This window comes from Pseudomonas protegens CHA0, assembly GCF_000397205.1.
GTDB classification, from domain to species: domain Bacteria; phylum Pseudomonadota; class Gammaproteobacteria; order Pseudomonadales; family Pseudomonadaceae; genus Aquipseudomonas; species Aquipseudomonas protegens.
This window is the reverse complement of sequence record NC_021237.1, coordinates 1,598,899-1,823,752: the sequence shown is the minus strand read 5'-3', so window position 1 is coordinate 1,823,752 and position 224,854 is coordinate 1,598,899. Positions and strand designations below refer to the sequence as shown.

Annotated in this window: 205 protein-coding genes, 2 tRNA genes and 4 pseudogenes (2 of these 211 running past the window's edge); 94 read left to right on the top strand and 117 right to left on the bottom strand. The window is 63.5% G+C overall.

The window, feature by feature from the left end:
• Positions 1 to 1,066, top strand: the 3' portion of a protein-coding gene (locus tag PFLCHA0_RS08200; RefSeq protein ID WP_011059944.1) for an MFS transporter. It extends 134 nt beyond the left edge of the window; 1,066 of the gene's 1,200 nt are visible here — the last part of the coding sequence; the start codon falls outside the window, past its left edge; its stop codon occupies positions 1,064 to 1,066.
• Here the strand turns inward: PFLCHA0_RS08200 and arfB are convergent.
• The 3 genes from arfB to PFLCHA0_RS31645 form a co-directional block, all read right to left on the bottom strand.
• Positions 1,063 to 1,476: an alternative ribosome rescue aminoacyl-tRNA hydrolase ArfB gene (gene arfB / locus PFLCHA0_RS08195; RefSeq protein ID WP_011059943.1), complete on the bottom strand. Its 414-nt coding sequence runs from the start codon at positions 1,474 to 1,476 to the stop codon at positions 1,063 to 1,065. The two genes, PFLCHA0_RS08200 and arfB, sit on opposite strands and share 4 nt — an antisense overlap.
• A gap of 204 nt (positions 1,477 to 1,680) precedes the next feature.
• Positions 1,681 to 3,102, bottom strand: a complete 1,422-nt coding sequence (locus PFLCHA0_RS08190; protein WP_011059942.1) for an amino acid permease — start codon at positions 3,100 to 3,102, stop codon at positions 1,681 to 1,683.
• Between the two features lie 651 nt (positions 3,103 to 3,753).
• Entirely contained in the window at positions 3,754 to 4,074 is a 321-nt protein-coding gene (locus tag PFLCHA0_RS31645; RefSeq protein ID WP_134532568.1) for a hypothetical protein, read from the bottom strand.
• Positions 4,075 to 4,123: 49 nt separating this feature from the next.
• Here PFLCHA0_RS31645 and PFLCHA0_RS31810 point away from each other — a divergent pair, with 49 nt between their 5' ends.
• Both PFLCHA0_RS31810 and PFLCHA0_RS08180 read left to right on the top strand, forming a co-directional pair.
• A complete protein-coding gene (locus PFLCHA0_RS31810; RefSeq protein ID WP_011059941.1) occupies positions 4,124 to 4,261 on the top strand; it encodes a hypothetical protein in 138 nt (45 codons plus the stop codon).
• A gap of 63 nt (positions 4,262 to 4,324) precedes the next feature.
• Positions 4,325 to 5,290, top strand: coding sequence for a M29 family metallopeptidase (locus PFLCHA0_RS08180; protein ID WP_015634612.1), 966 nt, complete (start codon positions 4,325 to 4,327; stop codon positions 5,288 to 5,290).
• Between the two features lie 139 nt (positions 5,291 to 5,429).
• On the opposite strand, the gene rluB is transcribed toward PFLCHA0_RS08180, so the two are convergent.
• From rluB to PFLCHA0_RS08150, 6 genes are all read right to left on the bottom strand, one after another.
• On the bottom strand, positions 5,430 to 6,620 hold the full coding sequence (rluB, locus tag PFLCHA0_RS08175; RefSeq protein ID WP_015634611.1) for a 23S rRNA pseudouridine(2605) synthase RluB: 1,191 nt from the start codon (positions 6,618 to 6,620) through the stop codon (positions 5,430 to 5,432).
• A gap of 145 nt (positions 6,621 to 6,765) precedes the next feature.
• On the bottom strand, positions 6,766 to 6,957 hold the full coding sequence (locus tag PFLCHA0_RS08170; RefSeq protein WP_011059938.1) for a DUF1289 domain-containing protein: 192 nt from the start codon (positions 6,955 to 6,957) through the stop codon (positions 6,766 to 6,768).
• Between the two features lie 77 nt (positions 6,958 to 7,034).
• The gene (gene scpB, locus PFLCHA0_RS08165) at positions 7,035 to 8,048 is read right to left on the bottom strand and encodes an SMC-Scp complex subunit ScpB (RefSeq protein WP_015634610.1); all 1,014 of its coding nucleotides are present in this window, start codon (positions 8,046 to 8,048) and stop codon (positions 7,035 to 7,037) included.
• Between the two features lie 12 nt (positions 8,049 to 8,060).
• Positions 8,061 to 8,759, bottom strand: a complete 699-nt coding sequence (locus tag PFLCHA0_RS08160) for a segregation and condensation protein A (protein ID WP_172621758.1) — start codon at positions 8,757 to 8,759, stop codon at positions 8,061 to 8,063.
• 120 nt (positions 8,760 to 8,879) lie between these two features.
• Positions 8,880 to 9,509 (bottom strand): L-threonylcarbamoyladenylate synthase, encoded by a 630-nt coding sequence (locus tag PFLCHA0_RS08155; protein WP_041120586.1) that lies wholly within the window; start codon positions 9,507 to 9,509, stop codon positions 8,880 to 8,882.
• 13 nt (positions 9,510 to 9,522) lie between these two features.
• Positions 9,523 to 10,383, bottom strand: coding sequence for a PHP domain-containing protein (locus tag PFLCHA0_RS08150; RefSeq protein WP_011059934.1), 861 nt, complete (start codon positions 10,381 to 10,383; stop codon positions 9,523 to 9,525).
• A gap of 87 nt (positions 10,384 to 10,470) precedes the next feature.
• On the opposite strand from PFLCHA0_RS08150, the gene PFLCHA0_RS08145 reads away from it, so the two are divergent.
• The 6 genes from PFLCHA0_RS08145 (at position 10,471) to PFLCHA0_RS08120 (ending at position 14,562) form a co-directional block, all read left to right on the top strand.
• Positions 10,471 to 11,067 carry a septation protein A gene (locus PFLCHA0_RS08145; RefSeq protein WP_011059933.1) on the top strand — a complete coding sequence of 199 codons (597 nt, stop codon included), beginning with the start codon at positions 10,471 to 10,473 and terminating at the stop codon, positions 11,065 to 11,067.
• Position 11,068: 1 nt separating this feature from the next.
• Positions 11,069 to 11,368 (top strand): YciI family protein, encoded by a 300-nt coding sequence (locus PFLCHA0_RS08140; RefSeq protein ID WP_015634605.1) that lies wholly within the window; start codon positions 11,069 to 11,071, stop codon positions 11,366 to 11,368.
• Between the two features lie 110 nt (positions 11,369 to 11,478).
• Complete coding sequence (locus tag PFLCHA0_RS08135; RefSeq protein ID WP_015634604.1) at positions 11,479 to 11,889, top strand: hypothetical protein; 411 nt, start codon at positions 11,479 to 11,481, stop codon at positions 11,887 to 11,889.
• A 7-nt stretch (positions 11,890 to 11,896) separates the two neighbouring features.
• On the top strand, positions 11,897 to 12,574 hold the full coding sequence (locus PFLCHA0_RS08130; protein WP_011059931.1) for a response regulator transcription factor: 678 nt from the start codon (positions 11,897 to 11,899) through the stop codon (positions 12,572 to 12,574).
• Between the two features lie 143 nt (positions 12,575 to 12,717).
• Positions 12,718 to 13,155, top strand: coding sequence for a Spy/CpxP family protein refolding chaperone (locus PFLCHA0_RS08125; protein WP_015634603.1), 438 nt, complete (start codon positions 12,718 to 12,720; stop codon positions 13,153 to 13,155).
• A 66-nt stretch (positions 13,156 to 13,221) separates the two neighbouring features.
• Positions 13,222 to 14,562, top strand: a complete 1,341-nt coding sequence (locus PFLCHA0_RS08120; RefSeq protein WP_015634602.1) for a sensor histidine kinase — start codon at positions 13,222 to 13,224, stop codon at positions 14,560 to 14,562.
• Between the two features lie 81 nt (positions 14,563 to 14,643).
• Here PFLCHA0_RS08120 and PFLCHA0_RS08115 read toward each other — a convergent pair whose 3' ends face one another.
• The gene (locus PFLCHA0_RS08115; RefSeq protein ID WP_011059928.1) at positions 14,644 to 15,210 is read right to left on the bottom strand and encodes a nitroreductase family protein; all 567 of its coding nucleotides are present in this window, start codon (positions 15,208 to 15,210) and stop codon (positions 14,644 to 14,646) included.
• A 122-nt stretch (positions 15,211 to 15,332) separates the two neighbouring features.
• On the opposite strand from PFLCHA0_RS08115, the gene PFLCHA0_RS08110 reads away from it, so the two are divergent.
• Positions 15,333 to 16,787 carry a TrkH family potassium uptake protein gene (locus tag PFLCHA0_RS08110; protein ID WP_041752016.1) on the top strand — a complete coding sequence of 485 codons (1,455 nt, stop codon included), beginning with the start codon at positions 15,333 to 15,335 and terminating at the stop codon, positions 16,785 to 16,787.
• Here the strand turns inward: PFLCHA0_RS08110 and PFLCHA0_RS08105 are convergent.
• Positions 16,744 to 17,805: an AraC family transcriptional regulator gene (locus PFLCHA0_RS08105; protein ID WP_011059926.1), complete on the bottom strand. Its 1,062-nt coding sequence runs from the start codon at positions 17,803 to 17,805 to the stop codon at positions 16,744 to 16,746. The genes PFLCHA0_RS08110 and PFLCHA0_RS08105 overlap by 44 nt on opposite strands.
• A gap of 159 nt (positions 17,806 to 17,964) precedes the next feature.
• Here PFLCHA0_RS08105 and PFLCHA0_RS08100 point away from each other — a divergent pair, with 159 nt between their 5' ends.
• Together PFLCHA0_RS08100 and PFLCHA0_RS08095 are read left to right on the top strand one after the other, a co-directional pair.
• Positions 17,965 to 18,276, top strand: a complete 312-nt coding sequence (locus PFLCHA0_RS08100; protein WP_011059925.1) for an Mpo1-like protein — start codon at positions 17,965 to 17,967, stop codon at positions 18,274 to 18,276.
• A gap of 74 nt (positions 18,277 to 18,350) precedes the next feature.
• Positions 18,351 to 18,941: an HD domain-containing protein gene (locus PFLCHA0_RS08095; RefSeq protein WP_015634600.1), complete on the top strand. Its 591-nt coding sequence runs from the start codon at positions 18,351 to 18,353 to the stop codon at positions 18,939 to 18,941.
• Between the two features lie 22 nt (positions 18,942 to 18,963).
• Here PFLCHA0_RS08095 and PFLCHA0_RS08090 read toward each other — a convergent pair whose 3' ends face one another.
• Positions 18,964 to 19,785 carry a UDP-2,3-diacylglucosamine diphosphatase gene (locus tag PFLCHA0_RS08090; protein ID WP_015634599.1) on the bottom strand — a complete coding sequence of 274 codons (822 nt, stop codon included), beginning with the start codon at positions 19,783 to 19,785 and terminating at the stop codon, positions 18,964 to 18,966.
• Between the two features lie 132 nt (positions 19,786 to 19,917).
• Here PFLCHA0_RS08090 and PFLCHA0_RS08085 point away from each other — a divergent pair, with 132 nt between their 5' ends.
• Both PFLCHA0_RS08085 and PFLCHA0_RS08080 read left to right on the top strand, forming a co-directional pair.
• The gene (locus tag PFLCHA0_RS08085; protein WP_015634598.1) at positions 19,918 to 20,733 is read left to right on the top strand and encodes a helix-turn-helix transcriptional regulator; all 816 of its coding nucleotides are present in this window, start codon (positions 19,918 to 19,920) and stop codon (positions 20,731 to 20,733) included.
• A 51-nt stretch (positions 20,734 to 20,784) separates the two neighbouring features.
• Positions 20,785 to 21,678 carry a DMT family transporter gene (locus PFLCHA0_RS08080; protein ID WP_015634597.1) on the top strand — a complete coding sequence of 298 codons (894 nt, stop codon included), beginning with the start codon at positions 20,785 to 20,787 and terminating at the stop codon, positions 21,676 to 21,678.
• Here the strand turns inward: PFLCHA0_RS08080 and PFLCHA0_RS08075 are convergent.
• A complete protein-coding gene (locus tag PFLCHA0_RS08075) occupies positions 21,672 to 21,959 on the bottom strand; it encodes an Rdx family protein (RefSeq protein WP_011059920.1) in 288 nt (95 codons plus the stop codon). The two genes, PFLCHA0_RS08080 and PFLCHA0_RS08075, sit on opposite strands and share 7 nt — an antisense overlap.
• A 71-nt stretch (positions 21,960 to 22,030) precedes the next feature.
• Between PFLCHA0_RS08075 and PFLCHA0_RS08070 the strand changes: the two genes are divergently transcribed.
• Positions 22,031 to 24,220, top strand: coding sequence for a patatin-like phospholipase family protein (locus PFLCHA0_RS08070; protein ID WP_015634596.1), 2,190 nt, complete (start codon positions 22,031 to 22,033; stop codon positions 24,218 to 24,220).
• A gap of 96 nt (positions 24,221 to 24,316) precedes the next feature.
• On the opposite strand, the gene PFLCHA0_RS08065 is transcribed toward PFLCHA0_RS08070, so the two are convergent.
• Both PFLCHA0_RS08065 and recQ read right to left on the bottom strand, forming a co-directional pair.
• Positions 24,317 to 24,751: a MarR family transcriptional regulator gene (locus tag PFLCHA0_RS08065; protein WP_011059918.1), complete on the bottom strand. Its 435-nt coding sequence runs from the start codon at positions 24,749 to 24,751 to the stop codon at positions 24,317 to 24,319.
• Between the two features lie 119 nt (positions 24,752 to 24,870).
• Positions 24,871 to 26,997, bottom strand: a complete 2,127-nt coding sequence (recQ, locus tag PFLCHA0_RS08060) for a DNA helicase RecQ (protein ID WP_011059917.1) — start codon at positions 26,995 to 26,997, stop codon at positions 24,871 to 24,873.
• A 274-nt stretch (positions 26,998 to 27,271) separates the two neighbouring features.
• On the opposite strand from recQ, the gene PFLCHA0_RS08055 reads away from it, so the two are divergent.
• Positions 27,272 to 27,859 (top strand): UPF0149 family protein, encoded by a 588-nt coding sequence (locus PFLCHA0_RS08055; protein WP_011059916.1) that lies wholly within the window; start codon positions 27,272 to 27,274, stop codon positions 27,857 to 27,859.
• Between the two features lie 10 nt (positions 27,860 to 27,869).
• Positions 27,870 to 28,265, top strand: coding sequence for a YbaN family protein (locus PFLCHA0_RS08050; RefSeq protein ID WP_015634595.1), 396 nt, complete (start codon positions 27,870 to 27,872; stop codon positions 28,263 to 28,265).
• Between the two features lie 80 nt (positions 28,266 to 28,345).
• Here PFLCHA0_RS08050 and PFLCHA0_RS08045 read toward each other — a convergent pair whose 3' ends face one another.
• The gene (locus tag PFLCHA0_RS08045; RefSeq protein WP_015634594.1) at positions 28,346 to 28,942 is read right to left on the bottom strand and encodes a tRNA-uridine aminocarboxypropyltransferase; all 597 of its coding nucleotides are present in this window, start codon (positions 28,940 to 28,942) and stop codon (positions 28,346 to 28,348) included.
• 9 nt (positions 28,943 to 28,951) lie between these two features.
• Positions 28,952 to 29,845: a LysR family transcriptional regulator gene (locus PFLCHA0_RS08040; protein WP_011059913.1), complete on the bottom strand. Its 894-nt coding sequence runs from the start codon at positions 29,843 to 29,845 to the stop codon at positions 28,952 to 28,954.
• A gap of 359 nt (positions 29,846 to 30,204) precedes the next feature.
• Between PFLCHA0_RS08040 and speB the strand changes: the two genes are divergently transcribed.
• The 6 genes and pseudogenes from speB (at position 30,205) to PFLCHA0_RS08015 (ending at position 34,110) form a co-directional block, all read left to right on the top strand.
• On the top strand, positions 30,205 to 31,155 hold the full coding sequence (gene speB, locus PFLCHA0_RS08035) for an agmatinase (RefSeq protein WP_011059912.1): 951 nt from the start codon (positions 30,205 to 30,207) through the stop codon (positions 31,153 to 31,155).
• A gap of 164 nt (positions 31,156 to 31,319) precedes the next feature.
• A pseudogene (locus tag PFLCHA0_RS31935) lies at positions 31,320 to 31,511 on the top strand (DUF4440 domain-containing protein); the annotation flags it as partial.
• A gap of 21 nt (positions 31,512 to 31,532) precedes the next feature.
• Complete coding sequence (locus PFLCHA0_RS08030) at positions 31,533 to 31,748, top strand: hypothetical protein (RefSeq protein WP_015634593.1); 216 nt, start codon at positions 31,533 to 31,535, stop codon at positions 31,746 to 31,748.
• Positions 31,749 to 31,880: 132 nt separating this feature from the next.
• A complete protein-coding gene (locus tag PFLCHA0_RS08025) occupies positions 31,881 to 33,260 on the top strand; it encodes a sodium:solute symporter family protein (protein WP_011059911.1) in 1,380 nt (459 codons plus the stop codon).
• Between the two features lie 304 nt (positions 33,261 to 33,564).
• The gene (locus PFLCHA0_RS08020) at positions 33,565 to 33,822 is read left to right on the top strand and encodes an acyl carrier protein (RefSeq protein WP_041752014.1); all 258 of its coding nucleotides are present in this window, start codon (positions 33,565 to 33,567) and stop codon (positions 33,820 to 33,822) included.
• Positions 33,823 to 33,849: 27 nt separating this feature from the next.
• Positions 33,850 to 34,110: a hypothetical protein gene (locus PFLCHA0_RS08015; protein WP_015634591.1), complete on the top strand. Its 261-nt coding sequence runs from the start codon at positions 33,850 to 33,852 to the stop codon at positions 34,108 to 34,110.
• Positions 34,111 to 34,198: 88 nt separating this feature from the next.
• On the opposite strand, the gene PFLCHA0_RS32055 is transcribed toward PFLCHA0_RS08015, so the two are convergent.
• Both PFLCHA0_RS32055 and ptrR read right to left on the bottom strand, forming a co-directional pair.
• Entirely contained in the window at positions 34,199 to 34,327 is a 129-nt protein-coding gene (locus PFLCHA0_RS32055) for a PA1414 family protein (RefSeq protein ID WP_011059908.1), read from the bottom strand.
• A 133-nt stretch (positions 34,328 to 34,460) separates the two neighbouring features.
• Complete coding sequence (gene ptrR / locus PFLCHA0_RS08010) at positions 34,461 to 35,354, bottom strand: putrescine utilization regulator PtrR (protein ID WP_015634590.1); 894 nt, start codon at positions 35,352 to 35,354, stop codon at positions 34,461 to 34,463.
• Positions 35,355 to 35,458: 104 nt separating this feature from the next.
• Here ptrR and PFLCHA0_RS08005 point away from each other — a divergent pair, with 104 nt between their 5' ends.
• Positions 35,459 to 36,625, top strand: coding sequence for a YbfB/YjiJ family MFS transporter (locus PFLCHA0_RS08005; RefSeq protein WP_015634589.1), 1,167 nt, complete (start codon positions 35,459 to 35,461; stop codon positions 36,623 to 36,625).
• A gap of 41 nt (positions 36,626 to 36,666) precedes the next feature.
• Here PFLCHA0_RS08005 and PFLCHA0_RS08000 read toward each other — a convergent pair whose 3' ends face one another.
• The 3 genes from PFLCHA0_RS08000 to PFLCHA0_RS07990 all read right to left on the bottom strand — a co-directional run bounded on the left by PFLCHA0_RS08000 (position 36,667) and on the right by PFLCHA0_RS07990 (position 38,931).
• Complete coding sequence (locus PFLCHA0_RS08000; RefSeq protein WP_041752730.1) at positions 36,667 to 37,557, bottom strand: DMT family transporter; 891 nt, start codon at positions 37,555 to 37,557, stop codon at positions 36,667 to 36,669.
• 86 nt (positions 37,558 to 37,643) lie between these two features.
• Positions 37,644 to 38,066 (bottom strand): DUF2177 family protein, encoded by a 423-nt coding sequence (locus PFLCHA0_RS07995; protein ID WP_015634587.1) that lies wholly within the window; start codon positions 38,064 to 38,066, stop codon positions 37,644 to 37,646.
• Between the two features lie 28 nt (positions 38,067 to 38,094).
• On the bottom strand, positions 38,095 to 38,931 hold the full coding sequence (locus PFLCHA0_RS07990; protein ID WP_015634586.1) for a CvfB family protein: 837 nt from the start codon (positions 38,929 to 38,931) through the stop codon (positions 38,095 to 38,097).
• Positions 38,932 to 39,273: 342 nt separating this feature from the next.
• Here PFLCHA0_RS07990 and PFLCHA0_RS07985 point away from each other — a divergent pair, with 342 nt between their 5' ends.
• The 3 genes from PFLCHA0_RS07985 to PFLCHA0_RS07975 all read left to right on the top strand — a co-directional run bounded on the left by PFLCHA0_RS07985 (position 39,274) and on the right by PFLCHA0_RS07975 (position 41,314).
• On the top strand, positions 39,274 to 39,462 hold the full coding sequence (locus PFLCHA0_RS07985; RefSeq protein WP_016962619.1) for a hypothetical protein: 189 nt from the start codon (positions 39,274 to 39,276) through the stop codon (positions 39,460 to 39,462).
• 197 nt (positions 39,463 to 39,659) lie between these two features.
• Positions 39,660 to 40,379 carry a TorF family putative porin gene (locus PFLCHA0_RS07980; protein ID WP_011059901.1) on the top strand — a complete coding sequence of 240 codons (720 nt, stop codon included), beginning with the start codon at positions 39,660 to 39,662 and terminating at the stop codon, positions 40,377 to 40,379.
• A gap of 65 nt (positions 40,380 to 40,444) precedes the next feature.
• Positions 40,445 to 41,314 (top strand): DUF6279 family lipoprotein, encoded by an 870-nt coding sequence (locus PFLCHA0_RS07975; protein WP_015634585.1) that lies wholly within the window; start codon positions 40,445 to 40,447, stop codon positions 41,312 to 41,314.
• Between the two features lie 7 nt (positions 41,315 to 41,321).
• On the opposite strand, the gene PFLCHA0_RS07970 is transcribed toward PFLCHA0_RS07975, so the two are convergent.
• Positions 41,322 to 41,714 (bottom strand): hypothetical protein, encoded by a 393-nt coding sequence (locus tag PFLCHA0_RS07970; RefSeq protein ID WP_015634584.1) that lies wholly within the window; start codon positions 41,712 to 41,714, stop codon positions 41,322 to 41,324.
• A 197-nt stretch (positions 41,715 to 41,911) separates the two neighbouring features.
• On the opposite strand from PFLCHA0_RS07970, the gene PFLCHA0_RS07965 reads away from it, so the two are divergent.
• Both PFLCHA0_RS07965 and PFLCHA0_RS07960 read left to right on the top strand, forming a co-directional pair.
• A complete protein-coding gene (locus tag PFLCHA0_RS07965) occupies positions 41,912 to 42,655 on the top strand; it encodes a DUF899 domain-containing protein (RefSeq protein WP_015634583.1) in 744 nt (247 codons plus the stop codon).
• A gap of 100 nt (positions 42,656 to 42,755) precedes the next feature.
• Positions 42,756 to 43,703, top strand: a complete 948-nt coding sequence (locus PFLCHA0_RS07960; protein ID WP_011059897.1) for an AraC family transcriptional regulator — start codon at positions 42,756 to 42,758, stop codon at positions 43,701 to 43,703.
• A 141-nt stretch (positions 43,704 to 43,844) separates the two neighbouring features.
• On the opposite strand, the gene PFLCHA0_RS07955 is transcribed toward PFLCHA0_RS07960, so the two are convergent.
• Positions 43,845 to 44,426, bottom strand: a complete 582-nt coding sequence (locus PFLCHA0_RS07955; protein ID WP_015634582.1) for a hypothetical protein — start codon at positions 44,424 to 44,426, stop codon at positions 43,845 to 43,847.
• A 443-nt stretch (positions 44,427 to 44,869) separates the two neighbouring features.
• On the opposite strand from PFLCHA0_RS07955, the gene PFLCHA0_RS07950 reads away from it, so the two are divergent.
• Positions 44,870 to 45,142: a hypothetical protein gene (locus tag PFLCHA0_RS07950; RefSeq protein WP_041752729.1), complete on the top strand. Its 273-nt coding sequence runs from the start codon at positions 44,870 to 44,872 to the stop codon at positions 45,140 to 45,142.
• 729 nt (positions 45,143 to 45,871) lie between these two features.
• On the opposite strand, the gene PFLCHA0_RS31080 is transcribed toward PFLCHA0_RS07950, so the two are convergent.
• Genes PFLCHA0_RS31080 through PFLCHA0_RS07940 form a run of 3 tightly spaced genes read right to left on the bottom strand, consistent with a single transcriptional unit; the run spans position 45,872 to position 55,831 of the window.
• Positions 45,872 to 46,354 (bottom strand): hypothetical protein, encoded by a 483-nt coding sequence (locus tag PFLCHA0_RS31080; protein ID WP_080644442.1) that lies wholly within the window; start codon positions 46,352 to 46,354, stop codon positions 45,872 to 45,874.
• 12 nt (positions 46,355 to 46,366) lie between these two features.
• Positions 46,367 to 54,061, bottom strand: coding sequence for a two-partner secretion domain-containing protein (locus PFLCHA0_RS07945; protein WP_015634580.1), 7,695 nt, complete (start codon positions 54,059 to 54,061; stop codon positions 46,367 to 46,369).
• 27 nt (positions 54,062 to 54,088) lie between these two features.
• Positions 54,089 to 55,831: a ShlB/FhaC/HecB family hemolysin secretion/activation protein gene (locus tag PFLCHA0_RS07940; protein ID WP_015634579.1), complete on the bottom strand. Its 1,743-nt coding sequence runs from the start codon at positions 55,829 to 55,831 to the stop codon at positions 54,089 to 54,091.
• A 312-nt stretch (positions 55,832 to 56,143) separates the two neighbouring features.
• On the opposite strand from PFLCHA0_RS07940, the gene PFLCHA0_RS07935 reads away from it, so the two are divergent.
• Positions 56,144 to 56,419 (top strand): hypothetical protein, encoded by a 276-nt coding sequence (locus PFLCHA0_RS07935; RefSeq protein ID WP_011059888.1) that lies wholly within the window; start codon positions 56,144 to 56,146, stop codon positions 56,417 to 56,419.
• Positions 56,420 to 56,480: 61 nt separating this feature from the next.
• On the opposite strand, the gene PFLCHA0_RS07930 is transcribed toward PFLCHA0_RS07935, so the two are convergent.
• Positions 56,481 to 57,821, bottom strand: a complete 1,341-nt coding sequence (locus PFLCHA0_RS07930) for a DEAD/DEAH box helicase (RefSeq protein ID WP_011059887.1) — start codon at positions 57,819 to 57,821, stop codon at positions 56,481 to 56,483.
• Between the two features lie 193 nt (positions 57,822 to 58,014).
• Between PFLCHA0_RS07930 and PFLCHA0_RS07925 the strand changes: the two genes are divergently transcribed.
• On the top strand, positions 58,015 to 59,313 hold the full coding sequence (locus PFLCHA0_RS07925; RefSeq protein ID WP_015634578.1) for a mechanosensitive ion channel family protein: 1,299 nt from the start codon (positions 58,015 to 58,017) through the stop codon (positions 59,311 to 59,313).
• Positions 59,314 to 59,402: 89 nt separating this feature from the next.
• On the opposite strand, the gene PFLCHA0_RS07920 is transcribed toward PFLCHA0_RS07925, so the two are convergent.
• The 3 genes from PFLCHA0_RS07920 to PFLCHA0_RS07910 form a co-directional block, all read right to left on the bottom strand.
• Complete coding sequence (locus PFLCHA0_RS07920) at positions 59,403 to 60,266, bottom strand: carboxylate/amino acid/amine transporter (RefSeq protein ID WP_015634577.1); 864 nt, start codon at positions 60,264 to 60,266, stop codon at positions 59,403 to 59,405.
• 259 nt (positions 60,267 to 60,525) lie between these two features.
• Positions 60,526 to 61,125, bottom strand: a complete 600-nt coding sequence (locus PFLCHA0_RS07915; protein ID WP_011059884.1) for an FMN-dependent NADH-azoreductase — start codon at positions 61,123 to 61,125, stop codon at positions 60,526 to 60,528.
• Positions 61,126 to 61,283: 158 nt separating this feature from the next.
• The gene (locus PFLCHA0_RS07910; protein WP_011059883.1) at positions 61,284 to 61,598 is read right to left on the bottom strand and encodes a hypothetical protein; all 315 of its coding nucleotides are present in this window, start codon (positions 61,596 to 61,598) and stop codon (positions 61,284 to 61,286) included.
• A gap of 49 nt (positions 61,599 to 61,647) precedes the next feature.
• On the opposite strand from PFLCHA0_RS07910, the gene PFLCHA0_RS07905 reads away from it, so the two are divergent.
• The 5 genes from PFLCHA0_RS07905 (at position 61,648) to aqpZ (ending at position 66,798) form a co-directional block, all read left to right on the top strand.
• On the top strand, positions 61,648 to 62,571 hold the full coding sequence (locus PFLCHA0_RS07905) for a LysR family transcriptional regulator (RefSeq protein ID WP_015634576.1): 924 nt from the start codon (positions 61,648 to 61,650) through the stop codon (positions 62,569 to 62,571).
• Between the two features lie 30 nt (positions 62,572 to 62,601).
• Positions 62,602 to 63,405: an alpha/beta fold hydrolase gene (locus PFLCHA0_RS07900; RefSeq protein WP_015634575.1), complete on the top strand. Its 804-nt coding sequence runs from the start codon at positions 62,602 to 62,604 to the stop codon at positions 63,403 to 63,405.
• 3 nt (positions 63,406 to 63,408) lie between these two features.
• Positions 63,409 to 63,972, top strand: a complete 564-nt coding sequence (locus PFLCHA0_RS07895) for a peptidylprolyl isomerase A (RefSeq protein WP_011059880.1) — start codon at positions 63,409 to 63,411, stop codon at positions 63,970 to 63,972.
• Positions 63,973 to 64,062: 90 nt separating this feature from the next.
• A complete protein-coding gene (locus PFLCHA0_RS07890; protein ID WP_015634574.1) occupies positions 64,063 to 65,895 on the top strand; it encodes an ABC transporter ATP-binding protein in 1,833 nt (610 codons plus the stop codon).
• A 204-nt stretch (positions 65,896 to 66,099) separates the two neighbouring features.
• Positions 66,100 to 66,798, top strand: a complete 699-nt coding sequence (aqpZ, locus tag PFLCHA0_RS07885; protein WP_011059878.1) for an aquaporin Z — start codon at positions 66,100 to 66,102, stop codon at positions 66,796 to 66,798.
• Positions 66,799 to 66,814: 16 nt separating this feature from the next.
• On the opposite strand, the gene PFLCHA0_RS07880 is transcribed toward aqpZ, so the two are convergent.
• Together PFLCHA0_RS07880 and PFLCHA0_RS07875 are read right to left on the bottom strand one after the other, a co-directional pair.
• Positions 66,815 to 67,939 carry a GNAT family N-acetyltransferase gene (locus PFLCHA0_RS07880; protein ID WP_015634573.1) on the bottom strand — a complete coding sequence of 375 codons (1,125 nt, stop codon included), beginning with the start codon at positions 67,937 to 67,939 and terminating at the stop codon, positions 66,815 to 66,817.
• Between the two features lie 75 nt (positions 67,940 to 68,014).
• Positions 68,015 to 68,920 (bottom strand): LysR family transcriptional regulator, encoded by a 906-nt coding sequence (locus PFLCHA0_RS07875; RefSeq protein WP_041752012.1) that lies wholly within the window; start codon positions 68,918 to 68,920, stop codon positions 68,015 to 68,017.
• Positions 68,921 to 69,004: 84 nt separating this feature from the next.
• Between PFLCHA0_RS07875 and PFLCHA0_RS07870 the strand changes: the two genes are divergently transcribed.
• Together PFLCHA0_RS07870 and PFLCHA0_RS07865 are read left to right on the top strand one after the other, a co-directional pair.
• Positions 69,005 to 70,372: an MFS transporter gene (locus PFLCHA0_RS07870; protein ID WP_011059875.1), complete on the top strand. Its 1,368-nt coding sequence runs from the start codon at positions 69,005 to 69,007 to the stop codon at positions 70,370 to 70,372.
• Positions 70,353 to 70,754, top strand: coding sequence for a nuclear transport factor 2 family protein (locus tag PFLCHA0_RS07865; RefSeq protein WP_026019998.1), 402 nt, complete (start codon positions 70,353 to 70,355; stop codon positions 70,752 to 70,754). The genes PFLCHA0_RS07870 and PFLCHA0_RS07865 overlap by 20 nt, the downstream gene beginning before the upstream one ends.
• Before the next feature lie 104 nt (positions 70,755 to 70,858).
• Here the strand turns inward: PFLCHA0_RS07865 and PFLCHA0_RS07860 are convergent, their stop codons facing one another.
• The 6 genes from PFLCHA0_RS07860 to aceK all read right to left on the bottom strand — a co-directional run bounded on the left by PFLCHA0_RS07860 (position 70,859) and on the right by aceK (position 80,701).
• A complete protein-coding gene (locus PFLCHA0_RS07860) occupies positions 70,859 to 72,193 on the bottom strand; it encodes an OprO/OprP family phosphate-selective porin (RefSeq protein WP_011059873.1) in 1,335 nt (444 codons plus the stop codon).
• Positions 72,194 to 72,617: 424 nt separating this feature from the next.
• Positions 72,618 to 72,851, bottom strand: a complete 234-nt coding sequence (locus PFLCHA0_RS07855; protein WP_011059872.1) for an anti-sigma factor family protein — start codon at positions 72,849 to 72,851, stop codon at positions 72,618 to 72,620.
• On the bottom strand, positions 72,845 to 73,459 hold the full coding sequence (locus tag PFLCHA0_RS07850) for an RNA polymerase sigma factor (RefSeq protein WP_011059871.1): 615 nt from the start codon (positions 73,457 to 73,459) through the stop codon (positions 72,845 to 72,847). The genes PFLCHA0_RS07855 and PFLCHA0_RS07850 overlap by 7 nt, the downstream gene beginning before the upstream one ends.
• A 77-nt stretch (positions 73,460 to 73,536) precedes the next feature.
• Complete coding sequence (locus tag PFLCHA0_RS07845; protein WP_041752009.1) at positions 73,537 to 74,658, bottom strand: beta-ketoacyl-ACP synthase III; 1,122 nt, start codon at positions 74,656 to 74,658, stop codon at positions 73,537 to 73,539.
• Between the two features lie 274 nt (positions 74,659 to 74,932).
• Positions 74,933 to 78,844: an ATP-dependent RNA helicase HrpA gene (gene hrpA / locus PFLCHA0_RS07840; RefSeq protein WP_015634569.1), complete on the bottom strand. Its 3,912-nt coding sequence runs from the start codon at positions 78,842 to 78,844 to the stop codon at positions 74,933 to 74,935.
• A gap of 135 nt (positions 78,845 to 78,979) precedes the next feature.
• Positions 78,980 to 80,701, bottom strand: coding sequence for a bifunctional isocitrate dehydrogenase kinase/phosphatase (gene aceK, locus PFLCHA0_RS07835; RefSeq protein ID WP_011059868.1), 1,722 nt, complete (start codon positions 80,699 to 80,701; stop codon positions 78,980 to 78,982).
• Positions 80,702 to 80,949: 248 nt separating this feature from the next.
• Between aceK and PFLCHA0_RS07830 the strand changes: the two genes are divergently transcribed.
• A complete protein-coding gene (locus PFLCHA0_RS07830) occupies positions 80,950 to 81,843 on the top strand; it encodes a DMT family transporter (RefSeq protein WP_015634568.1) in 894 nt (297 codons plus the stop codon).
• A 46-nt stretch (positions 81,844 to 81,889) separates the two neighbouring features.
• On the opposite strand, the gene PFLCHA0_RS07825 is transcribed toward PFLCHA0_RS07830, so the two are convergent.
• The 5 genes and pseudogenes from PFLCHA0_RS07825 to PFLCHA0_RS31640 all read right to left on the bottom strand — a co-directional run.
• The gene (locus tag PFLCHA0_RS07825) at positions 81,890 to 83,470 is read right to left on the bottom strand and encodes an aldehyde dehydrogenase (NADP(+)) (RefSeq protein ID WP_015634567.1); all 1,581 of its coding nucleotides are present in this window, start codon (positions 83,468 to 83,470) and stop codon (positions 81,890 to 81,892) included.
• Positions 83,471 to 83,511: 41 nt separating this feature from the next.
• On the bottom strand, positions 83,512 to 84,507 hold the full coding sequence (araD1, locus tag PFLCHA0_RS07820; RefSeq protein WP_015634566.1) for an AraD1 family protein: 996 nt from the start codon (positions 84,505 to 84,507) through the stop codon (positions 83,512 to 83,514).
• A gap of 52 nt (positions 84,508 to 84,559) precedes the next feature.
• Positions 84,560 to 85,735: an L-rhamnonate dehydratase gene (locus PFLCHA0_RS07815; RefSeq protein ID WP_015634565.1), complete on the bottom strand. Its 1,176-nt coding sequence runs from the start codon at positions 85,733 to 85,735 to the stop codon at positions 84,560 to 84,562.
• A 32-nt stretch (positions 85,736 to 85,767) separates the two neighbouring features.
• The gene (locus PFLCHA0_RS07810; RefSeq protein WP_015634564.1) at positions 85,768 to 87,093 is read right to left on the bottom strand and encodes an MFS transporter; all 1,326 of its coding nucleotides are present in this window, start codon (positions 87,091 to 87,093) and stop codon (positions 85,768 to 85,770) included.
• A gap of 383 nt (positions 87,094 to 87,476) precedes the next feature.
• Positions 87,477 to 87,578, bottom strand: a pseudogene (locus PFLCHA0_RS31640) (4-hydroxythreonine-4-phosphate dehydrogenase PdxA); the annotation flags it as partial.
• Here PFLCHA0_RS31640 and PFLCHA0_RS07805 point away from each other — a divergent pair.
• Positions 87,571 to 88,095 (top strand): annotated as a pseudogene (locus PFLCHA0_RS07805) (tripartite tricarboxylate transporter permease); the annotation flags it as partial. The pseudogenes PFLCHA0_RS31640 and PFLCHA0_RS07805 overlap by 8 nt on opposite strands.
• A gap of 129 nt (positions 88,096 to 88,224) precedes the next feature.
• Positions 88,225 to 89,169, top strand: coding sequence for a LysR family transcriptional regulator (locus tag PFLCHA0_RS07800; RefSeq protein ID WP_015634562.1), 945 nt, complete (start codon positions 88,225 to 88,227; stop codon positions 89,167 to 89,169).
• A 15-nt stretch (positions 89,170 to 89,184) separates the two neighbouring features.
• Here the strand turns inward: PFLCHA0_RS07800 and PFLCHA0_RS07795 are convergent, their stop codons facing one another.
• From PFLCHA0_RS07795 to cysK, 4 genes are all read right to left on the bottom strand, one after another.
• Complete coding sequence (locus tag PFLCHA0_RS07795) at positions 89,185 to 89,562, bottom strand: hypothetical protein (RefSeq protein ID WP_015634561.1); 378 nt, start codon at positions 89,560 to 89,562, stop codon at positions 89,185 to 89,187.
• A 348-nt stretch (positions 89,563 to 89,910) separates the two neighbouring features.
• The gene (locus PFLCHA0_RS07790) at positions 89,911 to 90,774 is read right to left on the bottom strand and encodes a DMT family transporter (RefSeq protein ID WP_015634560.1); all 864 of its coding nucleotides are present in this window, start codon (positions 90,772 to 90,774) and stop codon (positions 89,911 to 89,913) included.
• A gap of 352 nt (positions 90,775 to 91,126) precedes the next feature.
• Positions 91,127 to 92,065: an aspartyl/asparaginyl beta-hydroxylase domain-containing protein gene (locus PFLCHA0_RS07785; protein WP_011059858.1), complete on the bottom strand. Its 939-nt coding sequence runs from the start codon at positions 92,063 to 92,065 to the stop codon at positions 91,127 to 91,129.
• Positions 92,066 to 92,291: 226 nt separating this feature from the next.
• Entirely contained in the window at positions 92,292 to 93,266 is a 975-nt protein-coding gene (cysK, locus tag PFLCHA0_RS07780; protein WP_011059857.1) for a cysteine synthase A, read from the bottom strand.
• A 248-nt stretch (positions 93,267 to 93,514) separates the two neighbouring features.
• Between cysK and PFLCHA0_RS07775 the strand changes: the two genes are divergently transcribed.
• The 3 genes from PFLCHA0_RS07775 to PFLCHA0_RS07765 all read left to right on the top strand — a co-directional run bounded on the left by PFLCHA0_RS07775 (position 93,515) and on the right by PFLCHA0_RS07765 (position 96,771).
• Positions 93,515 to 94,591 (top strand): DUF748 domain-containing protein, encoded by a 1,077-nt coding sequence (locus PFLCHA0_RS07775; RefSeq protein ID WP_015634558.1) that lies wholly within the window; start codon positions 93,515 to 93,517, stop codon positions 94,589 to 94,591.
• 143 nt (positions 94,592 to 94,734) lie between these two features.
• On the top strand, positions 94,735 to 95,580 hold the full coding sequence (locus PFLCHA0_RS07770; protein ID WP_011059855.1) for an AAA family ATPase: 846 nt from the start codon (positions 94,735 to 94,737) through the stop codon (positions 95,578 to 95,580).
• Between the two features lie 12 nt (positions 95,581 to 95,592).
• A complete protein-coding gene (locus PFLCHA0_RS07765; RefSeq protein WP_011059854.1) occupies positions 95,593 to 96,771 on the top strand; it encodes a vWA domain-containing protein in 1,179 nt (392 codons plus the stop codon).
• A 71-nt stretch (positions 96,772 to 96,842) separates the two neighbouring features.
• Here the strand turns inward: PFLCHA0_RS07765 and PFLCHA0_RS07760 are convergent, their stop codons facing one another.
• The 4 genes from PFLCHA0_RS07760 to PFLCHA0_RS07745 form a co-directional block, all read right to left on the bottom strand.
• Positions 96,843 to 97,760 (bottom strand): 5-oxoprolinase subunit C family protein, encoded by a 918-nt coding sequence (locus PFLCHA0_RS07760; protein WP_015634557.1) that lies wholly within the window; start codon positions 97,758 to 97,760, stop codon positions 96,843 to 96,845.
• Positions 97,757 to 98,461, bottom strand: a complete 705-nt coding sequence (gene pxpB / locus PFLCHA0_RS07755) for a 5-oxoprolinase subunit PxpB (RefSeq protein WP_015634556.1) — start codon at positions 98,459 to 98,461, stop codon at positions 97,757 to 97,759. The genes PFLCHA0_RS07760 and pxpB overlap by 4 nt, the downstream gene beginning before the upstream one ends.
• Complete coding sequence (locus PFLCHA0_RS07750) at positions 98,458 to 99,210, bottom strand: 5-oxoprolinase subunit PxpA (RefSeq protein ID WP_015634555.1); 753 nt, start codon at positions 99,208 to 99,210, stop codon at positions 98,458 to 98,460. Before PFLCHA0_RS07750 ends, pxpB begins: the two co-directional genes overlap by 4 nt.
• A 72-nt stretch (positions 99,211 to 99,282) precedes the next feature.
• A complete protein-coding gene (locus PFLCHA0_RS07745) occupies positions 99,283 to 100,566 on the bottom strand; it encodes an MFS transporter (RefSeq protein ID WP_011059850.1) in 1,284 nt (427 codons plus the stop codon).
• 137 nt (positions 100,567 to 100,703) lie between these two features.
• Between PFLCHA0_RS07745 and PFLCHA0_RS07740 the strand changes: the two genes are divergently transcribed.
• Positions 100,704 to 101,624 carry a LysR family transcriptional regulator gene (locus PFLCHA0_RS07740; RefSeq protein WP_015634554.1) on the top strand — a complete coding sequence of 307 codons (921 nt, stop codon included), beginning with the start codon at positions 100,704 to 100,706 and terminating at the stop codon, positions 101,622 to 101,624.
• Positions 101,625 to 101,835: 211 nt separating this feature from the next.
• On the opposite strand, the gene PFLCHA0_RS07735 is transcribed toward PFLCHA0_RS07740, so the two are convergent.
• Genes PFLCHA0_RS07735 through PFLCHA0_RS07725 form a run of 3 tightly spaced genes read right to left on the bottom strand, consistent with a single transcriptional unit; the run spans position 101,836 to position 103,696 of the window.
• Positions 101,836 to 102,378 (bottom strand): DUF2937 family protein, encoded by a 543-nt coding sequence (locus PFLCHA0_RS07735; RefSeq protein WP_011059848.1) that lies wholly within the window; start codon positions 102,376 to 102,378, stop codon positions 101,836 to 101,838.
• A gap of 10 nt (positions 102,379 to 102,388) precedes the next feature.
• A complete protein-coding gene (locus PFLCHA0_RS07730) occupies positions 102,389 to 103,165 on the bottom strand; it encodes a class II glutamine amidotransferase (RefSeq protein WP_015634553.1) in 777 nt (258 codons plus the stop codon).
• Between the two features lie 33 nt (positions 103,166 to 103,198).
• Positions 103,199 to 103,696 (bottom strand): hypothetical protein, encoded by a 498-nt coding sequence (locus tag PFLCHA0_RS07725; protein WP_011059846.1) that lies wholly within the window; start codon positions 103,694 to 103,696, stop codon positions 103,199 to 103,201.
• A gap of 100 nt (positions 103,697 to 103,796) precedes the next feature.
• Here PFLCHA0_RS07725 and PFLCHA0_RS07720 point away from each other — a divergent pair, with 100 nt between their 5' ends.
• Together PFLCHA0_RS07720 and PFLCHA0_RS07715 are read left to right on the top strand one after the other, a co-directional pair.
• Positions 103,797 to 105,851 carry a S9 family peptidase gene (locus PFLCHA0_RS07720; protein WP_015634552.1) on the top strand — a complete coding sequence of 685 codons (2,055 nt, stop codon included), beginning with the start codon at positions 103,797 to 103,799 and terminating at the stop codon, positions 105,849 to 105,851.
• Between the two features lie 102 nt (positions 105,852 to 105,953).
• Complete coding sequence (locus tag PFLCHA0_RS07715; RefSeq protein ID WP_011059844.1) at positions 105,954 to 106,427, top strand: cyclic nucleotide-binding domain-containing protein; 474 nt, start codon at positions 105,954 to 105,956, stop codon at positions 106,425 to 106,427.
• A gap of 30 nt (positions 106,428 to 106,457) precedes the next feature.
• Here PFLCHA0_RS07715 and PFLCHA0_RS07710 read toward each other — a convergent pair whose 3' ends face one another.
• On the bottom strand, positions 106,458 to 106,769 hold the full coding sequence (locus PFLCHA0_RS07710; RefSeq protein ID WP_011059843.1) for a hypothetical protein: 312 nt from the start codon (positions 106,767 to 106,769) through the stop codon (positions 106,458 to 106,460).
• A gap of 75 nt (positions 106,770 to 106,844) precedes the next feature.
• On the opposite strand from PFLCHA0_RS07710, the gene PFLCHA0_RS07705 reads away from it, so the two are divergent.
• From PFLCHA0_RS07705 to PFLCHA0_RS07690, 4 genes are all read left to right on the top strand, one after another.
• Positions 106,845 to 107,531, top strand: a complete 687-nt coding sequence (locus PFLCHA0_RS07705; protein ID WP_015634551.1) for a spermidine synthase — start codon at positions 106,845 to 106,847, stop codon at positions 107,529 to 107,531.
• Positions 107,532 to 107,580: 49 nt separating this feature from the next.
• Positions 107,581 to 107,958, top strand: coding sequence for a YajD family HNH nuclease (locus PFLCHA0_RS07700; RefSeq protein ID WP_011059841.1), 378 nt, complete (start codon positions 107,581 to 107,583; stop codon positions 107,956 to 107,958).
• Positions 107,959 to 108,155: 197 nt separating this feature from the next.
• The gene (locus tag PFLCHA0_RS07695; RefSeq protein WP_011059840.1) at positions 108,156 to 108,623 is read left to right on the top strand and encodes an RNA methyltransferase; all 468 of its coding nucleotides are present in this window, start codon (positions 108,156 to 108,158) and stop codon (positions 108,621 to 108,623) included.
• Positions 108,624 to 108,705: 82 nt separating this feature from the next.
• The gene (locus tag PFLCHA0_RS07690; RefSeq protein ID WP_011059839.1) at positions 108,706 to 109,077 is read left to right on the top strand and encodes a YgaP family membrane protein; all 372 of its coding nucleotides are present in this window, start codon (positions 108,706 to 108,708) and stop codon (positions 109,075 to 109,077) included.
• Between the two features lie 44 nt (positions 109,078 to 109,121).
• On the opposite strand, the gene PFLCHA0_RS07685 is transcribed toward PFLCHA0_RS07690, so the two are convergent.
• Complete coding sequence (locus PFLCHA0_RS07685; protein WP_015634550.1) at positions 109,122 to 110,357, bottom strand: hypothetical protein; 1,236 nt, start codon at positions 110,355 to 110,357, stop codon at positions 109,122 to 109,124.
• Between the two features lie 45 nt (positions 110,358 to 110,402).
• Entirely contained in the window at positions 110,403 to 110,852 is a 450-nt protein-coding gene (locus PFLCHA0_RS07680; protein WP_015634549.1) for a YcgN family cysteine cluster protein, read from the bottom strand.
• 274 nt (positions 110,853 to 111,126) lie between these two features.
• Here PFLCHA0_RS07680 and PFLCHA0_RS07675 point away from each other — a divergent pair, with 274 nt between their 5' ends.
• Positions 111,127 to 111,720, top strand: coding sequence for a nitroreductase family protein (locus PFLCHA0_RS07675; protein ID WP_011059836.1), 594 nt, complete (start codon positions 111,127 to 111,129; stop codon positions 111,718 to 111,720).
• A 113-nt stretch (positions 111,721 to 111,833) separates the two neighbouring features.
• Here PFLCHA0_RS07675 and PFLCHA0_RS07670 read toward each other — a convergent pair whose 3' ends face one another.
• From PFLCHA0_RS07670 to PFLCHA0_RS07655, 4 genes are all read right to left on the bottom strand, one after another.
• Positions 111,834 to 112,766, bottom strand: a complete 933-nt coding sequence (locus PFLCHA0_RS07670; protein WP_011059835.1) for a D-2-hydroxyacid dehydrogenase — start codon at positions 112,764 to 112,766, stop codon at positions 111,834 to 111,836.
• Positions 112,767 to 112,886: 120 nt separating this feature from the next.
• Positions 112,887 to 113,180, bottom strand: coding sequence for a YcgL domain-containing protein (locus PFLCHA0_RS07665; protein ID WP_011059834.1), 294 nt, complete (start codon positions 113,178 to 113,180; stop codon positions 112,887 to 112,889).
• Complete coding sequence (gene rnd, locus PFLCHA0_RS07660) at positions 113,177 to 114,310, bottom strand: ribonuclease D (protein ID WP_011059833.1); 1,134 nt, start codon at positions 114,308 to 114,310, stop codon at positions 113,177 to 113,179. Before rnd ends, PFLCHA0_RS07665 begins: the two co-directional genes overlap by 4 nt.
• Before the next feature lie 122 nt (positions 114,311 to 114,432).
• Complete coding sequence (locus tag PFLCHA0_RS07655; protein WP_011059832.1) at positions 114,433 to 115,095, bottom strand: class I SAM-dependent methyltransferase; 663 nt, start codon at positions 115,093 to 115,095, stop codon at positions 114,433 to 114,435.
• A 163-nt stretch (positions 115,096 to 115,258) separates the two neighbouring features.
• On the opposite strand from PFLCHA0_RS07655, the gene PFLCHA0_RS07650 reads away from it, so the two are divergent.
• Entirely contained in the window at positions 115,259 to 116,047 is a 789-nt protein-coding gene (locus PFLCHA0_RS07650) for a transporter substrate-binding domain-containing protein (protein WP_011059831.1), read from the top strand.
• Here PFLCHA0_RS07650 and cynR read toward each other — a convergent pair.
• Positions 116,020 to 116,910, bottom strand: coding sequence for a transcriptional regulator CynR (cynR, locus tag PFLCHA0_RS07645; protein WP_011059830.1), 891 nt, complete (start codon positions 116,908 to 116,910; stop codon positions 116,020 to 116,022). The genes PFLCHA0_RS07650 and cynR overlap by 28 nt on opposite strands.
• A 109-nt stretch (positions 116,911 to 117,019) precedes the next feature.
• Between cynR and PFLCHA0_RS07640 the strand changes: the two genes are divergently transcribed.
• The 5 genes from PFLCHA0_RS07640 (at position 117,020) to PFLCHA0_RS07620 (ending at position 121,623) form a co-directional block, all read left to right on the top strand.
• Positions 117,020 to 117,679: a carbonic anhydrase gene (locus PFLCHA0_RS07640; protein WP_015634546.1), complete on the top strand. Its 660-nt coding sequence runs from the start codon at positions 117,020 to 117,022 to the stop codon at positions 117,677 to 117,679.
• Positions 117,680 to 117,715: 36 nt separating this feature from the next.
• The gene (gene cynS / locus PFLCHA0_RS07635) at positions 117,716 to 118,186 is read left to right on the top strand and encodes a cyanase (protein WP_011059828.1); all 471 of its coding nucleotides are present in this window, start codon (positions 117,716 to 117,718) and stop codon (positions 118,184 to 118,186) included.
• Between the two features lie 208 nt (positions 118,187 to 118,394).
• Complete coding sequence (locus PFLCHA0_RS07630; protein WP_015634545.1) at positions 118,395 to 119,579, top strand: cyanate transporter; 1,185 nt, start codon at positions 118,395 to 118,397, stop codon at positions 119,577 to 119,579.
• A 16-nt stretch (positions 119,580 to 119,595) separates the two neighbouring features.
• Entirely contained in the window at positions 119,596 to 120,504 is a 909-nt protein-coding gene (locus PFLCHA0_RS07625; protein ID WP_015634544.1) for a DMT family transporter, read from the top strand.
• Positions 120,505 to 120,684: 180 nt separating this feature from the next.
• On the top strand, positions 120,685 to 121,623 hold the full coding sequence (locus PFLCHA0_RS07620; RefSeq protein ID WP_041752006.1) for a LysR family transcriptional regulator: 939 nt from the start codon (positions 120,685 to 120,687) through the stop codon (positions 121,621 to 121,623).
• A gap of 3 nt (positions 121,624 to 121,626) precedes the next feature.
• Here PFLCHA0_RS07620 and PFLCHA0_RS07615 read toward each other — a convergent pair whose 3' ends face one another.
• The 7 genes from PFLCHA0_RS07615 to PFLCHA0_RS07585 form a co-directional block, all read right to left on the bottom strand.
• Complete coding sequence (locus PFLCHA0_RS07615; RefSeq protein ID WP_011059824.1) at positions 121,627 to 121,992, bottom strand: 5-carboxymethyl-2-hydroxymuconate Delta-isomerase; 366 nt, start codon at positions 121,990 to 121,992, stop codon at positions 121,627 to 121,629.
• 82 nt (positions 121,993 to 122,074) lie between these two features.
• Positions 122,075 to 123,262 carry a low temperature requirement protein A gene (locus tag PFLCHA0_RS07610; RefSeq protein ID WP_015634542.1) on the bottom strand — a complete coding sequence of 396 codons (1,188 nt, stop codon included), beginning with the start codon at positions 123,260 to 123,262 and terminating at the stop codon, positions 122,075 to 122,077.
• Between the two features lie 228 nt (positions 123,263 to 123,490).
• Positions 123,491 to 124,411, bottom strand: a complete 921-nt coding sequence (locus tag PFLCHA0_RS07605; protein ID WP_011059822.1) for a LysR substrate-binding domain-containing protein — start codon at positions 124,409 to 124,411, stop codon at positions 123,491 to 123,493.
• 99 nt (positions 124,412 to 124,510) lie between these two features.
• Positions 124,511 to 125,839: an MFS transporter gene (locus PFLCHA0_RS07600; protein WP_015634541.1), complete on the bottom strand. Its 1,329-nt coding sequence runs from the start codon at positions 125,837 to 125,839 to the stop codon at positions 124,511 to 124,513.
• Positions 125,840 to 125,911: 72 nt separating this feature from the next.
• A complete protein-coding gene (locus PFLCHA0_RS07595) occupies positions 125,912 to 126,844 on the bottom strand; it encodes a beta-keto acid cleavage family enzyme (protein ID WP_011059820.1) in 933 nt (310 codons plus the stop codon).
• Positions 126,845 to 126,943: 99 nt separating this feature from the next.
• Positions 126,944 to 127,732 carry an SDR family oxidoreductase gene (locus PFLCHA0_RS07590; RefSeq protein WP_011059819.1) on the bottom strand — a complete coding sequence of 263 codons (789 nt, stop codon included), beginning with the start codon at positions 127,730 to 127,732 and terminating at the stop codon, positions 126,944 to 126,946.
• Complete coding sequence (locus PFLCHA0_RS07585) at positions 127,729 to 128,445, bottom strand: GntR family transcriptional regulator (RefSeq protein WP_011059818.1); 717 nt, start codon at positions 128,443 to 128,445, stop codon at positions 127,729 to 127,731. The genes PFLCHA0_RS07590 and PFLCHA0_RS07585 overlap by 4 nt, the downstream gene beginning before the upstream one ends.
• A 296-nt stretch (positions 128,446 to 128,741) precedes the next feature.
• Here PFLCHA0_RS07585 and PFLCHA0_RS07580 point away from each other — a divergent pair, with 296 nt between their 5' ends.
• Genes PFLCHA0_RS07580 through PFLCHA0_RS07565 form a run of 4 tightly spaced genes read left to right on the top strand, consistent with a single transcriptional unit; the run spans position 128,742 to position 134,403 of the window.
• Entirely contained in the window at positions 128,742 to 130,862 is a 2,121-nt protein-coding gene (locus PFLCHA0_RS07580) for a 3-hydroxyacyl-CoA dehydrogenase NAD-binding domain-containing protein (RefSeq protein ID WP_015634540.1), read from the top strand.
• A gap of 17 nt (positions 130,863 to 130,879) precedes the next feature.
• Entirely contained in the window at positions 130,880 to 132,061 is a 1,182-nt protein-coding gene (locus PFLCHA0_RS07575; RefSeq protein ID WP_015634539.1) for an acetyl-CoA C-acyltransferase, read from the top strand.
• Between the two features lie 10 nt (positions 132,062 to 132,071).
• Positions 132,072 to 133,259 carry an acyl-CoA dehydrogenase family protein gene (locus PFLCHA0_RS07570; protein WP_015634538.1) on the top strand — a complete coding sequence of 396 codons (1,188 nt, stop codon included), beginning with the start codon at positions 132,072 to 132,074 and terminating at the stop codon, positions 133,257 to 133,259.
• Positions 133,260 to 133,269: 10 nt separating this feature from the next.
• Complete coding sequence (locus tag PFLCHA0_RS07565) at positions 133,270 to 134,403, top strand: acyl-CoA dehydrogenase family protein (RefSeq protein ID WP_015634537.1); 1,134 nt, start codon at positions 133,270 to 133,272, stop codon at positions 134,401 to 134,403.
• A gap of 312 nt (positions 134,404 to 134,715) precedes the next feature.
• Here the strand turns inward: PFLCHA0_RS07565 and PFLCHA0_RS07555 are convergent, their stop codons facing one another.
• From PFLCHA0_RS07555 to PFLCHA0_RS07545, 3 genes are read right to left on the bottom strand one after another with little or no spacing between them, the layout of a single operon-like run.
• The gene (locus PFLCHA0_RS07555) at positions 134,716 to 135,684 is read right to left on the bottom strand and encodes an NAD(P)H-dependent flavin oxidoreductase (protein WP_015634535.1); all 969 of its coding nucleotides are present in this window, start codon (positions 135,682 to 135,684) and stop codon (positions 134,716 to 134,718) included.
• A gap of 31 nt (positions 135,685 to 135,715) precedes the next feature.
• Positions 135,716 to 137,071 carry an MFS transporter gene (locus PFLCHA0_RS07550; RefSeq protein ID WP_015634534.1) on the bottom strand — a complete coding sequence of 452 codons (1,356 nt, stop codon included), beginning with the start codon at positions 137,069 to 137,071 and terminating at the stop codon, positions 135,716 to 135,718.
• 48 nt (positions 137,072 to 137,119) lie between these two features.
• On the bottom strand, positions 137,120 to 138,823 hold the full coding sequence (locus PFLCHA0_RS07545; protein WP_015634533.1) for a long-chain fatty acid--CoA ligase: 1,704 nt from the start codon (positions 138,821 to 138,823) through the stop codon (positions 137,120 to 137,122).
• Between the two features lie 322 nt (positions 138,824 to 139,145).
• Between PFLCHA0_RS07545 and PFLCHA0_RS07540 the strand changes: the two genes are divergently transcribed.
• Positions 139,146 to 139,595 carry a PaaI family thioesterase gene (locus PFLCHA0_RS07540; protein WP_015634532.1) on the top strand — a complete coding sequence of 150 codons (450 nt, stop codon included), beginning with the start codon at positions 139,146 to 139,148 and terminating at the stop codon, positions 139,593 to 139,595.
• 158 nt (positions 139,596 to 139,753) lie between these two features.
• Positions 139,754 to 140,542 carry an IclR family transcriptional regulator gene (locus PFLCHA0_RS07535; RefSeq protein ID WP_015634531.1) on the top strand — a complete coding sequence of 263 codons (789 nt, stop codon included), beginning with the start codon at positions 139,754 to 139,756 and terminating at the stop codon, positions 140,540 to 140,542.
• A gap of 144 nt (positions 140,543 to 140,686) precedes the next feature.
• Here the strand turns inward: PFLCHA0_RS07535 and PFLCHA0_RS07530 are convergent.
• From PFLCHA0_RS07530 to dapA, 16 genes and pseudogenes are all read right to left on the bottom strand, one after another.
• Positions 140,687 to 142,825 (bottom strand): annotated as a pseudogene (locus tag PFLCHA0_RS07530) (two-partner secretion domain-containing protein); the annotation flags it as partial.
• A 469-nt stretch (positions 142,826 to 143,294) separates the two neighbouring features.
• Complete coding sequence (locus PFLCHA0_RS07525; RefSeq protein ID WP_015634529.1) at positions 143,295 to 145,694, bottom strand: two-partner secretion domain-containing protein; 2,400 nt, start codon at positions 145,692 to 145,694, stop codon at positions 143,295 to 143,297.
• Positions 145,695 to 146,106: 412 nt separating this feature from the next.
• Entirely contained in the window at positions 146,107 to 148,995 is a 2,889-nt protein-coding gene (locus tag PFLCHA0_RS07520) for a two-partner secretion domain-containing protein (protein ID WP_015634528.1), read from the bottom strand.
• Between the two features lie 247 nt (positions 148,996 to 149,242).
• Positions 149,243 to 152,233, bottom strand: coding sequence for a two-partner secretion domain-containing protein (locus tag PFLCHA0_RS07515; RefSeq protein WP_015634527.1), 2,991 nt, complete (start codon positions 152,231 to 152,233; stop codon positions 149,243 to 149,245).
• A gap of 144 nt (positions 152,234 to 152,377) precedes the next feature.
• Complete coding sequence (locus PFLCHA0_RS07510) at positions 152,378 to 153,520, bottom strand: fimbrial protein (protein WP_015634526.1); 1,143 nt, start codon at positions 153,518 to 153,520, stop codon at positions 152,378 to 152,380.
• Between the two features lie 229 nt (positions 153,521 to 153,749).
• Positions 153,750 to 156,809 (bottom strand): two-partner secretion domain-containing protein, encoded by a 3,060-nt coding sequence (locus PFLCHA0_RS07505; RefSeq protein WP_015634525.1) that lies wholly within the window; start codon positions 156,807 to 156,809, stop codon positions 153,750 to 153,752.
• Between the two features lie 75 nt (positions 156,810 to 156,884).
• Positions 156,885 to 158,516: a ShlB/FhaC/HecB family hemolysin secretion/activation protein gene (locus PFLCHA0_RS07500; protein WP_015634524.1), complete on the bottom strand. Its 1,632-nt coding sequence runs from the start codon at positions 158,514 to 158,516 to the stop codon at positions 156,885 to 156,887.
• A gap of 94 nt (positions 158,517 to 158,610) precedes the next feature.
• On the bottom strand, positions 158,611 to 159,369 hold the full coding sequence (locus tag PFLCHA0_RS07495; RefSeq protein WP_015634523.1) for a fimbria/pilus periplasmic chaperone: 759 nt from the start codon (positions 159,367 to 159,369) through the stop codon (positions 158,611 to 158,613).
• On the bottom strand, positions 159,369 to 161,951 hold the full coding sequence (locus PFLCHA0_RS07490) for a fimbria/pilus outer membrane usher protein (RefSeq protein WP_155246648.1): 2,583 nt from the start codon (positions 161,949 to 161,951) through the stop codon (positions 159,369 to 159,371). The genes PFLCHA0_RS07495 and PFLCHA0_RS07490 overlap by 1 nt, the downstream gene beginning before the upstream one ends.
• A gap of 175 nt (positions 161,952 to 162,126) precedes the next feature.
• Positions 162,127 to 162,870, bottom strand: a complete 744-nt coding sequence (locus tag PFLCHA0_RS07485; protein ID WP_015634521.1) for a fimbrial biogenesis chaperone — start codon at positions 162,868 to 162,870, stop codon at positions 162,127 to 162,129.
• A 27-nt stretch (positions 162,871 to 162,897) separates the two neighbouring features.
• Positions 162,898 to 163,464, bottom strand: a complete 567-nt coding sequence (locus tag PFLCHA0_RS07480; protein WP_015634520.1) for a fimbrial protein — start codon at positions 163,462 to 163,464, stop codon at positions 162,898 to 162,900.
• A 573-nt stretch (positions 163,465 to 164,037) separates the two neighbouring features.
• Positions 164,038 to 164,127, bottom strand: a tRNA-Ser gene (locus PFLCHA0_RS07475).
• A gap of 84 nt (positions 164,128 to 164,211) precedes the next feature.
• The gene (gene purC / locus PFLCHA0_RS07470) at positions 164,212 to 164,925 is read right to left on the bottom strand and encodes a phosphoribosylaminoimidazolesuccinocarboxamide synthase (RefSeq protein WP_011059799.1); all 714 of its coding nucleotides are present in this window, start codon (positions 164,923 to 164,925) and stop codon (positions 164,212 to 164,214) included.
• A 28-nt stretch (positions 164,926 to 164,953) separates the two neighbouring features.
• Entirely contained in the window at positions 164,954 to 165,712 is a 759-nt protein-coding gene (locus PFLCHA0_RS07465) for an MBL fold metallo-hydrolase (protein ID WP_011059798.1), read from the bottom strand.
• 4 nt (positions 165,713 to 165,716) lie between these two features.
• Complete coding sequence (bamC, locus tag PFLCHA0_RS07460) at positions 165,717 to 166,832, bottom strand: outer membrane protein assembly factor BamC (protein ID WP_011059797.1); 1,116 nt, start codon at positions 166,830 to 166,832, stop codon at positions 165,717 to 165,719.
• A gap of 17 nt (positions 166,833 to 166,849) precedes the next feature.
• A complete protein-coding gene (gene dapA / locus PFLCHA0_RS07455; protein ID WP_011059796.1) occupies positions 166,850 to 167,728 on the bottom strand; it encodes a 4-hydroxy-tetrahydrodipicolinate synthase in 879 nt (292 codons plus the stop codon).
• A gap of 326 nt (positions 167,729 to 168,054) precedes the next feature.
• Between dapA and PFLCHA0_RS07450 the strand changes: the two genes are divergently transcribed.
• Complete coding sequence (locus PFLCHA0_RS07450) at positions 168,055 to 168,615, top strand: glycine cleavage system transcriptional repressor (protein WP_011059795.1); 561 nt, start codon at positions 168,055 to 168,057, stop codon at positions 168,613 to 168,615.
• A gap of 9 nt (positions 168,616 to 168,624) precedes the next feature.
• The gene (locus PFLCHA0_RS07445; protein ID WP_015634519.1) at positions 168,625 to 169,098 is read left to right on the top strand and encodes a peroxiredoxin; all 474 of its coding nucleotides are present in this window, start codon (positions 168,625 to 168,627) and stop codon (positions 169,096 to 169,098) included.
• A gap of 36 nt (positions 169,099 to 169,134) precedes the next feature.
• On the opposite strand, the gene PFLCHA0_RS07440 is transcribed toward PFLCHA0_RS07445, so the two are convergent.
• Both PFLCHA0_RS07440 and PFLCHA0_RS07435 read right to left on the bottom strand, forming a co-directional pair.
• Positions 169,135 to 170,205, bottom strand: a complete 1,071-nt coding sequence (locus tag PFLCHA0_RS07440) for an AI-2E family transporter (RefSeq protein ID WP_011059793.1) — start codon at positions 170,203 to 170,205, stop codon at positions 169,135 to 169,137.
• 40 nt (positions 170,206 to 170,245) lie between these two features.
• On the bottom strand, positions 170,246 to 170,485 hold the full coding sequence (locus PFLCHA0_RS07435) for a sulfurtransferase TusA family protein (RefSeq protein ID WP_011059792.1): 240 nt from the start codon (positions 170,483 to 170,485) through the stop codon (positions 170,246 to 170,248).
• A gap of 232 nt (positions 170,486 to 170,717) precedes the next feature.
• Between PFLCHA0_RS07435 and PFLCHA0_RS07430 the strand changes: the two genes are divergently transcribed.
• Complete coding sequence (locus PFLCHA0_RS07430; RefSeq protein WP_011059791.1) at positions 170,718 to 172,151, top strand: M48 family metalloprotease; 1,434 nt, start codon at positions 170,718 to 170,720, stop codon at positions 172,149 to 172,151.
• A 75-nt stretch (positions 172,152 to 172,226) separates the two neighbouring features.
• On the opposite strand, the gene PFLCHA0_RS07425 is transcribed toward PFLCHA0_RS07430, so the two are convergent.
• The 4 genes from PFLCHA0_RS07425 to rpoE form a co-directional block, all read right to left on the bottom strand.
• Positions 172,227 to 173,657, bottom strand: coding sequence for a DegQ family serine endoprotease (locus PFLCHA0_RS07425; RefSeq protein ID WP_011059790.1), 1,431 nt, complete (start codon positions 173,655 to 173,657; stop codon positions 172,227 to 172,229).
• Positions 173,658 to 173,881: 224 nt separating this feature from the next.
• Positions 173,882 to 174,838 (bottom strand): MucB/RseB C-terminal domain-containing protein, encoded by a 957-nt coding sequence (locus PFLCHA0_RS07420; RefSeq protein ID WP_015634518.1) that lies wholly within the window; start codon positions 174,836 to 174,838, stop codon positions 173,882 to 173,884.
• A gap of 8 nt (positions 174,839 to 174,846) precedes the next feature.
• Positions 174,847 to 175,434: a sigma-E factor negative regulatory protein gene (locus tag PFLCHA0_RS07415; protein ID WP_011059788.1), complete on the bottom strand. Its 588-nt coding sequence runs from the start codon at positions 175,432 to 175,434 to the stop codon at positions 174,847 to 174,849.
• Between the two features lie 31 nt (positions 175,435 to 175,465).
• The gene (gene rpoE / locus PFLCHA0_RS07410) at positions 175,466 to 176,047 is read right to left on the bottom strand and encodes an RNA polymerase sigma factor RpoE (RefSeq protein ID WP_007930230.1); all 582 of its coding nucleotides are present in this window, start codon (positions 176,045 to 176,047) and stop codon (positions 175,466 to 175,468) included.
• 558 nt (positions 176,048 to 176,605) lie between these two features.
• Here rpoE and nadB point away from each other — a divergent pair.
• Complete coding sequence (gene nadB / locus PFLCHA0_RS07405) at positions 176,606 to 178,222, top strand: L-aspartate oxidase (RefSeq protein WP_011059787.1); 1,617 nt, start codon at positions 176,606 to 176,608, stop codon at positions 178,220 to 178,222.
• Here the strand turns inward: nadB and PFLCHA0_RS07400 are convergent.
• On the bottom strand, positions 178,191 to 178,643 hold the full coding sequence (locus PFLCHA0_RS07400; RefSeq protein WP_015634517.1) for a protein YgfX: 453 nt from the start codon (positions 178,641 to 178,643) through the stop codon (positions 178,191 to 178,193). The two genes, nadB and PFLCHA0_RS07400, sit on opposite strands and share 32 nt — an antisense overlap.
• Positions 178,627 to 178,881: an FAD assembly factor SdhE gene (locus tag PFLCHA0_RS07395; protein ID WP_011059785.1), complete on the bottom strand. Its 255-nt coding sequence runs from the start codon at positions 178,879 to 178,881 to the stop codon at positions 178,627 to 178,629. The genes PFLCHA0_RS07400 and PFLCHA0_RS07395 overlap by 17 nt, the downstream gene beginning before the upstream one ends.
• Before the next feature lie 149 nt (positions 178,882 to 179,030).
• Between PFLCHA0_RS07395 and ygfZ the strand changes: the two genes are divergently transcribed.
• Positions 179,031 to 179,972 carry a CAF17-like 4Fe-4S cluster assembly/insertion protein YgfZ gene (ygfZ, locus tag PFLCHA0_RS07390; protein ID WP_015634516.1) on the top strand — a complete coding sequence of 314 codons (942 nt, stop codon included), beginning with the start codon at positions 179,031 to 179,033 and terminating at the stop codon, positions 179,970 to 179,972.
• 37 nt (positions 179,973 to 180,009) lie between these two features.
• Positions 180,010 to 180,831, top strand: coding sequence for an HDOD domain-containing protein (locus PFLCHA0_RS07385; protein ID WP_015634515.1), 822 nt, complete (start codon positions 180,010 to 180,012; stop codon positions 180,829 to 180,831).
• A 7-nt stretch (positions 180,832 to 180,838) separates the two neighbouring features.
• Here PFLCHA0_RS07385 and PFLCHA0_RS07380 read toward each other — a convergent pair whose 3' ends face one another.
• Positions 180,839 to 182,224, bottom strand: coding sequence for a sensor histidine kinase (locus PFLCHA0_RS07380; RefSeq protein WP_011059782.1), 1,386 nt, complete (start codon positions 182,222 to 182,224; stop codon positions 180,839 to 180,841).
• Positions 182,217 to 182,888, bottom strand: coding sequence for a response regulator (locus tag PFLCHA0_RS07375; RefSeq protein ID WP_011059781.1), 672 nt, complete (start codon positions 182,886 to 182,888; stop codon positions 182,217 to 182,219). The genes PFLCHA0_RS07380 and PFLCHA0_RS07375 overlap by 8 nt, the downstream gene beginning before the upstream one ends.
• A gap of 236 nt (positions 182,889 to 183,124) precedes the next feature.
• Here PFLCHA0_RS07375 and PFLCHA0_RS07370 point away from each other — a divergent pair, with 236 nt between their 5' ends.
• The 5 genes from PFLCHA0_RS07370 to PFLCHA0_RS07350 all read left to right on the top strand — a co-directional run bounded on the left by PFLCHA0_RS07370 (position 183,125) and on the right by PFLCHA0_RS07350 (position 188,540).
• Positions 183,125 to 184,417 carry an OprD family porin gene (locus tag PFLCHA0_RS07370; RefSeq protein WP_015634513.1) on the top strand — a complete coding sequence of 431 codons (1,293 nt, stop codon included), beginning with the start codon at positions 183,125 to 183,127 and terminating at the stop codon, positions 184,415 to 184,417.
• Between the two features lie 79 nt (positions 184,418 to 184,496).
• On the top strand, positions 184,497 to 185,483 hold the full coding sequence (locus tag PFLCHA0_RS07365; RefSeq protein ID WP_015634512.1) for a Bug family tripartite tricarboxylate transporter substrate binding protein: 987 nt from the start codon (positions 184,497 to 184,499) through the stop codon (positions 185,481 to 185,483).
• Positions 185,484 to 185,541: 58 nt separating this feature from the next.
• Entirely contained in the window at positions 185,542 to 186,000 is a 459-nt protein-coding gene (locus PFLCHA0_RS07360) for a tripartite tricarboxylate transporter TctB family protein (protein WP_011059778.1), read from the top strand.
• A gap of 1 nt (position 186,001) precedes the next feature.
• Entirely contained in the window at positions 186,002 to 187,516 is a 1,515-nt protein-coding gene (locus PFLCHA0_RS07355) for a tripartite tricarboxylate transporter permease (RefSeq protein WP_015634511.1), read from the top strand.
• Complete coding sequence (locus PFLCHA0_RS07350) at positions 187,509 to 188,540, top strand: AbrB family transcriptional regulator (RefSeq protein WP_015634510.1); 1,032 nt, start codon at positions 187,509 to 187,511, stop codon at positions 188,538 to 188,540. Before PFLCHA0_RS07355 ends, PFLCHA0_RS07350 begins: the two co-directional genes overlap by 8 nt.
• Positions 188,541 to 188,694: 154 nt before the next feature.
• Here PFLCHA0_RS07350 and ung read toward each other — a convergent pair whose 3' ends face one another.
• Positions 188,695 to 189,387 carry a uracil-DNA glycosylase gene (gene ung, locus PFLCHA0_RS07345; RefSeq protein WP_041120579.1) on the bottom strand — a complete coding sequence of 231 codons (693 nt, stop codon included), beginning with the start codon at positions 189,385 to 189,387 and terminating at the stop codon, positions 188,695 to 188,697.
• Positions 189,388 to 189,519: 132 nt separating this feature from the next.
• On the opposite strand from ung, the gene PFLCHA0_RS07340 reads away from it, so the two are divergent.
• Positions 189,520 to 190,632: an enoyl-CoA hydratase/isomerase family protein gene (locus PFLCHA0_RS07340; RefSeq protein ID WP_015634508.1), complete on the top strand. Its 1,113-nt coding sequence runs from the start codon at positions 189,520 to 189,522 to the stop codon at positions 190,630 to 190,632.
• Between the two features lie 115 nt (positions 190,633 to 190,747).
• Here PFLCHA0_RS07340 and PFLCHA0_RS07335 read toward each other — a convergent pair whose 3' ends face one another.
• Both PFLCHA0_RS07335 and PFLCHA0_RS07330 read right to left on the bottom strand, forming a co-directional pair.
• Complete coding sequence (locus PFLCHA0_RS07335) at positions 190,748 to 191,143, bottom strand: hypothetical protein (RefSeq protein WP_011059773.1); 396 nt, start codon at positions 191,141 to 191,143, stop codon at positions 190,748 to 190,750.
• Positions 191,144 to 191,417: 274 nt separating this feature from the next.
• Entirely contained in the window at positions 191,418 to 191,627 is a 210-nt protein-coding gene (locus tag PFLCHA0_RS07330; RefSeq protein ID WP_227454106.1) for a hypothetical protein, read from the bottom strand.
• 339 nt (positions 191,628 to 191,966) lie between these two features.
• On the opposite strand from PFLCHA0_RS07330, the gene PFLCHA0_RS07325 reads away from it, so the two are divergent.
• The 5 genes from PFLCHA0_RS07325 to PFLCHA0_RS07305 all read left to right on the top strand — a co-directional run bounded on the left by PFLCHA0_RS07325 (position 191,967) and on the right by PFLCHA0_RS07305 (position 195,826).
• Positions 191,967 to 193,454 carry a sensor domain-containing diguanylate cyclase gene (locus PFLCHA0_RS07325; protein WP_011059772.1) on the top strand — a complete coding sequence of 496 codons (1,488 nt, stop codon included), beginning with the start codon at positions 191,967 to 191,969 and terminating at the stop codon, positions 193,452 to 193,454.
• Positions 193,447 to 193,665, top strand: coding sequence for a cysteine-rich CWC family protein (locus PFLCHA0_RS07320; protein WP_011059771.1), 219 nt, complete (start codon positions 193,447 to 193,449; stop codon positions 193,663 to 193,665). The genes PFLCHA0_RS07325 and PFLCHA0_RS07320 overlap by 8 nt, the downstream gene beginning before the upstream one ends.
• 29 nt (positions 193,666 to 193,694) lie before the next feature.
• Positions 193,695 to 194,387, top strand: a complete 693-nt coding sequence (locus tag PFLCHA0_RS07315) for a pseudouridine synthase (protein WP_015634506.1) — start codon at positions 193,695 to 193,697, stop codon at positions 194,385 to 194,387.
• A 325-nt stretch (positions 194,388 to 194,712) separates the two neighbouring features.
• On the top strand, positions 194,713 to 195,597 hold the full coding sequence (locus PFLCHA0_RS07310) for an alpha/beta fold hydrolase (RefSeq protein WP_015634505.1): 885 nt from the start codon (positions 194,713 to 194,715) through the stop codon (positions 195,595 to 195,597).
• Between the two features lie 155 nt (positions 195,598 to 195,752).
• Positions 195,753 to 195,826 (top strand) — tRNA-Gly (locus tag PFLCHA0_RS07305).
• Positions 195,827 to 195,932: 106 nt separating this feature from the next.
• On the opposite strand, the gene PFLCHA0_RS07300 is transcribed toward PFLCHA0_RS07305, so the two are convergent.
• The gene (locus tag PFLCHA0_RS07300) at positions 195,933 to 196,361 is read right to left on the bottom strand and encodes an SMI1/KNR4 family protein (RefSeq protein WP_015634504.1); all 429 of its coding nucleotides are present in this window, start codon (positions 196,359 to 196,361) and stop codon (positions 195,933 to 195,935) included.
• 272 nt (positions 196,362 to 196,633) lie between these two features.
• Here PFLCHA0_RS07300 and PFLCHA0_RS07295 point away from each other — a divergent pair, with 272 nt between their 5' ends.
• The gene (locus PFLCHA0_RS07295) at positions 196,634 to 197,362 is read left to right on the top strand and encodes a class I SAM-dependent methyltransferase (RefSeq protein WP_041752001.1); all 729 of its coding nucleotides are present in this window, start codon (positions 196,634 to 196,636) and stop codon (positions 197,360 to 197,362) included.
• Between the two features lie 79 nt (positions 197,363 to 197,441).
• Here the strand turns inward: PFLCHA0_RS07295 and PFLCHA0_RS07290 are convergent, their stop codons facing one another.
• Positions 197,442 to 199,217 (bottom strand): sensor domain-containing diguanylate cyclase, encoded by a 1,776-nt coding sequence (locus tag PFLCHA0_RS07290; protein WP_015634502.1) that lies wholly within the window; start codon positions 199,215 to 199,217, stop codon positions 197,442 to 197,444.
• Positions 199,218 to 199,592: 375 nt separating this feature from the next.
• Here PFLCHA0_RS07290 and PFLCHA0_RS07285 point away from each other — a divergent pair, with 375 nt between their 5' ends.
• From PFLCHA0_RS07285 to PFLCHA0_RS07270, 4 genes are all read left to right on the top strand, one after another.
• Entirely contained in the window at positions 199,593 to 201,131 is a 1,539-nt protein-coding gene (locus tag PFLCHA0_RS07285) for a DUF1800 domain-containing protein (RefSeq protein WP_015634501.1), read from the top strand.
• A gap of 27 nt (positions 201,132 to 201,158) precedes the next feature.
• Positions 201,159 to 202,346 (top strand): DUF1501 domain-containing protein, encoded by a 1,188-nt coding sequence (locus PFLCHA0_RS07280; protein WP_015634500.1) that lies wholly within the window; start codon positions 201,159 to 201,161, stop codon positions 202,344 to 202,346.
• A gap of 476 nt (positions 202,347 to 202,822) precedes the next feature.
• Positions 202,823 to 203,110 (top strand): hypothetical protein, encoded by a 288-nt coding sequence (locus PFLCHA0_RS07275; RefSeq protein ID WP_015634499.1) that lies wholly within the window; start codon positions 202,823 to 202,825, stop codon positions 203,108 to 203,110.
• Between the two features lie 217 nt (positions 203,111 to 203,327).
• Positions 203,328 to 203,702 (top strand): hypothetical protein, encoded by a 375-nt coding sequence (locus tag PFLCHA0_RS07270; RefSeq protein ID WP_015634498.1) that lies wholly within the window; start codon positions 203,328 to 203,330, stop codon positions 203,700 to 203,702.
• A 61-nt stretch (positions 203,703 to 203,763) separates the two neighbouring features.
• Here the strand turns inward: PFLCHA0_RS07270 and PFLCHA0_RS07265 are convergent, their stop codons facing one another.
• A complete protein-coding gene (locus tag PFLCHA0_RS07265) occupies positions 203,764 to 204,300 on the bottom strand; it encodes a GNAT family N-acetyltransferase (protein ID WP_015634497.1) in 537 nt (178 codons plus the stop codon).
• A gap of 231 nt (positions 204,301 to 204,531) precedes the next feature.
• Here PFLCHA0_RS07265 and PFLCHA0_RS07260 point away from each other — a divergent pair, with 231 nt between their 5' ends.
• Entirely contained in the window at positions 204,532 to 206,688 is a 2,157-nt protein-coding gene (locus tag PFLCHA0_RS07260; RefSeq protein ID WP_015634496.1) for a TonB-dependent receptor, read from the top strand.
• 57 nt (positions 206,689 to 206,745) lie between these two features.
• Here PFLCHA0_RS07260 and PFLCHA0_RS07255 read toward each other — a convergent pair whose 3' ends face one another.
• The 4 genes from PFLCHA0_RS07255 to PFLCHA0_RS07240 all read right to left on the bottom strand — a co-directional run bounded on the left by PFLCHA0_RS07255 (position 206,746) and on the right by PFLCHA0_RS07240 (position 212,130).
• Positions 206,746 to 207,756, bottom strand: coding sequence for an Ldh family oxidoreductase (locus tag PFLCHA0_RS07255; RefSeq protein WP_015634495.1), 1,011 nt, complete (start codon positions 207,754 to 207,756; stop codon positions 206,746 to 206,748).
• 115 nt (positions 207,757 to 207,871) lie between these two features.
• On the bottom strand, positions 207,872 to 209,446 hold the full coding sequence (locus PFLCHA0_RS07250) for an aldehyde dehydrogenase (NADP(+)) (protein WP_015634494.1): 1,575 nt from the start codon (positions 209,444 to 209,446) through the stop codon (positions 207,872 to 207,874).
• A gap of 32 nt (positions 209,447 to 209,478) precedes the next feature.
• On the bottom strand, positions 209,479 to 211,050 hold the full coding sequence (locus PFLCHA0_RS07245) for an APC family permease (RefSeq protein WP_015634493.1): 1,572 nt from the start codon (positions 211,048 to 211,050) through the stop codon (positions 209,479 to 209,481).
• Between the two features lie 159 nt (positions 211,051 to 211,209).
• Complete coding sequence (locus PFLCHA0_RS07240; protein ID WP_011059755.1) at positions 211,210 to 212,130, bottom strand: dihydrodipicolinate synthase family protein; 921 nt, start codon at positions 212,128 to 212,130, stop codon at positions 211,210 to 211,212.
• Between the two features lie 276 nt (positions 212,131 to 212,406).
• On the opposite strand from PFLCHA0_RS07240, the gene PFLCHA0_RS07235 reads away from it, so the two are divergent.
• Genes PFLCHA0_RS07235 through PFLCHA0_RS07215 form a run of 5 tightly spaced genes read left to right on the top strand, consistent with a single transcriptional unit; the run spans position 212,407 to position 216,809 of the window.
• Positions 212,407 to 213,339: a 4-hydroxyproline epimerase gene (locus PFLCHA0_RS07235; RefSeq protein WP_015634491.1), complete on the top strand. Its 933-nt coding sequence runs from the start codon at positions 212,407 to 212,409 to the stop codon at positions 213,337 to 213,339.
• Positions 213,336 to 214,457: an NAD(P)/FAD-dependent oxidoreductase gene (locus PFLCHA0_RS07230; protein WP_015634490.1), complete on the top strand. Its 1,122-nt coding sequence runs from the start codon at positions 213,336 to 213,338 to the stop codon at positions 214,455 to 214,457. The genes PFLCHA0_RS07235 and PFLCHA0_RS07230 overlap by 4 nt, the downstream gene beginning before the upstream one ends.
• Positions 214,454 to 214,687: a 2Fe-2S iron-sulfur cluster-binding protein gene (locus PFLCHA0_RS07225; protein ID WP_011059752.1), complete on the top strand. Its 234-nt coding sequence runs from the start codon at positions 214,454 to 214,456 to the stop codon at positions 214,685 to 214,687. The genes PFLCHA0_RS07230 and PFLCHA0_RS07225 overlap by 4 nt, the downstream gene beginning before the upstream one ends.
• A complete protein-coding gene (locus tag PFLCHA0_RS07220; protein WP_015634489.1) occupies positions 214,684 to 215,973 on the top strand; it encodes an NAD(P)/FAD-dependent oxidoreductase in 1,290 nt (429 codons plus the stop codon). The genes PFLCHA0_RS07225 and PFLCHA0_RS07220 overlap by 4 nt, the downstream gene beginning before the upstream one ends.
• A gap of 59 nt (positions 215,974 to 216,032) precedes the next feature.
• Entirely contained in the window at positions 216,033 to 216,809 is a 777-nt protein-coding gene (locus tag PFLCHA0_RS07215; protein ID WP_015634488.1) for an AraC family transcriptional regulator, read from the top strand.
• A gap of 7 nt (positions 216,810 to 216,816) precedes the next feature.
• On the opposite strand, the gene PFLCHA0_RS07210 is transcribed toward PFLCHA0_RS07215, so the two are convergent.
• Positions 216,817 to 217,590: a GNAT family N-acetyltransferase gene (locus PFLCHA0_RS07210; RefSeq protein ID WP_015634487.1), complete on the bottom strand. Its 774-nt coding sequence runs from the start codon at positions 217,588 to 217,590 to the stop codon at positions 216,817 to 216,819.
• 206 nt (positions 217,591 to 217,796) lie between these two features.
• Positions 217,797 to 218,882 (bottom strand): type I restriction endonuclease, encoded by a 1,086-nt coding sequence (locus PFLCHA0_RS07205; protein ID WP_015634486.1) that lies wholly within the window; start codon positions 218,880 to 218,882, stop codon positions 217,797 to 217,799.
• A gap of 252 nt (positions 218,883 to 219,134) precedes the next feature.
• Here PFLCHA0_RS07205 and PFLCHA0_RS07200 point away from each other — a divergent pair, with 252 nt between their 5' ends.
• Positions 219,135 to 219,545: a low affinity iron permease family protein gene (locus tag PFLCHA0_RS07200; RefSeq protein WP_015634485.1), complete on the top strand. Its 411-nt coding sequence runs from the start codon at positions 219,135 to 219,137 to the stop codon at positions 219,543 to 219,545.
• A gap of 38 nt (positions 219,546 to 219,583) precedes the next feature.
• Here PFLCHA0_RS07200 and PFLCHA0_RS07195 read toward each other — a convergent pair whose 3' ends face one another.
• From PFLCHA0_RS07195 to PFLCHA0_RS07170, 6 genes are all read right to left on the bottom strand, one after another.
• Positions 219,584 to 220,492 carry an SDR family oxidoreductase gene (locus PFLCHA0_RS07195; protein WP_011059747.1) on the bottom strand — a complete coding sequence of 303 codons (909 nt, stop codon included), beginning with the start codon at positions 220,490 to 220,492 and terminating at the stop codon, positions 219,584 to 219,586.
• Positions 220,493 to 220,535: 43 nt separating this feature from the next.
• A complete protein-coding gene (locus tag PFLCHA0_RS07190; RefSeq protein ID WP_015634484.1) occupies positions 220,536 to 221,066 on the bottom strand; it encodes a DUF4142 domain-containing protein in 531 nt (176 codons plus the stop codon).
• A 159-nt stretch (positions 221,067 to 221,225) separates the two neighbouring features.
• Complete coding sequence (locus PFLCHA0_RS07185; RefSeq protein ID WP_011059745.1) at positions 221,226 to 222,575, bottom strand: sensor domain-containing protein; 1,350 nt, start codon at positions 222,573 to 222,575, stop codon at positions 221,226 to 221,228.
• 104 nt (positions 222,576 to 222,679) lie between these two features.
• Entirely contained in the window at positions 222,680 to 223,318 is a 639-nt protein-coding gene (locus tag PFLCHA0_RS07180; RefSeq protein ID WP_015634483.1) for a LysE family translocator, read from the bottom strand.
• A 239-nt stretch (positions 223,319 to 223,557) separates the two neighbouring features.
• Positions 223,558 to 224,289 carry a PA3715 family protein gene (locus PFLCHA0_RS07175; RefSeq protein ID WP_015634482.1) on the bottom strand — a complete coding sequence of 244 codons (732 nt, stop codon included), beginning with the start codon at positions 224,287 to 224,289 and terminating at the stop codon, positions 223,558 to 223,560.
• 25 nt (positions 224,290 to 224,314) lie between these two features.
• Positions 224,315 to 224,854, bottom strand: the 3' portion of a protein-coding gene (locus PFLCHA0_RS07170; RefSeq protein WP_015634481.1) for a PA3715 family protein. It continues 198 nt past the right edge of the window; only the last 540 of its 738 coding nucleotides appear in the window; its start codon lies off the right edge, out of view — the gene reads right to left on this strand; it ends in the stop codon at positions 224,315 to 224,317.

Below are 224,854 nucleotides of genomic sequence, written 5' to 3'. Positions count from 1 at the left end.
TGGCGCGGTGATCGCCGGCCTGGTGATCAGCGTGCAATACCTGGCCACCCTGCTCAGCCGGCCCTATGCCGGGCGCATCATCGACAATCTGGGCAGCAAGCGCGCGGTGATGTACGGCCTGGCCGGCTGCGGCTTGAGCGGGGTGTTCATGCTGCTTTCGGCCTGGCTGCACAACCTGCCGACCCTGAGCCTGATCAGCCTGCTGATCGGCCGCCTGGTCCTGGGCAGCGCGGAAAGCCTGGTGGGCTCGGGTTCCATCGGCTGGGGCATCGGCCGGGTCGGGGCGCAGAATACCGCCAAGGTGATTTCCTGGAACGGCATCGCCAGCTACGGCGCCCTGGCCATTGGCGCGCCGCTGGGGGTGTGGCTGGTAAGCCGGCTGGGGCTGTGGAGCATGGGAGCGAGCATCATCCTGCTGGCGCTGCTCGGCCTGCTGCTGGCCTGGCCGAAACTCGCCGCGCCGATCGTTGCCGGCGAGCGCTTGCCGTTCATCCACGTGCTGGGCAAGGTGTTTCCCCACGGCTGCGGCCTGGCCCTGGGCTCCATCGGCTTTGGCACCATCGCCACCTTCATCACCCTGTACTACGCCACCCGACACTGGGACAACGCCGTACTGTGCCTGAGCCTGTTCGGTGCCAGCTTCATCGGCGCGCGACTGCTGTTCGGCAACCTGATCAACCGCCTCGGCGGCTTTCGCGTGGCGATTGCCTGCCTGTCGGTGGAAACCCTCGGCCTGTTGCTGCTGTGGCTGGCCCCGGATGCCAATTGGGCCCTGGCCGGCGCAGCCCTGAGCGGCTTCGGCTTCTCCCTGGTATTCCCGGCCCTGGGGGTGGAAGCGGTGAACCTGGTGCCAGCCTCCAGCCGCGGCGCGGCAGTGGGAGCCTACTCGCTGTTCATCGACCTGTCGCTGGGCATCACCGGCCCGCTGGCGGGGGCGATTGCTGCCGGTTTCGGCTTTGCCTCGATCTTCCTGTTCGCCGCCATCGCTGCCTGCACCGGCCTGGTGCTGAGCCTGTACCTGTACCACCAGGCGCCCAAGCTGCGCCAGGAACGCGAGGCGCGCTAGAAGTCCACTTTGCCGCGCCCGGCCTTGATGCTGCCGCGCTTGGCCTTGGTCTCCAGGCGGCGCTTCTTCGAACCCAGGGTCGGCTTGGTCGGGCGGCGCTTCTTCTCCACCTTGATGGCGCTGAGAATCAGCTCGGTGAGGCGCTCCAGGGCATCGGCGCGGTTCTGCTCCTGGGTGCGGTACTGCTGGGCCTTGAGAATGATCACGCCGTCACTGGTGATGCGGCTGTCGCGCAACGCCAGCAGGCGCTCCTTGTAGAACGGAGGCAGGGACGAAGCCGGAATGTCGAAGCGCAGGTGCACCGCGCTGGACACCTTGTTGACGTTCTGCCCACCGGCGCCCTGGGCACGGATGGCGGTCAGCTCGATCTCGGCATCCGGCAGATGCACGTTGTTGGAAATCACCAGCATGGAACAGGAATCCGTCTTCAGGGCGCATAGGATACCCCCATTCCCCACGCTCTTGCGGGTCTCTTCGCTGGCAAGCCAGCCCCCTACAGCGGGCAGGCACACCGTAGGAGCCGGCTTGCCCGCGAAAGCGATCTCAGCCCCCGACAAAAATCACGGCCATGAAAAACCCGGCCGGAGCCGGGTTAGTCGTTGCCAGGGCCGCGCTTACTTCAGCGAAGCACTGGCTGCCTGCAGCGCGTGCTGGGCACTGCGCTTGTTCTTGATGCAGTAGCAGACCCACATGAACACCACCCACACCGGGATCGCGTACACCGAGATCTGGATGCCCGGAATCATCAGCATGATGCCCAGGATGAACACCACGAACGCCAGGCAGACGTAGTTGCCGTAGGGGTACCACAGCGCCTTGAACAGCGAGGTCTGGCCGGTACGCTCCATGTGCTGGCGGAACTTGAAGTGCGAGTAGCTGATCATCGCCCAGTTGATCACCAGGGTCGCCACCACCAGGGACATCAGCAGCTCCAGGGCGTGCTGCGGAATCAGGTAGTTGAGCACCACGGCGACGAAGGTCACCAGCGCCGAAGCGAGGATCGACATCACCGGCACGCCGCGCTTGTCGATCTTGGCCAGGGCCTTGGGCGCATCGCCCTGCTCGGCCATGCCCAGGAGCATGCGGCTGTTGCAATAGGTGCCGCTGTTGTACACCGACAGCGCCGCGGTCAGGACCACGAAGTTGAGGATGTGCGCCGCGGTGTTGCTGCCCAGCATCGAGAACACCTGGACGAACGGGCTGCCGCTGTAGGCATCGCCGGAAGCGTTCAGGGTCACCAGCAGGGTGTCCCACGGCGTCAGCGACAGCAGCACCACCAGGGCGCCGATGTAGAAAATCAGGATGCGATAGATCACCTGGTTGATCGCCTTGGGGATCACGGTCTTCGGCTTGTCGGCTTCCGCTGCAGTGAAACCGAGCATTTCCAGGCCGCCGAAGGAGAACATGATGATTGCCATGGCCATCACCAGGCCGCTGACCCCATTGGGGAAGAAGCCGCCGTGGGACCACAGGTTGCTCACCGAGGCCTGCGGGCCGCCGTGGCCACTGACCAGCAGGTAGCTGCCCAGGGCGATCATGCCGACGATGGCGACCACCTTGATGATGGCGAACCAGAACTCGGCCTCGCCGAAGACCTTGACGTTGGCCAGGTTGATGGCGTTGATCATGACGAAGAACACGGCTGCCGAGGCCCAGGTCGGGACGTCCGGCCACCAGTAGTGCACATACTTGCCGACCGCGGTCAGCTCCGACATGCCCACCAGGATATAGAGGATCCAGCAGTTCCAGCCCGAGAGGAAACCGGCAAAGCCGCCCCAGTATTTATGGGCAAAGTGGCTGAAGGAGCCGGCCACCGGCTCCTCGACGATCATCTCGCCGAGCTGGCGCATGATCATGAAAGCGATGAAACCGCAGATGGCATAACCGAGGATCATCGACGGGCCGGCGGACTTGAGCACCCCGGCCGACCCCAGGAACAAACCGGTACCAATCGCGCCGCCCAGGGCGATCAGTTGAATATGGCGATTCTTCAGGCCGCGTTTCAGCTCGCCCGAATGCGAGTTTTGTCCACTCATGAAAAGGCTCTCACGCAAGGTAATGTGTGTCAGACGTTGCCGCCCGGTAAAGGCTTAAGCGGCGCGGATCAAACCCCAGCGCAGGCACCAGAAGTTCAGCGTTCTTTTAACGGTCATGCGTCACCTGTTTGTTTTTATCTGTGACGAAATCGAACCCACCACGCTCGTGACGCGGCGGAGTGAACAAGGTGGATAACCTTGAGTTTATTGGCCTTGCAGCGAGCTCTTCAGCGCCTCGCAAGCGGTCTGGAAAGCACGTTTCAGGCGCAAAATGCGCGGGTACGCAGTTGGGTCACAGTTAAAACGCCGCGCATTGTACACCCCTGACTCCCTGCCGCCAGACACCGCTTTATCAGCGTGCCGGTAACCGGAATCCTGCGGGGCCAGCCCGATGCTCGGCATCGGCGGCGCGAAAGTGGACGGACCGAGTGGGGTCGTCGATGAATGAGCGAAGGCCATCGCCCATCGAAGGGTGTGGGTGAAAGTCGGTTACGGCGTTCATTGCGCCTCCTTCTTGTTTTGCACCTGTACGCAGGCAGGTGTGCATCTCACCTGCCTTGGCGCCCCGGAACAAGCGGGCTAGAGCCTCGGCGGTGGCTTTCCCGAACAACTGCCGGCAGCTTTTCCTTACAGCACATCCATCGCCGCGAATTACAGGCGGATCACGGCGCATTTCGTAATTTTTTCTTTACGAGGCGTAACGATAAATTGCCAAACCAGATCAACTGGCGAACCGACTGCAAATTGACACCCACGCCGCCCGACAAGCGGAAAAGCCTTAGCTTTTTGTTTTCTGGGAATAAATATTTCACCTAAAAATAGAAAATAAAGTTCAGCAGAAAATAATCTAATTATTTTTTTGCACTTCAAAATGCCCTGGACTAGGTTTCCAGCCACTTGCCGGCTCAGCCAGCCGACAAGTTCCGGGAGTGGATGAGCGGCCCAGCAACCTTCCCGTTCTCCGCTGTTCAACTGCTCCGCCAATGGACTGCTTACACGCACTGTATCTAGGAGAGACACCATGCAAGCACTGGAACAAGACCTGGAAACCGAACTGCAACTGGACGACTGGTTCGAAGCCGCCACCCATGAAGCAGCAGTGGAAATGATGCAGGCCGACGCGGTGGTGCCATTCGGCACTGCCATGTGGCCGATGTAAGGCGCCCGGACCGGTGCAGGCCTGGTGCCTGCGCCGGTCACCTTTGTCCTCCAGGGAGGTTTTATGGACCAGACCCGCGCCATCCGCCATTTCCTGTACTACCTCGAGCGGCATCCGGCCTTGAGCGGCGCCCAGCCCTCCAGGGTGGTGATCGGCCACACCGCCGAGTACCAGGCCATGGTCAGCGCCATCCTCGAACAGTCGCGCCAGGCCACCCCACTGACAGTCAGCGCCCTGCGCCTGGACCAGGAGCCGGCGGCGACCCTTGCCCAGGCCATCATCGACTGTGACCTGTACATCTTCTTCTACGACTCCTCGACCCTGCCCCAGCCACGCCCCGACGGCCCGGAGTTCCTGCGGCCGCTGCATGGGCTGATGGCCGAGCACTGGAAGAAGTCCCTGCTGTTCAAGGATTACGGCGAGTACTTCTACGACACCTTCAGCGTCGAGCCGCAACGCATTGCCGACCTAAACGCCACTCTGATCCGCCGCCTGTCCCAGGCCACCACCCTGAGCTTCAGCGACCTTCAGGGCTCATATTTCGAAGCGCCCTTGAACAGCGTGAAGAAATGGACCGACATCAACGGCGTCGGCAACTACGACCTGGCACCGGGGGAAATCGCCACCCACAGCGATGCCATCAACGGCCATGTGAAGTTTCTCGGCACCTTCCTCAGCACCATCCCTTTCGCCCGCAAGTACGGGGTACTGAAAGCACCGCTGGAACTGTGGATCGAGAACTCCAGCATCAGCCGGGTGGCCACCGAGGTGCCAGGGCTGGCCAATGACTTCAACAAGTACCTGGATGCCAACCCGTCCAACCGGCGCATAGAGGAACTGGGAATCGGCACCAACGAGGGCATCAGGTCCCTCTACGGGCGCAACTCCGGCTTCGAAGAGCGCCATTGCGGCCTGCACCTGGGCCTGGGGGGCGGCGCCAAAGGCAGCCATCACCTGGACCTGATCTTCAGTTCCGGAGTGCTGGCGGTGGATAACAAGCCTGTGTTCGACGGCCAGTTCGCCTTCTAGCGTAGGAGCTGGCAAGCGAAGGCCGCTATCAGCCTGCGCAAGCCGGGCGGCCCGGTTCGCCGGCAAGCCGGCTCCTGCGCAGTTGCAGGCAAAAAAAACGCCAACCCGGAGGTTGGCGTTTTTGTCGGCAGGCCGGGAATCACTCCGGCTTGCGGCGACCAAAACCGGGACGCTGGCCGGAACCGGCCGGGGCGCCACGGCGCTTGCCGGACGGGGCGTCCTTGTCCAGCACCAGGCTTGGGCGCTTGGACTTGGGCGCCGGCTTGGCCGGACGCTTGGTGTCCGCCGGGCGGTCGGCCACCGGAGTGCCGCGGCCAGTAGCCGGACGCGGAGCACGGGAGCCACGCTCGCCATCCGGACGGGCAGCCGGCTTGCGGCCAGGACGCTCGCCTTCGATCTGCGGCTCGCGGGAAACACGCGGGGTGGCCGCGCTGCCATTGGCCGGACGCAGGGTGCGCACGCGCTCGCTCTTGCCCACCGGACGCGAGGATTTGCGCTGCATGCGCTCCAGCTTGTCCTTGGACTTGGCATTGAGCTGCGGCATGGCCACCGGCGTCAGGCCGACTTCGGCGCTGAGCACATCGACTTCGTACTGGCTCATTTCGCGCCAGCGGCCCATGGGCAGGTCGGAGTTGAGGAACACCGGACCGAAGCGCACGCGCTTCAGGCGGCTGACCACCAGGCCCTGGGATTCCCACAAGCGGCGCACTTCACGGTTGCGACCTTCCATCACCACGCAGTGGTACCAGTGGTTGAAACCTTCGCCACCGGGCGCCTGCTGAATGTCAGTGAACTTGGCCGGGCCGTCTTCGAGCATGACGCCGGCCTTGAGGCGCTCGATCATCTCGTCGTCGACCTCGCCACGCACACGCACCGCGTACTCACGGTCCATCTCGTAGGAAGGGTGCATCAGGCGGTTGGCCAACTCACCGTCGGTGGTGAACATCAAAAGACCGGTGGTGTTGATGTCCAGGCGGCCAATGTTGATCCAGCGGCCTTCGCGCGGACGCGGCAACTTGTCGAACACGGTCGGGCGGCCTTCCGGGTCGTCGCGGGTGCAGATCTCGCCGTCGGGCTTGTTGTACATGATCACGCGGCGCACCGATTCGGCGGCCTCTTCGCGCTTGATCACCTTGCCATCGATGGAAATGGCGTCATGCAGGTCGACGCGCAGGCCCAGGGTGGCCTCTTTGCCGTTGACCTTGATCCGGCCCTGGCTGATCCAGGACTCGACATCGCGGCGCGAGCCGACGCCGATGCGGGCGAGGACTTTCTGCAGTTTTTCGCCGGCTGGACGGATTTCCTGGTCGTTCTGATCGGTATCGCTCATCTGGGCACCTCCCGGTGTGTCGCTTCAGGCTTGAGCGGCCTGAAGAGTGGAAAACAGGGTCTGTGGCGAAGGGATCGCCAAAGGGTCGCGAATCATACGCTCATGGCGGCGGTTGCGCATCACAGACTAGTTGATAAGTCGTCCCTCAGGACTTTTTCCGCCGGCCGGTGGCGCGCAATTGCAGCAGGCGCATGGCGGCTTCAGCCAGCACTTGACGGCGCTCGGCCTTGTCGAGCTTCTTCCAGGCCTTGATCTCACGCTTGCTGCGCCCGCAGCCGATGCAGATGTCATCGCTGAACTTGCACACGCTGATGCAGGGATCCTTGGCAGAACTCATCCATCACCTCTGTAGGAGCCGGCTTGCCGGCGAAAAAAACCGCCAGCCATGCGCCGAGCCGGCCAGCGACTACAAGGTCAATCGTCCAGCAGGCGGCGTTCGTTTTCGATGGCTTCGGCCAGGGCCTGGGCTTCGGCCTCTTCCTCGCTCAACTGCGGCGTAGCAGGCTCCAGTGCGGCTACTGCGGCGAGCAACTTGGCCCGGGCCTCGGCCACGCCCAGCACATCATCCTCTGCTTCGACCGGCGGCTGGCCCTCGGGTTCGACCGGGAATTCATCGGGCTCATCGGCGAGGACCTCAGATTCGGTCCGGGCCTCCTCCTGCGGGAGATCCGGCACCGGCTCTTGTACCCCTCCCTGCTCCGTTTCCACCACACCATCACGGTGCAAGTCTTCGAAGTCGGTCTTGATCCCCTCCTCCATGGAATCCAGCTCCAGCAGCAGGGTATGGAAGCTGGTTTCTTCCTTGGGTTCCTCCGGCTCGGCGCTGGCATCGGCCAGTTGTTGCAGGTGCTCGGGCACCGGCGCGTCGTCGAATTCCAGTACCGGCTCGGCCTCGATCTCCCGCAGTTCCGCCAAAGGCGGCAGGTCGTCGAGGTTCTTCAGGTTGAAGTGATCGAGAAACGCCTTGGTGGTGGCGAACATCGCCGGCTTGCCCGGTACGTCGCGATACCCCACCACGCGGATCCACTCACGTTCCAGCAAGGTCTTGACGATATGGCTGTTGACCGCCACGCCACGCACGTCCTCGATCTCGCCCCGGGTGATGGGTTGGCGATAGGCGATCAGGGCCATGGTTTCCAGCATGGCGCGCGAGTAACGCTGGGGGCGCTCTTCCCACAGGCGGCCGACCCAGGGCGCGAACTTCTCGCGGATCTGCAGGCGATAGCCGGAGGCCACTTCCTTGAGCTCGAAGGCCCGCCCTTCGCAGGACTTGCCGAGCAGGGCCAGGGCTTTCTTGAAGACCGCCGGGTCCGGCCGCTCGGCTTCTTCGAAGAGCTCGAACAGGCGTTCCAGGGACTGGGGTTTTCCCGAGGCCAACAGAAAGGCTTCGAGCAGGGGCGCCAGCTCGCGGGGTTCATTCAAATTCATGATTTAAGCTCGTTATTCGGCTCGCGCCCGTACGTGGATGGCCGCAAAGGGCTCATTCTGCACCAGCTCGACCAGGGATTCCTTGACCAGTTCGAGGATCGCCATGAAGGTCACCACCACTCCCAGGCGCCCTTCCTCGGCGGTGAACAGCTCGACAAAGGGCACGAAACCGCCGCCCTTGAGCCGTTCCAGCACATCGCTCATGCGCTCGCGGGTGGACAGCGCCTCGCGGCTCACCTGATGGCTTTCGAACATGTCGTCACGGCGCAGCACCTCGGCCATGGACATCAGCAACTCTTCCAGGGCCACATCCGGCAGCAGCTTGCGCGCCCGGGCCTCCGGGGCGTCGAGTTTGGGCACCAGCACATCGCGACCGACCCGGCTCAGGCCGTCGATGCCCTCGGCGGCCGCCTTGAAGCGCTCGTATTCCTGCAGGCGGCGGATCAGTTCGGCCCGCGGATCGTCCTCTTCTTCCTCGACCTCGGCTGAGCGCGGCAGGAGCATGCGCGACTTGATCTCGGCAAGCATTGCCGCCATCACCAGGTACTCGGCGGCCAGTTCCAGGCGCACCGACTGCATCAGCTCCACATAACCCATGTACTGGCGGGTGATCTCCGCCACCGGGATGTCGAGGATGTTGATGTTCTGCTTGCGGATCAGGTATAGCAGCAGGTCCAGCGGGCCTTCGAAGGCTTCGAGAAAGACTTCCAGGGCATCCGGGGGGATGTACAGGTCCAGGGGCATTTCCATGACCGCCTGGCCGTAGACCATGGCGAAGGGCAGCTCCTGCTGGGCGCCGGCCTGGTCGTCGACGGTTTCCACTGCGGACATCTAGGCCTCGGCCATGAACGGCGCGGGGTCGCCGCAACCGACGCGGATCACTTCCGGCTCGCCGTCGGCGAGATTGATCACCGTGGACGACTCGGTGCTGCCGAAACCGCCATCGATGATCAGGTCCACCTGGTGCTCCAGCAACTGGCGCATCTCGTAGGGGTCGCTCAGGGCCTCGGTATCACCGGGCATGATCAGGCTGACGCTCATCAGCGGCTCGCCCAGCTCGGCCAGCAGCGCCAGGGCGATCGGGTTGCTCGGCACCCGCAGGCCGATGGTCCGGCGCTTGGGGTGCAGCAGCAGGCGCGGCACTTCCCGGGTGGCGTTGAGAATGAAGGTGTAGGGCCCCGGCACATGGGCCTTGAGCAGACGGAAAGTGCCCGTGTCGATCTTGGCGAACAGGCCCAACTGCGAAAGGTCGCTGCAGATCAGCGCGAAGTTGTGCTTGTCGTCCAGCTGGCGCAGGCGTCGAACCCGTTCGATTGCGCCCTTGTCGCCCATCTGGCAGGCGACGGCGTAGGACGAATCCGTGGGATAGATCACCACACCGCCGCTGCGAATGATCTCGACGGCCTGTTTGATCAGGCGTGGCTGGGGGTTTTCCGGGTGGATCTGGAAAAATTGACTCACTGTCTCTACCTGTTCAGGCGGCAATAATTGGCTCATGTTTGAACCGACACCAAAGGGGCGGCAGGTCTTCCGGGACCGGGCGATACTCACCAATCTCGGACCAGCCTCCAGGGCCATGAAAGTCACTGCCAGCGCTGACCAGCAGTCCGAATTCACGAGCAAGGATAGCCAAACTGCCCACTTGCTCTGCAGGTTGGTGGCCATTGACCACTTCGATAGCATGACCACCGGCTTGAATATAGTCGGCAATCAAGCGGCGACGCTTGCTGCGGGTGAAATCGTAATGCCAGGGATGGGCCAGGCTGACCCAGGCCCCCGCGGCCCGCAGTGTGCCGACGGTTTCTTCCAGGGTCGGCCAGTGCTGCTTGACGTCCCCCAGCTTGCCGGCCCCCAGCCATTTGCGAAACGCCTCGGCGCGATCCTTCACGAAACCGGCACGCACCAGGTAGTCGGCAAAGTGCGGCCGCGCCGGTGCATTGCCGCTGTCCCCCAGTTCCTGCTGGATCGCCCGGGCGCCTTCCAGCGCTCCCGGCATGCCCTTGAGGGCCAGCTTGCGGCTGATCTCCTCCGAACGCAGCCAGCGGCCTTCGTGGAGTTTTTCGATGGCTTGCACCAAAGCCGGGGCCTGGGTATCGAAGCCGTAGCCCAGCACATGGATAGTGGCGCCGCCCCAGGTGCAGGAAAGCTCGACGCCATTGACCAGCTGCATACCCAGTTGCTGCGCCGCCTGGCGCGCTTCGTCCAGCCCCTCGAGGGTGTCGTGGTCGGTCAGGGACAGGATTCGCACGCCTCTCTCGTACGCACGCGCAACCAGAACCGCGGGCGCCAGGGCGCCGTCGGAGGCCGTGCTATGGCAGTGCAAATCAACATTCACAGGACGATAAAACCTCAAGTCAGCTGGCGCTTTCGCTACCAAGGATGTTTGTTATTATGCCGGGACATCCTGCTTCTGGCTGCCACTGTGAAACAATTCATCGACTTCATCCCGCTGTTCCTGTTTTTCATCGTCTATAAAATTGATCCCCGCGTCGTCGACCTTGCCGGTCACGAAGTCACCTTGGGCGGCATCTACAGCGCCACAGCGGTGCTGATCATCAGTTCCCTGGTGGTGTATGGCGCCCTGTTCATCTCCCAGCGCAAGCTGGAAAAAAGCCAGTGGCTGACCCTGATCGCCTGCCTGGTCTTCGGCAGCCTGACCCTGGCCTTCCACAGCGAAACCTTCCTTAAATGGAAAGCTCCGGTGGTCAACTGGCTGTTCGCCCTGGCCTTCATCGGCAGCCACTTCGTCGGCGACCGCCTGCTGATCAAGCGCATCATGGGCCACGCCCTGACGTTGCCAGACCCGGTATGGACCCGCTTGAACATCGCCTGGATCGCCTTCTTCCTGTTCTGCGGCGCCGCCAACCTGTTTGTCGCCTTCACCTTCCAGAGCATCTGGGTCGACTTCAAAGTCTTCGGCAGCCTGGGCATGACCGTATTGTTCCTGGTGGGCCAGGGTATCTACCTCTCGCGCCACCTGCATGACGCCGATCCCACCACCCCGAAAACCGAGGACTGACATGCTTTACGCAATCATTGCCACAGACGTCGCCAACTCCCTGGAAAAACGCCTGGTCAACCGGCCGGCGCACCTGGAGCGGCTGCAAGTGCTCAAGGATCAGGGGCGCGTGGTACTCGCCGGCCCGCACCCGGCGATCGACAGCAATGACCCGGGCGCGGCCGGTTTCAGCGGCAGCCTGATCGTCGCCGAGTTCGACTCCCTGAGCGCCGCCCAGGCCTGGGCCGACGCCGACCCGTTCGTGACCTGCGGCGTCTACGCCCATGTACTGGTCAAGCCGTTCAAGCAATCGATGCCGTAAATCCTCCCGGGTGCGATGAACCTTCGCGGTTCATCGCGCGCTCAATCGCTCATTATTCTCGTTTGACTGCCGACAACCTGCCCAACACTCGATTGGAATCAGGAGTTTCGATGCGCCAAGGTCCGCTGTGCCTGCTGTTGGTCATGTTGTCGATCGGGGCTCCAGCCCTTGCCGAGGAAACCCAGGACACCGGCCATTCCACGCCGCTGTCCCTGAGCGCCGGCAGTCAGATCACCGAGTTGCAGCAACGCTTGAAAGAAAGCGAGCGCCTGCGCGATGAACTGAGCAAACAATTGCAAAATACCGATGCCGAACGGGAAAGCCCCCAACTGACCCGCTTGCGCCAGGAGAACCAGCGCCTCAAGCTGCAGCTCAAAGAGGCCCAGGCCAACCCGGTACCCCGCCTGTTGACCGATCAACAGCAGTGGTTCGTCACCGGCGGCGGCGTGGCCCTGCTGGCCCTGCTCTGCGGGATCTTCGCCAGTGGCGGGCATCGCAAGCGTCGACAATGGCTAAATTGAGAGATTCATGAGCGACCTGTTACTGATTGATGATGACCAGGAGCTGTGCGAGCTCCTGAGCAGCTGGCTGAGCCAGGAAGGTTTTCTGGTGCGGGCCTGCCACGATGGCCTGAGCGCCCGTCGCGCCCTGGCCGAAACGGCGCCGTCAGCGGTGGTACTGGACGTGATGCTGCCCGACGGCAGCGGCCTGGAGCTGCTCAAGCAACTGCGCAATGAGCACCCCGACCTGCCGGTGCTGATGCTCTCGGCCCGTGGCGAACCCCTGGACCGCATCCTCGGCCTGGAACTGGGTGCCGACGATTACCTGGCCAAGCCCTGCGACCCCCGTGAACTCACCGCCCGCCTGCGTGCCGTACTGCGCCGCAGCCATCCGGTGGCGGCCTCCAGCCAGATGGAACTGGGCGACCTGTGCTTCAGCCCGCTGCGCGGTGTGGTCAACATCGACGAGCAGGACATTACCCTGACCGTTTCCGAAAGCCGCCTGCTCGAAGCCCTGCTCAAGCAACCGGGCGAGCCCCTGGACAAGCAGGAACTAGCGCAGATCGCCCTGGGCCGCAAGCTGACCCTGTATGACCGCAGCCTGGACATGCATGTCAGCAACCTGCGCAAGAAGATCGGCCCGCACCCCGACGGCCGTCCACGGATCGTCGCCCTGCGCAGCCGCGGCTACTACTACAGCCTCTGATCCCGATGTGCCCTGGCAGATATGTCAGGGCCGTGAAATACCTTCTTTACCCAAGCTTTACCCTCCGCTGACTGCCGCTGACCTTGATCTGGGTAACCTGAACTCATCCGGAACTTACCGGGAATGAGACAAGGAGATACACCATGCGCAAGACCCTGATCGCTCTGATGTTCGCCGCCGCCCTGCCAACCGTGGCCATGGCCATGCCGGAAGGTCACGGCCCGATGGGCCCCATGGACGGCCCTCGGCACAGCGAGCACATGCGCGGCAAAGGCCCTTTCAGCCAACTGGACCTGAGCCGTGAACAGCGCCAGCAGATCGGCAAGCTGATGGGCGAGCAAATGCACGACCGCAAGGCCGTGGTGGAAAAGTACCTGGAGAAACTCTCGCCGGCCGACCAAAAAGCCATGAAGGATGAGCTGACCGCCAAGCACCAGAAAACCCAGGCCGATATCCGCGCCCTGCTCAAGCCAGAGCAGCAGAAAGAGTTTGACGCCATCGTCAAGAAACAAGAGGAGCGTCGCGCCGAATGGGCCGAGTTCAAGGCCTGGAAAGCGCAGCAACCGCAAAAAGCGCAATAATGCGTTAGCGTCCACCCCCAGCCCAGTGGCCTCCCCCCACTGGGCTTTCGCGTTCGAGGAGTTCCTGTGCGTTCATTGTTCTGGCGCATCCTGGCCAGCTTCTGGCTGGCCATCACCCTGGTTGCAGGGCTGTCGATCCTGCTCGGGCACATGCTCAACCAGGATGCCTGGATCCTCAGCCGTCACCCCGGCCTCAACAGCCTGACCGAGGAATGGACACAGACCTACGAGAACCAGGGCGAGGACGCTGCCCAGGACATCCTCCAGCAGCGCAAGCGCCAGTACCACATCGATGTCCAGGTGCTCAACGAGAGCGGCGACCCAGTGGTTCGCGGCACCTTCCCGCGCCGCGCCGCGGCCTTCGAAGCCCGGCAGAACAATGACGACCGGCACCTGCCCTGGCGCCGCCTGACGGCGGAATACACCAGCCCGAAAACCGGCGACACCTACCTGTTCATCTATCGCATCCCCCATCCGGAACTGGACGCCTGGCACCGCGACAGCCTGACCTGGCCCCTCAGCGCCCTGGCCATCGCCCTGGTGGTGCTGACCCTGTTCAGCCTCCTGGTCACCCTGTCCATCACTCGTCCCCTGAGCCGCCTGCGCGGCGCGGTACACGACCTGGGCCAGGCCACCTACCAGCAGAACAGCCTGGCGCGCCTGTCCAACCGCCGCGACGAATTCGGTGTACTGGCCCGGGACTTCAACCGCATGGGCTCGCGCCTGCAGAGCCTGATCGGCAGCCAGCGCCAACTGCTGCGGGACGTGTCCCACGAACTGCGCTCGCCCCTGGCCCGCCTGCGCATCGCCCTGGCATTGGCGGAACGGGCCGCCCCCGAAGAACGGGAAAAGCTCTGGCCGCGGCTGACCCGCGAATGTGACCGCCTGGAAGCGCTGATCAGCGAGATTCTGGTGTTGGCCCGGGTCGATGCGGACAACGCCAGCGCCGAAGAAGTGGACCTTAACGCCTTGCTGGTCGCCGTGCAGAAAGACGCGCAACTGACCTGCCCGGAACAGCCGGTGCTGATAACCGCCCCGCCACAGCTGCACCTGCGCGGTTGGCCGACCATGCTGGAGCGGGCAGTGGACAACCTGCTGCGCAACGCTCAGCGCTTCAACCCCGCCGGGCAAGCGATCGAAGTCACGGCCCAACGCCAGGGCGAGAAGATCCAGATCAGCGTGCGCGATCATGGACCCGGCGTAGAAGCCGAGCACTTGAGCCAGCTGGGAGAGCCCTTCTTCCGCGCCCCGGGGCAAAGCGCTCCGGGCCATGGCCTGGGGCTGGCCATCGCCCGCCGCGCCGCAGAGCGTCACGGTGGCAGCCTGCTGCTGGCCAACCACCCTCAGGGCGGATTCATCGCCACCCTGGAACTGCCCCTGGTCCCCGGCGCCGTGGTGCAGGCCTGAACGCAATGCGGGCAAGCCGCTGCCGCCGGGTCCGGCAACAGCGGGCTTGCCCGCGAGGTACACAGCGTTAGAAGAGGAAAATCAGGCCTTGGCAGTCCAGGCGCTGACGAACTCGGCGGTATCGACCTTGGGGGCGATCCGCGGCTCATTCAGCGGCGTGCCAAGATACAGGAAGGCAATGATCTCTTCGCCGTCCTCCAGGCCCAGGCCCTTGGCTACATGGGGCGAGTAGGACAACTCGCCAGTACGCCACACCGCGCCGATCCCCTGGGCGTAGGCCGCCAGCAGGATACCGTGGGCCGCGCAGCCCGCTGCCAGCAACTGCTCGCTCCTGGGCACCTTGAAGTGCTCCTGCAAACGGGCGACCACCACAACCACCAGTGGTGCGCGCAGGGGCATGGCCCGGGCCTTGTCCAGGGCCGCCTGGGTCACTTCGCCGCCCTGCAGCTGTACCGCCTCCACCAGCAACTCGCCCAACTGCTCGCGTGCCGCACCTTCGACGGTAAGGAACCGCCAGGGGCGCAACTGACCATGATCCGGCGCGCGCAGGGCGGCGGCGAACAAGGCTTCGCGCTGCGCGGCGCTAGGCGCGGGCTCCACCAGGCGCGGCACGGAAACACGGTTGAGCAAAGCGTCGAGAGCCTCCATCGGCCACCTCCTGAAAAAAATGTCCGGCCATTCTAGCGGGATCTGCCGGCCGGGTGCCGGTTTACATGCCCTGCCCCGCAGGTAGAATGGGCGCCCTTCATCTACCAGCCCGAGCGGAACACATGGCGTTGCCGACCTTAAGGATCATTGGTTTCATCATCGGCATCTTCCTCATCACCCTGGCGATCGCCATGGTGGTGCCGATGGCGACACTGGTGATCTTCGAACGCACCGGCGACCTGCCGTCCTTCCTCTGGGCCAGCATGATCACCTTCATCGCCGGCCTGGCCCTGGTGATTCCCGGCCGTCCCGAACATATTCATCTGCGCCCCCGCGACATGTACCTGCTGACGGTCTCCAGCTGGGTGGTGGTGTGCATCTTTGCCGCCCTGCCATTCCTGCTGACCCAGCACATCAGCTACACCGACTCGTTCTTTGAAAGCATGTCCGGCATCACCGCCACCGGCGCCACGGTGCTCAGCGGCCTGGACAGCATGTCGCCTGGCATCCTGATCTGGCGTTCGATGCTGCACTGGCTGGGGGGTATCGGCTTTATCGGCATGGCGGTGGCGATCCTGCCGTTGCTGCGTATCGGTGGCATGCGCCTGTTCCAGACCGAGTCTTCGGACCGCTCGGAAAAGGTCATGCCGCGCTCGCACATGGTGGCGCGCCTGATTGTCGCCAGCTACGTCGGCATCACCATCTGCGGCAGCCTGGCCTTCTGGTGGGCCGGGATGAACATCTTCGACGCCATCAACCACGCCATGTCGGCGATCTCCACCGGTGGCTTCTCTACCTCCGACGAATCCCTGGCCCACTGGCAACAACCGGCGGTGCACTGGGTGGCGGTGGTGGTGATGATCCTCGGCAGCCTGCCCTTCGCCCTCTATGTGGCGACCCTGCGGGGCAATCGTCGGGCGCTGATCAAGGATCAGCAGGTCCAGGGCTTGCTGGGCATGCTCCTGGTGACGTGGCTGGTGCTCGGCACCTGGTACTGGTGGACCACCGACCTGCACTGGCTGGATGCCCTGCGCCACGTAGCGCTGAACGTGACGTCGGTGGTCACCACCACCGGGTTTGCCCTGGGCGACTACAGCCTGTGGGGCAACTTCTCGCTGATGCTGTTCTTCTACCTGGGATTCGTAGGCGGCTGTTCGGGATCGACTGCCGGCGGGATCAAGATTTTCCGCTTCCAGGTTGCCTATATCCTGCTCAAGGCCAACCTCAATCAGTTGATCCACCCCCGGGCGGTGATCAAGCAGAAGTACAACGGCCATCGCCTGGACGAAGAAATCGTCCGCTCGATCCTGACCTTCTCGTTCTTCTTCGCCATCACCATCTGCATGATCGCCCTGGCCCTGTCGCTGCTGGGCCTGGACTGGATGACCGCCCTCACCGGTGCCGCCAGCACCGTGTCGGGCGTGGGCCCGGGCCTGGGCGAAACCATCGGCCCGGCCGGCAACTTCTCGACCCTGCCGGACGCCGCCAAGTGGATCCTGTCCCTGGGCATGCTCCTGGGCCGGCTGGAAATCATCACGGTGTTCGTGTTGTGTATTCCGGCATTCTGGCGTCATTGACCGGGGCCGGCGCGGCCTGTAACCGCGCTCGGTACTCACCGGGCGTGGCATCGAACCAGCGGCGGAATGCACGGAAGAAGTTGCTCGGGTCGGCAAACCCCAGCAAGTAGGCAATTTCCAGCAAGGTCATGCGCGGCTGCGCCAGGTACTGCTCTGCCAGTTCCCGGCGGGTGTCATCCAGCAGCGCCTGAAAGCTGGTGCCCTCTTCCTGCAGGCGGCGCTGCAAGGTGCGCTGGGACAGGTGCAGCGTCTGCGCCACCATCTCGCGCTTGGGCTCCCCCTGGGGCAGCAGGCGACACAAGACCTGCCGCGCCTTGTGGGTCACCCGGCTTTCGGAGAAGCGCGCCAGGTATTCGCCGGCGAAACGATCGTGCAGCAGGGCCATGGCCTCGTTGGCGGTGGGCAGCGTGGCCTCCATGTCGGCACGCTCGAAGATCAGCGCATCAAAGGGCGCGGCAAACACCAGGGGCGCGTGGAACATGTCCTTGTAGGGTTGCAGGTCCCCGGGCTGCTCGCCCTGCAGCAACACCTTGCGCGGCTGCAACGCGCGCCCCGTCAGCCAGCCGCACAAGGCCAGGGCACAGGCCAGCGAAGCCTCGGCACTTTGCCGGGTGGGCGGTAAATGGTCGCCATGCACCGTCAGGATCAGTGCATAGCCCTCGGGAAGAAGGCGGAAACTCAAGTCAGCGCTTTCGGCAATGATCCGCTGATAACGCACCAGCCGCTGAAACCCCTCCGCCAGGGTACGACTCGACATCAATGCATACCCGGCCACGTGAAAAGACGCCGGACGCACCACCTTGCCCATGTTCAGGCCGATCGCCGGGTTGCCGGAAAGCTCGACGGCGCGCTGCCAGAGCCGGGTCATGGAGTCCTGGGTGAAGCGCGCGTCGGGATCTTCCAGGGCACCGTAGTCGAGCCCCAGCTGCTTGAACAGGGCCCGGCAATCCAGGCCGTCCATCTCCAGGGCCTTGACGATTCCCAGGGTCCAGCTTGCAGAAGTCGTTCGTTCGCTCATGAGGGGTTCTTACATGATGAGCCGCATGCTACGGCCAATTTCCCAAGGATACTAAAGTGGCGCCTATTGTCACTGGCCTGCGCCGCCAAGGACTCTAGACTCAAATAAGCTCCCCGCCGAACATCCGCCGACAGAACAACAGACACAGAGATCGCGGCCATGGAAAACATCCGACAGTTCAACAGCTTCGCCGAGTTCTACCCCTACTACCTGAGCGAGCACAGCGACAGCACCTGCCGACGCCTGCACTTCATCGGCACCAGCCTGGTGATCTTCATCCTCGCCCTGGCCATCGGCAAAGGCGCCTGGTGGCTGCTGCTGGTGTTGCCGATAGCCGGCTATGGCTTCGCCTGGGTCGGGCATTTCTTCTTCGAGAAAAACCGCCCGGCCACCTTCCAGCATCCGCTGTACAGCCTGCTGGGGGACTTCGTCATGTACCGCGACATGATCCTCGGCAAGGTGCCCTTCTAGACCCCAGGGCCGCCAGCGGCTCCCCACAGGGCCAGGCCTTGCAGACCCGCCCCATGACAACAAGAGGATGGCCGATGAACACCCATGCGCGCTTTACCCATATGCAGGACGGTACCCAGGAGGACTGGGCGATCATCGCCGCGGATTTCAGTGCCTACGCCAAGCAGTTGCCGACACGCATCCTGGCCCACCTGCAATTGCTGGAAGGCGACTTCGGCGGCTTCCCGGTGGACCGCCTGACCCATTCGCTGCAGACCGCCAGCCGCGCCTGGCATGACGGGCGCGACGAGGAATACGTGGTCTGCGCCCTGCTCCACGACATTGGCGATACCCTGGGTTCCTATAACCATCCGGATATCGCCGCCGCCATTCTCAAGCCCTTTGTCAGCCCGGAAAACCTGTGGATGGTGGAGAAGCACGGGATCTTCCAGGGTTACTACTTCTTCCATCACCTGGGCATGGATCGCCACCTGCGCGAGCAGTTCAGTGACCACCCGCTGTACCAGTACACCGCCGAGTTCTGCGCCAAGTACGACGCCGCCGCCTTCGATCCGGCCTACGAGAGCCTGCCCCTGAGCTTCTTCGAGCCCATGCTGCAACGGCTGTTCGCCCAGCCCCGGCAGTCGCTGTACAAGGCGGCCATGGAGCAGGCCAGCCCGGCCTGAAAAACGGTGGCCGGCCCAGGGCTCAGGCCGGCTCCGCGACTTTCATCCGCTCAGCCTTGAGCAGGGCCTCACGGGCCTGGGCTTCGGCCAGGCGATAGAGTTCGATGCTGCCGTCCCAGTGCTCGATCAGGGCCGTGCAGGACTCCACCCAGTCACCGCAATTGAGGTAATCCACCTCGCCCACCTTGCGGATCTCGGCATGGTGAATATGGCCACAGACCACCCCGTGCAACTCGCGCTTGACGCATTCGTGGGCAATGGCTTCCTCGAAATCGCTGATGAAGCTCACCGCCGTCTTGACCTTGTGCTTGAGGTAGGCCGACAGCGACCAGTACCCATAGCCATAACGCGCCCGCCAGTGGTTGAGCCAGCGGTTGAGGGTCAGGGTGAATTCGTAGGCCGAGTCGCCGAGAAAGGCCAGCCAGCGGTGATAGCGAGTAATCACATCGAACTGATCGCCGTGGATCACCAGCAGATGACGCCCGTCCGCAGTGACATGTACCGCCTCGTCCACCAGTTGGATATTGCCGAGAATCAGCCTGGAGTAGCGCCGCAGGAATTCGTCGTGGTTGCCGGTGACGTAGATCACCTCGGTACCACGCTTGCTCATGGTCAGCAGGCGCCGGATCACGTTGGTATGGGCCTGGGGCCAGTACATGCCGCCGCGCAGCTTCCAACCATCGATGATGTCGCCCACCAGATAGATACGATCGGCGTGATAGGCCTTGAGAAAGCGCGCCAGGTGTTCGGCCTGGCAATCCCGGGTGCCCAGGTGCACATCTGAAATCCACAGGGTCCGCACCCGTTGCTTGCGGCTGGGCTTGGCGAGTTCGGCATGGGTCATGGACGCTCTCCTGGATTTTTTGCGAGCTTGCGCCCCAGCGATTAATAGCCCATGACACAAATGCGGCAGTGCGATGACAGCGCGAAACGCCCGACCGCCGGTGTAGACTGGCCGCCTGCCAAGGAGACCGTGATGGGATCTATCCTCACTCTGCGCCACTACACCCATGACCTGATCGCCCACAGCCACGAACATGCGCAACTGGTGTTCGGCCTGCGTGGCCAGCTCGATTTCGAAGTCGAAGGCCAGGGCAGCCAGGTGCAGCAGCAGAGCTTCGTGGTGGTGCCGGCCGGCGCCCGGCATGTCTGCGGCAGCCCCAGCGGCAGCCATTGCCTGGTGCTGGACATACCCGGCGAACACTGGGTTCAGCAATCGTTGGGGGAACATGCAGAGGCCAGTCGGCGTTTGCTCGATGCGCCCCGACACCAGGTCCTGGGGCCGAGCCAGAGCCGCCTGGTCAACTGGCTGGCGGACAGCCCGGTGGACGACCCCTTGATTGCCCAGCAAGGCGCGGTCTTGCTGCTGGCCAGCCTCAATCATCGCGCCGACAGCCAGCCCCGCGAGCGCCGCCTGCCCTATGCCGCCCTGAATGCCCATATCGATCATCACGCCGCCCACCCCTTGCAGGTGGCCGACCTGGCCCGTATCGCCGGGCTGTCCGCTGCCCGCCTGCATGCACGGTTCATCGCCGAGTGCGGGGCCAGCCCCATGGAATACGTGCGACGCCGGCGCTTGCACATGGCCCTGGAACTGTTGCGCGGATCGACCTTGCCCATGGGCGAAATCGCCAGCCGCGTGGGTTACAGCTCCCAGAGTGCCTTTGCCGCGGCGATACTGCGGCAGTACGGCCACTCGCCGCGCCAACTGCGCCAAGGGGCAGACGCTAGTCCTTCGACAAAAAACGCCAGGATCGCGACAGACCAACAGGCCGCCCCGCCCGTAGACTGAGCCCATTGCCGCCTAAGGCCATTACTGCCCGTCTTGTGGTTAAGGATAAAAATGACTCCGCGTACCGCCCTTGGCGCCTTGCATATCGGTGCCCTGATGTTCGGCCTGACCGGTGTATTCGGTAAGCTCGCCGCCGCTTCGCCCGCGGTCATCGTCTTCGGCCGTGCAGCCTTTGCCGTGCTCGCCCTGGGTGTCTTCGCCCGCCTGGCGAGCAACACCCCCTGGCAGAAACTGGCCGCCACCGATTGGCGGCGCCTGCTGCTCAGCGGCCTGCTGCTGGCCGGGCACTGGGTGAGTTTCTTCGTGGCGGTGAAGGTCGCGGGGGTGGCTATCGCGACCCTGGGCTTTGCCAGTTTCCCGGCGTTCACCGTGATTCTCGAAGGCCTGATCTTCCGCGAGCGGATCCGCTTCAACGAAATGCTGTTGGTGCTGCTGGTCAGCATCGGCCTGGTGCTGGTGACCCCGGACTTCGACCTGGCCAGCCAGGCCACCACCGGCCTGCTCTGGGCCGTGGGCTCGGGCCTGCTGTTTGCGCTGCTGTCACTGAACAACCGTGCCAGCTCCGGGCGGATCCCCGCGGTGCAGGCAGCGCTCTGTCAAAACGTGGTGGTCGCCCTGTGCCTGTTGCCGGTGGCGGCTCCCGAGCTTGGCCAGGTGCGGGCCATGGACTGGCTGTGGATCAGCCTGCTGGGAATTTTCTGCACCGGTCTGGCCCACAGCCTGTTTGTCGCCAGCCTGGCAGTGATCAAGGCGCGCACCGCAGCGGTGGTGTTTGCCCTGGAACCGGTCTACGGAATTACCGTGGCCTGGTTGCTGTTCGGCGAAAACCCGACCCTGCGCATGTTGTTCGGTGGGGCCTTGATCATCGTTGCCATCGTGGTTTCAAGCCGCCTGTCGGCGGGTTCGGGCAGCAAGGCAGCCACGGCTGAAGCCGGTTCTCACTGAGTACGGTCGTTGTGACCCAGGTCGCGCTCGGGGTCTATCTGGTCGCGAACCCGCTGCTTCAGCACCTTGGCCTCGGGAAAGCCACCATCGGCCTTGCGCTCCCAGATCTGCACGCCATCGCAGGTGATGCGAAAGGCCCCGCCGGTTGCCGGCTCCAGGGACACCTTGCCCAGGTCGTCGCTGAAGGTGCTCAACAGCTCCTGGGCCAGCCACGCCGCCCGCAGTAGCCACTGGCATTGGGTGCAATAGGTGATGATCACTTCGGGTTTACGTTCAGTCATGGTACGGCCGACTCCTGGATTCAAGGGCGTCGTTATAATAGCCGGCTTTATCGCCCGCCCCGAGAACCGTAATGCGCCGCCTGCTGTCCTGCCTGTTCCTCTGCCTGCTGCCCTTGCTCGCTCAATCTGCCGAAGCGCCACGACCGAAAATCGGCCTGGTGCTGTCTGGGGGCGCCGCCCGCGGCCTGGCCCACATCGGGGTGCTCAAGGCCCTGGAGGAACAGGGCATCCGCATCGACGCCATCGCCGGCACCAGCATGGGCGCGGTGATCGGCGGGCTGTATGCCTCGGGCTACAAGATCGACGAGCTGGAAAAGCTTGCGCTGAACATCGACTGGCGACAGGCCTTGTCCGATGCCCCGCCCCGGGAAGACGTGCCGTTCCGGCGCAAGCAGGACGACCGGGATTTTCTGGTCAAGCAGAAGCTCAGCTTCCGCGACGATGGCAGCCTGGGCCTGCCGCTGGGGGTGATCCAGGGACAGAACCTGGCACTGCTGCTGGAAAGCAAGCTGGCCCACGCCAGCGATACCCGTGACTTCGACAAGCTGCCGATCCCCTTCCGGGCCGTGGCCACCGATATCGCCAGCGGCGAGAAAGTGGTGTTTCGCAAGGGCCACCTGCCCCAGGTGATCCGCGCCAGCATGTCGATCCCGGCGGTCTTCGCACCGGTGGAACTGGATGGCCGTCTGCTGGTGGACGGCGGCATGACCGATAACATTCCCCTGGACGTGGCGCGGGACATGGGAGTCGACATCGCCATCGTGGTGGACATCGGCACACCGCTGCGTTCGCGCAAGCAACTCAATACCGTGGTCGACGTGCTCAACCAGTCCATCACCCTGATGACCCGGCGCAACTCGGAGGTGCAACTGGCGGCACTGCACAAGGACGACGTGCTGATCCAGCCAGCGCTGTCGAGCTTTGGCGTTACCGACTTTGGCCGGGCCCAGGAAATGATCGACGCCGGCTACCGCGCCACCCGCATCCTCGACGCGCGCCTGGCCCGTCTGCGTCCGGCCCATGCGCTGGATGCCGAACTGACCGCTGCGCGCCAGCCCAGCCAGCGCACTCCGATCATCAGCGCGATCAAGGTGGAAAACGACTCCAAGGTCAGCGACGAAGTGATCCGCTACTACATCCGCCAGCGCATCGGCGAGCCGCTGGACCTGGGCCGCCTGGAAACCGACATGGGCACCCTGTACGGCCTGGATTTCTTCGAACAGGTGCAGTATCGCGTAGCCCACAAGGGGCAGGACAACACCCTGGTGATCAGCGCCCGGGGCAAGCGCAGTGGTACCGACTACCTGCGCCTGGGGCTGAACCTGTCCGATGACATGCGTGGCGACAGCGCGTTCAATATCGGCGCCAGCTACCGCATGAACGGCATCAACAGCCTGGGTGCAGAATGGCTGACCCGGGTGCAGATCGGTGATCAGCAGGAACTCTACAGCGAGTTCTACCAGCCACTGGATGCCGGTTCACGCTACTTCATTGCGCCCTTCATCGCCGCCGAAGCGCAGAACGTCGAGGCGGTGCTGGACAACGACCCGATCGCCGAATATCGCGTGGAACGCTACGGTTTCGGGCTCAACCTAGGGCGCCAGATCGGCAACAGCGGCGAAGTGCGTTTCGGCGTCGGCGAGGCCTGGGGCAAGGCCGATGTGCGCATCGGCGACCATAACCTGCCCAGCGAAAACTTCAACGAAGGCTACTACCAGTTGCAGTACTCCTTCGACTCGCTGGACAACGTCTACTTTCCTCACTCCGGCGAAGACATCAAGCTGAGCCTGCGCCAGTTCGAACCGAGCCTGGGTTCGGACAATCGCTACCGGCAGTGGGAGTTCAAGCTGGACAAGGCGCTGAGCAGCGGCCCCAATACCTTTGTCCTGGGCGGTCGCTATGGCCGGACCCTGGACAACGCCGACGTGGTGACGTCCAGCTTCCTGCTCGGTGGAGCTCGACAACTGTCCGGTTTCCGTCAGGACGCCCTCTCCGGGCAGAACATCAGCCTGGCTCGCGCCGTGTACTTCCGTCGCCTGACACCGCGCTCCTATCTGCCCCTGGACTTTCCACTGTACCTGGGAGGCTCGCTGGAGCGGGGCCGGGTGTGGAACAACGACAATGCCTTCGACAGCGGCTACATCAACGCGGCAAGCATCTTTCTCGGCTTCGACACGCCGCTGGGGCCGCTGAACTTCAGCTACGGCTTCAACGACGACAACCAGAAAGCCCTGTCACTGAATCTGGGCCAGACCTTTTGACAGGCACGCAAAAAACGCCCCTGGGCGCAGCAGGCTTGAATTCAGAATGGGGGAGGAACAAGACAAACCGGGGTCAGGCAACCCCGGTTGAAGGCGTCAGGATTTTTCCAGATTGGCCAGGATGCGTTCATGAACGCGAATGCAGACCCGCAGGTCTTCTTCGTCAACGCCAACGAACAGCTCATGACGCAGGGCGGTGGCGATGGTTTCGATCTGTTCGATCAAGGGCCGGGCGGACGGACAGAGAACGATTTTCTTCGCCCGGCGATCTTCCACCACCGACTGGCGCTGAACCAGGCCCTGGGTTTCCAGGCTGTCCAGCAGCCGGGCCAGGGTCGGCCCTTCTACGCCGACGCTTTGCGCCAGCTCGCGCTGAGTGGGCGCCTCTTCGAAGCGGGCCAAATGCAACAGCACCAGCCAGCGGGCCTGGGACAGGCCGAGCCCCGCCAGGCGGCGGTCCAGTTCGGCACGCCAGCCGCGAGACATATGCGCCAGCTGCATACCAAAACGGTGTTCATCGGTTAACGGCATAAAACACTCATGATCAGACTGAAAATAAAGAAAAACTAATTATTAGTCAGCTAAGCATGCCCCTTGCCCGGAGGCAAGGCCTGTAAGGGACTGAATCGTTACAACATTGACGCACCCCTTCACATTTCAAACTCCGACTCCAAGGCCGCACGCACGCAATACAGCACCCCTTCCGGCACCCTTCCGGCAAACACCGGGATAACCTCGGCCACGGGCGGCAACTCGCCCTCGCCGTCGAGGAACGCATCCTGGATCTCTCCCAGCAGGTCTTCCGGCAAGTCCAGGGCCTGCTCCAGCGACAGCTGCTGCTTGCCGATGGCTTCGGCGAGCAGGGTGTAGACGTTCTTTTCCGTGCACTGCAACTGGCCGGCGATCTGCACCGGGGTCATCCCCGCACGAGCCAGGGTGATCAGTTCATGGCGCAGGTCGGCAACCACTTTCGGCGCCTCGACACCGCCGCCGAGGACTTCGAGGAAGGCTGCGCCATAACGCTCCAGCTTGCGCGCACCCACGCCGCTGACCTCGGCCATTTCGGCCATGGAGCCGGGCTGGCTGCGGAGCATTTCGAGCAAGGTGGAATCGGGGAAAATGACATAAGGCGGCACCCCATGTTCTTCCGCCAGCTTGCGTCGCAGGGCCCGCAGCGCTTCCCACTGCTCGCGCTCCTCGCCCCGTACCAGCTGGCTGGCCTGGCTGGTGCTGCTCTTGGGGGTGGTTTGCGGCTTGAGATCACGACGCAACTCCAGGGTCACTTCGCCCTTGAGCAGCGGGCGGCAGCTGTCGCTCAGGCGCAGGCCGCCATAACCTTCCAGATCGATGTCGGCCAGGCCGCGGGCCACCAACTGGCGAAACAGCGAGCGCCATTCGCCTTCGCTGCGGGCCTTGCCGACACCAAATACCGACAGGTGCTGATGGCCGAAACTGCGGACCTTTTCCGTGTCCTTGCCCAGCAGCACATCCACCAGGTGACCGACGCCGTAGCGCTGGCCAGTGCGATAGATCGCCGACAGCGCCTGGCGTGCCGGCTCGGTGGCGTCCCAGGTCTGTACCCCATCGACGCAGTTGTCGCAGTGACCGCAGGGTTGCGGCATGTCTTCATCGAAATAGGCCAGCAGGGTCTGGCGCCGGCAACGGGTTTCCTCGCACAGGGCCAGCATCGCATCGAGCTTGTGCTGCTCAAGACGCTTGTGGCGCTCGTCGCCCTCGGAGTTCTGCAGCATCTGCTTGAGCATCAGCACGTCCTGCAGCCCGTAAGCCATCCAGGCGTCTGCCGGCAGGCCGTCACGACCGGCGCGACCGGTCTCCTGGTAGTAGGCTTCCAGTGACTTGGGCAAGTCCATGTGGGCCACGAAGCGCACGTTGGGCTTGTCGATGCCCATGCCGAAGGCAATGGTGGCCACCATGATCAGGCCTTCTTCGTTGAGGAAGCGCTTCTGGTGATAGGCCCGTAGCTCATTGGGCAACCCGGCATGGTAGGGCAGCGCGGTGAAACCCTGCTCGCAGAGAAATGCAGCCACTTCGTCGACCTTTTTGCGCGACAGGCAATAGACGATCCCGGCATCGCTGCGCCGCTCGTTGAGGAAGGCCTGCAACTGCTTGCGTGGCTGCTCCTTGGGCACGATGCGATAGAAGATGTTCGGCCGGTCGAAGCTGGAGAGAAAACGCTCGGCGTCCTGCAGGTGCAGGCGATTGACGATCTCTTCCCGGGTGCGCTTGTCAGCCGTGGCAGTCAGGGCAATGCGCGGCACCTGGGGGAACATTTCCGCCAGTTGCCCCAATTGCAGGTATTCGGGGCGGAAGTCGTGGCCCCACTGGGACACACAGTGGGCTTCATCAATCGCGAACAAGGCGATTTCCAAGCTCTGCAGAAACGCCAGCATGCGCGGCTGGACCAGGCGCTCGGGGGCCAGGTAGAGCATCTTCACTTCGCCGCGCCGGATGCGCGCGGCCAGGTCACGCTGCTGCTCGGCGCTGAGGGTGGAGTTCAAGGCTGCCGCCGCGACACCGAGTTCCTCCAGGGTCGCAACCTGGTCGTCCATCAGCGCGATCAGCGGCGAAACCACTACCGCCAGCCCTTCGCGAAGTAGCGCCGGGACCTGGAAACACAGCGACTTGCCACCACCGGTGGGCATCAGTACCAAGGCATCGCCGCCGCTGGCCACGCGCTCAATGATCGCACCTTGGCGACCACGGAAACTGTCGTAGCCGAAGATGTCCTTGAGGACGCGTTGAGCCTGTTCGAGCATGAAAAACTCCAAAAATCGCTGAAATCCCTGGGGGCAGACTGGACGAAAAGCCGGCACGCTTCACCGACATTTGCGTTAGCGGACTTGTCCGGAGCGGACGGCCAGCCTGCAGGGCATCACAAAACGCGCGAGTATACCCGACCCCTTCCCGGCAGAGGGCACCGACAATGGACCGCTGGTAACCTTTAGAACCGCTCAAATCGGCACCGCGGCTGGCTTGAGCGCGCAAGAAAGCCTAGAATTCAGCATCGTTTATTCCCCAAGGTAGCCGTCAATGTCCTTCGCTGAGCAACTAACCCGCCTGCAAGTCTTCCTCGATGCAGATGATCTGCACGACGAGGCGCTGGACTACGTGGCCGCTCACGGCTACCTGACCGCGCTGTCCATCTGCTCGGAAAGCGTTCCGGACCGTGAATGGATCGACGCCCTGTTCGCCGAAGAGCCGCACTACCGTGACGACGCCGAACGCGAAGCCATCGAGTCGACCCTGCTGGCCCTCAAGGCGCACATCGCCCGCCAACTGGCTTCCGACGAAGAATTCGAGCTGCCCTGCGAACTCGACCTGGGCGAGGACCCGGACGACTCCGACCTGCGCGGCTGGTGCATCGGCTTCATGGAAGGCGTGTTCCTGCGTGAAGCGGCCTGGTTCGAAACCGCCGAGGAAGAAGTCAGCGAGATGCTGCTGCCAATCATGGTGGGTTCCGGCCTGTTCGACGAACAGCCGGAGTTCTCCGACATCGCCAGCGATGCCAACCTGATGGACGACATGATCGTGCAGATCCCGGAAGCGCTGACCGCGCTGTACCTGCTGTGCAACGCCCCCGACGAAAAACCTGCACTGCTCAAGCCGCGCCACCACTGAGTCGTTGCCTATGGCCAAGCCCATAGGCCAACGCCCCATGCTATGGCGTTACGTTCTGCTGGCCATCGGCTGGTCGAGCGTAGCGCTGGGGGTAGTGGGCATCTTCCTTCCTGTATTGCCTACCACGCCTTTCCTGCTGCTGGCAGCCGCCTGCTTTGCCCGTAGCTCGCCACGCTTCTACCAATGGCTGGTGCAACACCCGCGCCTGGGTCCGTGGATCCGCGACTATCTCGACGGCAACGGCATTCCGCTCAAGGGCAAGGTCTACGCCATCGGCCTGATGTGGTTGAGCATCGGCTTCTCCTGCTACCTGGTGCCATCGCCCTGGGCCCGGGGCTTCATGCTGACCAGCGCAGTGCTAGTGAGTCTCTATATCCTGCGGCAGAAGACCCTGCGGCGCTCCTGAAGGTTTGTGGGGTGGCCGGCAAGCGCGGGGCCACCGCGCACCATCACCGCCTGCGGCAGCGGCTCCAGATTCGGGAGCGGTCAGGATTTGGCGTGGTTGCGCTGGTAGGTGTCTTCGCCCATCGCGGCAATCTGCCCTTCGATCAGGGCCTCGAAAGGCCGCAACAGCGGCTCGAACGAAGCAGGAGCTTCAAGTACCTGCAATGCCTGAACGATCGCTTCCACAGTGGACAAGGCTCCCGGCCCCGGGGCCTTGCGCAGGCGATAGCGAGACTCCACCCCAGTCGCCAGGGTCACCCTTGGCAGCGCCGCCAGCAACGGATTGAGGTGCAGCAACTTGCGCGCCTTGCGCCAGGTGCCGTCGGGCACCACCAGCAGCAGCGGTGCATCCGTCTCGGCATAGGCCTGCAATGGCCGGGCATCATCCGCCGGGAACAGCAGGCATGCTCGATATCCGGGCTGGTCGAGCAACGCCGGCAGCTCCTCGAACACCTCCCCCACCACCAGTTCGGCGTTGTTCAGCCCCAACGCCGCCAGACGTGCGGTGTTCAAGGCATGATTGACCTCACTGGGATGCTGCAACAACAGCACTCGGGTGCGGCTGGGTAGCTGCGGAATCAGCGGGCACAGACAATGGCCCGCAGGGCGCAGGCAACGCTCGCAGCGTGCTCGAGACATGGGACCTCCTTATGACTGGTTGAGCTGCGCCTTGAGCAGGTCGCGAAAGGTCTGGATCAGCGGCTCTCGACCGCGTCCGCGACGCATGATCATGGAGAACGGCGCCTGGTAGCCAAAGGTTGCAGGCAGCAGCACCCGCAAGTCGCCCTTGTCCGCCCAGGCCTGGGCGTAATGTTCCGGCAGGTAGCCGATGTAGGCGCCGGACAGCACCAGGATCAACTGCGCCTCCATGCTCTCCACCGTCGCCGCACTGTGCTTGAAGCCGTGTCGAGCCAGTTCGGCCTGGCTCCAGTAGCCGCGGCCGACCATGCGTTGCTGGGTGATCACCTGCTCGGGAATGCGCCGCTCGCTGTACAGCGGGTGACGGTTGCTGCAATACAGCCAATGCTGCTCGCGGTACAGCGGCATGTACACCAGGCCGCTCATGCGCGTGGAAAAGGCACCGATGGCCAGGTCCAGGCGATTGTCCTGCACCCCCAACTGCAACTCGTGGGGGCTCATCACCGACAGGTGCAGGTGCACCGCCGGATGCTCCTGGCTATAGGCGCCGATGGCCTCGGCGAACGGCAGGGCCTTATCGCTCACCGTGGAGTCGATCACCCCCAGGTTCAGGGTCCCGCGAAGCTCGCCCTTGAGGGCTGCGGCGTACTGTTCGAAACCTTCCAGCTCGCCCAGCAGGCGCAGGGTTTCCTGGTGGAACAGCTCGCCCTTGCTGGTCAGGCTGAAACCGCCCCGGCCACGGTGGCAGAGCACCAGGCCCAGGGATGCCTCCAGCTGGCTCATGTAGGTGCTAATGGCCGAGGTGGAAAGATTGAGTTCGTGCTGGGCGTTGGCGAACCCCTGATGCCGCACCACGCTGACGAAGATGCGCAATAGTTTCAGATCAGGTAAAGCGTTGGCCATGACAGGCTCCGATAACAGGCAAAACGACAACGTCCCTGCGGCGAGGGTGCGGGTTCTCGCCGAGCGGCAAAGCAACCCCGACGGCCTCCATGCCCGCTTTCAATCCAACCCGGCAACCCGGATAACGGTGGCTGCACCACCGGACGGGAGCAAGCTCCCTCGCCACCAAGGGCCTGGGGAGCAGCGCGGGAGTCTAGCGCGCCATCGGCCATTAGTTTAGAAAAATCTGAACTAAGTATTTGTTCGTAGCGATTCTTTCCCCGCACTACATTTCGCAGAATCGGCCCCACTCGGTTGCTCGGGCAGGATTCGCTGCGCCGTCGACCCCATAAATATAAAACAACGATGAGGCCTATCCCGTGGACAAGATTCTCCACCAACCACTGGGCGGCAACGAAATGCCGCGCTTCGGCGGCATCGCCACCATGATGCGTCTTCCCCATCTGCAATCCGCTGCCGGCCTGGACGCTGCGTTCGTCGGCGTGCCCCTGGACATCGGCACCTCGCTGCGTGCCGGCACCCGTTTCGGCCCGCGGGAAATCCGTGCCGAATCAGTCATGATCCGCCCTTACAACATGGCCACCGGCGCTGCCCCGTTCGACTCGCTGTCGGTGGCCGACATCGGCGACGTAGCGATCAACACCTTCAACCTGCTGGACGCGGTGCGCATCATCGAAGAAGCCTATGACGGCATCCTCGAACACAACGTGATTCCCCTGACCCTGGGCGGCGACCACACCATCACCCTGCCGATCCTGCGGGCCATCCACAAGAAACACGGCAAGGTCGGGCTGGTGCACATCGATGCCCACGCCGATGTCAACGACCACATGTTCGGTGAGAAGATCGCCCACGGCACCACCTTCCGCCGCGCCGTGGAAGAAGGCCTGCTGGACTGCGACCGCGTGGTGCAGATCGGCCTGCGCGCCCAGGGCTACACCGCCGAAGACTTCAACTGGAGCCGCAAGCAGGGCTTTCGCGTGGTCCAGGCCGAAGAATGCTGGCACAAATCCCTGGAGCCCTTGATGGCCGAAGTCCGCGAGAAAGTCGGCAACGGCCCGGTGTACCTGAGCTTCGACATCGACGGCATCGACCCGGCCTGGGCCCCAGGCACCGGCACCCCGGAAATCGGTGGCCTGACCACCATCCAGGCCATCGAGATTGTCCGTGGCTGCCAGGGCCTGGACCTGGTGGGCTGCGACCTGGTGGAGGTTTCGCCGCCTTATGACACCACCGGCAATACCTCGCTGCTGGGCGCCAACCTGCTGTACGAAATGCTCTGCGTGCTGCCTGGCGTCGCCCATCGCTGAGACTCAGCACATGCTGCGCGCCGCCAGACCGTTTGCGGCGCAAAGCGGTACTACCCGCTTCATCTTTACCCCGTCCTCGACTGCTGTTGCGCAATGCCTGCCAGGCATTAGCCGGCCGATGACGGGCCAAGGATGGTTCCGAGGTGCGGTGACGCATCCCGGACAACGCCGTCGTCCGCCCACAAGGGGACGGCGCCGGATTGACTCATGACGTAGCCACGAAGCTGCGCATGCAAGGGGAGCAAGACTTCAGCCAGGAACGCGAAACCATTGGGTCTCGCACAAAACAACAAGGCCTCTGGCTGGCCTGTCACAACCATTTGTCCGCTGTGCCGGAAGGGCTGCCACCCCCTTAGCCAATGTGATCGGAGCAGATCATGAATAACAACAAAGAAAAAAACCCTAGCAACATCGCAACCAACAGGATCGGACAGATCCTCGAGCACCAGCGCGACACCAGGCCTTGCGACCTGTTTCGCCTGCCCCCCGGCCTGGCCAGCACCGCCATCACCACTCTCGAAACTGCGCACTCCAGCATGGCCAGCCGCTGTACCAGCGGGCTGCTGGCAAGTCGCGCGCTACTGCCCGGATAACCTCCTGGAGCGGCCGGCCTCGCGATAGAGCCCCTGGGTCTTGCACAAGACTTGACCCCGCCTTCGCTGAGCAGCCAGCACCTGCATGAACCGTTTGTTTCACATAAAAAAGATAATCGGAGACACGCCACCATGGCTTTAGATCTATTTGTCGTACTCATCTATGCCGCCGGCATGCTCGTACTCGGCTACTACGGCATGCGCAAGGCCAAGACCCACGAGGACTACCTGGTGGCCGGCCGCAACCTGGGCCCCACCCTGTACATGGGCACCATGGCCGCCACGGTCCTGGGCGGTGCCTCCACCGTCGGCACCGTGCGCCTGGGCTACGTCCACGGCATTTCCGGGTTCTGGCTGTGCGCCGCCCTGGGGGCGGGGATCATTGCCCTGAACCTGCTGCTGGCCAAGCCGCTGCTCAAGCTGCGCATCTTCACCGTCACCCAGGTGCTGGAGAAGCGCTACAACCCCATGGCCCGCCAGGCCAGCGCAGTGATCATGCTGGCCTACGCGCTGATGATCGGGGTGACTTCGATCCTCGCCATCGGCACCGTTCTGCAAGTGCTGTTCGGCCTGCCGTTCTGGGTTTCGGTTTTGCTGGGCGGCGGCGTGGTGGTGGTGTACTCGGCGATCGGCGGCATGTGGTCGCTGACCCTGACCGACATCGTCCAGTTCGTGATCAAGACCGTGGGCCTGATGTTCATCCTGCTGCCGATCTGCCTGTACCGCGTAGGCGGCTGGGATGAGTTGGTGGCCAAGCTGCCAGCGTCCAGTTTCAGCTTCACCGCCATCGGCTGGGACACCATCATCACCTACTTCATGATCTACTTCTTCGGCATCCTGATCGGCCAGGACATCTGGCAACGGGTGTTCACCGCCAAGACCGAGAAAGTCGCGCAATACGCCGGCACCCTGGCGGGCTTCTACTGCATCCTCTACGGCCTGGCCTGCGCCCTGATCGGCATGGCCGCCCATGTTCTGCTGCCGGACCTGGACAACGTCAACAACGCCTTTGCCGCCATCGTCAAAGCCTCGCTGCCGGACGGCATCCGTGGCCTGGTGATCGCTGCGGCGCTGGCCGCCATGATGTCCACTGCCAGCGCCGGCCTGCTGGCCGCCTCCACCACCCTGACCGAAGACCTGCTGCCAAGGCTGCGCGGCGGCAAGCAATCGAGCCTGGGGATCAACCGCCTGTTCACCTTCCTCACCGGCATCGTGGTGCTGGGCATTGCCCTGGTGGTCAACGACGTGATCAGCGCCCTGACCCTGGCTTACAACCTGTTGGTGGGCGGCATGCTGATTCCGCTGATCGGCGCCATTTTCTGGAAACGCGCCACCACTGCCGGCGCTATCGCCAGCATGGGCCTGGGCTTCGTCACGGCTCTGGCCTTCATGTTCAAGGACGGCCTGGATGCCAACACACCGATCTACTACAGCCTGGCCGTAGGCCTGGTGAGTTTCGTGGTGGTGAGCCTGGCTTCCCGGCGCCCGGCGCCCCTGGCCAACGCAATCTAACGTGAAGCCGGAGGTCTGAAGCTTTTCTTCGACGGGTGCGGCGTCGGTGGCCGCACCCGTTTTTTTTCGCCTGGCAAAAGCCTCACGGTACCGACGGGCAAAGCCCGCAGCCATTTTCGTCAGGGCCATGAATGGACGAATGGTTACCCCGCCGGAAAAAAACCTGTGCTGTACTCAGATCCAGCGACGACTGTTCCCGCAGGAAAACAGTACAAGGATCGCTGGCCGCCTCAGTGCACGCTATCGCTTCACCCTTGGATGGGGTCATAAAACAATAAGAGCCTCTCCCTGCCCCGAGGTGTTTATGGACCGTTTCTCCATCCAGCAAAGCATCCGTCATGCCATCGATGCACAAATGGCCCAGAAGTGGCCAATCCCGCCCTGCCAGGCCCGCGCACACGACACCTATTCCCTGGACCTCAAGGCCCTGCTGCACAGCCTGGAGCGAGAGTTCAACATTCGCCTGGATCCCGACCGCGACCTGTATCGAATCAGCAGCATCAGCGAGCTGAGCCTGTTCATCCTGGAAAAGACCCGCGCCGACGCTGCCCGTCCCGCCTGACCTGCTGTGGTATCGGGAGCAACGCAGATGAATCGGGCCCAAGCGCGCGCGGCGGTGCACCTGCTCATTCGCCACTGGCTGGATGAGCCCGTGGATTTCGATGACCAGAACGGTCTCTCTGAACTGGGGCTGGATAGGGATGATATCGAGGCGCTGCTCTGGCGCCTGGAAGACAGGTTCGACCTGGGTGTCTTGCCCCGTGAAGAGCAGCGAGCGCTAGGGCAGCTGGAAAGGGTGGATGACCTGGTGCAATGGTTATTGGAAAAGGCCCGGCAAAACCAGGATTGACCCGATTGCCCCAGGCCTGTGGCCCAGCGACTGCCGGCTAGAAAACATCCGCGAGAGCCGGAGCCTGCACTCCGCTCTCGCCTCTGCTTCAGCGACGACGTTGTTGACGGCGCCGCAGCTCTTCGTCGGTAGGAATCGGCACCGGTTGCAGCGGTGGCTCGATCAGGCCCAGTGCGACGCCAAGGTCGTGCAGCCAGCTTTGCAGTTTGTCTTTCATAGTGCCCCCTCAGGGTCGTGCCGAGCGGCGATACTGCGCCGCCTCAAGCAGATAATAGCCCTATCTTTTCCAGCGCGCTGCTGCGCAATGGCAATGAACTGTTACTGGATTAAAGCCAATGGCCATCGGGTGCTCAAGCATGGGCCCGCGCCTGCAGCGCAAGCTGCACGCCAGCGCCTTGCTGCAGCTCGATCCAGGCATTGAGATTGGCCCCGACCATGCCCTTGCGCCACATCAGCCAGGTAGTGGCACGGGCAAAAGGCTCGGCCAGGGCATGCACCGCCACGCTTTCGCGCCCCGGCAGGCTGTCGAGCATCGACTGAGCCATCAGCGCCACCCCGGAACCGGCGATCACACAGGCCAGCATGCCCTGATAGGACTCGATCTCCATGGCCCGCCCCATCGCGGCGTGGTAGTGGGCAAACCAGGATTCCAGACGCATGCGATAGGAGCAGCCCTGGCGAAAGGTGAACACCGCACGGCCCTCCACGTCCCGGGCCGTACGCACCGGCGGATGGTCGGCTTCGCTGATCAGTACCAGGGTCTCGTCGCACAGGGGCACGCCATCCAGGCCTGCCAGCTCCAGCGGCCCGTCCACCAGGGCCGCATCCAGGCGCCCGGTGAGCAAGCCTTCGAGCAACTCGCCGCTGGGCCCGGACTGCACCTGCAGGTTCACCGCCGGATAAGCCCGGTGATAACGCGCCAGCAATGCAGGCAAGTGAATCGCCGCGGTGCTGTACATGGTGCCCAGGACAAACTCCCCGGCCGGCTGACCGCCCTGCACCGCGGCATGGGCCTCGTCGTGCAAGGCGAACAGGCGCGCGGCGTAATCCAGCAGCACCTTGCCCGCCGGCGACAACTGCAGGCGCTGACGCTCGCGCAGGAACAGTTCGACCCCCAGCTGCTCCTCCAGTTGCTTGAGCCGGGTCGAGAGGTTCGACGGCACTCGGTGCAGACGCTCGGCGGCGCGAGTGATGGAGCCTTCCTCGGCCACGGCCTGGAAGATGCGCAATTGGCTGAACTCCATGACTTTCTCCAAAACTGAACAAGTTACTCAATATTATTCATTTTTAAAGAAAGTCAATCAGCCCTAGCCTGAAGGTCATTGTCCCCATCGATGGAAAGCCGACCATGTCTCCCCTGCTCCGCCTGCTCGCCAGCTTCATTGCCCTGATGATGGCCATGGGCATTGGCCGCTTCGCCCTGACCCCGCAACTGCCGCACCTGATCAGCGAAGGCCAGGTCGACCTGACCGCCGCCGGGCTGATTGCCGCCGCCAATTACCTGGGCTATTTCCTCGGAGCCCTGGACGCCATGTTCGCCCGGCGTCCGGCCCAGGTGCGCCTGCGCCTGCTGGGCGGCTTGTGGCTGTGCGTGCTGCTGACCCTGGCCTCGTTCTGGGCCCAGGGCTTCTGGCCGCACCTGCTGCTGCGCTTCGGCACCGGGGTGGCCAGCGCCTGGGTGCTGGTGATGATCACGGCCCTGAGCCAACCCCTGGCCCAGGCGGCGGGCCGGCCACGCCTCGGGGCCCTGGTGTTCGCCGGCCCGGGGCTGGGCATCATGCTCACCGGGCTACTGGCCCTGGGCTCCAATCTTCTGGGGCAAAGCTCGGCCAACCTGTGGCTGCTGTATGCCGCGGTCGCCTTGTTGATGCTGCTGGTGATCCTGCCGATCCTGCCCCCGGCCTCGGCCTCGGTGCGCCCCAGTGGCGAAACGCAGAGCGCCTGCGCCACTGAGCACAGCGTGGCGCGCCTGGGGCTGGTCTACGCCCTGTATGGCGTGGGCTACATCATCCCCGCGACCTTCCTTTCGCAGATGGCCAATGCGCGCTTCCAGGGCCAGTGGCAGGCCGACCTGTTCTGGCCCGGTTTCGGCCTGGCCGCGGCCGTGGGCGTGGCCCTGGCCAGCCTGCGTCGGCACACCCCGCACAGCACCCGGCAATGGCTGATGGCGACCTTGTGGCTGCAGGCCGCCGGGGTCTTTGCCTGCCTGCTGGGCAGTGGCCTGGGGCTGGTATTGGGCGTGTTGCTGTGCGGCACGCCGTTCCTGGCCTGCATGCAGTTGGTGATGCAGCGCTCCCGGGAACTGGCACCGCAGTCGGCCCAGCGCAACGCCGGCCTGCTCACTGCCTGCTTTGCCGTGGGCCAGTTGAGCGGCCCGTTGCTGGCCGCCCTGAGCAGCCACTTCAGCGGCGACCTGCAACTGGCGCTGGTGGTGGCGGGCTGCGGCTTGCTGATCGGCGCCAGCCTGCTCTGGCAACTGCGACCAACGGCACAGCGCTGTGCGTTCGTCTCGTGAAGCGCGGGCTACAACAAGCGCTGGATCCGCCGCCGCAGCCACTATTCGGCGCTCACGAAGGTAATACCCAGCAGCACCAGCATTGCCCCCAGCACGAAGTTGAGGCTCAAGGGCTCGTCCAGTAACAGCACGCCGAAGGTCACGCCGAACATCGGAGTCATGAAGGAAAACACTGCCAGGTTCGCCGCCAGATAACGCCGTAGCAGCCAGAACCAGGTCAGGTAGCTGAAGAACGATACCACCAGCCCCTGGAACAACACGCTGGCCACCGCTACCGGCGTCAGGCTGACCTGGGTCACCTGGCCGCTGAGCACGGCGATCAGCAACAGGCCGACGAAACCGACGATCAACTGATAGAACAGGGTCAGGGTCGCTGGCGCCTCGGACAGCCGCGAAGCCCGCACCACCACCGTGGTCGCGCCCCAGGCCAGCCCCGCCAGCAATCCCAGAATGTCGCCCAGGAGCATGCGCCGGTCCAGGTTGTCCAGGGAGATCCCGCCGGCAAAGGCAATGCTGATGCCGATAAAGGCCAGGACGATCCCCAACCATTGCAAGGGCCGCAAGCGTTCGCTGGGCAACAGCCAATTGACCCCAAGGGCGGTGAAGATCGGTGCGGTGTAGAGAAACACCGACATGTGCGCGGCACTGGTGAGCTTCAGGCCTTCGGCGATAAACAGGAACTCCAGGCCGAACAGAGCGCCGGCCAGCAAGCCGCCGCGCCAGGTACTGGAAACCTGGGACCAGCCGCCTTTCCAGCACATCAGTAGAGCCACCAGCAGCGCCGAGATCCCCGAACGGGCGGCCGCCTGCATGATGGGCGCAATGTCCGCCGCAGCCCACTTGATCATCACCTGCTGCACACCCCAGATCAGGCACAGCCCCAACATCACCTGCAGGGCAAACCCATCGGCGTTGCGCCGTTCGATGCTCACCGCCATACCTCACATTGATTCAATGACATGACCCCTACCCGAAATAAAGAACTGCCGCCGCGCCTGACGGGTCCCCTGGAGCAGACCTAGTTCCCGCCGTTTGAGCCAGGCGCCCAGCGGCAGGCACAGAAGACGCCGAAACTGCAGGCCAGGGCACTGGCCAGCATGCCCCAGGCCATGTCCAGCAGCGCCAGGGAAGCCGACCAGCCCTGCAAGGTCGCCCAGTTGCTCAGGTCATAAGTGCCGTAGGCCACCAGCCCGAGCAGCGCCCCCAGGCACGCAGCCCGGCGCCAGCCGCCCTGCTGCAGGGCGGGCCGCACGGCGAACAGCAGGCAACCGCTAACGTAGAGGAGGTAGAACAGCGCTGCCGGCAACAGCCGTGGCTGTTCCAGCAGCAGCGCCCCCAACTGGGCCCGGTAGGTTTCGCCCATCATCAGCCCCAGCCAGAGCGCGTCGAGTAGCAGGAACGCCAGCAAGGTGGCGAGCCAGGCAACCAGCGTGGTTTTCATAAGCCTCGCCCGCAGCGTGAAGTGAGTCTCAGCTTAGCTCGATACGATCCGCGTGAATGACAATCTGGCCCTGCTTGTAGAGGGCACCGATGGCCTTCTTGAAGTTGCCCTTGCTAACCCCGAACAAACTGCTGATCAAGGCCGGGTCGCTCTTGTCGCTGACCGCCAGCGAGCCATCGTTTTCCCGCAACTTGGCGAGGATCTTCGAGTTCAGGCTGGTAGCCGCCTGTTCACCGATAGGTTGCAAACTCAGGCTGATCTTGCCGTCGGCGCGCACTTCCTTGATGAAACCTTTCTCTTGCATCCCCGAGCGCAGGAACTTGAACACTTCGTTCTTGTGGATCAGGCCCCAGTGCTTGTTGTTGATGATGGCCTTGAAGCCCATGTCAGTGGACTCGGCCACCAGCAAGTCGACTTCCTGGCCGGCCTTGTAGTTGGCCGGCGTCTTGTCCAGGTAGCGGTCCAGACGGGCCGTGGCGGTAATACGGCGAGTGTGCTTGTCCAAGTAGACATGCACCACGCAGTATTCGCCGGCGTTCATCTGGCGCTTTTCCTCGGAGTACGGCAGCAGCAGATCCTTGGGCAGCCCCCAGTCCAGGAACACCCCAATGCTGTTAACTTCGACGACTTTAAGACTGGCGAACTCACCAACTTGAACTTTCGGCTTTTCGGTAGTTGCGATTAACTTGTCAGCACTGTCCAAGTAAACAAAAACATTCAGCCAGTCTTCATCTTCACTGGGAATGTCCTTGGGGATATAACGATTGGGCAGCAATATTTCGCCGTCTGCCCCACCGTCCAGATACAAACCAAAGTTAGTGTGTTTAACCACTTGCAAACTGTTGTAGCGCCCGACTAAAGCCATTTCCAATACCCTCATTGCGTGGGCGGCATTCTACCTGTTTTCCAGGCCTGCGTTGACGCTCCTGAATCGCCGGCCACGAAATCCTTGATTTTTCTGGCGTTCCCGGCGCTCAACCGGCCGCTCGTCAGGCAAACAGCCGTGCATCGAGCCTTTGCGGAGCACAGCGAGAGGGCATTTTTTTCGATGGGTCCTTAGTTAAAACAGCGACTTAGGAAAATATCCGAAAAATAAACTTAGGAAAAACAGCAGGAAGCGCCTTTCTGTTCCAGGGGATATTTACCAAGCAATTGTCAAGTATTTCTGATAAGATGCCTGGCCAAATTAATTTTCCCGAAAGGTTAAATGGCCGCCATGCGAGTAAAAGCCTCCAACAGCAAAGCAAAACCAGCTCCCGCCGTTGAAACCAGTGAATCGATCAACGAACAGATCGCAGCGTTCCTGAAATCGGGCGGCGAAATCCAGCAGATCGCCAAAGGCGTCAGCGGCCAGACTTTCGGCCCGTCCAAGCAGATCAGCCTGGGCAAGAAGTAACTCCCCCGCGCATTATCCTGGTCCCTTAGCGCTTTGCCCCCAAAGCGCTAGGACTGGCACCCGCTCTCCTCCCCACTACCAGCAAATCGACGAACGGCCTTCAGCCAATGGCATTCGCCGGTATCCTTTACCCCCTCTAGATCAATCGTTTCAGCCGCCTTTCAGGTTGTCGCTCCGCGCAGTTCAGGGAGTGCTGCATGCTCAAATCCTCGTTGCTGGCCTGCAGCCTGCTGTTGGCCTGCCCCATTGCCCATGGGCAAATCTTCCAGCGCGAGCTGGGGGATTTCGACCTCAAGCTGGGCACCAGCCCCAGCCGCAGCATGGCCCAGGGCCTGGTCAAGCCGTCTTCCAGCGGCTCGTTCCACGGCGGCCTCGACCTGAGCCACGACAGTGGCTGGTATGCCGGCCAGTGGGCCCCCAGCATGGGCCTGAGCCCCTCCAGCAAACTGGAGGTGGATTCCTACCTGGGCTTCAAGCAGCCCTTCGACCAGACCCTGGGCTACGAACTGGGAATGATCCACTACAACTACCCGCAGTTGCGGACCCAGGACAGCCAGGAATTCTACGGCGGCCTGACCCTGCTCGGCAGCCGCTTCGGCGCGGCGTTCAGCAATGACCCGGACAAACGCAACAGCACCCTGTTCGCTGACCTGGGCGGCAACGTACCGTTCGGCATTGGCGTCAGCGTCAAATACACCACCCATCAACTGAACAATGGCGTCTCGATCGCCGACGGCGGCTACGTGGCCGGCTTCAATGACTGGTCGATCAAGCTCTCGCGCCCCTGGCTGGGGATCGACCTGAACCTGATCTACAGTGACTCCAGCCTCAGCGGCAACGACTGCAGCGCCTACTCCGGGCATAACCCGCAATGCGACGGCCTGCTCACCTTCAAGGCCGAACGGGCGTTCTACTGAACGTCTGAACTGCGAGGCGCCTTCAGGGTTCAGATACAGCAACCCGCACTCGCAAGGACTCGAACATGGCGCGCCGCTGGCACCTCCTCATTCCGCTCCTGATCATCAGCCTGCTGCTGGGCGCCTGTAGCCGGGTCGGCCTGGCCTATCGCAACCTGGATGTGATCATTCCCTGGAACCTCAACGACTACCTGGACATGAACAGCGAGCAGAAGAGCTGGTTCAACCAGCGCCTGCAGCAGCACCTGAGCTGGCATTGCACCACCCAGCTTCCGGGTTACCTGGACTGGCTCGACCGCCTGCAACTGATGGTGCAGAACAACCAGGTCAGCGACCAGGGCTTGCAAGAGCGCACCCGGGAAGCCAAGCAAGCCATCGCCGAAACCGCCCGGCAGATCGCCCCGTCCGCCGTGGAGCTGCTCCAGGGTCTGAACGACCAGCAAGTCAAAGAGATGAATTCCGCCTTCGCCAAGGACCTGCAGGAACACCAGGAGCAATACCTCAAGCCGCCGTTGGCGCAACAGATAGAGCAGCGCAGCCAACGCATGAGCAAGCGCCTGAACGCCTGGCTCGGCCCCTTGAGCCCGAGCCAGCAGCAACGGGTGGAACAATGGTCCAGCAGCCTGGGCGAGCAGAACCAGCAGTGGATCGCCAACCGAGCCCACTGGCAGGCGCAATTCAGCGCGGCCGTGGAGCAACGGCAAAACAGCGATTTCCCACAACGTATCGAGCAATTGCTGGTACACCGCGAGAGCTTATGGACGCCGGATTATCGCCAAGCCTACGCCCACACCGAACAGGCCGCACGCAGCCTGCTGGTGGACTTGATGGCACAAAGCACCCCGGCCCAGCGCCAGCGCCTGCTGAAGAAAATCGACGGAGTGCGCAAGGACTTCGCCGAACTCAAATGCCTGCAGAACGCCCGCCAGGGCTAGGCGCAACCTAGGCGATCTGGGCCTTGGAGGCCACCTGATCGAAGGTCGCCGGATCCAGCGCATCGGCCTGCTCCTCCAGCACCTGGCGCGGGTGATCATTGCCCGGGATGCTGCTGTCAATCAGGCACAGCAGGCTGGAACCACGGGGCGTGAGCACGAAGTTCTCGCCATTGCCGCCCTCCTCTTCCGGCCGGCTTTCGATAAAGCCACGGTCCAGCAGTAACTTTTCGTACTCGGTGGCGGTGACTTTCAGGTCATCCAGATTGCCGGTGGGCTCGCCTTCCGCCGCCTTGGCCGCCGCATGCTGCTCGGCATAGGGTCGCGGAGTGAAGCTGTGGCCGGCGCCGTTCTGCACTTCGTGCAGCAGTCGTTCGATCAGATCCCAGTTATAAGTCGTCATCCTGATTCAACCTCCAGACAAGAGAATGAAATGCCTTCACACGTTGTGACCGGCAGGCCATTCAGCCGTTCAGGAAATCCACCCCAGGCCGCCGCCCCCTGATCGGAAAACCGCTGGGCGGTTTGTCGATCCACTCCAGCGCCAAACGACTAGCGTGTGTAAGACCCATCGCCCCCACTGCCTTGAGGAGAGATGTCATGTCCGTTACCGAGCATCCCGTGGTCTCCCGGGAACAATGGCTGCAAGCCCGCAAACAGCACCTGATCCACGAAAAGGCCTTTACCCGCCAGCGCGACCAGCTCAGCGCCGAACGCCGGGCGCTGCCCTGGGTAAAAATCGACAAGCCCTATCAGTTTCATGGCCCCGATGGCCCGCTGGGCCTGGCCGATCTGTTTGGCGACCACAGCCAACTGCTGGTCTACCACTTCATGTTTGCCGAAGGTTGGGAGGAAGGCTGCAAGGGCTGCTCGTTCGTCGCCGACCACTTCGATGGCGCCAACCAGCACCTGGCCCACCACGATGTAGCGCTGGTGGCCATCTCCCACGCCCCTTATGCCGAGTTCCAGGCCTTTCGCCAGCGCATGGGTTGGCATTTCGATTGGTATTCCAGCGCCGGCGACGACTTCAACCAGGACTTCGGCGTCAGCCTCAGCGCCGAGCAACTGGCCCAGGGCACTGCCAGCTACAACTACGAACAGGCCAGTGGCAATGAGCAGGAGTTGCCCGGGCTCAGCGTGTTCTACCGCAACCCGCAAGGTGAGATATTCCACACCTATTCCACCTATGCCCGCGGGCTGGACCTGTTGCTGGGGGCCTACAACTTCCTCGACCTGACGCCCAAGGGGCGCAACGAAGAGCAGATCATGGGCTGGGTCCGGCACCACGATCGCTACCAGGCAACGCCCCAGGGCAAGAGCAGCAGTTGCTGTTGTGACGATTGAGAACCTGCCGCAGGAGCCAGCTTGCCGGCGAATCGCACTCACAAACGGCACAAATCTGCGGCAGACTGTGACGACCCACCCAGCCAACTAAGCTGTAGACATGAGCGCCGCCTATCACAGCCTCCACGAATACACCCTGCGCATGAGCCGGGTGCTGGAGCATATCGACCAACACCTGGACCAACCCCTGGAGCTGGCGGACCTGGCGCGGGTCGCACATTTCTCGCCCTACCACTTCCACCGCCTGTTCAGCGCCTGGGTCGGCGAGCCCCTGGGTGCCTACCTGCGCCGCCGACGCCTGGCCTGCGGCGCCTACCTCATGGCCAGCCGCCCCTCGGCCTCAGTGCTGGAAATTGCCCTGGAAGTCGGCTTCGGCTCCGGCGAGGCATTTTCCCGGGCCTTCAAACAGCACTTCTCGGTCTCCCCCAGCACCTGGCGCGATACCGAGCCCAAACGCTGGCACCGCCGCCTGGACGACATCCGCGAACGCCGCCTGCGTGAATTGCGCAATCCTGATCAGACCCACATCCCCGCCTTCGACGATCCTGACGCCTTCATTCACCTGAAGGAAACCGCGATGAAGGTCACCCTGCAGCAACTACCCGCCACCCGCGTGGCCTACCTGCGCTACATCGGCGCCTACGGCCCGGGCATTGGCGTTTTCTGGCGCGAAACCGCCGCGCCGTGGATGCTCGAACATCAACTTTTCAACCGCGTGCGCTACGGCATCGGCCACGACGACCCGGACCTCACCCCCGCCGACAAATGCCGCTACGACGCCTGCGTGGAAGTGCCCGAAGACTTCAAGGCCAGCGCCCCGGCCGTCGTCACCACCTTGCCCGGTGGTCTCTACGCCGTGGCCCACTACCGCGGCCTGGGCCCGGCTATCGCCGACGCCTGGATCGAACTGTGCCGCGACTGGCTGCCCAAGAGCGGCCTGCAATTCGACCCGCGCCCGGCCTTCGAACGCTACCCGGCGGATGCCTTCTACGACGTCAAGACCGGGGAGCTGGAGTGTGAGATCTGCATTCCGGTGAAAAAGCTATAACCCAAAAAGCACGTTGATCCCCCTGTAGGAGCGAGCTCGCTCGCGAACAACGCCAACGATAACGCGCCGCTACTGAAAGAACGCGACGCCCTGGCGCTCATCGCGAGCGAGCTCGCTCCTACAATCCCCCCACACACTCACTCAACGAGAAGGAATGGCCGTGATATCGCGAACGATGAACCTCGGCAGAGCACGAATGTAGAAGTTCTCCACATCCGAGTTACCGCTGTTGGTGATCGCCCCCAACATGGTCTTCATATTGCGCAACTGGCCCATGGCCCCGGCAGGCTGCAAACCATCGCGCTCCTGGGCGAAATGCAACACCTCGGCGCCGTCGCGCTTGACCTGCACCTTGTAGCCAAAGTCGACACTGGCAAGGATCGTATTGTCATCGACGACCATCGACACCAGCCCGCCCTGGGAATCACTGAGGCGGCGCTTGTACACCGCATCTACATCCAGCAGGTAGTCGGCACTGTCCTTGGTGGTGGCGTAGCGATTGGCATTGCCCAACTGCCGGATCAACTCCATGCCCAGTTGCTGGCGCAACTTGTCCTCAGGCAGAAAACGCTCGCTCTCGCCGACCAACTGCAGGTTGAAGGTGTCGATCCAGTAAGTGGCGGTAGCGGGAATCCGTACCGGTTTGGGCGAGATGTAATAGTCCGGCGTGGAAGCACAACCGGCGAGCAAAGCGAGGGTGAAGAGCAGAGACAACAGACGCATGACGGATCTTCCTTGAGAGGTTTTCAACAACGCACTGCCACCTGAAAACCACCTGTGGCATGGCGATAAGCGGCGGCATTGTAAGCCAGGAAAATCACGGCGGACCGGCTCGAAAAGATACTCTCGGCAAATTAGGAATTGCCTTACGGCAGAAGCAGACAATCCAGTAGGAATGAGGCTTTAAGGACAGGGAGAGCGCTGGATATAGTCGAGGGGTCGTTGAAAGGACGACCGGGTTTGGCGACCTGACACCAGAATTGATGCAAAAGCCTCTGCTTGCAGGTACTTTTGCTCCCGCACAATCGCTTCATGGCGGCTGTGCGTGGGAGATCCTTTTGGGTCTGCCGGCTTATCTGGTGCCGGTTCGCCAACCTGCGTACAGCTGCCACCTTTCGTTTGGCGACGGTAGGGACAGCATGACTCCCATTACCAGAGAACTAACCATGAACAGATACATGCCGATTACCGGCCATGACTGCAACATTCCCTCGCTGCTGATCGATACCCAAGCCCCCATTGACGTCCTCCACGATGCAGCCGCGTATCGCATTCGCGCTGTGACTCAACTACTTGAGAACCTCTCGGTTTCTGATGAAGCGCCCAAAGGTACAGTTGTACTGCAGGAACTGTCGCTGGTGTGCAGCATTCTGTTGCGCGATGGGTGTGATTTGATGGATGTGACGACGAGGCGGATGCAGGAGCAGGTGCTTCAGTAAGCAAAAAGGGGCGGCTTGAAGGTCGCCCTTTTTCTCTTACAATTAATCGAATTCAGATCAATAAAAGGCTGATTTACTCTATTTCGCAACAGTTCCCAGCGACTCATCCCTGACCAGATAACGACCTTCTACACGGCTCAGCACTATCATCACGGCAGCATCATATCCCGCTTGAGGTAGACAACCACGCCCTATTCGAACGCCATTATTCAAACTTTTTATTTTCCAACTCAGCCTTTAAAAAATTGACTACGCACCAAAATCCCTTCCCACTGAGCAGAATTTAGCACCAACTTATCTCTGGAATAAAAACAAATTCAACAACCTCCTCAGATATACCATTTTTCATAAATAGATCTTTTCACGTTCAAAGTAGACGCACAAATAAGAAAAAAAGCATTTACACCCCCAACCTTCTCAAGTCGAGCTTAGTCATCATCCATCTCAACGAAAACCAATAAAACTCCCACTCAACGCCAAAATTACGCTCCTTCCACCAGGCGATGTATATGTAACCCGGCTATTTGGACACCTCCCACTTACGCCATTAGTATTAACGCCTACCTGCAGAATGTTTTTAATTAATCTCAAGTCAATAAGCCCATAAAAGTTAAAGATAAGAACCTAGTCGTCTCTTCAGCATCAAAAACTTAATCACCAATGAAAAATCTTTCACCCACTATTATTCAAATTTCGCTCAATTTAAACACACCCCCTCCACACTTAACTTTAAATACAACCACCGCGCCTTACTTCATAAAGAGTATCAGGAGGGGCTTGATACTTTTCAAAATCAGCAATCACCACATCAAACATCTCAGAAAAGCAAATTCTTTTCACGAACTCCACCTGACTACTATCCGTTATAGAAAAACATATCTTTTCAGACTTACATATTGAAAATATATCTCCTATAGCGCCCAACAACATCTTAACTCTGTCTTTAGGGTGACAAGGAAAACCAATATCTGAGAAATCAGGATCATATTCATTATAATCCGTCAAATATGTTGCGTTAGGATACCCCGGTCTATCCCCTATCAAAAAAATAAAAGTGTCTATATCAGGAGTAAATTCTGACGGATAATTAAAAAGCTCATTACTTCTTATTCTCTGAATCCCCAACTTACTTTTTGAGATATATTTTTCCAACGCCATCCAGGACTCCAGACTTGGAGCAGGGCAAACATAACCACAAACATCATTTGACATAACCGTCCTCCTCTACTTATCTAGAATCCAAGCTCCAACAGGCTTACCATCAGCATCGATTTCGCGATAATACTGTTTATCCACAAACCCCCGACTATTATATTCAATCTTATGCTCATGGGGCACTGCTCGCCCATCCACACCATACCCTAAACTACCGTGACTTCTTTGTTGACCATAGTCTTCCCGTGAAAAGGTCCGTCCTTGACTATCATAATAAGTTACACTTTTACTTCCATCCGCACGAGAGATTTCATATATAGAGTTTGGTGCTGCTGTTTTAGGAGCCTTACCTGAAGACACAACAACATGATCAATAATAGGTTTACTAGTACCTGAAGCCGCTACTTTCCCACTTGTAGCACCGCTTCCACCTTTACCCTTCCCGCCCAGAAAACCGCCCATTGCAGCAACAAGCTTACTTACCCAGGCAGCTTTTTCCGGCGAAACCCCTTTACTCTCAAGAGCAGACTCAGTCTGAGCCTGAATGAGAACCCCTATAGCAGCTGTATTCTGTAACTGATAACGATGCAAGTCCTCCTTAAACATCGAAGGAATACTGTCATCAAAATACATCTTTCCAAGACGCTCCTGCAGGCTATTTCTGTCATGCAGGAGATCCCCATACAAGAACGTGCAAAGGGCTGGATTTTTAGCACAATCGGCCGCCAATTCATCATCAAGCTTAACGCTCTGTTTTCTAAACCGCTCCCTGACCTCATCACAGTTTCCAAGAGCTTTACAGTTACGCGCCTGCTCCTCTAAGTCGTCAATTTCTTGATGCCCTGCATAGTTGTACTGCGTTGCGTTTTTTGCGACCCAGCCGCCCTTCTCTATCGATTGCGCATCCGCATCTCTCTGCGCAGCAGCTGCTAGCACACCCACAATCTGCGAGTTCATGGACAGCAGTGTCTTGTTACCACTCACCAGTTTGTCCAACTGGACAACCACAGCTTCATTTACACCCGCCGCCAAAGCGCCGGTCTTGAAGTCGCCGCCAGTTGCTTTTGACAGAAGGCCGCCAACCATGGCGTGGATCAATATTTTGGGAGGCATGCCGTCGTTCAAAACATCTTTGGTGTAATCACCCACCGCATTGAAGCTGGCCGCCGCCAAGGTGTTGAACAAGGCACTTTTCAGTGCATCACTTGCACTGCCACCCTGCCCCAGAGCCTTGCTCAACAGCATGGAAGTGCCGCTCTGCAGTGTTTGGCTCGCAGCAAATTGCCCAACACCTGTCCAAGTGCTGAGGTTCGGCCCAATAACCTGATTCGTTGCCGTATCAGTATGAGTGCCAGTCCAACCGTCAAAGTAAGCAGATGTAAGCCCCGCAGTAACACCAGAGATCACATACCCTTTCATCGCGTTGGAAGAGGTCACATCCTTGAATACAGCACCAAGGTTGCCACCGTTATTGATAAAGCTGACGGTCGCATTGGTCGACGCCCCCGTCGCAACAGCTCCCACAACCGCACCGGTAGTACCACCACCGACCAGACCACCCGCCATAGGCCCAATCACGGCGCCCATCACAATCGCAATAATGATCTGCGAAGCCGGCCCCAACCCAGAGTTGCTGTACTTGTAGGAGTCGTGGATCTCCTTCACCACCCGCCAATCAACATCGCCGCGTTTCTCGGCCTCTTTGAGCCACGCCAGTTGCGGGTCGGCCTTGACCATCGCGTCGATGCTCTGGCTGACGGTTTGCTGGTTGACCTGCCTCACATCGATCTTCAGGCCATCAACGGCCTTGATCACGATATTGCCAGCCGCCACCATCTGGGTCTGGCGCAGGGTTTCGTCGGTATTGCCCTTGCCTTTGGAGGACACCCAGAAAGAGTTGTTATTGGTCTTCTCGTGGCTTTCCTGGTGCAGGTCCTTCACCCCTTCGAAGGTGATGGCGCCACCGCTATCCAGAGTGATGTCCTTGCCGCTCTCCAGCTTGGCAACCTGATACCTCTGGTCACCGTCGCTCTTGAGCGTCAGGTTGCCACCGGCACTGATTTCGCTGCCGATATGTGTGGTGCGGGTGACTTCGTCACGCTGGGTCTGCAGGTTGCCAAAGCCCCCCTTCTTCTTCATGTCATACAGCGAGTACTCACTGTCCTGCTCCGCCAGCAGGTTCAACTGACCACCAGCCACCAGATAGGCTTCATCCCCAGCTTTGACCTTGCTGGAAATCAGGGTCATGTCCTGGCCAGACTTGAGCATCACATCCCCGCCCGCCGTCACCGTGGTGGCTTGTTGGTGGACGCGATCCTCTTCGCTCTTGGTGGTGCCGGTCTTGCTGGCCCAGTGTTGTTCATTGGCGGCCGAGGCCAGGGTCAGGTTGTCCTTGGCCGTCATCGAGACGTCGCCCTCGGCCTCGATCTGGCTGGCGACGGCGGTGACGTTGCCTCCGGCCTCAATGCTCAGGTCGCCGCCGCTCTCCAGGGTGGCGCCGTGCTGGGTTTTGCTCTGGTCGAGGTTGCCAATGCCGCGGTCGTTGCTGACCACTTGCTCGACGGCGTTGAGGCTGACGTTGCGACCGGCCTTGATGCGGGTGTCGCCACCGCTGTGCAGGACGCTGCCGTTGCTATCGAAGTCCCGTTCGGCATCGATGCTCAGGCTGTTGCCGGCTTCGATACGGGCGGCGCTGTCGAGGAAATCGCGGCGCTGCTCGCGGACGTAGTCTTCGCTGCTGCTCTGGTGGGTGGTCAGGGTGCGGTCGTTGATCACGTCGCCCTGGGTGGTGGTCAGGGTGACGTCGCGCCCGGCGATGATGCCGCCAGCACGGTTGACCAGGTAGTTGCCCGCGAGCAGATCCTGGCGGTTGCCCGCCTCCGCCAACCCACTATTGACCAGGTTCGCCCCCGCCACCGCCGACAGATCATTAGCCGCGCGCAGGGTGCCGACGTTGTTCAAGTCCTTGCCGGCAATCAGGCTCACGTCCTTGCCCGCGATCAGGGCGCCGTTGGGCGCCAGGCGGTTGTTGGCCTGGGCCAGGTACAGCACTGGCACCAGCACTTGTTCGCCATTCACTTCATGGCTTTCCAGCCAGACGATGTCGTGGGTCAGGGCGGCGACTTGTTCGGAAGTCAGGGTCACGCCCACCGACAGGTCAAGCTGTTGCTTGCTCTGGAGGGCGTTGTCCATCAGGTGCTTGAAAAGCTTTTCGTTGCTGTCCTGGCCGTCGATAAAGCGCTGGCCGGTGCGGGCCACCATGGCTTGCTGGATGAGTTTCTGTTCGTAGAAACCGTCCCCCAGGCGCTTGGCGCTTTCATCGGGGTTGTAGCCCAGGTTGGACAGCAGGTAGTCCGAGCTCATGAACTGCTTGAGGTTGGTCAGCGCCGGGTTGGTTTCGATCAGGTACTTGTGCGGCCGGGACAGGCTCGCGGCGTCCGGCAGGCCGGCGATCTGCGCAGGCGTCGGGGCCTGGGCCAGGGTGCTGCCCTGGCCGCTGAGGCGGAACAGGCCGTTGCCGCCGGTGGGCAGGGTGAAGCCCGGCAGCTCCAGGGGGTTGACCTGTTGCTGGGCCAGTTCCGGGGGCAGTTGCGGGTTGATCCGGATCGGCGTCGAGTAGCCGTTGCCAACGCCGGTGTCGGTCAGGGTCTTGCCGGCGCCGACGTACTCGTAGAAGGAGCGGATCACGCTGTTGTCGAGGGTCTGATCAGCCTTGAGGTTGACCTTGCCACCGGCCTGGATGGTGGCGGCGAAGGATTGGTCGCCGTCCACCACCTTGCTGCTGGAGGACAGCATCACCCCGGTCCAGGCAATGAAGGCGCTGAGGTCGGAGGCGAAGCTGCTCGAAGGCGTCGGGTTGTTGCGGGCGTTGAACGCGGCGGCTAGGGCTGCGGCGGTGCCGGTTTCGTTGACGAAGCTCCAGTAGCGCCGCAGGGTGGTGATTTCCTGGGGTTGCAGGCCCTGGTTGTGGACGGTCTCGGCCTTGATGTTGATGTCGCCGGCCGCGGTAATCAGGCTGCTGGTGTTGGTCAGGGTCTGGGTGTCGATCTGCAGGTCGGCGCCACTGTTGAGGCTGGCGGAGGCGCTGCTGTTGGTCACCCGCAGGCGGTCGGTCTCGGCCACTTCCCACAGGCCGTTGATGCGGCCACCGCCGCGGTCGTCGCAGCCGGCGACGGGAATCAGGGTGCAGGACAGGCGGGTGATACTGGCCGCGCTCTTTTCGTGCTCGGTGTACTGCAGCACGTCCATGACGTTGTTGAGGGTGCTGGCGGCGATGGTCAGCTTGCCCAGGCTTTCGATATCCCCGGAGCGGTTGTCCAGCAGGTCGGCCCTGGCTTGCTGGTCGTCCTTGGCGATCAGCGCGGTGCCCAGACTGAACACCTGGGCGTAGCGGTTGGTGAAACTGTTGGTCAGCAACTGCATATTGCCGCCGCTGGAGATCAGGCCATGGTCGTTGACCAGGATGGCGGCGTTGAGGCTCAGGTCTTCACCGCTGCCCAGGGTGCCGAGGTTGTGGATGCTGGCGGCATTCAGCAGCAGCTTCTGGCTGGCGGTGATACGCCCGGCGCTGTTCAGCGCACCGTCGATCTTCAGGGTGCCGTTGGCGCCACCGGCGATGCTGGCGCTGTCCGCCAGGTCCAGTTGGGCGGCATGCAGGTCCAGTTGACCAATGCTGCTCAGGCGCCCCTTGCCGCTGTAGTTGCCGTTCAGGTCGAGGTTGAGCGCGGCGTCACTGCCGATCAGGCCGTCATTGCTCCAGTGGCTGCCGCTGCCGGTCAGGCCGGTACCCGCCAGGAGCTGGCCATCGGCGGTCTGGGTCAGGTGGTCGACCTTGACCAGCAACCGGTCGGCCTGGATTGCACTGCTGTTGGTCCAGCGCTCGGCCTCCAGGGTCAGTTGGCCGGCGGTCTTCAGGCGGCCGCCGACGTCTTCGAGGTTGGCCATGGAGATGCCGAACACCCCGCTGCCGCTGTGCAGCAGGCTGCCGCCGCGGTTGTTGAAGCCGCCGGCGTCGAAGGCCAGGTCGTTGTTGGCGGTTTCCAGGGAGCCGTCGCGGTTGTCGAAGGTGCCAGCGATGCTGAACCGGGTCTTGCTGGCCAGGCCCAGGGCCCGCAGTTGCCCGCGCTGGTTGTCCAGGCTGGCAGCAGCGGTGGCCAGGGTACTGCCGCTTTCGATCAGACCCTGGCGGTTGTTCAGGGCGCCAGCCAGCTCCAGCTCGATCTGCCGGGCGCTGATCTGGCCGGCGCTGTTGTCCAGGTCCTTGGCGCTGATATGCAGAGCCTGCTGGGCGAAGAGCGCGCCGTCGCGGTTGTCGAGGCGGCCATCGGCCGCGGTTTCCAGGGTGGCGCCGCCGTTGAGGGCGGACACCTTGCCGGCCCTGTTGTCGAGGTGGCCCGCCTTGAGCGTCAGGTCGCCCTGCTGGGCAATCACTTGTCCGCCTTGGTTGCCGGCGTCGGCCGCCACATCGAGGCCCAGGTTGGTCTTGGCCTGCAGCAGGCCTCTGGCGTTATCCAGACGCTCGGCATTGAGTTGCAGGTCGGCTTCGCGGCTGAGGATCTCGCCGCCATCGCTGTTCTGCACTTCGCCACTGGCGCTGATCAACACCGATTCATTGGCCGCGACACGGCCTTTCTGACGGTTGTCCAAGTGTTCGGTGAACAGCCGCAGCCACTGCTGGCTGAAAAGTTCGCCGCCCTGGTTCTCAACCTTAGTGCTGCGCTTGAGCAGCAAAGGGCCAGCGGCGGACAGGGTGCCCTGGTTGTTGATCAAGTGTCCCAGCAGGTCGAGGGTAACGCCCTGCTTGCCGGTGAAGGTGCCGTGGCTGTTGTCCAGGTCGCTGCCGATGAACTCCAGGTCGCCGGCGGCGTTGACTGTGCCGCCCTGGTTGCCCAGGGCCATGGCCTGCAGGGTCAGGGTGGCGGCGCTGTCGATGGAGCCGCCCTGGCTGTTGTCCAGCAGGTCGCTGAGTTTGAGGCTTTGCTCGCCGGCGCTGGAGATCACCCCCTGGTGGCTGTTGTCGAGGCTGGCGGCCTTGACGTCCAGGGCCTGCTGGCTGACCAGGCCACCGCCCTGGCTGTTGTTCAAGGCGTCGCTGAGGGTGACCTCGACACCGCCTTTGAGGCTGGAGACGGTGCCCTTGTTGCTGTTGTTCAAGCCCGTGCCATTGAGGGTCAGGCCCTGCCAGCCCGAGAGCAAGCCGCCCTGGTTGTCCAGTTCCGCAGTACCGGTAATCTCCAGGGTCTGTTGCGCCAGTACCACGCCGGTGAGGTTGTCCATGCCGGCCAGTACCAGGGTGCTGCTGCCCTGGCTCGACAGCTCGCCGCCGCTGTTGCCCAGGTGGCCCAGGGTGGCATTGAGGGACTGCTGGCTCTTGATCAGGCCGCCCTGGCCGTTGCGCACTTGCTCGGCATCGAGTTGCAGGCGCTCGGCGCTCAGCAGCTTGCCCTGATGGCTATTATCCAGAGCCCCGGCACTGACCTTCACCTGGCGCTGCCCGCTCAGGGTGCCGCCCTGGTTGTTCAGGGTCTGGGTGGTCGTGACCGTCAGATCCCGGCTGGCCACCACGCTCTTGCCGCTGTTGTTCAGGGTATGCGCAGTCAGCGTGACATCGCCGTTCGGGTTGCGGCTGTTGTCGAGGTTGACCCCGGCTTCGATGATGCCCTGATTGTTCAGTTGCCCGCCGCTGCCCAGGTTGATGCTGTTGGCCGCTGCCAGGGTGTTGTGGTTGTTCAGGTCGTCTTGAGTTTGCACCTTGAGCTCGGTGCCGGCGTAGACCGCGCCCTGGGCCTCCAGGCTGCCGGCCTTGATCGCCACCGCGCCCTTCTCGGCAGTGACTTCGGCCATGCGCAACTGGCCGTTGGCATCCAGTTGGATATCACCGCCACTGGCGATCAGCTTGCCGTCGAGCTTCACCCCCACCCCGGCCTCGGTGCCCACCAGCTTGATCGCCCCGGCGTACATGCCGCCCAGGGCTGATGAGTCGATGGCCAGTTGCGGTGCATCCGCCGGGTTGGCGGTGCGGGCCGTGGCATTCAAGGTCTTGGCGTCGACGTCGTTGGCCCCGGCGATCACCGCCAGGTGCCTGGCCTGGATCTCGGCGTTGATCTTGGCGCTGCGGGTGATGATTTCGAACTGGTCGATATTGCTCGCGTTGAGACCCGCGCCTTCGATGGCGACGCTGCCCTGGTCCACCTGGTAACGCTGGACCTGGCCGTTCTCGATCACCGGCTTGCCGGTGGTCAGGGTGGCCTTGGGGGTGTTGATGAAGCCGCAGCCGTTGCAGCTCACGCCATAGGGGTTGGCGACGATGACATGGGCCGCTTGCCCGGCCACTTCGGTGTAGCCCTTGAGCTGGCTGGGGCTGCCGCCGTTGACCTCGTTGAGGATCACATTGGCCGCGCGGCCGCCCAGGTTGGGGTTGCCGAGAATGATTCCGCCGAGCTGGGTTTCCTGGGTACGACCGGTGGCGTTGTTGAGGATCAGCCCCTGCTGGCCGACGTTGTAGTCGCTGAACTTGTTGTGCGACAGGCCGCTGCCATTGGGCGTGGCAATGTTGACGATGGGCACGCCATTGCCGGCCTGTCCCAGTGTTGTACCGCTGCCGTTGACCACGATGCCGTCGGCCATCGCCACCACGGGCTGCCAGAACATCACGTTGGCCAGGATGAACGCCAGACCGCGTTTGGACAGCCCCCAGAACGAATCCCGCGCTTGCAGGGTGGCGGAAGGCTGGCGGGCTAGAAAGGCGAACTGACGAGCGTCCATGTCGTATATCTCGGGCAAAGAGCGGAGTTAAAGGAACAGGTCCAGGCGGAAATAGATCGGGGCTTCCAGTTCACTCAGGGCTTCGGGCCGTTCGAGGGAATGGGCAAAGGTCACGCTGGCGGCAAGGTGCTTGCCCCGGGCGAAGAATTCGATGGAGTCGCTGGAGACCCGGCCATGCTGCTCGGCGTTGTAGCGGTCGTTGCGGATCGCGCCGAAGTCATAGCCCAGCCCCGCGCCGTATTCGGCGAACACCGGGCGCAGCCAGTCCCAGCCCACCGGACGAGTCCAGCGCAGGTCGTTGCGCCAGTAGTAGCCGCTGTCGCCATTGAGGCTCTGGTCCTTGTAGCCGCGGATCGAGGACTGGCTGCCCAGGCTCATGCGTTGCGAGCTGAACAGCAGGTCCTCGCTGCGCTGGCCGGTGACCAGGCTGCTGAACACCAGGGACTCTTCCCCCAGCTTGAACGGCTGCAGGTAGCTGGCGGTGGCGGTGTACTTGCGGTAGCGGGCGTTGGCCTGGCGATTGCCGTATTTGTCGCGCTGGTTTTCGCGCTGGGCATCGAAGGCGCCAATACCGTCCTGCAGCCCCAGGTCGAGGTTGAGGAAGGCACTGCCGATACGCCGGCCGTGGTTGATGCCGAACTGGGCTTCGCTGAGGCGGTTGCTGCTGTTACTCAGCTTGCTGTCTTCGATGTAGTTGTTGGTACGCAGGTAGCTCAGGCCGCTGTTCAGCGAGGTCTTGCTCAGGGCGTCGCGATGGATCACCCGCTCCAGGCGCAACTGGTGGTTCTGGCTGTCGCCGGTCTGCTTGAAGTTGAAGCCCTGGCCCTGGGCCAGGGAACGGTATTCGCTCTGGCTGTAGCTGTAGCTAAGGTTCCACCAGCCAAACGGCAGGTTGTAATAGAGCATGGCGTTGCGCGAGGTTTTCTGGTGGTCGCTGATGGCGTCGTGGCCGCCGCGCAGCACCAGTTGGTCGGCCAGCCCCAGGGGGCTGTCCCATTCGAAGGAGCTGCCCCACTGCTGCTCGCCGGTGCTCTTCTGGCCCTCGTTGCTGCGTGATAGGCCAACGCGCCAGGGCTTTTTCGCGTTGTTCTTGACCAAGACCTCGCTGCCGCCCACGGCCTGGCCCGGGGCCAGTTCCATCTGCGCCTGGTTCGACGGCAGGCGGTTGAGCTGGTCCACCATCTGTTCGATCTGCCGCAGGTTGAGCAGCTCACCGCTACTGCCGGGGAAGGCCATGTTCAGCTCACGGGCACTGAGCTTGCTGTCTTCGGCGGCCTTGAGCCCTTCGAGCTTGCCTTCCACCACCAGCACTTGCAGGTGGCCGCTGGAGAGGTCTTGCTGCGGCAGGTAGGCACGGCTGGTGACCAGGCCTTTTTCGATATAGCGGTCGGTGATGACCTTGAGCAGTTCATTGAGCTGCGCTACCCCCAGGCACTGGCCGATGTAGGGCTGGAGCAGGCGCTCGCGCTCGGCAGCCGACAGCGAGTCGGCGCCCTTGAGCTGGATGTCCTTGATCGGGAAGCAGCGGCTGTCGGCCGGCGCCGTGGGCGCTACAGGCGCGGCGCTCTTGCCGGGCAGGTCCTTGAGTTCTTCGAGGCGCCGCTGCTGTTCTTCCAGCAGGCGGTTCTGGCGGTCGCGGATCAGGTCCTGGTCGCCGGGGTTGAAAGCCGGGCCCGGCAACGGCGCGGCAGTGGCGCTGGGCGGCGCAGTGACCAGCAGCAAGCAGGACAAGGCACAGCACAACCTCATCCCGAGGGTGGAGAGAGACATATTCGGTCCTTCGAAACGGCAGCAAGGGTAGAGAAAGGGCGCGCGATGTTAATGTGCCACCATTCTGACGTCAATTAAGCGCGAGCATCGTCGATGGATGGCTGGTTTTGCGGGGCACGCGCCCTGCTACAAGGCCGGATGCTAGAGCTATCGGCGGCGCCGGCAAATCAGATCCATCTGAATTGCCGAGTAAGAATTCCTGATCAGGCACGGCAATCAAAGCCGCGGCCACCGGCTCAATCCAACTGAACTTTCCCTGCCTCCGCTGCCTCAACCGGATGACTGCCCGTTCCGAATCACGAGGCCTACGCCATGAAGAACCTGAGCATTCTTACCCTCGCCAGCAGCCTGCTGTTCGCTCTGCCCACCTGGGCCTGCACCCCGGACGAAGCCACCGCCAAGCGCGAACAGCTGGCCCAGGAAGTCAGCAAGATCACCGAGCAGAACCCGGCCAAGGCCAAGGAGATCAACGCCGAACTGCAGAAGATGGACCTGAGCACCTCCAGCAAGGACCTGCCGGACAATTGCCAGTTGATCGACCAGCGGCTCAAGGAACTGGCCACTGCCGAGAAAAAGGCCGAGAGCTGACACCCGCAAAGCAAAAAGCCCGGACCAGGTCCGGGCTTTTCATCTGCATCAGGCGCCAGGCTTATTCAGCGGCGGGGGCCTGTGGCTTGCGGCGCTTGAGCGGCGCCAGGCCATCCTGGCTGACCAGGCTGTCGCTCTTGGGCCGATTGGCGGTCTTGCGCTTGGTCGGGGCCTTGGCCACGGCCTTTTTCTTGTCGCCCTTGGCGTCGGTCTTTTTCTTCTTCACGCCCACCGCCTTGCCGGAGGCCTTGACCTTCTTCGGCCCGCTGTAGGTGCCTTTGACTTCCTTGATGGTGCGGCGCTCGAAGCTCTGCTTGAGGTAGCGCTCGATGCTCGACATCAGGTTCCAGTCGCCGTGGCAGATCAGCGAGATGGCCAGGCCATCGTTGCCGGCACGGCCGGTGCGGCCGATGCGGTGCACGTATTCGTCGCCGCTGCGCGGCATGTCGAAGTTGATCACCAGGTCCAGGCCGTCAACGTCCAGGCCGCGGGCAGCGACGTCAGTGGCCACGAGGATCTTCACCCCGCCCTGCTTCAGGCGGTCGATGGCCAGCTTGCGGTCCTTCTGGTCCTTTTCACCGTGCAGGACGAAAGCCTTGTAGTCCTGGGCCACCAGGCGGCCGTAGATGCGGTCGGCCATGGCCCGGGTGTTGGTGAAGACGATGGCCTTCTGGTAGGTCTCGTTGGCCAGCAGCCAGTTGACGATCTGTTCTTTGTGCTGGTTGTGGTCGGCGGTGATGATCTGCTGACGGGTGGTTTCGTTCAGCTGGCTGACGCTGTTGAGTTGCAGGTGCTCAGGGTTGTTGAGGACCTTGGCGACCATTTCCCGCAGGCCGGAACCGCCGGTCGTGGCGGAGAACAGCATGGTCTGCTGGCGGTTCGGGCATTCGTCCACCAGACGCTGCACGTCTTCGGCAAAGCCCATGTCGAGCATGCGGTCGGCTTCGTCGAGCACCAGCACTTCGACTTCCTTCAAATCCAGGTTGCCGGCGTTGAGTTGCTCCAGCATGCGCCCCGGAGTGCCGATGAGGATGTCCGGCACCTTGCGCAGCATGGCAGCCTGGACCTTGAAGTCTTCACCACCGGTGATCAGGCCCGACTTGATGAAGGTGAACTGGGAGAAACGCTCGACTTCCTTGAGGGTCTGCTGGGCCAGTTCCCGAGTCGGCAGCAGGATCAGGGTCTTGATGCTGACGCGGATCTTCGCCGGGCCGATCAGGCGATTGAGGATCGGCAGGACAAAAGCCGCGGTCTTGCCGCTACCGGTCTGTGCCGTCACCCGCAGGTCACGCCCTTGCAGCGCCAGCGGAATAGCCGCTGCTTGCACCGGCGTCGGCTCGACAAATTTAAGCTCGGCCACGGCTTTGAGCAGGCGTTCGTGCAGGGCGAATTGGGAAAACACGGGTGCTACCTCGAAGATATGCAAAAAAACAGCTGCATAGGGTACCGGTTTCGAGCGCGAAGGCCGAGTTTCTTTGTGCAAACGGTGGCAAAGAGTTGGTTTTTTGTTAACCGATTTGTCCTTAACCGTAACTTTCCCAGGGTTAAATGCTCTAATCCCCCTCCTGTGCCTTATAGAAGAATCGTTTTAGCCCATGGATTTCAAACAGCTCTGGCTCAATACCCAGGATCTCTGGGGAGCACTCGACCAACACCCTCTCCTGCACGCCGGCATCGGCCTGGCCCTGTTACTGGTGGTCGCCCTGCTGGTCGGACGAGTGGCACGCTACCTGGTGCTGCACGCGGTCAAGCTGCTGGGCCGCCAGCCGGCCCTGCACTGGCTCAACGACCTGCGCCACAACAAGGTATTCCACCGCCTGGCACAGATGACTCCATCCCTGGTGATCCAGTTCGGCCTGCACCTGGTACCGGAGCTGAGCAAGACCAGCCTGCTGTTCCTCGGCAACCTGGCCATGGCCTTCACCATCCTGTTCCAGCTCCTGGCCCTGAGCGCCCTGCTCAATGCCCTGCTGGACATCTACGCGCGCACCGAACACGCCCGCACCCGCTCGATCAAGGGCTATGTGCAGTTGGCGAAAATGGTGTTGTACGTGTTTGGCGCGATCATCATCGTCGCCACCCTGATCGACCGCTCGCCGCTGTTGCTGCTGTCGGGCCTGGGCGCCATGTCGGCGGTGATCCTGTTGGTCTACAAGGACACCCTGCTGTCCTTCGTGGCCAGCGTACAGTTGACCAGCAACGACATGCTGCGGGTCGGCGACTGGATCGAAATGCCCCAGGTCGGCGCTGACGGCGACGTGGTGGACATCACCCTGCACACGGTCAAGGTGCAGAACTTCGACAAGACCATTGTCTCGATCCCCACCTGGCGGTTGATGAGCGAATCGTTCAAGAACTGGCGCGGCATGCAGCAGTCCGGCGGCCGGCGGATCAAGCGCAGCCTGTACATCGACGCCAGCGGCGTGCGCTTCCTGCATGACGATGAAGAAGTGCGCCTGAGCAAGGTGCGCCTGCTCACCGACTACATCGGGCGCAAGCAGTCCGAGCTCAAAAGCTGGAACGAAGCCCAGGGCAACGTCGCCGCGCTGTCGGCCAACCGCCGGCGCATGACCAATATCGGCACCTTTCGCGCCTATGCCCTGGCGTACCTGAAGAGCCACCCGGAAATCCAGCCGAACATGACCTGCATGGTGCGCCAGATGCAGACCACGGCCCAGGGCATTCCCCTGGAGATCTACTGCTTCACCCGCACCACCGCGTGGGTGGATTACGAGCGCATCCAGGGGGATATCTTCGATTACCTGCTGGCGGTGATGCCGGAATTCGGCCTGAACCTGTACCAGCAGCCCAGCGGCACCGACCTGCGGGCCGGCCTGCAGCCCGCGGTGCTGGGTGCCAGCCATGTGCCGACAGTAGAGAAGCAGGCTCTGTAACCCGGTAGGAGCTGGCTTGCCAGCGAAGGCGTTGGCCGGCCAGACGCAACGCTTGCGGGCCCTTTCGCCGGCAAGCCGGATCCTACAGGTTAGGGCGCCAGGCGCGGCGCCGCGCCCCGGCGGCTGATCCACACCGCCCCCAGAATCACCAACCCGCCCAGCAACAGCCGCCCCAGGTCTTCGTGCTGGTTCCAGATCAGCAGGTTGATCAACAGCCCCACCGGCACATGCAGGTTGTTCATCACCGCCAGGGTGGCGCCGGTCACCAGGCACGCGCCCTTGTTCCACCAGTACATGCCCAGGGCCGTGGACACCAGGCCGAGGAACAGCAGCACCGCCCATTGCAGCGGCGCGTCGGGCAGGTAGTGGGCCTTGCCGAACAGCAGGAACGCCGGCAACACCACCAGCAGCGCCCCCAGGTAGAAGTAGCCGAAGCGCCGGTAGTGCGGCTCGTCGCTGGGGTAGCGCGCCACCAGATGCTTGTACAGCACTTGCCCGGCGGCATAGGTGAAGTTGGCCAGTTGCAGCAGCAAGAAGCCCATGAAGAAGTCCGGGTTGACGCTGTCGTAGCGGATCACCACCGCGCCTGCCACCGCCACCAGCGCCGCCAGCAGGCCCCAGGGGTTGAAGCGCCGGTTCAGGGCGTCTTCGATCAGGGTCACATGCAACGGCGTGAGGATGGTGAACAGCAGTACTTCCGGCACCGTCAGCACGCGAAAGCTCAGGTACAGGCACACGTAGGTGATGCCGAACTGCAGCGCACCGATCAGCAGCATGCCGCGCATGAAGGCCGGGGCCACCCGGCGCCAGCGGGTCAGTGGAATGAACACCAGCCCCGCCAGCAGCACCCGCACCAGCACCGCGAAGTAACTGTCGACATGCCCGGCCAGGTATTCGCCGATCAGGCTGAAGGAAAACGCCTGGATCAGCGTGACAAAAAGTAGATAGCCCATGTTCGCCTCGTCTTGAATGGCGGCGACGATAGCGGTTTTGCCCCCTCAGATGAAATCCCGGGCAAAAAAAAGCCCGATCTCGCTAGGCGTGCAATCGGGCGTCGGTACTGAAGGAGCAACCAGTACAAAGGGAGGTTCGATGCGCGAACCGGCTTGAAGGGGGATGCGCAGGCGCTACTTGAACACCGGTAGATTATCTGCGGATTAACGGCGCCGCCCTGCCCTTCGCTGAGCGGCGCCTGGGCTCAAGAATCGCGGCTCAGGCCACCTGGGCCAGCTTGGCATTGGCCTGGTTCAGGCCCTTCTCGTGGAAATCGCCCCCCAGGTTCAGGCCTTCGGCGTGGATGAACTCCACATCGTGGATGCCGATAAAGCCCATCACCTGGCGCAGGTAGGGTTCCTGGTGGTCCGCGGTGCTGCCGGCGTAGATACCGCCGCGGGCAGTGAGCACGTAGGCACGCTTGCCGGTGAGCAGGCCCTGGGGCCCGGTGTCGGTGTACTTGAAGGTCACCCCGGCGCGCAGTACGTGGTCGAGCCAGGCCTTGAGGGTGCTGGGAATGGCGAAGTTGTACATCGGCGCGGCCATGACCAGGACGTCGGCGGCCAGCAATTCCTCGGTCAATTCATTGGAGCGTTGCAGGGAGTCCTGCTCGGCGGCGCTGCGCTGCTCGGCGGGTTTCATCCAGCCCCCCAGCAGGTTGGCATCCAGATGCGGCACCGGGTTGCGGGCCAGGTCGCGTACCGTGATCGAATCACCCGGGTGGGCGGCTTGCCATTGCTGGATAAAGGTCTGGGTCAACTGGCGGGATACGGAATCCTGCTGGCGGGCACTGCTTTCAATGATCAGGACGCGGGACATGGCACAAATCTCCATCGGGGTATGCGTAAGTCGATGGAGCGCAGATTAAACAGAGCGATATCGATGAAAAAGCGCAAATAACTGCTATAACCAATCAATAAATTCGTTTATAAGCGGAGCCAGCCCTGCAGCAACCGGCCGGGCCGGGCCCACTTCGATCATTTGGCCTGGCAGGTCAGGTCCAGGCGCAGCTTGATGATCTTGCGATTGAACTTGGCGGTAACGTTCTTGCTCTGCCCTGCGGCGACTTCCACCTTGCGGGTGCGCGGCGCTTCGGGGCCATTGCGAAACACCACCGAGCACAGCGCATCGCTCTTGCCGTAGTTGTTCAACTGGATGGAGCCGATGTCTTCATCGGTGTCATAGGCCGTGTAATCGATGCTCTGGCCGTTGAGCTGCTTCTCGACTTCGATGGGATAGGCCCAGGCGCTCAAGGGCAACAGAGCCAGCAACACACAACAGAATTTTCTCATTCGGCAGTCTCCAGTAAGGAGCGCCAGCTTAGGACAAGAGGAGCCCCTCATGAAAGCGCCCCGCGTGACCCTGGATCAATGGCGCACCCTGCAGGCGGTGGTCGACCACGGCGGTTTCGCCCAGGCCGCCGAAGCGCTGCACCGGTCCCAGTCCTCGGTCAGCTACACCGTGGCCCGCATGCAGGACCAGCTCGGCGTGCCGCTGCTGCGCATCGACGGCCGCAAGGCAGTGCTCACCGAAGCCGGCGGCGTGTTGCTGCGCCGCTCCCGGCAACTGGTCAAGCAGGCCAGCCAGCTGGAAGACCTGGCCCACCATATGGAACAGGGCTGGGAAGCCGAAGTGCGGCTGGTGGTGGACGCCGCCTACCCCAACGCGCGCCTGGTACGTGCCCTGACCGCCTTCATGCCGCAAAGCCGTGGCTGCCGCGTGCGCCTGCGCGAGGAAGTGCTGTCCGGGGTCGAGGAAGTGCTGCTCGAAGGCGTGGCCGACCTGGCCATCAGCGGTTTCAACATTCCCGGCTACCTGGGCACCGAGATGAGCTCGGTGGAGTTCGTCGCCGTGGCCCACCCGGAACACGCCCTGCACCGCCTGCAGCGGGAACTGCATTTCCAGGACCTGGAAAGCCAGTTGCAAGTGGTGATCCGCGACTCCGGCCGCCAGCAACCGCGAGATGTCGGCTGGCTCGGCGCCGAACAACGCTGGACCGTGGGCAGCCTGGCCACTGCCGCGACCTTCGTCGGCAGCGGCCTGGGCTTTGCCTGGCTGCCCCGGCACCTGATCGAGCGCGAGCTGCGCGAAGGCCTGCTCAAGGTCCTGCCCCTGGACCAGGGCGGCAGCCGCCATCCGACCTTCTTCCTCTATTCCAACAAGGACAAACCCCTGGGCCCGGCGACGCAGATCCTCGTGGAACTGCTGCGCACCTTCGACACCGCGCCCCTGGATGCGCCCTTTGCCGCACCCGAGCAAGCCTGACGTCCCACTCATCAGAACAGGAGTTCTGCCATGGCGTATTTCGAGCATGAAGGTTGCACCCTGCACTACGAGGAATACGGCCGGGGCGACCCCCTGCTACTGGTTCACGGCCTGGGCTCCAGCGCCCTGGACTGGGAAAAACAGATCCCCGAACTCTCGGCCCGCTACCGGCTGATCATCCCGGACATTCGCGGTCACGGACGTTCCGACAAACCCCGGGAGCGTTACAGCATCCCGGGCTTCACCGCCGACATCGTGGCGCTGATCGAGCACCTGAACCTGGGCCCGGCCCACTACGTCGGGCTGTCCATGGGCGGCATGATCGGCTTCCAGCTGGGGGTGGACCAGCCGCAGTTGCTCAAGAGCCTGTGCATCGTCAACAGCGGCCCCGAGGTCAAGCTGCGCAGCGCCAACGACTACTGGCAGTGGTTCAAGCGCTGGAGCCTGGCCCGGGTGCTGAGCCCGAGCGCCATCGGCAAGGCCCTGGGCCCGCGGCTGTTTCCCAAGCCGGAGCAGGGCGAGCTGCGACAGAAGATGGCCGAGCGCTGGGCAAAAAACGACAAACGTGCTTATCTCGCCAGCTTCGACGCCATCGTCGGTTGGGGGGTTCAGGAACGTCTGTCACGAATCACCTGTCCAACCCTGGTCGTCAGCGCCGACCGCGACTACACCCCGGTGGCGCTCAAGGAGGCTTATGTCAAACTGCTGCCGGACGCGCGGCTGGTGGTGATCGAGGACTCCCGACACGCCACGCCGCTGGACCAGCCGCAGCGCTTCAACCAAACCCTGCTGGACTTCATGACCACAGTCGACACCACCACCCAGGATCATTGACCCATGCTGAAAAAAATCGCCCTCGTCGCCGGCTCCGTACTCTTCGCGGCCAACCTGATGGCCGCGCAACCGGCCAAGGCGCCCCACGTCCTGCTGGACACCAGCTTCGGCAAGATCGAAGTGGAACTGGACCCGGTCAAGGCACCGATCTCCAGCAAGAACTTCCTCGACTACGTCGACAGCGGCTTCTACACCAACACCATCTTCCACCGGGTGATCCCGGGGTTCATGGTCCAGGGCGGTGGCTTCACCGCGCAGATGGTGCAGAAAGACACCCGCGACCCGATCAAGAACGAAGCCTCCAACGGCCTGCATAACGTGCGTGGCACCCTGTCCATGGCCCGTACCTCGAACCCCAACTCGGCCACCAGCCAGTTCTTCATCAACGTCGCCGACAACGCCTTCCTCGACCCGGGCCGCGATGCCGGCTACGCCGTATTCGCCAAGGTGGTGAGCGGCATGGACGTGGTGGACCAGATCGTCAACTCCCAGACCACCACCAAGCAGGGCATGCAGAACGTGCCGATCGACCCGGTACTGATCAAGTCGGCCAAGCGTATCGACTGATACTTCGCAGCCTGTCCCGACGGCGGCGCCCTACCCGGCGCCCCGTCCGTTTTCTGCACAGGAGAGCCCGTACCCCGGGCTTCAGACCCCATGCTCTTTCGTCGTTTTGAACAACTGATCGACATCTTCCGCGACGCTCCCAGCGCCACCCCGCCCAACCGGGTCCTGCCCTTCTACTTCCACTACATCAAGCAAGTCTGGCCGAGCTTCGTCGCCCTGCTGGTGGTGGGCCTGTTCGTGGCCCTGATCGAGGTGTCGCTGTTCAGCTACCTGAGCACCATCATCGACCTGGCCCAGGGCACCCCCAGCGTCCAGGTGTTCACCGACCACGGCCTGGAACTGGCCTGGATGGCGGTGGTGGCGCTGCTGTTCCGGCCCCTGATGGTGGGCCTGCACGACCTCCTGATGCACCAGACCATCAACCCTGGCATGACCAGCCTGATCCGCTGGCAGAACCACAGCTACGTGCTGCGCCAGAGCCTGAACTTCTTCCAGAACGACTTCGCCGGGCGCATCGCCCAGCGCATCATGCAGACCGGCTATTCGCTGCAGGACTCCTCGGTGCAGGTGATCGATGCCCTGTGGCACGTGACCATCTACGCCATCGGTTCCCTGGTGCTGTTCGCCGACGCCGACTGGCGCCTGATGATCCCGCTGCTGCTGTGGATCGCCGGCTTCATCGGTGCCATGCGCTACTTCGTGCCACGCATCCAGAAGCGCTCGGTGGACGCCTCCGACGCCCGCTCCAAGCTGATGGGGCGAATCGTCGACGGCTACACCAACATCACCACCCTCAAGCTCTTCGCCCACACCCACTTCGAGCAGAGCTACGCCCGCGAGGCGATCGCCGAGCAGACCGAAAAGAGCCAGCTGGCCGGGCGCGTGGTCACCGCCATGGACGTGACCATCACCAGCCTCAACGGCCTGCTGATCGCCGGCACCACCGGCCTGGCCCTGTGGTTGTGGAGCCAGTCGCTGATCAGCGCCGGGGCCATTGCCCTGGCCACCGGGCTGGTGATCCGCATCGTCAACATGTCCGGCTGGATCATGTGGGTGATCAACGGCATCTTCGAAAACATCGGCATGGTCGAGGACGGCCTGAAGACCATCGCCCAGCCCCTGCAACTCACCGACCGCGAGCAGGCACCGAAGCTGGCGGTGGCCCAGGGCGGCGTGCGTTTCGAACATGTGGAGTTCCACTACGGCAAGGCCAACCGGGTCATCAGCGACCTCAACCTGGAGATCCGCCCGGGGGAGAAGATCGGCCTGATCGGCCCGTCCGGGGCCGGCAAATCAACCCTGGTCAACCTGCTGCTGCGCCTCTACGACCTGCAGGGCGGCAAGATCCTCATCGACGGCCAGGACATCGCCGGGGTAACCCAGGAAAGCCTGCGCGAACGCATCGGCATGATCACCCAGGACACCTCGCTGCTGCACCGCTCGATCCGCGACAACCTGCTCTACGGCCGCCCCGACGCCACCGACGAGGAACTCTGGGAAGCAGTGCGCAAGGCTCGTGCCGACGAGTTCATCCCGTTGTTGTCCGACGCCCAGGGCCGCACCGGCTTCGACGCCCATGTCGGCGAGCGCGGGGTCAAGTTGTCCGGCGGCCAGCGCCAGCGCATCGCCATTGCCCGGGTGCTGCTCAAGGATGCGCCGATCCTGATCATGGACGAAGCCACCTCGGCCCTGGACTCGGAAGTGGAAGCGGCGATCCAGGAAAGCCTGGAGACCCTGATGCAAGGCAAGACCGTGATCGCCATCGCCCACCGCCTCTCGACCATCGCCCGCATGGACCGCCTGGTGGTCCTGGAACAGGGGCGCATCGCCGAGACCGGTACCCACGCCGAACTGCTGGCCCACGGCGGCCTGTATGCGCGCCTGTGGCAGCACCAGACCGGAGGCTTCGTCGGCATCGACTGAGCCTCTGTAGCCGCTACAGAAAGTCGCCGCACAATGCGCCAGAGCCCCCGGTTTCAGGGGGCCCTGGCGTTTTTCATGGGCGAGTGGAATTGCGCCGAAAGCCTGCTGTACTCAGCCTAGGTTCCGGAGCGGAACCTGTAGTTAACCTGCGGGATGCATAACAGCTGTATCGCGTTGATAGGTTGACCTATCAAGGACTCTCTCATGTCTTTGTTCAAACGTTCTGTCACCGAATTGCTCGGTACGTTCTGGCTGGTCCTGGGCGGTTGCGGCAGCGCCGTGCTGGCGGCGGCCTTTCCCAACGTCGGTATCGGCCTGCTCGGGGTCGCCCTGGCCTTCGGCCTGACGGTGCTGACCATGGCCTTCGCCATCGGCCATATCTCCGGTTGCCACTTGAACCCCGCGGTGTCCGTCGGGCTGGTGGTGGGTGGACGCTTTCCGGCCAGGGAACTGCCGGCCTATATCGTCGCGCAGGTGATCGGCGGGGTCATCGCCGCGGCGCTGCTGTACTTCATCGCCAGCGGCAAGCCGGGGTTCGAACTGGCCTCGGGGCTGGCGTCCAACGGCTATGGCGCACACTCCCCCGGCGGCTATTCCATGGCCGCGGGTTTTGTCTGTGAGTTGGTGATGACCTTGATGTTCGTGGTGATCATCCTCGGTGCCACCGACAAACGCGCCCCGGCGGGGCTGGCGCCCATCGCCATCGGCCTGGCCCTGACCCTGATCCACCTGATCTCGATCCCGGTCACCAACACCTCGGTCAACCCGGCCCGCAGCACCGGACCGGCGCTGATCGTCGGCGGCTGGGCGTTGCAGCAGCTGTGGATGTTCTGGCTGGCGCCGATCCTTGGCGCAGTGATCGGCGGCGTGGTCTATCGCTGGCTGGGCAAGGAAGACGGCTGAGCAACGCCGGCGAGGGTCACGCCTGCCGATAGGGCAAGGCGTCCCTCGCCTCTTGCGCATAGGCGCGGATTCCGGCCTGTTCCTGTTGCAGGAAATCCTTCACCGCAGCCTTCAGCCCAGGATGGCGCAGGTAGTGCCAGGAGCGGGTGAGCACCGGTTCGAAGCCGCGAATCAGCTTGTGCTCGCCCTGGGCGCCGGCGTCGAAGCGCTGCAGCCCCTGGGCGATGGCGTACTCCATGCCCTGGTAGAAACAGGTCTCGAAATGCAGGCGGTCGAACTCCGCCAGGCAACCCCAGTAGCGCCCATAGAAACTGTCGCCGCCCACCAGGCTGAAGGCCATGGCCACCGGGCGCCCGCCCTGCTTGGCCAGGACCACGCGGATCGCTTCGGGCATACGCTCGGCCAGCAGGCTGAAAAATGCTCGGGTCAGGTAGGGTGACTGGCGCCGCACCGCGTAGGTGTTGGCGTAGCAGGCATAGACGAAATCCCACTGCGCCTGGTCCAGTTCATGGCCTTCGAGCCACTGGAAATCAATGCCCTGCCCCGCCACCTGCTCGCGCTCCTTGCGCATCTGCTTGCGCTTGCGCGAGCTCAGGGCATCGAGGAAATCCTGAAAGTCCCGGTAGCCACGGTTCTGCCAGTGAAACTGGCAGCCCAGGCGCTGCAGCCAGCCCGGTTGCTGCTCCAGGGCCGCGTCGCTGAAATCGTCGGTGAAGTTGATATGGGCACTGGAAAGCCCTTCGATCTCCAGGTAGCCGGGCAGGCTTTTCAGCAGTTCGAGCGCATCTGCCTGGGTCGCTGCCAGCACCCGGGCGCCGCTCACCGGGCTGAACGGCACCGCCGTCAGCAGCTTGGGGTAGTAGTCGATTCCGGCCCGGTCGCAGGCATCCGCCCAGCCATGATCGAACACGTATTCGCCGTAGGAATGCCATTTGCGATAGCTGGGCAGCGCCGCCAGCAGCCGACCGTCTTCGACATGCAGCAGGTGCTCGGCCTGCCAGCCAGAGCGCGGGCCAAGGCTGCCGCTGTCTTCCAGGGCACTGAGAAAGGCGTGACGCACAAAGGGTTGCCCGTCCTTGAGCAGGCCATCCCATTGCACAGGATCGACGGCGGACAGGCTGTTCAAGGATTGCAGCGGCATCGGGGTCCCCGGAATTCAGATCGAACAACCCGGGGAGTATCCTCCATCCCCGGGTTCACCGAAACCGCCGCAGCGCTAGCGCCCCAGGTGCTCCGCCAGAAAGTCGATGAACACCCGGGACTTGCGCGGCAGGTGCGCACTGTTGGGAAACAGCACATGCACCGGCTGCGTGGCCAGCCGGTACTCGGGCAATACCCGCACCAGCCGCCCGTTGCCCAGGTCATCGAGGACCATCCACTCCGGCAGCACCGCCAGCCCCAGGCCGGCCAGGGCCATGGCGCGAATCGCCGTCGCCGAGTTGGACTCGTGCCCGGGGCTGACCTTGACCTCCACCTCGCCACGGCGCGGATGGCTGAAGGTCCAGCCCGGCGGCCCGCCCAGGTTGCTGTTGCCAATCCAGGGCCAGGCATCGAGCTCTTCAGGCTGCGTCACCTGCCGGTCCTTGAGCAGCGCCGGGCTGGCCACCAGGACAATGGCGTAGTCCGCCAGCTGGCGCCCCTTGAACCCCGAGTCCGCCAGGTGCCCGAGGCGGATCACTAGGTCGAGCTTTTCCGCCACCAGATCATTCAACGACGAGTTGAAGTGATAACTCAGGCGCACCTCGGGATAACGCGCGGTGAACAACGGCAGGATCGGCAACACGAACGTCTCGGCATACTCCGCCGTGGAGCTGATGCGCAACTTGCCACTGACCCGGTCGCGCCCGTGCAGCACATTGTCGAAGGCGGTGTCGATATTGGCGACAATCCCCTTGAACTCGTCGTAGAGGGCCTGGCCGGTCTCGGTCAGTGTCACCTGCCGCGTGGTGCGGATCAACAAGGTGCTCGCCAGCGCTTGCTCCAGGGCCTTTATGTGCAGGCTGGCCATGGCCTTGCTGATGCCCAGGTACTGCGCGGCGCGGGTGTATGAACTGAAGTCCACCACCGCAAGAAAGGTCTGTACCCGGTGCAGCTGGCCGTGAAAATTTTCGCTCACTGTCAAATCCTATTAAACAATGCGTCAAGTATAGGCACCTCGACACCCTGCCCCCAAGCTCCCTAAGCTGCGCGCCAAAAGGGAGACGGCATGACTTACAGATACAAAGTGGCGGTGGTATTCCTTCTCGGATTCTTCATCGACTGCGTCAACATTTTCATGTCGGCGGTGGCCCTGCCCACTATCGCCGCCCAACTGCAAGTGTCCAGCGCCGCCGTGGCCTGGGTCGCCAATGCCTACATCCTCGGCCTGACCCTGGTGATCGCCATCAGCACCTGGCTCGCGGCGCGTTTCGGCAACCGCCAGGTGCTCTGCGCCTCGATGCTGCTGTTCAGCGTTGCCGGGCTGATGTGCGGGCTGGCCGACAGCTTCATGCCACTGGTGTTCTGGCGGCTGGTCCAGGGCATGGCCGGCGGCCTGCTGATTCCCCTGGGGCAGGCACTGACCTTCAACCTGTTCCAGGGCACGCAACGGGCGCGGATCTCCACCCTGGTGATGGCCGTGGCGCTACTGGCGCCAGCGCTGTCGCCCACGGTGGGTGGGGCCATTGTCGACCACAGTTCCTGGCGCTGGGTGTTCTTCGCCAGCCTGCCGCTGTCGCTGCTGGCGGCGTTGCTGTCCTGGTGCTGGATCAACGCCGAGCGCTCGGCGCCACCGCCGCGCCCGGACCTGCGCGGCCTGCTGCTGGTGACTGCGAGCCTGGGCTGCCTGTTGCTCGGCATGTCGCTGTACGGCAGCGGCTACCCGGCCCATCAGGCCGCACCGGGCCTGGTTGCCGGCCTGCTATTGGCCGAGTGCTACCGGCGTCACTGTCGGGCCTGCGCCCGGCCCATCGTCGAACTGCGGCTGCTGAAAAATCCGCGCCTGGGCCTGTCGGTGGCTATCTATCACGCGATCCCCGGGCTCTTCACCGGGGTCAATCTGCTGAGCCTGTTCTTCCTTCAGGAGAGCCTGCACCTGAGCGCCCAGCACAGCGGCATGTTCATGCTGCTGTATGCCGCCGGCGCACTGCTGGCGATGCTCGCCTGCGGACGTTTGTACAATCGCCTGGGCGCCGCACGGCTGTTCGCCATCGCCCTGGTGCTGCACAGCGCCGGCATCGCCAGCCTGTACGGGGTCGACTCGCTGGCCGATCTGCCCCTGATCAGCCTGGCCTACCTGCTGATGGGCCTGGGCGGAGGCGCCGGTGCCAATACCGCGCAGACCACCGCCCTGCTGGACTTCGACGGCGCCGATACGCACAAGGCCAGCGTGATCTGGAACATCAACCGGCAGATGGCCTTCAGCCTCGGCGCGGCCTTGCTGCTGATGCTCTACAACCTGCTGCTGGGTTATCGGGGCGTCACCGGCGCCTACCACCTGAGCCTTTTGCTGGCCGCCGCAGCCGGCCTGCTACCCCTGTTGACCCTGAACCGACTCCCACCACCCGAGGCCTCCCATGCCCAACTCGATCGCTAGACAGGCGCAATACAGCGTGCACTGGATTCACCAACTGATTCACAGCGTCTTCACCAACCAGCGCGGGGATGCCGAGGCCTGCATCGATCCCTTGCTGGGGCTGTTCGCCGAAGACTTCCAGATGGTCACCACCGGCGGCGCCATGGTCGGCCGCGAGCAGGTGGAACAGCTGTTTCGCGAAGGCCTGGGCCAACGCCCCGGTCTGGAAATCAGCATCAGCCAGGTGCGCTGTGTGTGGCAGGAAGGCCAGAGCGCGGCGATCCACTACAAGGAAACCCACCGCCTGGGCCAGGTCGAAAGCGCGCGCCTGTCCCTGGCGATCATCCGCGTGCAGGGCGATGCGGCGCAGTGGCTGTACCTGCACGAAACCGCCTGCCCTTGAGAGGCGCCCGTGCAGCGGGCAAAAAAAAACCCCGCCGGGGCGGGGTTAAAACGAGAGGAGCTATAACGGATGAGAAAGAGCTCTACCTGGGTGTTGCAACAGCCTTAGAACACGTACTGCACACGGGCTACGAGGGCATCGCCGCTGTCATCGCCAACGTTGTTGGTGATCTTGTCGGTGTTGACCTTGATGTAGTTGGCGGAAATCTTGATCGCCTCGTTGGCGTACCAGTTGACCCCGATGGTGTTCATGGTGGCCTTGGCATCGCCGACGTCACGGGTGGCGGTGGCGGCTACGACGTTCTTGTCATCGACCTTGATGTTGTCGTAGCGGTAGAACACTTCCCAGGCACCGTACTGCTTGTTCTCGGGCTTGATGGTGTCGAACTTGGCGCCGTCGAGTTTGTACACCCGGGCCTCGCCGGTCAGGGTATAGGCCAGTTGGCCGTAGAAACCGGTGGCCTTGACGTCCTTGTAGGCGTTGCTGTCGGCCTGCAGCTTGCGGGTCAGGTATTCCGCCTGGGCCGAGAACGGGCCGGTGGCGAAGGCGAATTCACCGCCGAACACCCGGTCATTGTCATAGGCGCCAACGGCCGTCTGGCTCGACGCGTTGAGGCCGGCGCCGCCGCCGAAGGTGGCACGGTTGCCGTTGGTGCCGGCATCGTTGCCGCCGTTGGTGGCGATACCACGCACGCCCAGGCGTGGGCGGATCCGCGAGTCGAAAGCGGTGTCGCTCACATCACGGCTGGCAAAGTCCAGACCGAAGTGCAGGACGTTGCCGGTCTCGTGCATCGGGGCGAACACGGCACGGGCGTTGAACTGCTTGACGCTGTCGCCGTCCTTGTCGTTGATGTCCTTGGCCGCCACGCTGCCGGACAGGTAGGCCATGTCGGCGACCACCGAGCTGGCCTGCAGGCCCATGCCGTTCTCGTGGGAGTTGACCCAGTCGGCCAGCTCGTAGGCGGCGTTACGCTCCATGGCGGTAACCCACTTGGAACTGGTGGCCTTCTCCAGGCCGAAGTCTTCGTCGAAGCGGCCGGCGCGCAGGGTCACCGGCTTGAAGCCGACGTAGGAGATGGACGCCTCGTCGAAGTAACCGTCATCGGCGGTGCCCGAGTTGTGGGAGAAGTCGTAGTTGATCTGGTATTTCCAATCCTTGTAGGCGGTGCCGCCCAATTCCAGATAGGCGCGGCGGAAGTACGCGCCGTCGCCGCTGTCACCATTCTTGGTGTAGAACCCGTCGAAACGGCCATAGTCGGCTTGCAGACGACCGCCCAGCTTGAAGCTGAACGCGGAGTCGGTGGTAGCAACCTCAAGGCCGCCCTTGGTTTTGACTACGATATCGGCGCCGTCGGTGGTGACGGTGCCAGCGAAAGCCTGGGCGGTTACTGCCAGGGCCAGGGCGCTGGCGGCAAAACCGGCGAAGTGCTTACGGATCATCGAAGAGTTCCCCTAATTGGTGGTCTGTAGCGTTGGAAAACACGCGGGGTTGGCCCGCTGGTGTTGGGTGGGAATCTTGGCGAGGGGTTATTTCAGCCGGGTTGCTGATAGATAAAGATTTGATTACAGGGGAACTTTTTTACTTCGAAATGAAATAAGGCAAAAAGCCTGTACTAGAGCCTTTGCCCTGGGCTTTGCGGGGGAATAGGGGGACACAAGAACACTGTCACCTTTGATCGGATGACAGTTTCATGTGGTGTCTGTAGCCGTCGAGCCCCGGCGAGGCGGCGAACGGCTCCGTAGGAGACGCCGCGATCCTGAGGGCGCTGGAGGTTCGACGGGAGACCGTCAAGCAAGGCCCTGCGGGCCTTTTCGCAGCCTCGCCGGGGCTCGACAGCGGCTACCGAGCCATGGGGGGGCAGGATCAGCGGTGGTTCTGGCGCTCGGCGGCCAGACGCTCGGCCAGTTCGTCGAGACCTTCCAGGGGCGGCTCCGGAAGCACCCGCAAGGTGGCCTGGAGCAGGCGCATCTGGCGAATGAAACGCCGGCAATTGGGGCAGAACAACAGATGATGGCGCACCATCAAGCGCTCGCGAAAGCTCAACTGGCCATCGAGATAATCGCTGGATCGTGCCACTTGTTCCTTGCAGGTCAGCATTGGCCGGTTTCCTCAAAATGCTCCACGGTGGCGAAGACCTTCAGACGCGCCCGGTGCAGCAGTACCCGGACATTGGAGAGCGTGAGCCCCAAAAGGTTACAGATCTCTTCCAGCTCCAGGCCCTGGCGTTCGCGCAACAGCAGGACACTGCTCTGCAACTCCGACAGGCTGAGCAGGGTGTGCTCCAGGCAGTCACGCAGTTCGGACTCGGTCAGCAGGGCTTCCGGGGTGTCTTCGTGCCAGGCGAAAGGCGCCACCAGCCAGTGACCATCGCTGGAGGAGAAACGCTCATCACCCACGGTGCCATGGGGCGCCGGCAGATCGTCGAGCAACACTTCCCGGCGGTTCTGCTTGTAGCGGCTCTTGGCCGCGTTGGCGGTGATGGTCAGCAGCCAGGTCTTGAGGCTGGAACGCCCCTGGAAACCCGCCAGGTTGCGCACCACCGACAGCCAGGCGTCCTGTACCACTTCGTCGGCGTGGCGGTTGCCGACAATGGCGTAGGCCACGGCGCGCATGGCGCTCTGGTAGGTGCCGACCAGTTCCTTGTAAGCCTTTTGTTCGCCCGCCAACAGGCGCTCTAGCAGTTGCGTGTCATCAGCAGCGGCCATTCGTGCCTCGTTCAATCATGCAGGTTTGAGGGGGTGTGACGCGCCAATCCCGCCCGACGCCACACCCCAACCCTGGATCAACGCTTGCGCAGCAACACGCTACCGATCGAATAACCGGCGCCAAAGGAGCTGAGCACGGCCAGGGAACCGCTGGCCAGGTCGTCCTGGTACTTGTGGAAGGCAATCACCGAACCCGCCGAACTGGTGTTGGCGTAAGTGTCGAGAATCACCGGCGCTTCTTCCACCGAGGCTTCGCGGCCCAGGAGCTTCTTGACGATCAGGTGGTTCATGCTGAGGTTGGCCTGGTGCAGCCAGAAGCGCTTCACGTCGCTGACGTTGAGCTGGTTTTCTTCCAGGTGTGCAGCGATCAGCTCGGCCACCATCGGGCATACATCGCGAAATACCTTGCGGCCTTCCTGGACGAACAGCTTGTCGCGGGCACCGATACCCTCTTGCGCGGCGCGGTTGAGGAAGCCGAAGTTGTTGCGGATGTTGTTGGAGAACTGGGTCAGCAGCTTGGTGCTGACGATGTCGAACTGGTGCTCGGAGGTGGCCAGGTCGGCTCGCTCGATGACCACCGCAGTGGCGGCGTCACCGAAGATGAAGTGGCTGTCGCGGTCACGGAAGTTCAGGTGCCCGGTGCAGACTTCCGGGTTGACCATCAGGATCGCCCGGGCCTGGCCCAGTTGCACGCTGTTGCAGGCCGCCTGGATGCCGAAGGTCGCCGAGGAGCAGGCCACGTTCATGTCGAAGCCAAAACCCTGGATGCCCAGTGCGGCCTGGACTTCGATGGCGATGGCCGGGTAGGCGCGCTGCAGGTTGGAGCAGGCGACGATCACCCCGTCGATGTCGGCGGCAGTCTTGCCGGCCCGCTGCAGGGCTTGCTCGGCGGCGGCCACGGCCATCTGGCAGAGTACCGACCATTCGTCGTTGGAGCGTTCCGGCAGGCGTGGAGCCATGCGCTGCGGGTCGAGGATGCCGTCCTTGTCCATGACGAAGCGGCTCTTGATGCCCGAGGCCTTTTCGATGAAGGCAGCGTTGGATTCGGTCAGGGCCTGCACTTCGCCGCGCTCGATGGCGGCAGCGTTGTCACTGTTGAACTGGTGGACGTAGGTATTGAACGATTCCACCAGCTCTTCGTTGGAGATGCTGTTGGCCGGGGTAAACAGGCCGGTGCCGCTGATGACGACGTTGTGCACGGTCGTTCCTCTAATGTGTTGAGGCAGAAGGTATTGGCACTCACGTGCCAAACCGTAAAGGGACGACTCCCGCCAGGGGAGCCGTTTCTGGCATCGCTTTATTCCGATCCGCCCAGGCTGCCTGCGATGCAGAAAGCCGGGGCCGGCATTTATGACGGCGGAGTTTGCCATAACCTCCGCCATTTCGCCGCAACTGCAAGATCGACGGAGTCAACCCTGTACCGCCCCTGGCGGCGCTTTCGCTGGCACGCCAGCGCCTGCGAAGGGCTTTAGATCAGGCGTCGACCAGGCTCCACTGCTTGCTCAGGCGCTTGTCGGAAATCGGCACCTTGGTCCCCAACTGCTGGGCGAACAGGGACACCCGGTACTCCTCCAGCCACCAGCGGTACAGCTCCAGCTGCGGGTCGCGCTTGCCTTCCTGGGCATGCTTCTGGGCCCGGGTCTGGTACTGGCTCCACAGGCCCGAGAGCTCGCTGCTCCAGACCCGGTCCTTCTGCACCTGGCTGCCGAGTTTCTCGAAGCGCAGTTCCACGGCCTTGAGGTAACGCGGCAGTTCCTTGAGCCACAGGGCCGGGGTTTCCCGGACAAAGCCCGGGTACACCAGGTTCGCCAGCTGGGCCTTGATGTCGTTGAGGGCCACGGCCTGGGCCAGGTCGATCTTGCCCTTGAAGCGCTTTTGCAGGCCGTGCCAGAGCTTGAGGATCTCCAGGGTCAGGCGTGCCAGGCGCTCGGCGTGCTCGGTCCAGGCACCACGCTTGCGCTCGGCCAGGGAGGCCAGGCCCGCGCCATCCCGAGGCAGCACGGCCTCGCCTTCAAGAATGCAACTGTCGAGGCTGGCCAGGAGAATGTCCTCCACCAGCGCATCGACCCGGCCCAGTTCGCGGTACAGCAGGCCCAGCTCGGTAAGGCCCGGCAACTTGCCCCGCAGGAACTTGGCCGGCTCGGCCAGTTGCTGCAACAGCAGGCGCTGCAAGGCCCGGCGATGCTGGAACTCGGCTTCGGCAGCGGTGGAGAAGCGCCCTTCCTTGACCGTACCCGCCTCCTCCACCAGGGCCGGGTACACCGTCATCGACAGCCCGGCGATCTTCTGCTGGGTCTTTTCCGCCACCGCGGCAAATACCTTGGCTTGCACCGGTTGCTGGCTCTTGGCAGTCTGCGGCACCGCCAGGGCAGCCTGGCTGGCTTCGGCGAAACGCGCGGTCAGTTCGGCCAGGTCGCGGCCTTCGCCGAGGAACTTGCCCTGGGCGTCGACGATTTCCAGGTTCATCCGCAGGTGGCTTTCCACCTGTTGTTCGGCTTCGCTCCAGGCCTCGTCGCTGACCCGGGCACCGGTCATGCGCAGCAGCTCGCGGCCCAGGGCCTGGGGCAAGGAGCCCTCGGCGAAGACCATGCGCTGCAGGGCGGCCTTGACGAAGTCCGGCACCGGCACGAAGTTCTTGCGCAGGGCCTTGGGCAGGTTGCGCACCAGGGCGATGCACTTGGCCTCGATCAGCCCCGGCACCAGCCATTCCAGGCGTTCGGCGGGCAGTGCCGGCAGCAGCGGCGCTGGCACCCGCAGGGTCACGCCGTCCCGGGGATGGTTGGGTTCGAAGTGGTAACTCAGGGCCAGTTCCAGGTCACCGATATGCAGGGTGTCCGGGTACTGCTTGGCGGTGACCTCGCTGGCCTCGCGGGCGAGCACGTCTTCCTCGCGCATGATCAACAACTGCGGGTTCTTCTGGCTGTGCACCCGGTACCAGCTGTCGAAGGTCGCGGTCTGGTGGATCTCCGCCGGCAAACGTGCGTCGTAGAAGGCGAACAGGGTTTCCTCGTCGGCCAGGATGTCGCGGCGCCGGGCCTTGGCTTCCAGGGCATCGAGCTGTTCCAGCAACTGGGTGTTGGCGCTCAGGCACTTGGCCTTGGACTGGATTTCGCCACGCACCAGGGCCTCGCGGATGAACAGCTCGCGGGACACCACCGGGTCCACCGGGCCGTAATGCACTGGCCGGCGGCCGACCACGATCAGGCCGAACAGGGTGATCTGCTCGTAGGCCACTACCTGGCCGCGCTTCTTCTCCCAATGGGGCTCGAAGTGGTTCTTCTTCACCAGATGGCCGGCCAGGGGCTCGATCCAGTCCGGCTCGATCTTGGCCACCATGCGCGCATAGAGCTTGGTGGTTTCCACCAGCTCGGCGGTCATCAGCCATTGCGGGCGCTTCTTGCCCAGGCCCGAGGACGGGTGGATCCAGAAGCGCCGCTGGCGGGCCCCCAGGTAGTCGCCGTCTTCGGTCTTCTGGCCGATCTGGCTGAGCAGGCCTACCAGCACCGCCTTGTGCAGTTTCGGGTAGTCCGCCGGCTCCTTGTTCAGGCTCAGTTGCAGGTCGCGGCAGATCAGGCTCAACTGCCGGTGCGAATCACGCCACTCGCGCAGGCGCAGGTAGTTCAGGAAATTCTTGCGGCACCAGTTGCGCAGCGGGCTGGCGGTGAGGGCCTGGCGCTGTTCTTCGAAGCCGCGCCACAGGTTGACCAGCCCGGCGAAGTCCGAATCCACGTCCTTCCACTGGGCGTGGGCCTGGTCGGCGGCCTGCTGGCGCTCCGGCGGACGCTCGCGGGGGTCCTGGATCGACATGGCGCTGGCGACGATCAGCACTTCCTGGAGGCTGCCGAGCTTGGCCGCTTCCAGCAGCATGCGGCCCATGCGCGGATCCACCGGCAGGCGCGCCAGTTGCCGGCCCAGTGGTGTCAGCTGGCTGTTGCGGTCGACTGCCGAGAGTTCCTGCAGCAGGTTGAAACCGTCGCTGATGGCCTTGCCATCCGGCGGCTCGATAAACGGGAAGGCAGTGATTTCCCCCAGGCGCAGGTGCAGCATCTGCAGGATCACCGCCGCCAGGTTGGTACGCAGGATCTCCGGGTCGGTGAATTCCGGCCGGCCGAGGAAATCTTCCTCGCTGTACAGGCGTACGCAGATCCCCGGTTCGACCCGGCCGCAACGGCCCTTGCGCTGGTTGGCGCTGGCCTGGGAAATCGCCTCGATGGGCAGGCGCTGGACCTTGGCCCGGTAGCTGTAGCGGCTGATGCGCGCAGTGCCGCTGTCGATCACGTAGCGGATGCCCGGCACGGTCAGCGAGGTTTCGGCGACGTTGGTGGCCAGCACCACGCGGCGGCCCGGGTGGGACTGGAAGATGCGCTGCTGTTCGGCCGGCGACAGGCGCGCGTACAGCGGCAGGATCTCGGTGTGCTTGAGCTGGGCCTTGCGCAGCATCTCCGCGGCGTCGCGGATCTCCCGCTCGCCGGGCAGGAACACCAGCACATCCCCGGGGCTGCGCCTTTCACTGCGTTCATGGGCGGCGATTTCATCCAGGGTGGCGAGGATCGCCTGGTCCACCGTGAGGTCGTCCTCGACCCGGTTGCCCTCCTCGTCCTGTTCCAGGGTCAACGGGCGATACCAGGTTTCCACCGGGAAGGTGCGGCCGGAGACCTCGACGATCGGCGCGTTATCGAAGTGCTTGGAGAAGCGCTCAAGGTCGATGGTCGCCGAGGTGATGATGACCTTCAGGTCCGGGCGCCGCGGCAGCAGGGTCTTGAGGTAGCCGAGGAGGAAGTCGATGTTCAGGCTGCGCTCGTGGGCCTCGTCGACGATGATCGTGTCGTAGCGTTCCAGGTAGCGATCGTTCTGGGTTTCCGCCAGCAGGATGCCGTCGGTCATCAGCTTGATCAGGGTGCTGGAATCGCTCTGGTCCTCGAAGCGCACCTGGTAGCCCACCAGCGAGCCCAGGGGCGTGGCCAGCTCTTCGGCGACCCGGCTGGCCACGCTGCGGGCGGCAATCCGCCGGGGCTGGGTATGGCCGATCAGGCCATGCTGGCCACGACCGATTTCCAGGCAGATTTTCGGCAACTGGGTGGTCTTGCCCGAGCCGGTCTCGCCGGCAATGATCAGCACCTGATGCTTGAGCAGCGCCTCCTTGATCTCGTCGCGCTTGGCGGCAATCGGCAGGCTGTCGTCATAGCGGATCTGCGGCACGCTCTGGCGCCGCGCCGTCACCAGGTTGCAGGAAGCCTGCATGCGCTCCAGCCACTGGGCGAGCTTGGCCTCGTCGGGCTTCTTGCGCAGTTCGAGCAACTGCCGGCGCAACCGGTGACGGTCGCCGAGCATGGCTTGATCGAGGTTTTTCAGCAGTTGGTCGATTGCAGGCGATTCGTCAGTCATCAGGTACGCAAGGGTCGTCTATTTAGGCAGGGCGCGATTGTCGCAGAAAAGTCCATGCAATACGTAGGAGCCGGCTTGTCGGCGAAGGGGCCAGTGAGGGCGCCCTCGCCGGCAAACCGGCTCCTGCACGTCTATTTATTCGTCTTCCAGGCCTTGGCGCCGGTAAGGGAAGACATCGATCACCTTGCCGGCGCGGATGGCCTCCTGCAGGCCCTTCCAGTAATCGGCGTTGTACAGCTCGCCGTGCAGCTGGTCGAACAGCTTGCGCTGGCCGGCATCGGCGAACAGGAACGGCGGGAACTCCTCGGGAAACACGTCGTGGGGGCCGATGGAATACCAGGGTTCGGAAGCCATTTCATCTTCCGGGGTACGGGGGGCCGGAATGTGGCGGAAGTTGGCTTCGGTGAGGAAGCAGATTTCGTCGTAGTCATAGAACACCACCCGGCCATGGCGGGTGACGCCGAAGTTCTTCAGCAGCATGTCGCCGGGGAAGATGTTGGCCGCCGCCAGCTGCTTGATCGCCAGGCCATAGTCCTCCAGGGCCTCGCGCACCTGGGCTTCGTTGGCATGCTCCAGGTAGAGGTTGAGCGGGGTCATGCGCCGCTCGGTCCAGCAGTGGCGGATCAGTACCGTCTGGCCTTCCACCGCCACCGTGGAGGGCGCCACTTCCAGCAGCTCCTCAAGGCACGCCGGGTCGAACTTGCTCAGGGGGAAGCGGAAGTCGGCGAACTCCTGGGTATCGGCCATGCGGCCCACCCGATCCACGCTTTTCACCAGCCGGTATTTCTCGATCACCGTGGCCCGGTCGACGTTCTTCGACGGCGAGAAGCGGTCCTTGATGATCTTGAACACGGTGTTGAAGCCCGGCAGGGTGAACACGCTCATGACCATGCCGCGCACCCCGGGAGCCATGATGAAGCGATCGTCGGTGCTGGCCAGGTGGTTGATCAGGGCCCGGTAGAACTCCGACTTGCCGTGCTTGTAGAAACCGATGGAGGTGTACAGCTCGGCGATGTGCTTGCCCGGCAGGATGCGCTTGAGGAAGCCGATGAATTCCGCCGGCACCGGCACGTCCACCATGAAGTAGGAACGGGTGAAGGAAAAGATGATCGAGACGTCCGCCTCGTCGGTGATCAGCGCGTCGATCTGGATCCCCCGGCCTTCGCGGTGCAGTAGCGGGATCACCAGCGGCCACTGTTCTTCATGGGTGAAGATGCGCCCCACCAGATAGGCGCCCTTGTTGCGGTAGAGCACCGAGGAAAACAGTTCCAGGGTCAGTTCCGGGTCCTTGCACACCCAGTCCGGCAGGTTCTCCCGCAATTGCGCCTCCAGGCGCCGCAGGTCCCCCGGCAGGTCGGCGTAGTCCTCGCTGAAGCGGTAGTCGGCGAATACCTGTTCGAGCATCGTCGCCAGTTCGCCCTGGGGCTTGTAGCTGCGGGTCTGCGCGGCCCGGGCCCGGCGCAGGCTGGGCCGGGTGGTGTGGATGAACATGCAGCCGTCGCTGATCAGGTCGTGGCTGAACAGGCCGCAGAAGATCGAGTTGTACCAGGTCTCGGACAACTCATCGTCAAAGCGCAGGTCGATCAGGCTGATGTAGGCGCTTTTCACCAGTGGCCACTGGCTGACATCCATCAGCGACTCGGTGCTGAAGGCCTGGTGCAGGCGGGCCACGGTCTCGCCCACCTTCTCTTCATACAGGTTGATCCGCGCTGCCGAGGCCTTTTGCGCTTGCTGCCACTGCGCCTGCTCGAAGCGTTGCCGGGCACCGTCGGTGATCTGGCGAAAGTGCTCGCGGTAGTCGTCGAAGCCATCGAGGATCATTCGAGCGATATCGGCGGCGGGCCATGACTGCGACATAAAGAGACCTCTGCGGGAATTTACGATGCCAGAGCTTAGCCAGTGAAACGAGGTGAAGAGAAGCGTATTTTTGTGATGGGACGTACGCCGAAAAATGACCCGGCGGTCGCTCTGTCTCCAGGCCTCTGCAACGCAGGATTGAACGCAACAATCGGGGTGCGGGTTTTCTTCGCCCCGTGCGCCAATAAGGTTTGCCATGCCCGGCCACGCTGGGCAAGATCCCTCGCCCCGAACCCAAGGAACCTCCTGTGAAACCTGTCGATCTGCTGCGCCTGCTGTCGCTGGCCGCCATCTGGGGCGCGAGCTTCTTGTTCATGCGCATCATCGCCCCGGTGCTGGGCAGCGTGCCCACGGCCTTCTTCCGGGTGTCCATCGCCGCGCTCGGGCTGCTGGTGATGCTGGCGTTGATGCGGGTCGACTGGAACTTTCGTGGCAAGCTCAAGACCGTGCTGCTGCTCGGGGTGATCAACTCCGGGATACCCGCGACGATGTACTCGGTGGCGGCCCAGGTGCTGCCCGCCGGCTACTCGGCGATCTTCAATGCCACCACGCCGTTGATGGGGGTGTTGATCGGCGGCCTGTTTTTCCATGAACGCCTGACCCCGAGCAAATTCGCCGGGGTCTGCCTGGGCCTGCTCGGCGTCGGCATCCTGACCCGCGCCGGCCCCGTGGCCTTCGACCGAGACCTGCTGCTGGGCGCCCTGTCCTGCTTGATGGCCACCACCTGCTACGGCTTCGCCGGGTTCCTCGCCCGACGCTGGCTGGACCAGGCCGGCGGCCTGGACAGCCGCCTGTCGGCCCTGGGCAGCATGCTGGGAGCGACCCTGCTGCTGTTGCCGCTGTTCGCCTACAACGCCATCAGCCAGCCGCCTCCCAGCTGGGGTGGCTGGAGCGTATGGCTATCGCTTCTGGGGCTGGGGCTGGGCTGCACCGCGTTTGCCTACGTGCTGTATTTCCGCCTGCTCAGCGCCATCGGCCCGGTGCGTTCGATGACCGTGACCTTCATGATCCCGCCATTCGGCGTACTGTGGGGCGCGTTGCTGCTGGACGAGCCGCTGTCCATGGCCCACCTGTATGGCGGCGCGCTGATTGCCGCCGCGCTGTGGCTGGTGCTCAGGCCGGCGGCAAAGGCCGCAGCCTGAAACAGGCTGCCGGCATCTGCTCAAGGCCTGTTGCGGCCGCCCTGGGTCAAAGCGCGGCGTTGCTCATTTCTCCGTCCACCAGGCGTCGTATACCCAGCGGGTTGGCATTGCGCAGGGCTTCAGGCAGCAGCGCGTCCGGGTAGTTCTGGAAACATACCGGGCGCAGGAAGCGCGCGATCGCCAGGCTGCCTACCGAGGTGCCACGGGCATCCGACGTTGCCGGATAAGGCCCGCCGTGAACCATCGCATCGCAGACTTCGACCCCGGTCGGATAGCCATTGAGCAATAGCCGGCCGACCTTTTCCTGCAAGACCTCGCTGAGCCAGCGATGCTCCAGCAGTTCCTGTTCCTCGCCGATCAAGGTCGCGGTCAGTTGCCCACGCAGCCCCTGCAAGGCCGCCGCCAGTTCACGCTGATCCGCCACTTCGATGACGATGCTGGCCGGGCCGAAGACTTCCTCCTGAAGCAGTTCATCGCCCTCCAGCAACAGGCTGACATCGGCCTGAAATAGCTGAGCCTGTGCCTGGGCGCCCTGCTGTGGCCGCCCCGCCAGGTGCCGCAGACGTGGATGCTGGTGCAAGGCTGCAAGCCCCTGGCAATAGCTGACCAGCGTGCCGCTGTTGAGCATGGTCTGCGGCGCCTGCTGGTCCATCTGCGTGCTGAACTGCTGGAGAAAGGCGCTGAACTGCGGCGAGCGCAGGCCGATGATCAGGCCAGGATTGGTACAGAACTGACCCGCACCCAAGGTCACCGAACCCGCCAGTTCGGCGGCGATCTGCGAACCCCGGGCCCTGAGAGCCTCCGGCAGCAGGATCACCGGGTTGATGCTCGACATCTCGGCGAACACCGGGATCGGCTGCGGCCGGGTCGCGGCCATCTGGCACAAGGCATTGCCACCCTTGAGGGAGCCGGTAAAGCCCACCGCCTGGATCGCCGGGTGCTTGACCAGCCACTCCCCGACCCCGGCTCCGTAGATCATGTTGAACACTCCGGCGGGCATCCCGCTGCGCTGCGCCGCGCGGATGATCGCGTCCGCCACCCACTCGGCAGTCGCCATGTGCCCGCTGTGGGCCTTGAACACCACCGGGCAACCGGCGGCCAGGGCCGCAGCGGTGTCGCCACCGGCGGTGGAGAACGCCAGGGGGAAGTTGCTGGCACCAAACACCGCCACCGGGCCCAGGCCGATGTGGTACTGGCGCAGGTCCGGGCGCGGCAGCGGCTGGCGCTGGGGCAAGGCGCGATCGATGCGTGCAGCATAGAAGTCGCCCCGACGCAGGACCCTGGCGAACAAACGCAACTGGCCGCTGGTACGCCCTCGCTCGCCCTGAATGCGCCCGGCGGGCAAGGCAGTTTCCCGGCAGACAGTGGCGATGAAGTCATCCCCGAGGCCGTCCAGTTCATCGGCAATGGCATCGAGAAACTGCGCACGCCGCTCGGCGCTGAGGTTGCGGTACAGCGGGTAGGCCAGCGCCGCGGCCCGGGCCGCGGCATCCACTTCCGCCGCGGTCGCCTGAAAGAAGCTTCCCGGCAGGGCTTGGCCACTGCTGGCATCCAGGCTGTGCAACTGCACCTCGCCCAGAGCGCTGCGGGCGCCACCAATGTAGTTGTGTCCAGACAAGCGAGTCATGAGAATTCCTTGACCGGCGCCAGAGGCCGGTGGTTGAAGATTTACAGGGCCCGTACCTGGCCGATGGCCAAGGGCTGGACGCTTGCACCGATGGTGTTTTCCAGGGGCGCGCCGAAGGCTTCGAGGCTGATCTGGAAGCGGTCGCCGGGGCGCGTGCGTACACCGTCGGCAAAGGACAGGGTGGCGGTGCCGAAGTAGTGCACATGGACGTCGCCGGGACGCAGGAACTGCGCGTACTTGAAGTGGTGGTATTCGAGGTTGGCCAGGCTATGGCACATGTTGTCCTCACCGCTGAGAAACTCCCTTTCCCAGAGCACTTCAGCGTTGCGGATAATGCGGCTGCGGCCCACCAGGTGCCGGGGCAGTTCGCCGACCCGCAATTCCGGGCCGTAGGCGCAGTAGCGCAGCTTCGAGTGGGCCAGGTACAGGTAGTTGCGCCGCTCCATCACATGGTCGGAGAACTCGTTGCCCAGGGCATAACCGACGCGGTACGGCAGTCCATCATCACCGATCACATAAAGGCCGGTGAGCTCCGGTTCCTCCCCCCCATCCTCGGCAAACGGCGGCAGCGGAAAATCGCCGCCGGGACGCACGACAATGCTGCCGTCGCCCTTGTAGAACCATTCCGGCTGGGCCCCCACTTGCCCGGCCTCGGGCTTGCCGCCTTCCAGGCCCCATTTGAAGATGCGCATGGTGTCGGTCATGCCCGCTTCGACCTCGCCGTCATGCTGGTGCATCTTGTCCCGGGTCGAGGCGCTGCCCAGGTGGGTCAGGCCGGTGCCGCTGATCAGGCAATGGGCCGGGTCCTCATGGTCCAGGGGCGGCAGCACCCGGCCCTGCTGCAACAGCTGTGCATAGTCCGGTCCCGGATCACTGCCGCGCAGCTGCGCTTCCTGCTGCAGGCTGCGCTGGTTGCGGATCGCCGCCAGGGCCAGTTCACGGGTGCTGGAGGTGTTGCGCAATACTCGCACTTGCTGCTCTTCGATCACTCCGACCTGACGCTGACCGGTGCTGCTGGCAAATTGAATCAAGCGCATGTTCGCTCTCCCATAGGTGTGTACGGCGCCGCCCGCAAGCGGCGCCCGAGGCTTATTCGATGATGTTGAATTCGCTCAGGTAGTCTTCGCAGATTTCCAGGCCCAGGCCCGGCTTGTGGTCATCGAGCTGGATGTAGCCCTTGACTGGCTGCGGCTCGCCCTTGAACACGTAGTAGAAGAGTTCGTTGCCGACCTCGACGTCGAACACCGGGAAGAACTCGGCCATCGGCGAGGCCGTGGTGGACAGGGTCAAGTGGTAGTTGTGCATCTGCCCGGCATGGGGAATCACAGGCACCGACCAGGCTTCGGCCATGGCGTTGATCTTGCGCGCGGCGGTGATGCCGCCGACGCGGTTGGTGTCGTACTGGATCACGTCGACGGCGCGGCGTTCCAGCAAGTCCTTGAAGCCATAGGAGGTGAACTCGTGCTCACCGCCGGAGATCGGCATGATGCCCATCTTCTTCAGTTCGACGTAGCCTTCAAGGTCGTCGGCGATCACCGGCTCCTCCAACCAGCGCGGCTCGAACTCCGCCAGCTTGGGCAACATGCGCCGGGCGTATTCCAGGGTCCAGCCCATATAGCACTCGAGCATGATGTCCACATCCGGGCCGGCCAGTTCGCGCAGAGCGCGTACCTGCTCGATGTTGCGGCGCATGCCGGCCGGGCCGTCCTTGGGACCGTAGCCGAAGCGCATCTTCAGCGCAGTGAAACCCTGGTTGAGGTAGCCCTGGGCCTCTTCGAGGAACAGGTCGAGATTGTCATTGGCGTAGAGCTTGGAGGCGTAGGTCCAGATCTTGTCCTTGGTGCGCCCGCCGAGGAGCTTGAACACCGGCTTGTTCACCGCTTTGCCCATGATGTCCCAGAGGGCGATGTCGATCGCCGAGATGGCCGCCATGCCGATGCCCTTGCGCCCCCACGCGTGACTCTGACGGTACATTTTCTGCCAGATGTATTCGTTGTCGAAAGGGTCCTCACCGATGGCGATCGGAGCCAGATAGGTGTCGATGATTTCCTTGGCCACCCGCGGCGCCAGGGCGCAATTGCCGATACCCACCAGGCCGTTGTCGGTTTCCACTTCCACCACCAGCCAGCCGTGGAAACGGAACGAGCCCATGGCATCGCCACGCTCGAAGAGGATGTCCGTGGCATTGGTGCAGAAGTGCGCCTGAGGTGGCACGACTTTGCCTTTCCATTCGAATACACGGGTACGGATCGCGGTGATTTTCATCAGGGGGTTTCCTTGCAAGGCGTGGGTAGTGATTAGCCGACCTGGGACGGTGTGAGCTGTTTGGGAGCTGTCGGGGTGTACCGAGTATTCAGGCGTGACAGCAGGATGGCGCCGAGGATGCCTACCAGGGCCAGGGCGAACATCCCCGCACGTGGATCGGCAAACTGGGTTTCCATCAGGGTCTTGAGGTTCGGCGCGACAAAGCCGCCGAGGTTGCCGATGGAGTTGATCAGGGCGATGCCGCCGGCCGCCGCGGCACCGCTGAGGTAGCCGGTGGGGATGGTCCAGAACAGCGGCTGCACGGCGACGAAGCCGGCGGCGGCGAAACAGAAGGCCAGGACCACCGGGACCATGCTGCTACCCAGTGCGGAAGCAGCGATGCCCAGGGCGGCCATGGTCAGCATCACCACCGCCAGGCGCTGATGCTGACCACTGCGGTCGGCATAGCGGGTCACCAGGCGGGTCACCAGCAGGGCACAGATCCACGGAATCGCGGTGATCAGCCCGACGCTGAGGCCCACGTGGCCGTCCAGCAGCCCGGCGATGCGTGTCGGCAGGTAGAACACCACGCCGTAGACGCTCATCTGGATGGTGAAGTAGGCCAGGCAGAATTGCAGGACCCGGGGATTGCGCAGGGCACTGAGGAAGCCGTGGGGGCTGCTGTCCTTTTTCCTTGCGTCCTCTGCGGCCAGGGCGTCATGCAGCGCCTGCTTCTGCTCGACGCTCAACCAGCGCGCATCGCCGGGACGATCCACCAGGTAGAAGTAGGCGGCGATGCCGACCACCGACGCCATCAGGCCCTCGACCACGAACAGCCATTGCCAGTTGGTCAGGCCGAACACCCCATGGAATTCCAGCAACCAGCCCGACAGCGGGCTGCCGAGGACCAGCGCCAGGGGTAGGCCGAAGTAGAACAGCCCCAGGGCCTGGCCCCGGCTCTGGGCCGGAAACCAGTAGGTGAGGTAGAGAATGATCCCCGGGAAGAAGCCGGCCTCGGCCACGCCCAGAAGAAAACGCAGCACATAAAACGTCTGGGCGTTGTGAGCGAACATCATCGCCGCCGACACCAGACCCCAGGTGACCATGATCCGGCACAACCAGACCCGCGCACCGAGGCGATGCAGCATGTAGTTGCTGGGCACTTCGAAGAAGGCGTAGCCAATGAAGAAAATGCTCGCGCCAAAAGCGAAGGCTGCATCGCCGAGGCCGGTGTCGGCTTGCAGCGCCGCCTTGGCGAAGCCGACGTTGGAACGGTCGATAAAGGCCAGGATGTACATCAGGATCAGGAAGGGCAGCAGACGCAGCCGGCTTTTGGAGATGGCGCTGGCGAGCGCCAGCGCAGAATCTGGACGGGTCATGTGGAGGTTCCTTGAGTGCCGGTCAGGCCTTGCGCAAGGGACAAGGCGGGCTTTTTGTAGTTGTTCGATCGCTGAGCGAGTGGCTGGCAGCCGCTCAATCGATGAGGCGACTTTAGCCAGCGCCGACAGCAGCGGCTAATCACTTATGGGCATCCAACGATAACCACAGGTGATCGCCGGAGGGCTTTTATTGCCTTTTAGGGTTATCGGAGATATCTCGTTCCTTTCGCGGGCAAGCCGACGCCTGCAGCCATGCCGGCCAAGGCGCTCTAGCAAACGGCGGATGCCAGAAAGCATTCCCATGCCAAGGCATGGGAATGCGGGCACCAGGAAATGCTCCGATCAGTGGCGGTGGGCGCCTATGCGGCAAGCGATCTCGAAGGCCTGGCGTCGCCCTGAACCTTGAGGAAGATGGTGTCGCCCGGGTAAGGCCCGTCGGTGGCGATGCCCAGAGCCTGGGCGGCCTTCACCGCCGGGCCGATGATCATCCTATGTACCTGGGCGCGCTTGGCGCGCTATTGGCTGACCCTGCTGCGCAGCACTCTGGTGGGCTGCTGGATGGGCATCACGCCCGCTGGCCCGACTGCGGCCTCGTTCATGAGCTACAGCCTGGCGCGGCCCTTTTCCAAGCACCGAGAGAACTTCGGCAAGGGCGAAATCGAAGGCGTGATCGCCCCGGAAACCGCCGACCAGACTGCCGGCACCAGCGCCCTGCTGCCGATGCTGACCCTGGGCATTCCCGGCTCTGCCACCGCTGCGGTAATGCCTGGCAGCCTGATGATCTGGGGGCTCATCGCCAGTATGTACCTGGGCAACGTGGTCAGCCTGATCGTGGTGCTGGTCACCGTGCCGCTGTTCGCCTCGATCCTGCGAATTCCGTTCTCGATCATTGCACCGATCATCATGGTCTGCGCCATGGGTGCCTACTCGGTGCACAACGCCTTCTTCGACGTGGTGCTGATGCTGTTCTGGCCGCTGCTGTCTGCCGCCCTGCAGCGGCTGCTTCAGCGCCGTGCAGAAAGCTGAACGAACATCCCCCGGCCCAATGAGCCCCTACCCTTGACGTAGCCCCTGGCAAGGCCTGGCATTTATTGTCAGGCTTGCCGCTGCCTTTTACTGCGAGCCCGGCCCATGACCAAGATTCCTGATGCCAATGTGATCCACAGCCGCCTGCGCCTGCGACAACTGCGGCTGATGCTGGCCTTGCAGGAGTTCGGCTCGCTACGCCGCGCTGCAGACAACATTGGCATGACCCAACCAGCAGCCACCAAGATGCTCCACGAAGCGGAGGACCTGCTGGGTGTGGAGCTGTTCGAACGCCTGCCTCGGGGCATGCGTCCCACGCCCTTCGGCGAGACAGTGATCTACTACGCACGGATGGTCTTCGCCGAGCTGAGCGGCATGCGTGAAGAACTGGTGGCACTGGAATCCGGCAACCTCGGGCGGGTCGCCGTCGGGGCCATTCCGGCCCTGGCCTCGGGACTGCTGACGCGGACCATCGCCACTCTCAAGCAAAGCCATCCACGGTTGTCCATGAGCATCCAGGTCGACACCAGCGACGTGCTGGTACAGGCCTTGCTCCAGGATCAACTGGACATCGTCCTGGGCAGGATTCCCGGCGGCGCACGGGCCGAGGAACTGCTCTTCGACAGCCTGGGTGAAGAGGCCCTGTGCGTGATCGCCGGGGTGCAGAATCCACTGGCGCAAGCCACGCACCTGAGCTGGGCACAATTGCAAAACGAGACCTGGGTCTTGCAACAGCATCCCAGCCCCATGCGCTCGATCATCAACCAGGTGTTTCACAACGCCCGGGTCGATATCCCCAGCAGCATCGTCGAGACCACCTCGATCATGACCTTGCTGTCTCTGGTGCAGCAGACCGACATGATTGGTGTTACACCGGTTTCGGTAGTCGAAGACTATCCCGGGCGTCACCTGTTGGCGGTGCTGCCGATCCAGTTCGAGGCGCGCTTGCCGCCCTTCGGGTTGATCACCCGGCGGCACCGCATCCAGTCATCGGCGATGCAGGCCTTCATGAACTCGGTTCGCAAGGAACACGGGCTGAGCCGAGACTGAATCCCGCCAAGGGGCTCAGGGAACGTTCAGGGTGATCAGGTAGGCGCCCGAGGTCACGGCCTTGCCTGCCTGGTCGATAACGGCATAGTGCTGGTCGTAATAGCGCCCCTCGCGCCCGCTGTCGGCCAGGAGCTTGACCTTGACTACGGAGTTTCCCGGGCCGCTGGCGCTGGCCAGCGGGCCGACCCGCCGAACGTCAATGGATCCCCCACGCGAGCCCTGAGGGCACTGCCGCAAGTTCAGCCCATCGCTGGCAGCATTGGAGGTGCAGTTGGACTCTACGATCTTGCCGTAAAAACGGATGATGCCTTGCCCTGAGGGAGTGGCGGCAAGGCAACTGCCCGATAGCCCAAGGAACAGACTCAAAGCAGTGGAAGCAAGCGCTACGTTCATCCTGACTCTCCTTGTGTGTAAGGACTGTATCGTCAGTCTAGGTACGGGCTTTAGCTTTTGAGAAAAGTCTGATGGACTGTTTGGAAGCATTAGAAAAGAAGTCCAATCAACTGGTTATCAAAATCACCTGCAAGCGTTGCTCAGGCGACTCTTCGAGCTGCCTCACGCGGCGCTGAAGCCCTGTCCCAATGCAGTTGGCGAGTACCTTTTCGACAATGATGCCATATGGCCATCATTCGACATAAAAGTCGACCCTTCATGCCATAAATAGGGAAAACAACCGACCGGGCATTGCACCCGGCCGGTGTCGTCAGCAACGGCGCGCAGAGCTCACGCCGCCCAGGGCGGTCAAGGCTGCTTGCGGAACACGAACACCAGCCCGACGATGATCAGGCCCATGCCCAACAGGCTCAGCAGCCCCAGGCGATTGCCGAAGAACAGGTAGTCCATCAGCGCGGTCACCGCAGGCACCAGGTAAAACAGGCTGGTGACATTCACTAGGTTGCCCTGGGCAATCAGCCGATACAGCAACAGCGTGGCCAGCACCGACACCACCAGCCCCATCCACAGCAGTGGAATCACGAAACCTGCACTGTGCTCGAAGTGAAACGGCTGGAACGGCACGAACAGCGCGCACAGCAGCAGCCCTGCCAGGTACTGCACCGGCAGCGTGCCCAGGGGATTGTCGGTGATGCGTTTCTGCATGATCGAACCGGCGGTCATGCTGACCAGGGCCAGCAGCCCGCACAGCATGCCGGTGATGGACATCCCCGCCAGGCCGATGCTCTGGTAGACCACCATCACCAGCCCGGCAAGCCCCAGGCTCAGGCCAAACAGCCGGCTCCAGGAGCGCTGGCGCTCCATCAGCACCACCGTGAGGATCGGCTGCACCCCCATGATGGTGGCCATGACCCCGGGGGTCACCTTCAGGTCCAGGGCCAGGATGTAGAAGATCTGGTAGGCCCCCAGCAGCACCAGGCCGGTGGCCACGGCAAAGCCCATGGCCCGGCGCCCACGGGGCAACCTGAGCTTGAGCAGGGGCGCCAGCAGCATCAGGCCGATCAGGGCAATGACGAAGCGCAGCAGCAGGAAGGCAAAGGGTGAAGCGTGGGCCAGGCCCCATTTGGAGAAGATGGCGCCACTGCTCCACAGCAGGACGAACAGGCTCGTGGAAGCGGCCGCGAGCGCGGACTTTTTTGAAATGAGCAACATGAAAACCACCTGTAATCAGGCAAGAAGCCAATTCAGCCGAGGCTGAAGTTCAGTAGTGTTTTTTTCAGGCGGGCGCAGGGAGCAGCAGCGGTTGCTGATCAGCCCGAGAAGCCAACGCCCGGCGGTGATACGACTGCGTACACCGGCGTGCTACTGACAGGTGGGGGGTAATGACCGATCTGCACAGGCTGCTGATTCCCGCACGGCACGACGCCAGCGTTGACCGCTGAAACCACTACCGCGCTGAGAAGGGAAAAGGCCATGTACTGATGGTTCTCGAGAGAGGAAAAACCTGAGTCGCTGGACTCATCGGACGCCGAATATAACCAGCGCCCGATATTCATTGCAAGATTTATCCGAACAGCCACTTCCACAGGACTACCAGCACCACCACTGCCAGCACCGGGCGCAGGATGCGGTACAGCTTGGGATGGCGGCGCTTCCACTGCTTGACCACGCCACTGAAGCTGTCGCTGAAGCGCTTGCTCCAGGCGTAGGCCTGGTTGATCCCGCCGACACGCTCGTCATCCAGGTTCTGCGGCGCGGTGGCGCGGCCCAGTTGGGCGCTGACCCAACGGTTGATGCGGGTCATCAGGCGGCTGCTCAGCGGACGCTCGATGTCGCAGAACAGGATCACCCGGGTGATCTCGGTTTCGTTCTTCACCCAATGCACGTAGGTCTCGTCGAACATCACGTCTTCACCGTCGCGCCAGGCGTACTCCTGGCCATCGACGAAGATCCGGCAGGCGTCGGAGTTGGGGGTCGACAGGCCCAGGTGATAACGCAGGGAACCGGCGAAGGGATCGCGGTGCGGGTTGAGGTGGCTGCCGCCGGGCAACAGCGCGAACATCGCGCCCTTGACGTTGGGAATCGCGCTCACCAGCTCGACGGTCTTCGGGCACAGGGCCTCGGCCGAGGGCAGCGGCTTGTCGTACCACTTGAGGTAGAAGCGCTTCCAGCCCTTCTTGAAGAAGGAACCGAAACCGGCATCGTTGTTCTTCTCGGCGGCGCGGATGTAACCCTCGTCGAATAGGTGCATGGCCTCTTCGCGGATCACTTCCCAGTTGTCCCGCAGGATGTCCAGCTCGGGAAACTTGCTGCGGTCCAGGTACGGCTTGGAAGGCACCCCGGAGAACAGGTACATCAGGGCGTTATAGGGGGCGAACAGCGCCGAATGGTTGACGAACTGGCGCAGTACCGGCAGACGCGCCTTGCCGCGCAGGTGCACGTAGAGAATGCTGCCGACGAACAGCGACAACACCGCGACCTTGGCGGTAAAGGAAAAGCTCATGCAACGACTCCTTGGAAATAGGCACCTGTAGGGGGAGCGTTCACCCGACCTGGCAGCCGGCAATGATAAACACTCCTGGGCCCTGGAAAAACCCGCACAACCCAACATTCAGCGTTAACGGTTATGCAACAAAGGCGTTAAGTAGCATAAGCAGCCAGGCCCTGGCCTGATATGGGTCAGCATTCGCCGGCAAGCCGGCTCCTGCGGGCGAATGCCTGATCCGTGCTTACTGCTGGTTTTCCTGCTCGGTGAACAGGTCGCTGAAAAGCATGCTCGACAGGTAGCGCTCACCGGAGTCCGGCAGGATCACCACGATGGTCTTGCCCTGCATTTCCGGGGTTTCCGCCAGGCGTACCGCCACCGCCATCGCCGCGCCGCAGGAGATGCCGCAGAGGATGCCCTCTTCCTGCATCAGCCGCAGGGCCATGGCCTTGGACTCTTCATCGGTCACCAGCTCCACCCGGTCGACCATCGCCAGGTCCAGGTTCCTGGGCACGAAACCGGCGCCGATGCCCTGGATCTTGTGGGGGCTGGGCTTGATCTCTTCACCGGCGAGTTTCTGGGTGATCACCGGAGAAGTCGCCGGCTCCACCGCCACCGAGAGAATCGGCTTGCCCTGGGTCTTCTTGATGTAGCGCGACACACCGCTGATGGTGCCCCCTGTGCCAACCCCGGCCACCAGCACGTCCACCGCGCCGTCGGTATCGTTCCAGATTTCCGGACCGGTGGTCTTTTCGTGGATCGCCGGGTTGGCCGGGTTATCGAACTGCTGCGGCATGAAGTACCTGGCCGGGTCGCTGGCAACGATTTCCGCCGCCTTTTCGATCGCCCCCTTCATGCCCTTGGCCGGCTCGGTGAGCACCAGCTCGGCGCCCAGGGCCTTGAGCACCTTGCGCCGCTCGATGCTCATGGACGCCGGCATGGTCAGCATCAGCTTGTAGCCACGGGCGGCGGCGACGAAGGCCAGGCCGATCCCGGTGTTGCCCGACGTGGGCTCGACGATGGTCATGCCCGGCTTGAGCTTGCCGCTGCTTTCGGCGTCCCAGATCATGTTCGCACCGATCCGGCACTTCACCGAATAGCCCGGGTTGCGCCCTTCGATCTTGGCCAGGATGGTCACCCCGCGCGGGGCGATGCGGTTGATCTGCACCAAGGGCGTATTGCCGATGGAATGGGCGTTATCAGCAAAAATTCGGCTCATGGCTGGGTCCTTATGCAGCAGTGAATAAGTCCCCAAGGGTATGCCTGGCGCCCTTGAGCGTCCAGTCGCGCAACACCCGGGCCAGCCGGGTCGGTCGCGCCTATGCAAGAGACACATCAGCGACGCCGAGTTCATGGCCCGGCTCCTGCGTTCCCCGAACCTGCGCCCCAGGCCACCCCGGGAACATTGACTCGAACGTCTGCCAACGGACGCAGTCAATGCCTGTATACGGCTGGAGGCTGCTGATCATGAAAGCTCGTTACCGTTGGCCCCTGTGGGTCCTGGCAAGCCTGGTGGTGCTGCTGGTGGCCCTGCATATCGCCCTGCCCTACCTGGTGCGCGACTACTTGAACGACAAGCTGGCGGACATGGGCGACTACCGCGGACGCATCAGCGACATCGACCTGGCCCTGTGGCGCGGCGCCTACCGCATCAATGGCCTGGAGATCGTCAAGGTCAGCGGCAAGGTGCCGGTGCCCTTCGTCAAGGCGCCGCTGATCGACCTCTCGGTGAGCTGGCATTCGCTGTGGTACGACCACGCGGTAGTGGCCAAGGTGCAGTTCATCCAGCCGGAGCTGAACTTCGTCGACGGCGGGGCCGACAAGCAGGCATCGCAGACCGGTGAGGGCACCGACTGGCGGGCCCAACTGGGCAAGCTGCTGCCCATCACCCTCGACGAAGTGCGGATCGATGACGGCAAGATCCACTTTCGCAACTTCAGCTCCAAGCCGCCGGTGAACATCGGCGCGACCCAGGTCAACGCCAGCTTCTACAACCTGACCAACGTGGTGGACACCCAGGGCAAGCGCGATGCGCGCTTCGACGGCAAGGCCCTGCTCCAGGGCCAGGCGCCCATGGAAAGCACCGCCACCTTCGACCCCTTGAGCAACTTCGAGAACTTCGAGTTCCGCCTGCGGGCCCGGGATATCGAGCTCAAGCGCTTCAACGACTTCGCCTCGGCCTACGGCAAGTTCGACTTCAATGCCGGGCACGGTGACGTGGTGATCGAAGCCCAGGCCGAGAAGGGCCAGTTGCACGGCTATATCAAGCCGCTGTTGCGGGACGTGGAAGTCTTCAACTGGCAGCAGGACGTGGAGAACCGCAACAAGAGCATTTTCCGCTCGGTGTGGGAGGCCCTGGTGGGCGCCAGCGAAACCCTGCTGAAGAACCAGCGCAAGAACCAGTTCGCCACCCGGGTCGAGCTCAGTGGCAGCGTGCACCAGCAAGATATCAGCGCGTTCCAGGCGTTTTTGCAGATCTTGCGCAACGGTTTCATCCAGGCCTTCAATGCCCGCTACGAGCAGCCCAAGCCGTCGCCTGACTGAGTCACCCCGTGACGCTCCATTCAGAGACTGAATGGGGCGTCCACGTTCACAGTCGACCGGGCAGCGCGTTATAGTCGCGCCATCACTCCCCATTCAATCGACCTGCCCCGGGCAGCTCGCCGTCACCGTTCGAGGAATTGCAGATGAAGTTCGAAGGCACCAGCGCATATGTCGCCACCGATGACCTGAAGCTGGCAGTCAATGCCGCCATCACCCTGGAGCGTCCGCTGCTGGTCAAGGGCGAACCCGGCACCGGCAAGACCATGCTTGCCGAGCAACTGGCCGAATCCTTCGGCGCCAAGCTGATCACCTGGCACATCAAGTCCACCACCAAGGCCCACCAGGGCCTGTACGAGTACGACGCGGTCAGCCGCCTGCGCGATTCGCAACTGGGCGTGGACAAGGTGCACGACATTCGCAACTACCTGAAGAAGGGCAAGCTGTGGGAGGCCTTCGAATCCGAGGAGCGGGTGATCCTGCTGATCGACGAGATCGACAAGGCCGACATCGAGTTCCCCAACGACCTGCTGCAGGAACTCGACAAGATGGAGTTCTACGTCTACGAGATCGACGAGACCATCAAGGCCAAGCAGCGGCCGATCATCATCATTACCTCCAACAACGAGAAAGAGCTGCCGGACGCCTTCCTGCGTCGCTGCTTCTTCCACTACATCGCCTTCCCCGACCGCACCACCCTGCAGAAGATCGTCGATGTGCACTACCCGGACATCAAGAAGGACCTGGTCAGCGAAGCCCTGGACGTGTTCTTCGATGTGCGCAAAGTGCCGGGCCTGAAGAAGAAGCCCTCGACCTCGGAACTGGTGGACTGGCTCAAGCTGCTGATGGCCGACAACATCGGCGAAGCGGTGCTGCGCGAGCGCGATCCGACCAAGGCCATCCCGCCCCTGGCCGGCGCCCTGGTGAAGAACGAGCAGGATGTGCAATTGCTCGAACGCCTGGCGTTCATGAGCCGTCGCGGTAGTCGTTAAGAGGCTGATGCCATGCTGCTCAACCTGTTCAATGAAATGCGCGCGGCCAAGGTGCCGGTGTCGGTGCGCGAGCTGCTGGACCTGATCAACGCGCTCAAGCAGCGCGTGACCTTCGCCGACATGGACGAGTTCTACTACCTCGCCCGGGCGATCCTGGTGAAGGACGAACGGCATTTCGACAAGTTCGACCGGGCCTTCGGCGCCTACTTCAACGGCCTGGAAAAACTCGACGACCACCTGCAGGCGCTGATCCCCGAGGATTGGCTGCGCAAGGAGTTCGAGCGCTCGCTGACGGATGAAGAGCGGGCGCAGATCCAGTCCCTGGGCGGCCTGGACAAGCTCATCGAAGAGTTCAAGAAACGCCTGGAAGAACAGAAGGAACGCCATGCCGGCGGCAACAAGTGGATCGGCACCGGCGGCACCAGCCCGTTCGGCTCCGGTGGCTTCAACCCGGAAGGCATCCGCGTCGGCGATGCCGGCAAGCGCCAGGGCAAGGCGGTGAAAGTCTGGGACCAGCGCGAGTACAAGAACCTCGACGACTCGGTGGAACTGGGCACCCGCAACATCAAGGTGGCCCTGCGCCGGCTGCGCAAGTTCGCGCGCCAGGGTGCGGCGGAGGAGCTGGACATCGACGGCACCATCGACCACACCGCCCGGGATGCCGGGCTGCTGAACATCCAGATGCGCCCGGAACGGCGCAACAGCATCAAGTTGCTGTTGCTGTTCGACATCGGCGGTTCCATGGATGCCCACGTGAAGATCTGCGAGGAACTGTTCTCGGCCTGCAAGACCGAGTTCAAGCACCTGGAGTACTACTACTTCCACAACTTCATCTATGAGTCGGTGTGGAAGAACAACATGCGCCGCGGCTCCGAGCGCACCTCGACCCAGGACCTGCTGCACAAGTACGGCGCCGACTACAAAGTGATCTTCGTCGGGGATGCCGCCATGGCGCCCTATGAAATCACCCAGGCCGGCGGCAGCGTGGAGCACTGGAACGAAGAAGCCGGCTACGTGTGGATGCAGCGCTTCATGGAGAAGTACAAGAAACTCATCTGGATCAACCCCTATCCCAAGGACACCTGGGGCTACACCGCTTCGACCAATATCGTTCGCGAGTTGATCGAAGACCAGATGTACCCCCTGACCCTGCGTGGCCTGGAAGAAGGCATGCGCTTCCTGTCCAAATAAACCCGTTCGCCAGCAAGCCGGCTCCTACAGGGCGATGTAGGAGCCGGCTTGCCGGCGAAGCTTTCAGCCCCTCACCCGAACCGGCGCAGGAACGCCACCTGCTGCCGATGCGCCGTCTCCTGTACCACCGGCGCCAGGCGCACTTCGCTGCCCGGCAGGCACTGCGCCAACCGCGCCAGTGATAGCGGCGTCAACGCTCCCAATCGCGGATAGCCGCCAATGGTCTGCCGGTCATTGAGCAGGATGATCGGCTGGCCGTCCGGCGGCACCTGGATCGCCCCCAGGGGAATGCCCTCGGAAATCATCGGCCGGCCCTGGTACTGCAAGACCGGCCCGAGCAAGCGCGCGCCCATGCGGTCGGCCCGGCTGTCCAGGCTCCAACTGCTATTGAAGGCATCGAACAGGCTCAAACCGCTGAACTGGCCGATCTGCGCCCCCAGGATCACCTCCAGCGGTGCAGCGGATTGCCAATCCGGCAGTTGCTCCGCCGACAGGCTCTTGAGCGCACCGCCAGTTCCCGAATAACTCAACATCCCACCCTCGCTCAGGGCGCGGCCATAACCATCGGGGCCACCCAGGGCTTCACGCAACACGCTGGCGCAACTGCCCAACACCTTGGGCGCGTCGAAACCGCCAGGGGCGGCCAGATAGGCCCGGGCCCCAGAAAATGGCTGGGTGAATCGCAGCCGCTGGCCCTTTTGCAGGATGAAACTGCGCCCCGGGGTCAAAGGCCGCTCATCCACATAGGCCCCAAGATCAGCCCCGGCCAAAGCCAGCAGGCAATAGTCCTCGGCCTGCAGGGTGAAACCGCCCAGGGTGATTTCCACCACCGGCGCATCCAGGGCATTGCCCAGCAGCCAGTTGGCCCAGGACATCGACACCCAGTCCAGCGCCCCGCCCTGGGTCACGCCCAGGTGGCGCACGCCAAAGCGCCCGGCATCCTGCAGCAGGCACAGCGGGGTGCTGGCCTCGATCGTCAGTCGGCTCATGCCGGCACCTCCAGTGGCGTGTCATTGCCCCCCAGGCGCAGGAACTCGGCCCGCTCCACTGGGGCAAAGCGCACCCGGTCCCCCGGTTGCATCAGGCTGTAGCCGTCGCGCTCGCGGTCGAACAACCGGCTCGGGGTGCGGCCGATCAGGTTCCAGCCCCCCGGCGATACCACCGGGTAAGCCGCGGTCTGCCGTTCGGCGATCCCCACACTGCCCGCCGCCACCCGCTTGCGCGGGGTGTTCAGCCGCGGCGCCGCGAGCGCCTCCTCCACCAGCCCCATGAAGGCAAACCCGGGAGCGAAGCCCAGGGCAAACACTTGATATTCACGCTGGCTGTGACGCTCGATCACCTCGGCCACCGACAGCCCGCTGCGCCGGGACAACAGCACCAGTTCCGGCCCGACACTGAGGTCGTACCACACCGGCAGCACGTGCTCGCGCCCGGCCTGGGTGGTGCCGGGCGCCAGGTCAGCCAAGGCGATCTCGATCCGCTGCCGGGCCTCGGACGGGCTCAGGGCCAGCAAATCGTAATGCACCATCAGCGTGGTATAGGACGGCACCAGGTCGACCAGAGACTCGCCGAAGGCCCGCCGCAGCCCTTCGGCGGCGGCCAGCATCCAGGGCATGTTGTCCTCGGCGATCACCTCGAACAGCCGCACCATCAGGCAGTCGATGGCGACTACTTCAACCTGTGGCTTCATAGGCCGGACTGCTGGTTCAGGGCCTCGCGAATGCGCTGCACCGCCGCCACCGAACTGGCGTTGTCGCCATGCACGCACAGTGTGTTGGCGTGCAGCAGCAAGGCGCTGCCGTCGCTGGCGGCCAGGGGCTCGCCGCGGGCGATGGTCAGGGCCTGCTGGAGGATGGTTTGCGCGTCATGGTGCACCGCCCCCGGCAACTGCCGCGACACCAGATGCCCGGCGTTGTCGTAGGCGCGATCGGCAAAGGCTTCGAACCACAGGGTCACGCCGTACTCATCGCCCAGGGCCTGGGCCGCGCTGTTGTCGCGGGTGGCCATGAGCATCAGCGGCAGTTGCGGGTCGTAGGCTGCCACGGCCTGGATCACCGCCCGCAGTTGCGCAGGCTTGGCCATCATGTCGTTGTACATCGCGCCATGGGGTTTGACGTACTCGACCCGGCCGCCCTGGGCTCGGCAGATGCCGTCCAGCGCACCGATCTGATAGTGCAGCAGGTCCTGGATTTCCTCGGGCGAGTAGCTCATGGAGCGGCGGCCAAAGCCGGCCAGGTCCTGGTACGCCGGATGGGCACCGATGCGCACGCCATTGGCCAGGGCCAGGGCCACGGTCTTGCGCATGATGCCCGGGTCACCGGCGTGGAAACCGCAGGCGATGTTGGCGCAGTCGATAAAGGGCATGACTTCGGCATCCAGGCCCAGGGTCCAGTTGCCAAAGCTTTCGCCGATGTCGCAATTCAATAACAGGCGGCTCATGGTCAGTGTTCCTGTGTTTTTTATAAGGGGTCAGCTGCGGGGCAGCGCTGGCAATGCCCCGCAGATTATCAGTTAGCGTGCCTCAAGTTCCTTGCCGCGGGTTTCCGGCAGGCTCAAGGCTGCCAGCACCACCACGCCGTAGGACACCGCGGCAAAGGTGCCGATGGCCGCGCCCAGCGGCACATGCTGGCTGAGCAGGCCGATCAGCAGGGGGAACAGCGCCGCCAGCGCCCGGCCGCTGTTGTAGCAGAAACCCTGGCCGGAACCGCGGATGCGGGTGGGGAACAGTTCGGTGAGGAACGCTCCCATGCCGCTGAAGATGCCCGAGGCGAAAAAGCCCAGGGGAAAGCCCAGCCAGAGCATCACCGCGTTGCTCACCGGCATTTGCGTATAGAGCAGGACGATGGTGAAAGAGCCGGCGGCGAACAGTACGAAGTTCTTCTTGCGCCCGAGAATATCGGTCAGGTAGGCGCTGATCACATAGCCCATGTAGGAGCCGAAGATCACCATGGCCAGGTAGCCGCCGGTGCTCAGCACGCTCAGGCCACGCTCGGTCTTGAGGAAGGTCGGCAGCCAGAAAGTGATGGCGTAGTAGCCGCCCTGGGCCCCCGCCGCCAACAGCGATGCACGCAGGGTGGTGCTGAGGATCCCCGGGGCGAAGATCTCGTAGAACCGGGCCGGGTTGCTGGGCTCTTCCCGGGCCCGGGTTTGGCGATAGACCTCAGGGTCCTTGACCAGGCGGCGGACGAAAATCACGAAGATCGCCGGCAGGATGCCCAGCAGGAACAGCCCGCGCCAGGCGTCTTCCGGCGGCAGCAGGGAGAACAGCAGCGCATATAGCAACGCCGTTATGCCCCAGCCCAGGGCCCAGCCGGACTGCACCATGCCCACCGCCTTGCCACGGTTCTTGGCACGGATCACCTCGCCGATCAGTACCGCCCCGGCGGTCCACTCGCCACCGAAGCCGAAGCCCATCAGGGTCCGGGCGATCAGCAACTGCTCGTAGTTCTGCGCCAGGCCACACAAAAAGGTAAAGAATGCGAACCACAGGACCGTGAGTTGCAACGTGCGCACCCGGCCAATGCGGTCGGAGAGGATCCCGGCGATCCAGCCCCCCAGGGCGGAGGCCAGCAAGGTACTGGTATGGATCAGCCCGGCTTCGGCGGAGGTGATGCCCCACAGTGCGATCAGGGTCGGGATCACGAAACTGAGCATCTGCGTGTCCATGCCATCCAGGCCATAACCGAGCTTGCAGCTCCAGAATGTCCGGCGCTCCTGCTGGTTGATGTCCCGGTACCAGTCAAACGGGCCGGCGCGGCGCGGGGCCTTGGCGGCCAGTGTTTCGGGCGCACTCATGGCGATCTCCAGGGTAATTTATTGGTGTTGTTCTGGGCCCCGACGACGCATATCGTGGGTTGGCGCATTCTTCGGCTCGAGCGCCAACTGCGTCCAACTAATAAAAACTGCCCTTATGCATAAGAAAAGTTGATCCCATGAACCTCAAGTTCCTCGAAACCTTCGTCTGGGTCGCGCGGCTGAAGAGCTTCAGCCACACCGCGGAAAAACTCTTTACCACCCAGGCGGCGATCTCCAGCCGCATCGCGGTGCTGGAGGGCGAACTGGGCGTGAAGCTGTTCCTGCGCGACTCCCGGGGCGTCAGCCTGACCCCGGAAGGCGTCAAGGTGCTGGAGCACGCCGAGCAGATGCTCGACACCCTGCAGGTGCTGAAACAGTCCATCCAAGCGCCGTCGAGCAAGGTCGGGCGGGTTCGCATCGGGGTCATGGATACGGTGATCCACACCTGGCTCAGCCCCCTGGTGGCAGAGATGATGGACCACTACCCGCAAGTGGAAATCGAGCTGGTGGCCGACACCTCACTGAACCTGTGCGACCAGCTGCAAAAAGGCTTTCTCGACCTGGTGCTGCAAACCGACCTGCTGCGCCAGGAAAGCATCCGCAGCCTGGAACTGGCCAGCTATCCCATGGGCTGGATCGCCGCCAGCAACTCGATCTACAACCGCGACTACGCCAACGTCGCCGAGCTGGCCCGGGAACGGATCGTCACCTACTCGAAGAACTCCCTGCCCCACCAGCAGGTGCTGAGCCTGATGCAGGCCAACGGCGTGCTGGCGCCGCGGCTCAACTGCGTCAACTCGGTGTCGGCCATCACCCGCCTGCTGCGGGACGGCTTCGGCATCGGCGCCCTGCCGCCGGTGCTGGTGCGCGAGGAACTGGCCCGGGGCGAACTGACCCTGCTGGCCATCGAACAGCGCCCGCCGAACCTGCAAGTGGTGGTGTCGTGGAGGGTGGGAGTGGAATTGGTGGAGGACATAGTCGAGCTGTGCCAGCGCGTGGTGCAGCGCTATGGGCAGAAGGTCGGCGCGGATTACCTGGTGCTCATGGAACCCCAGTGAACATCGCCATCGCCCCCCTCGTAGGAGCTGGCTTGCCAGCGACCCGCGCGCTGCGGTGTGTCAGGCACGCCGCTTTCGCCGGCAAGCCGGCTCCTACACAGAAAACAAAATCGATACGGCTCCCGTAGGAGCTGGCTTGCCAGCGAAGGCGATCTTCAGTCAGGCGCAAGCCACGCGGCCCCCTTCGCCGGCAGCCGGCTCCTACAGGGGATCAGAGGCCTTTGAGGTCGCGCTCTTCAATCGGGCGGCTCTGGCGCAGGCGCTTGCCGCCCAGCACTACCCAGTCGATCAGCCGGTACAGGCATTCCAGGCCGAAGGACAGCAGCAAGGCGCCACTGATACCCCAGATCATGGCTTCCGGGGTCAGCAGGATCTGGTAGCTGTAGCCGTCCCAGGTTTCCTTGCGGATTTCCGGGTCGGGGGCCAGGGCCACTTGCAGCAGGCGGATGTACCAGGGCCCCTGCATCGCCTGGTATTGCTTGTCCAGGGCCAGCTGGCGGCTGAGCAAGCCGCTCAGGCTCTCGGCATCGCTGCGAAACACCGGATCGTCGCTGGCCCGGTAATGGGCCACCAGGGCGTTCATGTCGCCCTTGAAGAACTGCTGCGCGGTGCCCTGGAAGCCCTGCAGGCTGTGCTGCGACTCGATCAGATGCGCCTCGACGCGCTTGGCGTAATCACTGATGAAACCCGGCACTTGCACACCGATCAACAGGCCGGCGGCGAACAGCACCAGCCGCAGATAACTGAGCAACATAGGGATGTCCTTATTCGGTCTGGCCATGGCTCACGCATTCACCGCGCCGCCACAGGCTCCACTGGCCCGGCTGGTAGCGGGTCCAGGTTTCGTTTTCGGTCAAGGGTTCAGTGGCGATCACCGTGACCACGTCGTTGGGCGTGGTTTCGGCCTGGAAGTCGACGATCACATCCACATCCTTCAGCCGCGCCGGGCCGAATGGGGCGCGCCGGGTGATCTGCGCCAGTTTGGTCGAGCAATAGCAGAACAGCCAGTCACCGTCGCTGAGCAGGCCGTTGAACACGCCCTTGCTGCGGTATTCGCTGCAGGCCTGGATCAGGATCGGCAGCAGTTCCTCGATTTCCACCGGCTCGGGAAAGGCGGCCCGCACCCGGTTCAGCAGGTCACAGAAAGCCGCTTCGCTGTCGGTATCGCCCACCGGGCGGTAGAAGCTGGCCTGGGGCTGGAAATCCGCCAACTGGCCATTGTGCGCAAAGCACCAGTTGCGGCCCCACAGCTCGCGGACAAAAGGATGAGTGTTGGCCAGGCAGACCTTACCGACGTTGGCCTGGCGGATATGGCCGATCACCACTTCGCTCTTGATCGGGTAACGCTGAACCAGGTTGGCCACTTCCGACTCGCTGCTGGCCGCCGGGTCCTGGAACAGGCGCAGGCCGCGGCCTTCATAGAAAGCGATGCCCCAGCCGTCGCGATGGGGGCCGGTGCGGCCGCCGCGCTGCATCAGCCCGGTAAAGCTGAAGACGATATCGGTCGGTACATTGGCGCTCATGCCCAACAACTCACACATGCTCGGACTCTCGCTTCAATGCCGGGGGCAGCGTTACAAACGCGGTTCGACCCGCGTATTCAGGGGGGTGCCGGCTGCAGGCTGGCGGCCGTAACGGTCATTGCCGGCGCCACCGAAGGGCTGGTCATCCTCCACTTCGGCAGCCTTGGCAGCAGCTTTCGCCGCTTCGTTGCGTTCCCGGCGCTCCCTGGCCGCGCGCTCGATGGGCCAGCGGATCAGCACGAACAGCAGGTAGACGCCAAAGGCGATCATGCCGTACATGAACAGGTCGGATACCGCACGCCAGGCGTTGTTGCCGACCTTGAAGGCTATATCCAATGCGGTGATGGCCACGGCCGGGGCAAATTTTTCCTTGACCGGGTCGATGATGGTCGGGCTGAACAGCAGCACCGCCACCAGCACTCGCAGCGGTTCGCGCAGCCAGCGCCACATCCAGCGGGTCAGGCGCATCCACACCAGCAGGCAGCCCAAGGCGGCGAAGGCATAGAGCCCCCAGGCGATCAGATAGTCGTTCTCGGTCATGGTGTCCATGGCAAGGCAGGCAAAGAGGCGCTTATGATAACGACTTTTGCCGTGTCAGGCTGCACCGCCGTCTGCCCAGCCCTCATTTGTCATCGCCCGAGAGCCACCCATGCCCTTAACCGCCAACGACAGCAGCGCCCCGATTGCCCACAAGGCCGAAGGCGCTGACCCGTATGCCTGGCTGCAGGAACGCGACACCGACGCGGTGCTCGATTACCTGAAGGCTGAAAACAGCTACCTGGACGCCCAGTTGGCGCATCAGGGGCCCCTGCGTGAAACGCTGTTCCAGGAGATCAAGGGGCGGATCCTCGAAACCGACCTGTCCCTGCCCTCGCCCTGGGGCCCGTACCTGTACTACACCCGCACCACCGCCGGCGACGAATACGCCCGCCACTACCGCTGCCCGCGCCCGGCGGACGACAGCCTGACGGTGGACGAAAGCCGCGAGCAACTGCTGCTGGACCCCAACGCCCTGGCCAATGGCGGCTTCTTCTCCCTCGGGGCCTTCAGCATCAGCCCCGACCACCAGCGCCTGGCCTACAGCCTCGACACCACTGGGGAGGAAATCTACACCCTGTTCGTCAAGGAGCTGGCCAGCGACAAAGTCAGCGAGCTGTCCTTCGACAACTGCGACGGCAGCATGACCTGGGCCAACGACAGCCTGACCCTGTTCTTCGGCGAGCTGGACGATACCCACCGCCCGCACAAGCTGTTGCGCTACCGGCTGGATGGCACCGCCGCCGAGGAAGTGTTCCACGAGCCGGACGGACGCTTCTTCCTGCATTGCTACCGTTCCAGCTCCGAACGCCAACTGCTGCTGTCCCTGGGCAGCAAGACCACCGGCGAGACCTGGGCCCTGGACGCCACGCAGCCCCAGCTGCCGTTCACTTGCCTGGCGCCGCGGGTCGAAGGCCATGAATACGATGTCGACCACGGCCTGCTGGACGGCCAATGGACCTGGTTCATCCGCAGCAACCGCGACGGCATCAACTTCGCCCTCTACCAGGCAGAAGACAACGGCGCGATCCCCGAGCAGGACGACTGGCAACTGCTGGTGCCGCACAACCCCGAAGTGATGCTCGACGGCGTGACCCTCAACGCCGGCGCCATGACCCTGAGCCTGCGCGAAGGCGGCCTGCCGATCATCGAAGTGCACCCCCGGGACCTGCCGGTATACCGCGTGCAACTGCCGGATGCGGCCTACAGCCTGCACGTGCAGAACAGCCTGGAGTTTTCCAGCGAGCGCATCCGCCTGCGCTACGAGGCCCTGAACCGCCCGGCCCAGGTGCGCCAGTTGCAACTGGCCGACGGCCAGCAGCAGGTGCTGAAGGAAACCCCAGTACTGGGCCCGTTCGACCCCGATGCCTACGTCAGCCAGCGCCTCTGGGCCACCGCCGCCGACGGCACCCAAGTGCCCATCAGCCTGGTGGTCAAGCGCGACTGCCTGGGCCAGCCGACGCCGCTGTACCTCTACGGCTACGGTGCCTACGGCGAAAGCCTCGACCCCTGGTTCTCCCACGCCCGCCTGAGCCTGCTCGATCGCGGCGTGGCCTTTGCCATTGCCCACGTGCGTGGCGGCGGCGAGCTGGGTGAGGCCTGGTACCGCGCCGGCAAGCAGGAACACAAGCAGAACACCTTCAGCGATTTCATCGCCTGCGCCGAACACCTGGTCGCCCAGGGCCTGACCAGCGCCCAGCAGTTGGCCATCAGCGGCGGCAGCGCCGGCGGCCTGCTGATCGGCGCGGTACTCAACCAGCGCCCCGAGCTGTTCAAGGTCGCTATCGCCGAAGTGCCCTTCGTCGATGTGCTCAACACCATGCTCGACCCGGAGCTGCCGCTGACCGTCACCGAATATGACGAATGGGGCAATCCCGAAGAACCCGAGGTCTACGCACGGATCAAGGCCTACGCGCCCTACGAGAACGTGCGCGCCCAGGCCTACCCTGCGCTCCTGGTGATCGCTGGCTACAACGACAGCCGCGTGCAGTACTGGGAAGCGGCCAAATGGGTGGCCAGGTTGCGGGCCACCAAGACCGACGGCAACCCGCTGCTGCTCAAGACCGAACTGGGGGCCGGCCATGGCGGCATGAGCGGGCGTTACCAGGGATTACGTGACGTAGCCCTCGAATACGCCTTTATCCTGAACATTCTGGGCCTGGCCTGAGGAACTCCCGGCGGCGTTCCTGTCTTAACCCAGAACGCCACCGGCAACCGCCGGACCGGGCCCGCGCCCGTGTAACAGACACAAGAAAAAGACCGTGACCCCATGTCCGAACCCACCTTACTGAACAACGAGATCCGCGACTGGCTGATGGACTGCGGCCTGTTCGACCAGTTGTTGCCCGCCGACTTCAACGCTGCGGCCGGCTACTTCAGCATCAGCAGCATCGCCGAGGGCGAAGCGATCTTTCATGAGGGCGATGCCGGCAGCTTCATGTGCATCATCCACAGCGGCCAGGTAGCTGTGCAAAAGCGCAACCACGACGGCCAGCCCCTGACCATCGCGACCCTGCGCAGCGGCCGGGCCTTTGGCGAAATGGCGGTGCTCGATGGCGAGCGACGTTCGGCTACCTGCGTGGCCGCCAGCCATTGCCAGTTGCTCAACCTGGGCAAGGACTCCCTGGAGAAGATGCTCAACGATGCGCCAAAGATCGCCGCCAAGATCATCCGCGCCCTGGCCGTGTCGCTGTCAAAGCGGCTGCGCATGGCCGACGGCCAGTTGCTCGCGCAGCAGATCTGAGCCCCGGGGTACCCTCGCCCGCTACATCCATCAACCCTGAACCTTGGGTTTGCTGTCGTTCTGCTCCAGCCCTGGCAGGGTCTGGTCCTTGGGCGGCTTGGGCATGTCGATCGGCGGCAGCAGGGGCGCGCTGCCACTGCTGCCGGCTTTCGGCGTGCTGGGCGGGGTGACTTGCGGATAAGGCGTAGGGGTCGCGGTACCCGGGGTGCCGAGGGTCGGCGCCGGGGTCACCACCGGGGCACTTTGCGGCTCGTCGGCCAAAGCCGGGCCGGCACCAAGCGCCAGGGCAGCGGTGAGGGCGAGCGCCGCTTGGGCAATCACCGTTAGAATAGTGCGCTTCATCAATGGCTCCATTGCTATTGTCTGGCGTCAGGCTACTCCCAACCGGGGCGTTTTGCCTTCCTCAATGAGATCTCCATGAAACGTTTCGTACTGCTGGACACTACTGCGATTCCTGAAAACGGCGGTGCCTTGTGCCTGTTCGAATACGGTGAGGATTTCGTCATCAAGATCCAGGGCGGCGACGGCGGCCAGTTGATGAACACACGCATGCACGGTTCCGAGGACGCCCTGGCGCAGATCCCTTGCAGCAAGGTCGCCGGGCGCCCGAACTCACGGGTGCTGATCGGCGGCCTGGGCATGGGCTTCACCCTGGCCGCGGCTCTCAAGCACCTGGGCAAGAGCGCCGAGGTGGTGGTCGCCGAGCTGGTGCCCGGGGTGGTGGAATGGAACCGTGGCCCGCTCGGCGAAAAGTCCGGCCGGCCGCTGCTGGACCCGCGCACGGTGATCCGCCTGGAAGACGTGGCCAAGGTCCTGCAGGCCGAGCCCCAGGGCTTCGACGCGATCATGCTCGACGTCGACAACGGCCCCGAAGGCCTGACCCAGAAAGCCAACAGCTGGCTCTACTCCAGCGCCGGCCTGGCCGCCTGCGCCCGGGCCCTGCGGCCCAAGGGCATTCTTGCGGTGTGGTCGGCCAGCGCCGACCGGCAGTTCTCCGAGCGCCTGCGCAAGGCCGGCTTCAAGGCCGAGGAAGTACAGGTCTTCGCCCATGGCAATCGCGGCACCCGGCACACCATCTGGATTGCCGAGAAGCTCAAGGCCTGAGCTAAACTTTGTCCATTACCGTCATTAGTCCTTCTACAAAGGTGAACCCATGAGTTCGTCCACTCCCCCGTCCAACACCGCCAAGCTGGACCGTATCCTTGCCGACGCCCAGCGCGACCGGGAAATGGGCTACCGCGACAAGGCGCTGAAAATGTACCCCCATGTCTGCGGCCGCTGCGCCCGGGAGTTCTCCGGCAAGCGCCTGAGCGAGTTGACCGTGCACCACCGCGATCACAACCACGACAACAACCCCCAGGACGGTTCCAACTGGGAACTCTTGTGCCTGTACTGCCACGATAACGAGCACTCGCGCTACACCGACCAGCAGTACTTCGGCGAAGGCTCCCTGAGCACCCCGAAAGTCGCCAAGGCGACCCACAACCCGTTCGCCGCCCTGGCCGGGTTGATGAAGAAAGACCCGGAGTAAGCACCAGCCGCCGGGCATATTGTGGCGAGCGAGCGTGCTCCCGTTCGGCGGCAAGGCAGCCGTAAACCCTGTGTCCCCGGCCGGCCTGCTATACCGCATTGGCCGGCGTCGGGAGCAAGCTCCCTCGCCACAACAAGCCACCGAGCCGTGGGCAATCCCCGTATAATCGCGCTCTTTTCCCCCAAGGCGCTTTGTTCGTGGCAAACAAAAGGTACAGTTGCATCGGTTTGTATAACCCCAAGTCACCGGAGAACGTCGGTTCGGTGATGCGCGCCGCCGGCTGCTATGGCGTCGCCTCGGTGTTCTACACCGGCAAGCGCTATGAGCGGGCCCGCGACTTCGTCACCGACACCAAGAAGGTCCACCAGGACATTCCGCTGATCGGCATCGACGACCTGAAGAAAATCCTCCCCCTGGGCTGCATACCGGTGGCCGTGGAACTGGTCGAGGGTGCCCGCCCACTGCCCGAATACACCCACCCGGATCGCGCCCTGTACATCTTCGGCCCGGAAGACGGCTCCCTCGACAAGGAAATCCGCGACTGGTGCGAGGACGTGGTCTACATCCCCACCACCGGTTGCATGAACCTGGCAGCGACAGTCAACGTGGTGCTCTACGATCGCCTGGCCAAGGGCAACAACACCCGCTCCGGTCCCAAGTTCTGAGCACACGCCGGTCATTGCCCGGGAACCTGTGACGCCTTCGTGCAGTCAGCCTTGTATCCCTTACCGCCCTTGGAGACAGATCATGAGCGAGCGCAAACAGCTGCAAACCATCGAGTCGACCCCGTTCCAGAGCCAGCCCACCCAGAATGTCCAGGGCTGGGAGCGCATCGGCTCGCTGGCCGGCGGCGTGGTGATGATGGGCAAGGGCCTGCGCCGTGGCGGCGTATTCGGCCTGATCCAGGTAGCCATCGGCGGCGTGGCCCTGGCCCGGGGCATCACCGGGCACAGCTCGGCGAAAAGCCTGCTGGAGAAAAGCCGCCAGGACATGAACAACGTGCGCAACAAGATCGAACGCGCTGCAGAAGAGCTGCGCAACCTGAAAGCCGATGCCGAAGCCGCCGGCCGCAACGCCAAGGCCGCCAGCAATGATGAAGTGAAGGTGCCCAAGGCCTGAGGCCGGGGCGTCCTCATGGACGCCTGGGCCCCAGCCGCGCCGGGTCAGCGCAGCAGGCTGGTGTCGAGGACCCTGGAGGGCTCGCCCAGCACGCTTTCACTGAGCTGGATGAATTCGGCGGTGCTGACGCTTTCCAGGCGCATCGCCGCTTGCAGGACATCGTCCAGGGAGCGCTTGTTGCGGGTCTTGAGGCGAATCTCCCGATCCAGCTCCTGCAATAGCAACACCGCCTTGGCCACTGTGGCGCTGTCCACCTGTTCGCCGCGCAGGCTGGTGACCTTGTGGCCGTCCCGGGCCAGGCGCTTCCCCAGCACCTGGTAACGTTCATCGCTGATGCCACCGGCACGGCGCAGCAGCTCGATGGCGTAGTACTGCGCCAGCCCTTCACTGATCCAGTCGCTGCGCTGGCTGTCGTTGATCCGTGCCAGAGATTGCACCAGCTCCCGCAGCAAGGGGCTGGCGCCGCTCTCGCTGACCAGCGGCAGGCGGCTGTGCAGGAACAGTGAATCGCGCCCGGCCAGGCTGCCGCGCCACATCGGATCGGCCGCGCCGACGATCAACAGCTTGCTCGGCTGGCGGGGAAACACCGCCTGCACCTGCGGCCAGACAAAGGTCAGCAGGGTCAGCACATCCATGCGCCGCATGCCCTGGCCCAGTGGCGAGACCACGCTGACGTCGGTTTCCCCCAGGCGCGTGCGGCGGCTGCCCAGGGTGCCGGCGAGCATCCAGCCGGCGGGACGGTCGAACAGCCGCGAGGGGTTGTCGATGCGAAAACGGTGCTTGCCGATCCGCGGCCAGGCGGTCTCGATGCTCTTCCAGCCGGCGGGCAGTTCGAAATCCAGGCGCGCCACCAGCTCGATGCCGTCCTGCTGGTCCAGGTGCGCCGGCGGCACCAGGGTTTCGCCGCGCAGCAGGGCCCAGTTGGCAGTACTGCGGCTGTCATAGCTGCCCTTCTTGATGCTGTGGTTCAGGCGTACCCGGTAGCTCAGGCTGGCCTTGCCGCTGGCCGGACGCCAGACCCCACGCTGACCGCCGGCACCGGCGGGGGCGGCCTGCCATTGGCCGTCGGCCTTGAAGTCGCTGTAGTCGCCGGTCGAGCCCAGATCGAAATCCAGGCTGCGCAGCGCCGCGCCGTCGGCCAGGGTCAGGCGCACTTCGGCCTGATCGCTCTGGGGCAGGAAGCGCACGTGATAATCCAGATCGACCTTCTTCGCCGCAAACGCCGATGCGCTCAATGCCAGCATCGCAGCGGCCAGCGCCAGCTTCGCCCCCACCCTCATACCCTCTCCTTGCTATTGAAACCTTGAAGCCGGCGCGGCGAACCCTCAGCCTGCGCGGAAAATCAGATGATCCTCCCAATCCTCTTCCGCCACGCTGCCTTCGGCGAGCATGCGGCCGGACTGGGAAATACGTTCGTGGTGCACCGCATCGCGGTCGCCGCACACCAGGTGGTGCCACAGGGGCAGGTCCTTGCCCTCGCTCACCAGGCGGTAGCCGCAGGTGGGGGGCAGCCACTTGAATTCGTCGGCCTTGCCCGGGGTCAGCTGGATGCAGTCGGGCACCGAGTCGCGGCGGTTGGGGTAATCGCTGCACTGGCAGGTCTTGAGGTCCAAAAGCTTGCAGGCGATGCGCGTGTAATAGACGCTGTTGTCGTCCTCGTCTTCAAGCTTTTGCAGGCAGCACAGACCGCAGCCATCGCACAACGACTCCCATTCGTCCTGGTCGAGTTGTTCGAGGGTTTTGCGTATCCAGAAAGGTTCGACTTTGGCGGCCATGGCTCAAGCATCAATATCCGAGGGTGAAAAGGCCGCCAGTCTAGTGCCGAAGAACCGGCGGGCCAAGCGCTGGCGACTGTCGGTAGGCCGGGACTTGTCAGCGGGCCATGGGCACAGTAGCTTTGCCCCTCGGACCGACCCGCGTCCGTGTGCCATTAACGCTTGACCGCGTTGCACCCGGCAAACCGCACGGGGTCAGGAATACCCCTTCGCTCAGCTCATCTGCGCTTGCCGGTTTATTCCACTCATCTCACATGCTGCCAGGAGTTTTTCCATGAGCGCCAACACTCGCGTTGCCGACTACGCCATCCACCCGCAGTTCACCCAGCGCTGGTCGCCCCGGGCCTTCACCGGCGAAAGCATCCCCGAAGAAACCCTGCTGAGCTTCTTCGAAGCCGCACGCTGGGCGCCTTCGGCCTACAACTCGCAGCCCTGGCGCTTCCTCTATGCCCGCCGCGACACGCCGAACTGGGAACGCTTCCTCGGCCTGCTCAACGAATTCAACCGTGGCTGGGCGCAACACGCTTCGGCCCTGGTGATCGTGATTTCCAAGACCACCTTCACCGTGCCCGGCGCCAGCGAGGAAACCCCGGCCCTGTGGCACACCTTCGACACCGGTTCGGCCTGGGGCCACCTGGCCCTGCAAGCCAGCCTCAGTGGCTGGCACACCCACGGCATGGCCGGTTTCGACCAGGAACTGACCCGCAAGGAACTGAAGATCCCCGAAGGCTATGCCGTGCACGCCGCCGTGGCCGTGGGCAAGCTGGGAGACAAGTCGACCCTGGCCGACTACCTCCAGGCCCGGGAAGAGCCAAGCCCGCGTCGCCCCCTGAGCGAAACCGTGGCCGAAGGCGATTTCAGCCTCTAAAGCCGCGATCGCCTCTGTAGGAGCGAGCTTGCTCGCGAAGCCCTGAAGGGCGCCGCGCTTGCCTGGCAAGCGCGGCTTTCGCGAGCAAGCTCGCTCCTGCGATCAGGTCCGTTTCAATAGCCCCGGGCGAAATCCACTTCGCCGCGCAGGGCCTGCCCAGCCTGATAAGCCCGCAGGTTGTCGACGAACAACTGCACCATCAATTCCGGCGAGGTCGGCGCCGAACTGTGGCCCGTCAGCAGCAAGCCCCAGGCGGTCCAGAACGGATGCCGTTGCGGCAAGGGCTCCTGGCGGCAGACATCGATCACCGCCCCCGCCAGATGCCCATCCTTGAGGGCCTGCACCAGGTCCGCATCGACCACCGCCACGCCCCGGCCAACATTGATGAACAACCCCGTGGGCTTGAACTGCTTGAACAGCGCCGCGTCGTACAGGTCGTGAGTGCTCGGGGTGTTGGGCAGCAGGTTGACCACGTAGTCCACCTCCCCCACCAGGCGCCCCAGGTCTTGCAGGCCGGCCACTTCGATAAAGGGCGCCTGCTCCCGGGGCTGGCTGGCGATGCCGTACAGCTTCACGCCAAACGGCAGGAGGAACTGCGCCACGCTCTGGCCGATGTCGCCGGTGCCGACGATCAGCACCTTGCGCCCCACCAGGCTCTGGCCCAGGCGGTTGTCCCACTTGCGCTCGACCTGGCTCACCAGGCGCGCCAGCACCTCGCGCTCATGGCCCAGGATGTAGGTCAGCACGTACTCGGCCATCACCTGGCCGAAGATGCCCACGGCCCGGGTCAGGCGGTAGTGCCGCGGCAGGCCGTCGGCCAGCAGCGGGGTAATGCCGGCCCAGGTGGATTGCAGCCACTGGGGCTGGTGCCCCTGGCGCAGCAGGGTGGCCAGCAGGTCCGGCTGCCCCAGCCAGACCGGACAATCCGCCGCCAACCGTGCCAGCTCGGCGGAGTCGCCACTGGTCAGCACTTCCAGCTCCGGGGCCGCCTGACGCAACAGGCGGGCATAAACAGCGTGATCGTGTTCGGCAATCAGAACGCGCATGGCTCAAACCTTAAAAAACGGTGCAGGCAGCCGCCGACGGAGAATCGCTCCATCGATCAAGGCGGCTGCCAGGTCAGTCAGTTGCACTTACAAGGAGGCCCGGGACCGGGCGCCTACAGGTCAGACCGGATCATTGCGACGCAGCAGCTCTTCGGGCAAGTGCTCGATGTACTCGTCTTCTGCCGGTGGCATCTGCAGGTGGTAGCCCTGCTTGTCGAGGTTTTCCAGCACCTGGTGGATGTCCTCGCGGGACAGCTTGCGCTCCGGGCTCAGCACCAGGTCGAAGGCATGTTGCGGCTTGCCGAAGGCCAGTAGCAGGTTTTCCGGCACGCGTTCCAGAGCCTCGCTTTTGAGCACGTAGAGGTACATCTCGTTCTTGCGCGGGCTTTTGTAGATGGAGCAGATACGTTTCAAGGCTGTTCTCCGGCGGTGGCCAGGCTGTCCAGCAGCGCCTGGCCCATCAATTCGCGGCGCCAGCCACGCAACGAATCAGGCAATTGGTAAGGCCCGTTGGGGAAGCCGCTCTTGAGCAGGCTCTCCAGGGTTTTCTTGCGCAGCATCACTTCCGGGGCGATCCCCAGGCGCTCGGCCTGGGCCTGGCCCACGGCCTTGAGGCGCTTGAGCAGGGCCGCGGCTTCGATCGGCAGGGGTTCGGGCACGGCCGGCGGCCATTGATCCGGGCCGACGCTGGCGGTGCGCTTGATCAGGTCGAGGAGGAACTCGCCGTCCTGGCGCACGGTACGCGGGTGCATGTCTTCGATCTTGGCCAGCGCCGACAGGTTGTCCGGCTGGGTCTTGGCCAAGGGCCACAGGGCATGCTCGCGCACGATACGGTTGCGCGGCAGGTTGCGGGCACGGGCCTCGCGCTCGCGCCAGGCACACAGTTCACGCAAGACCGCCAGCTGGGCGCGGGACAGTTTCCAGGCCAGCTTGGCTTCGCGGTAGACCTCGTAGGGGTCCACTTCGCGGCGCAGGTTGGCCACCAGCTCGGCGCCGTCTTCCAGCACCCAGCGGTACTTGTCCTCGGACAACCTGGGCCGCAGTTCGGTGAACACCTGGGCCAGGTGCACGGCGTCTTCGGCGGCGTAGCTGACCTGGGTTTCCGACAGCGGGCGCTGCAGCCAGTCGGAACGGGTCTCGCCCTTGGGCAGGTCGATGCCCAGGACTTCCTGCACCAGGCGCGAATAGCCCATGGAGAAACCCAGGTTCAGGTAGGCGGCCGCCAGTTGCGTGTCGAACAACGGCGCCGGCAGGCTGCCAGTCAGGCGCAGCAGGACTTCAAGGTCCTCGCTGCAGGCGTGCACCACCTTGACCACTGCCGGATTCTCCAGCAGGGCCGCCAGTGGCTGCCAGTTGTCGATGGTCAAAGGGTCAATCAGGTAGGCGCGCTGCCCATCGCCAATCTGCAACAGGGCGGCAATGGGATAGAAAGTGTCGACCCGCATGAATTCGGTGTCGAGGGCGACGAATGGCAACTGCTGCCACTGGGCGCAAAGCTGACCGAGGCTATCGTTGTCGCGAATCCAATGTATATCGATGGCCACACGGCTCTCCCTTGAAGAATGGCGCGCAGTATATATCGCCTCCGGCGATTTCCGAGCATTCACCCGACAAGAGCAAGTGAGAAACCATCTGCCGGAGGGCAAGAATAGTCCGAGACTCTGGGCTAACCCTGTTTTCTCAGCACATAGACCCGCGAAGGCGCCCAACCGGGCAGCAGGTCCCGATGGTCGAGCACTTCAAAACCGGCTTCGCGGAACTCCGCTTCCAGCTGCACCTTGCTGGCCAGCGGCAGCATGCCGGAGCTGGCAGAAGCGGGTCGGGCGATCTGCAACAGCGGTTCGATCCGCGTGGCCAGGATCACCGTGTCCCGGCTGACCCGGTAGAACTCGCGCAGCAGGGCCAGGCGATCCTCGCCCCGGGTCACGTGGGCAAAGAGTTGCATGCAGATGATGCAGTCCACCGCATTGGCCGACAGGCCGATATTGAACGCCGAGCTGTGAAAGGTCTTGACCCGCTTCAGCAGGCTGGCCGGGTGGTGGGTCTGGGCATGGTTCAACATGTCCTGGGAAGGGTCCGCCGCCAGAATCACCCGGTTGCCGTGCTCGCCCAGCACCGGCCAGTAGCGCCCGGCGCCACAGGCCACATCCAGGATCAGCCCCGGCTCGCCGGCTTCCTTCAGGGCGTGACGTACCAGGCGCGCCGTGCGCCAGACGGCCAGGCGTGCGCCGATCCCGGCTGGCCGGGGCTCGCGGCAGACGCGCGCGTGCTCCTGGTCGTAGCGCCGAGCGAACTCCAGTTCGATGGACGGTGGGGGATGGGACGACATGAACGGCGAACTCTTTTTGGAATCCAGGGGCCACAGGTTAACGTGCCATTCGTGAAAAAAAGGTCGAAAGCCCGCATCGCCTTCCGGCACCGGTACTTGCCTTGCCTGGCCGGCGGCTGGCGCCAATAATGCTCCGCCCCCCTGCCCCTCAAGGAACGATTCCATGCTCCCGCGCCTGCTGTTGTGTACCCTGCTGGGCCTCAGCGCCCCAGCCCTGAGCTTCGCCCAGGAGCCCTCCTCGCACCTGGACCAGGTGATCGAGCGCGGCCACCTGACGGTCTGCACCACCGGCGACTACAAGCCCTACAGCTACCTGCGCGACGACGGCCACTACGAAGGCATCGACATCAGCCTGGCCGAATCCCTGGCCGAGAGCCTCGGGGTGCGGGTGAAGTGGGTCAACACCACCTGGAAAGGCCTGATGGCGGACTTCCAGAGCCAACAGTGCGACATCGCCGTCGGCGGTATTTCGGTGTCACTGGAGCGGCAGAAAAAAGCCTTCTTCAGCCAGCCCCTGGGCATCGACGGCAAGATCCCCCTGGTGCGCTGCCAGGATCTCAAGCGCTACCAGACCCTGGAACAGATCAACCAGCCCGAGGTGCGCCTGATCGAGCCACCGGGCGGCACCAACGAAATCTTCGCCCGGGCCCACCTGCCCAAGGCCAGCCTGACCCTGTTCGCCGACAACGTGACGATCTTCGATCAGTTGCTGACCCACCGCGCCGACGTGATGATCACCGACGCCTCGGAGGCGCGCTTCCAGCAACGGCACAAGCCGGGGCTGTGCGCAGTCAACCCCGAGCGCTATCTGCAATACAGCGAGAAGGCCTTTCTCCTGCCCCGGGACGATGTGGCCTGGAAAAGCTACGTCGACCAATGGCTGCACCTGAGCAAGGCCACCGGCGCCTACGACCGGGTGGTCAATCAGTGGCTGGCCGCGCCCTCGTCCTGATCCAGCAGCAGCTGCCGGAAAGCCTGGCAGGCGGCGCTGCGATAGGCGCCCTTGCGCCCCAGCAGCACCACGCTGCGCGGCGCCGGTGGTGACTGCAAGGCCAGGGTGCGCAGCCCCGGCTGCTCCCGGGCAATGGAGCTGGGCAGGATGGTCGCCAGTTGCCCGCGCCGGACCATCTCGACAATCGCACTGACCGAATTGGCCTCGGCGGCGATCGGCGGGGCAATGCCCTGCTGCCGGCAATACAGGTCGATGTGCCGGCGGGTGGCGAAGTCGGCGCTGAGCAGCACCAGGGGCTGGCGGCCCAGGGCCTCGGCACTCAAGGGCAGGCGCTCGGGCTGCGGATACTGCGGGCCGACCATCAGGCTCAGGGTCTCGATGAACAGCGCCTGACTCTCGATCTCCGCCAGGTGCTCGCCGGCGAAGGCGATACCCAGGTCCAGGCGGTCTTCGGCCAGGGCCGCCTCCAGGCGGTCCTGGGTCATTTCCTCGATGCTCAGGCCGATTCCCGGGTGCTGCCGGTAAAAGCGGCTGAGCAAGGGCCCGGCCAGGTAGGCGGTAAAGGTCGGGGTCAGTGCCAGGCGCAGCGAGCCGCGGCTCAGGTCCTGCACATCGTGGATCGCCCGCCTGGCCGCCTCCAGGTCCTGCAGGGCGCGGCGGGCATAGGCGACATAGGCCTGGCCGGCATCGGTGAGGCGCACGCTGCGCCCGGAACGGTCGAACAGCGGCGCCCCCAGGCCCTCCTCCAACTGCTTGATCTGTTGCGACAGGGTCGGCTGGGACACATGCAGCGCCTCGGCAGCCCGGGTGAAGTTGCAATGCTCGGCCACGGCCAGCAGGTAACGGATGTGACGCAACAGCATGGGGAATTCCAACTATAGGCTGTACTTATGGAAAGCATAATAAGCCGGTCTTGGACGCTATAGCTGAAAACTTCCATCCTTGCCCCATCAGCGACGCAAGGAGAACCCCATGCAGAACATCATCGACGGCTTCCTCAAGTTCCAGCGCGAAGCCTTTCCCCAACGCAGTGAACTGTTCAAGCAACTGGCCAGCACCCAGAACCCCGGCACCCTGTTCGTCACCTGCTCCGACAGCCGGGTGGTGCCCGAACTGCTGACCCAGCAAGAGCCCGGCGACCTGTTCGTGATCCGCAACGCCGGCAACATCGTGCCCAGCTATGGCCCCGAGCCGGGCGGCGTATCGGCCACCGTGGAATACGCGGTGGCAGTGCTGGGGGTGAGCGACATCGTCATCTGCGGCCACTCCGACTGCGGCGCGATGACCGCCATTTCCACCTGCAAGTGCCTCGACCACCTGCCCGCCGTGGCCAACTGGCTGCGCCATGCCGAGTCGGCCAAGGTGATCAATGCCGCCCGCCAGCACGCCTCGCCCGCCGAGCACCTGGACGCCCTGGTGCGCGACAACGTGATCGCCCAACTGGCCAACCTCAAGACCCATCCTTCGGTGGCCCTGGCCCTGGAACAGGGCCGGCTCAACCTGCATGGCTGGGTCTATGACATCGAGAGCGGCGCCATCGTCACCCTCGACGGCAACACCCAGCGTTTCGTCTCCCTGGCCGAGTACCCGCACACCTGTGCCCTGGCCAGCCAAGCTTCCAGCGCTGCCTGAGCAGCCCCCGTTTCGTCACTCAAGAGGAGTCACCCCATGCTGCAATCCCAATTCGCCCAAGCTCCACGCCTGGCCCTGGCCGACACCATCATCGACGCCAAGGCGCGCAAGAACCTGTCGTGGCAGGACCTCACCGACGGCACCGGGCTGAGCCTGGCTTTCGTCACCGCCGCCCTGCTGGGCCAGCACGCCCTGCCGGCCACCGCCGCCGACCTGGTGTGCGACAAGCTGGGCCTGGACCAGGACGCCAGCCGCCTGCTGCAGAGCATTCCCCTGCGCGGCAGCATCGCCGGCGGCATCCCCACCGACCCGACCGTGTATCGCTTCTATGAAATGCTCCAAGTCTACGGTTCGACCCTCAAGGCCCTGGTCCACGAGCAGTTCGGCGACGGCATCATCAGCGCCATCAACTTCAAGCTGGACATCAAAAAGGTCGAAGATCCGGAAGGCGGTTCCCGCGCAGTGATCACCCTGGACGGCAAGTACCTGCCGACCAAGCCGTTCTGACCCCGGGTTGCAGGTTGCTCCAGCGGTAGGTGCCTGCCGGGCGTGCGTATCGTCCGGTTTGCGGCCCTGCGGCCCGGATCGCAGCCTGCGGCAGCGGCTACAGGTCCGCGGTGTTATTTAGTTTTTAAATAACACCGCGGACTTTCTGATTTGCCCCCACTCCAGACCGAGCCGCCTAATCGGGTCCTTGTTTGTTGAAGGTCCGACCATGGAAAACGTTCGTGCAACTTCCCGCCCCGCACTCTGGCTGATGGTCAGTGTGATTCTGGTGGCGCTCAATCTGCGTCCGTCGATGGCCGCCGTCGGCCCGCTGCTGTCGGGCATTCGCGGCGATATCCCCTTGAGCTTCAGCCTGGCTTCCCTGCTGACCATGCTGCCGGTCATGGCCATGGGCCTGGCGATGTTCTTCGGCATGGGCATCAGCCAGCGCCTGGGCGAGCACCGCACCGTGGTCCTGTCGCTACTGGTCATCGGCCTGGCCACGGTCTCGCGGCTGTTCATGGACTCGGCGGCCGAGCTGATTCTCAGCGCGGTGCTGGCCGGCATCGGCATCGCCCTGATCCAGGCACTGCTGCCGGCGCTGATCAAGTCGCGCTTTGCCGACAATGTCTCGTTGTTCATGGGCCTGTACGTCACCTCGATCATGGGCGGTGCAGCACTGGCCGCGTCCTTCTCCCCCCTGGTGATGAACCACAGTGGCAGTTGGCGCCTGGCCCTGGCGATCTGGGCCGCCCTGGCGCTGCTGGCCCTGGTGTTCTGGTACGCCCAGCGCGCGGCCCTGCCCAGGCTGCCGGGCAAAGGTGGAGCACGGGAGTCCTTTGCCGGTAATCGCCGGGCCTGGCTGCTGGCGGTGTTCTTCGGCCTCGGCACCGCTTCCTACACCTGCGTGCTGGCATGGCTGGCGCCCTACTACGTGGAGAACGGCTGGAGCGAGCAGAACGCGGGCCTGTTACTGGGCTTTCTCACCGCCATGGAAGTGATTTCCGGGCTGGTCACCCCGGCCATCGCCAACCGCAGCCAGGACCGGCGCCTGGTGCTGGTGGCCCTGCTGGTACTGATCATCGCCGGCTTCTGCGGCCTGATCCTCAGCCCCAAACACCTCAGCCTGCTGTGGCCGTGCCTGCTGGGCCTGGGAATTGGCGGGCTGTTTCCCATGAGCCTGATCGTCTCCCTGGACCACCTCAGCGACCCGCGCCGCGCCGGTGGCCTGACCGCTTTCGTGCAGGGCATCGGCTACCTGATTGCCGGGCTGTCGCCGTTGCTGGCGGGCATGATCCGCGACCAGCTGGGCAGCTTTGAATGGGCCTGGTGGTCACTGGCCGCGGTGATGCTGGTGATGATCCTCATGGTGCTGCGCTTCGATCCGAAACATTACCGCCAGCACATCCGCTGAGCCGGGGGAGGCCATCATGAACCCGGCGAACTTCACCCAGGCCAACCTTGGCATGCTGCTGTGGGCGGTGCTGATTGCCGCTTCGTTCTTTGCCGCCGCCGAGGTCAGCCAGGCCATCGACCCGGTGCTGCTGACTGCCCTGCGCCTGTTGTTCTCGGCGCTGATGTTCGTGCCTCTGTTGTGGCTCAAGGGTTCGGCGCCCATGACCCTGGCCGGCTTGCGCGCCCATGGGCTGCTGGGCCTGCTGCTGGCGCTGTATTTCGGTTCGCTGTTCGAAGCCCTGCGCTATACCTCGGCGGTCAACACCGGGACCCTGTTCACCCTGGTGCCGCTCCTGACCCTGGTGTTCGAAGCCTGGCTGCTGCCTGGCAGCGGCCTGCGGCGCCGCCTGCTGCCGATGCTGGTGGCGGGGGCCGGGGCGCTGCTGCTGATCCTCAAGGGCGGCGCGCCAGGGCAATTGCCGTCGCTGTACGCCATGGGTATCTACGCCCTGGGCTGCCTGGCCATGGCCGCCTACTCGCCGCTGAGCCAGCGCTTCAAGGCCGGCAGCCTGCAAGGGCGCAGCCCGGCGGCCATGACCTTCTGGAACATGCTGTTCGGATCGCTGTTCCTGTTTGTCGCCAGCCTGGCCAGTGGCGGCTGGCGCAGTGCCGCGCTACTGCGCGGCAACGACCTGCTGTGGCTGCTGTACCTGGCGCTGTTCGCCACCCTGGCAACCTTCTGGCTGCTGCATCGGGCCATCGGCGTCATCGCCCCGTCCACGGTGATTTCCTACATCTACCTGAGCACCCTGTTCCTCACGCTGTTCCACTGGTTGTGGCTGGGCCAGGGGCCACAGTTGACAGAAATGCTCGGCGCCCTGCTGGTGGCCCTGGGCATGCTCGGCCTGGTGCGCGGCAGCCGCCCGACAGCCGCGGCGGCCTGAAATCTACCCGGGACAAGCACCATTGCAGTGCGCGAAACTGCGCAGGTCGTGTTATCGGACATTTATGTCCCGATGCTGTCCGCGAATCCCCGCCCCGGGCATTTAATTAGGACGATCGTTCCGCTAGCATCGATCCGGTTTGCGCGCCACCGGCGCCAGGTGCTCAGCGGGATGGAACGGATGCTCATCAGCAATGTGCTCAGAAAACTCGACATGCAGGACCTCATGGTCTTTATCGCGGTGTACGAGCAAAGCAGTGTCACCGGGGTTTCGGAAACCCTCTGCGTCAGCCAGTCGACCGTCAGCTACTGCCTGAAGAAACTGCGCAACGGCTTCGAGGACGAACTGTTCATCAACACCCGCACCGGCATGCGCCCGACCTACAAGGCCACCAGCATGTACAACCACGTGCTGAGGATCCTGGAGAGCATCAACCTGTGCCACAGCGGTGTGCCGGCCTTCGACCCGACCCGCCAGGCCGTGACCTTCAATCTCTGTGCCCCGGAATACTTCGAGCTGTTGATCCTGCCGCGCCTGCTCAAGGGCTTCGACTACGCCGACCTGCCGGTGACGGTCAACGTGCAGAAGCTGGAAAGTGATATTCCCGCCGAGGACCTGCGCGATGGCAGCGTCGACCTGGTGATCTGTTTCGGGCCCGACTTCCATCGCCGCCACGCCGACTTCAAGTCGCAGATGCTGCTGGAGGACGACCTGGTGTGTGTCTTCGACAAGCGTGCGACCCCGCCCAGGGAACCGCGCTTCAGCCTGCAGTCGTTCATCGAGCGGCGGCACGTGTTTCCCACGCCCTGGACGTCGGACAGCAACATGGTGGACGGCTGGCTGGCGCGCCAGGCCCACAAGCGGCAGATCGTCGCCCGCTCCAACAGCTACAGCGCAGCGCTGAAGATGATCACCGGCACCGACTTCCTCCTCACCCTGCCCCGGCGCATCCAGGCACTGCTGGCCAACGAGGCAGTGTTCAACCATTGCGAGGCCCCCAGCGGCCTGCCGGGATTCAGCCTGGACATGCAGTGGAGCCAGCACACCGATCAGGACAGCGCGCAGACCTGGTTCCGTGAACAGATAGTCAAGGTCTGCGCCGAGCAGGGGCTGGCCTGATCCTCAGCGGCCGACGGCGGCCTTGCTGTAGGACGCGCGGTCGATATCGACGATCTCCACGCACAGTTGCACCTGGACATCCGCCGGCCATGGCGCCAGATCCTGCAACACCGCCAGCAGGCTCTCGGACAACTGCTTCTTGACCTCTGGCGAACGGCCGCTGAGCAAGGCCAGCTTGACGTGGACAAAGCCGCGCTCGCCAATCCCGGTGCCGACCCGGAACGCTTCGACCTTGACTGCACGGCTCTTGATGTCGAACTCGTCGGAGAACTGCCCGGACGCCACCAGCCCATGATTGAGTCGCAGCAGCGCCTTGTCGACGTCCAGTTGCGGCAGGTTGGCGGTGTATTCCATATGCAGGTGCGGCATGGCAAAGCTCCCGGTCAGTCAGGGGTAAAAAGGCGCTCCATACTACACAACCCGCCCCACGCCGCCGCAGTAGCCGTTAGCCTCATTGCCTGGACGCCGCCCTTTCCCGCAGGGCCAGGGTTTCCCAGGCCGCCACCAGCAGCATCACCAGGGTGGTCAGGCTGCCCAGCGCCAGGGCGGAAAACCACTGGTTCCAGGCCGCGGGCAACAACAGCAGCAAGGCCGCGAGCCCGGCCAGGTGCGACAGCGGCGGCAACGGCCGCTCGTTCATCACCCACTTGAACAGCGCGCAACCGAGCAGGAACAGCCAGGGCCCGCCGACGATCACCAGCACCGCGGCCTGGCTGGCATGCTGCGGGTGCACCAGCACCAGTTCGTCGGCCACCGCACTGACGATGATCCCGGCGACGATCAGCACATGCAGGTAGGTGTAGGCAATACGCGCCTGGCGCCCCGGGTCGCTGGAGTGGGCGATGCGGTGGTGGGCACGCTCGGCGCCGCTGTCGAAATACACCCACCACATGGCAATGCTGCCCAGCACCGCCACCACGAAAGCCAGTACCCCTTCGGCACTGGTGGCCAGCTCGGCGAAGGTGGCGCCGGTGACCAGCAGGGATTCACCCAGGGCGATGATCACGAACAGAGCGCAGCGCTCGGCCATGTGGTTGCCTTCGACATTCCAGTCCTCCAGGGTCGAGCGGCCGAGCCCCGGCACCCAGAAATACAGTGACGGCGACAGCACCTCGATGGCCAGGGCCAGCCCCCAGCACGCCAGGCGCTGCGGGCCTTCGAGCAGGCCACCGGTGATCCAGAAAACGCCCGAGAACATCAGCCACAAGAGGATCCGCTGGAAGTTGCGGGTCATGTTCAGCGGCTCGCCGCGCACCGCCCACAGCGAATAGGCGGTGCGCCCCACCTGCATGAACACATAGGCGCCGGCGAACAGCAGCCCACGCTCGCCGAAGGCCTGGGGAATCGACGAGGACAGCAGCAACCCGGCCACCATCAGCACGAACAGGCCGAGGCGGATCGGCAGGGCTTCCGGGTCCAGCCAGTTGGTGATCCACGAGGTGAAGATCCACACCCACCACACCGCCACCATCAGCAACGCCACCTGCAGCGCTCCGCCCAGGGACAGATGAGCCAGCAGGGAGTGGGACAGTTGGGTCACGGCAAACACGAACACCAGGTCGAAGAACAGCTCGACCATGCCAACCTTGCCGCTGTCGTGGCTGCCACGCCCACGCAACAGGGAACGGGAACGACTCATGGGCACACTCCACCGATCAATGTTTCAACAGACGATCCACACAGCAAAGCAGCCGCCTGTGCCTATGCCAAGCTGGCGGCCTCCGTTCACTGCGCCGCTGCCGTAGGCTGCGACCCGGTCCGCAGGACTGGCAAGGCCCCCACCCGATCCGCCAGGCATACCGCATGGGCAGGTTTGGGGCCCGCTGCGCGGTCCATCGCAGCCTGCGGCAGCGGCTGCAAGGCACGATTAGCTCGCGAGGGGCGCCCGCTCGCTCATGAAGGCTTCCAGCCGCGAGCGCAGCCAGCGTTCGGCGGGGTCGGTGTCCACATGGCTGAGCCAGACCATGGACAGGTCCAGGGTCGGGGTCTTGAACGGAAACGGCTCACAGTACAGCTGCCCCGAGGCGGCCATGGCGGCGGCGGCATAGTCGGGCAGGCTGGCGATCAGCTTGGTGCCGGCGAGCAGGGCCGGCAGCGAGCTGTACTGGGGCACCGACAACACGACCTGGCGGGTGCGGCCGATCTCCGCCAGCCACTCATCGGCGAAGCCGGCGACATTGGCGGTGTGGGACACCAGCACATGGGGCCGCGCGCAGTACTCGTCGAGGGTCAGCGGTGTATCGCTGGCATCGGCCCGCAGCACGCTGGGCTGGATATGCCGCAGCAGCTTGCGCTTGGCGTTGGCCGGCAGGCCGCGGGTCTGGCTGATGCCCACGGTGATATCGCCGGACGCCAGCAGGTCGGGAATCCGCCAGTAGTCCACATGCTGCACCACGACCACCACTTGCGGCGCTTCCTGGCGCAGGGCCCGCAGCAGGGGGGGCAGCAGGCCGAACTCGACGTCGTCGGACAGGCCGATGCGAAAGGTCATGGTGCTGCTGGCGGGATCGAAATCGTGGGTCAGGCTCAGGGCCGAGGACAGTGCGTCCAGGGCCGGCGACAGGTGCTGGATGATCTGCTCGGCACGGGCCGTGGGCTCCATGCGATGGCCGACGCGAATGAACAGCGGGTCGTTGAACATCGCCCGCAGGCGGTTGAGCGCGGAACTGATGGTGGGCTGGCCGAGGAACAGCTTCTCCGCCACCCGGGTGACATTGCGCTCGAGCATCAGCGCCTCGAACACCACCATCAGGTTGATATCGGCCTTGCGCAGTTCATTGCGATTCATTGATGTTGCCCCCGGTCCCCAGACGGGAAGCAGTGTAGAAAGGCCGGAGGGCTGGCGTCCAGGCAAGATCTGCCAAGCGACGCCGCCCCCGGGCAGACCTCAGGCGGAGTTTCTCGCCAGCCCGCTCGCCCTTTGCTCACAGCGGTCCTCCTGGCCCTGGCGCAAACGCAGGGCCGCCAATGCCGCCACCAGCAGCACCAGGGCAATCACCTTGAGGCCATTCATGGCATTGCCGGTGCTCATCTCGATCGCGCCCATCACCGAAGGGCCGACAAAACCGCCCAGCAGCCCGCAGGAATTGACGAAGCCCAGGCCACCCGCCAACGCCGCGCCTTTGAGCCGTGAAGCCGGGTACAGGAAGATGATCGACTGCACCACGAAGAACATCAGCGCCGCCACGCAGAACCCCAGCAGGCTGAACACCGGCCCGGAAAACGCCGCGATCGACAGCCCCGCCGCCATCACCAGCAAGCCACAGACCAGCAGGCGCCGCGAGCGTTGCGGGCTGTTGGCCAGCCGGGGCAAGGCGATAGCCCCGACGGCTGCGGCGATCCAGGGCAGCGAGGTCAAAAGGCCAACGCTCATGATGCTCAGGTTGCCGTACTTGCCGATGATGCTGGGGAGGAAAAAGATCACGGTGTAGATGGTGATCTGATGGCAGAAGTAGACAAAGATCGCCAGCAGGATCTGTGGCGTGAAGCATTGCCGGAACGAGTGCCCGCCCTGCCCCGCGCCCTCGTCGGCTTCCCGGGCCAGGCGCTGTTCGATGGCCGCCGCTTCCTCGGCGCTCAGCCAGGGAGCACGGCTCGGGCGGTCCGGCAGGCGCCGCCATACCACCCAGGCGAAGAACACCGCCGGCAGGCCTTCGAGCAGGAACATCCACTGCCAGCCGTGCCAGCCCAAAAGGCCGTCCATCTTCATCAGCGCCGCGCCCAGCGGGCCGCCAATGATATTGGCCAGGCACACCCCCAGCAGGAAATAGCCGGTGGCCCGGGCCCGCTGCTGGCGGTCGAACCAGTAGGTCAGGTACAGCATGACCCCGGGAAACAGCCCGGCCTCGGCGATCCCCAGCAGCAGGCGCAGCACATAGAAGGAGGTCTCGCCCTGGACGAAAGCCATGGCGGCGGAGATCAGCCCCCAGGTCACCATGATCCGGGCGATCCAGAAGCGCGCGCCGACCTTGTGCATGATCAGGTTGCTCGGCACTTCGGACAGCGCATAGGTGAGGAAGAACAGTCCGGCCCCCAGCCCGTAGGCCGCGGCGGAAATCCCCAGGTCCACATCCAGCTGATGCTTGGCCAGGGCGATATTGGTGCGGTCGAGAAAACTCAGGACATAGGCCGCGATCAGCAGCGGCATCAGCTTGAGGAACATCAGCCGGGTCAGTTGTTGCGGGTCCCGGGGCGGCGCGGCGGTTGCAGTGTTCATGGGCATATCCCTTTGTAATTGTTATGCGGGATCGCCAGCGCCCGGAAGGCGCCGGCAGCGGGCCTGCGGGGCTTAGAACGCGACCTGGTCGCGTCCCTTGAGCCCGAGCAGGGTGCGGGCTTCGTCCGCCGTCGCCACCCGGCCGCCCAGGGCCTCGATGACGCTGCGGATGCGTCGTACCTGGTCGGCGTTACTCGCCGCCAGCTTGCCGGGGCCGTCCCACAGCGAGTCCTCCAGGCCGACCCGGGCATGGCTGCCCATGGCCAGGCCCATGGTCGCCAGGGGAATCTGGTTGCGCCCGGCGCCGAGGATCGACCAGTGATAGGCATCGCCGAACAGCCGGTCAGCGGTGCGGCGCATGTGTGCCAGGTCCTCGGGGTGGCCGCCGATGCCGCCCCGCAGGCCGAACACCGACTGGATGAACAGCGGCGCCTTGAGCAGGCCGCGCTCCAGGAAATGCGCAGCGGTGTAGAGGTGGCCGATGTCGTAGCACTCGATCTCGAAGCGCGTGCGGTTCTCGGCACAGGCGCTGAGGATATGGGCGATATCGCGGAAGGTATTGCGGAAAATCCGGTCGTCGCTTTCCTCCAGGTACGGCCGCTCCCAGTCGTGCTTGAACTCGGTGAAGCGGTTGAGCATTTCGTACAGGCCGAAGTTCATCGAGCCCATGTTCAGCGAGGCCAGTTCCGGCTTGAACTCCAGCACCGGTTGCAGGCGCTCCTCGACACCCATGGTCGGCGCGCCGCCGGTGGTGAGGTTGATCACCACGTCGCAGGCGGCCTTGATCTGCGGCAGGAAGCGCCGGAACAGCTCGGGGTCCTGGCTCGGCCGGCCGTCCTCCGGGTCCCGGGCGTGCAGGTGGACGATGGCCGCCCCGGCCTCCGCGGCGGCGATGGCCTCGGCGGCGATCTCCCCGGCCGTGACCGGCAGGTGGGGCGACATGGACGGGGTATGAATGGCACCGGTAACGGCGCAAGTGATGATGACGGGTGTTTTTCCAGGCATGACGGTACTCCGACTTTTATTCTTGATGAAAAAAATCCCAGGGTGTCGCTACAGGTTTCAGCGCCGGCGGTCCTCGCCGGCGCGGCCAGCCGGCGGGAGCTAGAGGTATTCGACGTTGCCGTCGACGCTGATCGCCTGGCCAGTGACGTTGCATGCCGCCGGCGAACAGAGGAACAGCGCCATGGCCGCCACGTCTTCGGCACTGACCATGCGCTTGAGGGAGATCTTCTCCAGGTACTGCTCGCGCATCTGCGCCACCGGTACCCCGGTCTGTTCGGCCCGGGCCTGGATCACCGCCTCCATCCGCGGCCCCTCGACTATCCCCGGCAACAGCGCGTTGACCCGGATATCGCTGGCACCCAGCTCCGCCGCCAAAGACTTCATCAACCCGACAATCGCCCATTTGGTAGCGGCATAAGGCGTGCGCCAGGCGTAGCCCAGGCGCCCGGCCACGGAGGCGATGTGCAGCAGGTGGGCCTTGTCCGAGGCCTTGAGCAGGGGCACCGCGTGGTGGGCGAAGCGGTATTGCGCGGTCAGGTTGATATCGATGGTGCGCTGCCAGTCGGCATCGCTGACGGCATCGATGCCCGCGGTCGGCCCGGCAATGCCGGCGTTGTTGACCAGCACATCGAGGCCACCGAAGTGCTGCACCTGAAGCTTGAACAAGGCTTCGATCTGCGCCGGGTCGGCGACATCGGTACGGGTTGCCAGGGCCTCGGGGTAGCGATCGCGAAAGGCCGCCAGGGCCGCTTCGCTGACATCGCACACATGCACCTGGGCGCCGGCTTCAAGGTAGGCAGCGGCCAGCACTTCACCGATGCCCGCCGCGCCACCGGAAATCATCACCCGCAAGCCCGGATAAGGCTGCAAACGCTGAAGGATGCTCATGCCCGGCCTCCTTTACGCTGTGCTGCACCGTCGCTCTTGGCCAGCAGGCGGCCCAGGGAATCCGCCGCCTGCATGATGTCGTCGGTGACCGCTGCTCGCGCCGCCGGGCCATCGCCGGCGACCAGGGCCTCGACGATTCGGTTGTGGGCTTCCATGGAACGTTGCAGGTGGGCCTTGTCCGGCGCCACCAGGGCGAAGCAGGGGCCCATGTGCAGCCAGAAGTTCTCCACGGCGGCCATGGTCAGTTCGGCCCGGGCCACCGCATAGATGCGCCGGTGGAAAGCGAAGTTGGTCCACAGGTAGCGGGAGACATCCACCTCGTCGGCGGCCTTCTGCATCTGCCGGCAGAGATCGGCGATCTCCTGCATATCGGCCTTGTGCAGATGCTGCACGGCCTTTTCCGCCAGCAGCCCCTCCAGGGCCACCCGTGCATCACGGATTTCCCGCAGGCGCTCCACCGTCATCATGCGTACCCGCAGGCGGGAGGTTTCCGTGACCTCGAAGGCATTTTCCGCACTCAAGCGCTGCAGGGCTTCGCGCACCGGCATCGGGCTGGAACCCAGGGCTTCGGCCAGGCCACGAATGGTCAGTTTCTGGCCGGGCTGGAATCGGCCACTCATCAAGGCTTCGCGAATCTGTCGATACACCTGTTCCTGCAAGGTATCGCGAGAAACCTGACGCAAGGTAGGCAGGGGGATAGGACCTTCGGACATGGGGGTGACACCTGTGTTGTGATTCTTGTGGGCAGCAATATGTGATCACAAATCAAATATGTCAAATATTCATCCTCACGTCTCTGAAGCAATCAAGGGCTTAAATCAAGTAAAAAGAATCTTTTTATTCCGCACTGCGAAACATCATTCCGTATTGACCCACTAATTTATTGATGACAGGATTATTTTCACCAGCCGATTCAAACAGCGGAATCCAATCCTGATTTCCGTTCAGCGCCCGGAGCCCCTGGGCAACCATCGGCCTCACGCTGCCCTTTCCTCGGGAGACTGCTGCAATGAGTCGCGACACCGCCCAGCCCTCTGTGGCATCCGCCCTGCACGGCAACATTCTGGTCCTGACCCTCGACAACCCACCGGTGAACGCCCTTGGCGTGGAGGTCAGGCGCGGGCTGCTGGCCGCCCTGGACAGCGCCGCCGACGATCCGACGGTGGCCGCCATCCTGCTGGTCGGCGCCGGGCGCCACTTCTGTGGCGGCGCCGATATTCGCGAATTCGGCCAGACGCCCCAGGCCCCGGCATTGCCAGCGGTGGTCAAGCGCATCGAGGACAGCGCCAAACCGGTGGTGGCGGCCATCCAGGGCGTGGCACTGGGAGGCGGCCTGGAAGTGGCCCTGGCGGCCCACTACCGCCTGGCCCTGGGCAGCGCCCGCCTCGGCCTGCCGGAAGTGCTGCTCGGCCTGCTGCCCGGGGCCGGTGGCACTCAGCGCCTGCCACGCCTGATCGGTGCCCGGGCGGCCCTGGAACTGATGCTCAGCGGCCGTCACCTGAATGCCCGGGAGGCCCTCGACCTGGGGGTGGTGGACCGCCTGGCGGAGGGTGAGGATACCCTGGCTGCCGGCCTGGCCTATGCCCGCGAGCTGGTGGACAGCCATGCCGGCGTGCGGCGCACCCGGGACGCCCGGGCCCTGGGCGATCAGCATCGGCAACGCGAACAGATCAACGCCGCCCGCGAACAGCTCACGCACAAGGCCAAGGGCCTGCTGTCGCCGCAGAACATCATTCGTGCGGTCGAGGCGGCCCTTGACCGGCCCTTCGATCAAGGCCTGGAGGAAGAACGCCGGCTGTTCCAGGAATGCCTCGACAGCCCGCAGCGTGCCGGGCTGGTACACGCCTTTTTCGCCGAGCGCGAAGTGCTCAAGGCCCCGGAAACCCGCATCGCCCAGCCTCGCCCCATCGAACAGGTGGCCGTGGTCGGCGGCGGCACCATGGGCGCCGGCATCGCTGTCTCGGCCCTCGACGCCGGCCTGCAGGTCACCATGATCGAGCGCGACCAGCAGGCCCTGGACCGCGGCCGGGGCAACGTCGAGAAGGTCTATGACGGGCTGATCGAAAAAGGCCGCCTGGATGCCGCCGGCAAGGCCGCGACCCTGGCCCGCTTCCGCGCCAGCCTGGACTACCAGGACCTGGCCCGGGCCGACCTGGTGATCGAAGCGGTGTTCGAGGACATGGCCGCCAAGCAGGCGGTGTTCAAGGAACTGGACCGGGTGTGCAAACCTGGCGCGGTACTGGCCAGCAACACCTCCTACCTGGACCTCAACGCCATCGCCGACAGCGTCTCGCGGCCTGCCGATGTCATCGGGCTGCACTTCTTCTCCCCCGCCAACATCATGAAGCTGCTGGAGATCGTGGTCCCGGCCAAGGTCGCACCGGACGTGGTGGCCACGGCCTTCGAACTGGCGAAGAAACTGCGCAAGGTGCCGGTGCGTGCCGGGGTCTGCGATGGTTTCATCGGCAACCGGATCCTCGCGGTCTACCGCCAGGCGGCGGACTACATGATGGAGGACGGCGCTTCGCCCTATCAGATCGACCAGGCCCTGCGCGACTTCGGCTTCCCCATGGGGCCCTTCCAGGTGGCCGACCTGGCCGGCGGCGACATCGGCTGGGCGACGCGCAAACGCAAGGCCGCCACCCGCAATCCCGACGCGCGCTACGTGCAGATTGCCGACCGCCTGTGCGAGCGCGGCTGGTTCGGACACAAGACCGGCCGTGGCTACTACCTCTATGCCCAGGGCCCGCGCAGCGCCACCCAGGACCCGGAAGTCCTGGCCATCATCGACGCCGAACGGGCCCGGGCCGGCATCACGCCCCGCCCCTTCGGCAACCCGGAGATCCTGCGGCGCTACATGGCGGCGATGATCAACGAAGGCGCCAACGTGGTGCACGAAGGCATCGCCCTGCGCCCCCTGGATGTGGACATCACCTTTATCCATGGCTACGGCTTCCCGCGCTATCGCGGTGGCCCGCTCAAGTACGCCGACCAGTACGGCCTGCCCCAGGTGCTGGCGGACATCCGCGAATTCGCCGAACAAGACCCGCTGTTCTGGAAAGCCTCGCCGCTGCTGGAGCAGTTGGTGGAGCGCGGCGAGAACTTCGACAGCCTCAACCACAGCCATTGACTCAAGGAGCACGCGCCATGCGCGAAGCCGTCATCGTATCCACCGCACGCACGCCCCTGACCAAGGCCCACCGCGGCGAATTCAACATCACTCCCGGCCCGACCCTCGCCGCTTTCGCGGTACGCGCCGCCGTGGAACGGGCCGGCATCGACCCGGGGCTGATCGAGGACGCCATCCTCGGTTGTGGCTACGGCGAAGGCACCACCGGGCGCAACGTCGCGCGCCTGGCGGTGGTCCGCGCCGGCCTGCCCATCGGCATCGCCGGCACCACGGTGAACCGCTTCTGCGCCTCCGGCTTGCAGGCCATCGCCATGGCCGCCGGGCGTATCGTGGTCGATGGCGCCCCCGCCATCATTGCCGGTGGCGTGGAAAGCATCTCGCAGATCCGCGGCCGCGGCAGCGACGACCCGGACCTCGATCCCTGGCTTGTGCAGCACAAGCCGGAGCTGTTCCTGCCGATGATCGAGACCGCGGACATCGTCGCCGCGCGCTACGGCATCAGCCGCGAGGCCCAGGACCGTTTCTCGCTGCGCAGCCAGCACAAGACCGAAGCGGCGCAACGGGCCGGGCACTACCGCGAGGAAATCATTCCCTGCACCACCACCATGGCCGTGACCGACAAGCAGAGCGGCGAGGTCAGCCAGCACCAGGTCACGGTGGACGCCGACACCTGCAACCGCCCGGGGAGCACTTACGAGGCCCTGGCCAAACTGGAACCGGTGCTGGGCCCGCAGCGCTTCATCAGCGCCGGCAACGCCTCGCAACTGTCCGACGGCGCCTCGGCCTGCGTACTGATGGAGGCCCGAGAAGCGGCCCGCGCCAACCTGCAACCACTGGGCGTGTTCCGTGGCATGGCGGTGGCCGGTTGCGAACCCGACGAAATGGGCATCGGCCCGGTGTTCGCCGTACCCCGGCTGCTGGCCCGGCACGGCCTCAAGGTGGACGACATCGGCCTCTGGGAACTCAACGAAGCCTTCGCCTCCCAGGCGCTCTATTGCCAGCAGCGGCTGGGCATCGCCGATGAATGCCTGAACGTCAACGGCGGGGCCATCGCCCTCGGCCACCCGTTCGGCATGACCGGCGCGCGCCTGGCCGGCCATGTGCTGCTCGAAGGTCGGCGCCGCGGGGTCAAGTACGCCGTGGTCAGCATGTGCATTGCCGGCGGCATGGGCGCCGCCGCGCTGTTCGAAATCTATTGAGGACGCCGACATGGACCTGAGTTTCACCCCCCAAGAAGAAGCCTTCCGCAATCAGGTGCAGGCCTTCCTCGCCAAACACTTGCCCAGCGAACTGAGTGACAAGGTGGCCAATGGCGAACGCCTGTCCAAGGCCGACATGGAGCATTGGCATTCGACCCTCAACACCCGCGGCTGGCTGGCCAACCACTGGCCCGAGGCCTTTGGCGGGCCGGGCTGGAGCGCCGTGGAGAAATTCATCTTCGAACTCGAATGCGGCCTGGCCAACGCGCCGCGCATCGTGCCGTTCGGGGTCAACATGCTGGGCCCGGTGCTGATCAAGTACGGCACCCCACAGCAGCAGGACTACTGGCTGCCGCGCATCCTCGACGGCCGCCACTGGTGGTGCCAGGGCTATTCGGAACCCGGTGCCGGCTCGGACCTGGCGGCGGTCAAGACCACGGCCGTGCGCGACGGCGATCACTATGTGGTCAACGGCCAGAAGACCTGGACCACCCTGGGCCAGCACGCCAACATGATTTTCTGCCTGGTGCGCACCGACCGCGAGGCCAAGCCCCAGGAAGGCATCAGCTTCCTGCTGATCGACATGGCCAGCCCCGGGGTCGAGGTGCGTCCGATCATCACCCTGGAAGGCGACCACGAGATCAACGAGGTGTTTTTCACCGACGTGCGGGTGCCGGTGGCCAACCTGGTGGGCGAGGAAAACAAGGGCTGGACCTGTGCCAAGTACCTGTTGACCTACGAGCGCACCAACATTGCCGGGGTCGGCTTGTCCATGGCCGCGCTGCAACGCCTCAAGCGCGTGGCAGCACAGCGCACCCGCAATGGCCGGCCGCTGCTGGAAGACCCGCAGTTCGCTGCACGCCTGGCCCGGGTCGAGATCGACCTTGAGAACATGAAGACCACCAACCTGCGGGTGATCGCAGCGGTGGCCGGTGGCGGCGCGCCCGGCGCGGAAAGCTCGATGCTGAAGATCTGCGGCACGGAAATCCGCCAGGAGCTCACCGCTCTGCTGCGCCGGGCCATGGGCCCCGCCGCCCGGGTCATGCTGGACGAAGGCGACACTGGGGCGATGGACCTGGGCCCGGCCTTCGCCAGTAGCGCGGCGGCGCAGTACTTCAACAATCGCAAGCTGTCGATCTTCGGCGGCTCCAATGAAATCCAGAAAAACATCATTTCGAAAATGATTCTCGGGCTCTGAGGGTGCGCACATGAACTTCGAACACAGCGCAGAACGGCGCATGCTCGGCGACAGCTTGAACCGCTTTATCGCCCAGAACTACAACCTGGAAAAACGCCAGCAGAGCCTGCAGTCAGGCCAGGGTTTCAACTCCGGGATCTGGCAGCAGCTGGCAGAGATGGGGGTGATCGGCGCCCTGTTCAGCGAAGCCGATGGTGGCTACGGCGGCGGTGGTTTCGACCTGGCCCTGGTCTTCGAGGCCGTGGGCCGCGGGCTGCTGGTGGAACCGCTGCTGGGCAGCGCGGTGCTGGCCGGGGACGCCATCGCCAGCGCCGGTAGCGAAACGCAGAAGATCGAGCTGGCGCAGATCATCGACGGCAACCTGATCGCCGCCCTGGCCCATGACGAACCCGACAGCCACTACGAACTCAACCGGGTCGCCTGCCGCGCCGAACCCCAGGCCGACGGCTGGTGCCTGGATGGCACCAAGAGCCTGGTGCTGCACGGCGAGCAGGCCGGGTTGCTGGTGGTGTCGGCCCGCACCGCCGGAGCCATTGACGACAGCCAGGGCATTTCGCTGTTCCTGGTGCACAGAGATACCCCGGGCCTGGAGATCCGCGGCAGCGCCACCCTCGATGGCGGCCCCGTGGCGCAGGTGCGCCTGAACCAGCTGCTTGTGCCGGGCTCTGCCCTGCTGGGCACCCTGCACCAGGGCCATGCCACCCTGGAGCGGGCCATTGGCCGCGGCGTACTGGCGTTGTGCGCCGAAGCCCTGGGCGCCATGGAAGTGGCCAAAGTGGCGACCCTGGATTACCTGCGCACCCGCCAGCAGTTCGGCCGCCCGATCGGCAGTTTCCAGGCACTGCAACATCGCATGGCGGTGCTGCTGCTGGAGATCGAACAAGCGCGCTCGGCGGTGATCAATGCCGCCTCGGCCCTGGAGGCCGATCGCCTGGACCGCGAGCGCGCGCTGTCAGCGGCCAAAGTCAGCATCGGCCGCATCGGCACCCTGGTGGCGCAAGAATGCATCCAGTTGCACGGCGGCATCGGCATGACCTGGGAGCTGCCCCTGGCCCATTACGCCAAGCGGCTGGTGATGATCGACCATCAGTTGGGGGACGAGGATCACCACCTGCAACGCTACATCGCCCTCGGCAAGCAATAGGCCCCATGAATCGCGGCCCGGGCGGCCACCTGGGCCTGTCGCAAGGGCCGCAGGTGTCGCCGCCTTCCTGGCCCGGTGCGCAACGCGCTGCCCGACGCTGCGCTCAATCCCCCTGCTGAACCCAAGCCAAGCCGGGCACCGCATCAGCGCGGCGCCCGGCAAGGGCGTGGCCGAGGTCGACAACCGCTACCTGGAGGTCATGGAGACCCTGGCCTACCGCGGCCACGCCCTGAGCCTCATCCACAAGATCTGGTAGATCGCGAAAACGACGCTGCCGGCCATTGCCGGCAGCCTCCCCTTCCCACTTGCGCGTTACAGCAACCGGGTGCGCAGCTCCTGGCAGGCCTGCTGATACTCCCTGCCCAGGCGCGCCACCAAGTCTCCGGCGCTCGGTACGCCGTCAACCACGCCAATCCCCTGGCCGCAGCCCCAGATCTCCTTCCAGGCCTTGGGCTTGTGCCTGTCTGCGCCGAAGTTCATCTGCGAGGGATCGCTGCTGGGCAGGTCATCGGGGTCCAGCCCCGCGGCCACCAGCGAGGCCTTCAGGTAATTGCCGTGCACCCCGGTGATCAGGTTGGTGTAGACGATATCCTCGGCCGCCGACTGGCTGATCATCTGCTTGTAGCCCGCCACCGCGTTGGCCTCCTGGGTGGCGATAAAGGCCGAGCCGATGTAGGCCAGGTCCGCCCCCAGGGCCTGGGCCGCGAGGATCGAACGCCCCGAGGCAATGGCCCCGGAAAGCAGCAGCGGGCCATCGAACCATTGGCGGATTTCCTGCACCAGGGCAAACGGCGACTGGGTGCCCGCATGCCCTCCGGCGCCGGCCGCCACGGCAATCAGGCCGTCGGCGCCCTTGTCGATGGCCTTGCGCGCGAAACGGTTGTTGATCACGTCGTGCAGCACGATGCCGCCGTAGCTGTGCACCGCCTGGTTGATCTCGGGGCGCGCGCCCAGGGAGGTGATGATGATCGGCACCTTGTGCTGCACGCAGACCGCCATGTCCTGCTCCAGCCGGTCATTGGAGCGGTGGACGATCTGGTTCACCGCAAACGGCGCGGCGGGCCGCTGCGGGTGCAGCCGGTCGTGCTCGGCCAGGGCCTGGGTGATCTGCTCGATCCACTCCCCCAGGCGCTCGGCCGGCCGTGCGTTCAATGCCGGAAAGGAACCGACGATCCCGGCCTTGCACTGGGCGATCACCAGCTCGGGAGTGGAAATGATGAACAGCGGCGCGGCCACCACTGGCAGGCGCAAATGCTGGGTGAGAATCTTCGGCAGGCTCATGTTCGGGCTCCTGGGCAATCCAATGGGTAGTTCATGATTCGGCGACGACCGCAGCGACCTCGGGCACCCGGGCGATGCGCGCGGTCACCAGTACCAGCCCGCCCGCCAGCAGGTACATGACAATCCCCAGGTACATGCTCGACACGTGGCCGCCGGTATGGCTGTTGATCACCCCGTTGAGCCAGGGTGTGACCGCCGGGCCGAGGTTGCCCAGGCTGCTGATGAAGGCAATGCCCCCGGCGGTGGCCGCCACCGACAGATACTCGCTGACCAGGGCGAAGAAGATCGGCGTGCCGGCCTTGATCCCCACGTAGGCAAAACCCAGGGCCGTAACCGACAGCAGCAGGTGGCCGTTGAGCAAGGTGGTGACCGCCAGGCCGAACACCGCAATGGCCATGCAGCCGACGAAGTGCCAGCGCCGCTCCCGGTGCTTGTCGGAGTGCTGCCCGATCAGCACCATGCCGACGATCCCGACGATATTGGGGATCGCGGTGATCAGCCCGACCTGCAACAGGTCCTTGCTGCCCCAGCCCTGGATCAGGCTCGGCATCCAGAACACCAGCATGTAGGTGGCGCCCAGGAACATGAAATAGGCCGTGGACAGCAGGTAGATCCTGGGGTCGCGAAACATCTGCGCCAGGCTGTCCTGGGATTTGTCTCGGGCGTTCGCCAGATCCCGGGCCATGTCGGCGTCCAGCAGGCGCTGTTCCCCGGGGCTGAGCCAGCGGGCCCGGGCCGGGCTGTCCTGCAGATAGAAAAAGGCCACCACCCCCAGGACACTGGCCGGCAGCCCCTGGATCATGAACATCCATTGCCAGCCGTGCAGGCCGACCGCGCCGTCCAGGTACTTGAGGATGCTGCCCGAGACCGGCCCGGCAATCAGCCCGGCGACCGCGGCGGCGGTCATGAAGATGGCGATCACCTGCCCCCGGCGCGGCGCCGGGAACCAGTAGGTGAAATACAGGATCACCCCGGGGAAGAACCCGGCCTCGAAGGCCCCCAAAAGAAAGCGCAGAACGTAGAACTGCATCGGGGTGCTGACGAACATCATCGCCGCGGCCACCAGGCCCCAGCAGAACATGATCCGCAACAGGGTCTTGCGCACGCCGCTGCGCTTGAGCATCAGGTTGCTGGGCACTTCGAAGATGAAGTAGCCGATGAAGAAGATCCCCGCCCCCAGGCCATACACCGCATCGCCGAACGGCAGGGTCTGCTTCATCTGCAACTGGGCGTAGCCGATGTTCACCCGGTCCAGAAAGGCCACCATGTAGCACAGCATCAACAGCGGCAGCAGGCGCCAGCGGATCCTGGCGTACAGCGTGTCGAGCTGCCGGGCATGCTCGGGTGAGGCGTGGGGATCCTGGACCGTTATTGTTGTTGTAGTCATTGTCGTCTCCGACGCAGTCGCGGGTTGGCCCGCCTGGGAAATCACTCTTCAGCTATGGGTCGCCTCGCGATCCTGGAGCACGCGCCACATCACCTTGCCGGAGCCGGACTTGGGCAGGCTGTCGACGAACTCGAGCACACGCGGCACCTTGTAGGCGGCCATGTGCTCGCGCGCCCAGGCGATGATCTCTTCGCTGGCGGTGTGGCCCCGGGCCTCGCTGCGCAGCACCACCAGGGCCTTGACGCTTTCCCCGCGGTAGGCGTCCCGGGTGGCGATGACACAGGCTTCGTGCACCGCCGGGTGCTTGAACAGCAGCGCCTCCACTTCCGCCGGCCAGACCTTGAAGCCGCTGCTGTTGATCATTCGCTTGAGGCGGTCGGTGAGAAAGAAATAGCCCTCCTCATCCATGTGCCCCAGATCGCCGGTGCGCAGGAAACGCTTGCCCTCGAACTCGACGAACGCCGCCTCGGTAGCTTCAGGGTTGCGCCAGTAGCCTTTGAACAGCATCGGGCCAAAGGTGATGATTTCCCCCACCTCGCCGGGTGCAAGTTCCTCCAGGGTGCGCGGGTCCACCACCCGTGAATCGACGCCAAAGAACGGCATGCCCAGGCATTGCAGCTTGGCCCGCTCAGGGGGGTTGCCATGGCTGGCGGCGGCGGTTTCGGTGAGGCCGTAGCCTTCGAGAAAAGTCAGGCCGAACTCCTGGCGCAGGCGCTGCGCCACCGCCTCGGGCATCGCCGCCCCGCCACCGTTGATATGCACCAGGCTCGACAGTTCGAAGTCCTGGTAATGGGGGCTGGCGAACAGGTCGATGACCATGGTCGGGATGCAGGTCCAGTGGGTCACCCGGTACCGCGAGATCAGCCGCCCGGCCAGTTCCCGATCCCAGCGCGGCATGATCACCGTACTGGTGGCGTCGAACACCGCCCGCAGGACAAAGCACACCAGGCCGGTGATGTGGAAGAACGGCACGACCCCAAGGCCCACCGACTCCACGGTGGATTGGGTCCAGCTGCCGCTGACCGCGTTGCTCATCAGGCTGCGATGGGTGTGCATGCAGCCCTTGGGATGGCCGGTGGTGCCCGAGGTGTATTGCAGCAGCGCCAGGTCATCGGCCTGGGCAGTGTGCGGGCCGGGGCAGCAGGCCTGTGCCAGGGCCTCGTTCCAGCGCTGGTAGCCTTCGGGCAGCGCTGGCTCGCTGCGCAGCCAGGCATCGATCTCGGCGCTGGCGACCTCCGCCGGGTGCATGTCCGCCGGCGCCGGCATGGCATCGCTGTAGCGGGTCACCAGGACCCGGTGCAGTCGCTGCTCGGGTTCGAGGCTGGCATTCGCCGCCTGGGCGATGGGCGCCAGGTCCGCGGCGCAGATCAGTACCCGCGCCTGGGCATCGCCGAGCTGGTAGCTCAGCTCTTGCACCTTGTTCATCGGGTTGATCGGCACCAGCACCGCATTGGCCCGCAGGATGGCGTAGCAGGCGATGATGAATTGCGGGCAGTTCTGCAGGTACAGCGCCACCCGGTCACCGGGCTCGACCCCTTCGCCCTGCAACCAGCCGGCCAGCGCCAGGGCCTCGGCCTGCAACTGGGCAAAGCTCAGCGTGTGGCCGAAAAACCGGTAGGCGACCTTGTCCGGGTAACGCCGGGCCGCCACCTCCAGGTTGAACCAGAGCGAGGTGGCCGGCACCGACAAGGCCAGGGGCAGGCGCTTGGGCCAGACACGGTGATGGGGGCGCTGGGTACGAGCGGTGGACATGGAAGACTCCTTCAAGCCCGGGAATGATCGAGGGAACAGCCATGGACAGCGTCATCCGGTGCCGGCTGGCCAGCCAGGCCGCACGTTGATGGGCCACCGCCCCGGGTCGATCCTGCCCCATGCAGGGCGTGATTTTCAACCACTTATATTCCGCTGTGCGAAATAACATTCCATATTGACCGGTAGAATATTCGCTGACATCCTGCATTTCAACGAGCCATTTGCCCTGCGAAACACAATCAGAACAATCACTGCTGCCTGGCCACGGGGAACACCTGCCCTCCAGGACACCCGACCGGGACTGACCCAAGAGCCATCGCCCATGAGTGCCGTACCCGAAGTTTCGATGCTGCAAGGCCTGTTCAGCGGATTCGCGGCCCATCTCGGGTTGAACCTGCGGGAATACCAGCAGGCGCAAACCGTCATCGCGGTCACCGTCCAACCTCATCACCTCAACCAGGCCGGCAATCTGCACGGCGGTGTCATCGCCTCCCTGGCCGACACCGCCATGGGCATGAGCGGCACCTGGCATGCCGACCCCGCCCAGTGGCGGCTGGCCCTGACCCTGTCCCTGAACATCAACTACATGGCCGCGATCCCACCGGCCACCGAGGTCCGGGCCGTGGCCCGCCTGCGTGGCGGCGGGGCCAAGATCTTCATGGCCAGCTGCGACCTGCTGGATGCCCAGGACCGCCTGCTGGCCAGCGCCGAAGGGGTGTTCAAGCGCGGCCGCCTGCGCGCGGCAGCCACTGAGGTTGTGGCGTGCCCTTGATTGGCCGGTGATGGCGTCAGGAACGGAATCGGGTTTCGTCAGGGAATCGCAGATTTCAATTGCGGCGGTTCCGGGATAACATTTTTCCTTTGTTTCCACGAATCCGCTGCGTGGTCAACCGGCATTGCGCCCGGCACCAGCCCCTACCGGAAGACCCCATGCAAGACCCGAACGACTCCCCGGAACAAGCGCCCAAAGACCGTAAGTTCGTCGAAGCCCTGGCCCGAGGCCTGGAAGTCCTGCGGGCCTTTACCCACGGTCACGCGGTACGCGGCAACCAGGACATCGCGCGCATCACCGGCCTGCCCAAGCCCACGGTGTCGCGCCTGACCTACACCCTGACGCAGCTGGGCTACCTCAAGTACAACCAAGACCTGGAGAAGTACCAGCTGGATTCAGCGGTACTGGCCCTGGGCTACGCCTACTCCGCCAGCCTGCGGGTGCGCCAGCTGGGCAAGCCGTTCATGGACGAGTTCTCGCGCCGCACCAACACCACCGTCAGCCTGACTTGCCGCGATCGCCTGTCGATGATCCACGTCGACAGCAGCCGCCCGCCGGAAGTCGCCAGCCTGCGCATGGAGCCCGGGCTGCGCCTGCCCCTGGCCACCAGCGCCGCCGGGCGCGCCTACCTGGCCGCCACGCCGAAAATCGAGCGTGACCATCTGTTGGGGGAAGTGGCGAAAAAGCTCGGTGATGAATGGCCTGCCCTGGAAAAATCCCTGGAAGACTCCTTCCGTGAATACGAAGAGTTCGGCTTCTGCCTGTCGCTGGGCGAGTGGGACCGCAACGTCAACGGTGCCGGCGTGCCACTGCGCCTGGCCGACGGCAGCATCATGGCCCTGACCTGCGGCGCCCCGAGCTTCCAGCTGTCCAGCGAAAAACTCGAAAGCTCCCTGGCCCACCAACTGGTGATGCTGGCCCGGGATCTGGAAAGCCTCGGCGTCTGAGGCAGTCTGCACCGTTGAATCCCGGGATCAGGCCCGGGAGATGTTCAGGCACAACGAAAAGCCCCCTGATCCACAAGGGACACAGGGGTCATGAGTCAAGCGCACAGAGACAAGGGGGCAACCCGGTTAAAAAGCCAGCTTCTTCCGGTTGACACCTACCACACTACCCACGGTGGCAGGTCCTAAACCGACTACCTGGCCGCTGGCCGACGAGTCCTTGATAACGCCAGACTGATTGACGCCAACCAGCCCCCCTACATTGGTTTGTGCATAACCGACTACGATTGCCGAAGAGTTGGAGCGCTCAATGCTGCCGCCCTGGTTATTGCCCACCAACCCGCCCAGATTCAGACTTTTGGAGTAACCCTCTCTACCACTGTCAACGGAGCCCGCACTTGAAGAATCGGTAATGCGCCCTTTGTTGACGCCAACCAGCCCGCCTACACCGCCCTGCGCTCCGAGGGCATAGGGGTTACCACTTCTGATGCTCACCTGAAGATTGCTGGTGCTGACGTTGGCAATCTTTCCGCTGTTGAGCCCGACCAAACCGCCGATGGCACTGGAGCCGGAGGTATAAGTTGGACCGTAGATGTTCATCGAGGCGAGCTTGAGATTGCTGATACTGCCGGACGAACTGGCGAACAGTCCTCCATGGGGGCCATTGCTGTTGACCGTGAAACCGCTGATGGTGTTACCCAGGCCATCGAAGACTCCGGTAAACGCCTGACTGCCGCCAATGGACGTGAAGCTGTCACTGCCGTTGATGGTATTACCCAGCACATAGCGACCACTCAAACCGTTGTTGATCCCCTGCAAATGCGCGGCGTTCTGAATGACCTTGTACGCTGCACCGTTGTCGTTGAACCGGGCATCGCTACCGGACAGGGTGACCTTGCCATCCTTGCCCGTGGAGAAATCACCAGCGTGGTTCAGCCCGAGACCGCTGTTGCGCCCGGTCAGTTCGACATGACCGTCAAGCTTGATGTTGCCCTTGGCGTTCAACTCGACCCGGGTATTGGCGCCCTCGCCCCTGAGGCTGCCATTGATTTGAATGTCCTTGACCGATGAGAGGGTCAATTGGTTGCCACTGTTCCAGGAAACCGGCCCGGTCAGCACCAGACTCCCTCCGGTGCTGGCCAGCTCGACATTGGTCGTGTCCAGGTTACTTGCCAAGGTATAGTCCTGAATGGCGTTCCAGTAACTTGCAGGGCCCCCGCCAACCTTGACCTCCAGGCTACCGACCTTCCAGGTTCCCGTTTGCCCATTGCTGGCCTGAGTATTCACCCGGGTATCCTCATGCACTATGGTAAAAGTCCCTCGGGTCTCGACTACGCCGCCATTACCTTCGGTCCCCAGGGCATGGGCCGACAATGAACCGCCAACGTTGACTATGCCCGAGACGCGGCCATCCAGAATGATCCGGCCGGCTTTTTGCGACAGGGTATTGGCCTCGATGGAGCCCTGGTTATTGACCACCGTCTGAAACACCATTCCGGCATCGGCAGTCATCAGTACCTGTCCACCATCGGCCTTGAGCAGACCCGTGTTGCTCACCAGAGCGTTGATCGCTGCGGCATCCACTTGAAGATCCAGCAGGTTGTTAGCGTCAAGGCTAACAGTGAAACTGTTGCCTGCTCCCAACGCCACGTTCCCTTCCTGCGCCTTGATCATGCCTTCGTTGCGAACCTTCGCCCCCAGCAGCGTGATGCTTCTACCGTCAGGCACTGTGATGGAACCCTGGTTGAGGACCTCAGCCGTTGAAGCGCCCGTAAACTTGTAGTGGCCGGCGTTGAAGTTGTTATCAGTGATGTTCTGGGTCGAGGCTATCAGACCGCCAACATTCACTTGCGCGCCCTGGCCGAAGACCACTCCATTAGGGTTGATCAGGAACACTTGGCCGTTGGCATTGATCTGCCCCTGGATGTTGCTGCCGTTGACGCCGACGACCCGGTTCAAGGCAATCGAGGTACTGGAGGGCTGATTGAAGTTCACCACTTGATTGGACTGAACACTGAAGTCATTCCAGTTGGTGATCAGTTTGTCCGTGTACTGATCGACAAACATGTTCTGGCCCTGGGCAAGGATGTCGGCAGTGCCGGACACCACCACCCCCCCGGTGGGCAAGGCAAAAGCAGAGGGCAACCCGGCCAATGCCAGGAGGCTGGCCGCCGCCACGATCAACCCCTTGCCGGAACCTGAGCGACGACGGCGACGCACGCCCTCGTGAGCCACATTCCAGCACCCTTGGGCCTGGTTCCACACCAACGCGTAAATCTTGTTCATGAAGATTCCTTATCGACTCATCAAGACCCTGCAAACCTTCGCAAGGCGACACAACATCCGCAGGGGCACAGCCCCGACAGGAATACGGCTAAGCGCCCAAGCCCCCCCCTGACAAGGCACTGCGCCCGTCGCATCAAATCACTCAGAAAAAACTGCCATGCAGCAACGGCTGACTGCCGCCAGCCATCAGAAAAGAGAACAGGCCCCATAGCGCCCCTTGATCAGGCCGAACGCTTCGGTAACGCCGCTTTCTCGTGCTGAGAAAGCGGCGTTGTTCCTTGACGGTTTGAGTTTGCCCGCAGGGCGGCGCCTGTTGGCCGATAGCAGCCTTGAAGCTACAGATACCAGGAACGTCAGGGGTTGGCCTAACACTCCTGGAACCTGCATACACCCGGTATTAGCGGGGGTTCCTCATCGGTTACTCATCAAGCTCTTAGTGTTGGAGCAGGATGAACCGGCAACGCGAATTTCACTTTACGTTCTTACCGACCACGCTGCCGACGCTCGAGACAAACTGTGTGTGCACCACGCCAGTGGCCTTGACGTTGCTCAGTACACCATTCTGGTTGAGCCCCACCAGACCACCGGCGGTGTCCATCCCTAAACCAACCACCATTGCGCTGGCTGACGAGTCAGTGATCCGACCAGAGTGGTTGAAGCCGACCAATCCCCCTGCGTTGTTGCTGTAATACCCCACTACGGTGCCCGAGGCGCTGGAGCGCAGGATGCTGCCGTTCTGGTTGTAGCCCACCAGGCCACCCAGGTTTCGGGAGGCAGCGTAAGCGTTACTATCCAGCCCGATCATTCCCGAGCTCGAAGAGTCAGCGATCGAGCCGCCCTGGTTGATCCCCACCAAGCCGCCCATACCTACCGGTGCCTGACCGCCCATGGAGCCCCCGACCCGAACATTGGCGTGGCTATTGCTCACGGAGCCCGTGTTCAGGCCCACCAGGCCACCGGCTGCCGAAGTGGAGGTATTGCCAGCCACCGAACCACTCACCGATGAACCCTCGATGGAGCCGCCGTGGTTGATCCCCACCAGTGCGCCGATCTGGTTGTCCTGATCGTCAAGGGCACGTACCTGGAGATTGCTGGCTTGGACGTTGCTGATACTCCCGGTGTTGCTTCCAACCAGGCCGCCGACTGCGCTAGCACCCTCGTTATTGGCTGGCCCCTTGACGGTGAGCGAGGCGAGCTTGAGGTTGCTGATGCTGCCCGAGGAACTGGCGAACAGACCGCCATTACCGCCATTACTGTTGACGGTGAAACCGCTAATAGTGTTGCCCAGGCCGTTGAAGACACCGGTGAACGTGTCGGCACCACCAATCGAGGTGAGGCTGCCGGAGCCGTTGAGGGCAGCGCCCAAGACGTAGCGGCCATCAAGGCGCTTATCGATTGCCTGCAACTGCGCAGCGTTCTGAATGACCTCGTACTTGGCCCCGTTGGCGTCGAACCCGGCACCGCTGCCGGACAGGGTCACCTGGCTGTTTTTACCCAAGGTGAGGTCAGCACCGTGGTTCAGGCCCAGGCTGCTGTCGCTCCCGGTGAGTTGCACTTTACCCTTGAGCTCAATGCGCCCATTGGCATTGAGTTCGGCCCGGGCCTTGGCCCCATTGGCTGTCAGATTGCCATTGAGCTGAATGTCCTTGGCCGCAGAGAGGGTCAACTGATTGCCGCTGCTCCAGTTGATCGCTCCGTCCACCACGACATCACCCTTGCTGCTAGCCAACTCGATATTGGTCGTCGCCAGATTCCGCGACAGGGTATCGCCATGATTGATCCCGAAGTAGGCTAAGGGCCCGCCAATCGCGACCTGCTCAGATTCGATCTTCCAGGTTCCCGTCTGACCATTGTTGGCCTGGGTGGAGACACGAGCATTTTTTTGCACCCAAGTCATCCCGCCGCGGGTTTCGATCACACCACCGTTACCTTCGTCCGAGGCATTGGCCAACAATGCACCGTCGACGTTGACCATGCCCACATCACCGCCGTCCAGGGTGATGCGACCGGCCTTTTGCGACAAGGTATTGGCCTCGATCGTGCCGGTGTTGTTGACCACCGTCTGCGTCATCGCGCCGGCGCTCTTGGCGGTCATCAGAACGTGACCGCCATCGGCCTTGAGCAGACCTCCGTTGGCTACCAGAGCATTGAGCGCAGCGGAATCAATTTGCAGATCCAGCAGGTTGTTGCCGTCAAAGCTGACGGTGAACGCCTCACCCGCACCCAATGCCACACGGCCGTTTTGCGCCGTGATGGTGCCGTTGTTGAGAACGTCTGCCGCCAAGAGTGCAACACTGCCACCATCAGCGGCGGTGATCTTGCCGAGGTTGACGACTCTTGCCTTGGAGGTGCCGGAGAACTGATAGTTGCCGGCATTGAACTGCTCGTTGCCGATGCCCTGTGTCGAGACCACCAGGCCGCCAACATTCACTTGAGCGTTATTGCCGAACACCACCCCGTTGGGGTTGACCAGGAACACCTGGCCGTTGGCGTTGATCGTCCCCATGATCATGCTGCCATTGACACCGATCACCCGGTTCAAGGCAATCGAAGTATTGGTGGGCTGATTGAAGGTCACCGATTGACCGGTCTGGACATTGAAATCCTTCCAGTTGGTGATCAGCTTATCGGTGTTCTGGTTAACGGACATGTGATTGCCCTGAGTCGAAATATCCGCGCTCCCGGACACCACCACGCCCCCTGTCGGCAAGGCGAAAGCCGATGGCATGCACGCCAAGGCAAGGACACTGGCTGCCGCCACAATCAAGCTTTTTCCGGAGCCCGAACGACGACGGCGGCGAGCGCCTTCGTGAGCCACATTCCAGCACCCTTGGGCCTGGTTCCATACCAACGCGTAAATTTTGTTCATGAAGATTCCTTATCGATTTATCAAAACCCTGCAAACCTTTGCAAGGCGACACAACATCTGCAGGGGCACAGCCGCCCCGGCAGAAAACGGCCAAGCACCCATGCAACCTCGGGCCATGCATTGCGCCCGTTGCAGCGGATCACTCAGAAAAAAATGCCATGCAGCAACGGCTGACTGCCGCCAGCCGTCAGAAAAGAGAACAGGCCCCATAGCGGCCCCGGATCAGACCAAACGCTTCGGCAACGCCGCTTTCTCGTGCAGAGAAAGCGGCGTTGTTCCTTGACGGTTCGAGCTTGACCGCAGGGCGGGGCCTGTGGGTCGATAGCAGCGTTGAAGCTACAGATCCCGGGGACGTCAGGGATTGGCCTGACGCCCCTGAAACCTGCACATACCCGGTACTAGCGGGGGCTCCTCATCTGTTACCGGCCACGCTCTTGATGTTGCCGAAGGACGAAGACTGACGTATCTCTCCCCGGTCGACCCCCGCCAAACCACCAAGGACGGCATAGCTACCACCACTTACGTGACTGCTGGTGAGTGAGTTGACGAGCCGGGATTTGTTTTCGCCTACCAGGCCACCCACCTTGCTACGCAAGCCTCCATAGACGCTGCCTTTGGCCGATGCCGTATCGATGAGACCACTGGCATGGGTGCCAACCAGACCGCCGACAGCACTGTTACTCTCGCCCCGGACGCGTCCGCTGGCCGAGACCGAGCGCAGATCACCCGCGTTGTAGCCGACCAGACCGCCCACATGGCTGTTGGAGCCGCCGTATACATCGCCTTGTGCCTCGGCGTATTGGGTGATACCGCCAGTGTTGTGCCCAATGAGTCCGCCAACATGGTTGGAATCCACGGCAGCTACCATGCCCGAGGCTTCGGCACCGCTGATTTCACTGTTCACGTTCTTGCCGACCAGGCCGCCGACGTTGAAGCTCTTTTGTCCATAGTTCTCACCACTGGCCTTGACGTTGCGCAGAACGCTGTTCTGGTTGAGCCCCACCAGACCACCAGCGGTATCAAGCACTAGACCAATCACCATTCCGCTGGCTGACGAGTCAGTGATCAAACTGGAGTTGTTGAGACCTACCAACCCTCCTACATTGTTGCCAGCCCCGCCAAACACCAAGCCCGAGGCGTTGGAGCCCACTATGGTGCCGTTCTGGTTGATACCCACCAGGCCACCCAGGTTGCGGTAGGCGTAGTCATGAATGCTGCCCAACCCAAGCGCTCCCGAGCTTGCAGAGTTAGCGATCGAGCCGCTCTGGTTGATCCCCACCAATCCGCCTATACCCACCAGAGCATGGCTGTTCATGGTGCCCCTGACATCGACATCGGCGCTGCTCCGGCTCACCGAGCCCGTGTTCAGGCCCACCAGGCCACCGGCTGCCGAAGTGAGGGTATTGCCCAGCACCACACCGGTGATCGACGCATTATCGATGGAACCGCCGGAGTTGATCCCCACCAGCCCGCCGACCAGGTTGTCCTGCCGGCTCTGGGCATTCACCTGCAGATCGCTGGCGCTGACGTTGGCAATGCGCCCGCTGTTGCGTCCGACCAGGCCACCGAGTGCACTGGAACCGGAGGTGGGCTTGGCACCGTTGATGGTCAACGAGGCCAGCTTGAGGTTGCCGATGCTGCCGGACGAGCTGGCGAACAGCCCGCCATCGGTGCCGTTGCTGTTGATCGTCAAACCGCTGAGGGTGTTGCCCAGGCCATCGAAGATGCCACTGAAGGCCTGCTGGCCACCGATGGAGGTCAGGCGCGCGCTGCTGTTGATGGAGTTGCCCAGGACGTAGCGACCGGCCAGGTTCTGGTCGATTGCCTGCAACTGCGTGGTGTCTTGAATGACCCGGTAGGCTTCGCCGTTGGCGTCGAAGCGCGCCCCGTTGCCGGACAGCGTGACGCCGCCATTCTGGCCCAGGGTAAACCCACCGCCGTGGTTCAGCCCGAGGCTGCTGTTGCTGCCGCTCAGCGTCAGTTGACGGTTGAGGTTGATGCCACCCTGGGCGTTGAGTTCGACCCGGGTATTGGCGCCAGTGGCAGACAGGCGATCATTCAGGCGAATGTCTTTGGCCGAAGAGAGGGTCAACTGGTTACCGCTGGACCAGCGCATCCCGTTTTCCACCGCTACATCGCCCTTGCCACTGGCCAGTTCAATATTGGTCGTGGCCAGGTTGCGCGACAGGGTGTCGGCATGGACGGTGTTGCTGTTGGCGTTGAAGAAGGAGCCCACCTTGACTTCGTTGCTGGCGATCTTCCAGGTGCCCGTGCGGCCATCCCTGGACTGAGTGCCGACCTTGGTCGGCAGCTGTACGCGGGTGGTGGCGCCCCGGGTCTCGATCAACCCGCCATCGCCCTTGCCGCCTAGCGCGTTGGCCTGCAGCGAACCATCGACGCTGACCACGCCCACGTCGCCGCCGTCCAGGGTGATCCGACCGGCTTTTTGCGACAGGGTATTGGCTTCGATGGTGCCCTGGTTGTTGACCACGGTCTGCAGCATCGAACCCGCGCTCTTGGCGGTCATCAGCACTTGGCCGCCGTCGGCCTTGAGCAGGCCGCCGTTACTCACCAGTGCATTGAGCGCCGCGCTGTCGACGTGCAAGTCCAGCAACTGGTTGCTGTCGAAGCTGACGGTGAAACTGTTGCCCGCAGCCAGGGCCACGCGCCCGTTCTGGGCCTTGATCGTGCCTTCGTTGCGAACCTTCGCCCCCAGCAGAGCCACACTGCCACCGTCCGCCGCGGTAATAGAACCGAGGTTGGCGACTTCAGTCGCCGCAGTCCCGGAGAACGTGTAGCGGCCGGCCTTGAAATCGGCATCGCTGATGTCGCGGGTCGTAGCCACCAGGCCACCGACATTGACCTGAGCTTTATTGCCGAACACCACGCCATTGGGGTTGATCAGGAACACTTGGCCATTGGCATTGATCTGCCCCTGGATGTTACTGCCGTTGACACCGACCACCCGGTTCAAGGCAATCGAAGTGCTGGAAGGCTGATTGAAGGTCACCGATTGATTGGCCTGAACACTGAAGTCATTCCAGTTCGTGGTCAGCTTGTCCGTATGCTGGTTGATCGACATGTTCGGCCCCTGGGCAAGGATGTCCGCACTGCCGGACACCACCTGCCCCCCGGTGGGCAAGGCAAACGCCAAAGGCATCCCGACCAATGCCAGGAGACTGGCGACCGCCACTACCAGACCTTTGCCCGAGCCCGAACGCCGACGCCGGCGCGCGCCTTCGTGAGCCACATTCCAACAGCCTTGTGTCTGATTCCAGACCAACGCATAAACCTTATTCATAAAGCTCCTTATCGTATTCTCAATACCCGGCAAACCTTTGCAGAGCAGCACAACACGGCTGGGGCACAGCGCCCTGGCAGCAATGCAGTTAAGTGCTCGCACAATCCCAAGCGATGTACTGCGCCCGTTACCTCGGGCCGCTCAGGACAAGCTGCATGGCAGCCCTGAATCAGGCCAACCTCGATATGCTGTGCTCGCGCACGGCATACCAAGGGAGTGGCCATTTCCTTGTATCAAGAGGGGTTGATCACCAGTTACGCGGCTCGCCCTGGTTGAGGTTGGCTGGCTGATTCAAGGGGCGGTCGTAGCCCGTGCTTGCGTAGTTCGGAGCTATTACCTTGATGTTGCCGAAGGCTGCCGATTGACGAATGTCACCCAGGTCTACCCCCGCCAGGCCGCCCAGCTGTGCATACTGGTTGCCCGAGACTTCGCCACTGGCGAGCGTGTTGACGATCCGCGCGTTGTTCTGCCCCACCAGACCACCGACCACGCTGTAGCTGCCCCCGGAAACATTGCCCTTGGCCGAGGCGGTGTCGATGAGGCTGTCACCCAGCTCAATCCCATGAGTCCCCACCAGACCACCGACCGCGCTCTTGGCACCGCCACTGACATCACCATGGGCCTCGACCGACTTCAGGTCCCCGGCGTTGTAGCCGATGAGCCCGCCGACATGGCTTTGATCCTTGCCAGTGACATTGCCCAAGGCCAGGGAGTTGGCAATGAGCCCACCAGCGTTGGAACCAACAAGCCCACCTACAGTGCTGTTGCTACCCCCCTGAACCAGGCCGGACGCTTCGGCAAGGCTGATGTCACTGTCAAGGTTCTGCCCCACCAGGCCGCCGATGTGCAGGCTGTTCCCCGCATTCACCGCGCCGCTGGCGTTGACGTTGCGCAGCACGCTGTCGTGGTTCAGCCCCACCAGGCCACCGGCCGTGGCAAAGCTGTTGCCCTGCAACCTGCCGCTGGCTACCGAATCACTGATCCGGCCCGCTTCGTTGCGGCCAACCAGGCCACCGGCATTGCTCGCACCATTGCCGGAGACCGCCACCGAAGACTGGGAACCCTCGATACGGCCACCCTGGTTGTAACCCACCAGGCCGCCCAGGTTGGTGCCCTTGTAGCTGTAGCTGCCACCACTGGAGAGCGCTCCCGAACTGGAGGAATGGGCAATCAGCCCTTGATGGTTGACGCCCACCAGCCCACCCACACCGCCCTCGGCGTTGGCAGCGATGCTGGCGGTGAGCCGGACATCGGCGCTGCTGTTGGTCACTGTGCCGCCACTGCCCTCCACCTGACGGTTCTCGCCCACCAGGCCACCGGCCGCCGAGGTGTAACTATTGCCCAGTACCACACCGCTTATCGACGAGGCGTCGACGGAACCACCGATGTTGCTGCCCACCAGCCCGCCGATCACGTTGTCCTGTCGGCTCTTGCCATTCACCCGCAGATTGCTGGCGCTGACGTTGGCAATTTTCCCGCTGTTGCGCCCGACCAGGCCTCCGAGCGCACTGGGACCGGAGGTGGGCATGGCACCGTTGATGGTCAACGAGGCCAGCTTGAGGTTGCCGATGCTGCCGGACGAGCTGGCGAACAGTCCGCCATCGGTGCCGTTGCTGTTGATCGTCAAACCGCTGAGGGTGTTGCCCAGGCCATCGAAGATGCCACTGAAGGCCTGCTGGCCACCGATGGAGGTCAGGCGCGCGCTGCTGTTGATGGAGTTGCCCAGGACGTAGCGACCGGCCAGATCCTGGTCGATTGCCTGCAACTGCGTGGTGTCTTGAATGACCCGGTAGGCTTCGCCGTTGGCGTCGAAGCGCGCCCCGTTGCCGGACAGCGTGACGCCGCCATTCTGGCCCATGACAAACCCACTACCGTGGTTCAGCCCGAGGCTGCTGTTGCTGCCGCTCAGCGTCAGTTGACGGTTGAGCTTGATACCACCCTGGGCGTTGAGTTCGACCCGGGCATTGGCGCCAGAGGCAGACAGGCGATCATTCAGGCGAATGTCTTTGGCCGAAGAGAGGGTCAACTGGTTACCGCTGGACCAGCGCATCCCGTTTTCCACCGCTACATCGCCCTTGCCACTGGCCAGTTCGATATTGGTCGTGGCCAGGTTGCGCGACAGGGTGTCGGCATGGACGGTGTTGCTGTTGGCGTTGAAGAAGGAGCCCACCTTGACTTCGTTGCTGGCGATCTTCCAGGTGCCCGTGCGGCCATCCCTGGACTGAGTGCCGACCTTGGTCGGCAGCTGTACGCGGGTGGTGGCGCCCCGGGTCTCGATCAACCCGCCATCGCCCTTGCCGCCTAGCGCGTTGGCCTGCAGCGAACCATCGACGCTGACCACGCCCACATCGCCGCCGTCCAGGGTGATCCGACCGGCTTTTTGCGACAGGGTATTGGCTTCGATGGTGCCCTGGTTGTTGACCACGGTCTGCAGCATCGAACCCGCGCTCTTGGCGGTCATCAGCACTTGGCCGCCGTCGGCCTTGAGCAGGCCGGTGCCGCTGTTGTGCACCAGCGCGTTGAGCGCGGCGCTGTCGACGTGCAGGTCCAGCAGTTGGTTGTCATCGAAGCTGACGGTGAAGCCATTGCCTGCGGCCAGCGCCACACGCCCGTTCTGCGCATTGATCGTGCCTTGGTTGGTCACCTTGGCCCCGAGCAGCGCAACGCCGCCGCCGTCAGCGGCAGTGATGGAACCCTGGTTGACGACCTCGGCCGCCGAGTCACCGGTGAACTTGTAGTTGCCGACCTTGAAATCGGCATCGCTGATGTCGCGGGTCGTAGCCACCAGGCCACCGACATTCACCTGTGAGCCTTGGCCGAACACCACCCCGTTGGGGTTGATCAGGAACACCCGGCCATTGGCGTTGATCTGCCCATGAATCTGGCTGCCATTGACGCCGACGACCCGGTTCAGGGCAATCGAAGTGCTGGTGGGCTGATTGAAGGTCACCGATTGATTGGTCTGAACACTGAAGTCATTCCAGTTCGTGATCAACTTGTCCGTATGCTGATTGATCGACATGTTCGGGCCCTGGGTCAGGATGTCGGCACTGCCGGACACCACCTCCCCGCCGGTGGGCAAGGCAAACGCCGAGGGCAACCCGGTCAATGCCAGGAGACTGGCGACCGCCACCACCAGGCCCTTGCCGGAACCGGTACGCCGACGCCGGGCGCCTTCGTGAGTGACGTTCCAGCAGCCTTGGGCCTGGTTCCATACCAACGCATAGATCTTGTTCATGAAAACTCCATATCGATTTATCTACGTACTACAAACCTTTGCAGCACGGCACTGCCGCTGAAGCGCCTGCTAGGCCTTCAAAATTGAACGACGGTGTTGGGTAGAACTCGCCCACGGACGAACCGGCTCAATGAGCGGTCGCGATCATGGGAAGGTAAAAGTGAACTCTGCGGCCCCGTTGGCCTCCCCGCCGGCCTCGACTTCCTGGTCATTGCCAATGCGGATGTAGCTGGCCCGCAGGGGAATGCTTGCGCCATCGCCGATGCGCTGCATCTCGTAGCTCTGGCCGCTGTACTCGATGCGTTCCGAAGTCAGCCCATTGGTCATGACAATGCCGAACCCCCGGGTACTGGAATTGATCAGACCCAGTACGCCCGGGACCGACGAGCCCCCGGACTTGTCGATAAAGCTGATGCGAGGCTTGGCCTGCATCGAACAACGGCTCAAGCCGATACTGAAAGGAACCGCAGGCGAGGTAGCGTTGACCTGGGGAAAGTCCGACAGGGCGAAGCGTCCCAAGCGCACCCCGATCTCTTTGTAGGCTTCCACCACGCAGGTCTTGGGCAGCTCGATGTTGATGTTGAAGTCCATGCCGCCCATGACCAGGCTCGTGCGGCAACTGCCGGTCAGCGGTGCGCTGAGCTGGCTCAATTGGGCCCCCAGGGTCGACTCGTTTTTTTCCAGGTCGTACGCATACAACTGCAGGTAGGAAGAGCCTGTTACCTGAGTCACTTTGAGGGTGCCCGTGGGCAACTGATCCGGTGGCACGGTCAGGATCAGTGACTGAATAATCTGGGTGACCATGGTCTGCTTGGGTAAACCGCTCTCAAAGACCAGGTCGTCATTTTTTTCCAAGGCAATCGGGTAGGTGACCTGGGCCACCCGTATTTTCTTGCCCCCTTGAGGAACAACCTCCAGTCGCAAGCCAATGCCGGCGACATCGGTAGGCGCGGCACCATCGTACTGCGGCGTACCGGGGGTCCAATGCCCCGCAGTCACCAGTTCCCGAGGTCTGCCGGAGACAGCCAGGTTGAAACTGGTATGCAAGGTCAGCGTACGCTGCCATAACACGGTTCCTACCGCGGTATTGGTGTTCAACGGGTTGATCAGCCGCCATTGCGTAACGGCGTTGCTGGTGACGTCGCAGCCCCTGGCATAACCGTTCACCGAGGCTGCGCGCGCTTGCGTGCCGACCCAGCCGCAAAGCATCGCTGCAAGCACGACGCCATGAACCCACAGGGACAGCGGTCTACGCTCGGTTACAAGCCTCAGCCATTGGCGAATCATCTGTCTTTCTCCCTGTCTGCACTGTTGGAGCACCGCCTGTGTGAACGGCCATGCCCTGCACAAACGAGATGGGTTGTCCAACAGTGGCCGGCTGCTTCCGGCCACCCTTAAGAAAGATCATCAAGGAACGAGACAAGCAGGTACCCGTCATCAGTCAGCACCCGGTACGCCAGGCATCAGCCAGGTGCACCGGGGAACTGCCCTTCCTCAGATCAGTGGGTACCGGTCATCAGTTGCGGATATCGCCCTCGTTCAGGCCGACCGCTGGCACTTGCGCCGCCAGCTCCTCCGCCCTGTTGTAGCGCATGTCGCCGTAGTTGACCCCGACCAGGCCACCGTAGGTCTGGGCGTTGCGCGCAACGAAGTTGATCTTGCCGGAGGCCGAAGAGTTACGCAGATCGCCCGTGTTCAAGCCGACCAGTCCGCCCAGGAGGGCAGAGACGCCGCCGCTCACCTGGCCATCGGCCAGGGAGTTGGTGATGAACGAATTGTTCTGACCGACCAGGCCGCCAACCGCACTCCGATCACCGCCCACTACGTCGCCTTTGGCCGATGCGCTATTGATGCGGTGATCGACAAGGTCGCCATTGGTACCCACCAGGCCGCCGACGAAGCTGGTGACGCCGCCGCGGACGTCACCGCTGGCTTCGGCCGAACTCAGATCACCGTCGTTGTAACCCACCAACCCGCCGACGTTGCTGATGTTGCCGCCGCTGGCATTGCCACGAGCCACGACATATTCGGTGTTACCGCCAAAGTTGTGTCCGATCAGGCCACCGACATTACTGTTGGCACCACCTGTCACATTGCCGGTCGCTTCCGCCGTGTGGATCTGGCTGTCCTCGTTCTTGCCCACCAGACCGCCAATGTTGGTGCCGGTGGAGTCAGTCACCGTGCCAGTGGCCTTGACGTTCTTCAGCTCGCTGTTCTGGTTGAAGCCCACCAAGCCACCTGCGGCCAAGGACGCTGCACCCGCAACCGCACCACTGGCGCTGGAGTCGATGATGGTGCCATTTTTGTTGGTCCCCACCAGACCACCGATGCGGCTGGCGGCATAACCCCAGACATTGACCGAGGAACTGGCGTTATCAATCAGGCCGCCTTGGTTGTAGCCCACCAAACCACCCAGGTTCGGGTCGATGTAAGGTGGGCGAACGGGTGGGTTAACGGGTGGACGGAAACCCGTTCCGATCGTACCGGCACTCGAAGAACCCTTGATTTCCCCGCCCTTGTTGATCCCCACCAGGCCGCCCATGCCACCCACCTCACTGAGCTGTACGGTGCCCAACACCTGCACGTTGGTGGAGCTATTGGTAATACTCCCCACACCGGCGCGGCCAACATTGTTTTCGCCGACCAGGCCGCCCATTGCCAAGGTGTTGTTGTTACCGGTCACCGTACCGGTCACCGATCCACGGTTGATGCTGCCGCCGGCGTTGACGCCGACCAGGCCACCGACGGTGTTGGTCTGATTGCTGTTGGCGTTCACGACCAGGTTGGTGCCACTGACGTTTTCGATGCGGCCGGTGTTCTCGCCCACCAAGCCACCGATTTTTCCGAAGCCCGAGTTGGAGGTAGTACCGTTGATTCTCATCGACGCCAGCTTGAGGTTGCTGATGCTGCCGGACGATCGGCCGAACAGACCACCGTAAGGCCCATCGGTATTGACGGTGAAACCACTGATGGTATTGCCCAGGCCCTCGAAGATTCCGTTGAACTGTCTGTTGCCACCAATGGTCTTGATGATGCCGGTGCCCTTGATGTCATTGCCCAGCACATACAGGCCACCGAGGTTGGTGCCGATCGCCTGCAACTGCGCGGAGTTCTGGATCACTGTGTACAGGTCATCATTGACGTCGAACGAAGCGCCGCTGCCGGACAGGGTGACCTGGCCGCGATCGCCCAGGACATAGCTGTTGCCGTAGACCAGGCCGAGGCTGCTGTTGGCACCGGTCAGCGCTACCGCACCATTGAGCTTGATGTCCCGATCGGCCTGGAGCTCAACACGAGCGCCTGTACCGCTGGCCTTCAGGTTTTTATTGAGGTTGATGTCCTGGGCCGAAGCGACGTTCAAGTGATTGCCGCTGCTCCAGTTGATATCACCGTCGATCGAAACGTCGCCGGACTTGCTGCTCAACTCGACGTTGGTGGAAGCCAGGTTAAACGACAGGGTATCGGCATACACGTTGTTGCTGCCGGGGGTGGAGGTTGGGCTGACATTGATATCGGTGGAACTGATCTTCCAGGTACCGGCCTTGCCATTGGTGGCCAAGGTGTTGACCCGGGCGGCCAGTTGCACCTTGGTGTCGGCGCCCTTGGTCTCCACGACACCGCCATCACCGATCGAAGTCAGTGCGTTGGCGCTCATCGAGCCACCGACGTTGACCACGCCGACATCACCGCCGTCCAGGGTGATCTTGCCGGCCTTGCGCGACAGAGTGTTGGCTTCGATGGCGCCCTGGTTGTTGACCACGGTCTGCAGCATCGAGCCGGCACTGCGTGCGGTCATCAACACCTGCCCGCCATCGGCCTTGAGCAGGCCGCCGTTGCTGACCAGCGCATTGATCGCCGCGGCATCGACTTTCAGGTCCAGCAGGTTGTTGCTGTCGAAGCTGACGGTGAACTCGTCGCCGCCACCCAGGGCCACACGGCCCTTTTGCGCCTTGATGTCGCCTTCGTTGCGCACGGTCTTGCCGAGCAGGGCCACGCTGCCACCATCGGTGGTAGTAATCACGCCGTTGTTGACGATTTCAGCTTGTGAGGTCCCGGCAAACTTGTAGTTGCCGGCCTTGAAGTTGTCATCGCTGATGTTCTTGGTCGAGACCACCAGGCCACCGACGTTGACCTGAGCGTTGTTGCCGAATACCACGCCGTTGGGGTTGATCAGGAACACCCGGCCGTTGGCATTGATCTGCCCCTGGATGTTACTGCCGTTGACGCCGATCACCCGGTTCAGGGCGACCGAGGTCTTGGTCGGCTGGCTGAAGGTCACCGTCTGGCCGCGGTTCACGCTGAAGTCGTTCCAGTTGGTGATCAGCTTGTCGGAGTGCTGGTTGATCGACATCTGCTTGCCATTGTCGAACGTCAGGATGTCCGCAGATCCGGAGACTATCGTGTCGCCGGTCGGCAACGCGAAGGCCATAGGCAGAACACCAATGCCCAGCAGCCCGGCCACCATCACCACCAGGCCCTTGCGTGTTCCGGAGCGACGACGACGGCGCGCGCCCTCGTCGGTCACACTCCAGCAGCCCTGGGCCTGATTCCACACCAATGCATAAACCTTATTCACGTTGACTCCTTATCTACTTATTAACGCCCTGCAACCTATGCAGGACGGCACCACCTCCGAAGCACACGCTGGCCTTCAGAAATACTGTGTCGCGCTGGCCCAGATCCGCGGCGTGCGCTCGGGCCCGCTGCCTTCCTGGTTGTTGTCCAGGGCCCAGGCACTGGTCACGCTGATCTGTTGCGAAGGACCGCTCCAACTGGCACCCACACCGGCGCCCGACAGCTGGCGGCGGTTCTCGTCGTGGATCCAGGGGCTCTTGTTGACCTGCACCGCGCCGTGATCGACAAACGCCTTGAGCTGCCAGCGCGGGGCCAGGAGAAAGCGCAGCTCCAGGCTGGCCTGCCAGCCCTGGTCGCCACTGCCGGTCCCCTGGGGATAGGCGCGCACATCGAAGGGGCCGCCGATGCCGAATTTTTCCGAGCTGTCCAGGTTGGTCGAGGACCATTGGCCGTTGAACTGGCCATAGAGCTGAAAGCGCGGGCTCAGGTACTGCAGGCGCGCGGCATTGAGGTTGAGCTTCTGAAAGCCACCGTTGGTGCCGGCCGTGAAATGGTCGCGCCACTGGTCCATCGGGTCGTCGATGCTCAACCGGCCACTGCCGTAGGTGAGGTAGAAGAAGTTCTGCCCGCCGCCGAGCAGGCTGTCCTGGGAGTTGCCGTTGAGGCTCAGGCTCCACAGTTCCACATGCTTCTGGCTGCTGACTTCGAACAGGTCGATGTCGTCGCGCAGGCGCTTGTCCTCGTACTGCAACTGGGCGCTGAGATCGAAGGTGCGGCTGCGGATCAGCGGCTGAGTGATGAAGACACTGCCGATGCTCGCCTGGCCGTGGGCCTCCAGCACCTCGAAGTCCCGGCTCAACTCGTAGTTCATCCGCGAATAGGCCACGCCCACACTGGTGGACCAGGGGCCCAGGGGAAGCTTGTAGGCGGCGCGGTAGTAGCGCTGGTCCTCGTCGCTGCCGAGCAGGCGCAGGTTGAACTGATCGCCCAGGCGCAAGGGGTTGTTGAGGTTGAGGCTGCCCCCCAGGCGGTATTCGCCGGTGTAGTAGCCGCCGAAGTTGTCGGCTTCCAGGGTGCCGCTGGCCCAGGGCCCGGGCTGCGCATTGACCAGCAGGTCGGTGGTGCCGCGCTGCTCGCCGGCACTGAGAGTGCCCTTGACCCGGACCCCGGGAAGGTCGCTCAACAGCAGCAGGCTGCGTTCAAGATCTTCACTGCGGACCGCGGTATCGCTGTGCAGTGACGACAACGGGCCTGTGATCACCGAGTTCAGGGCCCGGGACTGGTTGTTCACTTGAATACGACCGTAGCGACCTTCCATGACCTCGATACGCACCACGCCGTCCTCGATGTCCTGGGCCGGCAGGAAGGCCCGGGCCAGCATGTAGCCCTGGTTCTGGTAATAGGTCGTCAGGCGCTCGGCGGCCGCGCGCAGCTGGTTCAGGTCCAGCTCCTGGCCCTTGAGGTCCGCCAGCAGGGCTTGCAGCATCTCGTTGCTGAACACCTGGTTGCCGACGATCACGAAGTCGTTGACCTGCAAGCGGATGCCGGAGGTGTCCGGAGCCTGGGCAGGGGCGCTCGGCGGCTTCGCCGGCAGGTCCAGCTCCGGTGCCGGAGGCTCCGGCAAGGCCGGTTGCGTGGCCTGGATGTCGCGCATCGCCTGCCCGGCGTTGGGCACATACACCGCGGCAGCCGCCACTGCGGGCAACATCAGCAGCAAGCCCAGGCAGCCCCCGGACAATCGCTGCCAGCGCCGTTCAAGGCCCCCCGCAAGCAGGCTGTTCGATGACTTGCCCAAGGCAACTTCAGTCTTGTATCCGCGCACTTCCACTCAGCGTCTCCCCGCTGTCAGTTGCCACTTGGTAATGAACCACCGCCTGATCCGGGGTAATTCCCTGCATATCGGGCAGGGCGATCCGCGCCGAGCCGAAGGGCTCCACGGTGATCCCCTGCAATGTGATTGATCGATTGCCGCTGCCCAGCGCCAACTCAGCGAAGGACACGTAGTACGGGGTCGGGTTGCCGGCCAGCAGCGCCGCGCCAGCCTGCCCCGGCGCCACAAGGCTCCAGCGCAACTGGCTGACCGCTTCGTCAGCCTTGCCGGACAAGCCCTGGGGGCGGTACAGCAGCTTCATGCGCATGCGCGATGCCAGCCGCAGCAAGTCGTCCTTCGCGGGCGCCCGGGGCGGTACTTCAAGAAAGTTGATCCAGAACACCGACTCACGATCGCCGGGCAGCGGCTCGCCGCTGTAGCGCAGGACCAGTGCTGCGCTCTGCCGAGGCTCGAGCCGGGATATCGGCGGCGACAGTACGAACGGCACCACCAACGCACTGGGATCGGCCTCGGGATTGCCCTTGTCCAGCCAGGCCTGCAACAGGATCGGTGCCCGGCCGATATTGCCGACCCGGATGCTGATGGCCGGCTTGCCGGCGGGATAGATGAACCGTGTGCCGACAATCGACAGGTCGGCCTGGGCCCAGCCGCTGGACAAGGCCAGCAGCCCCAGCAGCCACCGGCAACCACGCTGGGAGCAAAGACGGCCATATCCGCCTTGATGGCCCATCAAGGCCGCTCCTCTACGGAACCTGCCGGCATCGCCCGGCAGGGAAGCTGAAGCACCACATAGCCCGTGGCGGAGGCCGTATCGCGGGACGGCAACTGGTAGTCGATCAGGCACTGCTGATCCGGCTCCTGGCCCCATTCCACGCGAATCGTGCCCTGGTCCTGCTCGGTACGCAGCACCAGGCGGCTGCCCTGGCCCACCGCCCCCAGCTCGGCACCGTCCTGGGCATCGACGGCCACGGCAGCAAACGGCAACTGCTGGCCATCGGGCTGCTGGCTGTCGATCAGCACCGCACGCGCCCTGCGGGTCGGGTACGAAAGCATCACCACCGCCCCCGCCACCGGCGCCACATGGCGTGAGCTGAGCAGCAGCTCGACGTCGTCGGCAACGCCAGTGGGGTCGATGTCCACGGTGTTCAATTGATAGGGGCTCAGGCTGGAGACCACGGCATAGCCGCTTCCATCCACCCGCGTGTCGGCATAGCCGACCCGGGCGCCCTTGGCATCGGGAGCATGCACCAGGCCCGTGGTTTCACTCAGGGTCTGGGCGAAGGTCAAGCCACCCGAATGCAGCACCATGCCCCCGGAAGCCCCCAGAGACTGCTGGCGATAGTCGCGGCCCTGGGAAAAGCTCGAACTCAGGGAAACCTCGGGCAGGAAATAGTTGAGGCTGGCGTTGGTCGAGGTTTCGCCCTGGCGCTGGTCATGGGCGGCGGACAACGCATAGGTGGCGTCGCCATCCTTGTCCAGTACGCCGGAGATGCCGCTGGTGTAGTGCGCGCCAGAACGCTTGTCATGGCTGGCGTAGCTGTTGATCGTGGTACCCCGGCGCCCTTCCCGCCCCAGGGGAATCGACAGGCTGAAGCTGAAAAACGTGTTGTCCGCCCCCGCGCCTGCCCGTGAACCACTGCTGGAAGCACGCATGCGCTGAGCCATGAAGGAGTAGCTGTTACCGCGCCACTGGTTGCTGTAGCCCATGGCGAAGTTCAGGGTCTGGCCCTGGCGATTCCAGTACTGGAGGCTGGAGCCCGTGGCATAGAGCTGCCCTGCGCCGTCGCCCAGTTGCTGGTTGATGTTGATATCCAGGCGGTCACGGACCCGGGCGAACGAGTCGACGCTCTCGCCCTGGTTGACGTGATCCTGCAGGGTGATGGCGTCCTGCAGGCCCAGGTAACCGCTGGTGGAATAGCGGTAGGCCAGCAACGAGAAGTTGGTCCCGCTGTTGGGCAGGTTCTTGCTGTAGGACAGGCGCACGCTTTGGCCCTGCATGCTGCCGCCCCGGGGCAGCTCGGTTCGGGCCTGGGTCAGGTCCAGGCTAAAAGCCCCGAGGGAAGTATTCAGTGCGCTGCCGATCAGCGCCGACATGTAGCTGCCGGTGAGTGCCGTGCCGGCATAACCGGTCAATTGGTTATCCAGGCCGTAGTGCAGGGTGCCCTGGGCCACATATTGCTCGCTGCCACCGAGCCCGGGATTCGCCACCTTGCCCGCCGTCAGGCTATAGCGTGAGGTGCCGGGGCGCAGGGTTTGCACGGTGGTGGCAAAAGGTACGGTAAAGCGGCTGGTCTGGCCGTTGGCCTCGGTGACCGTCACGTCCAGATCGCCGCCAAAGCTCGCCGCTTGCAGATCGGAAATCTCGAACGGCCCCGGTGCAACGGAGGTTTCATAGATCATGTAGCCGCGCTGATAGACCGAGACCTTGGCATTGGTGCTGGCCGTGCCGCGGATCTGCGGTGCGTAGTAGCGCTGGCTCTCGGGCAGCATGCGCGGGTCGCTGGCCAGCCGGACACCGCGAAACGATACCGAGTCGAACAGATCGGCTTCGGTCGCGCTCTCTCCCACCAGCAACTGCGAGTGCCAGGCCGGCAGGTCGGTCTGGGCATAGATGTAACCGCGCTGATAATGGCCGCCCACCTCAGGCGACCAGGTGGCGGTGCCGCTGTGACGCAGACGCCAGTCACCCAGGTTGAGCCCCAGGTTGAGCCCGGCATAGCCGTCGGTCTGGCTTCGCCCATTGCTCTGGGAACTGAACAGGCTGGTGTTGTAGTTGAGCGTGGCCGCGGACACGCCGTAATCCCAGCTCGCCGGATCGACGTAGGTTTTCGACAGGTTCTGCTGCAGGAAAAGCTGCGGCACCGACAACTCGATCTTCTGTTCCGCAATTTTGACGCGGGTGGTCGCGCCAGGGATGTAGCTGCCCAGGTCGCCGCAAAACAGCCCATCGCCCATGAGAGGGTGAGAGGAATGGGTGCCCAGGCTCGCATCGGTCTTTTTCAAGTCGATACCCAACTGCTGCAACAACGAACGGTCGTAGCACGGCTGGCTGCCCTGGGGGTCATCGCTGGCGCGGAACTGGATTTCCTGCAACGCCCGCCACTGACTGCTCACCAGCACATCAAGCAAGTAAGTGCCGGGCGCGACATAGCCCACTTGTTGAAAGCGCGAGGTATCGATGGGAGTGCCCTTACCTTGAAATAGCATCTGGCTGTCGAACAACACATCCTGGCTGGAGCCCGTATCCGCGGCCTCTGCCGTCGCCGGCGCGATGCCGTCCTGGTCGGCCACCAGCACCATGGAATTGCTCATCAGCACCGCCGCCAGACACAGTGACTGCGTCGCCGGAACCCGTCTGCGGCCGGATGAAGGCCCAGAACAGCTCGCACGCAAATGCCGATGGCACGGAATACGCGACATAACGAAGCCCCTGCCCCTCAAGAAAACCAAGCCACTGAAAAGCCCACAGAAGTGATGAGGAACCCCGTCAAAGAAGCGACTTTTTCAGCAGGCCTCGGCCGCCGAAATCATCGATCACCTCATATTCAATTGATGCCTTGGCCGGCTGTGACGGAGCGCCCGCTGGCCAGGAGAAAGACTCATATCCGAAGGGTGCGACCATGCCTGGCTTCAAATCGATTCGACGGCCTGACACAGCAACTTCCATGCGTCCGAAGGACACGTAATAAGGTGTTGGGTTGTACACTTTGATAACCGGCACTTGCGAAGCGCCTGCTCGACTTAATTCCCACTTGAGCTTTTCGCCAGCCATGCCCGCATTGCCAATCAAGTTGTCAGGACGGAAGAAAATCTTGATCCGAGTCCTGAATGCAAACTGCAATACGTTTTCGTCCTGTTTTCGCCGTGGTGGCGTTTCCAGTACATTCAGCCAGAACAATGATTCGCGATCTTTTGCCAAGGGTTCTTTTGAATAAGACACACGCAATATCGCCGAGCCTCCCGCTTCCACCCGACTGACTGCAGGAGCCAGAAGAAAAGGAACCTTGATTTCCTCAGGAGACTTGTTGGCATCGCCTTCGTCGATCCAACTTTGCGCCAATAAGGCCACAGAGCCGGTGTTACTCAACTTCAATGTAACTTCACGAGCATCTGCTGGATAAACCAGGCGCGTACCTTCCAGTACTATCCCGGCATGCGCGGCCCCCGACAGTATCCCCAGGAACATGACACCGATAACGAGAGAATGAACAAAACGCGCAGTCGGCGTCATGACCTGCCCCTTAATAACTAACTGCTGTTATTGGTACGCAAGGGTGTAGCGGATGTAGGACACGCCCGAACCTGCACCGACGGTGGCTTCAGTAGATACGTAAGCGGCCTTGTACTTCAGGGTTGCCGCCTTGTCGGTGGAGATCGTAGCGATCTGCGGGGATGCTTCGGCTTGGCCCAGGACGATTTTCTGTGGCGTGGTGTCATGGTCGTTATAGACCTCGATCTGCACGCCCGTTGCAGGCTTGCTCCCGATCAGCTTGAGGTTGCCGGAGGCAGGGTCGACGTTACCGAGCTGATCGAACTCGATGGAAACCTTCTTACCGGCGGTGCAGTTGGCCCCCGAGAGTTGCAGTACGAACGGTACCAGTGGAGACCTCGCACCGATCTTGTCAAACACAGTAGGCTTGATAGTGCCGAGTTCAACGTTGGTTTCGTTACCTTCGCCCGGTGCCTTGCCGTTGATATCGCAGGTAGTGTCAGAGATGCTGCCACTGAACTTCACCACGCCATCGGTAGCTTGGGCAAAGGATGGAATCAATGCTGCCAGCATCAACCCGGAAGTTGCCATGGACAAGAGAGTCTTGCGTTTCATCTGATTTCCTTTTCCAAATGATTATAAGGAAGCAACAACAAAACACTTCCCTCCGAAAGCAACCGACAATAATACTGCCGCCAGCCTGGAAGAACGGATTTGCCTGACCTTATAAAAGTTAATTAATGCTGCTTGTTCCCGGCACCCCGGCCGGCTTGAACTACAAGTTCGGATCGGGTCTGCCAGCAGCGACCAAGCATATAGAAGAGTCGATTTATTTGGATCAAGATCACTACAGCATGATTTCCGAGAATGCTCGCGCAGAGAAACAGGAAATTTCTCGGAAGGGAAAACCGACTTAAACAACAGACAAACTAAAGTTACTCGCTAATAACAACTTCCTGGAATATCAATCCAATAGCCGATAACAGCATCAAGTATTGTGGACTATTGATATTTGGCCACGCACCACCGAATCGACCGGGCGCAGGACGCTGCTGATTCCGCCGGCGCTAACAGTTCGGCAGAAGGCGTTGCTGGAAAATAAGGAGGGGGGGCGCACGGCCCGGGGCGGCCGATTGCGGGCAACAAAAAAGCCCCGGAAATCGATGATTTCCGGGGCTTTCATTTGTATGGCGGAGAGATAGGGATTCGAACCCTAGGTACCGGTGAAGGTACAACGGATTTCGAATCCGTCCCATTCGGCCACTCTGGCATCTCTCCAACGGCGCGCATCATAACAGCACCTTTGCTCGAAGCGAAGCCCCCCGAGCAAATTTTTTCCGTGCTATCAGATGCTTGCGTCGATTACAGCGGTACGCCGAGGCGCTGGGCCACTTCTTCGTAGGCTTCGATCACATCGCCCAGGCCCTGGCGGAAGCGGTCCTTGTCCATCTTCTTCTTGGTGTCCTTGTCCCACAGACGGCAACCGTCCGGGCTGAACTCGTCGCCCAGGACGATGGAGCCGTCGCTGAACACGCCGAACTCCAGCTTGAAGTCCACCAGCAGCAGGCCGGCGTCATCGAACAGCTTGCTCAGCACTTCGTTGACCTTGAGCGACAACTCTTTCATGCGCGCCAGTTGCTCGGCAGTACCCCAGCCGAATGCCACCACATGGGATTCGTTGATGAACGGGTCGCCCTTGGCGTCGTCCTTGAGGAACAGCTCGAAGGTGTAGGGGTTGAGCTTCATGCCCTCTTCCACGCCCAGGCGCTTGACCAGGCTGCCGGCGGCGTAGTTGCGCACCACGCACTCCACCGGAATCATGTCGAGCTTCTTCACCAGGCATTCGTTGTCGCCCAGCAGCTTGTCGAACTGGGTCGGCACGCCGGCGGCTTCGAGTTTCTGCATGATGAAGGCGTTGAACTTGTTGTTCACCATCCCCTTGCGGTCCAGCTGCTCGATGCGCTTGCCGTCGAACGCCGAGGTGTCGTTGCGAAACAGCAGGATCAAGCGGTCGGCGTCGTCGGTCTTGTAAACCGATTTGGCTTTGCCGCGGTAGAGTTCTTCACGTTTTTCCATGATGGGCTCCGCTTGCTAAGTAGGTGGGCTAGGCGATGTGGCGCCAGTCGAGCCCTGAATCTTGATCGGCCAGTTGCAGCCAGTCCGGGTCGCACCCGAGGGTGTCGACAAAACATTGCCGGGCCAGCTGCGGCAGGTTGTTCTTGCTGCTCAGATGAGCCAGGACCAGGTGCTGCAGGTCCTGCCATCCCAATTCGGCCACCAGGCTTGCGGCCTGATGGTTGTTCAAATGTCCCAGGTCGCCGCCAACCCGCTGCTTGAGAAAGTACGGGTAATAACCCCGTGCCAGCCGATCCCGGCAATGGTTGGCCTCGATCATCAAGGCATCCAGGCCACGGTAGCCGTCCAGCACCCCGGCGCAGTAGGAGCCGAGGTCGGTCAGCAGGCCGAAGCGCCGCTGGCCATCACTGAAGACAAATTGCGTAGGTTCCTGGGCGTCGTGGGCCACGGCAATCACGTCGATGCGCAAGGCGCCGATCTGCAGCGACTCGCCACCGCGGACAAAACCCGCGACCTCCACCGGTTTGCGCATCCCGCGCAAGGTGCCCTGGCTGAGGTAGACCGGTAGATTGTAGCGCCGAGACAGCAAACCCACGCCATGCACGTGGTCGGCATGTTCGTGGGTTACCAGGATGGCGCTCAACTGCGCGGGATCGACTCCCAGACGCAGCAGGCGCCGCTCGGTTTCCCGCAGGGAGAAACCACAGTCCACCAGAACGCAGGTGTCGGCACTGACGATCAGCGTGCCATTCCCTTGGCTACCACTGCCGAGAACGGCAAAACGCATCAGATCAGCCCAGGTTGTCCTGAATCACGCCCAACACTTTGCGTGCCACATCGGCCGGCGCCACGGTGTTGATGTTCTTCTCGACGGTGACCTGGACGTTCTCGCCTACCTTGCTCAGGCGAACCTGATAGCGCTCGGCACGGGCTTCGATCTCTTCCTTGGCCGGCTTGCTGCCGAACAACTTGCCGAAGAAGCCCGGCTCGTCGTCTTTCTTCTCGGCTTTTTCCGCCAGGTTGATGTAGTACAGGCCCAGGCTGCGGTTGATGTCCTCAACCCGCCATTCGCCCTGTTCCAGGGCACGGCCAACACTGGACCAGGCGCGATCGAGGTCGGCGCCCAGGTTCAGTACCGGGTTGCCGCTGCCGTCCTCGCTGAGGCTGACTCGGCTCGGGGTATCGAAATCGCGGGCCGCCAGCAGAGACACCGAACCGCCCTTCTCGGAGGTGCGGCTCATGCTTGCCAGCATGTCGTCCACCAGCGCTGCGTCCAGGCCGGTGTTGACCGAACGGTTGGTGAACTCCACGTCGGCAGTGCTGCCGGCGGGACGCTCGGCACTGACCACGTAGACTTCACTGGTGTTGCGCTGCACGCCCGGCTCGATGCGTACCCGTACGCGGGTTTCGCTGTCGGCGGCGACGCCGGCACTGCTCAGGCGCTTGGCCACGGCAGCGGAAAGTTCGTCGGAACGCTGCCAGCCGGTGGTGAACTCACCGGTTTGCGGGCGCTGCTGATCCAGGCGGAAACCGTTGTCCTGGAAGAACTGCACCGCCACTGGCCAGACTTCGGCCGGTGGATGCTGGGCCATGACCCAACGCGAATCGCCGCTCTTTTGCAGGGTGTAGTCGCTGGCATCGGCAATAGCCGACAGCGGCTGGGGACGAGGCACTTCGTACTCGCCCTTGACGTTGTCGTCGGCCACGTTGCGCGGAATCGGCAGCAGAGGGTCCAGACGCTTGGCGGTCTGTACATCCGGCGGCAATTGCATCGGTGCTGTTTGTTGCGCTTGCAGGTAATCGCTACCCCGGTCACGGAAGTAGCCTTCCGGGCCCCAGATCCAACCGCAGCCACTGGTGCTGGAGATAATCAAGGCAAGTGCGGAAAGTCCGGCCATTCGCTTCATGCGTTGTACTTCCTCAATTAAACCAAGACGCCGGACTGGCGCATGGCCTGCCGCAGCGGTTCGTGACAGGCGGCACTGAGCCAGGTGAGCGGCAGACGGATACCGTCCGGCATCAAGCCCATTTCGTGCAGGGCCCATTTCACGGGAATAGGGTTGGATTCGATGAACAGAGTCTTGTTCAGCGGCATCAGGGTCTCGTGGATCTCCCGGGCCTTGGCGGCATCGCCGGCCATGGCCGCGGCGCACATCTGGCTCATGGCCCGTGGCGCGACGTTGGCGGTCACCGAGATATTGCCCTTGCCGCCCAGCAGGATCAGCTCGACTGCGGTGGCGTCATCGCCGGAGTACACCAGGAAATCGCCGGGCACGCCGGCCAGGATGGCCTTGGCGCGCTGCAGGTCGCCGGTGGCTTCCTTGATCCCGATGATGTTCTTCACGCTGGACAGGCGGATCACGGTCTCGGCCTGCATGTCGCATGCGGTGCGGCCCGGAACGTTGTAGAGGATCTGCGGGATGTCCACGGCCTCGGCAATGGCGCGGAAATGCTGGTACAGGCCTTCCTGGGTCGGCTTGTTGTAGTACGGGGTCACCAGCAGGCACGCATCGGCGCCGGCGATCTTCGCATTGGTGGTCAACTCGATCGCTTCGCGCGTCGAGTTGGCGCCGGTACCGGCGATCACCGGAATGCGCCCTGCAACCTGGGTGACCACCCGACGAATCACTTCGATGTGCTCGTTCACATCCAGGGTGGCCGACTCACCTGTGGTGCCGACCGCCACGATGGCGTTGGTGCCCTCTTGCAGGTGGAAGTCCACCAGTTTGCTCAGGCTGTCCCAGTCGAGATTTCCCTGTGCATCCATGGGTGTGACCAGTGCCACCATACTGCCCGCAATCATGCAACCGCTCCTGCCGGAAAAAGAGAGCGGTAATGGTACTGGCGCCAAGTTCCTTGCACAAGCGAAGTCCCGCGCCATGAGCATTCCCCTGAGCGATGGTTTTCGCTACCCTTCAGGCTTTGATCGCTACTGATAAGCGTGTAGACCGGGTTATCGCCTGCCTGTTGGATCTGCAAAGCCCCATTCCCGCGTTGCCAGCCTGTGTTCCGAGCGTTTCGGGGCCAGTCGCCGGCTTGTGGTCCGAGGCCTTGAAGTTCCGCCGGCGACGCTTGCCCGGTACTGGCTTGTCAAAAAGTACCGACCGCTCATCGCTTTAGGAATGCTGCATGTCCACCCCCACAGTTCGCGAACAATTCCTTGTCATCAGTGCCCTCGGCGCCAACCCCATGGAGCTGACCAACGTCCTGTGCCGCGCCAGCCATGAAAACCGCTGCGCCGTGGTGACGTCGCGCCTGACCCGGCATGGCGAGTGCAGCGCGCTGGTTCTGGAGATTTCCGGCAGCTGGGACGCCCTGGCGCGCCTGGAAAGCAGCCTGCCGTTCCTGGCCAAGAAGCATGCCTTCACGGTCAACGTGGTGCGCAGCGCCGCCCTGGAAAGCCGCCCCCAGGCCCTGCCTTATGTGGCCTACGTCAGCGCCGCGTACCGCTCGGACATCGTCAATGAGCTGTGCCAGTTCTTCATCGACCATCAGGTCGAGCTGGAAAACCTCACCTGCGATACCTACCAGGCTCCACAGACCGGCGGCACCATGCTCAATGCCACCTTTACCGTGACCCTGCCCGCCGGCACCCAGATCAGTTGGCTGCGCGACCAGTTCCTGGACTTTGCCGATGCCATGAACCTCGACGCGCTGATCGAACCCTGGCGCCCACAGAACCCTATGTAAGGAAGCCCCATGGCCGTTGCTATCGATCAACCTATTGCCGATTTCCAGGCCCCTGCCACCAGCGGCCAGACCGTCAGCCTGTCCGGCCTCAAGGGCAAGCAAGTGGTGATCTACTTCTACCCCAAGGACAGCACCCCGGGCTGCACCACCGAGGGCCAGGGCTTTCGTGATCAGTACGCCGCCTTCCAGGCCGCCAACACCGAAGTCTTCGGCGTTTCCCGCGACAGCCTGAAGTCCCACGAGAACTTCAAGTGCAAACAGGAGTTCCCCTTCGAGCTGATCAGCGACAAGGACGAAGCCGTCTGCCAGCTGTTCGACGTGATCAAGCTGAAGAAGCTCTATGGCAAGGAATACCTGGGGGTGGACCGCAGCACCTTCCTGATCGACAAGGACGGTGTGTTGCGCCAGGAATGGCGAGGGGTGAAGGTACCCGGGCACGTCGACGCCGTACTGGCCGCGGCCCAGGCCCTGAACAAGGCCTGAAATGACCGGGGCGGCTGTATCAGCCGCCCCGCGTACCTAGAGTAGAGGTGCCACCACCGGGTCCTTCCTGGGCCAGGCATCCAGCACCGCCTTGAACAGGGTCGCCAGGGGAATCGCAAAGAATATCCCCCAGAACCCCCACAGCCCGCCAAACAGCAGCACCGCACAGATGATCGCCACCGGGTGCAGGTTCACCGCGCCGGAGAACAGCAGCGGCACCAGCACGTTGCCATCCAGGGTCTGGATGATCCCGTAGACCGCCATCAGGTAGATGAACTGATCGCTCCAGCCCCACTGGAACAGCGCAATCAGCGCCACAGGTACCGTTACCACCACGGCGCCGACATAGGGCACCACCACCGAGACCCCCACCAGCAGAGCCAGCAGGGCTGCATAGTTCAGGCCCAGGGCGACGAAGGCGATGTAGGTCACCCCGCCACAGATGACGATCTCGATGACCTTGCCGCGAATGTAGTTGGCGATCTGCCGGTTCATTTCATGGGCCACGCGAGTAATCAGCGTACGTTCGCGGGGCAGATAGCTGATCACCCAGCGGCTGATCATCGCCCGATCCTTGAGGAAGAAGAACACCAGGATCGGCACCAGTACCAGGTAGATCATGATGTTCACCAGCAAGGGCAGGCTGGACAGGGAGAAGGTCAGCGCCCACTGGCCGAACTTGCCGATCTCGCCCCTGGCCACTTCGATGGCCTGCAGCACCTGCTCGTCGGACACAAGATGCGGGTAGCGCTCGGGCAACAGCAGCAAGAGCGACTGCCACTTGGCGAGCATGCCCGGCAGCTCGTTGAACAGGGTGATCAACTGATGCCAGAGCAACGGCACCACCACCAGGATGAACACCAGCAGCAGCCCCATGAACAGCGCGAACACCAGCCCCACGGCCGCCCCGCCAGGCAGGCGCAGCCGCTCCAGGCTCACCACCAGCCCCTGCATCAGGTAGGCCAGGACCATCCCCGCCAGCACCGGCGCGAGCATGCCGCCCAGGGTCAGGACGGCAGTGAAGGCCAGAAACAGCAGAACGGCCAGCACCACCGCCTCTTCATCCGAGAAGTAGCGCTGAATCCAGTCACGTAGCACTTTGAACATCGATGTTCCTTAGATGAAGGCCCTCAAGGGCAGACTGCGCTCAGGCCTTTTTCAACCAGTAGCGATACACCCCGGCCTCATCCTCTTCACGCAGCAGGGTATGACCGGCCAGGCGGGCGAAAGTGCGGAAGTCACGCTGGGAGCCGGCATCGGTGGCAATGACCTTGAGTACCGCGCCACTGGCCAGGCGATTGAGTTCCATCTTGGCCTTGAGCAGCGGCAGCGGGCAGTTCAGGCCGCTGGCGTCCAGCTCGGCATCATGGGCGACAACATCGGTCATTGGGTTACTCCGATCATCAATTCAAGGCGTCTAGAATACCCTGCAAGCCAGGCCCGTCGGCAATAAAGAAGCCCGACACCAGAGCACTGCCGCGCGCTGCCGAAGCCACGATCAGGTAGACGCCGGAATTTACCCAAAAGCACTTTTTATCCTCAGAGTTTTCACTGGCTTTGTCTGGTCCCCGGCCAGGTGTCCAGCTACAGTAGAGCCTTTGTCGATTAAGGCTTTGTGCATGAATGTATTGCGCCCTACCCTGCTGACGCTCGCTTGCCTGCTCGCCTCACCGGGCTTCGCCGACGACCTGCCGTCACTTGGTGATGCCAGTTCAGCCATTGTCTCTCCGCAACAGGAATACCAGCTGGGCCGTGCCTGGCTGGCGTTGCTGCGCAGCCAGGTTTCGCAGCTCAACGACCCGCAACTCAAGGACTATGTCGAAACCAGCGTCTACAAACTGGTGGAGACCAGCCAGGTCAACGACCGGCGCCTGGAGTTCATCCTGATCAACAGCCCGCAGCTCAACGCCTTCGCCGCTCCCGGGGGAATCATCGGGGTCAATGGCGGGCTGTTCCTCAATGCCCAGACCGAAGGCGAGTACGCCTCGGTGCTGGCCCACGAACTGGCGCACCTTTCACAGCGCCATTTCGCCCGGGGGGTCGAAGCCCAGCAGCGCATGCAGGTGCCGATGATGGCCGCCCTGCTGGCCGGGATCGTGATTGCCGCCGCTGGCGCCGGGGACGCGGGGATCGCCACCATCGCCGGCACCCAGGCCGCAGCCATCCAGGAACAGCGGCGCTTCTCCCGGCAGAACGAGCAGGAAGCCGACCGCATCGGCATCCTCAATTTGGAAAAGGCCGGCTACGACCCGCGCTCAATGCCCACCATGTTCGAACGCCTGATGCGCCAGTACCGCTTCGATGCCAAGCCGCCGGAATTTCTCCTGACTCACCCGGTGACCGAATCGCGGATCGCCGACACCCGCAACCGCGCGGAACAGGCCCGGCAAGGCGGCACCGAAGACAGCCTGCGCTACCAGTTGATCCGCGCCCGGGTGCAACTGACCTATGAGGAATCGCCAGGGCTGGCCGCCAAGCGCTTTCGCGCGCAGCTCGATGAGAACCCGAAGAACGACATCGCTCGCTACGGCCTGGCCATCGCCCAGATCAAGGGCAGCCAGTGGAACGAAGCACGGGAAAACCTCAAGCCCCTGCTGGCCAAGTCGCCCAACGACGTGACCTACAACCTGGCTCAGATCGAACTGGACATGGCCAACAGCCGACTGCCAGACGCGCAGACTCGGGTCGAAAGGATGCTCAACCTGTACCCGGGCAACTACCCCTTGAACCAGATCCGCGTGGACCTGCTGCTCAAGCAGAACCGCCCGGCCGATGCCGAAAAGGCCCTGGAAGGCCTGCTGAAAAGCCGCCCGGACGACCCGGATGTCTGGTACCTGGTGGCGGAAACCCGCGGCCTGTCGGGCAATATCATCGGCCTGCACCAGGCCCGAGCCGAGTACTTCGCACTGGTGGGCGACTATCGCCAAGCCATCCAGCAGCTGGACTTCGCCAAGCGCCGGGCCGGCAGCAACTTCCCCCTGTCGTCGAGGATCGACGCTCGTCAGCGCGAGATGATGGACCAGGAACAGATGGTCAAGGACATGATGCGCTGACATTGACGCAAGCCACAAAAAAGCCCGCCTCTTACGAGGCGGGCTTTTTATTGGGCAACCTCAGGGACTGGCGAATTACTCGGCCAGCTTGAAGGTGATGAAGCTGGCTCGCCCCTGACGCAGTACCCGCATGGACACCGAGCGGTTCTTCGGCAATGCCTTGGCGATTTCAGTGAACTCCTTCGCCGAAGTGATCGCCTGATTGTTCAGGTGAGTGATCACGTCGCCCGGCTGCAGGCCGATCAGCGCCGCAGGACCGTCCTGGACTTCCTTGATGACCACCCCGCCCTTGAGGTCGAAGGCTTTCTTCTGCTCATCGTTGAGCTCGACCACCGCTACACCCAGACGGTTGCTGCTGCGCTCGACACCCGACTTGGGCAGCATGCTCAGGTCTTTGTCTTCTTCAGGAATAGCGCCGACGGTCAGCTCGACATTCTTGCGCTTGCCGTCGCGGATCACTTCCAGGTTGGCCTTGGCCCCGGCCTTCAGCGCGCCTACCAGGTGCGGCAGGTCGGCCGACATGACGATGGGCTGGCCATTGAGGCTGAGGATCACGTCCCCCACTTGCAGGCCGCCCTTGGCCGCCGGGCCATCATCCTGGATCTGTGCCACCAGCGCGCCGGCCGGTTTCTCCAGGCCGAAGGATTCAGCCAGGTCCTTGTTGACCTCCTGGATTACCACGCCAAGCCAGCCACGGCTGACTTTGCCACCGGTTTTCAGCTGGTTGGAAACGTCCATCGCCACATCGATCGGGATGGCGAAAGACACGCCCATGAAACCACCGGAGCGGGTGTAAATCTGCGAGTTGATCCCCACCACTTCACCGGCCAGGTTGAACAGCGGGCCACCGGAGTTGCCCGGGTTGATCGGCACGTCGGTCTGGATGAACGGCACGTAGTTTTCGTTCGGCAGACTGCGACCGATGGCACTGACGATACCCTGGGTCACGGTATGGTCGAAGCCGAACGGCGAGCCGATGGCCACCACCCACTGGCCGGCCTTGAGGTCCTGGGATTTACCCAGTTTCAGCACCGGCAGGTCTTTGCCATCGATTTTCAGCAGTGCTACGTCAGAGCGTGGATCGGTACCGATCAGCTTGGCTTTCAGCTCACTGCGATCGGCCAGACGCACAAGAATTTCGTCCGCATCGGCGATCACGTGGTTGTTGGTAAGGATATAACCGTCCGCGGAGATGATGAACCCGGAACCCAGCGACTGCGCTTCGCGCTGACGATCCCCGCGCGGAGAGCGTGGCTGTGGCATGCCCCGTTCGAAGAACTCGCGCAGCATTGGCGGCAGGCCTTCGAGGTCGGGCATCTGCGCCGAGTTGGAAACCCGGCGGTCCGGCAGTTTCTGCGTGGTACTGATGTTCACCACCGCAGGCGAGGCCTGCTCGACCAGTTGGGTGAAATCAGGCAGCTCGGCCGCCTGGGCAGAAACGGCCTGCCCAAGCACCAGCACGGTGGCAAGAATGGTGAAGTAGGACTTCAAGCGTGGTATCGACATACGGCTCCCGTTACGACGAGCGTGGTTAAGCGATATGGAACAGCAAATACCGAAACTGCAGGGGCGGCATCTTTGTTCCAGGAACGACAAATAAGGTCAGAACCGAGGGGGTTCTGACCTATAGAAAAACTCTGGGAATTTTGCAAATGAAATTGCTGACCAAACATTTCATCTTCTCAATTGTGGAGCGGGCATCACTGACCTCTTACACAACCAACAAAGGCTCATTGCTTGGCAGTGGTATCGGAACGCATCGACAGCGCAATACGTTCAGCAGTACCAATGGGGATCTCCCCGACCACCGTGACCATCATCTCGCCATCGGGGGTAGTCAGGCGGCGTGATACAGCCACCGTAGGTCCGAGCTGAGTGCGGGTATCGGTGACCGATGCGCCGTTGAGCGGCTCGAGAAACACCGAAAAGCGCGCAAGACCATCGTCATACAGCAGGCTGTTGACCATGGATTTGGTTTCCGGATCCTTGCGGGCACTGCTGCTGGTCAATTCGAAGCCCGGAGGCAGCCAGTCGGAATGCCAGGTTTGCACAGTCTTGACCGCCGAGGCCTTGTCGCTGTCCAGAGACACCGGCTTGCAGCCAGCGCTGGGACGCAACTCGACGTCGTCAGGCACATCCGCAGTATCCAGGCGAGTGAACTGGAAGCGCTCCAGCAACTGCCCCTTGTCGTTGAGCAACAGGGACTTGAGCGGCAGCCCGGTCTCACGATCCAGGTGCAGCTCGAAACCATAGCGATGCTGGTCCTTGGGCGTGACCGAAACGATCACCGCCTGGCGACCGGCCACGCGCGACTTGCCGATGACAGCAAGGTTGTACCAATTCTTGAGTTTTTGCGGGTCCAGGGCTCGGGCCGCACCGTCCGGGGAATCCCCGAGACCTGCCACCAACTCGCCACTGACGCACTGGGTACGACCATCGACACGCACCACCTCTTGAGCGGACCCATCGAGCTGGATCAACCGCTCACGGACCTTTCCATCCTGGACACGATGCCAGATGTTATGGGTAGAAAAACTACCGTTGCGCTCGTAAACGAAAGTGCCCTGAAAGCTTTGCTGCTGTTCCGCTTGCCCAAGACGCTGCAACCAGTCCTGGGCTTCGTCGGCATGGGCTGGAACTACAAACCAGCCACTGAGCAGAAGCGTTAATAGAGGTATGGCGCGCATGATCCTCCTTAGCGGTTTTCCAGGCTTGCCGCACGGGCGTAAGGCAGAGCGCTTTCAGTGCCTTTGAGTGCAGCTTGCTGGGCGTGCTGGCGCAAGTAGCTTGGCAGACGCTGATCGTGCCAGCCTGGCTGCCCTTGTAGTACGCCATTGGCCATGGGGCCAGTAGCTTCCGAGCTTTCATTGTAGCCGGCCAGTACTGCCGGCCCTTTGACTTGTGGAGTCGCCAGGGTGGGCTGGCCGGTTTGCTGTGCCAGTTCGACACCTGCGATCTCGTCCTGGTTGTACAGGCGAACACCGGCCAGCACGGCCACGGTCACCGAGGCAGCTACTGCCAGACGGCCCAGGCTGCGCCAAGGTCCGCGGGAGGCTTTGGCCGGCACGGCCTCATCAGCCAGAGCTGCAGAAACGGCAGCGGCGATGTCCAGACGCGGAAGCAGCAACTCCTTGTGCATGGCTGCCCGGGCGATTTGATAACGAGCCCAGGTCTCACGGGTTTCCACTTCGTCGACGGCATTCAATACCCGACGCAATTCCAGTTCGTCCGCTTCGTTATCCATCACCGCGGACAGCGATTCCTGCAGGGCTTCACGACTCATGGCGGTTCCTCTCTTGGCTGTCGCCGCTGTCTCAAGTTTCCTGCAACAACGGCTGCAGGGCTTTATCGATGGCTTCCCGAGCGCGGAAAATCCGGGAGCGCACGGTACCCACCGGACACTGCATGACGCTCGCAATGTCCTCGTAACTCAGACCATCGAATTCACGTAAAGTTAAGGCCGTACGCAAATCTTCAGGCAGTTGCTGGATGGTTCGATGGACGGTGCCCTCGATCTCATCCCGCAGCAACGCACGCTCCGGCGATTCGAGATCCTTCAGGCCATGATCGCCGTCATAGAACTCCGCATCCTCAGAACTTACATCGCTATCCGGCGGCCTGCGGCCGCGTGAAACCAGATAGTTTTTCGCCGTGTTGATGGCGATACGGTACAGCCACGTGTAAAACGCGCTGTCACCCCGAAAATTACCTAGCGCACGGTAAGCCTTGATAAAAGCTTCTTGTGCAACATCCTGGGCTTCATGGGTGTCGTGCACGAAACGCACGATCAACCCGAGAATTTTGTGCTGGTACTTCAGCACGAGCAGATCGAACGCTCGCTTGTCGCCACGCTGAACGCGCTCGACCAGCTGCTGATCCTCTTCCTGGGTTAGCATGAACACTCCTCGATAAGCTCGGAGGAGGCTTGCATCACTAAACGATCAGGCTTGCAAACATAGACTCGGGCTTTTCGCAAAAGTTCTCCCCCTCCAAGCAAGTTTCCTGCGGGCTCTGATCCGGCACGCACGAAAAACGCAGCACGGGCGAGGCCGGCTGCGCGAATAATCCTGTCGTCGAATTCTGTCACAAGGGACACACTGTAAACCTTGGATATAACCGACGCTGTCCCTTCTTTCAGGCAACCTTCTATTGAGTTTGGGGCCTTGGCAAAAGTTCCCAATCTTTATAGCTGCGCCAGACGAAGATTGTGTAACGGTGACAAGAAAAACCGCCCTATGTCTTCGATCAGCCGCTCCAGAGGCTGGAATGCTCCGAATATCGGACTGACCGAGAGCAACGCTTTTGCTCGGTGAAGTCGCACAATGCCATGAAGGCGCGACTATTGTGCCGATCCCCCCCTCTATATACTAGTGGGCTGTGTGGCTGCTTTGACTTGCCGATTCAGGCGTCTTGCGCCAACCCCTTCCCGGGTCGCTTTGAGCGGAATCCTTCAAATGAGCCAACAGTTTCAACACGATGTTCTGGTGATTGGCAGCGGTGCCGCCGGCTTGAGCCTGGCCCTGACCCTGCCCAGCCACCTGCGTATTGCCGTCTTGAGCAAAGGCGACCTCGCCAACGGCTCGACATTCAGGGCCCAGGGCGGCGTCGCGGCCGTGCTGGATGATACCGACACCGTAGAATCCCACGTCGATGATACCCTCAATGCCGGCGGCGGCCTGTGCCACGAGGATGCGGTGCGCTTTACCGTTGAACACAGCCGCGAGGCCATCCAGTGGCTGATCGACCAGGGCGTGCCCTTTACCCGCGACGAAGACTCCAGCAGCGACGACAGCGGCTTCGAATTCCACCTGACCCGCGAGGGCGGCCACAGCCACCGGCGGATCATCCACGCGGCGGATGCCACCGGTGCGGCCATCTTCAAGACCCTGCTGGCCCAGGCTCGGCAACACCCCAATATCGAATTGCTGGAACAACGGGTCGCCGTCGACCTGATCACCGAAAAACGCCTGGGGCTGGAAGGCGACCGCTGCCTGGGAGCCTACGTGCTCAACCGCAGCACCGGCCAGGTCGACACCTTTGGCGCACGCTTCGTGATCCTCGCCTCCGGCGGCGCAGCCAAGGTCTACCTCTATACCAGCAACCCCGACAGTGCCTGCGGCGACGGTATCGCCATGGCCTGGCGCTCGGGCTGCCGGGTGGCCAACCTGGAATTCAACCAGTTCCACCCCACCTGCCTGTATCACCCATTGGCCAAGAGCTTCCTGATTACCGAAGCCCTGCGTGGCGAAGGCGCCCACCTCAAGCTGCCCAACGGCGAACGCTTCATGCCGCGCTTCGACCCTCGGGCCGAGCTGGCACCACGGGACATCGTGGCCCGGGCCATCGACCATGAAATGAAGCGCCTGGGCATCGACTGCGTGTACCTGGACATCAGCCACAAGCCGGAAGCCTTCATCAAGAGCCACTTCCCCACCGTTTACGAGCGTTGCCTGGAGTTTTCCATCGATATCACCCGGCAGCCGATCCCGGTGGTGCCGGCCGCGCACTACACCTGCGGCGGGGTGATGGTGGACCAACAGGGCCGCACCGACGTGCCGGGCCTGTACGCCATTGGCGAAACCAGCTTCACCGGCCTGCACGGCGCCAACCGGATGGCCAGCAACTCGTTGCTGGAGTGCTTCGTCTACGCCCGTTCGGCGGCGGCCGACATTCTTCGGCAACTGCCCCAGGTGTCGATCCCCATCGCCCTGCCCGCCTGGGATGCCAGCCAGGTCACCGATTCCGATGAAGACGTGATCATTGCGCACAACTGGGACGAGTTGCGGCGGTTCATGTGGGACTACGTAGGCATAGTGCGTACCAACAAGCGCCTGCAGCGGGCCCAGCACCGGGTGCGCCTGCTGCTGGACGAGATCGACGAGTTCTACAGCAACTACAAAGTCAGCCGTGACCTGATCGAGCTGCGCAACCTGGCCCAGGTGGCCGAGCTGATGATTCTCTCGGCCATGGAGCGTAAGGAGAGCCGCGGCCTGCACTACACCCTGGACTACCCGCAGATGCTGCCCGAGGCCCGGGACACTATTCTGGTGCCGCCCACCTACGCCGGCTGAACTTGAGCCGCAGCCGCAGGCGCCGATGCTGGTCGGCGGCCTGCGCGTCCCGCGGTACACAGAGGGAGCGCACCCAGCGCTCCCCCCGCAGCCGAAAACGCAGCACCACGATCAATGGCAGCGCCAGGCTGTCGGGGCGCAACTGCACGGCCTGCCACCCCTCGGATCGACTCCACAGCTGCCAGCCTTCGGGCGAATGACGCAACCCGGTGAAGGCCCGTGGATGGCTCAAGAGAATCTGCCGCGGCAACACCCAGCCGGCGTGCAGCAGGCACAACCCTAGCCCCACGAGCCTGGCGACAGACGGAAGATCCAGCAGGAAAAACGCGCCCAGGGCGAACGCCTGGGCCAGCAGGTAGGCCGCCAGCAGTTGCCGTGAGGCACGCCAGCGGCATTCGAACAACCTACTTGGGTTGGACACGGTCCAGAATCATGCGGACCATGCGCTGCAGCTCGGGGTCCTCGGACTCGCTGCGCTCCATGAACCAGCCAAACATGTCCTGATCCTCGCACTCCAGCAGCTTGCGATAGCACTCGCGGTCGGTCTCATTGAGATGCGGGTACACCTCCCTGACGAACGGCACCAGCAATACGTCCAGCTCAAGCATGCCGCGGCGGCTGTGCCAGTAGAGGCGATTCAGTTCAACATCTTCAACCATGGAGCGCTCCTCAAATAGAGCGCAAGTATACAGCCCGGGGGAGACGAGAACAGTCGGCTTTGGTCGGTGGCCATCCATCCTTTGTGAACTATCCATTTCAGGGGCGCCCCCTTATGATGTGCTCCAGACTTTTTACCCTGCGATGAACCATGGCTGACTCCGCTTTTTTCTTCCCCCTCTCCCACGAAGGCGTGCTCGCTGTCCGCGGGCCTGACGCCAGCAAATTCCTTCAGGGTCAGTTGACCTGCAACCTCAATTACCTCAGTGACAGCCAGTCCAGCCTCGGCGCCCGCTGCAATCAGAAAGGCCGCATGCAATCGAGCTTCCGCATCCTTCTGGAAAGCGACGGCTGCCTACTGGCCATGGCCCGCGAGCTGATCGAGCCGCAACTGGCGGACCTGAAGAAGTACGCGGTGTTCTCCAAGGCCAAGCTTGCCGACGAAAGCGCCAGTTGGGCGCGTTTCGGCCTGGCCGATGCCCAGGTCGCCCTGAGCGGTCTGGGCCTTGAGCTGCCCGAGGAAGACGGCTCCGTGGCCCGCGCCGATGGCCTGATCGCCTTGCGCGTATCCAGCCAGCGCGCCGAACTCTGGGTGCCGGCCGAGCGCGCCGCCAGCCTGCGCCAGCAACTGGCCGCGCAACTGCCCGAGGGCGAGCTGAACCAGTGGCTGCTGGGGCAAGTCCGCGCCGGCCTCGGCCAAGTCATGCCCGAGACCCGTGAACTGTTCATTCCACAGATGCTCAACCTGCAGGCCGTTGGCGGCGTCAGCTTCAAGAAAGGCTGCTACACCGGCCAGGAAATCGTCGCCCGCATGCAGTACCTGGGCAAGCTCAAGCGTCGCCTGTACCGCCTTGCCCTGCCTGGCGACACCCTCCCCGTTCCAGGCACTGCGCTGTTCGCTCCCAGCCACAACAGCGCCATTGGCGAAGTGGTCCTGGCCGCCCGGGCGCAGCAGGGCGTGGAACTGCTGGCCGTGTTGCAGGCCGAAGCGGTGGAAGGGGGCGAACTGCACCTGGAAACACTCGAAGGGCCAACCCTGCAACTGCTGGACCTGCCGTACCAGCTGGATCGCGACCGCGAGATCCAGCGCTGATTGCCTGCCTTTTCTTGCAACACCCTAGAGAACTTACATGACTGAGCTGGCGCAAAAGGTCCAACAGGATTTGCTGGAGGCCATCGGCAACGATGACCTGGTTCTGCCAACCCTGCCGGAGGTGGCCCTGCAGATTCGCCAGGCAGCCGAAGACCCGGAAATCAGCGTCAGTACCCTGAGCAAGGTGATAGGCCGCGATACCGCGCTGTCGGCGCGGCTGATCAAGGTGGTCAACAGCCCCTTGCTAAGGGCGGCCCAGGAAGTCACCGACCTGCACACGGCAATCACCCGCCTGGGGGTCAACTACAGCAGCAACCTGGCCATCGGCCTGGTGATGGAGCAGATCTTCAACGCCCGCTCCGAAGTGGTGGAACAGAAAATGCGCGATGTCTGGCGCCGCAGCCTGGAGGTGGCCGGGGTCAGTTATGCGCTGTGCCGCAGCTACAGCCAGCTCAAGCCGGACCAGGCGGCCCTGGGCGGCCTGGTGCACCAGATCGGCGTGCTGCCGATTCTTACCTACGCCGAAGACCACTACGAACTGCTCTCCGACCCGGTCAGCCTCAATCACGTGATCGAGCGCATCCACCCGTTGCTGGGAGACAAGCTGCTGCGGGTATGGGAGTTCCCCGAGCAACTGGTGCAGATCCCCGGGCAATACCTGGACTTCAGCCGCCAGTCGAGCCGGATCGACTACGTCGACCTGGTCCAGGTGGCAACCCTGTACTGCCACAAGGACACCGAGCACCCGCTGTCGCGGATCGATGCCTTCAGCGTGCCGGCCTTCAAGAAGCTGGGGATAGACCCGGACAACAAGGCCATGTGCCTGGACCTGGAAGAATCCCGCTCCATGCTCTATTGAGCATCCCCTAGCCGGCTGTAAAGCTCACCCGCACCTTCAACCCCGACGGCTCGCCATCGTGCAGGCTGATCTGTGCCAGGTGCGCGCGACAGATCTCACCGACGATCGCCAGCCCCAGGCCCGAACCCGCACCCTGCTGATTGCGCCGGTAGAAGCGCTCGAAGACCCGGTCACGGTCTTCCAGGGGAATGCCCGGCCCATCGTCCTCCACCTCCAGCACCCCGGGCGGTGACACCCGCAGCACCACATTGCCACCCGGCGGAGTATGAGCCAGGGCGTTGTCCACCAGGTTGCTGAGCAGTTCATTGAGCAGGGTCGGTTCGCCCCTGAGCCACACCGGTTCGTCGGCCTCCAGGGCCAGGGCCACGCCCCGGGCGTGGGCCAGAGGCGCCATGGCCATGCCCAGTTCCCGGGCCAGCTGGCTGAGATCGAGCAACTGCGCCCCGCCCTCGGCGATCGCCCGGGCGCCGTTTTCCACCCGGGCCAGGGACAGCAACTGATTGGCCAGGTGGGTCAGGCGGTCGGTGCCCTGGGCAGCACTTTCCAGAGTGGCGCGCCAGGTATCCGGCTCACTCGCGCGCAAGCCCAGTTCCAGGCGGGCCTTGAGCGCAGCCAGCGGGGTGCGCAACTCATGGGCGGCCTCGGCGATGAACTGCGCCTGGCGCTCGAACTGCCCGCGCAGGCGCTCGGTGAAATGGTTCAAGGCGCGTACCAGCGGCCACAGTTCGCGCTGCACCGAGACCAGGGGCAGCGGCCGCAGGTCGTCCGGCTGGCGCTCTTCCACCGCCCCGCGCAGGCGTTCCAGGGGGCGCAAGGCCGCACTCACCGCAAACCACACCAGCACCAGGGCGCCGATGGCCAGCATGCCCAGGCGCAGCAGGGTATCGGCCATCAGGCTGCGGGCCATGGCCACCCGCGCCTCGTCGGTCTCCGCCACGCGGATTTCCGCCATGCCGTTCATGTTCGGCTCGCTGACCGCCTTGAGCAGGCTCACCACCCGTACGTTCTGGCCCTGGTAGCGGGCGTCGTAGAAGCGCGCCAGGGCCGGGTAATCATCGGTTCGCGGGGTGCCGGGCGGCGGCCCGGGCAGGTTCTCATAACCGGAAATCAGTGTCTGATGGATGTCGTTGACCTGGTAGTAGATGCGCCCGGCGCTGTCGTAGGCAAAGGTGTCCAGGGCCACATAGGGCACGTTGGCACTCAGGCTGCCATCGCGCTGGGACAAGCCGGCGGCAATGGTTCGCGCCGAAGCCAGCAAGGTCCGGTCATAGGCGGTATCGGCGGCCTCACGGCCGTTCCAGTAGGCGCTCAGGCCGCTGGCCAGCATCAGCACCACCAGCAGCAGTGCGAGGTTCCACAGCAAGCGCCAGCGCAGGCTGCTGGGCTTATGCATCGCGGCTTTCCAGCAGGTAGCCCAGGCCGCGGAAGGTGACGATGGCGACCGCATGGCCGTCGAGCTTCTTGCGCAGGCGGTGCACGTAGATCTCGATGGCGTCGGGGCTGGCCTCTTCGTCCAGGCCGAACACCTGGGAGGCCAGTTGCTCCTTGCTCATGACCCGGCCAGGGCGGGCGATCAAGGCTTCGAGCACCGCCTGTTCGCGGGAAGTCAGGGTCAGCAACTCCTCGCCCAGGGTGAAACGCCGGGTGTCCAGGTCATAGGCCAGCACTCCGCAACGCTGCTGGCGCTCGCCCCCCAGCACGCTGCGGCGCAACAGGGCCTTGACCCGGGCCTCCAGCTCGGTCAGCTCGAAGGGCTTGGCTAGGTAATCGTCGGCCCCCAGGTTCAGGCCGTGGACCCGGTCCTTGACGTCGCTGCGGGCGGTCAGCATCAGCACCGGCAGGTTCTTGCCGCGGGCCCGCAGGCGCGCCAGCACTTCGAAACCATCCATGCGCGGCAGGCCGACATCAAGGATCGCCACGGCGTATTCCTCGCTGCCCAGGGCCAGGTCGGCCGCCACCCCATCGTGCAGCACATCCACGGTCAGGCCGGTGCTCTTGAGCGCCTGGGCGATACTTTCGGCCAGTTGCAGATGGTCTTCCACGAGCAGGACTCGCATGGCTGTTTACCTCGTTTCAGGGGGGATCGACGCCGCTCTTTGGCGCGGAGTGTACCGCCGCAACCGCCGCTGTGAAGCCCGAAAGCCACGAAAGTGCACTGAAAGGTTAGCGAAAGGTTGGCCCTTTAGAGTCCCGCCACGGACAGTCTCGACTGCCCTGGCCGTGAAGGCCGCTGACCCGCAAAACGCCTCGAAGCGTTTTCGTCAAAATAAGAACAATAACGGAGTACTCCAGGATGCCATCCACGCACCCTCAGGCTGTCCAGCCCGCGCGTTTTTCCCGTCTGACCCCGACTGCTCTTGCCAGCGCCGCCACCCTTGCCGGTTTCGCGCCCTTGAGCCAGGCCGCCTTTATCGAAGACAGCAGCGCCACCTTCGAAACCCGCAACATGTACTTCAACCGCGACTTTCGCGACGGCACCAGCGCCCAGCAGTCCAAGCGCGACGAATGGGCCCAGGGGTTCATGCTCAACCTGCAGTCGGGCTACACCGAAGGTACCGTGGGCTTCGGCCTGGACGCCCTGGGCATGCTCGGGGTCAAGCTCGACTCCAGCCCCGACCGCACCGGCACCGGCCTGCTGCCGACCCACGATGACGGGCGCGCGGCCAACGAGTACTCCAAGCTCGGCCTGACCGGCAAGGTGAAGATTTCCGCCACCGAACTGAAAATCGGCAGCCTGATTCCGGAACTGCCGATCCTCAAGCCCAACGACGGGCGCATCCTGCCGCAGACCTTCGAGGGCGGCTTGCTGACCTCCAGGGAGATCAAGAACCTGACCTTCACCGGTGGTCGCCTGGACAAGGCCAAGGACCGCGATGACAGCAACTACGAGGATATCCGCCTCAACAACAAGAACAGCCGCTTCGCCGGCACCGTGGCCGGCAAGCACTTCAATTTCGGCGGCCTGGACTACAAGTTCACCGACAAGATCACCGGCAGCTACCACTTCGCCCAACTGGACGATGTCTACAACCAGCACTTTCTCGGCCTGGTAGCCTCCCAGCCCATGGGCCCGGGCACCTTCGGCACCGACCTGCGCCTGGCCATCAGCGACGACCAGGGCCAGGCCCGCGGCGGCAAGATCGACAACAAATCCCTCAACGGCCTGGTGAGCTACGCCCTCAACGGGCATAAACTCAGCGCCGGCTACCAGCACATGTCCGGCGACAGCGCTTTCCCCTACGTAGATGGCAGCGACCCATACCTGGTGAACTTCGTGCAGATCAACGACTTCGCCGGGGCCGAGGAGCGCTCCTGGCAAGCCCGTTACGACTTCGACTTCGCCAAGCTGGGAGTGCCCGGCCTGAGCTTCATGACCCGCTACCTCAGCGGCGACAACATTGCCCTGAAGAACGGCGACACCGGCAAAGAGTGGGAACGTAACACCGAGGTCAAATACGTAGTGCAAAGCGGCACCTTCAAGGACGTCGCCGTGCGCCTGCGCAACGCCACCTACCGTTCCAACTATTCGGCACGCGATGCGGATGAAGTGCGCCTGCTGGTGAGCTACAGCGTAGCGCTGTGGTAAGCCCCCCCTATCACGCTCCTACGAAAAACGGGTCGGGGATGACCCGGACATACCTACAACAACTCCTGTGGAGACGCTCATGGACCTTTCACTGCGCAAACTCGCCCTCGCCGCCGGCTGCATGTTGTTCGCCGGCCAGTTGCTGGCAGCCTCCGCCGAGCCCAAGCGCCCGGAATGCATCGCCCCGGCCTCCCCTGGCGGCGGTTTCGACCTGACCTGCAAGCTGGCGCAAAGCGCCCTGGTCAACGAGAAACTCCTGTCCAAGCCGATGCGCGTGACCTACATGCCCGGCGGTGTCGGGGCCGTGGCCTATAACGCGGTGGTGGCCCAGCGTCCGGCCGATGCCGGGACCCTGGTGGCCTGGTCCAGTGGTTCGCTGCTGAACCTGGCCCAGGGCAAGTTCGGCCGCTTCGATGAAAGCGCGGTGCGCTGGCTGGCGGCGGTGGGCACCAGCTACGGCGCCATCGCGGTGAAAAGCGATTCGCCCTACAAGAACCTCGACGATCTGGTCCAGGCCCTGAAGAAAGACCCGAGCAAAGTGGTGATCGGCTCCGGTGGCACCGTCGGCAGCCAGGACTGGATGCAGACCGCGCTGATCGCCAAGGCCGCAGGGATCAACCCAAGGGACCTGCGCTATGTCGCCCTGGAAGGCGGCGGCGAGATCGCCACTGCCCTGCTGGGCGGGCATATCCAGGTCGGCAGTACCGACATCTCCGACTCCATGCCGCATATCCTGGCCGGCGACATGCGCCTGCTGGCGGTGTTCTCAGAGCAGCGCCTGGACGAGCCGGAAATGAAAGACATCCCCACCGCCAAGGAGCAGGGCTACGACATCGTCTGGCCGGTGGTACGCGGCTTCTACCTCGGGCCTAAGGTCAGCGATGCGGAGTACGCCTGGTGGAAAGAGGCCTTCGACAAGCTGCTGGCCTCCGCAGAGTTCGCCAAGCTGCGCGACCAGCGCGAGCTGTTCCCCTTCGCCATGACCGGCCCCGAACTGGATACCTACGTGAAGAAGCAGGTAGCCGACTACAAGACCCTGGCCAAAGAGTTCGGCCTGATCCAGTGACCGTCCCTTTCTGACGGCCCGGCCCTCGCGCATCGGGGGCCGGGCCCGGGAGTTAGCCATGCTCGTTCAACGTCTCTTCGCCGCGGTGTTGCTGCTGGCCTGTGCCGGCCTGGCACTGATGGCCTGGCCCTACCAGGCGGCCTTTTCCTACGAACCGGTGGGCCCGCGGGCCTTCCCCCTGCTGATGCTCGGGCTGATGGGCCTGGCCCTGCTGTACATGCTGTTTCGCCCGGCGCCGATCAAGCACAGCGAAGAAGAACCGCCCCTGGACCGGCAGACCCTGACCAAGATCGCCCTCTGCGTGGCCTTGCTGCTGGTCTTCGCCGGGGCCTTCGAGCCCTTGGGCTTCATCGTCGCCAGCATTCTCATCGGCGTGCCCATGGCCCGCCTGTACGGCGGCCGCTGGCTGCCCAGCCTGGTGATCATCTGCCTGCTCAGTGTCGGCCTCTACTGGCTGTTCGACCGGGTCATGGACGTCCCCCTGCCCCTCGGCCTGCTCGACGTTCTGGAGAATTGATATGGATACCCTCAGCTATCTGGGCCAGGGCTTCGGCGTTGCACTGACCCCCTACAACCTGGTCACCGCCTTGTCCGGCACCCTGATCGGCACCGTGGTCGGGCTGCTGCCGGGCCTGGGCCCGATCAACGGCGTGGCGCTGCTGATCCCCATCGCCTTCGCCCTGGGCCTGCCGCCGGAATCGGCGCTGATCCTCTTGGCGGCGGTGTACCTGGGCTGCGAATACGGTGGCCGGATCAGCTCGATCCTGCTGAACATTCCCGGCGAAGCCTCCACCGTGATGACCACCCTCGACGGTTACCCCATGGCACGCAAGGGCCTGGCGGGCGTAGCCCTGTCGTTGTCGGCCTGGAGTTCGTTCATCGGTGCCTTCATCGCCACCTGCGGCATGGTGCTGTTCGCCCCGCTGCTGGCCAAGTGGGCGATCGCCTTCGGCCCGGCGGAGTACTTCGTGCTGATGGTGTTCGCCATCGTCTGCCTCGGCGGCATGGCCGGCGATCGGCCGCTGAAGACCTTCATTGCCGCGCTGATCGGGCTGTTCCTGTCGGCCGTGGGCATCGACGCCAACAGCGGCGTGTACCGCTTCACCGGGGACAATATCCACCTCACCGACGGCATCCAGTTCGTGGTGCTGGTGCTGGGCCTGTTCTCCATCAGCGAGATTCTCCTGCTGCTGGAAAAGACCCATCGCGGCCAGGAAGCGGTGAAGGCCACCGGGCGCATGATGTTCAACTTCAAGGAAGCGGCCTCGGTGTTCGTGGTGAACATCCGCTGCGGCCTGCTGGGCTTCATCATGGGCGTGCTGCCCGGAGCCGGCGCGACCCTGGCCAGCGCCGTGGCCTACATGACCGAGAAACGCATAGCCGGTGCCAGCGGCACCTTTGGCCAGGGCGACAAGCGCGGCCTGGCAGCCCCGGAAACCGCCATCGGCGCCTCGGCCTGTGGCGCCCTGGTACCAATGTTGACCCTCGGTGTGCCCGGTTCCGGCACCACCGCGGTGATGATCGGCGCCCTGTCGCTGTACAACATCACCCCCGGCCCGCTGCTGTTCCAGCAACAGCCGGATATCGTCTGGGGCCTGATCGCCTCGCTGTTCATCGCCAACATCATGCTGGTGATCCTCAACATTCCGATGATCCGTATCTTCACCCGCATCCTTGCGGTGCCGAACTGGGCCCTGGTGCCGGTGATCGCCATCATTACCGGGATCGGCGTCTATGCGGTACACGCCACCACCTTCGACCTGTTCCTGATGGTGGGCATCGGCATCTTCGGCTACGTCCTGCGCAAGCTGGACTTCCCGCTGTCGCCAGTGCTGCTGGGCTTCATCCTCGGTGGTCTGATGGAGCAGAACCTGCGCCGGGCGCTGTCGATTTCCAACGGCGCCATGGAGATCCTCTGGTCGAGCCCGATCACCGTCGGGGTCTGGGTGCTGACCGTGATCATGCTGCTGATGCCGCTGCTGCGTATCTGGCGCAAGCGCGCGGCCCAGCAACGTGCCGTGGCCGATGTCTGAATCCACTTGGAAACAGTGGTGGGGCACGCCCCTGGTGGGCCTGGTTGGCGGCTACCTCGCCAGCCAGATCGGCTGGCCGCTGCCGTGGATGGTAGGCTCGTTGCTGGCGATCATCCTGGTGCGCTGCCTGACGCCCTGGCAACTGGCGGAAATCCCCGGCGGGCGCAAATGCGGGCAATGGGTGGTAGGCATCGGCATCGGCCTGCACTTCACCCCGCAGGTGATGGAGCAGGTGCTGAGCCATTTCGGCCTGATCTTCTTCGGTGCCCTGGTCACCAGCCTGTCCAGCGTGGTCGGGGTCTGGCTCTTGCGGCGCACCGGCGAGGACCGGGCCACCGCGTTCTTCTCCAGCATGCCCGGCGGCTCCGGGGAGATGGTCAACCTCGGCGCGCGCAACGGCGCTGTGCTCAGCCGGGTAGCGGCCGGGCAGAGCCTGCGGGTACTGACGGTGGTGCTCTGTGTGCCGGCGGCGTTCAAGTACCTGCTGGGGGAAGGCACGCCCGCCCTGCATGCCGCTACGGTGGACTGGCGCTGGCTGGCCCTGCTGTTTCCGGCCGGTGCCCTGCTGGCCTGGCTCTGGCAGCGCCTGCGCCAGCCCAACCCCTGGCTGTTCGGCCCCCTGCTGCTCAGCGCGACACTGAACATCGCCTGGGACCTGCACATCGGCCTGCCCGACGGCGCCAGCCAGATGGGCCAGTGGCTGATTGGCAGCGGCCTGGGCTGCCACTTCAACCGCCAGTTCTTTCGCCGGGCCCCTTCGTTCATGGGCCGAACCCTGATCGGCACCGCCCTGACCATGCTGATCGCCGGCCTCGCAGCCCTGGGCCTGAGCGCCCTGACCCGCCTGGACCTGCGCTCGCTGACCCTGGGCATGATGCCCGGCGGCATTGCGGAAATGAGCCTGACGGCCGAGGTCCTGCAACTGTCGGTGCCATTGGTAACGGCGATGCAGGTCATGAGGTTGCTGTTCGTGCTGTTTCTCGCCGAGCCCCTGTTCCGCCACTGGAACAAAGGCCCCCTGTAGCCGCAGGCTGCGACAAGGTCCGCAGGACCTTCGGTGGCCGAACCACCGCCGCGTCCCCACGGGCCGTTCGCAGCCTGCGGCAGCGGCTACAGATATGCCTTGGTTCAAGTCGCGAGCGGGGTGGCCGCCAAGCAGCCTCCCCATCGAGCACTGGTTACAACGGCGGCAGGCGCCACTCGATCGGCGTCTCGCCGTTCTGCTCGAGGTATTTGTTGGTGCGGCTGAAGTGCCCGCAACCAAGAAAGCCGCGATAGGCCGACAAGGGCGAAGGGTGCACCGAGGTCAGCACCAGGTGCTTGGTGGCGTCGATCAGCTTCTGCTTGCTCTGGGCATGGGCGCCCCACAGCAGGAACACCAGGTGCGGCTGATGCTCGCTGACCACTTCGATGATCCGGTCGGTGAAGAACTGCCAGCCCTTGCCCGCATGGGAAGCGGCGTTCGCCCGCTCCACGGTCATGGTGGTGTTGAGCATCAGCACGCCCTGGTCGGCCCAGCTCTGCAGGTAGCCATGGTTGGGGATGTCGATGTTCAGGTCGCGCTTGAGCTCTTTATAGATATTCACCAGCGACGGTGGCGCGGGCACCCCGGGCTGCACCGAGAAGCACAACCCATGGGCCTGACCCGGCCCGTGGTAGGGGTCCTGGCCGAGGATCACCACCTTGACCTTGTCCAGCGGCGTGGAGTTCAAGGCGTTGAAGATCATCGGTCCCGGCGGGTAGATTTCCTTGCCGGCGGCATGTTCCTGGCGCAGGAACTCCCGCAGTTCGCTCATGTAGGGCTGGTCGAATTCGGCACGCAGGGCCTCCTTCCAGCTCGGTTCGAGTTTGATACGATCGTCAGCAGTCATGGCCATGCCCGTGAAAAAACAATGGCCGCACCCTAGGAAAGCCCACTTCGCTTGTCAATTGATCTGACACAGAACCGGCACTTTCCCTTACAGCGATCATACTGACCGCTTAAATTTCCCATCGAGGTCACGATGAACCTGCACGTCGAAGAACTCACCGGCACCGATGGTGCACGCATCGCCATTGCCACCCTGGACGCGGAAAAATCCCTGAACGCCCTGTCCCTGCCCATGATCCAGCAGTTGAGCGAACACCTCGACACCTGGGCCAAGGACCCGCAGGTAGTGTGCGTGCTGTTGCGGGGCAACGGCGCCAAGGCTTTCTGCGCCGGCGGCGAAGTGCGCAGCCTGGCCCATGCCTGCCTGGCCCATCCCGGCGAAGTGCCGCCGCTGGCCGGGCACTTCTTCGCCGCGGAATACCGCCTCGACTATCGCTTGCACACCTACCCCAAACCACTGATCTGCTGGGGCCACGGTTATGTCCTCGGTGGCGGCATGGGGCTGCTGCAAGGTGCTGGCATTCGTATCGTCACCCCCAGCAGCCGCCTGGCGATGCCGGAAATCAGCATTGGCCTGTACCCGGATGTGGGCGCCAGTTGGTTCCTGTCGCGCATGCCCGGCAAGCTCGGGCTGTTCCTGGGCCTTACCGGCGCCCATATGAACGGCCGCGACGCTCTGGACCTGAACCTTGCCGACCGTTTCCTGCTCGATGAGCAACAGGAAGCGCTGATCGAGGGCCTGCTGCAACTGAACTGGCAGGAACAGACCCCAAGGCAGCTCAACAGCCTGCTCAAGGCCCTGCAACAGGAAGCCCTGGAGCAGATGCCCGACGCTCAATGGCTGCCGCGCCGGCAACAGATCGACAGCTGGCTGGATGTCAGTGACGTGGGCTGTGCCTGGCGGGCTATCAGCCAATTGCACAACCACAGCGATGCCCTCTACAGCCGTGCGGCCAAGACCCTTGTCGAAGGCTGCCCGCTGACTGCACACCTGGTGTGGGAACAGATCCGCCGCGCCCGCTACCTGTCCCTGGCCGAGGTGTTCCAGATGGAGTACACCCTGAGCCTGAACTGCTGCCGGCATCCGGAATTTGCCGAAGGCGTGCGCGCGCGGCTGATCGACAAGGATCATCAGCCGCACTGGCACTGGGCGGATATCAACAGCGTGCCCGAGGCCGTGGTGGAGGCGCATTTCCACAAGGCCTGGGAAGGTCGCCATCCCCTGGCGGACCTGACGGATTACTAGATCGTCACAGGCTGCGCACTGCCCGAAAGGACGCGGCGACAGTGGACTCGCCGAAGGTCCTGCGGACCTTGTCGCAGCCTGCGGCAGCGGCTACAGGGTTCAGCCCAGTACCGGCTCAATGACCGCGGCCACCGTGGCCATGGTCGCCGCGCCCGTGATCGCCGCGCCCGCCATTGTCACGCCCGCCGTGGCCGCCCCAGTCCTGGTTGCTCCAGTTGTTCGGCCGGCCATGCCCACCCCAACCCTGGTTCGGATAAGGCCGGTATACCGCGCGCGGTGGCTGGTAGTAACGCGGGGCCGATTGGTAATAGCGCGGCGCGGGCTGGTAGTAGCGCGGTGGGTAGTAACTGCGCCCCGTGGAATAGTAGGAAGACCCGCCACCGTAGTAATAGGCCGGCGCGGGAGCGCTGTAGACCTCCGAGCTGTAGTAGCCGGAGCCTCCACCGTAATAAGGGGCACACGCAGCAAGGCTCGAACCCAGTAAGGCAATCAGTAGAAGTCGACGATACATGGCGGCCTCCTGGACCGCGAAGAAGCCTCGCCAGCGACGCTGGCAGGCGGCAATCAGCAACAGGCTGACTGACGCAATATCTGACCGCGAAAAGCGCTTGTGGTGCGATTTGCGCAACACTTTGAAACAAGTGCTGCTGACGTCCTTTCCCGCGGTTTTCCACGCCCACGAAAAAGCGCTGCCTCAGGCAAAGGCAGCGCTGTGGGCAACGACTCTCGGCCCTTGGCCTCTTGTCATCCGAGGCGGTGGCCTGTTGTACGGGCCTTGGTGCCGGCTAGTGGTGCCAGCGTCGGTAGCCGCCGTAGTAGTGCGGCCCGTAGCCCCCGTGATAGTAGGGCCGGTAATAGTAGTGAGGCCTGTAGCCGCCTCCATAGTAGGGGTAGCCACCGTAGTAATAGGGGCCTGGAACTGCATACACGTCAGTGCGGTAGTACCCCGGCTCGACGTAATAGGGCACACAGGCGGACAGACTCAAACCAAGCACAACACCGAGCAAGATTCGACGGAACATGGCGGCCTCCCGGACCGCGTGCAAGCCGTACCAGCGACGCTGGACGACGCCAATCGAAACGGCATGACTGGCATTGCATAGGACCGCAAAAAGCCTTTGTGGTGCGCCGCGCAGCAGTGCCCCGATGGCTTCACCGACCAGTGGCGGGGCCTGCTCGGCGGCCTTGCAGGCTCCAGTTGCAACGAGCCCCCCGCTGGCCTTCCAGCGCCTGGCAAACGTATCGAAGTCGAGACAATTCAGGCGCGTGATGAACGAGTTATTTGCGCGCCGTGCCACTAGAATGCGTCATCGGGCCACTATCACGGAATCACCATGCCGCGCCGCTCTCCCCTGTATTCCCAGCGCTCGCTGGTTCTGGTCCTGATCGCCCTGCTGGGCAGCGGTTTTCTCGCCACCTCGCTGCTCAGCTACTACGCCTCGCGGGATTCGATCCGCGACAGCATCGTCAATACCGAACTGCCCCTGACCTCCGATACCGTGTACTCGGAAATCCAGAAGGACCTGGTGCGGCCGGTGCTGATCTCCTCGATGATGGCCCGCGATACCTTCATGCGCGACTGGGTGGTGGCCGGCGAGCGCGACCCGAGCCAGATGACCCGCTACCTCAACGAGGTCATGACCCATTACGACGCCTACACCGCGTTCTTCGTCTCCAACACCAGCCTCACCTACTACCAGGCCAAGGGCGTGCTGAAGAAGGTCAAGGCCGATGAGCCCCGGGACGCCTGGTACTTTCGCGTACGCGACATGAGCACGCCCTACGAGATCAACGTCGACCCGGACCTGGCCAACCAGGACAAGCTGACCTTCTTCATCAACTACAAGGTCTACGACTACCAGGACCGCTTCATCGGCGCCGCCGGGGTCGGCCTGACCGTGGATGCGGTGATCAAGCTGATCGACAAGTACCAGCAGCGTTACCAGCGCAGCGTGTACTTCGTCGACGCCTTCGGCCGCATCGTCCTCACCGGTGCCGACGGTGGCCCCCAGGGCGCCCGCAGCGGCCAGTCGCTGCATGAACTGGGCAGCCTCAAGGAGCTGCTGAGCCAATTGCCCAAGCCCCACAGCGGCAGCTATGAATACAATTCCCAGGGCCAGGGGCACTTTCTCAATGTGCGCTTCATTCCCGAGCTGAACTGGTACCTGTTCGTCGACAAACGCGAAGACGGCGCCCTCAACAGCATCCGCCAGTCGCTGTACCTGAACCTGCTGATCTGCCTGGTGATCACCGCCATCGTGCTGGTCCTGCTCAGCGCCGTGGTGCGCCGCTATCAGCGCAAGATCGAAGCCCAGGCCACCCTCGACAGCCTTACCCGTCTGCCCAACCGCCGCGGGTTCGACCTGCTGGCGGCCCAGGCCCTGCAAGAGGCCTGGCGCGACCTGACGCCGCTGTGCGCCGTGCTGCTGGACCTGGACCACTTCAAGCGCCTCAACGACACCTACGGCCACCTGGCCGGGGACCAGGTGCTCAGTGGCTTCGCCCGGGACCTGCAGGGCTGCCTGCGCCAGTCCGACATCGTCTGCCGCTGGGGCGGCGAAGAATTCATCGTCCTGCTCAAGGACACCGACAGCAGCGTGGCCCTGGGCATCGCCGAGAAGATCCGCCTGCTCACCGAACAGCAGCGCTATCACTATGAAGGGCAGCCGCTGCAACTGACCGTCAGCATCGGCTTGACCAGCCTGCAAGCCCAGGACACCCTGCACAGCCTGCTGTCCCGTGCCGACCACGCGATGTACCGTGCCAAGCACACCGGACGCAATCGAACCTGCGTGGAAATGCCTCACTCCAGCCATGAATGAACCTGAACTCTGCCCCGCCTGCGGTGCCCGCAACGACTGCACCCTGGCTGACCCGCGCCGCGCCGGCCAGGCCTGCTGGTGCTACAGCGTGGACATCGACCCGGCGATCATCGAAGCCCTGGCGCCGGAGCTGCGCAACCAGGCCTGCCTGTGCCCGCGCTGTGCCGGGGTCGACGCGCAGCTGCGCGCCGCTACCCTGCCCCGTCCCTGAGCCCCTCCAGCCGATAGCCACCGATCACCATGCGCATTGACCGTTTTCTCAGCAACCTGCCCCGTTTCAACCGCCAGCAAGTTCGCGTGCTGCTGGTGCAACGACGCATTCGCATCGATGGGCAGCCGGTCAGCGACCCCAAGGCCGAGGTCCGCGAGTTCAGCCGGGTAGAGCTGGACGACGAAGTGCTGCAGGCCGGCAAGCCGGCGCGCTACTTCATGCTGCACAAGCCCATGGGCTGCGTCAGCGCCACCCGCGACCCCGAGCACAAGACCGTGCTCGAACTGATCCATGAGCCGGACCCGCAGGATCTGCATATCGCCGGGCGCCTGGACTACAACACCACCGGGCTGATGCTGATCACCAACGATGGCAACTGGTCGCGGCGCCTGACCCAGCCCCAGACCAAACTGCCCAAGCTCTATTACGTGGAAACCGAGCAGGAGATCGGCCCCGAGTACGTCGAGACTTTCGCCCGTGGCCTGTATTTCGCCTTCGAGGACCTGACCACCCTGCCCGCTCAACTGCAGATCCTCGGCCCCCGCAGCGCCCGGCTGAGCATCGTCGAAGGGCGCTATCACCAGGTCAAGCGCATGTTCGGCCACTTCAACAACAAGGTGCTGCGCCTGCACCGCGAACGCATGGGCCCGCTGCTGCTGGACGAACGCCTGGCCCCCGGTGAATACCGTGCTCTGAGCGACGCCGAAATACGCCTGATCTGAGCGTTGCGCCGCGCCACACGACCGCTGGGCAGAAGCTGTCGAACAATTTGCCCAATGACCTTGCAGGTTCCCGGTTGCCCTGCTTGAATCTGTCCGTCGGCCGAATTGTGACCGATGAGTCACAATCACACATCTAAGAAACCCTTTGCCGGCCTGAGCCCTGCCTGCTCTGCCTTCCCCCCGGCAAATCGCCCGCCTATAACAACACCCGTCGACCTGCCTTACCGGATCGACATGGGCTCCGATTCCAGGCGTATGCCTACCTGTCACATTGCCCGTGCACACTCACGTTGCGCGCATACCCGCTTGCCAGGAGTCTTATGACATGAGGCCAGAAATCGCTGTGCTGGATATACAGGGTCAGTATCGGGTTTACACGGAGTTCTATCGCGCAGATGCCGCAGACAAGACCATCATTCTGGTCAACGGCTCACTGGCCACCACTGCGTCCTTTGCCCAGACCGTGAAGAACCTCCACCCGCAGTTCAATGTGGTGCTCTACGACCAGCCCTACGCGGGTCGCTCCAAGGCCCACAACAGGCACGAACGGATGCTCACCAAGGAAGTAGAGGGGCAGATCCTGCTGGAGTTGATCGAGCACTTCGCCGCCGAACATGTGCTGTCGTTTTCCTGGGGCGGCGCCGCCGCCCTGCAAGCGCTCTCCCAGCGCCCGCGACGCATCGAGAAGGCGGTGATCAGCTCGTTCTCGCCGGTGATCAACGAGCCGATGCGCGACTACCTGGAACGCGGTGTCGACTACCTCGGCAGCCGCGATGGCCATCGCGTCGGCGACCTGGTCAACAACACCATCGGCAAGCACCTGCCGTCGCTGTTCAAGCGTTTCAACTATCGCCACGTCAGCAGCCTGGCGGAACACGAATACGGGCAGATGCACTTCCACATCAGCCATGTGCTCCATGGTGATCGCCAGTGCTACCTCAGGGCCGCACGCAACATCCAGGTCCCGGTGCTGTTCATCAACGGCGAATGGGACGAATACACCTCGGCCAACGATGCCCGGCTGTTCGCCAACCATGTGCAGCAGTCGAGCTTCAGTACCATCCAGGCCACCGGGCACTTTCTCGACATGGAGCACAAGGCCGCCTGCCGCGACACCCGCCAGGCCCTGATGGGGTTCCTCAAACCGGGCCAGTACGACAACCGTTCGCGTGCCCCGCATGTCCAGGAGCAGCATGTACGAGCCCTCTGAAAAGCCCTCCTCGCAGGCCGCCTGCACACCGTGACAACCCCGGTTTTCACGGTATGGGGCGGGCTTGCGATGAAGGTCAGCGGCGCGCAAGCGCAAGTCAGCTAAAGAAAAACTTCAAATCCACGGCCACATCTGGTACAAAGTCAGCCGTTCGAGCGGGTGTCGTATAATGGCATTACTCCAGCTTCCCAAGCTGATAACGAGGGTTCGATTCCCTTCACCCGCTCCACTTCCCCAATCTGCGTGCCCACGCAGAAGCTCCAAGCAGTTTCCCAGTCGTTGAACCGCAACGATCTCTCCCTCCAGACCTGACCATTCAAGCCCAAGCCTTGTGCCTACCCGGGCCGATCGGTGCTGGCCAGAAAAGCTGCATAGCCATCGGCAACCACGGACGTGGCGCCAGTCTCATGGGACCAGAGCACCACCACCGGCTCACCGGCCTCCCCCAGTACGGCGTAATCGAAGCAGTAGTAGTCGCCCGTGCCGAACTGGGCGAACGGCAGCAGGTTGGAGAAACCCGCCGGGTCAGCGCAGACGTTGTCCTGCCAGGCCCGCCAGCCGCCTTCGAAATGGCGGACTATCGACTCCCAGGTCTTGCGCGGATCCCGGGCATCGAAGACCGGAAACACCTCCAGCGCCCCCAGTGCCTTGCCGTTGTGCTCCAGCAACCAGCGCGCGAACGAGCAGGGCAATGTACGCCCCAATGCCATCTCTGCCGCGCGGATCGCCTCGATCGTCGTGCCTGTCACTCTCGCTTTGCCCATGATGCCTCTCTTGGGGTACGAATACGGGGCCGGGGACACTCGGTGTTCCCGGCCGGCGATTGTGCCGATGAAGATCCTGGCGTGCAAAGCATCCGGCGATGGCCCGGCCCGCAAAACTGGCTAAGATATCCGACCTGTTTTGCTGCACCGCCTGCCCGGCCATCGACGATACCTGCGTCGCGCCCTGCGAGGGAGAAGCCCCTCAGCTGTTTCAACTGCATGACATTCCCTGCCCACCAGGGCTGCACACGAACCTGATAGAGCCTCCCGACATGACTCAGAACATCTACGACGACCCGATTTTTTTCCAGGCCTACAGCCAGATGGGCCGCTCCCTCGGCGGCCTCGACGCCGCGCCGGAATGGCCGGCCCTGCAAGCCCTGCTGCCACCGATGAACGGCCTGCGGGTGCTGGACCTGGGCTGCGGCTATGGCTGGTTCAGCCGCTGGGCCAGCGAGCACGGTGCCCGCCAAGTAGTCGGCCTGGACGTTTCGCAGAAGATGCTGGCCACCGCCCGCGCCACCACCTCGGCACCCAATGTGCAGTATCAGCAAGAGGACCTGGAGCAACTGCGCCTGCCCGCCTGCAGCTTCGACCTGGCCTATAGCTCACTGGCCCTGCACTACATAAAGGATTTGCCCGGCCTGTTCGCCCAGGTCTATGCGGCCCTGGTACCGGGGGCGCGCCTGGTGTTCTCCATCGAGCACCCGATCTTCATGGCACCGCGCAACCCGGGCTGGCAGGTGGACGCGCAGGGCCGCCAGTCCTGGCCGGTGGACAGCTACCAGCAGGAAGGCGAGCGGGTGACCCACTGGCTGGCCGAAGGGGTGATCAAGCAGCACCGTACCCTGGGCACGCTGCTCAACACGCTGATCGATACCGGCTTCAACCTGCGCCATGTGCAGGAGTGGGGCCCCACGGCGCAGCAGATCGAGGACCTTCCGGCGCTGGCAGAGGAGCGGGTGCGGCCGATGCTGTTGCTGGTGGCAGCGCAGCGGTGAGGAGGTGCGGCGCCCTCAAGGTTTTTTAACGCCCCTTCGGGCCGCTCGCAGCCTGCGACAGCGGCTACAGAAGCCGCAGTCAGTAGCCTTGCTGGAGTGGAAAGCGCTGGGCCGCGCTGCGGGCCAGGAATTTTTCCTGGACCATGGGCCGGGCCAGGAAATAACCCTGGGCCTCATCGCAGCCGAAGGTGCGCAGCATCTGCAGGCACTTGAAGCTTTCAATGCCCTCGGCCACGGTGCGGTAGCCCAGTTCCCGGGCCAGGGCGATGACCGAGCGGGTGATCTTCTGGTGCTGGGCACTGCTCTCAAGGTCGGTGACCATGGATTTGTCGAGCTTCACCACATTGGCCGGAATCTGATGCAGATAGGCGAAGTTACTGTAGCCGGTACCGAAATCGTCGATGGCCACATCCATGCCCAGGGCGCGGATCTTGCTCAACTGGTCCAGCACCCGCGGGTTGGAACGCAACCAGGCACCCTCGGTGATTTCCACTTCCAGGCGATGGGGTTCGATGCCGTGGCGGCGACAGGCCGCCTTGAGCACATCAGCGATGTCCTGGTCCTCGAAATCCTGGGGCGAGAGGTTGATCGACAGGCGCTGCACTTCACCGTCGCTCCAGGCCTGCAGCTTGCCGAGCACCGCATTGATCACCCAGTGGGTTACCCGGTGGATCAACGCATTGCGCTCCATCACCGGAATGAACTCCGCCGGTGAAATCGGCCCCAGCCAGGGGTGATCCCAGCGGATCAGCGCCTCGGCGCTGACCTGGGCGCCGTCGGGCAGGGCGAAACGCGGCTGGAACATCAGGTAGATCTGCCCACTGTCCAGGGCTTCGCTGATATCCGAGGCCAGGTTGAAGGCTCGCCGGTAGGCCTGGTCCCGCACCACGTCGTAAGGCGCCCAGGTGCTGCGGTTGAGGGTCGCCAGTTCCAGGGCGAACATGGCCTTGCGCAACACGTCGGGCACGGCGTCGCGGTCCGTGGAGAACTCCACCGTGCCCGCGCACACCCCGGGAATCATCGGCAGTTCCAGCCCTGGCGGCTGACGCCGCAGGCGCCGCACCAGGCCTTCCAGGAAGCGCTCGATCCCGGGAGCCGCCGGCAGCAGGAAGCCGAAGCGCTTGACCGATACGTGATACACCCGCACATGGCGCCCCAGGTAGGCGAGCAGTTGCTGGGCCAGGAACCGCACGATGGTCTCGAACGGCGCCAGGCCCATGGCCAGGGTCAGCTCGTGGGCCACGGTCATGTCCACCGCGTCCACCAGCACCAGCACGCGCCGTTCTCCCGGGTTCTCATCCGCCAGGTCGTACAGGTCGCTCTGAAATTGCTCACGGTTGGGCAGCCTGCTCACCGGATCGCGCCGGGTCAGGCGCTGACGCTGCTCCACCTGCTCCATCACCAGGGATGCCAGGTCGCGCAGTTGCTGACGCTCGGCAGCATTCAGGCGCTGGGGCTGGCGATCGATGACGCACAGGCTGCCGATCGCATGCCCGGTGGAGGTAATCAGCGGCGCGCCGGCATAAAAACCGATGCCCGGGTCTTCGGTCACCAGGGGATTGGCGTGGAACCGCACATCCTGGCGGGCGTTTTCCACCTCGAATACATCACCGGACTTGATGGTATAGGCGCAGAACGATTGCTCGATGGGGGTCTGCTCAAGCGCAAAGCCCACCCGCGACTTGAACCACTGCCGATCACGGTCCACCAGGGTGATCAGGGCCGTGGGCACCTTGAAGTACTCTGCGGCCAGCCGGCAGATGCGGTCAAAACGCTCGCACCGGGCCGTATCCAGCAGTTCCAGGGCATACAGGGCAGCCAGGCGCTGCTCCTCGGCCAGCGCCTTATCGGGCATATTGCGCCTCGGGCAGGATCAACACACTCATCACCAATCTATCTCACCAACGCAGGGATGGAACGACACCCGGAAACCGGGTCGGGCCTTGAAGTAGTGGCACTACGACATCCATCGACAGCATGACGCAGTGACTAGTGCTTGCCAATTCCATCCGTCGGACGAACGGTCGACGGCAAGCCCCCCAACCCTGCGTTGAAACACTTGTCCTAGAGCATTGCCAACTGAAAGCCGGTACAACCCTCTGGTAGCCTGCGACGCTATACCGCTGTGCTGCCCAGGGAGCCGGGACAGGCTTCACGCCCTGCCCTGAACCTGGCGACGGACGGCGAAAATCCCCATCGGCCGCGACCTCTCACTTCGGACCAACCGCCCATGCCAAGGCTTTCCCCGTTGCCCCGCTGCCTGTACCTGTCGACTGCCCTGGCTGTGCTGCTACCAATCCTGGCCCACGCCGCACAACCTCAAGCGCCCAGTGCCGCCGACATCGCCTGGCTGCGGCGTGACGGCTTCGACCTGGACGCGGCGCAACTCCAGCGCCTGCGCACCCTGGGGCGCAATGAGCTGCTGAGGGCGCAACTGGACGATCGCCTGCACGATCCGTTGCCACCGGCCATCGACACCCTGCTGCGCAGTTATCCGGCCCTGAACGATTCGCCCCGCTCCCTGCTGGAGGAGTTCCGGCAGCGCCAAGAACAGATCAAGGCAATGCCCGAGGGCGAAGCGCGCAACCAGGCGCAAAAAGACCTGCGCCAGTACGCCGCCCAACTGGCTGAACAGACCCAGTCCAGTGTGCTGTTGCAAGCTGTCTACGGCCCCAACCAGCTCAAGGAACAACTGGTGCTGTTCTGGCTCAACCATTTCAGCGTGTTCCAGGGCAAGGGCAGGGTGCGGCTGCTGACCGCCGACTACCTTGAAAACACCCTCCGCCCCCACGCCCTGGGCAAGTTCAAGGACCTGCTGCTGGCCACCCTGCAAAGCCCGGCCATGCTCGAATACCTGGACAACAGCAGCAACGCCAGGGGCAAGGTCAACGAGAACTACGCCCGTGAACTGATGGAACTGCACAGCCTGGGCGTCGACGCCGGCTACAGCCAGGAAGACGTGCAACAGCTGGCGCTGATCCTCACCGGAGCCGGGCTGGCGCCCCTGGACGGTCGCGAGCAGCACTTTCCCCGCAACCTGCAGCCCCTGGTGGTGCAACAGGGCCTGTTCCAGTTCAACCCCAAACGTCACGACTTCAGCGACAAGCACCTGCTGGGCCATACCATCAGGGGCAGCGGGTATGACGAGATCACCCAGGCCGTGGACCTCATCACCCGGCAACCGGCCTGCGCGCGGTTCATCTCGCGCAAGCTGGCCCAGTACTTCGTCGCGGACGAGCCGCCGCCGGCGTTGGTGGCGCGCATGGCCAAGAGCTTCAGTGACAGCGATGGCGACATCGCCCAGGTCATGGCCACCCTGATGCAATCGCCGGAGCTGCTGCATGCGGCCGGCAGGAAATTCAAGGACCCGCAACAGTTCGTGGTCTCGGCGCTGCGCCTGACCTATGACGGCAAGCCCCTGGCCAACCCGCGACCACTGCTCAACTGGCTGAATCAGATGGGCCAGCCGCTGTTCGGGCGCATCACTCCCGACGGCTGGCCGCTGGTAGCCAGTGGCTGGTCGAGTTCCGGGCAGATGGCCAAGCGCTTTGAAATCGCCCGGGCCATGGGCTCGGGCAACAACCGGCTGTTCACCGCCGAGGGCAGCCAGGTCCCGGGGCCGGGGTTTCCCATGATCACCACGCCGATGTATTACCAGGCAATCGCCCCCTACCTCTCCAGCACCACCCGCAACGCCCTGGAGCAGGCCGTTTCCCCCCAGGAATGGAACACCTTCCTGCTGTCCTCGCCGGATTTCAACAATCGCTGAGAGCGCCCCACCTGACCAGGAGCCGTCATGAATCGTCGCCAATTGTTGATCGCAGCCGCCGCCCTGCCCAGCCTGACGTTTTGTGCCCGGCTGTTCGCCGCACCGGCCTCGGCGCCGCGCACCCTGCTGGTGTTCCTGCGCGGCGGCTATGACTGCAACAACCTGCTGGTGCCCTACAGCAGCGACTTCTACTACGAGTCGCGCCCGACCCTGGCGATTGCCCGGCCCGATGGGCACAACCCACAGAGCGCCATCGCCCTGGACAGCCACTGGGGCCTGAACCCGGTGCTGCGCGATTCGCTGTACCCGCTGTGGCAGCGCCATGAACTCGCCTTCGTGCCCTTTGCCGGCACCGACGACCTGTCCCGCAGCCACTTCCAGACCCAGGACACTATCGAGGCCGGCCAGCCGAGCCAGCAGCACCGGCGCTACGACTCGGGGTTCCTCGCACGCTTGGCGCGGCAGGTGCCCGACAGCGCGCCTATCGCCTTTACCGACGCCCTGCCCCTGAGCTTCCAGGGCGGCCAGGAGATTCCCAACCTGTCCTTGCGCAGCGCCGGCAAGACGCCCTTCGATGAGCGCCAGGCAGCGATTCTGGCCTCCATGTACCAGCACACGCCCTATGCCGCCGCGGCCAGCGATGGACTGGCCCTGCGCCAGAAGGTCTCCCGGGAGCTGCAGCAAGAGATGCTCGCAGCCAATCGCGGGGCCGCCAATGCACAGAGCTTCGCCGCCCAGACCCGGCGCATGGCCGGCCTGATGCGCGAGCAGTATCGCCTGGGCTTCGTCGATGTCGGCGGCTGGGATACCCACGTCAACCAGGGCAGCACCCAGGGCCAACTGGCCAGCAACCTGGCCAACCTCGGGCAAGGGCTGGCGGCCTATGCCGAGGCCATGGGCGAGCACTGGAAGGACAGCCTGGTGGTCGTGGTCTCCGAATTCGGCCGGACCTTTCGCGAGAACGGCGCCCGGGGCACCGACCACGGCCATGGCACGGTGTACTGGGTGTTGGGCGGCAGCATTCGCGGCGGGCGCCTGGCCGGCGAGCAAGTGACGGTGAACGCGCAAAGCCTGCTGCAGAACCGCGACTACCCGGTGCTCAACAACTACCGGGATCTGCTCGGCGGCCTACTGGGCGCTACCTGGGGGCTTTCCAGCGCTCAGGTACAGGCGGTGTTCCCCGGTTCCCGGCCCGCGACCCTGGGCCTGGTCTGATGCCGTTGCTGAAACGCCCAGGTGCAGGCAAAAAAAGAGCGATCCCAGGGTCTGTACGAAAACTCGCCGAGCAAAGATCAGGCAAGGCAAAAACAGGCGAGGAAGCGGAGTTTAGGAACCTAAATGAGCATTCCGAGCCTGTTTTTAACGCAGTCTGATCGAAGCGCAGGTAGTTTTCGTACAGAGCCCACGATCGCTCTGCGGTTCGCAAACGGATGCACCGGGCCATTCGCCCCGGCAGACTCTTGGCAACCTGCCGTGAATCCGCTTGAAACCATTTGCCCCCTGTCACCGCCCGGCTCCTGCCCGGCGTGCCGATATTTTTACCAGTGCGCAACTGTCTGCTTGCTGAACCTGAAGCCAATCCCGCCATCGATGCTGTCCCCCCTCCTGCCCGAGCGCTTGCCAAGCCGGGGAAAAACCTGAAGCATTCGCAGCCCGCGCCCCTGGCGCCCCCCCACGGAAGGAGCCGTGCCTTGAAAACACTGCTGTTGCTGCTCTCCCTCATCCTGCTGATGGTGCTCAACCTCGGTTACTACACCGAGCTTGAAGAGGCTGAAACCCATACCCGCTGGTTTATCAAGACATCCCCGACCCTGCGCCTGGAATTCTTCAACATCCACGCCAATGACGGCGACTACCGGCGCGTGGAAAAGCTCACCGATGAACAGCGCCAGATGATCATCGACTATTGCAAATACCGCCTGGGCATCGACACCCAGGTCACCACCCAGGCCGATGTGGAACGTTGCGCCAAGCTCTAGGGCCGCCCTGCCCCCCTCTCTCCCAGCCTCCGACCAGGGCTACGACCGCGCTAAACAGCCCTGATGCGGCGCTCATTGGCCCCTGGGGGCCGGAGCACCTGCGCCCGACACGGCTCCCAAAGTGCTATGGTGGCCGGCTGCCCTGCGTGCCAGGGCTCACTGGAGGAGCAATACGCTGAGCGCGTGGTCGCCACCTTGAGGAGGTCACTGAAGAGATATGTGTAACGCAAAAGATATCTATACCGCGGGTTGGGTCCTGGTGGTCATGGCCGGGCTGGTGTCCCTGGCGATCCAGGTCTACCTGGGCTATTTCAGGCTTGATGACATGGTCAAGCACCTGTCGCGCTGCCGGGTCATTGCCATCCGCATGCCGCTCCTGGGCAAGGACCCCCTTAGCCGTTTCTTCATGCTGCTGTGCATCGGCGCACTGTTCGCCATGCCCCACCTGTTCCTGCGCAACGGCGGCCTGAACGTGAAGGACTACAGGAAATTCCCCCTGGGCCTGAAGTGGCTGATCAATCTGTTCCAGTTCGCGGCCCTGGTGGCCGTCATTGCCTTCCTGGTGCTGTGGTGGGTCAGCCGCCACCTCTGACGGCAGGCATGGACCATACGGGGCGCCGCCAACGGCGCCCCACGCTTGCCCCCCCCCCGCCTCAGCCAGCCGACCGTTGCTGGCAAAAATCCTCACGGGTCATTGCAAAGAAGCGGCAGGGCAAGCCTTCGAAATCGGCATTGTGGGTGAAGCGAAAACCGACCTTGCGCGCCACCGCCAACGACGCCTCATTGTCGACATGGGCATCGGCGACTATGCGCTGCACCGCCGGGTCGGCAAACGCATGCTCGACGATCCGCCGCGCGGCCTCGCTGGCAAAACCCCGCCCCCAGGCCCGCCGCACCAGGCGCCAGCCCATTTCCAGCTCGGGCCCCACAGCATCGAAGGGAATGAAGGAAACCCAGCCCAGCAACTCATCCGGCGCGTCCTTGGCGAAGATCGCCCAATACCCGCAGCGCGGGCCGAAATCCTGGGTCATGCGCCCCTGTAAAAAGTCCCTGTGCCACTGCCCGCCATCCCAGGTCCCGGGGATGAAGCGCGTGACTTCGGGATCCTGATCCATACCCAGGCACGCCTGGAAGTGCTCAAGGGTACGGGGGCGCAGCAACAGGCGGGCGGTTTCGAAATGCAGGTTCATCCGTGAGCTTCCTGAAAGGGGGCGCTCATGAAACCGCAACGCCGGAAAAAAAAGAACCCTCCGGTTCAGCAACAGGCCACGGCCCCTTGGTAGCGGTCCTGAGGAGGGGCCGGCTATCGCGCATACAACGACGCATACACTTTTCGACATGATTGTTCAGATAGTTCTGATTGAATGACATAAATTCGCATATGAGAATCGCTTCCAAATAAAACGGAGGCTTTATCTGAAATGTCCAGTCCTGCCCGCCCACACCCATGGAAGTTGTGGTCCACATCCCTCGGTTTGATGGCCCTTAGCGAAGCCAGCCTCGGCGCCACCGAGCAATCCACCGAACGCCCATCCGACACGGCATCCGTCACCCTCGGCACCACCCACGTCAAGGGCGAACACAAGCCGGGATACAAGCGCGAAACATCGGATTCGGTGAAGTTCACCGCACCGCTGCGCGAAACCCCGAAGTCGGTGACCATCATCACCGAATCCCTGATGCAGGAGCGTGCGGTGTCGACCCTGGCCGATGCCCTGCGCACCACGCCGGGAATCACCTTCGGCGCGGGCGAAGGCGGCACGCCGCTGGGCGACCGGCCCTTCATCCGTGGTTTCGAAGCCAGCACCGACATCATGATCGACGGCATTCGCGATGTCGGGCGCATGACCCACGAAGCCTTCAACGTCGAGCAGATCGAGATCGTCAAGGGCCCGGGCTCGGCCTACGCGGGGCGCGGTTCCACCGGCGGCACCATCAACCTGGTCAGCAAAGTGCCGCAGCAGGAAACCTTCGCCGCCGGCAGCCTGACCCTGGGCACCGATCAACTGCGCCGCACCACCGTCGACCTCAACCAGTACTTGCCCGAACAGAACATGGCGCTGCGCCTGAACGCCATGAAGCATGAAGCCGATACCCCCGGGCGCGACGATGTGGAAGTCACCCGCTGGGGCCTGGCGCCGAGCTTTTCCTTCGGCCTGAACACCGATACCCGCGGCACCCTCAGCTACTACCACATGCAGAGCGACGACATTCCCGACCAGGGTGTTCCGGTATCGGCCATCAGCGGCAAGCCGGTCAAGGTTGACCGGGACAATTTCTACGGCTTCAGCAAACGCGACTTCCGCAAGACCTCGGCCGACCTGTTCACCCTGCAACTGGAGCACGACTTCAATGACCAGCTGACCCTGCGCAACACCACACGCCAGGGGCGCAGCATGCAGGACTACATCATGAGCCGGCCGATTGCGACACCGGCCCAGGAGCGCAACAACCTCGCACAACGCACCGCTCGCCCACGTAACGTGGTCAATACCTCGCTGATCAACCAGACCGATATTTTCGGCAAGTTCGACACCGGCTCCATCGGCCACAGCTACAGCGCCGGCCTGGAATTCTCCCGGGAACGGATCGACGAGAAAAACCGCTATGGCAGCGCGGGCAGCGCCGACCTCGGTGACCTGAACAACCCCAACCCCAAGGATCCCTTCACCCCGGTGCCACGCGGCGATGGCCAGCATCGCGTTACCAAGCACAACAACCGCGCCCTGTACGTGATGGACACCCTGGCCCTGCATGAACAATGGGACCTGAACCTGGGGGCGCGCTTCGACAACTACCACGTGCGAGATGGTGTGCAGAGCAACCGCAGCAACCTCTGGACCTACCAGAGCGGCATCGTCTTCAAGCCGCTGCCGTACGGCAGCATCTACCTGTCCTACGGCACCTCGTTCAACCCATCAGGGGAAACCGCTGGGCAATCCGGGGGGGCCGACGGCGCCGCGGGCGGGCGGTTGAGCAACCTGGATCCGGAAAAGAGCCGCAGCATCGAGCTGGGCACCAAGTGGGACCTGCTGAACGAACGCCTGTCCCTGACCGCGGCCCTGTTCAAGACCGAGAAGACCAACGCCCGGACCTACGACCCGATCAGCAACGAGGTCACGCTGGACGGCGACGTCGAGGTGAAGGGGTTTGAAGTGGGAGCCACCGGCCATCTCACCGAGCAGTGGGAAGTGATGGCGGGCTACACCTACCTGGATGCCAAGACGGTCAAGTATGCGTCCGGAAAAAACACCAACTTCGATGGCAACCAGGCCAAGTTCATCGCCCCCAACAGCGGCTCGGTCTGGACCACCTACGCCCTCACCGACCGCTGGAAGGTCGGCGGCGGCGCCAACTATGTGGACAAGCGCTATACCAACGATGAAAACACCCGCAGCCTCGATTCCTACTGGCGCTACGACGCCATGCTCGCCTACCGGGTGAACAAGAACCTGGACCTGCAACTCAACGTGCTCAACCTCACCGACGAGACTTACTACGACGCCTCCCACGTGGGGATGTTCGCCACCGTCGCGCCGGGGCGCTCCGCCGAGCTGGCGGCCAACGTACGCTTCTGATGCCGTAAAGCCGGCTCCTGCACTCATCCGCAGGAGCCGTCTGCCGGTGAACAGGCCTCAGAGCAACCCGCGAATATCCTCCAGCAGCCCTCGGGCAATCTGCACTCCGTGCTCCAGGCTGCGGGCCCGGGCCGCAAAACGCCGCTGTGACGGCAGCCGTGCGCCCTGCCGGGCAATCGCCGCGAACAACCCTTCCGCCCGTTCCAGCCCCTGCTCATAGCCCTCCCCCAAAAACACCCTGGGATCGAACGCCAGCACCAGTTCCCCATGGCAGGGCGTAGCCCCCACGCCTCCATCGAAGGCCATGGACTCGGCACTGGTCAGGTCGCCGATCAGGGCACCGGCCAGCAACTCGATCATCGCCGCCAGGGCCGAACCCTTGTGCCCGCCGAACGTCTGCATGGCGCCCTGCAACGCCGCCTTCGCATCAGTGGTGGGCTGGCCATCGGCGTCGATGGCCCAGTGCTCGGGAATCGGCTTGCCCTGGCGTGCATGCAGTTCGATATCCCCCCGGGCAATGGCACTGGTGGCGAAGTCAAAGACAAAAGGCTGGCCCCCCGGGCGCGGCCAGGCAAAGGCCAGGGGGTTGGTGCCGAACACCGGATGACGCCCGCCCGCCGGGGCCACCCAGCTATGGCTGGGGTTCATCGCCATCCCCACCAGGCCGTAGTCGGCAATCGCCTCGACCTCCGGCCACAGCGCGGAAAAGTGGAAGCAGTGCTTGATCACCATGGCGGCGATCCCCTGGCTGCGGGCCTTTTCCGCAAGGATCGGCAAACCGGTATGAAAACCCAGCAGGGAGTAGCCGTAATGGGCATCCACCTCCAGCACCCCGGGAGAAACATGCCGCAGGCTGGGTTCGGCCCGGGGGTCTATCCGGCCCTCGCGCACCGAACGTACGCAGCCCAGCAGACGATACACCCCATGGGAGTGGCACTCGTCACGCTGGCCCTGGGTGATGACTTCGGCGATCGCCCGGGCATGGGCGTCGGACAGGCCGTGGCGAGTGAGGACCTGATAGGACAGGGCACAGACTTCATCCAGTGACAGGGTGATGTATTCAGACATGCAGGAACCTCTATGGCAGGTGGGGAACGCTCCTGTGGGAGAGTTTGCGGATAGGTAAGGCAAGAAGGATGAGCAGGCGCGCCGGCACTCCCGAGGAGAGCAGGCGCGCCTCGGGTCAGCCCGGGCCCTGGCCGTCGAGCAGCTGCGGCACCTGCAATGGATTGGCGCTGTGCAGTTCAGCCGGCAACAGCGACTCGGGCAGGTCCTGGTAGGACACCGGGCGCAGGAAGCGCTGGATCGCCAGGCTGCCCACGGAAGTGCTGCGGCTGTCGGAAGTGGCCGGGAACGGCCCGCCATGGACCATGGCATGGGCCACTTCGACACCGGTGCCGAAACCGTTGGCCAGCAGGCGCCCGGCCTTGCTCTCCAGCAGCGGCAGCAGCGCCCGCACCTGCGGCTGATCGCCCTCGCCCAGGTGAATGGCAATGGTCAGCTGGCCCTCCAGGCTGCGCAGTACCTGTTGCAGGACAGTCAAGTCGGCGCAGCGGACAATCAGCGAGGCCGGGCCAAAGATCTCCCCGCGCAACTCGGGGCACGCCATGAACGTCGCGGCCGAGGTGGCGAACAATGCCCCGCGCGCCTGCTGGCCCTGCCCTTCCGGGCCCTGGGCCAGGAGCTGCACCCGGGCATGCGCCGCGAGGCTGGCCACGCCTTGGCAGTAGCTGCGGTAAATGCCCGGCGTGAGCATGGTCTGCGCCGCCACGTGGCCGAGGGCCTCGGCGGCGGCCCGCTCAAAACGCTGCAACGCCGGCCCATCGACGGCCAGGATCAACCCCGGGTTGGTGCAGAACTGCCCGGCGCCCTGGGTCAGCGAGGCGACAAACGCCGGGGCGATCTGCTCGCCGCGCTCCTCAAGGGCATGGGGCAACAGCAGCACCGGATTGATCGAACTCATTTCCGCATACACCGGGATCGGCTCGGCGCGCGCCGCGGCGATCTGCATCAGGGCCATCCCGCCGCTGCGCGAGCCGGTGAAACCCACGGCCTTGATCCGCGAGTCCGCCACCAGCCCCTGGCCGATATCCCGGCCACTGTCGAACAACAGTGAAAACACCCCTTCGGGCATTCCCTGCTGCCGTGCCGCCCGGGCGATGGCCTGGGCCACCAGTTCCGAGGTGCCGGGGTGGGCCGAGTGCGCCTTGACGATCACCGGGCAGCCCGCCGCCAGGGCCGATGCGGTATCGCCGCCGGCCACGGAAAAGGCCAAAGGAAAGTTCGACGCACCGAACACCGCCACCGGCCCCAGACCCATCTGCCGCAAGCGCAGGTCGACCCTGGGCAAAGGCTGGCGCCCGGGCTGCGCCGGGTCGATCCGCACCCCGAGAAACCCGCCCTTGCGCACCACCGCGGCAAACAGCCGCAACTGGCCAACAGTGCGCCCGCGCTCGCCTTCCAGGCGGGCACGGGGCAGGCCGGTTTCCAGCAGGCAACGCTCGATCAGTTCATCCCCCAGCTCAAGAATCTGGCTGGCGATACTCTCCAGAAACGCCGCCCGCCGCTCCAGCGGCAACAGCCGATAAGGCTCGAACGCCGCCTGGGCCAGGGCACAGGCACGCTCCAGGTCGGCCGGTGCGGCCCCGCCAAAAGCCGGTTGCAGCACCTCGCCGGTGGCCGCGTTCAGCCCATGGATATGCCCGTGGGTGCCTAAGCCGGCTTGCTGGCCGATCAGCATCTGTCCAGTAACAGTCATGGTTTGCCTCGTCTGCTTGAAAGTGGGCACCCTCATTCCACCTCATCGCCGTCCAGCACCAGCTTGGCGCCGGGCACGCCGGTGTTGGCGCCCCAGTAGTAGATACACAGGGCCATGAGGGTGACGGTCAGGGTGTCGAAGGGGTGAGCCAGGGCGCCGATGCCGCCGAAGCTGCCCAGGTAGGAAATGACGATGGTCAGGGCATAGAACGCGATCAGCCACAGGGACGAACGCACCTGTTCGCCAAGGCTCAAGTGATCGGTGGGCACCAGGCGCTTGCACAACAGGTAGATCACGAACATCAGGATCTGCAGCCCCAGCAGCCAGGACACCGTGCCCCAGCCCGACCAGTAGACGATCAGCGCCGCGATCACGAAGGACACCGGCCCCAGCAGGGCAAAACCACGCACGCGGAACGGCCGCGCCAACTCCGGCGCGCTCTTGCGCAAGGCCGCGACACTGATGGGCGCCACTGCATAGCTCAGTACCAGGGCTGCCGAGACCACATTGATCAGGGCTTCCCAGGAAGGGAACGGCAAGGTCCAGAACACCGACAGGCCGAAGGTCAGCCACAGCGCCGGACGCGGAATGCCGGACTCTTCGTCGATGCGGGTGAAGATCTTGAAAAAGGTCCCGGTACGGGCCCAGCCGTAGACCACCCGCGGCGTGGCGTTCATGTAGATGTTGCCGCAGCCGCTGGGGGAGATCACCGCGTCGGCCACCACCAGGTAGGCCAGCCAGCCGACCCCGAGCGTCAGGGCGATATCGCGGTACGGCAGAGAGAACTCCTTGCTGATGCCGCTCCAGCCGTTGGCCAGCATTTCCGTGGGAATGCTGCCCAGGAAGGCCAGTTGCAGCAGGCCGTAGATCAGGGTCGAGAGCAGCACCGAAAGGATCAGGGCAATGGGAATGGTGCGCTGCGGATTGCGCACTTCGCTGGCCACGGAAATGATCGGGGTCAGCCCCAGGTAGGCAAAGATGATGCCCCCCGCCGAGACCGCCATCTCGATCCCCGAGAGACCGAACGGCGCAAAGCCCTGGACATGGAAGTTATCGGGCTTGAAGAAGGTGAACAGCACCCCGATCACCAGCAGCGGCACGATGAACTTGAACAGGCTGATGAAGTTGTTGGATTTGGCGAAGGTCTTGACGCTGTAGTAGTTGAGCCAGAAGAACAGGCACAACAGGGCGAACTGCACCAGCCAGCCAATGATCGTCGGGTTGCTCGAGCCCTCGTGGGTCAGCGCCGGGAACCAGGCCGCGGCGTACTGCCGGGCCGCCACCACTTCAATCGCCACCAGGCTGGAAAAGGCGATCAGGGTGATGAACCCCATCAGGTAGCCCAGCAGCGGCCCGTGGGAAAACACCGGATAGCGCACTACCCCGCCGGCCCGGGGCAGGGCTGCCCCCAGCTCGCAGTAGACGATGCCCAGCAGCAGTACGGCAAAGCCGCCCAGCAGCCAGGAAAAGATCCCCGCCGGCCCGGCAATCGCCGAAACGTGGCTGGCAGCGAACAGCCAGCCGGAACCGAAAATCGCACCCAGACCGATAAAGGTCAGGTCCACCAGAGAGAGTTGTTTCTTGAATTTGCCTTTGCCTGACATGGGGCTGCGCCTGTTTTGGATTATTGGAATGGGCAGATGGAATGTCACGTCGGCGGGGCCGTCCGACGCTTGCAGCACTGCACCCGGGCTGTGCCTTGTGGCTGCCCGGAGCTGTTGTTTGGAAGCGGGCGCCCTTCACCCTGGGCGCCCGTGAACGCCTTACAAGCCGACGTTGGGCAGGCTCGGGCGCGTGGCCAGGGCCTTGGCGACAATCGCCTTGACCTCGGCCAGGGTCTCGCCTTGCAGTGGCAAGCGCGGCGGCCGGGTAATGGACGAACCACGCCCTACCAGTTCCTCGCAGAGCTTGATGCACTGCACCAGGTCCGGACGGGCATCCAGGTGCAGCAGCGGCATGAACCAGCGGTACAGGGCCAGGGCTTCCTCGAAGCGCTTTTCCTTGGCCAGGCGGAACAGCGTCTCGCCCTCCTTGGGGAAGGCCACGGACATCCCGGAGACCCAGCCCTCGGCGCCCACCGCAACGCTTTCCACCACCACGTCATCGAGCCCGGCGAACAGCACGAAGCGGTCGCCGACGGCATTGCGCAGGTCGATGAAGCGCCGGGTATCGCCGGAGGAATCCTTGAAGCAGACGATGTTCTCACAGTCCTGCAGGGCGATCAGTACGTCGGGGGTGACGTCGTTCTTGTAGATGGGCGGGTTGTTGTAGACCATCACCGGCAGGTCGGTGCCGGTGGCCACGGCGCGAAAATGCGCGGCGGTCTCATGGGGCTTGGCCGAGTACACCAGGGCGGGCATCACCATCACCCCGTCGGCCCCGGCCCTGGCGGCCTCGCGCACGGTGTTGCGGGCAAACTCGGTGGTGAATTCGGCCACCCCGGCAATCACCGGCACCCGGCCGCCGGCGGCGTCCTTGGCCACTTCGATCACCGCGAGTTTTTCCGCGGTGGTCAACGAGGTGTTCTCCCCCACGGTGCCGCACACCACCAGCCCCGAGACGCCATCGTCCACCAGGCTGCGCATGACCTTGTGGGTGGCTTGCAGGTTCAGGGAAAAATCGGCGTTGAACTGAGTGGTCACTGCGGGGAACACACCGCTCCACTGGATGGCTTTACGGCTCATGGTCTTGTCCTTGTATGAGGTCGGCCGGGCCGACAGGCGTTGGATACGAAATCCAGAGTCGCCTTTTATCCCCGTCGCAGCTTGAGACTTTTCACCCCCGAAGGAGACGAAATCGGCACACTTGCCCGGCGCTCGCGGCTCACCGGCGCGTTCCTCGCACACCGCCTCTACAGCCGAACGGACTGTGCCGATTTCGTCATCCACGACAGCGAAAACCCACAAGCGGCAGCGCCCCTGCCAAGGCCACTCTGTAGCTCTTTGCCCTCAGGTGCCCTCATGAAAAAAATAACCGTGATCGACTCCCACACCGGGGGTGAACCCACCCGCCTGGTCATCGACGGCTTTCCCGACCTGGGCCGCGGCTCCATGGCCGAACGCTTGCAGATCCTGGAGCGCGAGCACGACCAGTGGCGCCGGGCCTGCGTCCTCGAACCCAGGGGCAGCGACGTGCTGGTGGGGGCCCTGCTGTGCCAGCCGCAGGCCCGCGACGCCTGTGCCGGAGTGATCTTCTTCAACAACAGCGGCTACCTGGGCATGTGCGGCCACGGCACCATTGGCCTGGTGCGCTCGCTGTATCACCTGGGGCGCATCGACCAGGGCGTGCACCGTATCGAAACCCCGGTGGGCACCGTCGAGGCCACCCTGCACGAGGACCTGTCGGTGAGCGTGCGCAACGTCCCCGCCTACCGCTACCGCACCCAGGTGATGCTGCAACTGCCCGGCCACGGCAAGGTGCACGGCGACATCGCCTGGGGCGGCAACTGGTTCTTCCTGATCAGCAACCACGGCCAGCGCATTGCCCTGGACAATGTCGAAGCCCTGACCCACTACACCTGGGACGTGCGCCAGGCCCTCGAAGCCGCCGGCATCACCGGCGCCGAGGGCGGGGTCATCGACCACATCGAACTGTTCGCCGACGACCCGCAAGCCGACAGCCGCAACTTCGTGCTCTGCCCCGGCAAGGCCTACGACCGTTCGCCCTGCGGCACCGGCACCAGCGCCAAACTGGCGTGCCTGGCGGCGGACGGCAAGCTCGCCCCGGGCCAGGCCTGGCGCCAGGCCAGTGTCATCGGCAGCCAGTTCAGCGCCCACTATGAGAAGGCCGGCGAGCAACTGATTCCGATCCTTCGCGGCAGTGCCCACATCAGCGCCGAAGCCACTCTGCTGCTGGATGACAGCGATCCGTTCGCCTGGGGCATCGGCTCGTGACGCCGGTGGCCGAGGCCGAGGTGATAGTGGTGGGCGCTGGCATCATCGGTGCCGCCTGCGCCCATGAGCTGGCCCGGCGCGGCCTGCGGGTGCAGGTGCTCGACGATGGTCGTGGCGGTGCCACCGGGGCCGGCATGGGCCATCTGGTGGTGATGGACGACAACCCGGCGGAACTGGCCTTGAGTCACTACTCCCTCGGCCTCTGGCGGCAGCTGCGCGAACGCCTGCCCGAGGCCTGCGCCTACCGGAACTGCGGCACCTTGTGGTTGGCCGCCGACCACCACGAGAGGGACCTGGCGCGGACCAAGCAGCAGGCCCTGGCCGACCACGGCATCAGCGGCGAGCTGCTGGACAGCACCCGGCTGGCGAGCCTGGAACCGATGTTGCGCAAAGGCCTGGCCGGTGCGCTGAAGATCCCCGGCGACGCGATCCTCTACGCCCCGGCCACTGCCCACTGGCTGCTCGGCAACGCTTCGCTGATCAGGCGCCAGGCAGCCCGGGTGCGCAGCGTCGCCGGGGACCAGGTGGAGCTCGCCGACGGTCGCGTGCTGAGGGCACAACGGGTGCTGCTGGCCAACGGCTTTGCTGCCCGGGAACTGTTGCCGGCCCTGCCCCTGCGCCCGAAGAAGGGCCATCTGCTGATCAGCGACCGCTACCCGCAACAGGTCGGCCACCAACTGGTGGAGCTGGGTTACACCGCCAGCGCCCACGCCAGCCACGGCACCTCGGTGGCGTTCAATGTCCAGCCGCGGCCCACCGGCCAGTTGCTGATCGGTTCGTCCAGACAGTTCGACACCCTCGATCCGGCCATCGACCCCAGCGTACTGGCGCCCATGCTGCGGCGCGCCGTGGACTACCTGCCGGCGCTCGCCGAGCTCAACGGCATCCGCGCCTGGACCGGCTTTCGCGCCGCCACGCCGGATGGCCTGCCGATCCTCGGCGAACACCCGCGGCAACCGGGCCTGTGGCTGGCGGTCGGGCATGAAGGCCTGGGAGTCACCACCGCCCCCGGCAGCGCGCGACTGCTGGTGGACCTGATGCTGGGCGAATGCCCGGCGCTCGACCCGCGCCCCTATCTGCCCGGGCGCTTCGCCGCCCTGACTGGAGACTTGCCATGATCATCTACCTGGACCAGCAGGCCCTGCAGGTGGCCGACGGCCTCAGCGTGGCCGCCGCCGTGGCCGGCAGCGCCGACCCGCGCACCCGCACCTCCTGCGGTGGCCAGCCGCGGACCGTGTTCTGCGGCATGGGCATCTGCCAGGAATGCCGGATGACCATCGATGGCCGCCGCCAGCTGGCCTGCCAGACCCTGTGCCGGGACGGCATGCAGGTGGAGCGCAGCCAATGACCGCCCGCCACCTGCAGTGCCAGATCCTCATCGTCGGCAGCGGCCCGGCGGGGCTGGCCGCCGCCCAGGCCGCCAGCCACAGCGCCAGCTCGATCCTGATCGTCGATGACAACCCGCGCCCCGGCGGCCAGATCTGGCGCCACGGCCCCCAGCATCCGCCCAGCGCCGCCCAGGCCGAGCACTTCAAGGTGCTGCAGCACCCGGCGGTGCGCTACCTCAGTGCCACCCGCATCATCTCGACCCTGGGCACCCACAGCCTGTTGCTCGAAGATGCCCGGCAGGCCTGGCACGTGGAATTCGAACAACTGATCCTGTGCTGTGGCGCCCAGGAACTGCTGCTGCCCTTCCCCGGCTGGACCCTGCCCGGGGTGACCGGGGCCGGCGGCCTGCAAGCGCTGCTCAAGAACGGCCTGGCGGTGGCAGGAAAGACCCTGGTGATCGCCGGCAGCGGTCCCTTGCTGCTGGCCAGCGCCGCCACCGCGCGCCGCGCCGGCGGCCGGGTGGTGCGGGTGCTGGAACAGGCCCCGGCGGCCTCGCTGCTGGGCTTTGCCGCCCAGTTGTGGCGCTGGCCGAACAAGCTGGCCCAGGCCCTGAGCCTGGCCACCCCGAGCTATCGCTGCAACGCCCACGTGGTCGAGGCGCTGGGCGAGCAGCACCTGCAGGCCGTGCGCATCCGCCAGGGCCGGCGCACCCTGGAAATCCCCTGCGACTACCTGGCCTGCGGCTTCGGCCTGGTACCCAATGTGCGCCTGGCCAACCACCTGGGCTGCCGCCTGGAACAGGGCGCCATCGCGGTCGATCAGCAACAGCGCAGCAGCCTGCCCCAGGTCCTGGCCGCCGGCGAGTGCACGGGCATCGGTGGCAGCGAACTGGCGCTGATCGAAGGCCGGATCGCCGGCTGTGTGGCCAGCGGGCAGGCAGACCAGGCCGCCGAACTGATCCAGCAGCGCCGTCACTGGCAGCATTTTGCCGAGCGCCTGCTGCGGCATTTCGAGCTGCAACCGCAGGTCCTGCAACTGGCCCGAGCTGATACTCTGCTGTGCCGGTGCGAGGATGTGCCCTACGCCGCCGTGGCCGCAGCCCCCGACTGGGCCCAGGCCAAGCTGCAGAGCCGCTGCGGCATGGGCGCCTGCCAGGGCCGGGTCTGTGCCAGCGCGGCCCACCGCCTGTTCGGCTGGGCGCCCACCCCGCCACGGGCACCCCTGGTGCCGGCGCGAATCGCCACGCTGCTGCTCGACAGCCAGCAGGCACGCCCCGGCGCCGACAATGCAACCGGCGGCCCGTGAACCCCTTGGCTTTATCGACCCAGATCCATCCCCCAAGCCCCCATAGAGAGAGGCAGACGATGATCGATGGCGCACAGCTGCACCACTTGCCCCGGGCCATCGCCGCCCATGCACCCCGGGACCTCAATGGCCTGCTGGCCAATATGGCGCCGATCACCCCGCTGCTGGACTGCATCCCCAGCGCGGTGTTCTTCATCAAGGACCTGCAGGCCCGCTACCGAGTGGCGAACCTGACCCTGGCCCAGCGCTGCGGTTTCAAGAATGTGCGGCCCCTGCTGGGCAAGACCTCCGCCGAAGTCTTCCCGGCGGTGCTCGGCCCGGTCTACACCGAGCAGGACCAGCGCGTGCTGCGTCAGGGCATCACCATCAAGGGCCAGCTGGAACTGCATCTGTATGGCAGCCGCGAGCCCGGCTGGTGCCTGACCCACAAACTGCCGCTGTACGGGCGTGACAGGCAGATCATCGGCATGGCCGGGATCTCCCTGGACCTGCAGGCCGCCCATGACACCCATCCGGCCTATGAACGCCTGGCAGCGGTGGACCGGCATATCCGCGAGCACTACAGCGAGGCCATCCGCCTGGACGACCTGACCCGCATCGCCAGCCTGTCCACTGCCCAGCTGGAGCGCTACTGCAAGCGCATCTTCCACCTCACGCCACGGCAGATGATCCACAAGGTCCGCCTGGAACACGCTTCGCAGTTGCTGCTCACCGAAGAACCCATCACCGAGGTGGCGCTGCAATGCGGCTACACCGACCACAGCGCCTTCAGCCGCCAGTTCAAGGCCCTGACCGGGCTCAGCCCGAGCCAGTTCCGGCAGAACGCTGCCCGCTAGGGCGGGCTCATTCCTGGCAGAAGGTGCGGTAGTCGAACAGCGGTTCGAAGCCGGCCTTGCGGTAGATCGACAGGCCATCGAGGGAGGCTTCCAGCACGCAGGTCCTGGCGCCCCTGGCCCGGGCGAACGCCAGCACCGCTTGAATCAGCGCCGTGGCATAGCCCTGGCCCTGGCAATCCTGCACGGTGCCGATGTCATCCAGGCGCGCCAGCCCCGGCAGCAGCGAGAGGGTCAGGGCACTCACCGGGCGCTCCTCGACATACAGGGTGAAATGGCTCAGGGCCCGGCCCTCCGACAGCGCCGCCCGATGCCGGGCCAGGTACTGCTCGATCCCCCCCTCGCCGGACTCGAATGCACTCTGCACGGGCTGCGCCCAATCCTCCAGGCGCAGGTCGCTACAGCGCACCTGGGCCTGCGCCGCAAGCGCTTGCCGGGGCTCATGGCGCGTCAGATCGAGCACCATGCAGGTGGTCTTGTCCGCCGCCAGCAGATGCTGCTGGTGCAATTGCCCGCTGACCCGGGGCACCAGCGCCTCGGGCACCACCACACAGAACGGCATGCCCGTGCGCTGCAGGAACGCCACGCCTTCGGCCAACGCCCCCGGCTCGTCGACGGCGCAGACATTCATCATCAACAGGTTCAGGCTGCTGGCTTCGACCCCGGTGCAATAGGCACTCAGGCCACTGCCGAAACGTCGATAGAACTGGGAGATGGAAACGAAGAAATAGTCTTGCGCCTGGTGATACAGGTCGATGACCGAAGCACCGGTACTGGCCGACATAAGCTGCCTCCTTGAGCGTCGTGGCGCCCCATGGGGCACCTGGCCCGGGCCACGTTAAGCCCAGCGCCCCGACAGCTCCAGCACAATCCTGTTTTATTGTGCGAAGGAGTGTTGTGAGGTGTAAGCGGGCAGCCAATTGCTCTGCTCCAGCGGTCAGGAAGCGCCCCTCCTGCCGCCTTCGCCAGTTTCACTGCGAGCCCGGTCACCTAGTCATAAAAACCCACCGTCTTCTTTAGATGTTCCGAATACTCGTAAATCTCGTCGACAGAGTTGATGGGATGGCGAGTCTCAACCTTGTCCTGGTCGAAAATACCGATGTACTTCTGTGATCTATTGAAGTGCAAACGGCAAATCGGCTTGCGATTGTTATCGTCAAGCAGGATGCCGAAATAGCTCTGAGTGTCGCGTTGCACAATACGCTTGGCATCAACCACCGAGCGCACCACCGCTCGTACGATGTGATATCCCTCAAGCTCCTCCAGGGTCGTGAAGATCTTCTCATCTGTGCGCTCCTCCTCATCGACTCCCGCTTCATCGTTGAGGGGGGCCGAATGCTGGGGAATGAGAACCTGATTAGCCCCGCTCATTGCGGACTTCAAACGGTCATTGATCTGATCATTGAGGAACTGACCGATGGCTTTGCGCGTCAGTTCGTAAAACTGATCGCGTACTTTTTGCGTGATCACGCCTTCATAGACTCGCGATGCAAAGACCTTCACAAAGTCATCGTCCGGCTTGCTGACTTGTGAAGCGACTACCTTCTTGATCTGACTGACATACTTCAATTCGCCCGCTGCGCTGAGAATCGACTCGACATCAAACGCCGACTTGGTCAGCTTGATCAGCTCCGGCACCGAGTACTCATCAATGTCCAGCAGATCAAGCTCAAGGAAAGGCTTTTCATCCATCTTATTCGGCGCATCCAGGTCCGTGAAAAACTTATAGACCTGACCATTAGTGAGGATGGATATACGTGCGCTGGTCACGTGAAAGTAACGAAACAACTGGGATGCATGATTGATGTGTAACGGCTCACCGATTTTCTTGCACTCGATAAGCATCTGCACCTCGCCATCCTTGATGATCGCGTAATCAATCTTCTCGCCCTTCTTGGTCCCGACATCGCAGACGAACTCTGGCGTCACCTCCATGGGATCGAAAACGTCATAACCCAGGACCGTACTGATGAAAGGCATGACGAACGCGTTTTTCGTCGCCTCTTCGGTTTGAATGGCCGCGCCTTGTAGACGTACCTTGGCAGCAAGACTGGTGAGTTTTTCAAGAAATTCCATGAGAGACCTCTGACAGTTTCCGATCCGTGTATTAGCGTGATGGCACTTTGAACGCCATTGATACTAGCCACAAACCGGTACAAAGACAGACATCCCCGTCAACTCAAACACAGGTTACTGCCAGGCAGCTGGGTAAAAGATAAAACAGCTCCCATCGGGAGCCCTCATACCTCGGTGAATTAACGAAAAAAGCACTTTCACCAGAGCCCTGCTGTCACAGCTTCAGACACCTCCCCCATAAGGAACACGGTCATGAAGTTCTCGAAGATTTCGCAAACGCTGTCGATGTGGGCCGGCAGCCCGAAAACCTTTCTCGGCGCGCTGTTGCTGATTCTGATCTGGGGGCTCAGCGGGCCGGTGTTTCACTTCAACGACACCTGGCAGTTGATCATCAATACCTCCACCACCATCATCACCTTCCTCATGGTGTTCCTGATCCAGAACACCCAGAACCGCGACAACGACATTCTGCACTTGAAGATCGACGAGCTGCTGCGGGCCACCAAGGCGGCCCACAACGCCATGCTCAACCTGGACGGGCTGGACCTCAAGCAGCTGGAGCAGATGCGCCGCGAATACCGCGAGATCGGCCAGGGCGGCGATTCCGAGCTGTCCGTCAGCACCTCCAGCCAGCAGGACAAGACCGATCTCAATCAGTGCTGAGATCGGCTCGGCGAAGGCAGGCCCCTGCGCCGATCATCCTAGGGCAGAGGGTTGCCGCCGGTGACCCCGAACACTTCGCCGGTGATGTAGCTCGATTCCTGCGACGCCAATAGCACGTACAGGGGAGCGCATTCGGCCGGCTGCCCCGGACGCTTCATGGGGGTTTGCAGGCCGAACTGCGGGATCTTTTCCCGAGGCTGGCCACCACTGGGTTGCAGTACGGTCCAGATCGGCCCCGGCGCCACGGCGTTGACCCGGATCCCCCGCCCGATCACCTGTTTGGCCAGGGCCTTGGTGAAAGCCACGATCGCTGCCTTGGTGGTGGCGTAATCCAGGAGGCTGGCCGAAGGCTGGTAGGACTGGATCGACGCGGTGTTGATCACCGTGGCGCCAGCCGGCATCAGCGGCAAGGCCGCCTGACAGATCCAGAACAAGGCATACACGTTGGTCTTCAAGGTGGCGTCGAACTGAGCGGTGCTGATGTCGGCGATGTCCTCCTGCGCCACCTGCTTGCCCGCCACGTTGACCAGGATGTCCAGCCCACCCAGTTGCTCATGGGCGCGGCGCACCAGGTCGCGGCAGAAACGTTCGTCGCTGATATCGCCGGGAAGCGCAACGGCCTTGCGCCCGGCGGCCTTGATCAGCTCTATCACCTGGCGGGCGTCACGCTCCTCCTCGGGCAGGTAGTTGATGGCAACGTCCGCGCCTTCACGGGCATAGGCAATGGCCGCCGCGCGGCCGATACCCGAATCGCCGCCGGTGATCAGGGCCTTGCGCCCCAGCAACCGGCCAAAACCGTGATAGCTGTGCTCGCCGTGGTCGGGACGGGGAATCATGTCCTGGTCAATGCCCGGCGCCGTTTGCGGCTGGTCGGGAAATTCCGGCTGGGGGTACTGGGTCAGGGGATCCTGCATCGCGTACTGATTGGATACGGGTTGAGTCGACATGGTGCTCTCCAACTAAAGGGCAAGGATGGGGCAACGGCGGGGCTCAACCGTCCAGCCGGTCGGACCGGCGCCCGGCCTGCAGGGCCTTGGCCATCTGCAGGTGGTTTTCCAGCTTGGGCAGGGTCTCTTCGGCAAATGCCTTGAGCTCCGGCACCTCGCTGCTCTGCGCCTGCTGCTGGATCTGCTCGATGGCTTCTTCGGTGGCCTTGACCTGGCTGGCGGCGTAGGCGCGGTCGAAGTCCTCGCCCTCGGCCTCAGGTACGCGGGGCATCAGGCGCTTGGCCTGGTCCATCACCTGTTCCCGGGGGGCGACCGGCAAGTCCAGCTGCTTGGCGATCTTGGCCAGGTGCTGGTTGGCGGTGGTGCGGTCGTTGATCACCTGGATGGTGTATTCCTTGACCGCCTTGGATGAGGTCTGCTGGTGGGCCAGGCGGCTGGCTTCGATATCGGCCATGCCCTTGGCCGAGGCGTCGTCGATGAAATCCGCGGGGGACTGGGCCAGGGCGCTGGTGGCGCCAAGGCCCAGGAGCAGTGCCAGTCCGGCACCGCGCATGACTGTGGCCATGGGGTTCATGAGGTGGCTCTCCGCTTGCAAATTGATCTGCCGGAAGCCATGGCTCCCGTCTGCATAGGGAAAGGTGGGGGGCGCAAAGGTTTAGAAAAACCCTCGCTTGCACGACGAACGGTGAACCCCGGCACGGCCGGGCCAGGGCTTCATCCGGTGCTTGCCGGCTCAGGCGTTGGAGCGGCTTTTCTGTGCCCGCTTGACCGCGTACATGGCTTCGTCGGCGTGCTTGAACAGCTGCTTTTCCTCCAGGCCATGCTCGGGATACAGGCCGATGCCGATGCTCGGCAGGATGTTCAACGAGTGGCCGTCCAGGCGCAGCGGCTCGCCCAGCGTCCGCCGGATCTTCTCCGCTACCCGCTGGGCATCCTCGCTGTGCTGCACGCTCTCCAGCAGGATCACGAACTCGTCGCCGCCGATCCGCGCCACGGTGTCGGTTTCCCGCACGCAGCCCTTGAGCCGGTTGGCCACCGCTTGCAGCAGCATGTCCCCCACCGCGTGCCCGCAGGTGTCGTTGACCTCCTTGAACTTGTCCAGGTCGACATACAGCAGGGCCATGCGCCCCGACTCGCGCCGGGCCCGGGCCAGGGCCGAACGCAGGCGCTCGCGCAGCAGTTCGCGGTTGGGCAGGTGAGTCAATTGATCGTATTCGGCCATGTAGTGCAGGCGTGCATGCAGCTGCTTGCGTTCGATGGCCGCGGCCAGCTGCGCGCTGACGTACTGCAAGAGTTCCTGGTCCTGTTCGCTGTAGCTTTCGGTGCCCGGGGCGCTCTTGACCATCAGCACGCCGATGGTGCCCTTTTGCGAATTCAGCGGCACGCCCAGCCAGCAGCGCGAACCCTGGATAGCCGCGAACTCGCTCCAGAGCACCCGGTTCACCGGGCACTCCGGCGCCAGCAGCAAGGGCTGGCCGCATTGCAGCACCTCGACGCAGAAGCGTTCGATCAAGGTGCCCGGCAGTTCCGGGCTGCCTTCGCAGTCATCGACGTGATAGGGAAAACTCAGGCTGGCGCTGCGCTCGTCGTAGAGCGCCAGGGAACAGTTCAGCGCCGGCAGCCATTCGCCGATGATCCGATGCACATGCCGGAACAGCACCAGCAGGTCTTCGGTGGCATGGGCCGCCTCGGAAATCGCGTACAGCGCCGCCTGCCGGGATTCCGCCTGCTTGCGCTCGGTGATGTCGCGGGCCACGGCGATGCGCAACTGATCCACTTCCGACCAGCGCGCCGACCAGAGAATATGCGCCACCCGCCCGTCCTTGCGCACGTAGCGGTTCTCGAAATTCGGCTTGGGCACCCCGCCCATGATTTCCCGGGCGGCCTGCAAGGTACGTTCACGATCGGCCGGGTGCACCAGCTCGATCATCGGGCGGCCGATCAGCTCGTCGGCGGTGTAGCCGAAGACCCGCTCACAGGCGGCGCTGACGAACACGAAGCGACCCTCGACATCCACGGCGCACACGGCGTCCAGGAGCAGGTCGATGAAACTGGCCAGAGGCGCGGAGTTCTTGGTTGCCATCAGAGAAAGCTACTACCCATGAAAAATGCACTGAGTACCCATCCCTTGAGCCCGGTCGCAGGCCGAAGCCTGCAACTGCACACCGTCGCAACCCGCGCGGCGCGTCACGCCTTGTTGCCGACCAACCCTTGCACTGCGTGCAGCAGGGCATTGATCGCGAAACCGATGAACATCACCCCGCAGACCCGGGTGATCGCCAGCTCGTGGCGCTGGTACCAATTGCGTACCTTACGCGCGCCGACGATGCCGATGAGGATAGCGTATGCGCCAAGGCCGCCAAGGAAACTCAGGGCAATCAGCCCCGGCAGCATCGACCAGGTCAACAGCTCCGCGCGGCTGGAGAGCAGCGCGGTGAAGGTTGCCACCGCCACCGGATAAGCCTTGGGATTGGTCAGGCCGAACAGGATCCCGTGCCAGAACGGGTTGCGCGCCGGGCCCTGGGGTTCGTCGCCATCGCGCGGTTTACTGCGGATGGCCCGCAAGCCGAGCCAGAACAGGTACAGGCCGCTGAGCACGCCAAGGATATTGAACGCATCGCTGCCGATCTCCCGGGCCCCGACAATGGCGATCAGCGCCGTGCTGCACCAGACCACGTCGCCCAGCATGTGCCCGCAGAGAAAACCGGCCCCCGCCTGCCGCCCGCGGGCCGCGCCGATGCCGAACACCGCCAGCACTCCGGGCCCGGGGGTGATCGCATAAATGAAACCCGAGGCGATAACGGCCAGCAACAGCGATGAGGTCATCAGCAAGACTCCAGGACGATGCGCCTGACAAAAACGCCAGGCACAGGGGGAATGTGGCGGATTCTGCACGATCAAGGCACCTTGCCACCAGCCGCTTTCGTCAGCTGCCCCTGTGGAACAGTCTCTCAATCGGCGGAGTAAAAGCGCATTCCCGGGTAAGGATGATCGCGCCAGGCCAGCAATCGCGAGGCCAGATCGCTGACGGCCAGGCTCAGGTGGTTGAGCCCCTTGTGCATGGTTCACGCTCCCGTCAAGGTTTTCGGCAAGGGGTAGCGCTGGCCGTCGTAGTGCAAGGTGACACGGCTGTCCCTGGGCGCCAGGTCGCGGCTCTCGCAACCGGCCGGCCCCTTGAAATGCTCGGTGTCGACGATTCGCGTACGCACCAGCAGGTCGGCATGGCCGTTGCGCTGGCCGTTGCCCAGTTCCAGGGTCCGGTGCAGGGTCCGGCTGCGCCCGACACACTCACCGCCCCGGCCGAGCTCAGCGCGGCGCTCATCCACCACCAGCCCTTCGAGCCTAGGCGGAAGGCCCTTGCCATCACGCACGAACAGGGTCAGCACGGTTTTCTCATGGGGGTGGGTGCTTGAGGCGCGGCGGTAGGTGGCCCGCAGGCCAAAGGCCCGCTCCTCCTCGCTCAACTGGTAACGCCCGGTATCGATCTGCAACCCCTGCAAGGCCAAGCCATCGGAACGCCGGGCCAGGTCCTTGTTGTAGCTGGCCACGGCCCAGCCGCTGTCGTCGAGCAGCAGCGCCACATCCAGGTTGTAGCGAGGTACCTTGGCGTTTTCGGCCCCTTGCACCGGCGTTGCTCGAACCCCGATGTTGATGCCGTCTTCCGCCGGCCAGGGTTTGCAGACGTGGAGTTCTCCCGGGGAATTGGGGCTGTTGTCGCACTCGGCCAGCGCCATCGTCGCCACGCCCAGCAACGCGCACAGCACCAGCCCACGGGTCGATTGTTCAAGCAGGTTCATCAAGCTTCCTTATCAATCGCCGGTATCAGATGCCACTGAAGCCATTGGGCAGGACGTAGCGTTGGCCATCGTAGTGCAGGGTGCTGACCACCGGTTTGGCGGCCACGGAGGTGGACTGGCATTGTTCCCCGACTTTTTTGCTCTGGGTACTGACGCTGACCGAACGCACGATCAGGTCGGCGTAACCGTGGCTGCGGGTCTTGGCGATATCCAGGGTGCGCGTGGTTTTAGTGCCCTCGCCGGCGCACTGGCCATCCCATTCGCCGTTGTAGGAATGGGCCACGAACTTCTCCAGCACCGGGCGCAGGGTACTGCCCTCGCGCACGTAGAGGCTGAGCCAGGTCTGATTGAACGGGTTGACCCTGGATGAACCCTCGAACGCGGCCCGGACCCCGAACGCTCGAACCTGAGGCGTCAGTTGGAAGCGCCCGGTATCGAGCTTCACGCTCTCCAGGCGAAAGGCGTCGGAGACAAAGGCGGCAGGCTGCTCATAGCTGGCCAGGGCCTGTCCGCTGCTGCGGTCCAGCACTGCCAGTTGCAGGTTGTAGGTGCCGTCATCGGTGCC

Coding starts and splice junctions, on each gene's coding strand:
- arfB (WP_011059943.1), bottom strand. CDS start 1,476: ATGCTGGTGATTTCCAACAACGTGCATCTGCCGGATGCCGAGATCGAG.
- PFLCHA0_RS08190 (WP_011059942.1), bottom strand. CDS start 3,102: ATGAGTGGACAAAACTCGCATTCGGGCGAGCTGAAACGCGGCCTGAAG.
- PFLCHA0_RS31810 (WP_011059941.1), top strand. CDS start 4,124: ATGCAAGCACTGGAACAAGACCTGGAAACCGAACTGCAACTGGACGAC.
- PFLCHA0_RS08180 (WP_015634612.1), top strand. CDS start 4,325: ATGGACCAGACCCGCGCCATCCGCCATTTCCTGTACTACCTCGAGCGG.
- rluB (WP_015634611.1), bottom strand. CDS start 6,620: ATGAGCGATACCGATCAGAACGACCAGGAAATCCGTCCAGCCGGCGAA.
- PFLCHA0_RS08170 (WP_011059938.1), bottom strand. CDS start 6,957: ATGAGTTCTGCCAAGGATCCCTGCATCAGCGTGTGCAAGTTCAGCGAT.
- scpB (WP_015634610.1), bottom strand. CDS start 8,048: ATGAATTTGAATGAACCCCGCGAGCTGGCGCCCCTGCTCGAAGCCTTT.
- PFLCHA0_RS08140 (WP_015634605.1), top strand. CDS start 11,069: ATGCTTTACGCAATCATTGCCACAGACGTCGCCAACTCCCTGGAAAAA.
- PFLCHA0_RS08135 (WP_015634604.1), top strand. CDS start 11,479: ATGCGCCAAGGTCCGCTGTGCCTGCTGTTGGTCATGTTGTCGATCGGG.
- PFLCHA0_RS08130 (WP_011059931.1), top strand. CDS start 11,897: ATGAGCGACCTGTTACTGATTGATGATGACCAGGAGCTGTGCGAGCTC.
- PFLCHA0_RS08125 (WP_015634603.1), top strand. CDS start 12,718: ATGCGCAAGACCCTGATCGCTCTGATGTTCGCCGCCGCCCTGCCAACC.
- PFLCHA0_RS08115 (WP_011059928.1), bottom strand. CDS start 15,210: ATGGAGGCTCTCGACGCTTTGCTCAACCGTGTTTCCGTGCCGCGCCTG.
- PFLCHA0_RS08110 (WP_041752016.1), top strand. CDS start 15,333: ATGGCGTTGCCGACCTTAAGGATCATTGGTTTCATCATCGGCATCTTC.
- PFLCHA0_RS08105 (WP_011059926.1), bottom strand. CDS start 17,805: ATGAGCGAACGAACGACTTCTGCAAGCTGGACCCTGGGAATCGTCAAG.
- PFLCHA0_RS08100 (WP_011059925.1), top strand. CDS start 17,965: ATGGAAAACATCCGACAGTTCAACAGCTTCGCCGAGTTCTACCCCTAC.
- PFLCHA0_RS08095 (WP_015634600.1), top strand. CDS start 18,351: ATGAACACCCATGCGCGCTTTACCCATATGCAGGACGGTACCCAGGAG.
- PFLCHA0_RS08090 (WP_015634599.1), bottom strand. CDS start 19,785: ATGACCCATGCCGAACTCGCCAAGCCCAGCCGCAAGCAACGGGTGCGG.
- PFLCHA0_RS08085 (WP_015634598.1), top strand. CDS start 19,918: ATGGGATCTATCCTCACTCTGCGCCACTACACCCATGACCTGATCGCC.
- PFLCHA0_RS08080 (WP_015634597.1), top strand. CDS start 20,785: ATGACTCCGCGTACCGCCCTTGGCGCCTTGCATATCGGTGCCCTGATG.
- PFLCHA0_RS08075 (WP_011059920.1), bottom strand. CDS start 21,959: ATGACTGAACGTAAACCCGAAGTGATCATCACCTATTGCACCCAATGC.
- PFLCHA0_RS08070 (WP_015634596.1), top strand. CDS start 22,031: ATGCGCCGCCTGCTGTCCTGCCTGTTCCTCTGCCTGCTGCCCTTGCTC.
- PFLCHA0_RS08065 (WP_011059918.1), bottom strand. CDS start 24,751: ATGCCGTTAACCGATGAACACCGTTTTGGTATGCAGCTGGCGCATATG.
- recQ (WP_011059917.1), bottom strand. CDS start 26,997: ATGCTCGAACAGGCTCAACGCGTCCTCAAGGACATCTTCGGCTACGAC.
- PFLCHA0_RS08055 (WP_011059916.1), top strand. CDS start 27,272: ATGTCCTTCGCTGAGCAACTAACCCGCCTGCAAGTCTTCCTCGATGCA.
- PFLCHA0_RS08050 (WP_015634595.1), top strand. CDS start 27,870: ATGGCCAAGCCCATAGGCCAACGCCCCATGCTATGGCGTTACGTTCTG.
- PFLCHA0_RS08045 (WP_015634594.1), bottom strand. CDS start 28,942: ATGTCTCGAGCACGCTGCGAGCGTTGCCTGCGCCCTGCGGGCCATTGT.
- PFLCHA0_RS08040 (WP_011059913.1), bottom strand. CDS start 29,845: ATGGCCAACGCTTTACCTGATCTGAAACTATTGCGCATCTTCGTCAGC.
- PFLCHA0_RS08030 (WP_015634593.1), top strand. CDS start 31,533: ATGAATAACAACAAAGAAAAAAACCCTAGCAACATCGCAACCAACAGG.
- PFLCHA0_RS08025 (WP_011059911.1), top strand. CDS start 31,881: ATGGCTTTAGATCTATTTGTCGTACTCATCTATGCCGCCGGCATGCTC.
- PFLCHA0_RS08020 (WP_041752014.1), top strand. CDS start 33,565: ATGGACCGTTTCTCCATCCAGCAAAGCATCCGTCATGCCATCGATGCA.
- PFLCHA0_RS08015 (WP_015634591.1), top strand. CDS start 33,850: ATGAATCGGGCCCAAGCGCGCGCGGCGGTGCACCTGCTCATTCGCCAC.
- PFLCHA0_RS32055 (WP_011059908.1), bottom strand. CDS start 34,327: ATGAAAGACAAACTGCAAAGCTGGCTGCACGACCTTGGCGTCGCACTG.
- ptrR (WP_015634590.1), bottom strand. CDS start 35,354: ATGGAGTTCAGCCAATTGCGCATCTTCCAGGCCGTGGCCGAGGAAGGC.
- PFLCHA0_RS08005 (WP_015634589.1), top strand. CDS start 35,459: ATGTCTCCCCTGCTCCGCCTGCTCGCCAGCTTCATTGCCCTGATGATG.
- PFLCHA0_RS07995 (WP_015634587.1), bottom strand. CDS start 38,066: ATGAAAACCACGCTGGTTGCCTGGCTCGCCACCTTGCTGGCGTTCCTG.
- PFLCHA0_RS07990 (WP_015634586.1), bottom strand. CDS start 38,931: ATGGCTTTAGTCGGGCGCTACAACAGTTTGCAAGTGGTTAAACACACT.
- PFLCHA0_RS07985 (WP_016962619.1), top strand. CDS start 39,274: ATGGCCGCCATGCGAGTAAAAGCCTCCAACAGCAAAGCAAAACCAGCT.
- PFLCHA0_RS07980 (WP_011059901.1), top strand. CDS start 39,660: ATGCTCAAATCCTCGTTGCTGGCCTGCAGCCTGCTGTTGGCCTGCCCC.
- PFLCHA0_RS07975 (WP_015634585.1), top strand. CDS start 40,445: ATGGCGCGCCGCTGGCACCTCCTCATTCCGCTCCTGATCATCAGCCTG.
- PFLCHA0_RS07970 (WP_015634584.1), bottom strand. CDS start 41,714: ATGACGACTTATAACTGGGATCTGATCGAACGACTGCTGCACGAAGTG.
- PFLCHA0_RS07965 (WP_015634583.1), top strand. CDS start 41,912: ATGTCCGTTACCGAGCATCCCGTGGTCTCCCGGGAACAATGGCTGCAA.
- PFLCHA0_RS07960 (WP_011059897.1), top strand. CDS start 42,756: ATGAGCGCCGCCTATCACAGCCTCCACGAATACACCCTGCGCATGAGC.
- PFLCHA0_RS07955 (WP_015634582.1), bottom strand. CDS start 44,426: ATGCGTCTGTTGTCTCTGCTCTTCACCCTCGCTTTGCTCGCCGGTTGT.
- PFLCHA0_RS07950 (WP_041752729.1), top strand. CDS start 44,870: ATGAACAGATACATGCCGATTACCGGCCATGACTGCAACATTCCCTCG.
- PFLCHA0_RS31080 (WP_080644442.1), bottom strand. CDS start 46,354: ATGTCAAATGATGTTTGTGGTTATGTTTGCCCTGCTCCAAGTCTGGAG.
- PFLCHA0_RS07945 (WP_015634580.1), bottom strand. CDS start 54,061: ATGGACGCTCGTCAGTTCGCCTTTCTAGCCCGCCAGCCTTCCGCCACC.
- PFLCHA0_RS07940 (WP_015634579.1), bottom strand. CDS start 55,831: ATGTCTCTCTCCACCCTCGGGATGAGGTTGTGCTGTGCCTTGTCCTGC.
- PFLCHA0_RS07935 (WP_011059888.1), top strand. CDS start 56,144: ATGAAGAACCTGAGCATTCTTACCCTCGCCAGCAGCCTGCTGTTCGCT.
- PFLCHA0_RS07925 (WP_015634578.1), top strand. CDS start 58,015: ATGGATTTCAAACAGCTCTGGCTCAATACCCAGGATCTCTGGGGAGCA.
- PFLCHA0_RS07920 (WP_015634577.1), bottom strand. CDS start 60,266: ATGGGCTATCTACTTTTTGTCACGCTGATCCAGGCGTTTTCCTTCAGC.
- PFLCHA0_RS07915 (WP_011059884.1), bottom strand. CDS start 61,125: ATGTCCCGCGTCCTGATCATTGAAAGCAGTGCCCGCCAGCAGGATTCC.
- PFLCHA0_RS07910 (WP_011059883.1), bottom strand. CDS start 61,598: ATGAGAAAATTCTGTTGTGTGTTGCTGGCTCTGTTGCCCTTGAGCGCC.
- PFLCHA0_RS07905 (WP_015634576.1), top strand. CDS start 61,648: ATGAAAGCGCCCCGCGTGACCCTGGATCAATGGCGCACCCTGCAGGCG.
- PFLCHA0_RS07900 (WP_015634575.1), top strand. CDS start 62,602: ATGGCGTATTTCGAGCATGAAGGTTGCACCCTGCACTACGAGGAATAC.
- PFLCHA0_RS07895 (WP_011059880.1), top strand. CDS start 63,409: ATGCTGAAAAAAATCGCCCTCGTCGCCGGCTCCGTACTCTTCGCGGCC.
- PFLCHA0_RS07890 (WP_015634574.1), top strand. CDS start 64,063: ATGCTCTTTCGTCGTTTTGAACAACTGATCGACATCTTCCGCGACGCT.
- aqpZ (WP_011059878.1), top strand. CDS start 66,100: ATGTCTTTGTTCAAACGTTCTGTCACCGAATTGCTCGGTACGTTCTGG.
- PFLCHA0_RS07880 (WP_015634573.1), bottom strand. CDS start 67,939: ATGCCGCTGCAATCCTTGAACAGCCTGTCCGCCGTCGATCCTGTGCAA.
- PFLCHA0_RS07870 (WP_011059875.1), top strand. CDS start 69,005: ATGACTTACAGATACAAAGTGGCGGTGGTATTCCTTCTCGGATTCTTC.
- PFLCHA0_RS07865 (WP_026019998.1), top strand. CDS start 70,353: ATGCCCAACTCGATCGCTAGACAGGCGCAATACAGCGTGCACTGGATT.
- PFLCHA0_RS07860 (WP_011059873.1), bottom strand. CDS start 72,193: ATGATCCGTAAGCACTTCGCCGGTTTTGCCGCCAGCGCCCTGGCCCTG.
- PFLCHA0_RS07855 (WP_011059872.1), bottom strand. CDS start 72,851: ATGCTGACCTGCAAGGAACAAGTGGCACGATCCAGCGATTATCTCGAT.
- PFLCHA0_RS07850 (WP_011059871.1), bottom strand. CDS start 73,459: ATGGCCGCTGCTGATGACACGCAACTGCTAGAGCGCCTGTTGGCGGGC.
- hrpA (WP_015634569.1), bottom strand. CDS start 78,844: ATGACTGACGAATCGCCTGCAATCGACCAACTGCTGAAAAACCTCGAT.
- aceK (WP_011059868.1), bottom strand. CDS start 80,701: ATGTCGCAGTCATGGCCCGCCGCCGATATCGCTCGAATGATCCTCGAT.
- PFLCHA0_RS07825 (WP_015634567.1), bottom strand. CDS start 83,470: ATGACTCGCTTGTCTGGACACAACTACATTGGTGGCGCCCGCAGCGCT.
- araD1 (WP_015634566.1), bottom strand. CDS start 84,507: ATGCGCTTGATTCAATTTGCCAGCAGCACCGGTCAGCGTCAGGTCGGA.
- PFLCHA0_RS07815 (WP_015634565.1), bottom strand. CDS start 85,735: ATGAAAATCACCGCGATCCGTACCCGTGTATTCGAATGGAAAGGCAAA.
- PFLCHA0_RS07810 (WP_015634564.1), bottom strand. CDS start 87,093: ATGACCCGTCCAGATTCTGCGCTGGCGCTCGCCAGCGCCATCTCCAAA.
- PFLCHA0_RS07800 (WP_015634562.1), top strand. CDS start 88,225: ATGACCAAGATTCCTGATGCCAATGTGATCCACAGCCGCCTGCGCCTG.
- PFLCHA0_RS07795 (WP_015634561.1), bottom strand. CDS start 89,562: ATGAACGTAGCGCTTGCTTCCACTGCTTTGAGTCTGTTCCTTGGGCTA.
- PFLCHA0_RS07790 (WP_015634560.1), bottom strand. CDS start 90,774: ATGTTGCTCATTTCAAAAAAGTCCGCGCTCGCGGCCGCTTCCACGAGC.
- PFLCHA0_RS07785 (WP_011059858.1), bottom strand. CDS start 92,065: ATGAGCTTTTCCTTTACCGCCAAGGTCGCGGTGTTGTCGCTGTTCGTC.
- cysK (WP_011059857.1), bottom strand. CDS start 93,266: ATGAGCCGAATTTTTGCTGATAACGCCCATTCCATCGGCAATACGCCC.
- PFLCHA0_RS07775 (WP_015634558.1), top strand. CDS start 93,515: ATGAAAGCTCGTTACCGTTGGCCCCTGTGGGTCCTGGCAAGCCTGGTG.
- PFLCHA0_RS07770 (WP_011059855.1), top strand. CDS start 94,735: ATGAAGTTCGAAGGCACCAGCGCATATGTCGCCACCGATGACCTGAAG.
- PFLCHA0_RS07765 (WP_011059854.1), top strand. CDS start 95,593: ATGCTGCTCAACCTGTTCAATGAAATGCGCGCGGCCAAGGTGCCGGTG.
- PFLCHA0_RS07760 (WP_015634557.1), bottom strand. CDS start 97,760: ATGAGCCGACTGACGATCGAGGCCAGCACCCCGCTGTGCCTGCTGCAG.
- pxpB (WP_015634556.1), bottom strand. CDS start 98,461: ATGAAGCCACAGGTTGAAGTAGTCGCCATCGACTGCCTGATGGTGCGG.
- PFLCHA0_RS07750 (WP_015634555.1), bottom strand. CDS start 99,210: ATGAGCCGCCTGTTATTGAATTGCGACATCGGCGAAAGCTTTGGCAAC.
- PFLCHA0_RS07745 (WP_011059850.1), bottom strand. CDS start 100,566: ATGAGTGCGCCCGAAACACTGGCCGCCAAGGCCCCGCGCCGCGCCGGC.
- PFLCHA0_RS07740 (WP_015634554.1), top strand. CDS start 100,704: ATGAACCTCAAGTTCCTCGAAACCTTCGTCTGGGTCGCGCGGCTGAAG.
- PFLCHA0_RS07735 (WP_011059848.1), bottom strand. CDS start 102,378: ATGTTGCTCAGTTATCTGCGGCTGGTGCTGTTCGCCGCCGGCCTGTTG.
- PFLCHA0_RS07730 (WP_015634553.1), bottom strand. CDS start 103,165: ATGTGTGAGTTGTTGGGCATGAGCGCCAATGTACCGACCGATATCGTC.
- PFLCHA0_RS07725 (WP_011059846.1), bottom strand. CDS start 103,696: ATGGACACCATGACCGAGAACGACTATCTGATCGCCTGGGGGCTCTAT.
- PFLCHA0_RS07720 (WP_015634552.1), top strand. CDS start 103,797: ATGCCCTTAACCGCCAACGACAGCAGCGCCCCGATTGCCCACAAGGCC.
- PFLCHA0_RS07715 (WP_011059844.1), top strand. CDS start 105,954: ATGTCCGAACCCACCTTACTGAACAACGAGATCCGCGACTGGCTGATG.
- PFLCHA0_RS07710 (WP_011059843.1), bottom strand. CDS start 106,769: ATGAAGCGCACTATTCTAACGGTGATTGCCCAAGCGGCGCTCGCCCTC.
- PFLCHA0_RS07705 (WP_015634551.1), top strand. CDS start 106,845: ATGAAACGTTTCGTACTGCTGGACACTACTGCGATTCCTGAAAACGGC.
- PFLCHA0_RS07700 (WP_011059841.1), top strand. CDS start 107,581: ATGAGTTCGTCCACTCCCCCGTCCAACACCGCCAAGCTGGACCGTATC.
- PFLCHA0_RS07690 (WP_011059839.1), top strand. CDS start 108,706: ATGAGCGAGCGCAAACAGCTGCAAACCATCGAGTCGACCCCGTTCCAG.
- PFLCHA0_RS07685 (WP_015634550.1), bottom strand. CDS start 110,357: ATGAGGGTGGGGGCGAAGCTGGCGCTGGCCGCTGCGATGCTGGCATTG.
- PFLCHA0_RS07680 (WP_015634549.1), bottom strand. CDS start 110,852: ATGGCCGCCAAAGTCGAACCTTTCTGGATACGCAAAACCCTCGAACAA.
- PFLCHA0_RS07675 (WP_011059836.1), top strand. CDS start 111,127: ATGAGCGCCAACACTCGCGTTGCCGACTACGCCATCCACCCGCAGTTC.
- PFLCHA0_RS07670 (WP_011059835.1), bottom strand. CDS start 112,766: ATGCGCGTTCTGATTGCCGAACACGATCACGCTGTTTATGCCCGCCTG.
- PFLCHA0_RS07655 (WP_011059832.1), bottom strand. CDS start 115,095: ATGTCGTCCCATCCCCCACCGTCCATCGAACTGGAGTTCGCTCGGCGC.
- PFLCHA0_RS07650 (WP_011059831.1), top strand. CDS start 115,259: ATGCTCCCGCGCCTGCTGTTGTGTACCCTGCTGGGCCTCAGCGCCCCA.
- cynR (WP_011059830.1), bottom strand. CDS start 116,910: ATGCTGTTGCGTCACATCCGTTACCTGCTGGCCGTGGCCGAGCATTGC.
- PFLCHA0_RS07640 (WP_015634546.1), top strand. CDS start 117,020: ATGCAGAACATCATCGACGGCTTCCTCAAGTTCCAGCGCGAAGCCTTT.
- cynS (WP_011059828.1), top strand. CDS start 117,716: ATGCTGCAATCCCAATTCGCCCAAGCTCCACGCCTGGCCCTGGCCGAC.
- PFLCHA0_RS07630 (WP_015634545.1), top strand. CDS start 118,395: ATGGAAAACGTTCGTGCAACTTCCCGCCCCGCACTCTGGCTGATGGTC.
- PFLCHA0_RS07625 (WP_015634544.1), top strand. CDS start 119,596: ATGAACCCGGCGAACTTCACCCAGGCCAACCTTGGCATGCTGCTGTGG.
- PFLCHA0_RS07620 (WP_041752006.1), top strand. CDS start 120,685: ATGCTCATCAGCAATGTGCTCAGAAAACTCGACATGCAGGACCTCATG.
- PFLCHA0_RS07615 (WP_011059824.1), bottom strand. CDS start 121,992: ATGCCGCACCTGCATATGGAATACACCGCCAACCTGCCGCAACTGGAC.
- PFLCHA0_RS07610 (WP_015634542.1), bottom strand. CDS start 123,262: ATGAGTCGTTCCCGTTCCCTGTTGCGTGGGCGTGGCAGCCACGACAGC.
- PFLCHA0_RS07605 (WP_011059822.1), bottom strand. CDS start 124,411: ATGAATCGCAATGAACTGCGCAAGGCCGATATCAACCTGATGGTGGTG.
- PFLCHA0_RS07600 (WP_015634541.1), bottom strand. CDS start 125,839: ATGAACACTGCAACCGCCGCGCCGCCCCGGGACCCGCAACAACTGACC.
- PFLCHA0_RS07595 (WP_011059820.1), bottom strand. CDS start 126,844: ATGCCTGGAAAAACACCCGTCATCATCACTTGCGCCGTTACCGGTGCC.
- PFLCHA0_RS07590 (WP_011059819.1), bottom strand. CDS start 127,732: ATGAGCATCCTTCAGCGTTTGCAGCCTTATCCGGGCTTGCGGGTGATG.
- PFLCHA0_RS07585 (WP_011059818.1), bottom strand. CDS start 128,445: ATGTCCGAAGGTCCTATCCCCCTGCCTACCTTGCGTCAGGTTTCTCGC.
- PFLCHA0_RS07580 (WP_015634540.1), top strand. CDS start 128,742: ATGAGTCGCGACACCGCCCAGCCCTCTGTGGCATCCGCCCTGCACGGC.
- PFLCHA0_RS07575 (WP_015634539.1), top strand. CDS start 130,880: ATGCGCGAAGCCGTCATCGTATCCACCGCACGCACGCCCCTGACCAAG.
- PFLCHA0_RS07570 (WP_015634538.1), top strand. CDS start 132,072: ATGGACCTGAGTTTCACCCCCCAAGAAGAAGCCTTCCGCAATCAGGTG.
- PFLCHA0_RS07565 (WP_015634537.1), top strand. CDS start 133,270: ATGAACTTCGAACACAGCGCAGAACGGCGCATGCTCGGCGACAGCTTG.
- PFLCHA0_RS07555 (WP_015634535.1), bottom strand. CDS start 135,684: ATGAGCCTGCCGAAGATTCTCACCCAGCATTTGCGCCTGCCAGTGGTG.
- PFLCHA0_RS07550 (WP_015634534.1), bottom strand. CDS start 137,071: ATGACTACAACAACAATAACGGTCCAGGATCCCCACGCCTCACCCGAG.
- PFLCHA0_RS07545 (WP_015634533.1), bottom strand. CDS start 138,823: ATGTCCACCGCTCGTACCCAGCGCCCCCATCACCGTGTCTGGCCCAAG.
- PFLCHA0_RS07540 (WP_015634532.1), top strand. CDS start 139,146: ATGAGTGCCGTACCCGAAGTTTCGATGCTGCAAGGCCTGTTCAGCGGA.
- PFLCHA0_RS07535 (WP_015634531.1), top strand. CDS start 139,754: ATGCAAGACCCGAACGACTCCCCGGAACAAGCGCCCAAAGACCGTAAG.
- PFLCHA0_RS07525 (WP_015634529.1), bottom strand. CDS start 145,694: ATGAACAAAATTTACGCGTTGGTATGGAACCAGGCCCAAGGGTGCTGG.
- PFLCHA0_RS07520 (WP_015634528.1), bottom strand. CDS start 148,995: ATGAATAAGGTTTATGCGTTGGTCTGGAATCAGACACAAGGCTGTTGG.
- PFLCHA0_RS07515 (WP_015634527.1), bottom strand. CDS start 152,233: ATGAACAAGATCTATGCGTTGGTATGGAACCAGGCCCAAGGCTGCTGG.
- PFLCHA0_RS07510 (WP_015634526.1), bottom strand. CDS start 153,520: ATGATTCGCCAATGGCTGAGGCTTGTAACCGAGCGTAGACCGCTGTCC.
- PFLCHA0_RS07500 (WP_015634524.1), bottom strand. CDS start 158,516: ATGTTGCCCGCAGTGGCGGCTGCCGCGGTGTATGTGCCCAACGCCGGG.
- PFLCHA0_RS07495 (WP_015634523.1), bottom strand. CDS start 159,369: ATGGGCCATCAAGGCGGATATGGCCGTCTTTGCTCCCAGCGTGGTTGC.
- PFLCHA0_RS07490 (WP_155246648.1), bottom strand. CDS start 161,951: ATGAGCAATTCCATGGTGCTGGTGGCCGACCAGGACGGCATCGCGCCG.
- PFLCHA0_RS07485 (WP_015634521.1), bottom strand. CDS start 162,870: ATGACGCCGACTGCGCGTTTTGTTCATTCTCTCGTTATCGGTGTCATG.
- PFLCHA0_RS07480 (WP_015634520.1), bottom strand. CDS start 163,464: ATGAAACGCAAGACTCTCTTGTCCATGGCAACTTCCGGGTTGATGCTG.
- purC (WP_011059799.1), bottom strand. CDS start 164,925: ATGGAAAAACGTGAAGAACTCTACCGCGGCAAAGCCAAATCGGTTTAC.
- PFLCHA0_RS07465 (WP_011059798.1), bottom strand. CDS start 165,712: ATGCGTTTTGCCGTTCTCGGCAGTGGTAGCCAAGGGAATGGCACGCTG.
- bamC (WP_011059797.1), bottom strand. CDS start 166,832: ATGAAGCGAATGGCCGGACTTTCCGCACTTGCCTTGATTATCTCCAGC.
- dapA (WP_011059796.1), bottom strand. CDS start 167,728: ATGATTGCGGGCAGTATGGTGGCACTGGTCACACCCATGGATGCACAG.
- PFLCHA0_RS07450 (WP_011059795.1), top strand. CDS start 168,055: ATGTCCACCCCCACAGTTCGCGAACAATTCCTTGTCATCAGTGCCCTC.
- PFLCHA0_RS07445 (WP_015634519.1), top strand. CDS start 168,625: ATGGCCGTTGCTATCGATCAACCTATTGCCGATTTCCAGGCCCCTGCC.
- PFLCHA0_RS07440 (WP_011059793.1), bottom strand. CDS start 170,205: ATGTTCAAAGTGCTACGTGACTGGATTCAGCGCTACTTCTCGGATGAA.
- PFLCHA0_RS07435 (WP_011059792.1), bottom strand. CDS start 170,485: ATGACCGATGTTGTCGCCCATGATGCCGAGCTGGACGCCAGCGGCCTG.
- PFLCHA0_RS07430 (WP_011059791.1), top strand. CDS start 170,718: ATGAATGTATTGCGCCCTACCCTGCTGACGCTCGCTTGCCTGCTCGCC.
- PFLCHA0_RS07425 (WP_011059790.1), bottom strand. CDS start 173,657: ATGTCGATACCACGCTTGAAGTCCTACTTCACCATTCTTGCCACCGTG.
- PFLCHA0_RS07420 (WP_015634518.1), bottom strand. CDS start 174,838: ATGCGCGCCATACCTCTATTAACGCTTCTGCTCAGTGGCTGGTTTGTA.
- PFLCHA0_RS07415 (WP_011059788.1), bottom strand. CDS start 175,434: ATGAGTCGTGAAGCCCTGCAGGAATCGCTGTCCGCGGTGATGGATAAC.
- rpoE (WP_007930230.1), bottom strand. CDS start 176,047: ATGCTAACCCAGGAAGAGGATCAGCAGCTGGTCGAGCGCGTTCAGCGT.
- nadB (WP_011059787.1), top strand. CDS start 176,606: ATGAGCCAACAGTTTCAACACGATGTTCTGGTGATTGGCAGCGGTGCC.
- PFLCHA0_RS07395 (WP_011059785.1), bottom strand. CDS start 178,881: ATGGTTGAAGATGTTGAACTGAATCGCCTCTACTGGCACAGCCGCCGC.
- ygfZ (WP_015634516.1), top strand. CDS start 179,031: ATGGCTGACTCCGCTTTTTTCTTCCCCCTCTCCCACGAAGGCGTGCTC.
- PFLCHA0_RS07385 (WP_015634515.1), top strand. CDS start 180,010: ATGACTGAGCTGGCGCAAAAGGTCCAACAGGATTTGCTGGAGGCCATC.
- PFLCHA0_RS07380 (WP_011059782.1), bottom strand. CDS start 182,224: ATGCATAAGCCCAGCAGCCTGCGCTGGCGCTTGCTGTGGAACCTCGCA.
- PFLCHA0_RS07375 (WP_011059781.1), bottom strand. CDS start 182,888: ATGCGAGTCCTGCTCGTGGAAGACCATCTGCAACTGGCCGAAAGTATC.
- PFLCHA0_RS07370 (WP_015634513.1), top strand. CDS start 183,125: ATGCCATCCACGCACCCTCAGGCTGTCCAGCCCGCGCGTTTTTCCCGT.
- PFLCHA0_RS07365 (WP_015634512.1), top strand. CDS start 184,497: ATGGACCTTTCACTGCGCAAACTCGCCCTCGCCGCCGGCTGCATGTTG.
- PFLCHA0_RS07360 (WP_011059778.1), top strand. CDS start 185,542: ATGCTCGTTCAACGTCTCTTCGCCGCGGTGTTGCTGCTGGCCTGTGCC.
- PFLCHA0_RS07355 (WP_015634511.1), top strand. CDS start 186,002: ATGGATACCCTCAGCTATCTGGGCCAGGGCTTCGGCGTTGCACTGACC.
- PFLCHA0_RS07350 (WP_015634510.1), top strand. CDS start 187,509: ATGTCTGAATCCACTTGGAAACAGTGGTGGGGCACGCCCCTGGTGGGC.
- ung (WP_041120579.1), bottom strand. CDS start 189,387: ATGACTGCTGACGATCGTATCAAACTCGAACCGAGCTGGAAGGAGGCC.
- PFLCHA0_RS07340 (WP_015634508.1), top strand. CDS start 189,520: ATGAACCTGCACGTCGAAGAACTCACCGGCACCGATGGTGCACGCATC.
- PFLCHA0_RS07335 (WP_011059773.1), bottom strand. CDS start 191,143: ATGTATCGTCGACTTCTACTGATTGCCTTACTGGGTTCGAGCCTTGCT.
- PFLCHA0_RS07325 (WP_011059772.1), top strand. CDS start 191,967: ATGCCGCGCCGCTCTCCCCTGTATTCCCAGCGCTCGCTGGTTCTGGTC.
- PFLCHA0_RS07320 (WP_011059771.1), top strand. CDS start 193,447: ATGAATGAACCTGAACTCTGCCCCGCCTGCGGTGCCCGCAACGACTGC.
- PFLCHA0_RS07315 (WP_015634506.1), top strand. CDS start 193,695: ATGCGCATTGACCGTTTTCTCAGCAACCTGCCCCGTTTCAACCGCCAG.
- PFLCHA0_RS07310 (WP_015634505.1), top strand. CDS start 194,713: ATGAGGCCAGAAATCGCTGTGCTGGATATACAGGGTCAGTATCGGGTT.
- PFLCHA0_RS07300 (WP_015634504.1), bottom strand. CDS start 196,361: ATGGGCAAAGCGAGAGTGACAGGCACGACGATCGAGGCGATCCGCGCG.
- PFLCHA0_RS07295 (WP_041752001.1), top strand. CDS start 196,634: ATGACTCAGAACATCTACGACGACCCGATTTTTTTCCAGGCCTACAGC.
- PFLCHA0_RS07290 (WP_015634502.1), bottom strand. CDS start 199,217: ATGCCCGATAAGGCGCTGGCCGAGGAGCAGCGCCTGGCTGCCCTGTAT.
- PFLCHA0_RS07285 (WP_015634501.1), top strand. CDS start 199,593: ATGCCAAGGCTTTCCCCGTTGCCCCGCTGCCTGTACCTGTCGACTGCC.
- PFLCHA0_RS07280 (WP_015634500.1), top strand. CDS start 201,159: ATGAATCGTCGCCAATTGTTGATCGCAGCCGCCGCCCTGCCCAGCCTG.
- PFLCHA0_RS07270 (WP_015634498.1), top strand. CDS start 203,328: ATGTGTAACGCAAAAGATATCTATACCGCGGGTTGGGTCCTGGTGGTC.
- PFLCHA0_RS07265 (WP_015634497.1), bottom strand. CDS start 204,300: ATGAACCTGCATTTCGAAACCGCCCGCCTGTTGCTGCGCCCCCGTACC.
- PFLCHA0_RS07260 (WP_015634496.1), top strand. CDS start 204,532: ATGTCCAGTCCTGCCCGCCCACACCCATGGAAGTTGTGGTCCACATCC.
- PFLCHA0_RS07255 (WP_015634495.1), bottom strand. CDS start 207,756: ATGTCTGAATACATCACCCTGTCACTGGATGAAGTCTGTGCCCTGTCC.
- PFLCHA0_RS07250 (WP_015634494.1), bottom strand. CDS start 209,446: ATGACTGTTACTGGACAGATGCTGATCGGCCAGCAAGCCGGCTTAGGC.
- PFLCHA0_RS07245 (WP_015634493.1), bottom strand. CDS start 211,050: ATGTCAGGCAAAGGCAAATTCAAGAAACAACTCTCTCTGGTGGACCTG.
- PFLCHA0_RS07240 (WP_011059755.1), bottom strand. CDS start 212,130: ATGAGCCGTAAAGCCATCCAGTGGAGCGGTGTGTTCCCCGCAGTGACC.
- PFLCHA0_RS07235 (WP_015634491.1), top strand. CDS start 212,407: ATGAAAAAAATAACCGTGATCGACTCCCACACCGGGGGTGAACCCACC.
- PFLCHA0_RS07225 (WP_011059752.1), top strand. CDS start 214,454: ATGATCATCTACCTGGACCAGCAGGCCCTGCAGGTGGCCGACGGCCTC.
- PFLCHA0_RS07220 (WP_015634489.1), top strand. CDS start 214,684: ATGACCGCCCGCCACCTGCAGTGCCAGATCCTCATCGTCGGCAGCGGC.
- PFLCHA0_RS07215 (WP_015634488.1), top strand. CDS start 216,033: ATGATCGATGGCGCACAGCTGCACCACTTGCCCCGGGCCATCGCCGCC.
- PFLCHA0_RS07210 (WP_015634487.1), bottom strand. CDS start 217,590: ATGTCGGCCAGTACCGGTGCTTCGGTCATCGACCTGTATCACCAGGCG.
- PFLCHA0_RS07205 (WP_015634486.1), bottom strand. CDS start 218,882: ATGGAATTTCTTGAAAAACTCACCAGTCTTGCTGCCAAGGTACGTCTA.
- PFLCHA0_RS07200 (WP_015634485.1), top strand. CDS start 219,135: ATGAAGTTCTCGAAGATTTCGCAAACGCTGTCGATGTGGGCCGGCAGC.
- PFLCHA0_RS07195 (WP_011059747.1), bottom strand. CDS start 220,492: ATGTCGACTCAACCCGTATCCAATCAGTACGCGATGCAGGATCCCCTG.
- PFLCHA0_RS07190 (WP_015634484.1), bottom strand. CDS start 221,066: ATGAACCCCATGGCCACAGTCATGCGCGGTGCCGGACTGGCACTGCTC.
- PFLCHA0_RS07185 (WP_011059745.1), bottom strand. CDS start 222,575: ATGGCAACCAAGAACTCCGCGCCTCTGGCCAGTTTCATCGACCTGCTC.
- PFLCHA0_RS07180 (WP_015634483.1), bottom strand. CDS start 223,318: ATGACCTCATCGCTGTTGCTGGCCGTTATCGCCTCGGGTTTCATTTAT.
- PFLCHA0_RS07175 (WP_015634482.1), bottom strand. CDS start 224,289: ATGAACCTGCTTGAACAATCGACCCGTGGGCTGGTGCTGTGCGCGTTG.